At 70.5% G+C, this 228,824-nt stretch carries 202 protein-coding genes, 1 tRNA gene and 1 riboswitch (1 of these 204 cut by a window edge); of the genes, 109 read left to right on the forward strand and 94 right to left on the reverse strand.

Going from position 1 to position 228,824, the window contains the following annotated elements; translation table 11 throughout:
* On the reverse strand, positions 1 to 435 hold the 5' portion of the coding sequence (locus ACFWHU_RS10960) for a M50 family metallopeptidase (protein WP_385799836.1). 303 nt of this gene lie to the left of the window's left edge; the window shows 435 of its 738 coding nt (coding positions 1-435); it begins with the start codon at positions 433 to 435; its stop codon lies beyond the left edge, outside the window.
* A gap of 346 nt (positions 436 to 781) precedes the next feature.
* On the opposite strand from ACFWHU_RS10960, the gene ACFWHU_RS10965 reads away from it, so the two are divergent.
* The 10 genes from ACFWHU_RS10965 (at position 782) to ACFWHU_RS11010 (ending at position 10,780) form a co-directional block, all read left to right on the forward strand.
* On the forward strand, positions 782 to 1,297 hold the full coding sequence (locus ACFWHU_RS10965) for a lytic polysaccharide monooxygenase auxiliary activity family 9 protein (RefSeq protein WP_385799837.1): 516 nt from the start codon (positions 782 to 784) through the stop codon (positions 1,295 to 1,297).
* 197 nt (positions 1,298 to 1,494) lie between these two features.
* Positions 1,495 to 2,310 carry an SOS response-associated peptidase gene (locus ACFWHU_RS10970; protein ID WP_387224652.1) on the forward strand — a complete coding sequence of 272 codons (816 nt, stop codon included), beginning with the start codon at positions 1,495 to 1,497 and terminating at the stop codon, positions 2,308 to 2,310.
* A 126-nt stretch (positions 2,311 to 2,436) separates the two neighbouring features.
* Entirely contained in the window at positions 2,437 to 3,081 is a 645-nt protein-coding gene (locus tag ACFWHU_RS10975) for an alpha/beta family hydrolase (protein WP_385799841.1), read from the forward strand.
* Between the two features lie 277 nt (positions 3,082 to 3,358).
* Complete coding sequence (locus tag ACFWHU_RS10980) at positions 3,359 to 4,018, forward strand: sigma-70 family RNA polymerase sigma factor (protein WP_023538783.1); 660 nt, start codon at positions 3,359 to 3,361, stop codon at positions 4,016 to 4,018.
* A complete protein-coding gene (rsrA, locus tag ACFWHU_RS10985; protein ID WP_385799843.1) occupies positions 4,015 to 4,335 on the forward strand; it encodes a mycothiol system anti-sigma-R factor in 321 nt (106 codons plus the stop codon). Before ACFWHU_RS10980 ends, rsrA begins: the two co-directional genes overlap by 4 nt.
* A gap of 191 nt (positions 4,336 to 4,526) precedes the next feature.
* Positions 4,527 to 6,023: an HD-GYP domain-containing protein gene (locus ACFWHU_RS10990; RefSeq protein ID WP_387224653.1), complete on the forward strand. Its 1,497-nt coding sequence runs from the start codon at positions 4,527 to 4,529 to the stop codon at positions 6,021 to 6,023.
* Between the two features lie 451 nt (positions 6,024 to 6,474).
* Positions 6,475 to 7,761, forward strand: coding sequence for an HD-GYP domain-containing protein (locus ACFWHU_RS10995; RefSeq protein ID WP_387224654.1), 1,287 nt, complete (start codon positions 6,475 to 6,477; stop codon positions 7,759 to 7,761).
* A 104-nt stretch (positions 7,762 to 7,865) separates the two neighbouring features.
* Positions 7,866 to 8,870, forward strand: coding sequence for a tetratricopeptide repeat protein (locus ACFWHU_RS11000; RefSeq protein ID WP_385799887.1), 1,005 nt, complete (start codon positions 7,866 to 7,868; stop codon positions 8,868 to 8,870).
* Positions 8,871 to 9,068: 198 nt separating this feature from the next.
* Positions 9,069 to 9,764, forward strand: coding sequence for a peptide deformylase (def, locus tag ACFWHU_RS11005; protein ID WP_385799849.1), 696 nt, complete (start codon positions 9,069 to 9,071; stop codon positions 9,762 to 9,764).
* 278 nt (positions 9,765 to 10,042) lie between these two features.
* On the forward strand, positions 10,043 to 10,780 hold the full coding sequence (locus ACFWHU_RS11010) for a D-Ala-D-Ala carboxypeptidase family metallohydrolase (protein WP_385799851.1): 738 nt from the start codon (positions 10,043 to 10,045) through the stop codon (positions 10,778 to 10,780).
* 49 nt (positions 10,781 to 10,829) lie between these two features.
* On the opposite strand, the gene ACFWHU_RS11015 is transcribed toward ACFWHU_RS11010, so the two are convergent.
* The 10 genes from ACFWHU_RS11015 to ACFWHU_RS11060 form a co-directional block, all read right to left on the reverse strand.
* Positions 10,830 to 11,792, reverse strand: a complete 963-nt coding sequence (locus ACFWHU_RS11015) for a GlxA family transcriptional regulator (protein ID WP_385799852.1) — start codon at positions 11,790 to 11,792, stop codon at positions 10,830 to 10,832.
* Between the two features lie 157 nt (positions 11,793 to 11,949).
* Positions 11,950 to 12,402, reverse strand: coding sequence for a DUF2809 domain-containing protein (locus ACFWHU_RS11020; protein ID WP_387224657.1), 453 nt, complete (start codon positions 12,400 to 12,402; stop codon positions 11,950 to 11,952).
* A 33-nt stretch (positions 12,403 to 12,435) separates the two neighbouring features.
* Positions 12,436 to 14,262 (reverse strand): TerD family protein, encoded by a 1,827-nt coding sequence (locus tag ACFWHU_RS11025; protein ID WP_387224658.1) that lies wholly within the window; start codon positions 14,260 to 14,262, stop codon positions 12,436 to 12,438.
* A 195-nt stretch (positions 14,263 to 14,457) separates the two neighbouring features.
* Positions 14,458 to 14,997 (reverse strand): GNAT family N-acetyltransferase, encoded by a 540-nt coding sequence (locus ACFWHU_RS11030; protein ID WP_385799859.1) that lies wholly within the window; start codon positions 14,995 to 14,997, stop codon positions 14,458 to 14,460.
* Between the two features lie 64 nt (positions 14,998 to 15,061).
* Positions 15,062 to 16,081 (reverse strand): ribonucleotide-diphosphate reductase subunit beta, encoded by a 1,020-nt coding sequence (locus tag ACFWHU_RS11035; RefSeq protein ID WP_387224659.1) that lies wholly within the window; start codon positions 16,079 to 16,081, stop codon positions 15,062 to 15,064.
* Positions 16,081 to 18,477, reverse strand: coding sequence for a ribonucleoside-diphosphate reductase subunit alpha (locus tag ACFWHU_RS11040; RefSeq protein WP_387224661.1), 2,397 nt, complete (start codon positions 18,475 to 18,477; stop codon positions 16,081 to 16,083). Before ACFWHU_RS11040 ends, ACFWHU_RS11035 begins: the two co-directional genes overlap by 1 nt.
* Positions 18,478 to 18,625: 148 nt before the next feature.
* A riboswitch (cobalamin riboswitch) is annotated at positions 18,626 to 18,758 on the reverse strand.
* A 77-nt stretch (positions 18,759 to 18,835) separates the two neighbouring features.
* Complete coding sequence (locus ACFWHU_RS11045; protein ID WP_385799864.1) at positions 18,836 to 19,360, reverse strand: GNAT family N-acetyltransferase; 525 nt, start codon at positions 19,358 to 19,360, stop codon at positions 18,836 to 18,838.
* A 98-nt stretch (positions 19,361 to 19,458) separates the two neighbouring features.
* Positions 19,459 to 19,665 carry a YbdD/YjiX family protein gene (locus ACFWHU_RS11050; RefSeq protein ID WP_385799865.1) on the reverse strand — a complete coding sequence of 69 codons (207 nt, stop codon included), beginning with the start codon at positions 19,663 to 19,665 and terminating at the stop codon, positions 19,459 to 19,461.
* Entirely contained in the window at positions 19,662 to 21,866 is a 2,205-nt protein-coding gene (locus ACFWHU_RS11055) for a carbon starvation CstA family protein (RefSeq protein ID WP_387224662.1), read from the reverse strand. The genes ACFWHU_RS11050 and ACFWHU_RS11055 overlap by 4 nt, the downstream gene beginning before the upstream one ends.
* Before the next feature lie 187 nt (positions 21,867 to 22,053).
* On the reverse strand, positions 22,054 to 22,818 hold the full coding sequence (locus ACFWHU_RS11060; protein ID WP_078075156.1) for a GntR family transcriptional regulator: 765 nt from the start codon (positions 22,816 to 22,818) through the stop codon (positions 22,054 to 22,056).
* 280 nt (positions 22,819 to 23,098) lie between these two features.
* On the opposite strand from ACFWHU_RS11060, the gene ACFWHU_RS11065 reads away from it, so the two are divergent.
* From ACFWHU_RS11065 to ACFWHU_RS11080, 4 genes are all read left to right on the forward strand, one after another.
* On the forward strand, positions 23,099 to 24,400 hold the full coding sequence (locus tag ACFWHU_RS11065; protein ID WP_387224663.1) for a sugar ABC transporter substrate-binding protein: 1,302 nt from the start codon (positions 23,099 to 23,101) through the stop codon (positions 24,398 to 24,400).
* A 200-nt stretch (positions 24,401 to 24,600) separates the two neighbouring features.
* Entirely contained in the window at positions 24,601 to 25,620 is a 1,020-nt protein-coding gene (locus ACFWHU_RS11070; protein ID WP_385799868.1) for a carbohydrate ABC transporter permease, read from the forward strand.
* Positions 25,617 to 26,519, forward strand: coding sequence for a carbohydrate ABC transporter permease (locus tag ACFWHU_RS11075; protein WP_385799870.1), 903 nt, complete (start codon positions 25,617 to 25,619; stop codon positions 26,517 to 26,519). The genes ACFWHU_RS11070 and ACFWHU_RS11075 overlap by 4 nt, the downstream gene beginning before the upstream one ends.
* Positions 26,520 to 26,525: 6 nt before the next feature.
* The gene (locus tag ACFWHU_RS11080) at positions 26,526 to 28,049 is read left to right on the forward strand and encodes a glycoside hydrolase family 3 protein (RefSeq protein WP_387224664.1); all 1,524 of its coding nucleotides are present in this window, start codon (positions 26,526 to 26,528) and stop codon (positions 28,047 to 28,049) included.
* Positions 28,050 to 28,134: 85 nt separating this feature from the next.
* On the opposite strand, the gene nagB is transcribed toward ACFWHU_RS11080, so the two are convergent.
* Complete coding sequence (nagB, locus tag ACFWHU_RS11085; protein WP_387224665.1) at positions 28,135 to 28,917, reverse strand: glucosamine-6-phosphate deaminase; 783 nt, start codon at positions 28,915 to 28,917, stop codon at positions 28,135 to 28,137.
* Positions 28,918 to 29,097: 180 nt separating this feature from the next.
* On the opposite strand from nagB, the gene ACFWHU_RS11090 reads away from it, so the two are divergent.
* Complete coding sequence (locus tag ACFWHU_RS11090) at positions 29,098 to 30,186, forward strand: SIS domain-containing protein (protein WP_385799874.1); 1,089 nt, start codon at positions 29,098 to 29,100, stop codon at positions 30,184 to 30,186.
* Between the two features lie 342 nt (positions 30,187 to 30,528).
* Positions 30,529 to 32,022 carry a histidine kinase N-terminal domain-containing protein gene (locus ACFWHU_RS11095; RefSeq protein WP_385799889.1) on the forward strand — a complete coding sequence of 498 codons (1,494 nt, stop codon included), beginning with the start codon at positions 30,529 to 30,531 and terminating at the stop codon, positions 32,020 to 32,022.
* Positions 32,023 to 32,253: 231 nt separating this feature from the next.
* Here ACFWHU_RS11095 and ACFWHU_RS11100 read toward each other — a convergent pair whose 3' ends face one another.
* Entirely contained in the window at positions 32,254 to 32,511 is a 258-nt protein-coding gene (locus ACFWHU_RS11100; RefSeq protein ID WP_004937597.1) for a WhiB family transcriptional regulator, read from the reverse strand.
* 317 nt (positions 32,512 to 32,828) lie between these two features.
* Entirely contained in the window at positions 32,829 to 33,797 is a 969-nt protein-coding gene (locus ACFWHU_RS11105) for a diacylglycerol/lipid kinase family protein (RefSeq protein ID WP_385799876.1), read from the reverse strand.
* A gap of 103 nt (positions 33,798 to 33,900) precedes the next feature.
* Here ACFWHU_RS11105 and ACFWHU_RS11110 point away from each other — a divergent pair, with 103 nt between their 5' ends.
* Positions 33,901 to 34,329 (forward strand): hypothetical protein, encoded by a 429-nt coding sequence (locus ACFWHU_RS11110; RefSeq protein ID WP_385799878.1) that lies wholly within the window; start codon positions 33,901 to 33,903, stop codon positions 34,327 to 34,329.
* A gap of 105 nt (positions 34,330 to 34,434) precedes the next feature.
* Here the strand turns inward: ACFWHU_RS11110 and ACFWHU_RS11115 are convergent, their stop codons facing one another.
* The 3 genes from ACFWHU_RS11115 to ACFWHU_RS11125 form a co-directional block, all read right to left on the reverse strand.
* Positions 34,435 to 35,409 (reverse strand): RNA polymerase sigma factor SigF, encoded by a 975-nt coding sequence (locus tag ACFWHU_RS11115; protein ID WP_147873920.1) that lies wholly within the window; start codon positions 35,407 to 35,409, stop codon positions 34,435 to 34,437.
* Positions 35,406 to 35,819 carry an anti-sigma regulatory factor gene (locus ACFWHU_RS11120; protein WP_023538758.1) on the reverse strand — a complete coding sequence of 138 codons (414 nt, stop codon included), beginning with the start codon at positions 35,817 to 35,819 and terminating at the stop codon, positions 35,406 to 35,408. Before ACFWHU_RS11120 ends, ACFWHU_RS11115 begins: the two co-directional genes overlap by 4 nt.
* Positions 35,820 to 36,071: 252 nt before the next feature.
* Entirely contained in the window at positions 36,072 to 36,332 is a 261-nt protein-coding gene (locus ACFWHU_RS11125) for a UBP-type zinc finger domain-containing protein (RefSeq protein ID WP_385803688.1), read from the reverse strand.
* 35 nt (positions 36,333 to 36,367) lie between these two features.
* On the opposite strand from ACFWHU_RS11125, the gene ACFWHU_RS11130 reads away from it, so the two are divergent.
* Positions 36,368 to 37,966 (forward strand): Na+/H+ antiporter, encoded by a 1,599-nt coding sequence (locus ACFWHU_RS11130; protein WP_387224666.1) that lies wholly within the window; start codon positions 36,368 to 36,370, stop codon positions 37,964 to 37,966.
* Here ACFWHU_RS11130 and ACFWHU_RS11135 read toward each other — a convergent pair.
* The gene (locus ACFWHU_RS11135) at positions 37,945 to 38,955 is read right to left on the reverse strand and encodes a 1-aminocyclopropane-1-carboxylate deaminase/D-cysteine desulfhydrase (RefSeq protein WP_387224667.1); all 1,011 of its coding nucleotides are present in this window, start codon (positions 38,953 to 38,955) and stop codon (positions 37,945 to 37,947) included. The genes ACFWHU_RS11130 and ACFWHU_RS11135 overlap by 22 nt on opposite strands.
* Positions 38,956 to 38,999: 44 nt before the next feature.
* Positions 39,000 to 39,590: an N-acetylmuramoyl-L-alanine amidase gene (locus tag ACFWHU_RS11140; RefSeq protein ID WP_385803692.1), complete on the reverse strand. Its 591-nt coding sequence runs from the start codon at positions 39,588 to 39,590 to the stop codon at positions 39,000 to 39,002.
* Between the two features lie 267 nt (positions 39,591 to 39,857).
* On the opposite strand from ACFWHU_RS11140, the gene ACFWHU_RS11145 reads away from it, so the two are divergent.
* From ACFWHU_RS11145 to ACFWHU_RS11170, 6 genes are all read left to right on the forward strand, one after another.
* The gene (locus ACFWHU_RS11145; RefSeq protein ID WP_387224669.1) at positions 39,858 to 41,264 is read left to right on the forward strand and encodes a family 2B encapsulin nanocompartment shell protein; all 1,407 of its coding nucleotides are present in this window, start codon (positions 39,858 to 39,860) and stop codon (positions 41,262 to 41,264) included.
* Positions 41,265 to 41,384: 120 nt separating this feature from the next.
* Positions 41,385 to 42,425, forward strand: coding sequence for a family 2 encapsulin nanocompartment cargo protein polyprenyl transferase (locus ACFWHU_RS11150; protein WP_385803695.1), 1,041 nt, complete (start codon positions 41,385 to 41,387; stop codon positions 42,423 to 42,425).
* A 180-nt stretch (positions 42,426 to 42,605) separates the two neighbouring features.
* The gene (locus ACFWHU_RS11155; RefSeq protein ID WP_387224670.1) at positions 42,606 to 43,184 is read left to right on the forward strand and encodes a dihydrofolate reductase family protein; all 579 of its coding nucleotides are present in this window, start codon (positions 42,606 to 42,608) and stop codon (positions 43,182 to 43,184) included.
* Positions 43,185 to 43,278: 94 nt separating this feature from the next.
* On the forward strand, positions 43,279 to 43,719 hold the full coding sequence (locus tag ACFWHU_RS11160) for a DUF6304 family protein (RefSeq protein ID WP_387224671.1): 441 nt from the start codon (positions 43,279 to 43,281) through the stop codon (positions 43,717 to 43,719).
* Between the two features lie 106 nt (positions 43,720 to 43,825).
* Positions 43,826 to 44,791 (forward strand): DUF1648 domain-containing protein, encoded by a 966-nt coding sequence (locus tag ACFWHU_RS11165; RefSeq protein WP_387224672.1) that lies wholly within the window; start codon positions 43,826 to 43,828, stop codon positions 44,789 to 44,791.
* Positions 44,792 to 44,793: 2 nt separating this feature from the next.
* On the forward strand, positions 44,794 to 45,153 hold the full coding sequence (locus tag ACFWHU_RS11170) for a GntR family transcriptional regulator (protein ID WP_385803703.1): 360 nt from the start codon (positions 44,794 to 44,796) through the stop codon (positions 45,151 to 45,153).
* A gap of 216 nt (positions 45,154 to 45,369) precedes the next feature.
* Here the strand turns inward: ACFWHU_RS11170 and snpA are convergent, their stop codons facing one another.
* The gene (gene snpA / locus ACFWHU_RS11175; RefSeq protein ID WP_387224673.1) at positions 45,370 to 46,023 is read right to left on the reverse strand and encodes a snapalysin; all 654 of its coding nucleotides are present in this window, start codon (positions 46,021 to 46,023) and stop codon (positions 45,370 to 45,372) included.
* A gap of 201 nt (positions 46,024 to 46,224) precedes the next feature.
* Here snpA and ACFWHU_RS11180 point away from each other — a divergent pair, with 201 nt between their 5' ends.
* The 4 genes from ACFWHU_RS11180 to ACFWHU_RS11195 all read left to right on the forward strand — a co-directional run bounded on the left by ACFWHU_RS11180 (position 46,225) and on the right by ACFWHU_RS11195 (position 50,388).
* Positions 46,225 to 47,244: a LysR family transcriptional regulator gene (locus tag ACFWHU_RS11180; RefSeq protein WP_385803706.1), complete on the forward strand. Its 1,020-nt coding sequence runs from the start codon at positions 46,225 to 46,227 to the stop codon at positions 47,242 to 47,244.
* A gap of 162 nt (positions 47,245 to 47,406) precedes the next feature.
* Positions 47,407 to 47,787 (forward strand): ArsR/SmtB family transcription factor, encoded by a 381-nt coding sequence (locus ACFWHU_RS11185; protein ID WP_387224674.1) that lies wholly within the window; start codon positions 47,407 to 47,409, stop codon positions 47,785 to 47,787.
* On the forward strand, positions 47,787 to 48,059 hold the full coding sequence (locus tag ACFWHU_RS11190) for a hypothetical protein (protein ID WP_385803709.1): 273 nt from the start codon (positions 47,787 to 47,789) through the stop codon (positions 48,057 to 48,059). Before ACFWHU_RS11185 ends, ACFWHU_RS11190 begins: the two co-directional genes overlap by 1 nt.
* A gap of 130 nt (positions 48,060 to 48,189) precedes the next feature.
* Positions 48,190 to 50,388, forward strand: coding sequence for an MMPL family transporter (locus ACFWHU_RS11195; protein WP_387224675.1), 2,199 nt, complete (start codon positions 48,190 to 48,192; stop codon positions 50,386 to 50,388).
* On the opposite strand, the gene ACFWHU_RS11200 is transcribed toward ACFWHU_RS11195, so the two are convergent.
* Positions 50,383 to 50,961, reverse strand: a complete 579-nt coding sequence (locus tag ACFWHU_RS11200; protein ID WP_387224831.1) for a TetR/AcrR family transcriptional regulator — start codon at positions 50,959 to 50,961, stop codon at positions 50,383 to 50,385. The two genes, ACFWHU_RS11195 and ACFWHU_RS11200, sit on opposite strands and share 6 nt — an antisense overlap.
* Before the next feature lie 171 nt (positions 50,962 to 51,132).
* Between ACFWHU_RS11200 and ACFWHU_RS11205 the strand changes: the two genes are divergently transcribed.
* Both ACFWHU_RS11205 and ACFWHU_RS11210 read left to right on the forward strand, forming a co-directional pair.
* Complete coding sequence (locus ACFWHU_RS11205) at positions 51,133 to 52,065, forward strand: DMT family transporter (RefSeq protein WP_387224676.1); 933 nt, start codon at positions 51,133 to 51,135, stop codon at positions 52,063 to 52,065.
* Positions 52,066 to 52,133: 68 nt separating this feature from the next.
* Positions 52,134 to 52,562, forward strand: coding sequence for a RidA family protein (locus tag ACFWHU_RS11210; protein ID WP_385803714.1), 429 nt, complete (start codon positions 52,134 to 52,136; stop codon positions 52,560 to 52,562).
* Positions 52,563 to 52,814: 252 nt separating this feature from the next.
* On the opposite strand, the gene ACFWHU_RS11215 is transcribed toward ACFWHU_RS11210, so the two are convergent.
* Together ACFWHU_RS11215 and sodN are read right to left on the reverse strand one after the other, a co-directional pair.
* Positions 52,815 to 53,687 (reverse strand): RNA polymerase sigma factor SigF, encoded by an 873-nt coding sequence (locus ACFWHU_RS11215; RefSeq protein ID WP_385803715.1) that lies wholly within the window; start codon positions 53,685 to 53,687, stop codon positions 52,815 to 52,817.
* Positions 53,688 to 54,059: 372 nt separating this feature from the next.
* On the reverse strand, positions 54,060 to 54,455 hold the full coding sequence (gene sodN, locus ACFWHU_RS11220; protein WP_078075133.1) for a superoxide dismutase, Ni: 396 nt from the start codon (positions 54,453 to 54,455) through the stop codon (positions 54,060 to 54,062).
* A 150-nt stretch (positions 54,456 to 54,605) separates the two neighbouring features.
* Here sodN and sodX point away from each other — a divergent pair, with 150 nt between their 5' ends.
* Positions 54,606 to 55,025, forward strand: a complete 420-nt coding sequence (gene sodX / locus ACFWHU_RS11225; RefSeq protein ID WP_385803717.1) for a nickel-type superoxide dismutase maturation protease — start codon at positions 54,606 to 54,608, stop codon at positions 55,023 to 55,025.
* On the opposite strand, the gene ACFWHU_RS11230 is transcribed toward sodX, so the two are convergent.
* Positions 54,929 to 55,558 carry a CGNR zinc finger domain-containing protein gene (locus ACFWHU_RS11230; RefSeq protein ID WP_387224677.1) on the reverse strand — a complete coding sequence of 210 codons (630 nt, stop codon included), beginning with the start codon at positions 55,556 to 55,558 and terminating at the stop codon, positions 54,929 to 54,931. The genes sodX and ACFWHU_RS11230 overlap by 97 nt on opposite strands.
* 191 nt (positions 55,559 to 55,749) lie before the next feature.
* Between ACFWHU_RS11230 and ACFWHU_RS11235 the strand changes: the two genes are divergently transcribed.
* Positions 55,750 to 56,439, forward strand: a complete 690-nt coding sequence (locus ACFWHU_RS11235; RefSeq protein WP_387224832.1) for a class I SAM-dependent methyltransferase — start codon at positions 55,750 to 55,752, stop codon at positions 56,437 to 56,439.
* A 59-nt stretch (positions 56,440 to 56,498) separates the two neighbouring features.
* On the opposite strand, the gene ACFWHU_RS11240 is transcribed toward ACFWHU_RS11235, so the two are convergent.
* From ACFWHU_RS11240 to ACFWHU_RS11250, 3 genes are read right to left on the reverse strand one after another with little or no spacing between them, the layout of a single operon-like run.
* Positions 56,499 to 57,290 (reverse strand): amino acid ABC transporter ATP-binding protein, encoded by a 792-nt coding sequence (locus ACFWHU_RS11240; protein WP_385803721.1) that lies wholly within the window; start codon positions 57,288 to 57,290, stop codon positions 56,499 to 56,501.
* A complete protein-coding gene (locus tag ACFWHU_RS11245) occupies positions 57,287 to 58,234 on the reverse strand; it encodes an amino acid ABC transporter permease (RefSeq protein WP_387224678.1) in 948 nt (315 codons plus the stop codon). Before ACFWHU_RS11245 ends, ACFWHU_RS11240 begins: the two co-directional genes overlap by 4 nt.
* 26 nt (positions 58,235 to 58,260) lie before the next feature.
* Positions 58,261 to 59,223 (reverse strand): ABC transporter substrate-binding protein, encoded by a 963-nt coding sequence (locus tag ACFWHU_RS11250; protein ID WP_385803725.1) that lies wholly within the window; start codon positions 59,221 to 59,223, stop codon positions 58,261 to 58,263.
* Between the two features lie 525 nt (positions 59,224 to 59,748).
* On the opposite strand from ACFWHU_RS11250, the gene ACFWHU_RS11255 reads away from it, so the two are divergent.
* The 7 genes from ACFWHU_RS11255 (at position 59,749) to ACFWHU_RS11285 (ending at position 65,959) form a co-directional block, all read left to right on the forward strand.
* Complete coding sequence (locus ACFWHU_RS11255; RefSeq protein WP_385803726.1) at positions 59,749 to 60,960, forward strand: NADP-dependent malic enzyme; 1,212 nt, start codon at positions 59,749 to 59,751, stop codon at positions 60,958 to 60,960.
* Positions 60,961 to 61,633: 673 nt separating this feature from the next.
* Positions 61,634 to 62,212 (forward strand): phosphoesterase, encoded by a 579-nt coding sequence (locus ACFWHU_RS11260; protein ID WP_385803728.1) that lies wholly within the window; start codon positions 61,634 to 61,636, stop codon positions 62,210 to 62,212.
* Positions 62,209 to 63,765 (forward strand): alkaline phosphatase D family protein, encoded by a 1,557-nt coding sequence (locus tag ACFWHU_RS11265; protein ID WP_387224680.1) that lies wholly within the window; start codon positions 62,209 to 62,211, stop codon positions 63,763 to 63,765. The genes ACFWHU_RS11260 and ACFWHU_RS11265 overlap by 4 nt, the downstream gene beginning before the upstream one ends.
* A 76-nt stretch (positions 63,766 to 63,841) precedes the next feature.
* The gene (locus ACFWHU_RS11270; RefSeq protein WP_385803732.1) at positions 63,842 to 64,804 is read left to right on the forward strand and encodes a zinc-binding dehydrogenase; all 963 of its coding nucleotides are present in this window, start codon (positions 63,842 to 63,844) and stop codon (positions 64,802 to 64,804) included.
* Positions 64,805 to 64,814: 10 nt separating this feature from the next.
* The gene (locus tag ACFWHU_RS11275; protein WP_385803734.1) at positions 64,815 to 65,141 is read left to right on the forward strand and encodes a hypothetical protein; all 327 of its coding nucleotides are present in this window, start codon (positions 64,815 to 64,817) and stop codon (positions 65,139 to 65,141) included.
* 54 nt (positions 65,142 to 65,195) lie between these two features.
* Positions 65,196 to 65,405: a helix-turn-helix domain-containing protein gene (locus ACFWHU_RS11280; RefSeq protein ID WP_069630502.1), complete on the forward strand. Its 210-nt coding sequence runs from the start codon at positions 65,196 to 65,198 to the stop codon at positions 65,403 to 65,405.
* Entirely contained in the window at positions 65,405 to 65,959 is a 555-nt protein-coding gene (locus ACFWHU_RS11285; RefSeq protein ID WP_385803735.1) for a Clp protease N-terminal domain-containing protein, read from the forward strand. Before ACFWHU_RS11280 ends, ACFWHU_RS11285 begins: the two co-directional genes overlap by 1 nt.
* A gap of 167 nt (positions 65,960 to 66,126) precedes the next feature.
* Here the strand turns inward: ACFWHU_RS11285 and ACFWHU_RS11290 are convergent, their stop codons facing one another.
* From ACFWHU_RS11290 to ACFWHU_RS11305, 4 genes are all read right to left on the reverse strand, one after another.
* A complete protein-coding gene (locus tag ACFWHU_RS11290) occupies positions 66,127 to 66,432 on the reverse strand; it encodes a hypothetical protein (RefSeq protein WP_387224681.1) in 306 nt (101 codons plus the stop codon).
* Between the two features lie 338 nt (positions 66,433 to 66,770).
* Positions 66,771 to 67,736 carry a helix-turn-helix transcriptional regulator gene (locus tag ACFWHU_RS11295; RefSeq protein ID WP_385803739.1) on the reverse strand — a complete coding sequence of 322 codons (966 nt, stop codon included), beginning with the start codon at positions 67,734 to 67,736 and terminating at the stop codon, positions 66,771 to 66,773.
* Between the two features lies 1 nt (position 67,737).
* Entirely contained in the window at positions 67,738 to 68,688 is a 951-nt protein-coding gene (locus ACFWHU_RS11300; RefSeq protein ID WP_385803741.1) for a DUF4097 domain-containing protein, read from the reverse strand.
* 112 nt (positions 68,689 to 68,800) lie between these two features.
* A complete protein-coding gene (locus tag ACFWHU_RS11305; protein ID WP_153482227.1) occupies positions 68,801 to 68,980 on the reverse strand; it encodes a DUF6104 family protein in 180 nt (59 codons plus the stop codon).
* A gap of 101 nt (positions 68,981 to 69,081) precedes the next feature.
* On the opposite strand from ACFWHU_RS11305, the gene ACFWHU_RS11310 reads away from it, so the two are divergent.
* The 7 genes from ACFWHU_RS11310 (at position 69,082) to fxsT (ending at position 81,034) form a co-directional block, all read left to right on the forward strand.
* Complete coding sequence (locus tag ACFWHU_RS11310) at positions 69,082 to 69,516, forward strand: CU044_2847 family protein (RefSeq protein WP_387224683.1); 435 nt, start codon at positions 69,082 to 69,084, stop codon at positions 69,514 to 69,516.
* A gap of 124 nt (positions 69,517 to 69,640) precedes the next feature.
* Positions 69,641 to 71,668 (forward strand): trypsin-like peptidase domain-containing protein, encoded by a 2,028-nt coding sequence (locus ACFWHU_RS11315; protein ID WP_387224684.1) that lies wholly within the window; start codon positions 69,641 to 69,643, stop codon positions 71,666 to 71,668.
* A gap of 112 nt (positions 71,669 to 71,780) precedes the next feature.
* Positions 71,781 to 72,818, forward strand: a complete 1,038-nt coding sequence (locus ACFWHU_RS11320; protein ID WP_387224685.1) for an AAA family ATPase — start codon at positions 71,781 to 71,783, stop codon at positions 72,816 to 72,818.
* A gap of 4 nt (positions 72,819 to 72,822) precedes the next feature.
* Positions 72,823 to 75,885 carry an SAV_2336 N-terminal domain-related protein gene (locus ACFWHU_RS11325; protein WP_385803750.1) on the forward strand — a complete coding sequence of 1,021 codons (3,063 nt, stop codon included), beginning with the start codon at positions 72,823 to 72,825 and terminating at the stop codon, positions 75,883 to 75,885.
* 550 nt (positions 75,886 to 76,435) lie between these two features.
* Positions 76,436 to 76,627: a hypothetical protein gene (locus ACFWHU_RS11330; RefSeq protein ID WP_385803752.1), complete on the forward strand. Its 192-nt coding sequence runs from the start codon at positions 76,436 to 76,438 to the stop codon at positions 76,625 to 76,627.
* 52 nt (positions 76,628 to 76,679) lie between these two features.
* Entirely contained in the window at positions 76,680 to 77,954 is a 1,275-nt protein-coding gene (locus ACFWHU_RS11335) for an aKG-HExxH-type peptide beta-hydroxylase (protein WP_387224687.1), read from the forward strand.
* 56 nt (positions 77,955 to 78,010) lie between these two features.
* Positions 78,011 to 81,034 (forward strand): FxSxx-COOH system tetratricopeptide repeat protein, encoded by a 3,024-nt coding sequence (gene fxsT / locus ACFWHU_RS11340; protein ID WP_387224688.1) that lies wholly within the window; start codon positions 78,011 to 78,013, stop codon positions 81,032 to 81,034.
* A 93-nt stretch (positions 81,035 to 81,127) separates the two neighbouring features.
* Here fxsT and ACFWHU_RS11345 read toward each other — a convergent pair whose 3' ends face one another.
* From ACFWHU_RS11345 to ACFWHU_RS11365, 5 genes are all read right to left on the reverse strand, one after another.
* Complete coding sequence (locus tag ACFWHU_RS11345; protein ID WP_387224689.1) at positions 81,128 to 85,021, reverse strand: multifunctional oxoglutarate decarboxylase/oxoglutarate dehydrogenase thiamine pyrophosphate-binding subunit/dihydrolipoyllysine-residue succinyltransferase subunit; 3,894 nt, start codon at positions 85,019 to 85,021, stop codon at positions 81,128 to 81,130.
* A gap of 301 nt (positions 85,022 to 85,322) precedes the next feature.
* Complete coding sequence (locus ACFWHU_RS11350) at positions 85,323 to 86,345, reverse strand: ATP-binding protein (protein WP_078079478.1); 1,023 nt, start codon at positions 86,343 to 86,345, stop codon at positions 85,323 to 85,325.
* 281 nt (positions 86,346 to 86,626) lie between these two features.
* Positions 86,627 to 87,364, reverse strand: coding sequence for a response regulator transcription factor (locus ACFWHU_RS11355; protein ID WP_078075112.1), 738 nt, complete (start codon positions 87,362 to 87,364; stop codon positions 86,627 to 86,629).
* Positions 87,365 to 87,473: 109 nt separating this feature from the next.
* The gene (locus tag ACFWHU_RS11360) at positions 87,474 to 88,226 is read right to left on the reverse strand and encodes a spermidine synthase (RefSeq protein WP_385801784.1); all 753 of its coding nucleotides are present in this window, start codon (positions 88,224 to 88,226) and stop codon (positions 87,474 to 87,476) included.
* A gap of 109 nt (positions 88,227 to 88,335) precedes the next feature.
* Complete coding sequence (locus ACFWHU_RS11365; protein ID WP_385801782.1) at positions 88,336 to 88,983, reverse strand: GNAT family N-acetyltransferase; 648 nt, start codon at positions 88,981 to 88,983, stop codon at positions 88,336 to 88,338.
* 194 nt (positions 88,984 to 89,177) lie between these two features.
* On the opposite strand from ACFWHU_RS11365, the gene lon reads away from it, so the two are divergent.
* Positions 89,178 to 91,589 (forward strand): endopeptidase La, encoded by a 2,412-nt coding sequence (gene lon / locus ACFWHU_RS11370; RefSeq protein WP_385801780.1) that lies wholly within the window; start codon positions 89,178 to 89,180, stop codon positions 91,587 to 91,589.
* Positions 91,590 to 91,767: 178 nt separating this feature from the next.
* Positions 91,768 to 92,271: a MarR family winged helix-turn-helix transcriptional regulator gene (locus ACFWHU_RS11375; RefSeq protein ID WP_385801778.1), complete on the forward strand. Its 504-nt coding sequence runs from the start codon at positions 91,768 to 91,770 to the stop codon at positions 92,269 to 92,271.
* 31 nt (positions 92,272 to 92,302) lie between these two features.
* On the opposite strand, the gene ACFWHU_RS11380 is transcribed toward ACFWHU_RS11375, so the two are convergent.
* Complete coding sequence (locus tag ACFWHU_RS11380; protein WP_387224690.1) at positions 92,303 to 93,085, reverse strand: hypothetical protein; 783 nt, start codon at positions 93,083 to 93,085, stop codon at positions 92,303 to 92,305.
* Positions 93,086 to 93,553: 468 nt separating this feature from the next.
* Between ACFWHU_RS11380 and ACFWHU_RS11385 the strand changes: the two genes are divergently transcribed.
* The 5 genes from ACFWHU_RS11385 (at position 93,554) to ACFWHU_RS11405 (ending at position 99,502) form a co-directional block, all read left to right on the forward strand.
* A complete protein-coding gene (locus ACFWHU_RS11385; RefSeq protein ID WP_387224833.1) occupies positions 93,554 to 96,472 on the forward strand; it encodes a nitrate- and nitrite sensing domain-containing protein in 2,919 nt (972 codons plus the stop codon).
* Positions 96,469 to 96,951, forward strand: a complete 483-nt coding sequence (locus ACFWHU_RS11390; protein WP_385801775.1) for a roadblock/LC7 domain-containing protein — start codon at positions 96,469 to 96,471, stop codon at positions 96,949 to 96,951. The genes ACFWHU_RS11385 and ACFWHU_RS11390 overlap by 4 nt, the downstream gene beginning before the upstream one ends.
* Before the next feature lie 17 nt (positions 96,952 to 96,968).
* Positions 96,969 to 97,409 carry a DUF742 domain-containing protein gene (locus ACFWHU_RS11395; protein ID WP_385801796.1) on the forward strand — a complete coding sequence of 147 codons (441 nt, stop codon included), beginning with the start codon at positions 96,969 to 96,971 and terminating at the stop codon, positions 97,407 to 97,409.
* On the forward strand, positions 97,390 to 98,022 hold the full coding sequence (locus tag ACFWHU_RS11400; protein ID WP_387224691.1) for an ATP/GTP-binding protein: 633 nt from the start codon (positions 97,390 to 97,392) through the stop codon (positions 98,020 to 98,022). The genes ACFWHU_RS11395 and ACFWHU_RS11400 overlap by 20 nt, the downstream gene beginning before the upstream one ends.
* Before the next feature lie 235 nt (positions 98,023 to 98,257).
* Positions 98,258 to 99,502 carry a styrene monooxygenase/indole monooxygenase family protein gene (locus ACFWHU_RS11405; RefSeq protein WP_387224692.1) on the forward strand — a complete coding sequence of 415 codons (1,245 nt, stop codon included), beginning with the start codon at positions 98,258 to 98,260 and terminating at the stop codon, positions 99,500 to 99,502.
* Between the two features lie 9 nt (positions 99,503 to 99,511).
* Here the strand turns inward: ACFWHU_RS11405 and ACFWHU_RS11410 are convergent, their stop codons facing one another.
* From ACFWHU_RS11410 to ACFWHU_RS11420, 3 genes are all read right to left on the reverse strand, one after another.
* A complete protein-coding gene (locus tag ACFWHU_RS11410) occupies positions 99,512 to 100,813 on the reverse strand; it encodes an NlpC/P60 family protein (RefSeq protein WP_387224693.1) in 1,302 nt (433 codons plus the stop codon).
* 177 nt (positions 100,814 to 100,990) lie between these two features.
* The gene (locus ACFWHU_RS11415; protein ID WP_387224835.1) at positions 100,991 to 103,615 is read right to left on the reverse strand and encodes a PQQ-binding-like beta-propeller repeat protein; all 2,625 of its coding nucleotides are present in this window, start codon (positions 103,613 to 103,615) and stop codon (positions 100,991 to 100,993) included.
* Positions 103,616 to 103,762: 147 nt separating this feature from the next.
* Positions 103,763 to 104,035: a hypothetical protein gene (locus ACFWHU_RS11420; protein ID WP_385801792.1), complete on the reverse strand. Its 273-nt coding sequence runs from the start codon at positions 104,033 to 104,035 to the stop codon at positions 103,763 to 103,765.
* A gap of 258 nt (positions 104,036 to 104,293) precedes the next feature.
* Between ACFWHU_RS11420 and ACFWHU_RS11425 the strand changes: the two genes are divergently transcribed.
* Positions 104,294 to 104,800, forward strand: a complete 507-nt coding sequence (locus ACFWHU_RS11425; protein ID WP_387224694.1) for a hypothetical protein — start codon at positions 104,294 to 104,296, stop codon at positions 104,798 to 104,800.
* A 61-nt stretch (positions 104,801 to 104,861) separates the two neighbouring features.
* Here the strand turns inward: ACFWHU_RS11425 and ACFWHU_RS11430 are convergent, their stop codons facing one another.
* From ACFWHU_RS11430 to ligD, 8 genes are all read right to left on the reverse strand, one after another.
* Positions 104,862 to 105,884 (reverse strand): diiron oxygenase, encoded by a 1,023-nt coding sequence (locus ACFWHU_RS11430; RefSeq protein ID WP_385801766.1) that lies wholly within the window; start codon positions 105,882 to 105,884, stop codon positions 104,862 to 104,864.
* Between the two features lie 141 nt (positions 105,885 to 106,025).
* Complete coding sequence (locus ACFWHU_RS11435) at positions 106,026 to 106,505, reverse strand: DUF3291 domain-containing protein (protein ID WP_387224695.1); 480 nt, start codon at positions 106,503 to 106,505, stop codon at positions 106,026 to 106,028.
* The gene (locus ACFWHU_RS11440; RefSeq protein WP_387224696.1) at positions 106,502 to 107,611 is read right to left on the reverse strand and encodes an amidase family protein; all 1,110 of its coding nucleotides are present in this window, start codon (positions 107,609 to 107,611) and stop codon (positions 106,502 to 106,504) included. Before ACFWHU_RS11440 ends, ACFWHU_RS11435 begins: the two co-directional genes overlap by 4 nt.
* Before the next feature lie 171 nt (positions 107,612 to 107,782).
* Positions 107,783 to 109,240, reverse strand: coding sequence for a penicillin-binding transpeptidase domain-containing protein (locus ACFWHU_RS11445; RefSeq protein ID WP_387224697.1), 1,458 nt, complete (start codon positions 109,238 to 109,240; stop codon positions 107,783 to 107,785).
* On the reverse strand, positions 109,237 to 110,664 hold the full coding sequence (locus tag ACFWHU_RS11450) for an FtsW/RodA/SpoVE family cell cycle protein (protein WP_385801761.1): 1,428 nt from the start codon (positions 110,662 to 110,664) through the stop codon (positions 109,237 to 109,239). Before ACFWHU_RS11450 ends, ACFWHU_RS11445 begins: the two co-directional genes overlap by 4 nt.
* Before the next feature lie 130 nt (positions 110,665 to 110,794).
* A complete protein-coding gene (locus ACFWHU_RS11455) occupies positions 110,795 to 111,259 on the reverse strand; it encodes an SH3 domain-containing protein (protein ID WP_385801759.1) in 465 nt (154 codons plus the stop codon).
* 129 nt (positions 111,260 to 111,388) lie between these two features.
* Positions 111,389 to 111,781 carry a zinc-ribbon domain-containing protein gene (locus ACFWHU_RS11460; protein WP_387224698.1) on the reverse strand — a complete coding sequence of 131 codons (393 nt, stop codon included), beginning with the start codon at positions 111,779 to 111,781 and terminating at the stop codon, positions 111,389 to 111,391.
* Between the two features lie 82 nt (positions 111,782 to 111,863).
* Positions 111,864 to 112,748 (reverse strand): non-homologous end-joining DNA ligase, encoded by an 885-nt coding sequence (gene ligD / locus ACFWHU_RS11465; protein ID WP_385801756.1) that lies wholly within the window; start codon positions 112,746 to 112,748, stop codon positions 111,864 to 111,866.
* Positions 112,749 to 112,788: 40 nt separating this feature from the next.
* Between ligD and ACFWHU_RS11470 the strand changes: the two genes are divergently transcribed.
* Entirely contained in the window at positions 112,789 to 113,823 is a 1,035-nt protein-coding gene (locus ACFWHU_RS11470) for a Ku protein (RefSeq protein WP_385801755.1), read from the forward strand.
* A gap of 57 nt (positions 113,824 to 113,880) precedes the next feature.
* Here the strand turns inward: ACFWHU_RS11470 and ACFWHU_RS11475 are convergent, their stop codons facing one another.
* Complete coding sequence (locus ACFWHU_RS11475) at positions 113,881 to 114,399, reverse strand: hemerythrin domain-containing protein (protein ID WP_385801753.1); 519 nt, start codon at positions 114,397 to 114,399, stop codon at positions 113,881 to 113,883.
* 179 nt (positions 114,400 to 114,578) lie between these two features.
* Between ACFWHU_RS11475 and ACFWHU_RS11480 the strand changes: the two genes are divergently transcribed.
* Positions 114,579 to 117,260, forward strand: a complete 2,682-nt coding sequence (locus ACFWHU_RS11480) for a glycoside hydrolase family 97 catalytic domain-containing protein (protein ID WP_387224699.1) — start codon at positions 114,579 to 114,581, stop codon at positions 117,258 to 117,260.
* 89 nt (positions 117,261 to 117,349) lie between these two features.
* Here ACFWHU_RS11480 and ACFWHU_RS11485 read toward each other — a convergent pair whose 3' ends face one another.
* Entirely contained in the window at positions 117,350 to 118,129 is a 780-nt protein-coding gene (locus tag ACFWHU_RS11485; RefSeq protein WP_387224700.1) for an NPCBM/NEW2 domain-containing protein, read from the reverse strand.
* 313 nt (positions 118,130 to 118,442) lie between these two features.
* Here ACFWHU_RS11485 and ACFWHU_RS11490 point away from each other — a divergent pair, with 313 nt between their 5' ends.
* Positions 118,443 to 119,654: an FAD-dependent monooxygenase gene (locus ACFWHU_RS11490; protein WP_387224701.1), complete on the forward strand. Its 1,212-nt coding sequence runs from the start codon at positions 118,443 to 118,445 to the stop codon at positions 119,652 to 119,654.
* Positions 119,655 to 119,893: 239 nt separating this feature from the next.
* Here ACFWHU_RS11490 and ACFWHU_RS11495 read toward each other — a convergent pair whose 3' ends face one another.
* The 7 genes from ACFWHU_RS11495 to ACFWHU_RS11525 form a co-directional block, all read right to left on the reverse strand.
* Positions 119,894 to 120,628: an ABC transporter ATP-binding protein gene (locus ACFWHU_RS11495; RefSeq protein ID WP_387224702.1), complete on the reverse strand. Its 735-nt coding sequence runs from the start codon at positions 120,626 to 120,628 to the stop codon at positions 119,894 to 119,896.
* 10 nt (positions 120,629 to 120,638) lie between these two features.
* Entirely contained in the window at positions 120,639 to 121,430 is a 792-nt protein-coding gene (locus tag ACFWHU_RS11500) for an ABC transporter ATP-binding protein (RefSeq protein WP_387224703.1), read from the reverse strand.
* Positions 121,427 to 123,532 (reverse strand): branched-chain amino acid ABC transporter permease, encoded by a 2,106-nt coding sequence (locus ACFWHU_RS11505; RefSeq protein WP_385801741.1) that lies wholly within the window; start codon positions 123,530 to 123,532, stop codon positions 121,427 to 121,429. Before ACFWHU_RS11505 ends, ACFWHU_RS11500 begins: the two co-directional genes overlap by 4 nt.
* Before the next feature lies 1 nt (position 123,533).
* The gene (locus tag ACFWHU_RS11510) at positions 123,534 to 124,739 is read right to left on the reverse strand and encodes an ABC transporter substrate-binding protein (RefSeq protein WP_385801739.1); all 1,206 of its coding nucleotides are present in this window, start codon (positions 124,737 to 124,739) and stop codon (positions 123,534 to 123,536) included.
* 98 nt (positions 124,740 to 124,837) lie between these two features.
* Positions 124,838 to 125,245, reverse strand: coding sequence for a roadblock/LC7 domain-containing protein (locus tag ACFWHU_RS11515; protein ID WP_078075084.1), 408 nt, complete (start codon positions 125,243 to 125,245; stop codon positions 124,838 to 124,840).
* Positions 125,242 to 127,728 (reverse strand): nitrate- and nitrite sensing domain-containing protein, encoded by a 2,487-nt coding sequence (locus ACFWHU_RS11520; RefSeq protein WP_387224704.1) that lies wholly within the window; start codon positions 127,726 to 127,728, stop codon positions 125,242 to 125,244. Before ACFWHU_RS11520 ends, ACFWHU_RS11515 begins: the two co-directional genes overlap by 4 nt.
* 769 nt (positions 127,729 to 128,497) lie before the next feature.
* A tRNA-Arg gene (locus ACFWHU_RS11525) sits at positions 128,498 to 128,569 on the reverse strand.
* Positions 128,570 to 128,742: 173 nt separating this feature from the next.
* Between ACFWHU_RS11525 and ACFWHU_RS11530 the strand changes: the two genes are divergently transcribed.
* From ACFWHU_RS11530 to ACFWHU_RS11650, 25 genes are all read left to right on the forward strand, one after another.
* Positions 128,743 to 129,186 carry a response regulator gene (locus ACFWHU_RS11530; protein WP_385801735.1) on the forward strand — a complete coding sequence of 148 codons (444 nt, stop codon included), beginning with the start codon at positions 128,743 to 128,745 and terminating at the stop codon, positions 129,184 to 129,186.
* Between the two features lie 89 nt (positions 129,187 to 129,275).
* Entirely contained in the window at positions 129,276 to 130,274 is a 999-nt protein-coding gene (nrtL, locus tag ACFWHU_RS11535; protein WP_387224705.1) for an ArgS-related anticodon-binding protein NrtL, read from the forward strand.
* 52 nt (positions 130,275 to 130,326) lie between these two features.
* Positions 130,327 to 131,718, forward strand: coding sequence for a diaminopimelate decarboxylase (gene lysA / locus ACFWHU_RS11540; protein ID WP_385801732.1), 1,392 nt, complete (start codon positions 130,327 to 130,329; stop codon positions 131,716 to 131,718).
* A gap of 95 nt (positions 131,719 to 131,813) precedes the next feature.
* Positions 131,814 to 133,124: a homoserine dehydrogenase gene (locus tag ACFWHU_RS11545; RefSeq protein ID WP_385801730.1), complete on the forward strand. Its 1,311-nt coding sequence runs from the start codon at positions 131,814 to 131,816 to the stop codon at positions 133,122 to 133,124.
* Between the two features lie 7 nt (positions 133,125 to 133,131).
* A complete protein-coding gene (gene thrC / locus ACFWHU_RS11550) occupies positions 133,132 to 134,202 on the forward strand; it encodes a threonine synthase (RefSeq protein WP_387224706.1) in 1,071 nt (356 codons plus the stop codon).
* Positions 134,203 to 134,458: 256 nt separating this feature from the next.
* Positions 134,459 to 135,379 carry a homoserine kinase gene (thrB, locus tag ACFWHU_RS11555; protein ID WP_385801726.1) on the forward strand — a complete coding sequence of 307 codons (921 nt, stop codon included), beginning with the start codon at positions 134,459 to 134,461 and terminating at the stop codon, positions 135,377 to 135,379.
* A gap of 391 nt (positions 135,380 to 135,770) precedes the next feature.
* Positions 135,771 to 137,846 carry a transcription termination factor Rho gene (gene rho / locus ACFWHU_RS11560; protein ID WP_385801724.1) on the forward strand — a complete coding sequence of 692 codons (2,076 nt, stop codon included), beginning with the start codon at positions 135,771 to 135,773 and terminating at the stop codon, positions 137,844 to 137,846.
* Positions 137,847 to 138,049: 203 nt separating this feature from the next.
* A complete protein-coding gene (locus ACFWHU_RS11565; protein ID WP_387224707.1) occupies positions 138,050 to 139,741 on the forward strand; it encodes a trypsin-like serine protease in 1,692 nt (563 codons plus the stop codon).
* A gap of 229 nt (positions 139,742 to 139,970) precedes the next feature.
* Positions 139,971 to 141,080, forward strand: coding sequence for an LCP family protein (locus tag ACFWHU_RS11570; RefSeq protein WP_387224708.1), 1,110 nt, complete (start codon positions 139,971 to 139,973; stop codon positions 141,078 to 141,080).
* A 135-nt stretch (positions 141,081 to 141,215) separates the two neighbouring features.
* A complete protein-coding gene (gene rpmE, locus ACFWHU_RS11575) occupies positions 141,216 to 141,443 on the forward strand; it encodes a 50S ribosomal protein L31 (RefSeq protein WP_023538649.1) in 228 nt (75 codons plus the stop codon).
* 113 nt (positions 141,444 to 141,556) lie between these two features.
* Entirely contained in the window at positions 141,557 to 142,648 is a 1,092-nt protein-coding gene (gene prfA / locus ACFWHU_RS11580; protein WP_385801718.1) for a peptide chain release factor 1, read from the forward strand.
* Between the two features lie 156 nt (positions 142,649 to 142,804).
* Complete coding sequence (gene prmC, locus ACFWHU_RS11585; RefSeq protein WP_385801788.1) at positions 142,805 to 143,644, forward strand: peptide chain release factor N(5)-glutamine methyltransferase; 840 nt, start codon at positions 142,805 to 142,807, stop codon at positions 143,642 to 143,644.
* A 98-nt stretch (positions 143,645 to 143,742) separates the two neighbouring features.
* Entirely contained in the window at positions 143,743 to 144,390 is a 648-nt protein-coding gene (locus ACFWHU_RS11590) for an L-threonylcarbamoyladenylate synthase (RefSeq protein ID WP_023538646.1), read from the forward strand.
* On the forward strand, positions 144,387 to 145,028 hold the full coding sequence (locus tag ACFWHU_RS11595) for a low molecular weight phosphatase family protein (protein WP_023538645.1): 642 nt from the start codon (positions 144,387 to 144,389) through the stop codon (positions 145,026 to 145,028). Before ACFWHU_RS11590 ends, ACFWHU_RS11595 begins: the two co-directional genes overlap by 4 nt.
* 195 nt (positions 145,029 to 145,223) lie before the next feature.
* The gene (locus ACFWHU_RS11600) at positions 145,224 to 146,639 is read left to right on the forward strand and encodes an MraY family glycosyltransferase (RefSeq protein WP_387224709.1); all 1,416 of its coding nucleotides are present in this window, start codon (positions 145,224 to 145,226) and stop codon (positions 146,637 to 146,639) included.
* Positions 146,640 to 146,904: 265 nt separating this feature from the next.
* The gene (locus tag ACFWHU_RS11605) at positions 146,905 to 147,342 is read left to right on the forward strand and encodes a hypothetical protein (RefSeq protein WP_385801713.1); all 438 of its coding nucleotides are present in this window, start codon (positions 146,905 to 146,907) and stop codon (positions 147,340 to 147,342) included.
* 225 nt (positions 147,343 to 147,567) lie between these two features.
* Entirely contained in the window at positions 147,568 to 148,380 is an 813-nt protein-coding gene (atpB, locus tag ACFWHU_RS11610) for a F0F1 ATP synthase subunit A (protein WP_329035818.1), read from the forward strand.
* Between the two features lie 79 nt (positions 148,381 to 148,459).
* Positions 148,460 to 148,714, forward strand: coding sequence for an ATP synthase F0 subunit C (gene atpE / locus ACFWHU_RS11615; RefSeq protein ID WP_078075070.1), 255 nt, complete (start codon positions 148,460 to 148,462; stop codon positions 148,712 to 148,714).
* Between the two features lie 41 nt (positions 148,715 to 148,755).
* Entirely contained in the window at positions 148,756 to 149,310 is a 555-nt protein-coding gene (locus tag ACFWHU_RS11620; protein WP_387224710.1) for a F0F1 ATP synthase subunit B, read from the forward strand.
* Positions 149,307 to 150,122 carry a F0F1 ATP synthase subunit delta gene (locus ACFWHU_RS11625; RefSeq protein WP_385801709.1) on the forward strand — a complete coding sequence of 272 codons (816 nt, stop codon included), beginning with the start codon at positions 149,307 to 149,309 and terminating at the stop codon, positions 150,120 to 150,122. The genes ACFWHU_RS11620 and ACFWHU_RS11625 overlap by 4 nt, the downstream gene beginning before the upstream one ends.
* A 159-nt stretch (positions 150,123 to 150,281) precedes the next feature.
* The gene (gene atpA / locus ACFWHU_RS11630) at positions 150,282 to 151,880 is read left to right on the forward strand and encodes a F0F1 ATP synthase subunit alpha (protein ID WP_385801708.1); all 1,599 of its coding nucleotides are present in this window, start codon (positions 150,282 to 150,284) and stop codon (positions 151,878 to 151,880) included.
* A 20-nt stretch (positions 151,881 to 151,900) separates the two neighbouring features.
* On the forward strand, positions 151,901 to 152,824 hold the full coding sequence (locus tag ACFWHU_RS11635) for a F0F1 ATP synthase subunit gamma (RefSeq protein WP_385801706.1): 924 nt from the start codon (positions 151,901 to 151,903) through the stop codon (positions 152,822 to 152,824).
* Positions 152,824 to 154,278, forward strand: a complete 1,455-nt coding sequence (atpD, locus tag ACFWHU_RS11640) for a F0F1 ATP synthase subunit beta (RefSeq protein ID WP_385801704.1) — start codon at positions 152,824 to 152,826, stop codon at positions 154,276 to 154,278. Before ACFWHU_RS11635 ends, atpD begins: the two co-directional genes overlap by 1 nt.
* Positions 154,279 to 154,398: 120 nt before the next feature.
* On the forward strand, positions 154,399 to 154,773 hold the full coding sequence (locus ACFWHU_RS11645; protein ID WP_147873836.1) for a F0F1 ATP synthase subunit epsilon: 375 nt from the start codon (positions 154,399 to 154,401) through the stop codon (positions 154,771 to 154,773).
* 133 nt (positions 154,774 to 154,906) lie between these two features.
* On the forward strand, positions 154,907 to 155,353 hold the full coding sequence (locus ACFWHU_RS11650; protein ID WP_385801702.1) for a DUF2550 domain-containing protein: 447 nt from the start codon (positions 154,907 to 154,909) through the stop codon (positions 155,351 to 155,353).
* Positions 155,354 to 155,438: 85 nt separating this feature from the next.
* On the opposite strand, the gene ACFWHU_RS11655 is transcribed toward ACFWHU_RS11650, so the two are convergent.
* The 3 genes from ACFWHU_RS11655 to ACFWHU_RS11665 all read right to left on the reverse strand — a co-directional run bounded on the left by ACFWHU_RS11655 (position 155,439) and on the right by ACFWHU_RS11665 (position 159,370).
* Positions 155,439 to 157,301, reverse strand: a complete 1,863-nt coding sequence (locus ACFWHU_RS11655) for a glycosyl hydrolase family 18 protein (RefSeq protein ID WP_387224711.1) — start codon at positions 157,299 to 157,301, stop codon at positions 155,439 to 155,441.
* A 204-nt stretch (positions 157,302 to 157,505) separates the two neighbouring features.
* On the reverse strand, positions 157,506 to 158,156 hold the full coding sequence (locus ACFWHU_RS11660; RefSeq protein WP_385801699.1) for a response regulator: 651 nt from the start codon (positions 158,154 to 158,156) through the stop codon (positions 157,506 to 157,508).
* Positions 158,153 to 159,370: a sensor histidine kinase gene (locus ACFWHU_RS11665; RefSeq protein ID WP_387224712.1), complete on the reverse strand. Its 1,218-nt coding sequence runs from the start codon at positions 159,368 to 159,370 to the stop codon at positions 158,153 to 158,155. Before ACFWHU_RS11665 ends, ACFWHU_RS11660 begins: the two co-directional genes overlap by 4 nt.
* A 161-nt stretch (positions 159,371 to 159,531) precedes the next feature.
* Here ACFWHU_RS11665 and ACFWHU_RS11670 point away from each other — a divergent pair, with 161 nt between their 5' ends.
* Positions 159,532 to 160,110, forward strand: a complete 579-nt coding sequence (locus ACFWHU_RS11670) for a hypothetical protein (protein ID WP_385801695.1) — start codon at positions 159,532 to 159,534, stop codon at positions 160,108 to 160,110.
* A 178-nt stretch (positions 160,111 to 160,288) separates the two neighbouring features.
* Here ACFWHU_RS11670 and ACFWHU_RS11675 read toward each other — a convergent pair whose 3' ends face one another.
* Genes ACFWHU_RS11675 through ACFWHU_RS11685 form a run of 3 tightly spaced genes read right to left on the reverse strand, consistent with a single transcriptional unit; the run spans position 160,289 to position 162,455 of the window.
* Positions 160,289 to 160,861, reverse strand: coding sequence for a cob(I)yrinic acid a,c-diamide adenosyltransferase (locus ACFWHU_RS11675; protein ID WP_385801060.1), 573 nt, complete (start codon positions 160,859 to 160,861; stop codon positions 160,289 to 160,291).
* A 22-nt stretch (positions 160,862 to 160,883) separates the two neighbouring features.
* Positions 160,884 to 161,651, reverse strand: coding sequence for an ABC transporter permease (locus ACFWHU_RS11680; RefSeq protein WP_387224836.1), 768 nt, complete (start codon positions 161,649 to 161,651; stop codon positions 160,884 to 160,886).
* A 21-nt stretch (positions 161,652 to 161,672) separates the two neighbouring features.
* Complete coding sequence (locus ACFWHU_RS11685) at positions 161,673 to 162,455, reverse strand: ABC transporter ATP-binding protein (RefSeq protein ID WP_387224713.1); 783 nt, start codon at positions 162,453 to 162,455, stop codon at positions 161,673 to 161,675.
* Between the two features lie 92 nt (positions 162,456 to 162,547).
* Between ACFWHU_RS11685 and ACFWHU_RS11690 the strand changes: the two genes are divergently transcribed.
* The 4 genes from ACFWHU_RS11690 (at position 162,548) to ACFWHU_RS11705 (ending at position 167,579) form a co-directional block, all read left to right on the forward strand.
* On the forward strand, positions 162,548 to 163,186 hold the full coding sequence (locus ACFWHU_RS11690; protein WP_385801056.1) for a TetR/AcrR family transcriptional regulator: 639 nt from the start codon (positions 162,548 to 162,550) through the stop codon (positions 163,184 to 163,186).
* A gap of 167 nt (positions 163,187 to 163,353) precedes the next feature.
* A complete protein-coding gene (locus tag ACFWHU_RS11695; protein WP_385801053.1) occupies positions 163,354 to 164,202 on the forward strand; it encodes a 3-hydroxyacyl-CoA dehydrogenase family protein in 849 nt (282 codons plus the stop codon).
* A gap of 251 nt (positions 164,203 to 164,453) precedes the next feature.
* Positions 164,454 to 164,777: an STAS domain-containing protein gene (locus ACFWHU_RS11700; RefSeq protein ID WP_078075057.1), complete on the forward strand. Its 324-nt coding sequence runs from the start codon at positions 164,454 to 164,456 to the stop codon at positions 164,775 to 164,777.
* 249 nt (positions 164,778 to 165,026) lie between these two features.
* Positions 165,027 to 167,579, forward strand: a complete 2,553-nt coding sequence (locus ACFWHU_RS11705; protein ID WP_387224715.1) for an ATP-binding protein — start codon at positions 165,027 to 165,029, stop codon at positions 167,577 to 167,579.
* A gap of 27 nt (positions 167,580 to 167,606) precedes the next feature.
* Here ACFWHU_RS11705 and ACFWHU_RS11710 read toward each other — a convergent pair whose 3' ends face one another.
* Positions 167,607 to 168,587 (reverse strand): threonine/serine dehydratase, encoded by a 981-nt coding sequence (locus tag ACFWHU_RS11710; protein ID WP_385801048.1) that lies wholly within the window; start codon positions 168,585 to 168,587, stop codon positions 167,607 to 167,609.
* Positions 168,588 to 169,023: 436 nt separating this feature from the next.
* Between ACFWHU_RS11710 and ACFWHU_RS11715 the strand changes: the two genes are divergently transcribed.
* Together ACFWHU_RS11715 and ACFWHU_RS11720 are read left to right on the forward strand one after the other, a co-directional pair.
* On the forward strand, positions 169,024 to 170,448 hold the full coding sequence (locus ACFWHU_RS11715) for a hypothetical protein (RefSeq protein WP_387224716.1): 1,425 nt from the start codon (positions 169,024 to 169,026) through the stop codon (positions 170,446 to 170,448).
* 204 nt (positions 170,449 to 170,652) lie between these two features.
* Complete coding sequence (locus ACFWHU_RS11720) at positions 170,653 to 171,861, forward strand: esterase/lipase family protein (RefSeq protein WP_385801043.1); 1,209 nt, start codon at positions 170,653 to 170,655, stop codon at positions 171,859 to 171,861.
* Positions 171,862 to 171,956: 95 nt separating this feature from the next.
* Here ACFWHU_RS11720 and nucS read toward each other — a convergent pair whose 3' ends face one another.
* A complete protein-coding gene (nucS, locus tag ACFWHU_RS11725) occupies positions 171,957 to 172,628 on the reverse strand; it encodes an endonuclease NucS (RefSeq protein WP_164252790.1) in 672 nt (223 codons plus the stop codon).
* A 213-nt stretch (positions 172,629 to 172,841) separates the two neighbouring features.
* On the opposite strand from nucS, the gene ACFWHU_RS11730 reads away from it, so the two are divergent.
* Entirely contained in the window at positions 172,842 to 173,234 is a 393-nt protein-coding gene (locus tag ACFWHU_RS11730; RefSeq protein ID WP_023538618.1) for an SCO5389 family protein, read from the forward strand.
* A 104-nt stretch (positions 173,235 to 173,338) separates the two neighbouring features.
* On the opposite strand, the gene ACFWHU_RS11735 is transcribed toward ACFWHU_RS11730, so the two are convergent.
* Positions 173,339 to 174,367 (reverse strand): LLM class flavin-dependent oxidoreductase, encoded by a 1,029-nt coding sequence (locus tag ACFWHU_RS11735; RefSeq protein WP_385801040.1) that lies wholly within the window; start codon positions 174,365 to 174,367, stop codon positions 173,339 to 173,341.
* 211 nt (positions 174,368 to 174,578) lie between these two features.
* On the opposite strand from ACFWHU_RS11735, the gene ACFWHU_RS11740 reads away from it, so the two are divergent.
* The gene (locus tag ACFWHU_RS11740; protein ID WP_385801038.1) at positions 174,579 to 174,908 is read left to right on the forward strand and encodes an ATP/GTP-binding protein; all 330 of its coding nucleotides are present in this window, start codon (positions 174,579 to 174,581) and stop codon (positions 174,906 to 174,908) included.
* Between the two features lie 77 nt (positions 174,909 to 174,985).
* Here ACFWHU_RS11740 and ACFWHU_RS11745 read toward each other — a convergent pair whose 3' ends face one another.
* The 7 genes from ACFWHU_RS11745 to mce form a co-directional block, all read right to left on the reverse strand.
* Positions 174,986 to 175,831, reverse strand: a complete 846-nt coding sequence (locus ACFWHU_RS11745) for an ABC transporter permease subunit (RefSeq protein ID WP_385801036.1) — start codon at positions 175,829 to 175,831, stop codon at positions 174,986 to 174,988.
* A complete protein-coding gene (locus tag ACFWHU_RS11750) occupies positions 175,828 to 177,039 on the reverse strand; it encodes an ATP-binding cassette domain-containing protein (protein ID WP_385801034.1) in 1,212 nt (403 codons plus the stop codon). The genes ACFWHU_RS11745 and ACFWHU_RS11750 overlap by 4 nt, the downstream gene beginning before the upstream one ends.
* A gap of 164 nt (positions 177,040 to 177,203) precedes the next feature.
* Positions 177,204 to 177,983, reverse strand: coding sequence for an ABC transporter permease subunit (locus ACFWHU_RS11755; RefSeq protein WP_385801032.1), 780 nt, complete (start codon positions 177,981 to 177,983; stop codon positions 177,204 to 177,206).
* Between the two features lie 3 nt (positions 177,984 to 177,986).
* Positions 177,987 to 178,982, reverse strand: a complete 996-nt coding sequence (locus ACFWHU_RS11760; RefSeq protein ID WP_385801030.1) for an ATP-binding cassette domain-containing protein — start codon at positions 178,980 to 178,982, stop codon at positions 177,987 to 177,989.
* Positions 178,983 to 179,161: 179 nt separating this feature from the next.
* Entirely contained in the window at positions 179,162 to 180,100 is a 939-nt protein-coding gene (locus ACFWHU_RS11765; protein WP_385801029.1) for a cellulose-binding protein, read from the reverse strand.
* Between the two features lie 114 nt (positions 180,101 to 180,214).
* Positions 180,215 to 183,955, reverse strand: coding sequence for a polarized growth protein Scy (gene scy, locus ACFWHU_RS11770; protein ID WP_387224717.1), 3,741 nt, complete (start codon positions 183,953 to 183,955; stop codon positions 180,215 to 180,217).
* Between the two features lie 160 nt (positions 183,956 to 184,115).
* Positions 184,116 to 184,553: a methylmalonyl-CoA epimerase gene (gene mce / locus ACFWHU_RS11775; protein WP_385801025.1), complete on the reverse strand. Its 438-nt coding sequence runs from the start codon at positions 184,551 to 184,553 to the stop codon at positions 184,116 to 184,118.
* A gap of 141 nt (positions 184,554 to 184,694) precedes the next feature.
* Between mce and ACFWHU_RS11780 the strand changes: the two genes are divergently transcribed.
* Both ACFWHU_RS11780 and meaB read left to right on the forward strand, forming a co-directional pair.
* Positions 184,695 to 185,900: an acetyl-CoA C-acetyltransferase gene (locus ACFWHU_RS11780; protein ID WP_385801023.1), complete on the forward strand. Its 1,206-nt coding sequence runs from the start codon at positions 184,695 to 184,697 to the stop codon at positions 185,898 to 185,900.
* Positions 185,901 to 185,977: 77 nt separating this feature from the next.
* On the forward strand, positions 185,978 to 186,937 hold the full coding sequence (gene meaB / locus ACFWHU_RS11785; RefSeq protein ID WP_387224837.1) for a methylmalonyl Co-A mutase-associated GTPase MeaB: 960 nt from the start codon (positions 185,978 to 185,980) through the stop codon (positions 186,935 to 186,937).
* Between the two features lie 278 nt (positions 186,938 to 187,215).
* Here meaB and ACFWHU_RS11790 read toward each other — a convergent pair whose 3' ends face one another.
* Positions 187,216 to 188,058, reverse strand: coding sequence for a PepSY domain-containing protein (locus ACFWHU_RS11790; protein ID WP_387224719.1), 843 nt, complete (start codon positions 188,056 to 188,058; stop codon positions 187,216 to 187,218).
* Between the two features lie 115 nt (positions 188,059 to 188,173).
* Here ACFWHU_RS11790 and ACFWHU_RS11795 point away from each other — a divergent pair, with 115 nt between their 5' ends.
* Together ACFWHU_RS11795 and ACFWHU_RS11800 are read left to right on the forward strand one after the other, a co-directional pair.
* Positions 188,174 to 188,836 (forward strand): response regulator transcription factor, encoded by a 663-nt coding sequence (locus tag ACFWHU_RS11795; RefSeq protein WP_385801019.1) that lies wholly within the window; start codon positions 188,174 to 188,176, stop codon positions 188,834 to 188,836.
* Positions 188,833 to 190,431: a sensor histidine kinase gene (locus ACFWHU_RS11800; protein WP_387224721.1), complete on the forward strand. Its 1,599-nt coding sequence runs from the start codon at positions 188,833 to 188,835 to the stop codon at positions 190,429 to 190,431. The genes ACFWHU_RS11795 and ACFWHU_RS11800 overlap by 4 nt, the downstream gene beginning before the upstream one ends.
* On the opposite strand, the gene ACFWHU_RS11805 is transcribed toward ACFWHU_RS11800, so the two are convergent.
* The 4 genes from ACFWHU_RS11805 to ACFWHU_RS11820 all read right to left on the reverse strand — a co-directional run bounded on the left by ACFWHU_RS11805 (position 190,381) and on the right by ACFWHU_RS11820 (position 193,024).
* A complete protein-coding gene (locus tag ACFWHU_RS11805; RefSeq protein ID WP_385801014.1) occupies positions 190,381 to 190,857 on the reverse strand; it encodes a MarR family winged helix-turn-helix transcriptional regulator in 477 nt (158 codons plus the stop codon). The two genes, ACFWHU_RS11800 and ACFWHU_RS11805, sit on opposite strands and share 51 nt — an antisense overlap.
* 105 nt (positions 190,858 to 190,962) lie before the next feature.
* Positions 190,963 to 191,739, reverse strand: coding sequence for an AIM24 family protein (locus tag ACFWHU_RS11810; RefSeq protein ID WP_385801013.1), 777 nt, complete (start codon positions 191,737 to 191,739; stop codon positions 190,963 to 190,965).
* Positions 191,736 to 192,386, reverse strand: coding sequence for an AIM24 family protein (locus tag ACFWHU_RS11815; protein WP_385801010.1), 651 nt, complete (start codon positions 192,384 to 192,386; stop codon positions 191,736 to 191,738). The genes ACFWHU_RS11810 and ACFWHU_RS11815 overlap by 4 nt, the downstream gene beginning before the upstream one ends.
* Positions 192,386 to 193,024: an AIM24 family protein gene (locus tag ACFWHU_RS11820; protein ID WP_387224722.1), complete on the reverse strand. Its 639-nt coding sequence runs from the start codon at positions 193,022 to 193,024 to the stop codon at positions 192,386 to 192,388. Before ACFWHU_RS11820 ends, ACFWHU_RS11815 begins: the two co-directional genes overlap by 1 nt.
* A gap of 195 nt (positions 193,025 to 193,219) precedes the next feature.
* On the opposite strand from ACFWHU_RS11820, the gene ACFWHU_RS11825 reads away from it, so the two are divergent.
* The 4 genes from ACFWHU_RS11825 (at position 193,220) to ACFWHU_RS11840 (ending at position 197,778) form a co-directional block, all read left to right on the forward strand.
* Positions 193,220 to 193,564 carry a DUF3817 domain-containing protein gene (locus ACFWHU_RS11825; RefSeq protein ID WP_385801006.1) on the forward strand — a complete coding sequence of 115 codons (345 nt, stop codon included), beginning with the start codon at positions 193,220 to 193,222 and terminating at the stop codon, positions 193,562 to 193,564.
* Positions 193,561 to 193,854, forward strand: a complete 294-nt coding sequence (locus ACFWHU_RS11830; RefSeq protein ID WP_382567084.1) for an MTH1187 family thiamine-binding protein — start codon at positions 193,561 to 193,563, stop codon at positions 193,852 to 193,854. The genes ACFWHU_RS11825 and ACFWHU_RS11830 overlap by 4 nt, the downstream gene beginning before the upstream one ends.
* A 192-nt stretch (positions 193,855 to 194,046) precedes the next feature.
* On the forward strand, positions 194,047 to 195,810 hold the full coding sequence (locus ACFWHU_RS11835) for a glycosyltransferase family 2 protein (RefSeq protein WP_387224723.1): 1,764 nt from the start codon (positions 194,047 to 194,049) through the stop codon (positions 195,808 to 195,810).
* A gap of 3 nt (positions 195,811 to 195,813) precedes the next feature.
* Entirely contained in the window at positions 195,814 to 197,778 is a 1,965-nt protein-coding gene (locus ACFWHU_RS11840) for a galactose oxidase-like domain-containing protein (RefSeq protein ID WP_385801002.1), read from the forward strand.
* Between the two features lie 31 nt (positions 197,779 to 197,809).
* On the opposite strand, the gene ACFWHU_RS11845 is transcribed toward ACFWHU_RS11840, so the two are convergent.
* A complete protein-coding gene (locus ACFWHU_RS11845) occupies positions 197,810 to 198,847 on the reverse strand; it encodes a glycoside hydrolase family 6 protein (RefSeq protein ID WP_387224725.1) in 1,038 nt (345 codons plus the stop codon).
* A 70-nt stretch (positions 198,848 to 198,917) separates the two neighbouring features.
* The gene (locus tag ACFWHU_RS11850) at positions 198,918 to 199,898 is read right to left on the reverse strand and encodes a DUF5937 family protein (RefSeq protein WP_387224726.1); all 981 of its coding nucleotides are present in this window, start codon (positions 199,896 to 199,898) and stop codon (positions 198,918 to 198,920) included.
* A gap of 83 nt (positions 199,899 to 199,981) precedes the next feature.
* Here ACFWHU_RS11850 and ACFWHU_RS11855 point away from each other — a divergent pair, with 83 nt between their 5' ends.
* From ACFWHU_RS11855 to ACFWHU_RS11870, 4 genes are all read left to right on the forward strand, one after another.
* Positions 199,982 to 201,508: an MFS transporter gene (locus tag ACFWHU_RS11855; protein WP_387224727.1), complete on the forward strand. Its 1,527-nt coding sequence runs from the start codon at positions 199,982 to 199,984 to the stop codon at positions 201,506 to 201,508.
* A gap of 39 nt (positions 201,509 to 201,547) precedes the next feature.
* Entirely contained in the window at positions 201,548 to 202,057 is a 510-nt protein-coding gene (locus ACFWHU_RS11860; protein WP_385800994.1) for a MarR family winged helix-turn-helix transcriptional regulator, read from the forward strand.
* Between the two features lie 95 nt (positions 202,058 to 202,152).
* Entirely contained in the window at positions 202,153 to 202,479 is a 327-nt protein-coding gene (locus tag ACFWHU_RS11865) for a DUF3817 domain-containing protein (RefSeq protein WP_147873798.1), read from the forward strand.
* Positions 202,480 to 202,594: 115 nt separating this feature from the next.
* Entirely contained in the window at positions 202,595 to 204,313 is a 1,719-nt protein-coding gene (locus ACFWHU_RS11870) for a methylmalonyl-CoA mutase (RefSeq protein WP_385800991.1), read from the forward strand.
* Between the two features lie 293 nt (positions 204,314 to 204,606).
* Here the strand turns inward: ACFWHU_RS11870 and ACFWHU_RS11875 are convergent, their stop codons facing one another.
* A complete protein-coding gene (locus ACFWHU_RS11875) occupies positions 204,607 to 205,236 on the reverse strand; it encodes a TetR/AcrR family transcriptional regulator (RefSeq protein WP_385800990.1) in 630 nt (209 codons plus the stop codon).
* 375 nt (positions 205,237 to 205,611) lie between these two features.
* Here ACFWHU_RS11875 and ACFWHU_RS11880 point away from each other — a divergent pair, with 375 nt between their 5' ends.
* From ACFWHU_RS11880 to ACFWHU_RS11895, 4 genes are all read left to right on the forward strand, one after another.
* Entirely contained in the window at positions 205,612 to 206,589 is a 978-nt protein-coding gene (locus ACFWHU_RS11880; RefSeq protein WP_385800988.1) for a tetratricopeptide repeat protein, read from the forward strand.
* Positions 206,590 to 207,197: 608 nt separating this feature from the next.
* Entirely contained in the window at positions 207,198 to 207,827 is a 630-nt protein-coding gene (locus tag ACFWHU_RS11885) for a DUF6230 family protein (RefSeq protein ID WP_381794020.1), read from the forward strand.
* Positions 207,828 to 207,947: 120 nt separating this feature from the next.
* The gene (locus ACFWHU_RS11890) at positions 207,948 to 208,565 is read left to right on the forward strand and encodes a DUF6114 domain-containing protein (protein WP_385800986.1); all 618 of its coding nucleotides are present in this window, start codon (positions 207,948 to 207,950) and stop codon (positions 208,563 to 208,565) included.
* Positions 208,555 to 209,835, forward strand: a complete 1,281-nt coding sequence (locus ACFWHU_RS11895; RefSeq protein WP_385800985.1) for a hypothetical protein — start codon at positions 208,555 to 208,557, stop codon at positions 209,833 to 209,835. Before ACFWHU_RS11890 ends, ACFWHU_RS11895 begins: the two co-directional genes overlap by 11 nt.
* 62 nt (positions 209,836 to 209,897) lie before the next feature.
* On the opposite strand, the gene pyk is transcribed toward ACFWHU_RS11895, so the two are convergent.
* The 3 genes from pyk to pta all read right to left on the reverse strand — a co-directional run bounded on the left by pyk (position 209,898) and on the right by pta (position 214,749).
* Positions 209,898 to 211,334: a pyruvate kinase gene (gene pyk, locus ACFWHU_RS11900; RefSeq protein ID WP_385800983.1), complete on the reverse strand. Its 1,437-nt coding sequence runs from the start codon at positions 211,332 to 211,334 to the stop codon at positions 209,898 to 209,900.
* A 74-nt stretch (positions 211,335 to 211,408) separates the two neighbouring features.
* The gene (locus ACFWHU_RS11905) at positions 211,409 to 212,620 is read right to left on the reverse strand and encodes an acetate kinase (protein ID WP_385801065.1); all 1,212 of its coding nucleotides are present in this window, start codon (positions 212,618 to 212,620) and stop codon (positions 211,409 to 211,411) included.
* A 50-nt stretch (positions 212,621 to 212,670) separates the two neighbouring features.
* A complete protein-coding gene (gene pta, locus ACFWHU_RS11910) occupies positions 212,671 to 214,749 on the reverse strand; it encodes a phosphate acetyltransferase (RefSeq protein ID WP_385800981.1) in 2,079 nt (692 codons plus the stop codon).
* Positions 214,750 to 214,980: 231 nt separating this feature from the next.
* On the opposite strand from pta, the gene ACFWHU_RS11915 reads away from it, so the two are divergent.
* Entirely contained in the window at positions 214,981 to 216,006 is a 1,026-nt protein-coding gene (locus ACFWHU_RS11915) for an ATP-dependent 6-phosphofructokinase (RefSeq protein WP_387224728.1), read from the forward strand.
* A gap of 250 nt (positions 216,007 to 216,256) precedes the next feature.
* Here the strand turns inward: ACFWHU_RS11915 and ACFWHU_RS11920 are convergent, their stop codons facing one another.
* The 7 genes from ACFWHU_RS11920 to ACFWHU_RS11950 all read right to left on the reverse strand — a co-directional run bounded on the left by ACFWHU_RS11920 (position 216,257) and on the right by ACFWHU_RS11950 (position 224,340).
* Positions 216,257 to 217,513, reverse strand: a complete 1,257-nt coding sequence (locus tag ACFWHU_RS11920; protein ID WP_387224730.1) for a Clp protease N-terminal domain-containing protein — start codon at positions 217,511 to 217,513, stop codon at positions 216,257 to 216,259.
* Between the two features lie 99 nt (positions 217,514 to 217,612).
* Positions 217,613 to 218,437 carry a carbohydrate ABC transporter permease gene (locus ACFWHU_RS11925; RefSeq protein WP_385800975.1) on the reverse strand — a complete coding sequence of 275 codons (825 nt, stop codon included), beginning with the start codon at positions 218,435 to 218,437 and terminating at the stop codon, positions 217,613 to 217,615.
* Positions 218,437 to 219,279: a carbohydrate ABC transporter permease gene (locus ACFWHU_RS11930; protein WP_387224838.1), complete on the reverse strand. Its 843-nt coding sequence runs from the start codon at positions 219,277 to 219,279 to the stop codon at positions 218,437 to 218,439. Before ACFWHU_RS11930 ends, ACFWHU_RS11925 begins: the two co-directional genes overlap by 1 nt.
* A gap of 160 nt (positions 219,280 to 219,439) precedes the next feature.
* Entirely contained in the window at positions 219,440 to 220,792 is a 1,353-nt protein-coding gene (locus ACFWHU_RS11935; RefSeq protein WP_387224731.1) for an extracellular solute-binding protein, read from the reverse strand.
* A gap of 85 nt (positions 220,793 to 220,877) precedes the next feature.
* A complete protein-coding gene (locus tag ACFWHU_RS11940) occupies positions 220,878 to 221,756 on the reverse strand; it encodes an LLM class flavin-dependent oxidoreductase (protein ID WP_387224732.1) in 879 nt (292 codons plus the stop codon).
* 170 nt (positions 221,757 to 221,926) lie between these two features.
* Positions 221,927 to 222,631 carry a response regulator gene (locus tag ACFWHU_RS11945; RefSeq protein ID WP_385800968.1) on the reverse strand — a complete coding sequence of 235 codons (705 nt, stop codon included), beginning with the start codon at positions 222,629 to 222,631 and terminating at the stop codon, positions 221,927 to 221,929.
* Positions 222,628 to 224,340 (reverse strand): ATP-binding protein, encoded by a 1,713-nt coding sequence (locus ACFWHU_RS11950; protein WP_387224734.1) that lies wholly within the window; start codon positions 224,338 to 224,340, stop codon positions 222,628 to 222,630. The genes ACFWHU_RS11945 and ACFWHU_RS11950 overlap by 4 nt, the downstream gene beginning before the upstream one ends.
* A gap of 136 nt (positions 224,341 to 224,476) precedes the next feature.
* On the opposite strand from ACFWHU_RS11950, the gene ACFWHU_RS11955 reads away from it, so the two are divergent.
* On the forward strand, positions 224,477 to 225,865 hold the full coding sequence (locus ACFWHU_RS11955; protein WP_387224736.1) for a cation:dicarboxylate symporter family transporter: 1,389 nt from the start codon (positions 224,477 to 224,479) through the stop codon (positions 225,863 to 225,865).
* 138 nt (positions 225,866 to 226,003) lie between these two features.
* Here ACFWHU_RS11955 and ACFWHU_RS11960 read toward each other — a convergent pair whose 3' ends face one another.
* From ACFWHU_RS11960 to ACFWHU_RS11970, 3 genes are all read right to left on the reverse strand, one after another.
* Positions 226,004 to 226,594, reverse strand: a complete 591-nt coding sequence (locus ACFWHU_RS11960) for a hypothetical protein (protein WP_387224737.1) — start codon at positions 226,592 to 226,594, stop codon at positions 226,004 to 226,006.
* Positions 226,595 to 226,752: 158 nt separating this feature from the next.
* Positions 226,753 to 228,234 carry a glycoside hydrolase family 16 protein gene (locus ACFWHU_RS11965; protein WP_385800960.1) on the reverse strand — a complete coding sequence of 494 codons (1,482 nt, stop codon included), beginning with the start codon at positions 228,232 to 228,234 and terminating at the stop codon, positions 226,753 to 226,755.
* Positions 228,235 to 228,390: 156 nt separating this feature from the next.
* The gene (locus ACFWHU_RS11970) at positions 228,391 to 228,738 is read right to left on the reverse strand and encodes a hypothetical protein (protein ID WP_387224738.1); all 348 of its coding nucleotides are present in this window, start codon (positions 228,736 to 228,738) and stop codon (positions 228,391 to 228,393) included.
* Between the last annotated feature and the right edge of the window lie 86 nt (positions 228,739 to 228,824).

A 228,824-nucleotide genomic window follows, 5' to 3' on the forward strand; every position in this document is an offset into this window, starting at 1 on the left:
GATCATCACGAGCATCACCAGCAGCAGCGCCGTGGCCAGCCACAGCAGCAGCGTGATGTGGTGCGCGGCGAGCAGCCAGGCCCCGCCCAGGCCCAGCAGCGGCGGGGCCGTGTAGCCGGCCGCCGCGGTGAGGATCATGCCGATGCCGGTGGGCTTGCCGCGGCTGACGGTGAGGCCCGAGGTGTCGGAGTGCAGCCGGATGCCGTCGAGCTTGCGCCCGGTGAGGAGGGCCACGAGGCCGTGCCCGCCCTCGTGGGCGATGGTGACGGCGTTGCGCGACAGCCGCCACAGCGAGTGCGGCACGACAGCGGTGAGCGCGACGACGGCGGTGACGATCACCAGCCAGTCGTCGGGGACTGGCTGGGTGCCGGAGACGCGATCCCACAGATCGCCCATCGAGGCGGCCGCGAGGGCGCTGGAGTCGGTGCTGATCATCGCTCGGGCGGCTCCTTAGGAGGATGTGCGTCGTCGCAGTGTGGCACTTGGGTGAAGGGCGGGGGTCCCGCACGGTGGCTGGGGTCTTTCAAGCCACGTGCGGTCAAGGGCAGTTCAAGTCTTGACGCCACCCGAGCGCGGCTGTCATGGTCTAGACCTAGTAGAACATCGAAGAATGGAAAGCCCCGCGACAGCTCTGGCGCCGGACCGTCACCGGACCTCAACGGCTGTCGATGCAACTGTTCGTGCACCTTCGCGAGTTCCCCACACGCAGTGAGTCCGTCACGGGTCGGAGCCTGCGCGTCTTCGGCGCCGGTCCCTCGGACGTCACCACGAAGGAGTTGTCATGCACAAGAAAACTCGTCTCGGCCTCGTACTGAGTGCGGCGGTCGCGCCGATCATCGCCGTCACCCTCCCCGCCCCGACCGCCGGCGCACACGGCTGGATCAACTCGCCCGCCAGCCGCCAGGACCAGTGCAAGACCGGCGTCGTCTCCTGCGGCGACATCAAGTGGGAGCCGCAGAGTGTCGAAGGCCCGAAGGGCCAGAAGAACTGCCACGGCGGCGTCGGCCGCTTCGCCGAGCTGAACGACGACAGCAAGGGCTGGCAGCGTTCCAACATCAGCGCCAACCAGACGTTCAACTGGACGCTGACGGCGCGGCACCGCACCAGCACCTGGCAGTACTTCGTCGGCAACACCAAGGTCGCCGAGTTCAACGACGGCGGCGCCCAGCCCGGCGCGACCGTGAGCCACAACGTCAACTTCGGCAGCATCCGCGGCAACCAGAAGGTCCTGGCCGTCTGGAACGTCTTCGACACCGCGAACGCGTTCTACGCCTGCGTCGACGTCAACATCCGCTGACCGAAGCGAGGGCGGAGCCGAGGTCCGTCCCTGTTGGGGCCGGGGCTTTTCCCGGCCCCAACAGGGCGGCGGCGCTCCGATCACCGCCCGCCACCCGCTTCAGCACACCGGCGCCGGACAATCTGCGAGGGTTGGAGGGGTGTCGGTAGCGTGATCCGGCGCGAGTGCGTCGGGTCATGGGCAAGGGGTGGTCGAACATGTGCGGTCGGTACGCGGCGAGCCGGAGGCCGGAGGATCTGGTCGGGCTCTTCGACGTCGAGAAGTGGGAGCCGCAGGAGACCCTCGCGTCCGACTGGAACGTCGCACCTACCAAAGAGGTCTACGTCGTCCTGGAGCGCCCGGTGAAGGGCGCCGACGATCCCGCTCCCGTACGTCAGCTCCGCACGCTCAGGTGGGGGCTCGTGCCGTCCTGGTCCAAGACGCCCGAGGGCGGCGCCCGGATGATCAACGCGCGTGCGGAGACGGTGCACGAGAAGCCCTCCTTCCGGCGTCCCTTCGCCTCCCGGCGCTGCCTCGTACCGGCCGACGGCTACTACGAGTGGGTCACGGCCCCCGAGGAGCGGCAGCTGGAGGAGCAGGGCAAGAAGAAGCGGCCCCGCAAGCAGCCGTACTTCGTCACCCCGGCCGACGGGTCGGTCATGGCCATGGCCGGGCTGTACGAGTTCTGGCGCGACAAGACCCTGCCCGACGACCATCCGAACGCCTGGTGGGTGACCTGCTCGGTCATCACCACCGAGGCCGAGACCGGTCCGCTCGGGGTGGCGCCCGCCGAGGGACCGGGGTCGCTCGCCGACATCCACCCCCGGATGCCGCTGATGCTGACGCCCGACCGGTGGGACGCCTGGCTGGATCCGGCCCGTACGGACGTGGAGGAGCTGCGCGAGCTGCTGGCGCCGCCCCCGGAGGGGCTGATGCGGGCCTACCCCGTGGCGACGGCCGTCAGCAACGTACGGAACAACGGCCCGGAGCTGCTGGAGGAGCTGGCGGCGCCCGAGGAGAGCACGCTCTTCTAGCTTCCAGAGGCGGGTCGGAGGCCGGTCCTTCAGAGGTCGGCCGGAGGTCGGTCGTGCAGAGGCCGCGTGTCGTGCGCGGGCCGCGGATCCCCGGTGTTCCCGCGCGCCGATGTGATCCTGGTGCCCATGCAGAGCGAGATCGTCGACACTCCCGCGGGCGAGGCCCGTATCACCTGGCACCCTCCCAAGAAGGGGACGGCCGCGCGCCTCGTCCTCGCCGTCAGCCACGGCGCGGGCGGTGGCATCGAGGTCCGCGACCTCCAGGCGCTCGCCGCGGCCCTGCCCCCGCTCGGGGTGAGCGTGGCGCTGGTCGAGCAGCCGTGGCGGGTCGCCGGGAAGAAGCTGGCGCCGGCTCCCAAGACCCTCGACACCGGCTGGCGGGCCCTGTGGCCCGCGCTGGCGAAGCGCGGCCTTCCCGTCGTCGCGGGCGGGCGCAGCGCCGGGGCGCGGGTGGCCTGCCGTACCGCCCGCGAGCTGGGTGCCCACGCCGTACTGGCACTGAGCTTCCCGCTGCACCCGCCCGGCCGGCCGGAGAAGTCCCGCGCCGACGAACTGCTCGGGGCCGAAGTGCCGACGCTCGTCGTCCAGGGCGGGAACGACCCCTTCGGGAAGCCCGCCGAATTCCCCGAAGGGGATTACGAGCTGCTCGAGGTGCCGTACGGAGACCACTCCTTCACCGTCCCCAAGCGGGCCACGATCACCCAGGACGAGGCCCTGACCGTCCTCACCGACGGCGTCGGGAAGTGGATCCGGTCACAGTCGGAGCGCTGACGGAGCGTGGCCGCGCACCCGGGAATGCGTCGTAGGCGGCGGCTGTTGTGCGAGATGTCGGTACACAGATCCTGGAAAGGGAGTCCGTCGCATGGGTTCGACCATCTGCCCCGCCCGGTCGCACGCCACCGAAGTGGAGTGGACGGTGCTCTCCGCACCCAGGACCGCGCCTGTTCGGTCGTCGGTCGAGGCGGCACCGCGGCCCGCCTCGGCACAAGGTCGACTATTCTCCGATTCGAGTGGGTCCGCCTTTGGGCCCGCCGCAGCGTTGGAGGAGGTGGGTCCGGTCACTGGGACCGACACAGGGACCGACGACGGCCACAAGGAAGAGTCAGCCGCCGAGCGCAACGCCCGATTCGAGCGGGACGCACTCGGCTATCTCGACCAGATGTATTCGGCCGCGCTGCGCATGACGCGCAATCCGGCCGATGCCGAGGACCTCGTGCAGGAGACCTACGCCAAGGCGTACGGCTCCTTCCACCAATTCCGTGAGGGCACCAACCTCAAGGCGTGGATGTACCGCATCCTCACCAACACCTTCATCAACTCGTACCGCAAGAAGCAGCGTGAGCCCCAGCGCAGCGCCGCCGAGGAGATCGAGGACTGGCAGCTGGCGCGTGCCGAGTCGCACATGTCGACAGGGCTGCGCTCCGCCGAGTCCCAGGCGCTCGACCACCTTCCCGACTCCGACGTCAAGGAAGCGCTCCAGGCGATTCCCGAGGAGTTCCGCATCGCCGTGTATCTCGCCGACGTAGAGGGCTTTGCGTACAAGGAGATCGCGGACATCATGGGGACACCCATCGGTACGGTGATGTCGCGACTGCACCGTGGCCGGCGTCAACTGCGCGGCATGCTTGAGGACTACGCCCGCGAGCGCGGGCTTGCCCCGGCCGGCGCCGGAGAGTCGTCGGACGATCGGAAAGGCTCGGGCTCATGAGTTGCGGAGAGCCGCACGAGACGGATTGCACCGAAGTTCTCGACCATCTTTACGAGTACCTCGACCGGGAGATGCCGGACAAGGACTGCACCAAGTTCGAGGAGCACTTCGACGAGTGCTCGCCGTGTCTGGAGAAGTACGGACTCGAACAGGCCGTGAAGAAGCTGGTCAAGCGGTGCTGCGGGCATGACGACGTACCGACCGACCTGCGGGCCAAGGTCATGGGGCGGATCGACCTCATCCGGGCCGGCCACACCGTGCCCGAGCGGGACGTGACGGCCGTCGACACCGACCAGACGGCCACCGCCAACGAGTAGCCGGCGGCCGCAGTACCGACGCGCCTACGGGGCGCGCCGCGCACATCGCGGCGCGCCCCGCGTGCGTTTCCCCACGTATCACCCGATGGTGCTAATCGCCGCTGTAGACCGGTGGGCCGATGCCCAACTGGCTAGCCTGGCCCTTCCTTTCGGGCCGGTGGCACAGGGGGCGGGTGCGGGGTGAGAGCGGGGTGAACGCCATTCCGGGAGCGGCACGCGCGTACATCTGCTGCGCCGTGCTGGGCGCGCTCGCGTGCGTGCTTCCCGCGTTCGCGCTGCCCGGGTTACGCCACGGTCCCACGGCGGGCACGGAGAGCCTGTGGCCCGCCGTCCTGCTGCTCGGCGCGCTGTACGCGCTCTGCGAGACGCCCGCCCGCTGCCGCTTCCTGGGGAGATCGGTGCGCGGGTCGGTACCCGTCGCCGCCGGGTCCTTCTTCCCCGTGCTGCTCACCGCCGCGTTCCTGCTGCCGCCCGCCGCCGCCGCGCTCGTGGCCGTCCCCGGCGCGCTGGCCGGTCAGGTCGCGCGCCGGCCGGCCGGGGTCCGCCGTGTGTGGCGCGCGGCGCAGCTCGCCATCGCCATCTGGGCAGCCGCCCAGGCCCACCGGCTCCTCGGAGGACCGGCCGCGCTGGGCGGCGCCGCCACTGCTCCCGGCCACGGCGTCCCCGACTTCCCGTACGTCCTGCTGCCCGCCGGGGCCGGGGCGCTCGCCTTCTGTCTGGCCTTGACCGCGCTCGACGGCGGCATCCTCGTCACCGCCGAGCGGCGCCCCGTCCGCACGGCCTGGCGCGGCCTGCTGCCACGCTCGCTCGCGCCGTACGGTGCGCACGCCCTGGCCGGGCTGATGATGGCCGTGCTCTGGCGCAGCTCCTACGGGCCGCTCTCCGCGCTCTTCGTACTACTGCCGATGTACATCTCCTGCTGGGTCTTCGCGCAGTACCACCGCGAACGCGCCGCCCACCAGGCGACCATCAGGGCACTCGTGCAGGCCGTCGATCTCAAGGACCGGTACACACGCGGCCACAGCGAACGCGTGGGGCGCGCGTCGGTGATGATCGCCGGGGAGCTGGGGATCGACGACGAGCGCCTGGAAGTCATCCGGTTCGCCGGAATCCTGCACGACGTGGGCAAGCTCGGCGTCCCCACGCGCGTACTGCGCAAGGACGGGCCGCTGACCCCGGAGGAGCGGCGTGTCATCGAGCTGCACCCCGAGTACGGCCACGAGATCGTGCGCGGCATCGACTTCCTCGGCGAGGCCCGGTCGGCGATCCTGCACCACCACGAGAGGCTCGACGGCAGCGGCTACCCGTACGGACTGGCGGGCGCCGAGATCCCCGAGCTCGCACGGGTCGTCGCCGTCGCGGACGCCTTCGACGCGATGACCTCGACCCGGTCCTACCGCCGTGCGCGGCCCGTACCGGTGGCGGTGGCGGAGCTACGGCGCTGCGCGGGCTCCCAGTTCGACCCCAGGATGGTGCGGGCGCTCGTACGGGCGCTGGACCGCCACGGCTGGCAGACGGCGGTGACGTCGGACGAGCCGGGCCCGCGGGAGCTGCCCGCCGGGCCGCGGCTCCCGGCACCCGCGCACGCGGTCGCCGCCCCGCGCGAGAACGTCCCACCCGCGCACCACTCGACCGGCCCCCGCACGACCCCGACCCCGACCCCGGGCGCGCCCGGCGGCCGCCCGTGACCACCGGGCGGGCCTACGGCCGGGCGCACGGCCCTGGCGCCTGCGACGCGAGAACGAGGCCGGACCGGCGGCCCCTGTGCGGGCCAGGAACCGGCACACGCGTCCTTGACCGCAGGCCGGTTCGGCTTCCGGGCGGTGCCGGCGAACCCCCAAGAACGGCGTCGGCCTGCACGGCCGGGCCGGCCGTCCCCGTATCCCCGGCGGTCGCCCGTGAACGTCACGTGGACCGGCCGGCGTGCGGCCCCGGCGGCCCCTTCTCGTACCGGCGCATACGGCCGGGCGGGCGGCCCCGGCGCCTTCACGGGCGTCCGCGGCGGTCGCCCGTGAACGCCCGACGCGGGTCTTGCGCGTCCTCAAGCGCCACGTGGTCCGGCCGGCGGGCGGCCCCTACGGTCCCTTCCCGTGGCGACGCCTACGGCCCCCGCGCCTGCCGCGCCCCCGGTGGGCGCCCGTGAACGCCCCCCACGCGCCGCCTCCCCGTCTCTCCCTCACCGTCTTCGCCGTGCGCGGTGCCGCGCTCGGGCTTGCCGGGGCGGGGCTCGGGTGGACCCTGTGGCACGGGGTCGTCGAGCCCCGGAGCGCGCTCGCCTTCGGTGTGCTCATCACCCTCGGCGAGCTCGTCCGCCAGGGCGCGCCGCCCGACGAGCGCGAGCCCGCGCCCCTCGCGGCCGCCGGAGCCCTCGCGTACGCCCTGCTCGGGCAGAGCGCGGGGCGGCCGGCCGAGCACGGTGTGCTCCAGACCGTCGCCGTCGTCGTCGCGGCGGTCCTCCTCGGAGCCGTACCGCATGTCGCCCGCGGCCGCGGTCCCGCGCTCGACCACGTGGCCCGTCGCGTGCTCACCGTCGGGTTCGCCGCCGTCTGCTTCCAGCCGTTCGTCGCCTCCGGCGAGCTGGGCGAGCGTGTCGGCGAAGGCCCGTACTACGCTCTTCTGCTCCTCCTCCTACTGATCCTCACTGCTCTGTGTGACGCGGTCATCGCCGCGCTGACGCTGCGCGCCCGTACCCGCCATCCGTACGGCCCGCTCCTGCGCGACGAACTGCGCGCACTGATCGGCATCGGCTCGGCCGTCTGCGCGACCGGCGCGGTGATGGCGCTCGGCGTCGCCGTCGCCGGGCTGTGGGCACTGCCCGTCTTCTGTGTGCCGCTGCTGCTGACCCAGCTGTCGTTCCGGCGGTACGCGGCGGTCCGTACGACCTACCGGCAGACCATCGCCTCGCTCGCCCGCGCCACCGAGATCGCCGGATACACCCGTCACGGCCACGCCCGCAGGGTCGCCGAGCTGAGCCGCGCGGTCGGCCGTGAGCTGGGGCTCTCCGGGACCGAGCTGACCGTCCTCGAACACGCGGCGCTGATGCACGACATCGGCCAGCTCTCGCTCGTCGACCCCGTGCCCGACGGCGCGACCGCCCTGCTGCCGGTCACCGAGCAGCGGCGGATCGCGCTGCTCGGCGGGGCCGTCGTACGCCGGACCGGGGTCCCGTCGGCGGTCGCCGTCGTCGTGGAGCGGCAGGCCGATCCGTACCGCGAGCAGCCTCTGCCGGCCCGGATCGTCCGCACCGTCAACGCGTACGACGATCTCGCCACGGCGGGTGCGGGCGGCGGCGGAGGGGCGACAGGACCGCTCAGCGCACTCGAGCGACTACGCCTCGGCACCGGCCACGACTACCAGCCCGAGGTCGTGGAATCCCTCGCGCGCGTCCTGTCACGCGGTGGTCTGACCCCTGGTCGGGCTGGGTAACCCATGGGTAAGGAGCGAGCGTCCGACCGGGCATGGTTGGATGCGAAGAGGAGTCCAAGAGGGTGTACGGGGGCACAGACCCGAGCGACCGGCAGGCGGGAATCGTGAAGATCTTCGGGAAGGTACGGCATCGGCCCTCCGCCTCGTGGCGGCAGGCCACCGACCGCGCGTTCACGCTGATCGGCGACGGACGGTACGAGGACGCGGGTGCGCTGCTCACGCGCGCGGCGGATCTGGAGCCCTGGCTCTCCGAGTCCTGGTTCAACCTGGCTCTGCTGCACAAGTTCCGGCACGACTGGGAGCAGGCGCGGGCCGCCGGGCTGCGTGCCGTCGCGCTGCTCGACAAGGAGGCCGGGGCACCCGATTGGTGGAACGTCGGGATCGCGGCCACCGCGCTCCAGGACTGGCCGCTGGCCCGGCGGGCCTGGCAGGCGTACGGCCTGAAGGTGCCCGGCAATCAGTACACGGCCGCGGCGACCGGTGAGCCCGTGGGTATGGAGCTGGGCAGCGCGGCCGTCCGGCTCTCGCCCGAGGGCGAGGCCGAGGTCGTCTGGGGCCGCAGGCTCGACCCGGCCCGGATCGAGATCCTGTCCATTCCGCTGCCGTCGTCGGGCCGCCGCTGGGGCGAGGTCGTCCTGCACGACGGTGTGCCGAACGGCGAGCGCACGACCGCCGCGGGTTCGAGCGGCGCCGCGCGGGCCTTCCCGGTCTTCGACGAGATCGAGCTGTGGGCCCCGTCGCCCGTGCCGACCTGGGTGGTGCTGCTGGAAGCGGCGACCGAATCCGACCGGGACGCCCTGGAGCGGCTCGCGGCCGACGCGGGCTTCGCCGCCGAGGACTGGTCGTCCTCCGTACGGCTGCTCTGCCGGGCCTGCTCGGAGAGCCGGATGCCGAGCGCCGAGGGCGACGGCGAACATCTCGATCCGCACGACCACAGCGAGCCGGGACATCCGGGGCCGCTCGGGCATCGTACGGAGGGCGAGCTGTGGGTGCCCGAGCGCGAGTGCGGCATAGCCGCGCCGCCCGGACTGGTCCGGGGTCTGCTCGACGGCTGGGTGGCCGACAGCCCGGACACACGTGAGTGGCGGGACCTCGAAGAGGTCTGCTGACGCGCGGCCGCGGCGCGAGGGCGGTGGGTGCTGTGGGGGCAGTGGGTGGGCCGTGAGCGAGCCGCGGCGGGCCCCGGGCGGGCCGGATCTCGGGCAGGGCGGCGGACGGCGCCATGGCGGGCCGTAGGCTGTACGGGCACATCGCGCAGGCAGCGGTGTACAGGCAGCAGCGGGTACCGAGGAAGGCGTACTGCGGACATGGCGCAGCAGGAGACGGACCAGAAGACCGAGGGCGGGGCCTCCCAGGCGGAGCGGGGGGACGGGTTCGTCGCGGGCGGCGAGGGCATCGTGGACGACGAGGGGTTCGTCGTCGACACGCAGGACGCGGAGGCGCGTGAGCTGGCGTACCGCGAGCGCGGCACGTCCCGCCCGATCACCGTCGTCGGCAATCCGGTCCTGCACAAGGAGACCAGGGACGTCACCGAGTTCGACGACAAGCTCGCCGAACTCGTCGACGACATGTTCGCCAGCCAGCGGACGGCGGAGGGCGTGGGCCTGGCCGCCAACCAGATCGGCGTGGACCTGAAGGTCTTCGTCTACGACTGCCCGGACGACGACGGCGTGCGGCACGTCGGCGTCGTGTGCAACCCGGTGCTGGACGAACTCCCGCCCGAGGCGCGCAATCTGGAGGACGGCAACGAGGGCTGCCTGTCCGTCCCGACGGCGTACGCGGAGCTGGCGCGGCCCGACTACGCGGTGGTCCGGGGCCAGGACGTCAACGGCAAGCCGATCAAGGTGCGCGGCACGGGCTACTTCGCGCGCTGCCTCCAGCACGAGACGGACCATCTGTACGGATACCTGTACATCGACCGGCTCTCGAAGCGCGACCGCAAGGACGCGCTGCGGCAGATGGAAGAGGGCACGCCCCGCTACGAGACCGTGCCGAACGCCTGATCGCCCGGACGCGGCACTTGGGCCCGGCACGCGGTCGGTGCTGCCCGGGCGGTGGCCCGGCACCGCTGACCGATGCCGGCCGACCTCCTGCACCTGACGACTGAGCGGCCCCGTTCCGGACATCCGGAACGGGGCCCGCGTCGTCGCGCCGGACAGGAGGTGGAGCGGTGCCCCCGTCGCCATTGGTTCGACAAGTGGCCCTGTTCGGGGACGGGTTGACGCGCGTCGACCCTTGCGCCACTCTCTGCCGTACATCTCGCCTCGAATCTGGAGACCCGATGCTCCGACGTACCTCAAGACTTCTGCTCAGCCTTGTCATGACCCTGTCGTTTGCATGGGCGGGTGCGGTGGTCACCGCCGGCCCTGCTCAGGCCGACGGCTGCTACACCTGGTCCGGCACCCTCTCCCAGGGGTCCAGCGGCGCCGCCGTGACCCAGCTCCAGATCCGCGTGGCCGGCCACGCGGGCAACGGTGCCGTACTCGGCATCGACGGCGCGTACGGACCGGCCACGGCCGCCGCGGTCAAGCGCTTCCAGTCCGCGTACGGGCTCGCCGCCGACGGGGTCGCCGGCCCCGCCACCTTCAACAAGATCTACGAGCTCCAGGACAACGACTGCACGCCGATCCACTTCACCTACGCCGAGCTCAACAACTGCAACTCCGACTGGTCGGGCGGCGCGGTGAGCGCGGCGACGGCCAAGTCCAACGCCCTGCGCACCATGTGGAAGCTGGAGGCGATGCGGCACGCGATGGGCGACCAGCCGCTCCGTGTCACCAGCGGATTCCGCTCGCACGCGTGCAACAACGCGGTCGGCGGAGCCAGTGGCAGCCGCCATCTGTACGGTGACGCCGCCGACATCGGGTCCGGACCGCACACGCTGTGCGCCCTGGCCCAGAACGCGCGGAACCACGGCTTCAACGGCATTCTCGGCCCGGGCTACCCCGGCCACAACGACCACGCGCACGTCGACCACCGCTCGGGCCGCTTCTGGTCCGCGCCGAGCTGCGGGATCTGACGGCGGGATCTGACCCACTGATCCTCCGACGCCGTCTCGGACCGGGGCCTCACGCGACGCGCGTGGGGCCCCGGAACGTGCGCCGGTAGACGTTCGGGGTCGTCCCGAGCGTGCGCAGGAAGTGGTGCCGCAACCCCGCCGCGTTGCCGAAGCCCGACCGGCCGGCGATCGCGTCCACCGTCTCGTCCGTCCCCTCCAGCAACTCCTGTGCCAGCAGCACGCGTTGGCGCAGCAGCCAGCGGTACGGGGTGGTGCCCGTCTCCTGCTGGAAACGGCGCGCGAAGGTGCGGGGCGACATGTGGGCGCGCTCCGCGAGCTGTTCGACGGTCATCTCGCTGTCCAGATGCCGCTCCATCCAGGCGAGGACCCCGCCCACCGTGTCGCACGCGGTGGGCAGCGGGCGCTCGATGAACTGCGCCTGCCCGCCGTCGCGGTGCGGCGGGACCACCATGCGGCGGGCGATCGCGTTGGCGACCTCGGGGCCGTGCTCCTGGCGTACGACATGGAGGCAGGCGTCGATGCCCGCGGCCGTGCCGGCGGAGGTGACGACCGGCCCGTCGTCGACGTACAGCACGTCGGGCTGCACGTCGGCCAGCGGATACGCCTCCGCCAGTTCGGCGGAGTGCATCCAGTGGGTGGCGCAACGGCGCCCGTCGAGCAGCCCGGCGGCGCCGAGGGTGAACACGCCCGCGCAGACACTGAGCACACGCGCGCCCCGTTCCACGGCCCGGCGCAGCGCGTCCAGCAGCTCGGGCGGGTAGTCCCGGACAACGTACGTGTCCCCGGCCGGTACGCAGATCAGATCGGCCTCCTCCAGCCGGTCGAGGCCCTGGAGCGCGGAGATGGTGAATCCCGCGTGCGTACGCAGGACGGGGCCCTCGGCGGAGACGACGGCGAAGTCGTAGACGGGCAGTCCCTGCGCGCTGCGGTCGAGTCCGAACACCTCGCAGAGCACACCGAGCTCGAAGGGGTGCACACCGTCGAGCAGGACGACCGCGACGTTTTTCAGCATGGGAGCAGTGTGGCAGTAATTCGATGGTTCATGACAGTCCTGCCACTGCTCTTTCTTGCACGGAACGACGACAGTGGAGGCATGAACGCAATCGGTGGTTACCTCGTCGTACTTGCCCTTTTCGGCCTTCTCGCCCTTCCCGGTCTCATCGGGTACATCAGGGACCGCGCCATCGACCGCCAACTGCGGCGCGCGGAGCACCTGGACGGCGCTCCGGAGCCGCCCGCCGGCCGCTCACCCACGTATGCGCCGACGCGGCCACCGCTGCACCGATCGCGTACCACAGCAGGTCAGGCGCATTGAAGGTCGAGCCGAGCGCGAGCCGCACGACCGCACTCCGCTCGGCCGGCCCTTCGGTCACCCCGCTGAGCTGAAGGAACTCGACGGCGCAACTGAACGCGAACGCGCCGGCGCCCGCGACGACGGGCCGCACGCGGGGAGCGGCCAGGACGACAAGGACGTACACGAGGACGGTGTACAGCGCGACCCCGCCGTACTTGGCGACGTCTCCTTCGGCGACAACCCTGATCCCGAGCCCGGCCCCGACAACCCCAACGGCGACTCCCACGACGACCAGCCGCGTACGCGCACGAACCCGCATGTTGCTCATGGCGGGCAGCCTATGCGGCGTTGCCGAGGGCGATCAGTCGGCGATGTCGACCCCGTATCCGCGCGCCAGTGCGTCGAGGCCGTGGTCGTAGCCTTGCCCTACGGCGCGCAGGCGCCAGACCGGGCCTCTGCGGTAGATCTCTGCGAGGAGCACGGTGCGTTCGGTCGTGGCGGCGTCCAGGGTTGCCCTGGCGATGGGTGAGCCGCCACTGCCGGGCGCGGCACCGATCTGGATGGCGCCGACCGTCCCGAAGGTCGCGGCGCCGTCGATGGCCGCCGCGACGACGACCTTGCGAGTCGCGGGCGGCATGGACGCGAGGTCGAGGGCGATGGTCTGTTCCGCGGGGCCGCCCGTGAGGAGCCGCACGGTGCCGGCCGGGTTCTCCGGGGCGCCGTAGAAGATGAAGTCCCCGTCGAAGGTGACCTGTTCGTCCTCGTCGAGGGCGAAGGCGACGACGTCGATCTCGCAGTCTGTCTGCGGGGCCCAGCCTGCGGTGAGATGCCACTCGGCCGCAGGCGTGCCGTGCGGCATGGGTAGGTCGATGACACCCCCCATCGGCAGCACGTGCGGGTCCTGCGGCCGGACAGTCGTGCTGCCCTGCGCCGCGGCAGTCGGCGCGGTGAGCCAGTGCTCGTCGTGCACGGGGAGCTCAAGAGCCGTGATGCGGCTCATGCGGCGGTCTCTCTCACCGTCGGCGAGGAGGACGACGTCGGTCACGCTGGCCGACAGGTTGACCGCCGCTGAACCGCCCAGATCGACGACGCGGGTGCGAGCCGCGGCGGCGTCGGCATGGACGCCGCCAAGAACCAGAACCCGGCGCCCTGCCAGCGCTCCGTCCAAGGTGCCGGCCGGGCCTGCCGGTTGGCGAGGAGCGGGAACGGCTTGTGGTGTTGTGGGCTCCTTGAGCGGAGCGGATGTCACGGCGGCGGCCGTCGCCTCATGCGCTGTTCCGGTCTGTACGTCGGTCAGCATCCGCAGGAAAGTGGGCTCGTCGATGACCGGCACCCCTTCGGCCGCCGCGCGCCGTGCCTTGGCCGAATCGGACAGCGGCTCGTTGGTGACCAGCGCGCTGGTGTGCCGACTGACCGAGGTCACCATGTTCAGCCCGGCGGCGACGGCCCGCCCGGCCAACTCGGCCCGGGCGTGCCCGGTCTCACCGGTTATCGCGATCTTCATCCCTTGCCGGAGCGGACCGCCGGGGGTCAGCCGTCCCGGGTTCCGGTACGCGCAAGGTGTCTTGGGCGGTCGCGGGGTGAACTGGGACTCCGCCCGGGGCGGGCAGGCGACCAGCGGTAACGGCAGGTCCAGCCGCGCCGCCTCGCGCAGCGACGCCCGCAGGATTCCGGCCAGCACACGGGTGTCGTCCAGGGCGTCATGTGCCTGTGTCTGGGGGACCCCGTAGTGAGCGGCCAAGGTGCCCAGCTTCATATCGTCCGTCGGTGGATCCACCTGACGGTTGAGGGCCAGGGTGCAGAGCCGCTGGGAAACCGGCAGCCACATCCGCGCACGGGCGAACTCGTAGGCCAGGAAGTCGTAGTCGAACTGGGCGTTGTGGGCGACCAGTACCCGGTCTTGGAGCAAGGACCCGATCCGCCCGGCGACCTGAGCGAAGGTCGGCGCACCCGACAGCCGGTCGGCGGTCAGTCCGTGGACGTGCACCGGCCCCGGATCGCATCCCGGATTGAGCAGCGTCGAGAACTCATCGGTCTGCTCGCCGTCCGGTCCGATCGTCACCACCGCGATGGACAACACCCGGTCCCGCCTGGCCATGAGGCCCGACGTCTCCACGTCGATCAAGGCCCAGTCGTAGGCGTAGTCACCCGTGATGGGCATGTCGACGGCGGCGGAGGCGAGTTCCATGGGCCAAGGATGATGCGATATCTACCCTGCTTCAACCCAGATGACGTTATGTCCGGAGTTAGGGGCAGGTGAAGGAGAGGAATGTTGCCGGTTCCCATACGCCTCACACCCCAACGTACCGATGTGCGAATGTAGTTCACCATCCAACGCGGACCGTACGACCCCGGTCACGGTCCGCGGGCCGTACACCCGTCATCAGTACGGGGCGCCGCGTCGCTGTTCCCACGTCTGGAGTGTCACGCTTCGCGGCCCGCTCTCCCTCACCACCAGTGGTTCGTCCGTGAGTTGGAAGCCCGTCGCACGCGCCACCGCCGCGCTCGCCGCGTTGGCCGGTTCTATCCGGAGCACCGCGCGGCGGGCTCTCGCGTCGTGGAACGCGTGCGGGAGCATCAGGCGTACCGCTCGGGACGCCAGGCCCCGGCGGCGGTACGGGGCGCCGATTCCGTAGGCGAGTTCGACCTCGGAGCCGTCCCCCGCCGCAACGAACAGCAGCACCTCGCCCATGGGAGTGTGCCCGTCCGTCGTGATGGCGAGCTGGAGCGCCTGGCCCGTCGCCCGGCGTTCGTGGGCGCGGGTCACATACGCGCGCGCCGCCGCCTCGTCGAACGGCGCCCGCAGCGGCGTCCAGCGGTCCATCTCGGGATCGTCGAAGAGCGCCGACAGGGCGGGGACGTCCGCATCGGTCCATTCGCGGAGTTGAAGGCCCTCACCTGCGGGGAGGGGGGTATGAAACATGGGGTCATCGTGCCCGAGCCCCGTGGAGCGTTCCACGGGGCCCGGATATCACGAAGGGCGCTTTCTAGAAGTCGTCGTCGAAGCCGACCGTGCCCTCCACCGCCACCTGGTACGCCGACGGGCGGCGTTCGAAGAAGTTCGTCAGTTCCTGGACGCCTTGCAGCTCCATGAACGAGAACGGGTTCTCGGAGCCGTACACCGGCGCGAAGCCCAGGCGCTGGAGGCGCTGGTCCGCGACGCACTGGAGGTACTCGCGCATCGACTCCGTGTTCATGCCCGGCAGGCCCTCGCCGCACAGGTCGCGGCCGAACTGGAGCTCCGCCTCGACCGCCTCCTTCAGCATGTCGGTGACCTGCTGCTGGAGCGCGTCGTCGAAGAGTTCCGGCTCCTCCTTACGGACGGTGTCCACGACCTCGAAGGCGAAGTTCATGTGCATCGTCTCGTCGCGGAAGACCCAGTTGGTGCCGGTTGCCAGCCCGTGCAGCAGGCCGCGCGAGCGGAACCAGTAGACGTACGCGAACGCTCCGTAGAAGAACAGGCCCTCGATACAGGCCGCGAAGCAGATCAGGTTCAGTAGGAAGCGGCGCCGGTCCGCCGCCGACTCCAGGCGGTCGATCTTCTCGACCGAGTCCATCCACTTGAAGCAGAACTGCGCCTTCTCGCGGATCGACGGGATCTCCTCGACCGCGTCGAACGCCGCCGCGCGGTCCGCCGGGTCCGGGAGGTAGGTGTCGAGCAGCGTCAAGTAGAACTGGACGTGCACGGCCTCCTCGAAGAGCTGGCGCGAGAGATAGAGCCGAGCCTCGGGGGAGTTGATGTGTTTGTAGAGCGTCAGCACCAGATTGTTGGAGACGATCGAGTCGCCCGTCGCGAAGAACGCGACCAGCCGGCCGATCATGTGCTGCTCGCCCGGGGAGAGCTTGGCGAGGTCGGTGACGTCGGAGTGGAGGTCGACCTCCTCGACCGTCCAGGTGTTCTTGATCGCGTCCCGGTAGCGCTCGTAGAAGTCCGGGTAGCGCATGGGGCGCAGGGTCAGTTCGAAGCCCGGGTCGAGCAGGTTCTTCTCTACGGCAGGGTTGGTCATTACTGGCAGGCCTCGCAGGACTCGGGGTTTTCCAGGGAGCAGGCGACGGCGTCGGCGTCCGGCGCCATCTGTGCGGGTACGGGTACGGCGGCGGCCACCGGCTGCGACTTCGCCGCGCGGGCGATCCGCGTCGCCGGGCGCGACCGCAGGTAGTACGTGGTCTTGAGCCCCTTCTTCCAGGCGTACGCGTACATCGAGCTGAGCTTCCCGATGGTCGGCGTCTCCAGGAACAGGTTCAGCGACTGGCTCTGGTCGAGGAACGGGGTACGCGCCGCCGCCATGTCGATCAGGCCGCGCTGCGGGATCTCCCACGCCGTGCGGTACAGCTCGCGCACCTCGGCCGGGATCCAGCCGAAGCCCGCCACCGAGCCGTTGGACTCGCGCAGCGCCTCGCGGGACTGCGCGTCCCACACGCCGAGCTTCTTCAGCTCGGCCACCAGATAGGCGTTGACCTGAAGGAACTCGCCCGACAGCGTCTCGCGCTTGAAGAGGTTGGAGACCTGCGGCTCGATGCACTCGTACACCCCGGCGATCGAGGCGATGGTGGCCGTCGGCGCGATGGCGAGCAGCAGGGAGTTGCGCATACCGGTCTTCGCGACGCGCGCCCGCAGCGCATCCCACCGCTCGGGCCAGTTGAGCTCCACGTCGTAGTGGTCCGGGTGCAGCACCCCGCGCGCGGCGCGGGTCTTCGACCAGGCCGGCAGCGGGCCCTCGCGCTCGGCGAGGTCGCAGGACGCCTCGTACGCGGCCAGCATGATCCGCTCGGCGATACGGGTGGAGAGCGCCGCGGCCTCGGCGGAGTCGAACGGCAGCCGCTTCTTGAAGAAGACGTCCTGGAGGCCCATCACACCCAGGCCCACCGGGCGCCACTTGGCGTTGGAGCGGCCGGCCTGCTCGGTCGGGTAGAAGTTGATGTCCACGACCCGGTCGAGGAAGGTCACGGCGGTGCGGACGCTGTCGTCCAGCCGCTCCCAGTCCAGCTCGCCGCCCTCGGTGACGAACGCGCCGATGTTGACCGAGCCGAGGTTGCAGACGGCCGTCTCGCCGTCGTCCGTGACCTCCAGGATCTCGGTGCAGAGGTTCGAGGAGTGCACGACGGCGCCGGGCTCGGCGGTCTGGTTCGCCGTACGGTTCGACGCGTCCTTGAAGGTCATCCAGCCGTTGCCGGTCTGCGCGAGGGTACGCATCATGCGGCCGTACAGCTCACGCGCCGGGATGGTCCTGCGAGCCTTGCCCGCCGCCTCGGCCGCCCGGTACGCCGCGTCGAAGTCGTCGCCCCACAGGTCGACCAGCTCGGGCACGTCGGAGGGCGAGAACAGCGACCAGTCGCCGTCCGCGTCGACCCGGCGCATGAACTCGTCGGGGATCCAGTGCGCGAGGTTCAGATTGTGCGTACGGCGCGCCTCCTCGCCGGTGTTGTCGCGCAGCTCCAGGAACTCCTCGATGTCCGCGTGCCACGTCTCCAGGTAGACGCAGGCCGCGCCCTTGCGCCGGCCGCCCTGGTTGACGGCGGCGACGGAGGAGTCCAGCGTCCGCAGGAACGGGACGATGCCGTTGGAGTGCCCGTTCGTGCCGCGGATCAGTGAACCGCGGGCGCGGATACGGGAGTACGAGAGGCCGATGCCGCCCGCGTGCTTCGAGAGGCGCGCCACCTGGTGGTAGCGGTCGTAGATGGAGTCCAGCTCGTCCAGCGGGGAGTCCAGCAGATAGCAGGACGACATCTGGGGGTGGCGGGTGCCGGAGTTGAAGAGCGTGGGTGAGGAGGGAAGGTAGTCGAGCCGGCTCATCAGGCCGTACAGCGCGGCGACTTCGTCCATGGCGGCCGGGGAGTCGTCCTTGGCCAGCCCGGACGCGACGCGCAGCATGAAGTACTGCGGCGTCTCGATGACATCGCGGTTGATCGGGTGCCGGAGCAGATAGCGGCTGAAGAGGGTGCGCAGGCCGAAGTAGCCGAAGCGGTCGTCGGCGGCGGGGTCGAAGAGCGCGTCGAGGCGGGCGGCGTGGCGGGTGACGAACGCGGCCGTACGGTCGGCGATCAGACCCTGCGCGTGGCCCACGGCGACCGAGGAGGAGAAGGAGACGGCACCCTGGCCGGCGGCCTCGTCCGCGATGGTGCGGGTGAGGAGGCGGGCGGCGAGACGGGAGTACGCGGGGTCCTCGGAGATGAGCCCGGCGGCGGCCTCGGTGGCGAGTTCGCGCAACTCGGCCTCGTCCGAGGCGGCGTTGCGGCCACGGAGCGCGGCGGCGGCGACCCGGCCGGGGTCGGTGTCGGCGAGGTCGGCGGTGAGGTCGGTGAGGAGCCGCAGAAGGCTCGTACCGGGTCCGTCGGCCGGTACGGCCGTGTCCCGTCCCCGCTCTGAGATCGCTGAAGCCGGATCGGCTGGCGCGATGGTCACGTGGTGCTCTCCCTCGCTCGGCTCTGGGCCACGAGGAAGGGGGCACGGCGGCGCACGCCCGCGTACGCCGTCCCGGAAACGGGCAGCGCGCGGCGCGGCGTCCACCGGCCCAGCCTCGGGGCCCGGACGTCTCGGCACCCGGATCGGTCGAGCCGGATGCGCCGTCGGCAGGTGCTCGGACTCACGGGCGCGACAAAGCGCACCACAGCACACCGTTGCGGGACAGTTCCGGATTTCCACCGGATTCTCCTGCGGCGACAGCAGACTTGAGCATACATGTGGGGCTCGTTGGCGACGGCACCCCCCACATGTTGTGTCGTGGGTGTTCAGCCTTGCCCTGGATCGACCCCGAAACGCCTTAGATTTCCAGGCTGTAGGTGAGCAGGGACAGCCCCGGGACGGGAGACCAGTCGCGCTCCGGGGTCCGTACGAAGCCCAGGCGCTCGTAGATCCGGTGGGCGCCCAGCATTGCCTTCTGGGTGGACAGCCGCACCCGTACGCACCCCTCGGTGGCCCGTGCGCGGGCCACGCACTCCCGTACCAGCGCGTCGCCGACACCCCGCCCGCGCGCGGCGGACGCGACGGCCAGCATCCGGAACTCGGCCTCCCCGTCCCCGGCCAGATCGGCCCACGCGGACGGTCCGGAGACGTGGGCCACCCCACCGAGCACGCGCCCGTCCCCGCCGACGGCTACGAGCACCTCGGCCCCCTCGGCACGCGCCGCGACGTCCCGCAGGGTCGCCAGATAGGGGTCCCCATCCCCGAAGTCCAGCAGCCCGTCGTCCAGATAGGCGCGCGCGGTTATCTCGCCGAGCGCGTCGTACTCGGCGGGCTCGGCCGCTCTGATGGTGAAGTCGGTCGCCGGCCGTGTCGTCTGATCCATCCATGCAGTGTGCGACACGACGAGGACCGGCCGCACTGACCCCGCACGACGAAGGGCCGCCACTCCCCGCAGGGGAACGGCGGCCCTTCAGTCACCGCTCAGCAGCAGCGGAACCCTTCCCTCGGGTCCGCCTCGCGCGCGTCCATGCGGCTCCGTTCGAAGGCCCGGCGCGTCACAGGCTCCGCCGTCGGGTCACAGGCGCGGGTGTGGGCCACGTAGTGGTCGTACGCCGATTCGCCCGTCAACTCCCGTACGTACCAGCGGATCCGGCCCACCGCGTGGCGCACCTTCGCCGCGGAGGTCATGACGAGCCCGTCCCCGCACCCGCCCCGGCGGACGCCTTCGCCTCCGCCGCCGCCAGTTCCGCCTTCTCCTCCTTCGTCGGGAACATGCCCGCCGGTGCGACCAGTTCCGACTTCACGTACGGCGTCTCCGAGAGCTTCACGCTCTCCGGGTGCCGGATCGCCTTGTAGCAGACCCGTCCCGCGTCCACGATGACCACGATGATCAGGATCGCGAAGAGCGCGCAGAGCACGCCGTCCACCGTCGAGTTGGTGACGACCGTGTGCATGTCGTCCATCGTCTTCGCCGGCGGGAGCACCTCGCCGTTGTCGATGCCCGTCTGGTAGACCTCGCGCTGCTTGAAGAAGCCGACCTTCGGGTCCTCGGAGAAGATCTTCTGCCAGCTCGCGGTGAGCGTGACCGCCGCGTCCCAGGCCAGCGGAACCGCCGTCACCCAGGCCCATTTGAGCCGTCCGGACTTCACCAGCAGCGTCGTGCAGACGGCGAGCGCCACCGCCGCCAGGAGCTGGTTCGCGATGCCGAACAGCGGGAAGAGCTGGTTGATGCCGCCCAGCGGGTCGTGCACGCCGACCCAGAGGAAGTAGCCCCACGCGCCGACGACCACGGCGCTGGCGAACCAGACGCCCGGCTTCCAGCTGACCTGGCGCATCGGCTTGTACACGTTGCCGAGCATGTCCTGGAGCATGAAGCGGCCGACGCGCGTACCGGCGTCCACCGTCGTCAGGATGAACAGCGCCTCGAACATGATCGCGAAGTGGTACCAGAACGCCTTCATCCCCGCGCCGCCGATGACGGACGAGAAGATCTCCGCCATGCCGAGCGCGAAGGTCGGCGCGCCGCCGGTGCGGGACAGCAGGCTCGACTCCTCGACGTCCTTCGCCGCCTGGGCGAGTTGGTCCGGCGAGATCGTGAAGCCGAGGTTGGCGACCGCCTGGGAGGCGGATTCGACCGTGCCGCCGATGACTCCGGCGGGGGAGTTGATCGCGAAGTACAGACCCGGGTCGATGATGCACGCCGTGATCATCGCCATGATCGCGACGAACGACTCGGTGAGCATCGCGCCGTACCCGATCATCCGGATCTGGGTCTCCTTCTGCACCATCTTCGGCGTGGTGCCCGAGGAGATGAGTGAGTGGAAACCGGACAGCGCGCCGCACGCGATCGTGATGAAGACGAACGGGAACATCGATCCGGCGAAGACCGGACCGTCACCGCGGCTCGCGAACTCCGTGACCGCGTCCATCTTCATCGTCGGCATCGCGACGACCACACCGATGGCCAGCAGCGCGATCGTGCCGACCTTCATGAAGGTCGACAGATAGTCGCGCGGCGCCAGCAGCATCCAGACGGGCAGTACGGACGCGAGGAAGCCGTACACGATCATCCAGATGACCAGCGTGCCGGCCTCCAGCGTGAAGGTGTCGGCGAGCGACGACTCGGCGACCCAGCCGCCGGCCACGATCGCGAGCAGCAGCAGCGCCACGCCGATGAGCGAGACCTCGCTGACCTTGCCCGGCCGCATCACCCGCAGATACACGCCCATGAAGAGCGCGATCGGGATGGTCATCGCGATGGAGAAGACACCCCACGGCGAGTCGGCGAGCGCGTTGACGATGACCAGTGCCAGCACCGCCAGCAGGATGATCATGATGAGGAAGACCGCGATGAGCGCGGCGGCGCCGCCGAACGGGCCTATCTCGTCGCGGGCGATCTGGCCGAGCGAACGGCCGTCGCGGCGCGTGGAGAAGAACAGCGTGATCATGTCCTGGACCGCGCCCGCGAAGATGACACCCGCGACGATCCAGATCGTGCCCGGCAGATAACCCATCTGCGCGGCCAGCACCGGCCCGACGAGCGGTCCCGCGCCCGCGACGGCCGCGAAGTGGTGGCCGAAGAGCACGCGCCGGTCGGTGGGGTGGAAGTCGACACCGTTGTCGAGCCGTTCGGCGGGTGTGGCCCGTGTCTTGTCGACCTTCAGGACCCGCCGGGCGATGAATCTGGAGTAGAAGCGGTAGGCGATCGCGTACGAACCGAGTGCCGCGGCCAGCATCCAGGCCGCGGAGATCTCCTCACCGCGCGACAGCGCGAGGACACCCCAGGCGACCGCGCCCACCAGAGCGACGAGCGCCCATATGACGATCGACTTCGGCGTGAGACGCCCGGACGATTTCGGTGCGGAACTTGGCTGTGCCGGCTCTGGCATGGCGAGTCGTCCCCTCACTGGATCACCTGCTGAAACTCGCAGGAAATCTAGGGGACCTTTTCGGCACGCGTCACCCCCCGTCCGCATATCGGTACGGCAACAGTGTGCGTTCCGTACTCCTGCGTCGGTTCCCGAACATGCCCTTTGACGTGGGCTTCCGCCGATTTCGGCAGTCGGCCGGCCGGTGTCAGTCGGTCGGTCTGCGCAGCCGCGCCACGAACTTGTACCGGTCGCCCCGGTACACCGAGCGGACCCACTCCACGGGCTCCCCGGCGGTGTCGATCGAGTGCCGCGAGAGCATCAGCATCGGCAGGCCCACATCCGTCCCCAGCAGCCCCGCCTCGCGCGGTGTCGCCAGCGACGTCTCGATCGTCTCCTCGGCCTCCGCGAGGTGCACGCCGTACACCTCGGCCAGCGCCGTGTAGAGGGAGGTGTACTTGACGAGCGAACGGCGCAGCGCGGGGAAGCGTTTGGCCGAAAGGTGTGTGGTCTCGATCGCCATCGGCTCGCCGCTCGCCAGCCGCAGCCGTTCGATGCGCAGCACGCGCCCGCCGGCGGTGATGTCGAGGAGTCCGGCGAGCGTGTCGTCGGCGGTGACGTAGCCGATGTCCAGCAGTTGCGAGGTGGGCTCCAGGCCCTGCGCGCGCATGTCCTCGGTGTAGGAGGTGAGCTGGAGCGCCTGCGACACCTTGGGCTTGGCCACGAACGTGCCCTTGCCCTGGATCCGCTCCAGCCGGCCCTCGACGACCAACTCCTGGAGCGCCTGGCGCACGGTGGTGCGCGAGGTGTCGAATTCGGCCGCCAGGGTGCGCTCCGGCGGTACGGGCGTGCCCGGCGGCAGCGTCTCCGTCATGTCGAGCAAATGCCGCTTCAGCCGGTAGTACTTGGGCACGCGTGCGGTACGGGTCGCCGCCCCGTTCTCGGTCTCGGTGCCGCCCCCGTCCGTGGCCATGGTCTGCCTTCCCGACTCCTGCGCTGCTGCCGTCACCGGCTCCTCCGTCTGTTGCGGCTCACATGGTGGCACGGTCCGGTCGCGGGTCGTCTCCCCGATCCAGGTGTCGGTCCGATAACGGACACGACAGCCCTCTTATACACCCTTGACACCCCTAAAGGTCTAGGCCAAGCTCCCCGTACTGGTCTAAACCATTAAAGACCAGGTCCCAGCCCCGGTGGTACTCGTCGTAAGTCTTCGCGGTGGGGAGGGGGTTGCAGGAATCCCTGAGGAGGGTGGCGTGAAGCGCAAGCTCATCGCGGCGATCGGCGTCGCGGGCATGATGTTCTCGGTCGCGGCGTGTGGATCGGACGACAGCGGTTCGGCGAAGGACCCGAAAGACCGTAAGGACACAGTCACCGTCTGGCTGATGGTGGACGCGCAGAGCACCTGGCCGGAACTGGTCAAGGATGTCAACGCGCAGTTCAAGGAGAAGTACCCGAACGTCAAGGTCAATGTCCAGTACCAGCAGTGGGCGGACAAGGCCAAGAAGCTCGACACCGCCCTCGGTGGCGACAAGTTCCCGGACGTCGTCGAGCTCGGCAACACCGAGACGATGCAGTACATCCTCAACGGCGCGGTGGCCGAGGTCGATCCCAAGAAGTACGACAACTCGGACACCTGGATCCAGGGACTGAAGGACACCTGCACCTTCGAGGGCAAGCAGTACTGCGTGCCCTACTACGCCGGTGCGCGAGTGGCCATCTACAACACGGACATGCTCAAGAAGGGCGCCGGCCTCGACACGCTGCCGGAGACCGAGGACGAGATGCTCGCGGCGATGGACAAGATCGCCGCGGAGAACGGCAAGAAGGACAAGCGTTCCTCCAGCCTCTACCTGCCGGGCCGTTACTGGTACGCCGCCATGTCCTACGTCGCCGCGTACGACGGCGCGATCGCCACGTACGACGAGGGCGCCAAGGAGTGGAAGGCCTCGCTCTCCTCGCCCGAGGCGCAGAAGGGCATCCAGCACTTCATCGACCTGGTCAAGAAGTACAACAAGGCCGACCAGACGAAGGACGAGCAGGACCACGCCAACGTGATGGCCAACGAGAAGGCGGCCCTCATCTACGGCAACGGCTGGGAGTCGGGCTCCGTCATCGACGGCAAGAACAACGGCAACCCGAAGCTCGAGGGCAAGATCCTCACCGCCGGAATGCCCGGCCCGAACGGCAAGGCGCTGCCCTCCTTCATCGGCGGCTCCGACCTGGCGATCACCAGCAAGTCCAAGGTCCAGGACCTGGCCGAGGACTGGGTCTCGATATTCACCAGCGAGAAGTCCATGGAGGTTCTCGCCGGCAAGAACATCCTCCCGAACAACGAGAAGCAGCTGGAGCCGCTGAAGGCGAAGCCGGAGACCGCTCCGATCGCCAACGCCGTACCCGACGCGTGGTTCACCCCGATCGCGCCCGGCTGGACCTCCATCGAGAAGGAGGAGGTCCTGGAGAACATGCTCCTGTCGATCCTCAAGGGTGACTCCGTGGCCGACGCCACGAAGGAAGCCGACGCGAAGATCAACGAACTGATCAACGAAGAGTCCTGACCCAGGAGTCCCAGGGCCGGGGCCTGAGCCACACGAGTCCCCGGCCCAAGGGTCCTCAACGCCAGGGCCTCCGGCGCCCCCGCCCCCGGAGGCCCGTCGGCGGGTCTGCGGGGGCGGGGGTCCGGTCACCACCGGGCCCCCGCTCCCCGCCCTTATCGGGCGCGGATTCGTTGCGGAGAACGAAACGGAAGGTCAGTCACGTGACTGCTGCCGACACGCAGGAGGCCGCCGGACCACCGGCGCCCCCGGTACCGCGTGACCCGAAAGGGACAGACGGCCGGCCCACCCCCGGGAACGGGACGGTCAAGGCCACCGGGAAGAGACGCCGCAAGAAGGGCGAACTCCTCCCGTTCCTGCTGATCCTCCCGGCGATCCTCGCCATCGCGGCGGTCTACGCCTTCCCGCTCACCAAGACCGTGATCATGTCCTTCCAGGACATGGGCCGGCGCGAGCTGTGGACGGGGGAGTCGCCCCCCTGGGTGGGCTTCGAGCAGTTCACGAACATCCTCGGTGACAGCGAATTCTGGTCCGTCACCGGCCGTACCGTCCTCTTCATGGCCGTCTGTGTCGGCCTCACCATGGCCATCGGCCTGCTGGTCGCCATGATGATGACCCGGCTCTCCACCTGGGTGCGCCTGACCCTGACCGCGGCGCTGATCGCCGCCTGGTCGATGCCCCTGATGGTCGCCGCCTCGATCTTCCGCTGGCTGTCGGACTCCGACTACGGCCTGCTGAACACCCTGATAGCCAAGGTCGTCGGCGAGGACTTCCTCGGCCACAACTGGTTCCTCGACCCCTGGCAGGGCTTCGCGATCATCACCCTGCTGGTCGTCTGGGGCGCCGTCCCGTTCGTCGTGATCACGCTGTACGCGGCCCTCACCCAGGTCCCCCGGGAACTGGAGGAGGCGGCGGCCCTCGACGGCGCCAACGTCCGCGGCATCTTCCGCTACGTCACCTGGCCCGTCATCCGCCCGGTCTTCGTCATGGTCACCACGCTCTCGGTGATCTGGGACTTCAACGTGTTCGGCCAGATCTGGCTGCTGCGCGGCAACAAGCCCGAACCGGAGTACGAGACCCTCGGCCTCTACTCCTTCTCCAAGGCCTTCGAGTCCACCTCCTTCAGCCAGGGCACCGCGATCGCCCTGATCACCGTCCTGCTGCTCTCCGGCGTGGCCGTGTTCTACCTGCGTCAGCTGATGAAGACAGGAGAGGTCGAATGAGCACCTCAACCTCCACCGCGCCCGCGCCCGTTCCGGCCACGCCCCCGGCGGTCGTCAAGCAGAAGCTGCGCCCGGACCGCAAGAAGAGCCGCGGCGTCTACGACGTGCTCGGTCTCCTGTTCGCCGTCGTCATGGCGTTCCCGGTGTACTGGCTGGTCATCAGCTCGCTGCGGCCCAACCACGAGATCCGCTCCTACGACCAGACGCTGTGGCCGTCGTCGCTCACCTTCGACAACTTCGCCCGCGCGGTCGAACAGCCGAACTTCTCGACCGCCGTCCAGTCCAGCCTGATCGTCTCGGTCACCGCGGTCGTCGGCGGCATGGTCATCGCGACGCTGGCGGCGCTCGCCATCGGCCGGTTCAGATTCTTCGGCCGCCGCGCGCTGCTGATGGTGCTGATCCTCGTACAGATGCTGCCGCCCACGGCGATGCTCATCCCGATCTACGCGCAGCTCAACGCGATGGGCGGTCTGGACGAGTACTGGGGCCTGATCGTCGTCTACCTGGTGTCCACGCTGCCGTTCGCGATCATCATGATCCGCGGCTTCGTCGTGAACATCCCGGTGGAGCTCGAGGAGTCGGCGATGGTCGACGGCTGTACGCGGATGGGCGCCTTCCGGCGGGTGATCTTCCCCCTGCTGGCCCCCGGCCTCGCGGCGGCGTCGATCTTCGCGCTGGTCAACGCGTGGAACGAGTACCTCTTCGCGTACATCCTGATCAACGACAACTCCAAGTACACGCTCAACGTGTGGCTGATGACCTTCACCACCGAGCGGGGCACCGACTACGGGGCGCTGATGGCGTCCTCCACCCTGATCGCCCTGCCCGTGGTGGTGTTCTTCATGATCATTCAGAAGAAGATGGCGACCGGTCTGACATCCGGCGCAGTAAAGGGATAGCGCCGTATGACCACTCTCACCCACAGCTCCGACACCCTGACCCGCGACGCCCTCGCCGTTCTCCAGCCCGGCTTCCGGGGCACCACCGCGCCGGACTGGCTGCTGCGGCGCATCGGCGAAGGGCTGACCTCCGTCGGCCTCTTCGGCCGCAACATCACCTCGCCGGCCCAACTGACCGCGCTCACCGCGCAGCTGAGGGCCGAGCGGGACGACGTCCTCGTCGCCATCGACGAGGAGGGCGGGGACGTCACCCGTCTCGAAGTACGCGACGGCTCGTCCTTCCCCGGCAACTACGCACTCGGCTCCGTCGACGACGTGGACCTCACACGGGCCGTGGCGCGCGAGCTGGGCAGCCGGCTCGCGGCGTGCGGCGTCAACCTCAACTGGGCGCCGTCCGCCGACGTCAACTCCGACGTCAACAACCCCGTCATCGGCGTCCGGTCCTTCGGCGCCGACCCGGCGCTCGTGTCCCGGCACACGGCCGCCTATGTGGAAGGTCTCCAGTCCGCCGGGGTGGCCGCCTGCACCAAGCACTTCCCCGGACACGGCGACACGGCCGTCGACTCCCACCACGCGCTGCCCCGCATCGATGCGGACTTCGACACGCTCCACGCCCGTGAACTGGCGCCTTTCCGCTCGGCGATCGCCGCGGGTTCCAAATCGGTGATGAGCGCGCATATCCTGCTTTCCGCGCTCGACCCGAACCGCCCCGCGACTCTCAGCCCGCAGATCGTCACCGGTCTGCTCCGGGAGGAACTGGGCTTCGACGGGCTGATCGTCACCGACGGCATCGAGATGCAGGCCATCGCGTCGACGTACGGCATCGAGCGCGGCTCCGTCCTCGCGATCGCCGCGGGCGTCGACGCGATCTGCGTCGGCGGCGGGCTGGCCGACGAGGAGACCGTCCTGCGACTGCGCGACGCGTTGGTCGACGCGGTACGGGAAGGCGAACTGCCCGAGGAGCGACTGGCGGACGCGGCGGCGCGGGTACGCGCCCTCGCCGACTGGACGCTCCGGGTGAGGGGGGCTTCGGGGCCGGGCGCGGCCGTACAGGAGGGGACCGCGCCCGGCATCGGCAGCACCGGCACCGACATCGGGCTGGTCGCCGCGCGCCGCGCCCTGCGGGTGACCGGCACGGTCGAACCTCTTCAGGAGGCGCCGTACGTCGCCTCCTTCGCGCCCGTCGCGAACATCGCCGTCGGCGACGAGACCCCCTGGGGCGTCGCGGCCGAACTGACGGCGCTGCTGCCCGGCACGGAGACCGGCACCTACGGCGGCGAGAACACCGCTGCCGAGGTGCTGGCCGCGGCGGGGGAGCGCAGGATCGTCGCCGTCGTACGCGACATCCACCGGCACGCGTGGATGGCGGCCGTCCTCGACGGCATCCTCGCCGCCCGTCCGGGCACCGCCGTGGTGGAGATGGGTGTCAACCACGCCGAGCCCACGGGAAGCCCGCACATCGCCACGTACGGCGCCGCGCGCGTCTGCGGCCGGGCGGCGGCGGAGGTACTGACGGGCCGGGAGGCCTGAGCAAGGCGCGAGTACGCGAACGCCGGAGGGGCCGCGTGGTGCGGCCCCTCCGGCGTTCGCCCGCCCGGTGTTCCGGGAGAGCCCGTCAGATGCCCTGCCAGTCCGGCTTGGCGGCGTAGGTGGCGCGGAAGTACTCCGCCAGCTTCAGCTTGGACGCGGCGGCCTCGTCGACCACCACCGTGGCGTGCGGGTGCAGTTGCAGCGCGGAGGCGGGTACGACGGCGGCCACCGGCCCCTCCACGGTCTGTGCCACCGCCTCGGCCTTGCCCTCGCCCGTGGCCAGCAGCACCAGGTGCCGGGCCTCCAGGATCGTGCCGATGCCCTGCGTGATGACGTGGTGCGGGACCTCGTCCGGGCTGTCGAAGAACCTGGCGTTGTCCTCGCGGGTCTGCCGCGTGAGCGTCTTGATGCGGGTGCGCGAGGCCAGCGACGAGCACGGCTCGTTGAAGCCGATGTGCCCGTCGGTACCGATGCCGAGCAACTGGAGGTCCACGCCGCCGGATTCGGCGAGCGCCCGGTCGTACGCCTCGCACGCCGCCTGTACGTCCTCGGCGGCGCCGTCCGGCCCCATGAACGCGTCCTCGATGAGCCCGAGCGGTTCGACGACCTCGCGCAGGACCACCGAGCGGTACGACTCCGGGTGCCCGGCCGGCAGGCCGACGTACTCGTCCAGCTGCGCGATGCGGGCGCCCGAGGCGTCCACCTCGCCGGCGCGCACCTTGGCGGTCAGTGCTTGGTAGACGGGCAGCGGGGTCGATCCCGTGGCCACCCCGAGCAGGGCGTCGCGCTTACGGCGCAGCAGGCCCGCGATGCTCTCCGCTATGAGCTCGCCGCCCGCCTTGGCGTCCTGGACGATGACAACTTCCACGCTGGGCCTGCCGATCTGGTAAGAGTCCTCTGAGTCTCGTGGTATAGACCAATCTAGCAGAGCGCCGGGCGGCGGGGCGGCCTCTTCCGCTGGCGGGTGCGGGCGTTCCCGTGGTCGACTTGTCCGGGCCCCGTGGGCGCCGTCCCCCGGTCATCTCCAGCGATGTGGAGGCACCCCGGCATGTCCGCGACGAACCCTTCCGAAGAGGCCGTACAGCTCGCGCACACCGACCCGCCCGGCCGGCTGATGGCCGCCGAGATGGCCGAGCAGCCGGCGATGCTGCGCCGCATCCTCGAGGAGGGCGCGCCGCGCATCCGTGACGTGGCCGCCCGGATCGCGGCGCGCGGTCCGCGCTTCGTCCTGCTCACCGCACGCGGCACCTCCGACCACGCCGCGCTCTACGCCAAGTACCTGCTGGAGATCCGCCGGGGCATGCCCTGCGGGCTGGCCTCCATGTCCACGACGACGGCCTTCGGCGCCCGTCCCGACCTGCGCGACGTACTGGTGATCACGGTCAGCCAGTCGGGCGGCTCGCCCGACCTCCTCGCCTCCACCCGGGCCGCCCGCGCGGCGGGGGCGATCACGCTCGCCGTGACCAACAACCCGGACTCGTCCCTGGCCGCCGTGTCCGAGTTCCACATCGACGTCCTCGCGGGCCCGGAGAAGGCCCTGCCCGCCACGAAGACGTACACGGCCTCCCTGCTCTCGCTCTACCTCCTCGTCGAGGGCCTGGACGGCGGCGCCGGGGAGGCCGCGAACGTCCTGCCGGATCTGGCAGGGCGGATCCTGGCCCGAGCGGACGAGGTGCGCACGCTGGCCTCCCGCTACCGGTTCGCCGAGCGGATGGTCATCACCTCACGCGGCTACGGCTACCCGACGGCCAAGGAGGCGGCGCTCAAGCTCATGGAGACGAGCTACATCCCCGCGCTCGCCTACTCCGGCGCGGACCTGCTGCACGGCCCGCTCGCCATGGTCGACAACATCTCGCCGGTCATCGCCGTGGTCACCGACGGCCGGGGCGGCGCGGCGCTCCAGCCGGTCCTGGAACGGCTGCGCGGCCGGGGCGCGGACCTGTGCGTCGTCGGGCCGGAGCCGGAGGTGGCCGCCGCGTCGGCGGGATTCGCCCTTCCTACGGATGGCGTTGCCGAGGAGGTTCAGCCGGTCCTGGAGATCCTGCCGCTCCAGCGGCTGGCGTACGAGATCACCCTGGCCCGCGGCCAGGACCCGGACGCCCCGCGCGCGCTGGCCAAGGTCACCGAGACCCACTGAGTCCGCCGCCCCGCGCCTGCCCGGCCTGTCGCGCCGGCGGCCCCTGGGACACCCACGGGCCGCGGCGCCAGGACGGGACCCTCAGCCCGTCCGGCACCGCAGCCCGGAGTTGCTACGGCCGCGAGGGCCGTGAGGAGGTATCGACGCAGTCAGGGCAGAGAGCGCCGGTTACCTCGTTCCGTCCTCCTGTGCGGGGAGGGCGGAAGCTTTACCCAAGCATTGTGGACTAGACCATTCTCATCTGTCCATGGATCGGAGAGGGCATTTTCCGGCCCCACCCACCACCACGTCGCACGGCCCGTCCCGGTTCACCTCGCGGGTACGCTCCCCTGTGTGCCCTCCATGAACGACCTCGTACGCCAGCACACCGCCCTCACCGAGTCCGACCTCGAATGGCTCCATCTGCTGGTCTCGGAGTGGCAGCTGCTCTCCGACCTGTCCTTCGCGGACCTCGTCCTGTGGGTCCCCACCCGCGACGGCGCCCGCTACGTCTCCGTGGCCCAGATGCGGCCCAACACGGGCCCCACGTCCTACCAGGACGACATGGTCGGCCATCTCGTCCCCCGGGGCCGCAGACCGCTCCTGGACGCCGCGCTGGACGAGGGCCGGATCGTGCGGGAGGGGGACCCGGAGTGGCGTGAGGAGGTCCCGGTGCGGGTCGAGTCCATCCCCGTACGCCGAGAGGGCCGGGTGCTCGGCGTGATCGCGCGCAACACCAACCTGCTCACGGTCCGCACCCCCAGCCGGCTGGAGCTGACCTACCTCCAGTCCGCCTCCGACCTCGCACAGATGATCGCCGCCGGATCGTTTCCCTTCCCCGGCCAGCAGGTCGACATGGACGCCTCACCACGCGTCGGCGACGGTCTGATCCGGCTCGACGTCGACGGCGTCGTCCAGTACGCGAGCCCCAACGCCCTCTCCGCGTATCACCGGCTGGGACTCGCGTCCGACCTGGTGGGACACCATCTCGGGCAGACGACCGACGAACTGGCCCCGGCGCGCGGCCCGGTGGACGAGGCCATGGTCAAACTGGCCAGCGGATACGCCCCGCGCGAGACCGAGATCGAGAGCAGCGGCGGTGTCATCCAGCTGCGGGCCATCCCGCTCAAGCCCAAGGGCACCCGGATCGGCTCGCTGATCCTGCTCCGTGACGTCACCGAACTGCGGCGCCGTGAGCGCGAGTTGATAACGAAGGACGCCACGATCCGGGAGATCCACCACCGGGTGAAGAACAACCTCCAGACGGTCGCCGCGCTGCTCAGGCTCCAGGCGCGCCGGATGGACTCGGAGCAGGGCCGCGAAGCCCTCAACGAGGCGGTGCGCAGGGTCGGTTCCATCGCCATCGTCCATGAGACGCTTTCTCAGAATCTGGACGAACGCGTCGAGTTCGACGAGATCGCCGACCGGGTGCTCGCGATGGTGTCGGAGATCTCACCCGGCAAGACGGTCCGCCGGACGGGCCGGTTCGGGATTCTGGACGCGGAGGTGGCCACACCGCTGTCCATGGTCCTCACCGAGATCCTGCAGAACGCGCTGGAGCACGCCTTCGCTACGGGGGAGCGCGGCACGGTCGAGGTGCACGCCGTCCGTAGTGGCGGGACCGCCCCCAAACGCCCCTCCGACGAAGGCCGTTCGGACGCCCGGCTGCTGATCACCGTCCAGGACGACGGGCGTGGACTGCCTGAGGGCTTCGACCCGCGACGGGCCGGCAATCTGGGTCTCCAGATCGTACGAACGCTTGTGGAAGGGGAGTTGGGCGGCGGTTTCGACATGCTTCCCGGTCAGGAACGGGGCACTCGGGTGATCCTCGACATCCCGGTCGAGCCGCACAAGTAACCGGGACCCGCACGTCCTTCGGGCCGTACGTTCCGCACCGGCAGCCCGTTCTTCACAGCATTCTCACCGTGGCCGTCACAGCAACGAGCCCCGGACCGTGGTGACGGTCCGGGGCTCGGCCTCAAGCTCTATGACGTTTGCGCATCGGGGGGTACTGCGCGCTGCGGTTCGGGGGCGGGGTTATGCGTACACGCTGTACGCGCCGCCGTGCTCAAGATCTGTGGCGGGGGCTCAGGCGGTCGCGTTACGCGCCCGGTTGCGAGCGGCACGACGCTTCATCGCGCGGCGCTCGTCCTCGCTGAGGCCACCCCAGACACCCGAGTCCTGGCCGGACTCGAGCGCCCACTGCAGGCACTGCTCCATGACGGGGCAGCGACGGCAGACGGCCTTGGCTTCCTCGATCTGCAGCAGCGCAGGACCGGTGTTGCCGATGGGGAAGAAGAGCTCCGGGTCTTCCTCGCGGCAAACGGCGTTGTGACGCCAGTCCATGGCTGCTACCTCTCTTGGTGTTACGTGCGGATTGCTTGTGAATGTGAACGCTTTCACGAATCCCCCGACAAGGGAAGGGCCGACTCCCAGATGAACTGGTGTGGTCCTGGTTTGAGGAGGGGGTTCTGGAGCTCAGCGGAGGCCGGTGTTGCGGGCCGTCCCGAGCGCCATGTAGAGATTCGCAAACCTCGGCGGCGGATACAACCCCTTCAGGAAAGTTTTTTTTGATTCCTCGGTGTCGACTCAGTCACAGCCGTACTTCCATGGGGTGGATGCCAGCCTAAACGTTCGAGTGAAAGGACTTTCCCCACTTCCACTCACACAATCACACGCAGTGCACGGCGTACGCCTGTGAACGTCACGCTCGTTCGCAGTCCCAGGTGGTCGCCATCCATCTGGAAGGGCAGTGGGACCTTCGATTGCAAGGTGAAGTCGGTCAGGTCGTGCAGCGAAACCGCGTGCCTGCCGTGGGGGCCCCGATCGGGGGTCGAATTGAGCAACTGCGTCGCATAACGAGCCACCGCGGGAGTCGACAGCTTGCTCAGTCCGAGCACGTCCAGAGCGGTGTCGAACGAGGCGCCCGGCGACGCGTACAGCGGACGATTGCCCAGGTAGGAATAGGGAGCCGTGTTACAGACTATGGACAGCACGAGGTCCGTGACCGGCTTCTCGCCGGGGCGCACGAGGGTGATCATGCCGCGCCGGCGATGAGGCTCGTCGATGAACTGCCGTACCACCTGGCGCACATAGAGCGCGTGCGTCGATCGCTTACCGCGCTCCCGCTGTTGTTCGACTCGGCCGACCACTCCCGCGTCGAATCCCAGCCCCGCGCAGAAAGTGAACCAGCGTGCGGGAACCGATTCGTCGTCCGTACCCGGAGTACCGGCCGCCAGTCCCAGACCGACAGTGCGTTCGCTCCGGTTACTCAGCGCGTCCAGAATGGCGCCGGTCGCCTCCACGGCGTCATTCGGCAGCCCGAGCGCACGGGCGAAGACATTCGTCGAACCACCCGGCACGACGGCCAGCCTCGGCAGCCGGTCGGGGTCCGGACCGCCGTGCAGCAGGCCGTTGACGACCTCGTTGACCGTGCCGTCACCGCCGAGTGCGACGACCAGCTCGATGTCTTCTGAGTCCGCCGCGCGCCGCCCCAGATCCCGGGCATGCCCCCGGTACTCGGTCGTCACCGCCTCCAGCTTCATCTCGCTGGCGAGCGCGTGGATGAGTACGTCGCGTGTGCGGGCACTGGTGGTGGTTGCTGCCGGATTGACCACAAGGAGTGCGCGCATACGGAGGAGATTACCGGCCACGGACACCTGCCCCCTCCCCGGGCGGGCCGCGCCCCCTCCGGGGGCCCGCCGGTCACCGGCGGCCGGCCGCTACCCTGCTGGGGTGAGCAGCAGTGAGCAGAACACCCCCGACCCGAGCCCGCGCCCCGGCCGACTGACCGCCGCGGCGGCCTGCGCCGGCCTCGAAGCCCTCGCGCTCGTCGTCGGCGGCGGATACATGCTCGCGATGGGTCTCCTCGGGCGGCCCGACAGCCCGCAGCAGGCCGAGATGGGCGGTGTGACGCTCATCGCCCTCGCCGTCATCCCGCTGCTCGCCGCACGCGGACTGCTGCTGCGCCGCGGCTGGAGCCGCGGCCCCGCGCTCGTCACCCAGATCATGGCGCTGCCCGTCGCCTGGACGCTGCTGCGCTCCAGCGGCCCGCTGATCCCGGCCGGGATCGCGCTCGCGGTGGTCGCCGTGACGGCGCTGGTCATGCTGGTCAACCCGACGACCACCGAAGCGCTCGGTATCCGGGGCCGGGACCGCGCGTAGGCCGCGGCCGGGGAAGCTCTGACTGGATTGCGCGTCTCGTGGGCCGCGCTTGTCCTCGGTCGCCGGACGGGCTCAACATGAGCCCGTCCGGCGACCGAGGACCCGTCACTCCTCCACGAGCAGCTTCTCGCGCAGCTGCGCGAGCGTCCGCGCCAGCAGCCGCGAGACATGCATCTGGGAGATGCCGACCTCCTGCGCGATCTGCGACTGCGTCATGTTGCCGAAGAACCGCAGCAGCAGAATCCGCTTCTCCCTCGGCGGCAGATCCTCCAGCAGAGGCTTCAGCGACTCGCGGTACTCGACGCTCTCCAGTGCCTCGTCCTCCGAGCCGAGCGTGTCCGCCACCGCCGGGGACTCGTCGTCCGTGTCCGGGACGTCCAGCGACAGCGTGCTGTACGCGTTGGCCGACTCCAGCCCTTCGAGGACCTCTTCCTCGGAGATGCCGAGACGCTCCGCCAACTCGTGCACCGTCGGCGAACGGCCGTGCTGCTGAGACAGTTCGGCCGTCGCCGTCGTCAGCGACAGCCGCAACTCCTGGAGACGGCGCGGCACCCGCACCGCCCAGCCCTTGTCACGGAAGTGCCGCTTGATCTCGCCGACGACCGTGGGCGTGGCGTACGTCGAGAACTCGACACCCCGCTCCGGATCGAACCGGTCCACCGACTTGATCAGGCCGATCGTCGCGACCTGCGTCAGATCGTCCAGCGGCTCACCGCGATTGCGGAACCGGCGGGCCAGATGCTCCACGAGCGGCAGATGCATCCGCACCAGCTGATTGCGCAGCAGCGCCCGTTCGGGAGAGTCCTCCGGCAGCTTGCGCAGCTCGATGAACATCGCCCGCGCCCCGCTGCGGTCATGTGGGTCGTGTTGCCTGTGTTCGCTCATCGTGGCCGCCCGCTCTGCCTGCGCCTGCTCCGCCCCGGCCGTCCGGCCGTCAAGCCCGTCCACCGGATGGGGCCGGGCCTGTTGCTCCGGAATGCCCGACGGCATGAGCGCCGGATCCGCCGGAACCTCATGCCCTTCGCGCGGATCCTGTGGGACCCGCTCCTCGTCACGCACCGGACCGTCCCCGTTCCTCACGCCGGCCCGGGTCCCGCGCCGCGCTGTTTGTACAGGCTGATGGCGACCGTACGGTCGTCGGCGACCGTCGCGTCGACCTTGCCCGCGAGCGCCGAGAGCACGGTCCACGCGAACGTGTCACGCTCCGGCGCGCGCCCGTCGGTCGTCGGCGCCGAGACGGTCACTTCGAGGGAGTCGTCGATGAGCCGGAACACACAGCTGAGGACGGAACCCGGTACGGCCTGTTGGAGCAGGATCGCGCAGGCCTCGTCGACCGCGATGCGCAGGTCCTCGATCTCGTCGAGGGTGAAGTCCAAGCGTGCTGCCAGGCCGGCCGTAGCCGTACGCAGCACGGACAGGTAGGCACCCGCAGCGGGCAGCCGGACTTCCACGAAGTCCTGGGTCCCGGGCTCGCCTGCGATCTGGGACACCCTCACCTCCAAGGTGGCACAAGCTTCTCAAGGGCTCCGGGAAGGAAAACCCCGGAGCCTCGCGTTACGTGGTCGGCACGGAGCCGGTCTGGAGTGGCGACGCTATCGCGATCCATGGTCCCGTGTCGCAGGGACCCCCGGGCCGGCACCGACCGGTCAGTTACTCATAGTAGGCATATGAGTACGGACAGTGGCTAGAGGTGTGCGGGAACCAATTGCGAAGAACCGGCGGAGGGTTGACGTACCCAGGCCTCAGACGATCGAACCGTCGGCAAAGCACCAACGCCACGTCTCGCCGGGCTCGAAGCTACGCATCACGGGGTGTCCCGTATCCCTGAAATGCCGTGAGGCATGCCGGTGCGGTGACGAGTCGCAACACCCCACATGGCCGCAGACCAGGCAGAGCCGAAGCTGTACGTGGTGGCTGCCCAGAGCCTCGCACTCCAGGCAGGTCCCGCTCAGCGGCACGGGTTCGGGGCGTGGGAGGTCGGCTACATGCTGGCACTCACTCATGATGGCCAGATTACGACGCTAGCGGAGGACGTGGGATGGACCCGTTGCAGCTGATCGCCCTGGTGGCGGGAAGCGCGGTGATCGCGGCGGCGGCGCGCAGGACGCCCGTGCCCGCCCCGCTGCTCCTTGTCACGGCGGGACTCGGCGCCGCGTACGTGCCGGGCGTGCCCAGCTACGTACTCGACCCGCACATCGTCCTGCCCCTGCTGCTGCCGCCCCTGCTGCACATGGCCGCCGTGGAGAGCTCCTACCTGGACCTGCGGGCCAATGTGCGGGCCGTCGGCCTGCTCTCCGTGGGGTACGTCCTCTTCGCGACGCTCGTCGTCGGCTATCTCGCGTATCTGTTCATCCCCGAGATGCCGCTGACCGCCGCCCTGGTGCTCGGCGCCGTCATCGCGCCGCCGGACGCGGTGGCCGCCACCGCGATCGCCCGAAAACTGGGGCTGCCCAGCCGGATCACGACCATCCTCCAGGGTGAGTCGCTGGTGAACGACGCGACCGCGATCACCGCGTTCAAGGTGGCGCTCGCGGCGGCCGTCGGGGAAGGCGCGAGCTGGGCCGGCGGGATCGGCGAGTTCGCGCTGGCCTCCTTGGGAGGCATCGGAATCGGCCTCGTACTGATGGTGCCGATCCACTGGCTCCGTACGCATCTGCGCGAGGCGCTCCTCCAGAACACGCTCTCGCTGCTCATCCCTTTCGTCGCCTACGCGGCGGCGGAACAGGTGGGGGCGTCGGGGGTGCTGGCCGTCGTGGTGGTCGGGCTCTACCTCGGACACCGGTCCTGGCAGGTCGACTTCGCGACCCGGCTCCAGGAGCAGGCCGTGTGGAAGATGGTCTCCTTCGTCCTGGAGTCCGTCGTCTTCGCGCTGATCGGGCTCCAGCTCCCCTACGTACTGAAGGGGCTCGGCTCCTACGGGGGAATGGAGGTCGCCGGTTACGCCGTCGGGGTGTTCGTCACCGTCGTCGTGGTCCGCTATCTCTGGGTCTTCCCGGCCACCTTCGTGCCGCGCCTGCTGTCGAAGCGGATCAGGGAGCGAGAACCGGACACGAACTGGAAGGCGCCGCTGGTCGTCGGCTGGGCCGGCATGCGCGGCGTGGTGTCGCTGGCCATCGCCTTCTCCATCCCGCTGACCACGCACGACGGCGACGCCTTCCCGACCCGCAATCTCGTTCTCTTCCTGACGTTCACGACCGTCATCGCCACCCTGGTCGTCCAGGGCCTCACGCTGCCCACGCTGATCAGGCTGCTGAAGCTGCCGGGTCGCGACCGGTACGCGGAGACGCTGGCCGAGGCGCAGGCGCAGAGCCGGGCGTCGGTGGCGGCGGAACAACGGCTCGACGAACTGCTCGCCGACGAACGCAACGCCCTGGCCGAACCGTTGGCGGACCGGCTGCGGAACGTGCTGGAGCGGCGCCGGAACTCGGTGTGGGAGCGGCTCGGCACGGTCAACGAGATCACCGGCGAATCCGCCGACCGCACCTATCAGCGGCTGTCCAGGGAGATGATCGGCGCCGAGCGGGACGTCTTCGTGACGCTCCGCGACGAGCGGCGGATCGACGACGAGATGCTGCGGACGCTGCTGCGCAGGCTGGATCTGGAGGAGGCAGTGGCCTACCGCGAGGAAACCGACTGACCGCCGTCGTCGCTGTCGCCTTCGTTGCCTCCGCCGCCGGGCCCGGGGGCGACGACCGGGTCCGGAGGGCGGCCGGTGACGACGGCGGCGACCGTGCTGCCCGGCGGGAATGCGTCCTCCTCGGCGAGGGTGGTCAGCCCGTGGAGCATCTTGGCCACGTAGAGGCGCTCGACCGGGAGCCCGTGACGGTCCTCGAAGTCGGCGGCGAAGGCGTCGAGGGCGGGTGTCGTACGGGCGTAGCCGCCGCCGTGGAATCGCTCGTCCAGGCTCCAGTCGCCCCGGGGGCCGCCGAAGGCCGCCAGCTGAAGGGCGCGGACCTCCCCGGCCAGAAAGCCGCCCCTGAGCACGGGGAAGCCCACGGCGCGCTGTCCGGGGGCGAGACCGGCGGCCAGACCTGCGAGGGTGCCGCCGGTGCCGCAGGCGACCCCCACCACGTCGGCCGCGCCTCGCAGCTCCCGCCCGAGGGCCGTACAGCCCCGCGCGGCAAGGGAGTTGCTGCCGCCCTCCGGGACGACGTAGACGCGCTCGCGGGGGACCGCGAGCCCGTCGGCGGCGGCGGCCAGGATCTCCCTCAGTACGGAGGGCTCGGTCTTACGGCGATAGGTCGCCCGGTCGAGGAAACGCAGCCGCATGCCGTCGGCGACGCACGCGGCGAGTGACGGGTTCAGCGGGCGGGCGGCCAGTTCGTCGCCCCGTACGACGCCGACCGTCGCGAAGCCGAGCAGCCGGCCCGCGGCGGCGGTGGCGCGCAGATGGTTGGAGTACGCGCCGCCGAAGGTGAGCAGGACGCGGTGGCCGCCGTCGGCGGCGGCCCGCAGGTTGGGTTCGAGCTTCCGCCACTTGTTGCCCGGCAGGGCGGCATGGATCAGATCGTCCCGCTTGAGCCGCAGCCGTACCCCGCGGCGGGTGAAGCGCTCGTCCTCGACGGTCCGCAGGGGTGACGGCAGCCGTGGCCGCAGGGCGGCGAGGTCGAGCGCTTCCTGAGTCACACATCCATTGTCGCGCCGGTCACTGTGGCGCCGGCTCGGGCGGTCTACTTCAGCCGTTCGTCGATACGCCGCCGCAGGCCCCCCATGGAGACGCCGCGGGGGTCGACCTTGCCCGGCTGCCACTCCAGGTGGCCGATGACCGAGGGCCCGTTCCAGTCGTGGACGCGGCAGATCGCCGCCGCCGCGGCTTCCATGGCCTCGACCTGGACGGCCGGCCACGGGTCCTTGCCGTCGCCCAGGTTCTCGCACTCGAAACCGTAGAAGTGCCTGTTGCCGTCGGTGTTGGCCTCGTTGTCCGGCGGCAGGGCCTTCTCGGCGATCACGGCGCGCAGGACGTCGTCGTCGCCGCTGCCCGCGTGGTTGGCCCGGCCGTAACCGACGAGATGGACTCTGCCGTCCTTGGAGATGACGCCGTGACACAGCGGCCCCGGCAGCCCCGCGTAGCCGTCACGGCAGATGCGGACGGTGTTCGCGGTGCCCTTGGTGACCGTGTGGTGCATCATCACCCCGTGGACCGGCCCCCAGGGCCCGACATGGTTGCGGTTGTGCGTACGCCAGTCGCCGACCTCGACGACCGTCAGCCCCTCGTTCTTCAGCGCGCGGATGAAGCTGCTCGCAGACATGGGTGTGGCCATGGCCGCCTCCTGACCGGTGGATGTGGAGCGTCCTGCATCGGTTCGTTTCGCTGGCCTCTTACCCGAACACAGCGGAGTGGACCATCGATTCGCACGCTGTACGAGCCGATCCGGTCACATTCGGCCGTGCGTGGGCCGTGGATGACAGAAGGCGCAAACGTGCCCCGACCGCGGTGATCCAGTCCCACTCATTTGTGTGATGGCGCGACAACTACACGTGATGCAAAGCTTTTCACGCAGGTCAGCCCATGATCGAGAGGGAGATTCATGTCGGTTGGTGACGAGGTCCGTACGGTGGAGCCGCCTTCCCAGCAGAGTCTGGGAACGGCCGCGGCGCGGAACCTGGCGACCACCACGAAGTCGGCGCCACAGATGCAGGAGATCACCTCGCGGTGGCTGCTGCGGATGCTGCCCTGGGTCCAGGTGCAGGGCGGTACGTACCGGGTCAACCGTCGACTCAGCTATTCGGTCGGCGACGGACGCGTGACGTTCGTGCAGACGGGCGACCGGGTGGCGGTCATCCCGGCGGAGCTGGGTGAGCTGCCGGCGCTCCGTGGCTTCGAGGACGAGGAGGTACTGGCCGAGCTGGCGAACCGCTGCGAACAGCAGGAGTTCGCCCCGGGCCAGACAGTGGCCGCGGCCGGTGCCGCGGCGGACAGGGTGTACCTGCTGGCGCACGGCAAGGTGGAGAAGGTCGGCGAGGGGCCCTACGGGGACGAGACGGTGCTCGAAGTCCTCGCCGACGGGGCGTACTTCGGGGATCAGGCGCTGGTGGACGAGGAGGCCACCTGGCAGTACACGGCACGCGCGGCCACGGCGTGCACGGTGCTGGTGCTGACCCGGCAGGACGTGCTGAACCTCGCGGAGCGGGCGCAGTCGCTGCGCGGCCATCTGGACGCGCTCGCGTCCATCCCCGAGCAGCGGACCAACAAGTACGGCGAAGCGGCGATCGAGCTGTCCGCCGGCCATGTCGGCGAGGCGCTGGTGCCTCATACGTTCGTGGACTACGAGGGGGCGCCGCGGGAGTACGAGCTGAGCGTCGCGCAGACCGTACTGAAGGTCCACAGCAGGGTCGCCGACCTCTACAACCAGCCGATGAACCAGACCGAGCAGCAGTTGCGGCTCACGGTCGAGGCGCTGCGCGAGCGCCAGGAGCACGAGCTGGTGAACAACCGCGAGTTCGGCCTGCTGAACAACTGCGACTACGGCCAGCGGCTCCAGCCGCACGACGGCGCGCCCACGCCCGACGACATGGACGAGCTGCTGTCCCGCCGCCGCGGCTCGAAGATGTTCCTCGCGCACCCGCGGGCCATCGCCGCCTTCGGACGCGAGTGCAACAAGCGGGGGCTCAATCCGGCCACGGTGGAGGTCGGGGGCCACCATGTGCCGGCCTGGCGGGGTGTGCCGATCTTCCCCTGCAACAAGATCCCGGTCTCGGACGCCCGGACGACCTCGATCATCTGTATGCGTACGGGCGAGAACGAGCAGGGAGTCATCGGGCTCCAGCAGAGCGGTATCCCGGACGAGATCGAGCCCAGCATGTCGGTCCGGTTCATGGGCATCGACGAGCAGGCGATCATCTCGTACCTGGTCACGGCCTACTACTCGGCGGCGGTTCTCGTGCCGGACGCCCTCGGTGTCCTGGAGAACGTGGAAGTGAGCCGCTGGCGGTGACCTGACCCGAGCGATGTCTCCGGGTGGGGTCCGTCCGTCCGTACGGCGGCCGGGCCCCACCCGGCACGCGCTTGTCGCCCACCGGTTCCCCAGCCTGCCGCAGAGGAAGTGACCGTGACCATGACCAGCACGGATGCCGCCACCGATGGCCATGAGGCCGTGGCGCTCCTGGAGCGCAGCCGTAGCGTCGTCCAACCCGAACTGCGCGCGGCCGTCGAGTCGTTGCCCCCGGCCGTACGCCGTGTCGTGAGATATCACTTCGGCTGGGAGCGCGCCGACGGCTCACCCGTGGCGGGCGGCGCGGGGAAGGCGATCAGGCCCGCTCTGGTGCTCGCGGCCGCACGGGCCCTCGGCGGGGAGCCGCACCGAGCCGTCCCGGCGGCGGTCGCCGTGGAGCTGGCGCACAACTTCACCCTGCTGCACGACGACGTCATCGACGAGGATCCGACCCGAAGACACCGGCCCACGGCCTGGACGGTCTTCGGCACCACCGACGCGATCATCGCCGGCGACGCCCTCCAGGCGCTGGCGCTGCGGCTGCTGGCCGAGGACCGTCATCCGGCCTCGTCCCCGGCGGCCGTGCGGCTCACCGACTGTGTCATCGAGCTGTGCGCCGGACAGCAGACGGACTGCGCTCTGGAGCTGCGCGGGCCGAACGACGTCTCGCTGGACGAGTGTCTGACGATGGCGACGGCCAAGACCGGTGCCCTGCTGGGCACTTCGTGCGCGCTCGGCGCGCTCTACGCGGACGCGGGCGACGAGGAGGTGGCGGCGCTCGACGCCTTCGGGCGGGAGGCGGGGCTGGCCTTCCAGCTCATCGACGATCTCATCGGGATCTGGGGCGACCCGGACCGTACGGGCAAGCCGGCCGGTGCGGATCTGGTCGCCCACAAGAAGTCGCTGCCGGTCGTCGCCGCGCTGGTCTCGGGGCATCCGGCAGCCGAGGAGCTGGCGGATCTCTACCGGCGGCCGATGGACGGGGCGGCGGTCGCGCGGGCGGCCTCGGCGGTCGAGCGGGCCGGCGGACGGGATTGGGCGCAGGAGCAGGCGGCGGACCGGATGTCCCGAGCGGTCCAGCAACTGTCCAGGGCGGTCCCGGATCTGGCGGCGGCGGGGGATCTGCTGGCCCTGGCGGAGTACGTCACGCGCCGCACGCGGTAGTTCGGTGGCGGGGAGAATTGACGGGCTGCGAACGCAGCCCGACCGGCGGCAGGAGAAAGACCTTGCGTAACCACTACAGGTGAAGCACTATGGGTGGAGTGGTCAAGGCCGCGCACCCCGGATGTGCTCCGGGTGACGGCCGTTGGCATCTTCTGTCGCCCATCGCAAAAGAGGACAGGCTTGCGCAAGCTCAGCTATTTCATCGCCGCGTCGATCGACGGATTCATCGGCGACCCCAGTGGTGAGGCGGAATTCTTCACCCGCTTCGTGGACGAGGAGTTCCTCGACTTCCTCAAGGACGAGTATCCGGAGACGCTGCCGACGCACGGCCGCCGGCCGCTCGGGCTCGACCATCTGGAGAACAAGCGGTTCGACACGGTCATCCAGGGTCGGCGCAGCTACGACCAGGCCCTGAAGGACGGTGTCACCAGTCCGTACGCGCACATGCGCCAGCTCGTGGCGTCGCGGACCCTCGCGGGTCCCGACCCGGCGGTGGAGATCGTCTCCGGGGATGTCGCCGCCAGGATCGGGGAGTTGAAGCGGGAGGACGGTCTCGGGATCTATCTCTGCGGCGGCGCGAATCTCGCCGCCCAGCTGATCGATGAGGTGGACGAGCTGGTCATCAAGTCGTATCCGCTGATCCTCGGCTCCGGAATGCCCATGTTCGGCACGGAGTTCGCCTTCACCGAGTTCACGCTGGAATCCCACCGCGCCTTCGGCAACGGAGTGGTCGTCAGGACATACAGCCGCAAGCGGTGAAGACGCCGGGCGGATCACGGGGGCGGGAAGCGGTGAAGTGGTGAAGCGGTGACCCACGCGACGGCGGAGCGTCCCGTACCGCTACAGTCCGCGCATGACAGCGGAGTCGACGGAGTCATGGGCGGGCTGGTACCGGGACCGCCGTGGTGCGGAATCCATCGCGATCAGCGCGGACGGGCGGCAAGTCCGCACCCATATAAGGGGAGTTGCTTACGAGGGGGCCGATTTCTCCGTGCTCGAACCCACGGAGGCGGGCGGGGTGTTGTCGTCCTGCGTGCTGGAGTGGGACATACCCATGCCCGTCAGCGCGGGCGGCACGGTTCAACAGGCCACGCTCAGCTGCCTGCTGACGCTCGGTGAGCGTCCGTCGGGCACGCCTTCCGGGCGCGCCGAGCTGAGCCTCACGCTCCGCTGCGGCGGAGCGGCCTACGAGTCGGGCATCGTCGGGGGAGGCTTCCGTGACGCCCTCGACCGGATCAAGCGGCAGTTGCCCGACGACACGGAACTCGAGGGCAGGGTCCTGGTGAGCGCCTGACCTCTTCGCGAGGTGTGAACCGCCCCGGCAGGTGCATGACGCCTGCCGGGGCGGTTGCTTTATGCCTCGTTCATTGTTCTAGTAGTATGCGAACAAGGGAGGTTTTATGAACCAGGCTCGTATGCGTCTCGCGATCGTCACCGTCGCGCCGTTCGTGCTGGCGCTCGTCGTCCATCTGACCGTCTTCCTCGCTCTCGGGGGCCGGCTGCCCGACTCGCTCGCCGGCCACTTCGACCTGTCCGGCGACTCCAATCGCGCGCCCATGTCCCGCACCGCGTCCCTTGTCGGCGCCGTCGCGCTCTTCACCGGCATCGGCGCCCTGTGGGGCGTGGCGGCGCTCGGCGGCGGCCTCACGGCGCGCGGCGTGAAAGGGCTGACGGCGGGGGGCTGGGCGCTCTCCGGGCTGCTGGGATACGCGCTCACCGCGACGCTCCACGCCAACGTCGACGCGACCGACAGCTCCGCCGTCCGCTTCCCGCCGTGGCAGCTCGGCGTCGCCGTGGCCGTCGGTCTGGCGGCGGCCGGAGTGGGCCTGCTGCTCACCCGCTTCGTCCCCGACCCCGCGCTCGAACCCGACGGGGGCGACGGCACGGACAGGATCGACCTGGCGGACGGTGAACTGGCCGGCTGGTCGAGGCGTACGGGGTCGGGCGCACTGCTCGCGGTGGGCCTGGTGACGCTGGTCGCCGGGGTGTTCGTCGCGGCCCTCGTCAGCTGGCGGTACGGTCCTCTCGTGTTCGTCACCGGCCTGCTGGCCCTCGTCTTCGCCTCCGCGCACGTGTCGGTCGACCGGCACGGACTCACGGTCGCCATGGGCGCGCTGTCCTGGCCACGGGTACGGGTCCCGCTGGACGCCGTCGAGACGGCGAGCAGCCGCCGGATCAACGCGTTGGCCGACTACGGCGGGTGGGGCTACCGGATCCGCCACAGGCGCAGCGGCGTCGTACTGCGCTCGGGGGAGGCGATCGTGGTGCGCCGCACCAACGGCCGTGAGTTCGCCGTCACCGTGGCCGATTCCGCGACGGCCGCCGCGCTGCTCAACACACTCGTCGACCGGCGGAAGAGGGGCTGACCGTGCTCTTCCGGGTGGACCCGGCGTCCTCGGTGCCGCTCGGCGACCAGATCGCCGGGTCCGTGCGCGGCGCCATCGCCGACGGCACGGTGAACCCCGGCGACCGCCTCCCGGCGGCACGGGCGCTCGCCGACTCGCTGGGCGTCAACGTCCATACGGTGCTGCGCGGCTACCAGCGGCTGCGGGAGGAGGGCCTGATCGAACTCCGCAGGGGCCGGGGCGCCGTGGTCGTGCCGGGACCGGCCTCGCCCGGACGGGCCAAGCTTCTGGAGCGGGTACGCGAACTGGTCACCGAGGCACGTGAGTTGGGGATGTCGGAGGAGGAGCTGGTGTCGATGGTGCGGATGAGCCAGGCGACCTGACGGCCCGACGGCCCCAGCACATGCCCGCAGACCTGATGATCTGACGGCCCCAGCGCATGCCCGCAGACCTGACGGACGGCGAACGCGGCACGGGCGTGCCGGTACTCGACCAGCGAGTACCGGCACGCCCGATCTTGGCGCCTGATCCGGTGGGGGGTTCGCCATCCGACGACCGGTGGTGTGACCGGCGGCGGATCGCGACGGATCAGCGACGGATCAAGATGCCTTGGCCAGGGCGGCGGTGAAGCCGTTCGCCCAGAGGCTGTTGACCTGGCTGCGCTCGGCCGCGTCCGGCTGCGAGTTGGTGCAGGACGGGCCGGGGCCGCCGCCCGACATCAGCTTGCTGCACGGGGCCGTGTAGTTGTCCGGCAGGCCGAGCACGTGCCCGGTCTCGTGGGCGGTCACGCGCAGGGAGTCGTACTGCTGGTTCTGCGCGTAGTCCAGGAAGATGTAGCCACGGCCGTGCCCGTCGGTGCTCGCGTACGAGCCACGCGGGTCGTTGCCCTCTTCGTAGGTGAAGTCGGCGTTGCTGCCCTGCTGGAGCTGCACGTTGGAGACCGCGCTGTTCCAGATCTGGGTGCTGCTGGCTATCTGGCCGGCGAACGACGGGGCGCCGGAGGCGTCGTAGACGACGGTGACCGCGAGGGCGCCGGGGTTGGCGGCACGCTTCTCGGCGACCGACTTCATGACCGCCTGGTAGAAGGCCTCGGTCGCGGCCGAGTCCTCCGACGAGCCCTCGTAAGCGGCGTACGAGGTGGTGGCGGGCGCGGCGCTGGTGGGGTCAGCGGCGGCCGGGGTGGCGGTGAGGGCGGTCGCGAAGGCGAGCGAGATTCCGCAGATCGCGGAAAGGGCCGTCTTGGGGTATCTCATGTGGGGGGCTCCTACTCGTCCGATGAACGGGTTCGGTGTGGAGAGTGTCGTGCCCCACATGGCCGTGGCGGATGATGCCGAAGGGCGATAGCACGGGAGTATCGCCCCGACGCGGGCTCACCCAATTTCCCGTGAATGACGGCCAATTACGGCCCTTTGGGTCCCTGGCGTGACTCAAACGGCAGGCCTACTCTTCGGTACATGGAGCTGGAGGTCAGGCATCTACGCGCGCTGTGCGCCATAGCCGACGCGGGAAGTCTGCACAAAGCGGCCCGGCAGCTCGGCATGAGCCAGCCGTCCCTGACGACTCAGCTGCGGCGGATCGAGAACTCGCTGGGCGCCGAGCTGTTCTCCCGCGAACGCACCGGCTGCCGCCCCACCCTGCTCGGTCACTCCGTGCTCAGCCGGGCGCGCCCGCTGGTCGCCGGGATGGCCGTGCTCGTCAGCGAGGCGCGGGCCGCGGCCGACCGGTCCGCAGGCCCCCGGCTGCGAATCGGCTCGACGGCGAGCCGCGCGCTCGCGGGCTGGCTGCGCAGGCTGCGCGAGCGGCTGCCGGGCACGGACATCTCGCTCCAGATGGACGTCTCGGGGAACGCGCTGCTGCGGCAGGTCGCCGCCGGCGGGCTCGACGTGGCGTTCGTGCACGAGGTGGAGGGCTGCCCGCTGCGCGTGCCGCCCGGGCTCGACCGGCGCGTACTGGTCGAAAGGGAGCCGCAGTTCATCTCGCTGGCGCGGGACCATCCGGCGGCCGGCCGGCCGGTCGTCGAGCTGGCCGATCTGGCGAGCGACCGGTGGATGATCGACCCGACCGTGGACGGCGAGTGGGACGGTCTGCGCCGCGTGCTGAGCGAGGCCGGGCTCAACCCGCCCGTCCTGCACGGGGATTACCTCACCGCCTCGTCGCTGATCGCGGTGGGCGAGGCGATAGCGCCCTGCCAGCCCACCTCGGTCCCGCGCGACGACATGGTGGTGCGTCCGCTGCGGGACGACCCGCTGGGGGTGCGGCTGCTGCTGTTCTCGCGCCCGGGAGCGTACGAGGGCGCGGGCATCACGAGTTCGGGTGCGGGCCCGTGCGCGGACGGCGCCGGTGACGGCCCCGGGGGCGCCGAGGTGTACGCGGACCTGGAGGCGGCCTACCGCGAGGCCGCGTTGCAGGCCGGGGTGTACCGCCAGTGGCTGATGCGCAACAAGAGCCCGCTGCTGCACGCGCCCGCGGCCTGAGGCTCTCTGGGCGGGGCCATGGCCGATGGCGGGGACGCCGTCGGCGGGCTCCGGCATTCCCACGGCTCGACGAAACCACTCACCGGGCACTCCTGTCGAAACAGGGGTTAGTAATCCGCGTAGGCACCTGCTAACTTTTCTTTGCATGTGCAGGAGGTCGCGATGAGCCCACCCGTGCCCACGGGCGACGAATTGGTGCGCGTACTGGCGACGCTGTCCAACCCCCACCGGCTGCGCGTCGTCGCGGCACTCGCCGGGGGACGCAACTACGTCAGCCGGCTGGCCAGGGAGCTGGACATCAGCAGGGCGTTGCTCCAGGTCCATCTCAAGAAGCTCGAAGCAGCGGGTCTGGTGACCTCGCGGCTGGAGCTCTCGGAGGACGGGAAAGCCATGAAGTTCTACGAGGTGAACGCGTTCGCGGTCGTTCTGACGCCGCAGGACATCGTCACCGCCGTGCAGACGCTGAGCAGTCAGAGCAGTCAGAGCAGTCAGAGCAGTCAGAGCAGTCAGAAGGACGAGAGAGACGAGAAGGGGGCCACCTGATGGACGACGAGCAGGCGTGGCAGGAAGTCATCGGAGCGACAGGTCTGTTCGCGATCCTGCTGATCGTGGTGACGCTGACCCTGTGGCACTTCACCGCGGGCCGCCGGGCCCGGGAGGTCAGGGCCGACGAGAACGAGTACCGGCAGCTCGCCGCCCAGGCGGTGGAGGGCCAGCAGCGTACGGAGAAGCAGCTCGCCGACCTCGGCCGGCAGCTCACCGATCTCCAGAGCCGCACCGGATCGCTGGAACGGATCCTCAAGGACGTCGAGTAGCCCGGCAATCGAGCAGAACACAACCCCGGGCCGTCGAGCGGCAACTCGACGACCCGGGCACAGAAGGCGCTCCATCTCGCCTCACGGCGAGCTCCACGGATACGACCCTCCGGATGAAGGAGAGCAGCTCATGCTGCGCCGAATCAAGTCAGAACGCGCCGGACTCGTCGAGTCCGTCGCCGGCTGGTCCGCCAGAAACCGTACGGCGGCCATCGCCGCGTGGTTGCTTCTGGTCGTGGTCGCCGTCCTGTCCAGCTCCCTGTTCCCCGGTGAAGAGGCCAGGGCCACCGACCCCGGTGAGGCGGGCCGGGGCCAGCGGATGGTCTCCGCGCAGGGCGCCGGTGACTCGATACGCGAGAACGTGATGATCCGGGCCGGCGTCGGCGCCGAGCCCGCGACCCGCCGCGCCGCCACGAAGGACCTGGTCGCGGCCCTGCGCGCGGTTCCCGACGCCGTACGGGACGTAGGGTCTCCGCTCGGCGCGCACGGTGGGCGCTGGGTGTCCGAGGACGGCACGGCCGACCTGGTGACCTTTGAGATCGCCGGTCCCGACGCAGAGTTCGACGCCCACCGGGAAGCCGCGGGCGCCGCCGTCGAGAAGGTGGCACGGCAGCACCCCGAGGCGCGCGTCGACCAGGCCGGCGACTCCAGCCTCGCGTCGGCGGTCGACGACGGCATCAAGAGCGACATGAAGCGCGCCGAGACCACCTCGCTGCCGCTCACCGTCGTGATCCTGCTCGTCGTCTTCGGCTCGCTGATCGCCGCCGGGATACCGCTGCTGCTGTCGGCGACCGCCGTCGCCGCCGCGTTCGGACTGCTGGAGACGCTCGGCCGGTGGGTGCCGTTCAACAGCGCCGCGTCCGCGATCGTGCTGCTCATCGGCATGGCCGTGGGCATCGACTACTCACTGTTCTATCTGCGCCGCATCCGCGAGGAGCGCGCGGCCGGGCGCCCTGTCCAGGAGGCGCTGCGGATCGCGTCGCGCACCTCGGGCCATGCGGTCGTGGTGTCCGGTCTGACGGTCATGGTGTGCATGACCGGCCTGCTGTTCACGGGCGTCGACGTGTTCAAGGGGCTCACGCTCGGGACCGTCCTGGTGGTCGGTCTGGCGGTGCTCGGATCGGTGACGGCGCTGCCCGCGCTGGTGGCGGCGCTGGGCGACCGCGTCGACCTGGGCAGGATCCCGTGGCTGGGACGGCGGCGTACGCAGGCGGGCCGCTCCCGCCTCTGGACGGCCGTGGCGGGCCGCGTCGTACGCCGTCCGCTGCTCACCGGCGGCGTCGCGGCGGTCCTCCTCGCGGCCATGGCCCTGCCGGCGCTCGGGTTGCACCTCCAGGACGCCACCCAGATCCAGAGCCTGCCGCGCGGCGTCTCGGCGGCGGCCGACGCGGGCGCCCGGATGCAGCAGGTGTTCCCCGGTGTGACCACGCCCGCGCGCGTGGTGGTGTCGGCCGCCGGCCCGGAGGTACGGGCGGCGGCCGAGCGGCTGCACGAGCAGGCCGCGCGGAGCGACGGGGCGCTGCGCGAGCCGATCACGATGGTGCCGGTCGGTGAAGCGCTGGTGGTACGGGTGCCGTTGGCGGGGGCCGGTACGGATCCGGAGTCGATGCGGGCCCTGGAATTCCTGCGGGAGCGGGCGCTGCCCGCGACCGTGGGTGCCGTGGAGGGCGCGGAGCGGGTGGAGGTCGCGGTCGCGGGCCGGACCGCAATGCCGTACGACTTCACCCGGCAGGTGAACGCGCGGACGCCGCTGGTCTTCGCCTTCGTACTCGTCCTGGCCTTCGTCCTGCTGGTCGTCGCCTTCCGCTCGCTCGCCCTGCCGCTGGTGTCGATCGCACTGAACCTGCTGTCGATCGGGGCGGCGTACGGGGTGCTCGTCGCGGTCTTCCAGGGCGGCCTGCTGGAATCGGTGCTCGGCTTCAACGCCTATGGGGGAGTGGTGAGTTGGCTGCCGCTGTTCATGTTCATCATTCTCTTCGGGCTGAGCATGGACTACCACATCTTCATCCTCAGCCGGATCCGCGAGCGGTGGACCGGCTCACCGGGCGGCCGAGACGCCTCGCGCGAGGCGATCGTCGGCGGTATCGCCGCGAGCGCGGGTGTCGTGACCAGCGCCGCCGTCATCATGGTCGGCGTCTTCTCGGTCTTCACGACGCTGTCCTCGATCGAGTACAAGATGCTCGGCACGGGGATGGCGGTGGCGATCCTCATCGACGCGACGGTCGTACGGGGCGTGTTGCTGCCGGCGGCGCTCGCGCTGCTGGGGGACCGGGCCTGGACGATGCCGGGGCGGTGGGGGCGGACGCGGGAGTTCAGCCGGCCGTCATGAGTACGGCGCGAGTACGGCGCGGGCCTGTTCGCGGGCTAGCCCGACGGCGTCGGGGAAGATGCCGAGGCCGTGAGCGACGAGCGCGCCCTCGTGAAGGAGCATGAGCGTACGGGCGAGGCGGTCGGCCGCCTCGGACCCGGTGGCCTCGCGCGGCGCCGTGACCTCCCGGGCGAGTGCGGTGAACAGCCCCAGCATCCACGCCTTCTGGCCGGTGATGACCGCGTACGCGGGATGCTCGGGATCGTCGATCTCCGCATGGGCGTTGACCATGCTGCATCCGCGCGAGCCGTTCTCGGCCACCCAGTCCCGCGAGGCCGCGAAGACCGCGAGGACATGCTCGGCGGGTGAGGGGGGAGCGGTGGCCAGCCGCTCGTCCAGGAAGGCGCGCCAGCGCTCGTCACGGCCGGCCAGATACTCGACGACGATCTGCTCCTTCGAGCCGAACCGGTCGTAGAGCGTCTTCTTGGTGACCCCGGCCTCGGCGGCGATGAGGTCGACGCCGACGGCGTGGATGCCGCGTTCGTAGAAGAGGCGGGACGCCGCGTCCAGGGCGCGGCGCGCGCCGGGGGTCAGGACGATCCGGCGGGGCGGCGCGGACTCCTGCGCGCGCTTCGCCGGCTTCGGCTGCTCGGGGGTGCTGCTCGTGCTCCGGCTCATGGGGAAAAGTATACCGCTCTGTATAGTGGTCGAGGTGAGTAAACAGATCAGTATACCTGTCTCCTCGCCCAAGGGCGGTGTCCTGCCATGAACCTCCTCCTCGCCGTCGCGTTCGTCGTCTGCTGGAGCTCCGGCTTCATCGGCGCGAAGCTCGGCGCCGGCAGCGCCGACGCCGTCACGATCCTGATGTGGCGCTTCCTGCCCCTGGCGCTGGTCCTGGGGGTGGTCGCCGTCACCCGCGCCCGCGCCGCCTGGCGCGGGCTGAGTGCGCGCGACGTGCTGCGGCAGTGCGTGATCGGCGCGCTGTCCCAGAGCGGCTACCTCCTCACCGTCTACTACGCGATCCAACTGGGCGTCTCCAGCGGCACCACCGCCCTGATCGACGGGACACAGCCGCTCGTCGCGGGCGCGCTGGCCGGACCGCTGCTGCGGCAGCACGTCTCCGCGCGCCAGTGGCTGGGCCTGTGCCTCGGCGTGACAGGCGTTCTCGTCGTGACGTCGGCGGACGCGGCGGCCGCGGAGGGCGTCGAGCCGTGGGCCTACGCGGTGCCGTTCCTCGGCATGCTGTCGCTGGTGGCCGCCACATTCCTGGAGAGCCGCTCCCGCACGGCGGTCGCCCCCTCCGTGGCGATGACGATCCACTGCGGTACGAGCGCCGTCGTCTTCACCGTCCTCGCCGCCGCGGCGGGCGCCGCGGTGCCCCCCGCCGAGACGTCCTTCTGGGTGGCCGTCGGCTGGCTGGTGGTCCTGGCGACGTTCGGCGGATACGGCCTCTACTGGCTGGTCCTGCGCCGCTCCGGGGTGATGCGGGTGAACACCCTGATGTTCCTCATGGCGCCGGTCACGGCGGTCTGGGGCGCGCTCATGTTCGGCGAACCCTTCGGCCCGAGCACGGCCGTCGGCCTCGCCGTCGCGCTGCTCGCGGTGGTGGTCGTACGAGGCGGGACGACCCGCCCGGCGGCCGGCGGAAATTCCGGTGACGTGCCGGCCCCTCGCGCCGACAATGGCACGCGGGTGTGACCGCGCGCTTTCTCCGCGCCGGTGCCCCCACCGGCCCGCAGACCCGTCAACCGGCAAGGAGCGACCGCATGGTGCGGCGCACGACCGTCCCCAGCCTCTTCCCGCCGCCCGGCTACGCGCACGCGGCGGTCGTCGAGACAGACAGGCGCCTGGCCTTCATGGCGGGATCCGTACCGCTCGACAAGGACGGCACACTCGTCGGACCGGGCGACTTCGCCGCCCAGACCGAACAGGTCCTCGCGAACCTTCGGACCGCGCTGCGCGCCGTCGGCAGCGATCTCGGCCGGGTGGTGACCACCGACGTGTACGTGGTGTCGTCCGACCCGGCGGACCTCAGCCGGGTCTGGGACGTCGTCCACGCCTCGGGCCTCACCACGGGGCCGCACACCTCCACACTGCTCGGAGTCGCGTGCCTCGGCTACACCGGCCAACTGGTGGAGATCACGGCGGTGGCCGAGGTCGCCGAACCGGCCGGGACGACGGACCCGGCGGAGTAGGACCCACCGCACCCGTCGCGGCCGGACGGGTTCGGTCGAGCCCGTCCGGCGACCTCGTCCGTCTTCGCCGTGCACCGCCGGGAACCGTGAGGCCGCGCCGGCAGTGACAGGGACAAGGACGTCGACGCCGCCGGTTCCGGGGGCGCGGACGGCGGCGTCGACGTGTTGGCCGTCCCCGTGGCCGACACCCTGCTGTGCGGTGCCGACGGGGCGGACAGTCTGTGCGGTCCTGAGCGGCTCGGGGTGGCTCGCTCAGCCGTCGGTGAGCATGCCGTCCCGGAGCTTGGACAGGGTCCGGGACAGGATTCGGGAGATCTGCATCTGCGAGACCCCGAAGCGCTCGCCGATCTGGGACTGGGTCAGTTCCTGCCCGTAGCGCAGCTCAAGGATCTGACGTTCCCGCTCGTCCAGCGTGCTCAGCAGCGGCGCGAGGCTGTGGAAATCCTCGACCAGTTCCATGGCGGGGTCGCACGCGCCGACGAAGTCGGCGACGGACGCACCGCTCCTGCCGGAGCCACCCGTGCCGGAGTCGGCGGGCAGGTCGAGCGAGTCGGAGTTGTAGCCGTTGGCGGCGATCAGCCCTTCGACGATCTCCTCCTCGCTCAGCTCCAGATGCTCGGCCAACTCCCGTACCGTCGGCTCCCGGTCGAGCCTGACGGCGAGCTGGTCCTTGGCCCGCGCGAGCTGTATCCGCAACTCCTGGAGCCGACGCGGCACATGCACGGCCCAACTGGTGTCACGGAAGAACCGCTTGATCTCACCGACGATGTACGGCACGGCGAACGAGGTGAACTCCACCTCGCGCGACAGCTCGAACCGGTCGATGGCCTTGATCAGACCGATCGTCCCGACCTGGACGATGTCCTCCAGCTGGTCGTCCCGGTTACGGAACCGCTGGGCGGCGAACCTGACCAGCGACAGGTTCATCTCGATCAGTGTGTTGCGCGCGTACTGGTACTCGTGCGTGCCCTCTTCGAGGACCTGGAGCTGCTGGAAGAACACCTTCGACAACTCACGCGCGTCCCTCGGCGCGACCTGACCCGCGTCCTCGATCCACGGAAGCTCCCCGACCCGTGGCCCCGACAGGGGTTCGGCGGTTCTCGTGAACTGGGTGGACATGGACATGATGTTGATCCCCTCCCGGATCGGCGAACGGGGGGCTCGCCGACGCGACGTGTGCCCTGCCCTTCCCCGCCCATGCGCGCTCCGCGCACATTTTCTCCCCACCCGTCGTCGCCCCGGACGGTCGGACGAGGTGACCGGCCGCATCAGTTACTTCATGTACGACGTCATGGGTGGGTCCGTCGAGACATCTGACGTGGCGGAGACGGGCCGAATCCCGGACGGCCCGTCCGAGGCGGACGACGGGTACCCCACCCCGCACAAGAAGACCGCACCCGATCCGTCATCGACGCCACTCTCGGCGTCTGCGGACCGGGTGCGGACCTGTGAGCGTGATGACCGGCGAGATCGCAGGTCAGGCTGCCCAGCCATGGATCAGGCCTTCTTGGTCTCCCAGAAGATCTTGTCGATCTGGGCGATGTAGTCCAGGGCCTTCTGACCCGTCGCCGGGTCCGTCGAGCCCTTCGCGGCCGACAGCGCCTTCAGGGCGTCGTTGACCAGCTGGTGCAGCTCCGGGTACTTCTCGAAGTGCGGGGGCTTGAAGTAGTCGCTCCACAGCACCGAGACGTGGTGCTTGGCGAGTTCGGCGCGCTGCTCCTTGATGACCGTGGCACGGGCCTGGAAGTGCGCGTCGTCGTTGCCCGCCATCTTTTCCTGGACGGCCTTGACCGACTCGGCTTCGATGCGGGCCTGGGCGGGGTCGTACACGCCGCAGGGGAGGTCGCAGTGTGCGCTGACCTTCACCTTGGGTGCAAACAGGCGGGAAAGCATGGAGCTGTCCTTCCTCGTGATCGTCTTCTCAGGTGGGACATTACTCCGTGAGAAGCCGGATTTCGCGAGTGCCCCCTAGGGCTTAGGACAAAAGTCCGGGGTCGGATCGGGACCGGCGGCGGAACGTACCGTGGGACCGGGAGGTGCCGGATGACGGAGCACGGGCGCGAGCCGAGAGCGCTGTTGGGGATCGCGGAGGTGTCGGGACCGTCCATGTATCCCACCCTCAAACAGGGCGATCAACTGCTGGTGCACTACCACGCACCGGTGAAGGCCGGGGACATCGCCGTACTGAAACACCCGCTCCAGCAGGATCTGCTCATCGTGAAGCGGCTGGTCGAGCGACGCGACGGCGGATGGTGGGTGCTCGGGGACAATCCGGGCGCCGAGGGGGACAGCCGGGTGTTCGGGACCGTCCCCGGCGAACTGCTGCTCGGCCGGGTGCGGGCCCGCTACCGGCCGCGCGCCGAGGATCAGCGGTCCGTGGCCGGGGCGCTCGCGTGGGCCTTCTGCGCGCTGCGGCCCGTGCTGTCCGACCGCTCCGTCTCCAGGCGTTTGCGGGCCCGGTAGGCGGCGACGTTGGCGCGGGTCGCGCACCGGTCCGAGCAGTAGCGGCGCGAGCGGTTGGTCGAGGTGTCGAGGTAGGCGTTGCGGCAGGGCGCGGCCTGGCACAGACCGAGCCGGTCCACCCCGTACTCCGTCAGATGGAACGCCAGGCCCATCGCGGCGATGGCCGCGAACCCGGAGGTCGCGTTCGACGAGTGCTCGGCCAGATGCATGTGCCAGCGCGGACGTCCCTCGTCGTCGAGGAAGTCGTGGCCCGAGATCTGCGGGCTGACGGGGAACTCCAGCAGCAGCGAATTGAGCAGGTCGACGGCGTGCGTCGCCTCGTCCCCGTCGGCCGCCGCGAAGATCGCGCGCAGCCGTCCCCGTACCGAACGGAAGCGGGTGACGTCCGCATCGGTGGCACGGCGCGACGCCTGGGTGGACTCACCGAAGAGGGCGCGGACGGCTTCGACCGAGGTCAGGGTGTCCGTGCCGCGGGCCGGTTCCTCGGTGTTGACCAGGCGTACGGCGTAGTCCGAGTAAGAGGCCAGTTCCACTTGTAGTCCTTACGGCAGCGGTCTAGGGTCGGCGTAATAGCTGTTCTTGCCTACAGGGTATTACGGAGCGGAGGGTTTCGATGGTGGACACGGGGAGGGACGCGGTGACTGCCGTGAGCGGGGCACCCACGCCGGAGCGGGTCCGCTGGCGGGCCTGGCAGGACAGCTGGGACCGCCAGCAGGAGTGGTACATGCCCGACCGCGAGGAGCGCTTCCGGGTGATGCTCGACATGGTCGAGGCCCTGGTGGGACCCGAACCGAGGGTGCTCGACCTCGCGTGCGGCACGGGCAGCATCACCGACCGGCTGTTCCACCGGTTCCCGGCGGCCACCAGCACCGGCGTCGACCTCGACCCCGCGCTGCTCGCCATCGCCGGCGGCTACTTCGCCGACGACACGCGCCTGACCCTGGTGCGGGCGGACCTCAAGGACCCCGACTGGACGGCGAAGCTGCCGTACGAGTCGTACGACGCCGTCCTCACCGCCACCGCGCTGCACTGGCTGCACAGCGAACCGCTGGCCGTGCTGTACGGGCAGATCGCCGGGCTCGTCAGGCCGGGCGGCGTCTTCATGAACGCCGACCACATGACGGACGGCGGCACGCCCCGTATCAACGCCGCCGAACGCGCCCACCGGCACCGGGAGATGGACCGCGCCAAGGCGGAGGGCGCCGTCGACTGGGCCGACTGGTGGGACCTCGCCGCCAAGGACCCGGTGCTCGCGGGGCCGACCGCCGAGCGGTTCGCGATCTACGGCGAGCACGCGGACGGCGACACGCCCTCCGTCGCGTGGCACGCGAAGACGCTGACCGACGCGGGCTTCGGCGAGGCGCGCCCGGTCTGGTCCTCGCCGTCGGACTCGCTGATGCTCGCCCTGAAGTGAGCGGCACGGACGAGGGGTGTCACGGACCAGTTGGTCCGTGACACCCCTCGTCCTCGCGTCTACAGGACCTTCGACAGGAACGACTTCGTCCGCTCGTGCTGCGGATTCGTCAGGACCTCGCGCGGATGGCCCGACTCCACGACCACACCGTCGTCCATGAACACCAGCGCGTCGCCCACCTCGCGGGCGAAGCCCATCTCGTGCGTCACGACGACCATCGTCATGCCGTCCTCGGCGAGATCGCGCATCACGTCCAGCACATCGCCCACCAGCTCCGGGTCGAGCGCCGACGTCGGCTCGTCGAAGAGCATCAGCTTCGGCTCCATCGCCAGCGCGCGGGCGATCGCCACCCGCTGCTGCTGGCCGCCGGAGAGCTGGGACGGATAGCCGTCGGCCTTGTCCGCGAGCCCCACCCGGTCCAGCAGCTTCTTGGCCCGCTCCCTGGCGACGGCCTTCGGCACACGGCGCACCTGCATCGGTGCCTCCATGATGTTCTCGATGGCCGTCATGTGCGGGAAGAGGTTGAAGCGCTGGAAGACCATGCCGATGTCCCGGCGCTTCAGGGCCACTTCGGAGTCGCGCAGCTCGTACAGCTTGTCGCCCTTCTGGCGGTAGCCGACCAGCTCACCGTCGACGTACAGCCGCCCGGCGTTGACCTGCTCCAGATGGTTGATGCACCGCAGGAAGGTCGACTTGCCGGACCCGGAGGGCCCGATCAGACAGAAGACCTCGCGCGGCGCGACCTCCAGGTCGATGCCCTTGAGGACGTGCGCGGCGCCGAACGACTTGTGTACGGCCTCGGCCTTCACCATCGCGGTCGCGCCGTTCGTCGTCTTCGCGATGGCGGTCATGCGGTGCCTCCGTTCGGGCGGCCCAGGGAGAGCAGATTGGCCCTGATCTTCTGCAACGGGGTCTGCGGCAGGGTGCGCAGCGAGCCACGCGCGTAGTGCCGCTCCAGGTAGTACTGACCGATGCTCAGGACCGAGGTCATGAGCAGATACCAGGCGGCGGCGAGGAACAGCATCTCGACCGGGGCGCCGGACGTCTGCCCGATGTCCTGCGCGTATCTCAGCAACTCGTAGAACTGTACGGTCGCCACCAGCGACGTCGTCTTCAGCATGTTGATGACTTCGTTGCCGGTCGGCGGCACGATCACCCGCATCGCCTGCGGGATCACGATGCGGCGCAGCGTCCTGCTGTGGCTCATGCCCAGCGCGTGCGACGCCTCCGTCTGCCCCTCGTCGACCGAGAGCAGACCGGCGCGGCAGATCTCCGCCATGTACGCGGCCTCGTTGAGGCCGAGGCCGAGCAGCGCCGTCAGGAACGGCGTCATGAAGCTGGCCCAGTAGTCCTTGTAGATCGGCCCGAGGTTGATGTACTCGAAGACCAGACCCAGGTTGAACCAGACCATGAGCTGGACGAGGACCGGCGTACCGCGGAAGAACCAGATGTACGACCACGCGATGGACGACATCACCGGGTTCTTCGACAGCCGCATCACCGCGAGGACGATGCCGCCGATCACGCCGATGGCCATCGACAGGACGGTGAGGATCATCGTCTGGCCGACACCCTTGAGGATGCGGTCGTCGAAGAAGTAGTCCGGTACGGCGCCCCAGTTGATCTTTCCCTGGGAGAACGCGTAGATGATCGTCGCGAGCAGCGCGAGAGCGACGACCGCGCTCACGTACCGCCCGTAGTGCCGGACCGGGATGGCCTTGATGGCCTCCGGTCCGGCGTGTCCCGCCGGTGGCGCGTCGGACGGGCCGTCCGACTTGGAGATGTCAACAGACACGGTGCTGCCTTTCGGGGCCGGGCGGATCAGGTGCCGGCGTTGATCGTGGCTTCCTTGACCGCGCCGGCGTCGACGCCCCACTTCGCGATGATCTTGTCGTACTCGCCGTTCTTGATGATCGCGTCGAGCGCGGCCTGGAGCGCCTTGCTCAGCTCGTCGTTGCCCTTGGCGACCGCGATGCCGTACGGGGCGGCCTCGATCTGCTCACCGACGAGCTGGAAGTCGTTGCCGCCGCCCGAGGTCTTCACCGCGTACGCCGCGACCGGGAAGTCCGACGAACCGGCGTCGGCGCCACCGGCGCGCAGCCGGGTCTGGGCGAGCTGGTCGTTGTCGAACGCCTGGATCCCGATGGCCTTCTTGCCGCCGTCCGTACACTTCGTCGACTCGGCCTTGGCCAGGTCGTGCGAGACGGTGCCGCGCTGGACGACCATCTTCTTGCCGCACAGGTCCGACCAGCTCGCGATGCCCTTGTCGTCGCCCTTCTTGGTGTAGATCGAGACACCGGCGGTGAAGTAGTCGACGAAGTCGACACCCTCGCCGACCTTCTTGCCCGTCTCGGAGTCCACGCCGTCCTGGCGGGCCTTGGTGTCGGTCATCGCCGACATGGCTATGTCGTAGCGCTTGGAACGCAGACCCGTGAGCAGCGTGTCGAAGGTGCCGTTCTCGAACTCGAACTTCACACCGAGCTGCTTGCCGAGCGCGTCGGCGATGTCGGGGTCGATACCGATCGTCTTGCCGGCGTCGTCCTTGAACTCCACCGGCGGATACGCGATGTCGGAGCCCACCTTGATGACGCCCTTGTCCGCGATCGCCTTCGGCAGCTGGTCGGCGAGCGGGGCACTCTTGGAGGTCGCGGGGGAGTCCTTCTTCCCGCTGTCTGTCTGGTCGCCGCAAGCGGTCAGCAGGAGTGACCCGGCGACCGCGATCGCGCCGACCGCGGCGATCCGGGACTTCCCGGCGGTGGTACGACTGGTGAAGCTGGCGGTCATGATGAGGATCCTCCGGCGGACGAGGGACTTACCACGCGGTGGGCACGCGCCATCGAGTGTCGCGACCGTGTGTGATTGATTAGGGCATCTTGCCATTCGGACTGGTCCGATCAGGGGGCCCGTCATGTCAAAATCGGATAACGGGTGACCCCCGTGTCCCAGCGGACCGGCACATCAAGACCGGACCATCTGCGGGAATGCCTTCTTCCGGCCGGACGATCTCCGCCCCGTTCCGTCTCTTCGGACGGTTTCGTGTCGTGCGGCGTAAGTGTCCCGAAACTCCGCTATGAGTCATGTCACCGCTTGTAGAAGGAGACGTGGACGTCCGGCCCGTCCGGTATGAAGGACAGCTACACCCCTCATCCGGGGCTCAGGGCGCGTGTGCGGCGCGCCCGCGCGTACGCACATCCTCCTGTTCGGCGTTCCAACCGCCGATAACAGGTCTCGTACGCGGTGCCCGCCCACCCCTCCGTAACCCAGGAGTGGACACCCTCAACTGATGAAGAGACTTAAGGGGTCAAAAACATGGCAGCGGAGATCGTGAATCCTCGTAGTGAGAGCGACAGCGAAGGCGCGACCGACGAGCCCTTCGATCCGGCGTTCGCGCTCCACCGCGGCGGGAAGATGGCCATCCAGGCCACCGTGCCCATCCGGGACAAGGACGACCTGTCACTCGCCTACACGCCCGGTGTCGCCAAGGTGTGCACGGCGATCGCCGAGAACCCGGAGCTGGTCCACGACTACACCTGGAAGTCGCAGGTCGTCGCCGTCGTGACGGACGGGACCGCGGTCCTCGGCCTCGGGGACATCGGACCGGAGGCGTCGCTCCCCGTGATGGAGGGCAAGGCGATCCTGTTCAAGCAGTTCGGCGGCGTCGACGCGGTGCCGCTGGCGCTGGCCACCACCGACACCGACGAGATCATCGACACCGTCGTGCGGCTCGCACCGTCCTTCGGCGGGGTCAACCTGGAGGACATCTCGGCGCCCCGCTGCTTCGAGATCGAGCGCAGGCTCCAGGAGCGTCTCGACATCCCCGTCTTCCACGACGACCAGCACGGAACGGCCGTCGTCACGCTCGCAGCCCTGCGCAACGCGGCGAAGCTCACCGGGCGCACGCTCGGGGACCTGCGCGCCGTCATCTCCGGGGCGGGCGCGGCGGGCGTCGCCATCGCCAAGTTCCTGCTGGAGGCGGGGATCGGCGACGTGGCGGTCGCCGACCGCAAGGGCATCGTCAGCCCCGACCGCGACGACCTGACCGACGTCAAGCGCGAACTGGCAGGCCTCACGAACCGCGCGGGGCTCTCCGGCTCGCTGGAGGCCGCGCTCTCGGGCGCGGACGTCTTCATCGGCGTCTCGGGCGGTACGGTTCCGGAGCCGGCGATCGCGTCGATGGCGGCGGAGTCGTTCGTCTTCGCCATGGCCAACCCGAACCCGGAGGTCCACCCGGACATCGCGCACCAGTACGCGGCGGTGGTGGCGACGGGGCGCAGCGACTACCCGAACCAGATCAACAACGTGCTGGCGTTCCCGGGGATCTTCGCGGGCGCGCTCCAGGTGCGGGCGTCGCGGATCACGGAGGGCATGAAGATCGCGGCGGCCCTCGCGTTGGCCGACGTGGTCGGTGACGAGCTGTCGGCGGACTACGTGATCCCGTCGCCGTTCGACGAGCGGGTGGCCCCGGCGGTGACGTCGGCGGTCGCGGCGGCGGCGCGGGCGGAGGGGGTTGCGCGGCGCTAGGCCTTGTGTGCGGGGTCGCCTTCCCCGGCGGGGGGCGGCCCTGCGGGCCGGGGCTTCGTTGACCGGTTCGCCCGGTGGTCGGGTTTGGCCTCAATCGCCGGCCGGGCTTATTTGGTGCGGGTTTGTTTGACCGGTGCCGCCCGGTGGTCGGGTTTGGCCTCAATCGCCGGCCGGGCTTGGCTGGTGCGGGCCGGGGGCCGTGGGCCGCTCCGGGGTCATGGCCGGACGGCGTGATTTACGGCGCGTGCGAGGCTCGTTGGTCTCAGGGGAACCGGGTCGTCCACGCGCCACAAATCAGCCTGAGTGTCCGGCCACGACCCCTGCGCGTCCCCCTTCCAGCCCGCGGGAGGGGGACGTTTTGGTTTGGGCGGGTGTCGTGACGGTGTGAGGGGGGCGGGGGCGCAGGAGGGGTGTGTTCGGACACTTGGGCTGATTTGTGGTGCGTGAACAAGGTGGGTCGTCGGGTCCAACGAGCGTTGCACGCGCCGTAAATCACGCCGTCCGGACATACCCGTCCGGAGGCCCCGAACCCCGACCGGCACCCGACAACCGCAACCCGGACACCGAACCACCCCGCCGGAGGCGACCCGGCAAGCGCCACCCAACCGACCCCCGCCATTCACCCCCGCCTGGTGAGATCCTCGCGCCAACCATCCTCAGACAGGAGGCGCTTGTGAATCTGCTTGTCAACGGTGACGCCGAGAAGGGGTCAGGGGGAACCGCCGAGCCCGTCGGGCAGGTCGTCGGCTGGGTCGTGCGGCAGGGGGCGCCCGCGATCATCGGGTACGACCTCGGCGACGGCTACCCCACGCCCGCCGACCCCGGCCCCGGCGCGGCCGGCCGGCGGTTCTTCTCCGGCGGGAACAGCGGCGTGACCAGCCTGGTACAGGAAGTGCCCATACCCGCCACCGGTCCGGCAGGACACCGCGCCGTCGACGCCGGCCGCGTCCGGTACGTGCTGAGCGGCTGGCTCGGCGGATACGCCGCGCAGGAGGACGGCGTCAGGCTCTCCGTCGAGTTCCGGGACCGCGCCGGAACCCCGCTCGCCCTCTCCGTGCTCGGCCCCGTCACCGCCGAGGAACGCGGCCGCGCCACCGCCCTGTTGGAGCGCAGCGCCGAGGCCGCCGTGCCGCCGGGCGCCAGGACCGCCCGCGTACAGCTCTCCTTCACCCGTAGCGGCACCGGCACGTCGAACGACGGCTACGCCGACGAGATCTCACTGCGCCTCACGGCCTCGGGAAGGCACTCGTGACCCTCAACAGACGTGATCTGCTCAAGGCGGCCGGCGCCGCGGGCGCGCTCAACGTGGTCTGGCCCCTGAGCGTCGGGCTCTCGCCCGCGCAGGCCCGCGAGGCCGCGGAGGCGCTCGGATCGGCGTACGACGAGGCGCCGTTCACGCTCGGCGTCGGATCCGGCGACCCCCAGCCCACCAGCGTCGTGCTCTGGACGCGGCTCGCGCCCGAGCCCTTCGCCGAGCCGGGCGAGCAGCCGCTCGACGAGGTGGTCGACGTCCGCTGGGTCGTCGCCGAGGACCGCGCCCTGCGCCGCGTCGTCGCGCGCGGCACCGTCCCCGCGTCCGCGACCCTCGCGCACAGCGTGCACGTGCCGGTCGGCGGCCTGCGTCCGGGCCGTACGTACTGGTACGCCTTCACCGCGCTCGGCAGGACCAGCCGCCTCGGCCGGACCCGTACCGCACCCGCGGGCCATGTCCGCTCCGCCAGGTTCGCCACCGCCAACTGCCAGAACTACCCGCAGGGCCACTACGCCGCGCTGCGCGGGATAGCCCGCGAGGACCTGGACTTCGTCGTCCACCTCGGCGACTACATATACGAGCACGGCCCCGAGGGCAGCGACATCCGCGACCACAACGGTCCGGCGATCCACACACTGCACGACTACCGGATGCGCCACGCCCTCTACAAGGGCGACCCGTCGCTGCGGGCCGCGCACGCCGCGCACCCGTGGTTCCTGACGTGGGACGACCACGAGGTGGTGAACGACTACAGCGGTACGGGCGGCGGCGCCCCCTTCATGCGGCGCCGGGCCGCGGCGTACCAGGCGTGGTACGAGCACCTGCCGCACCGGGGTGCCGGGGACTCCGTCCTGCCGGACATCGACATCCACCGGGTGCGCCGCTGGGGCGACCTGCTGGAGCTGGCCGTACTCGACCTGCGGCAGTACCGCTCCGCGCAGAACCTCGCCGACGGCACCATCCTGGGCGCCGACCAGAAGGCCTGGCTGAAGAAGACCGTCGACCGCGCGCCCGACAGCTGGCACATCTGGGCCAACTCGATCATGCTCAGCCAGCTCCGGGGCCGCCCCGGCGGCGGCTTCATGTTCACCGACCAGTGGGACGGCTTCCTCGGCGAGCGCAAGGAGGTGCTGGAGCATGTGCGTACCAGCGGCCTCGAAGACCTCGTGGTGCTCACCGGCGACTGGCACTCCGCGTTCGTCGACGACGTCCGGCCGGACTACGACGACACCGAATCGCCCGTCGTGGGAACGGAGTTCACCGCGCACTCGGTGAGCTCCAGCGCGTACGACGCGCAGTGGAACGCCACGAACGGTCCGCTGATGGGCGCCGCCAACCCGCACCTCCAGTACTTCGAGGGGAACCGGTACGGCTACGACGTGTACGAGGTCACGCCGGAACGATTCAGCACCCATATGCGGGTCATCGACGACCGCCGCGACCCGGCATCCGCCGTCTCGACCCTGACCACGTTCCATGTGGACCGGGGCACGGCGGGCGCGTACGAGGACCCGGCGACGAAGTCGTCGCCCGCGCAGTACCGCAGGGACTGAGACCGAGCGGGGGCGGGACTCGCCTCACACGCCGGTGAGGTTCCGTGCGTCCCGCCTCCGCTCTAGGGTCAAGGTCATGTTCGCCGCCTACGCAGCCCGTATCGACAGTGACCAGCCCCTCAACGGCCTTGAGTTGGGCGAACGCCCGGCTCCCGGGCCGCGCCCCGGCTGGTCGACCGTGACCGTCAAGGCCGCCTCACTCAACCATCACGACCTCTGGACCCTGCGCGGGGTCGGCTTCAAGGAGGAACAGCTGCCGATGATCCTCGGCTGCGACGCCGCCGGGATCGACGAGAACGGCGACGAGGTCGTCATCCACTCCGTCATCGGCCAGAGCGGCCACGGGGTCGGGCCCCGCGAGCCCCGCTCGCTCCTCACCGAGAGGTACCAGGGCACCTTCGCCGAGCAGGTCTCCGTACCGACCTGGAACCTGCTGCCCAAGCCCGCCGGGCTGACCTTCGAGCAGGCCGCCTGTCTGCCGACCTCCTGGCTCACCGCGTACCGGATGCTGTTCACCAACGCCGGTGTACGGCCCGGGGATTCCGTCCTCGTCCAGGGCGCGGGCGGTGGCGTCGCCACCGCGGCGATCGTCCTCGGGAAGGCGGCCGGGCTGCGTGTGTACGCCACCAGCCGCGACGAGGCGAAGCGCAAGCGCGCGGTCGAACTGGGCGCCGCCGACGCCTTCGAGCCCGGCGCGCGGCTGCCGCACCGCGTGGACGCGGTCATCGAGACGGTCGGCGCCGCGACCTGGTCCCACTCGATCAAGTCCCTGCGGCCCGGCGGCACGCTGGTGATCTCCGGCGCGACCAGCGGCGACCGCCCCGCGCACGCCGAACTCACCCGGATCTTCTTCCTGGAGCTGAAGGTCGTCGGCTCGACGATGGGCACGAAGGACGAACTGGAGGACCTGCTGTCCTTCTGCACGACGACGGGCATCCGCCCGGTGATCGACGACGTCCTGCCGCTGGACCGGGCCCGCGAGGGGTTCGAACGGATGGCCGCGGGCGATCTGTTCGGCAAGATCGTGCTGACCGGCTGAGGGAGCCTTCGTGGACACGCTGCTGCCGCCGCTGGTGATCGTCGGCTGCCTCGCGGTGGTCATGGCCTTCTTCGGCCGGCTCGCGTCGCTCGTCAAGCGGCGGGGCAGCGCGGGGGCGGGCATCACCGCGGCCATGGCCTCGTACGACGAGGCGTTCCGGGCGACAGCGCACGAGGCGCACTACGAGATCCAGGCGCAGGCCGAGCGGCGGATACCGCTGCCCGCGCCGGACGATCCGCACGTGGCGGGCGGCTCGGGTCCGTACGGCAGGCGGCCCACCCCACCGCGTCGGCGCCGCTCCGTACTGCGGCGTTGGGCGCGGCGGCTGCGGGGCTGACGGGGCTTGTCAATTTTGGTTGACATGGGATGGGTGTCAACGTAGATTGACGGCATGACCGATGCAACGGATCTCGCCGAGCGGGCGGGCGACCGCGACCCACGGGTCGGGCTGAGGGCGGTCGCCGCGCTGCGGCGACTGCTCGAACAGCTCGAAGCCGTCCAGGTACGCAGCGCCCGGAACCAGGGCTGGTCGTGGCAGGAGATCGCGGCCCAGCTCGGTGTCAGCAGGCAGGCGGTACACAAGAAGTACGGGAGGCAGTGATGTTCGAACGCTTCACGAAGGGCGCGCGCGCCGTGGTGACGGGCGCCGTCGCCCAGGCCGAACGCACGGCGTCGCCCGAGGTCACCGACGAGCACATGCTGCTCGCGCTGCTCGACTCGCAGGGGACGCGATCGGCGTTCGCCTTCACCTCGCTCGGCATCCTGGACCGGCGCGACTCGGTGGAGGCCGGGCTGGCGGACGCGCGCCGGCGGGGCGGGATGTCGCACGCCGACACGGCGGCGCTCGCCGAGATCGGGATCGACGTCGAGCAGATCGTCTCGAAGGTCGAGGGGGCGCACGGCGAGGGCGCGATGGGGGCGGGCGGGAAGCCCCCGAAGCGGGGCTGGACGTCCCACAAGAAGTTCACGCCCGCCGCGAAGAAGACGCTGGAGCAGTCCCTGCGGGTCGCGTTGGGCCGCGGCGACAAGGAGATCACCGACGGCCACATCCTGCTGGCGCTGACGGCCAGGCCGGGCGTGGTGTCGGACGTACTCGCGGATCACGGGGGGACGTACGGGGCGGTGGAGCGGGCGCTGTTCGGAGACCCGCGGTAGCGGTTGTCGGTCGGGGTTCGGGGTCTCCGGACGGGTATGTCCGGACGGCGTGATTTACGGCGCGTGCAGGGTTCGTTGGACCCGATGACCCGGCATTCTCACGCGCCACAAATCAGCCTGAGTGTCCGAACACACCCCTCCTGCGACCCCGCCCCCCTCACGCCGCCTCAGCGCCAGTCGCCCGTCACCCAGGCCACCAGGCGGGGGCGGGGCGTGGCGTCGCACGGCACGATCGAGGTGGTGTCGAAGACCTCGACGGTGGCGACCTGCTTGGCCGACCTGGCCGTCGCCCGGAGGTCGCCGAGCACGTCGCCGGGCTCGTTGATCGTCTCGTCGCTCTCGATCGCGGTCAGCGGTTCGGGCGAGTAGCAGCCGACGTTGACCAGCGGCTGTCCGAGGTACCAGCCGCCGACGAAGACGGCGTACAGGACGGCGGTGGCGCCCAGACGGCGCGAGGTTATCCAGGTGGGCACGCGCGAAGTCTTCCACGACCCGCGCGGGGAAGGGGGACGCGCAGGGGTCGTGGCCGGACACCCAGGCTGATTTGTGGCGCGTGGACAGCCCGGTTCCCCTGAGACCAACGAGCCTCGCACGCGCCGTAAATCACGCCGTCCGGGCATGACCCCGGAGCGGCCCACGGCCACCACCGCGACCACCAAGCCCGTCCGGCGATTGAGGACAACCCAACCACCGGGCGGACCCGGTCAACCGATCCCCGCACCGCGCAACAACTAAGCCCGTCCGGCGATTGAGGACGGAACCGGTCACCACCGGGACCCGGGTGATACCGGCCAGGGCAGGCCCGTACCCGTTACGCCGGAGGCTTCCGCAGCAGCTCCCCGATGCGCGCCGCCGCCGTCGACAAGTGGTCGCGCGCCTCCGACAGTTGGGTCTCCGTCACACCGTGGTCCCGCGCCGCGTCGCGGACGTCGTCGCGGAAGCGGTCCAGCAGGCGGTCCAGGTCGCGCGCCGGGTCGCCCGTCGGCGGGGTGTCCTGCGCCCACGCGGGGTCAGGGTCCGGCGCGTCCGGTTTGGCGTACGGGGGCCACGCCGTGCCCTTCGCCAGGCCGCCGAGCTGCGTCGAGAGTTCGGACAGGCCCTCCCGTACCCCCGTCGGCCAGTCGCCGCGCGAGAAGTGGCCCTGTACCTGGTCCTGGACCTGCTTGGCGATGCGCAGCATCTCCTCACGCGCCGTCTCCTGCGCCTCCTTGGCCTGGCGCCGCGCCTGCTGCGCGTCCTCACGCGCCCGGCGTGACTCGTCCTTCGCCCGGCGCGCCTGCTCCTTCCACTCCTGCTTCGCGCGGCGCAGCTCCTCCTTCGCCGCGCGCCAGGACTCGCCGTCCCCGGGCGTGTGCTCCCAGTCGCCGGTCCCGCCGGCCGCGGTGCCGGCCGACGCGGACGCCGCCGCCGCGCGCATCTCGTTGCGGAGCTGGCCCGCCGCGCCCCGTACGTCGTCGCGGATCTCCGCGGCGAGTTCGGAGACGGACTCGCGGATCTCCAGCTCCAGATCGGCCAGTTCACCGCTGCGGCCCGCCAACTCCTCGCGGCCCGCCTCGGTGATCGAGTAGACCTTGCGGCCCCCCTCGGTGGCGTGCGTGACCAGGCCCTCCGCCTCCAGCTTGGACAGCCGCGGGTAGACGGTGCCGGCCGAGGGCGCGTACAGGCCCTGGAAGCGCTCCTCCAGCAGCCGGATCACCTCGTAGCCGTGGCGCGGCGCCTCGTCGAGCAGCTTGAGCAGGTAGAGGCGGAGGCGACCGTGGGCGAAGACCGGGGCCATGTCAGAGCTCCTTCTTGTCGGCCGGCGTCGCGTCGTCGGCGACGACGTCCAGGGGGGCGGCGCCCACGGGCGCGGTACCGGCGGACGCGGTCGCCGGGTGGCCCGCGCCGTACGGATCCTCCGCCGGTGGCCGCCGCAGCAGGGCGATCGAGCCGGACACCGTCATCGCCTTGAGCCGCCCCGTACCCGCCCCGAGCGTGCCGGTGATCTTCTTCGCGCCCCACTGCCCGCCCACCCGCAGATCGTCGAAGGCGTTGGAGACCGAACCGCTCGCCGTGTTCGCCTCGACCTTCGCGTCCGCCGGGTGCGGCAGTCGGATGGCCACCTCGCCGGAAATCGTGTTGATCTTGATGTCGGTGGGTTTGCCCGCGGGTTCCAGGTCGATGACCATGGCGCCGCTGACGGTGTCCGCCCGTACCGAGGACCCGCCGCAGTCCACGACGGTCAGATCGCCCGATACGGAGTTGAAGCGCAGGTCGCCGGTGACGGCCTGGGCCTCCACGTTGCCGGCGACGGTCTCCGCGCTGACCCGGCCGGCCAGGCCGACGAGCGTGGTGTCACCGTTCACGCCGCGTACCTCCGTACGCCCCTTGATCCCGGAGATCACGGCGCCGGCCCCGACGACGCCGACCTCGACGCTCGCTCCCGCCGGGACCGCGAGGGAGACGACGGCGCTGCGCCGGTGGCCCTTGCGGTCGAGCCACTTGAGGAAGTTCTGCCAGGGCAGGTCCTCGTAGGCGATGGTGAGCGTGGTGCCCGTGCGGGTCACGATCAGGGGCGGGCCCTGGATCTCGGAGATCTCCAGGCGTGCGCCGCCCTGTTCGGCCAGGACCCTCTCGTCGGTGCCGACGACGTTCACCGTGCCGTTCACGACGCGTACGCTGACCGCCGTCACCGGGTCGTCGAAGGTGAGCTTCTTCGGCTCGCTGACTTCCCACGTCGACTCTGCCATGGTGCTGACTCCCTGTGGCCGGCCACGACGCAACATATCGCGTCCCTTGGGGAACACGATATATCGTGGATTGGGGAAGTCAAGACCTATCGCGATGCTCGGCCGGTGCTCGTCATTCGTCGTCCTCGTCGTCGAGGCGTGCCAGCCACGTGGCCAGGCGCTCCACCGGAACCTCGAAGTCCGGGTTGAGATCGACGAACGCGCGCAGCTGCTCGGCCAGCCACTCGAAGGTGACCTCCTCCTCGCCGCGCCGCTTCTCCAGCTCCTCGATCCCGCGATCCGTGAAGTACATACGAACAGCGTAACTACCTGGTGGGGAGGGGAGGTATCGCGGAGCGGGCCGCGGATCGCGGCCCCGCGCGCGGTGAGTGACCGAGTGGGGGAGGGGTGGCGTTGGACCACGACGTACAGGAGGTGGTCCTGCCCGGTGGGCAGGTCATTCTCGCGAGGGTCAGTGTGCTGCGGCCGGACGAGTCGGCGTTCGTCGACGTCGGGGCCGCCGACCGGATCCGTTCGGGCGTCACCCGTGTCAACGAGGTGATCGCCGCGGTCGGCGCCACCGTGATGGACGCCGCTCGGGCGGCGGGCCCGAGCGAGGTCAGCGCGACGTTCGGCATCGAGCTGGCGATGAAGCCCGGCAAGGGGGTGGCCGCCGTCCTGGCCGACGGGGAGGCCAAGGCGTCCATCTCCGTCACCCTCACCTGGCAGCCCGGCCGCGAGCGGGTGGAGCCCCCGGAAGACCCGCCCGCCACGCCCGCCCCACCGGCCTCGCCGCCCCCCGCCTCGCCGGGACCCGAACCACTCCCCACTTCGGGATCATCCGGTTAGCCTCGTCCCACATGCCTCAACTTCGGGGGAACGGGGTGCGGATGTACGACGCTCAGGTCTGCGGATCACTCGGCGGAGGGACGCGCGCCGTTCCAACGCCCTCGTACACCCCGCGTGTTGACGCATGAGCTCCCTCGAAGACCCCGTGAGCCGGGGAGTCGTCCGCATCGGCCCCCCCGCCGCCGGGTATGACGGGGGCAGTGCCGGATTCTGGGGCAGTGGTTTCTTCGTCGCCCCCGAATGGGTCGTGACCTGCGCGCATGTCGTGGACAAGAGGGTGGGTGCGATGGAACGGGAGCCAGGAGGCGGTGTCACCGTCACCACCTGCGACGACGAGCGGCTTGAGGGCGAGATCGCCCATGTCGTCACCGGTCACGACCTCGCTCTCGTCAAGGTGCCCGGCGCGGACTTCGCCGACTGCCTCTGGCTCAGCGACCGTTCGGCGCCCACACCCGCCGAGGTCGAGCTGTACGGCTGGGCGCAGACCTCGGGGGCGTACGGACCCGAGGAGTTCCTCTCCACGAAGGCGATGGCCACCGGAGGGCGCCGAGGAAACGCGATGTGGCTCCAGAACGGCCTGGTCCTGCGCGGCTGTTCGGGCGGGCCCGTCGTCGACACCCGGTACGGATCGGTCATCGGCGTCATCAAGAGCCAGGGCCAGGGCGACGCCACCGTAGGCCGCGCCGAGTCCGTCACCGGGCTGCGCGCCCTGTGCGACCAGGGCGCCGAAGCCCTGTGGGCGGAGGTCGTCGCCGCCCACGACCGGCACCATCTGCGGCGTTTCGAGGGATCCGGCGACTGCTGGCCGCGCCTGCACACCCGGCTCGCGGTGCAGCAGGGCCGGCCGCACAGCTTCAACCCGCGCTCACGCACCCAGCTGTACGGGCTGTTCGCCGACGTCGAACCGCCGTCGGGCCCCGGCCAGGTGCTGCACCTGGTCAACGGCACCAGCCGCCGCCTGCTGCGCAGCCCCCAGCGCATCGAGTCCAACGACCCGCGCAACTGGCGCGAGGGCTCCGGCCTCCTCTACGACCCACGCGAGCGCACCGAAGCGGCCCTGGCCGACCGGGATCTCGAACAGGAAGCCGTCGTCCTGTACGCGGCGATGGTCTACGGCGCCCAGCGCGCGCCCCGCGACACCCCGGGGGCCAAGAAGCTCCGCGAATGGGTCGAGACGGCCGCCAACGCCCTGGAGACCGACGTGATCCGCGAGGAGAGCCTGGCGCTCCTGGCGGGCGGCGACCGCGACGACGGCACGGGCGACGGCGCGGGATCGGGCCCCGGAGACGCGGCCCACGACGACGTACTCGTCGTCATCGAGCCCGAGGTCTACGGCACCCACCCCTGGCGCGTGCAGCTGCTGGACTCCGACGGCGGCACCACCACCGTCCGGCACGACGAGGAGGGCGTCCCGCGCACCGGTCTGGAGGCCGCCGTACGCCAGGGACTGAGCGAGGCCCTGGCCCGCGCCGACGCCGGGCAGTACCTCGCCGCCGTCGACTTCCTGCTGCCCCGCGCCCTCTTCGACGAGCCCGTCGACGAATGGCGCCCCCGGCTGCCGCGCGGCGACGAACCGCCCAGCGTGCACACCCTCCCGATCGGACGGCGCCGGGTCGTCGCCCTGCGCGACCAGTCACGCCGGCGCGACGGAGTGACCCCGGAGTGGAACCGCGCCAGACGCGCCACAGACCACGGCCCCCTGGAAGCCGTACCGCTCTGTCTGGACGTGCCGGACTGGGGACACGCCGCCGCCGCGCCCGAGGGCGAGGAAGCGGCGTACGCGCGGCTGTCGGTGAGCACGCCGGGCGTCGCGGGCGTCCCTCTGCCCGTGTACTGCGCGAGTACGGCCACGGGGCGCGGCTCACGCGTCCTCACCCGCGCCTTCCACGCCGGCCACGTCGCCGTGCTGTGCCGCCGCACCGGCGAGGAAGGGCACGACGACTGCGCCGAATTCCACCGCAGGGCAGCCCAGTTGGTGCGCGAGGCCCCCACCGGGAACGAGCTGCGCGAGCGCGTACGGCTGCTGCGCAACGTCAGCGCCGACCCCGACCGCGACGATCGGGACACAGCCTGGGCACGGCACATCGTCCTCATCTACGATCCACCCCACAGGCCGGCTCCCGACGAACCTCTGCACTTCCCGCCCCTATGACAGACACATGCCCCCAAGCCACCTGCTGCGGACGGGGTACGGACGTCCAGGCGGGGTACGGACGTCCAGGATGCCGGGCGCACGCCGGGCTGACAGCGATGAGGAGCCCACAGTGAGCGACTGGCGCATCTACCGGGGAGCGGGACTGCCGCACGACGGTGCGCGGCAATTACCCGACCCGCCTCCCTGGCGCGAATTCACCGCGCGAAGCCCCGACGGTGCCGACGCCGAGCAGGACGGGCCCGCGGACAGCGAAGAGGTGGACAACGCCCGCCGGCTGGGCGTCAAACGCCGCCTCGTGGAGTCGTTCCACCCGCGCCCCGAAGAGGTCGAGGCCGTCAACGCCGCGCTCCAGCTGCGCCGTCCGCTGCTCGTCACCGGCACCCCCGGCACCGGCAAGTCGACACTCGCGCACGCCGTCGCCCACGAACTGCGGCTCGGCCGGGTGCTGCGCTGGCCCATCGTCAGCCGTACCACCCTCCAGGACGGCCTCTACCACTACGACGCCATCGGCAGGCTCCAGGACGTACAGCTCGACCGGGCGGTGTCCGGCGACGCCGTGCGCCAGCCGCCGATCGGCTCGTACATCAGGCTCGGTCCGCTCGGTACGGCGCTGCTGCCGTCGCCCGACGGGCTCCCCAGGGTGCTGCTCATCGACGAGTTCGACAAGAGCGACATCGACCTGCCGAACGACCTCCTGAACGTCCTGGAGGAGGGCGAGTTCACCATCCGTGAGCTGGAGCGGCGCGCCGAACGGGAGCCCGCGACCGACGTCCTCACCGACGACGGCACACCGGTGACCGTGGTGGGCGGCCGGGTGCGGTGCACCGCGTTCCCGTTCATCATTCTCACCTCCAACGGAGAACGGGACTTTCCCGCCGCCCTGTTGCGCCGCTGCATCCAGCTCGACCTCAAACCGCCCGGCGAGAAACAACTCGCCGCGATGGTCGCCGCGCACCTGGGCGAGGAGGCCCTGGAGGAGGGCGCCGAGCTGATCGAGCGGTTCCTCCAGCGCGAACCCGGCGAGGTCGTCGCCACCGACCAGCTGCTGAACGCGCTGTACGTGACCCAGCGCGCCGCCGCCGCCGAACAGATCACCCGCAACAGGCTCGCCGAGATGCTGCTCCGCCCTCTCGACCGTCCGAGGTGACGTGGTGACCACCCCCGACCCGCCCCCCGGCGCCACTCCCCGCCCGCCCCCCGGTCAGCGGGGCCAACCGGACCAGCCGACGCGGGACCCGTCGGCGGGGCAGCCGGACGACCCGTCCGGCCGGCCGCCGCCCGGTCGGCCCGACGGGCTGACGGAGCTGGTCGGCCGGCTGCGCGCGGCGGGCCGCGAGGTGTCCGCCAGTGAGCTGGCCGACGCCGTGTGGCTGGCGCGTCTGACGGCTCCCCGGCCGCGGACCGGGGATCGTCCGGAGCACCATGAACCTCCCACCGCCGGGCCGACCGCGCCCGACGCGGCCGTACAGCCGCCCCCCGAGGAGCCGGGTCCCCGGCCCGACCCCTCGTCCCGCAGCGCCGAGCAGACCGCGCCCGTCTCGCTCTACGCCCCGTCGACCGCGGAGGCCGTTCCCACCCGTTCGTTCCCGATACGGGCACCGGCCACCGGAGCCCTGTCCGGGCTGCTGGGCCTCCAGCGCGCGCTGCGACCCCTGCGCGGCTACCGTCCGCCCGTCGCCCCGGTCCTCGGCGCGGAACTGGACGAGGAGGCGACCGCCGAACGCAGCGCCGCCGAGGGCTTCCTGCGTCCCGTACGCCGCCCGGCCGCGCACCGGGAGGCCGAGATCCAGCTCCTGATGGACGCCTCACCGACCGCCTCCGTGTGGCAACTGACCCTCGAACGGCTCCGCCAAGCCTGCGAACGGCTCGGCGCGTTCCGCGACGTCCAGGTGCACTACCTGCACCCGGGGCCCGACGGTTCGGCGATGGCCGGCACCGGACCCGACCCGAACCAGACCCGGCTGCGCCCCGCCGACCAGCACCGCGACGTCACCGGCCGCCGGCTCACGCTCGTCATCAGCGACTGCGTGGGGCCGCTGTGGCAGTCGGGCGGCGCCCAGCGTCTGCTCTACCGCTGGGCCGAGAGCTCCCAGATCGCCGTCGTCCAGCCCCTGCCGCCCCGACTGTGGGACCGCACCGCGCTGCCCGCCGACCCCGGGCTGCTCGTCCACGAGCCCGGCGTGGGACGCGGCATGCGGTTCGTCGCCGACGAGACCCACGGGCGCGCGGCGCCGCCCGCCGGGGCCCGCCCGGTGCCCGTCCTGCTGCCGACCGACCGGGTCCTCGGCGGCTGGGCACAGCTGCTCGGCGGCACCGGCACCCGTACGATGCGCGGCGCGGCGGGCTGGGTGCTGCCGCGGCATCCGGCACAGCCCGAGTCGGGGCCGTACGCGGGGGCGCGCACCCCGCAGGCACGGCTGCGCGACTTCCGCTCCGGCGCGTCGCCGGGCGCGCTCGAACTGGCCGTCCATCTGGCTGCCGTACCGCTCTACCTGCCCGTCATGCAGCTCGTGCAGGAAGCGCTGCTGCCCGACACCGGCCCCATGCAACTGGCCGAGGTGCTCCTCGGCGGACTGCTGGAGCGGCTGCCCGACACCGCCGACGTACCGGGACCGCGCTACGACTTCGCGCCCGGCGTACGCGAACTGCTCCTCGAGATGCTCGACCAGGGCGCCGCCGAACTGGTCCTCAAATACCTGTCGGAGTACGTCACCCGGCGGTTCGGCAAGGGCATGCGCAACTTCCCGGCGCTGGCCGTCGCCCGCCTCCAGGGGCTGGAGACCGACGAGCCGGTGGTGCCGGAGGACCCCGACGGGGGCCCGCAGGCCGACGAGGAGCTGTTCGCGCAGGTCCCCGCCCGCGTGGTGCGCTGGTACCGGCCCGTACGGCCGGTGCCCGGCAGGCTGGACGAGGTGGAGCGGCTGCTCGGCCTGTGGCGCGACCGCCGCGACCGGCAGATGCTCGTCGACGCGCAGGCGCTCGCCGAGGCCGCGCTGGCCGCCGACGGCGACGGACGCTCCCGGCATCTGCTGGGGCGGGTGCTGTTCGCCCGCGCCAACACCACGGAGGCGCGGCGCGATCCCGAGGAGGCGCACGGGCTGCTGACCCGCGCCGAGCGGCTGCTCACCGGACGCGAGCCGGCGACGGCCGTCGCCCGCGCGGATGTCCGGCACGAGCTGTGGCGCCAGGACCGCGACCCCCGATGGCTGCACGCGGCGGTCGCCGGGCTGGCCGAGATGCCCGACGGGGCCGACCTCGCCACGGAGACGGCGCGTCGGCTGCGGATGGGCCGGGTCCTGCTCGACCTGGCCGGAACCGTCCCCGAACCGCAGGAGCCGGCCACCGCGTCCGTACGTGAACTGCGCACCGCGCTCGATCTGTTGGACGAGTTGGAGGCGCCCGCGCACCGCCGCGCGGGCGCCCTCCTCGACCTCGTGTCGGCCCTGCGGCTGACACAGGAGCGCGACACGGCCGAACTCCTCGCCCTGACCGAAGCGGCCGAGACGGCGGCCGAGGACAGCGCGTCGCTGCTGCTGCGCACCCTGCGCGAGCGGGCGCGGATCCACCGCGAGGCACGGGACTGGGAAGCGGCGGCGACCGCGTACGGACAGGCCGAGCGCAGCGCGCCGCGCGACAGCCCCGAACGGTGCGAACTCCTCGCCGAATGGGGCGAGATGCTGCTCACCGAGACCCGTCTCATCGACCGCGCGGAGGGCATCCTGCGCGAAGCCCTCACCAACGTCACCTCCAGGACCCCGCTGCGCTGGCGCCTCCACCTGCTGCTCGGTACGGCCCTGCTGGACCGCTACCGCGGCGACCCCGCGGGCGGCGGTTTCCTGCCCGACGTCTACGAGGGCTGCCATCTGCTGGAGCTCTCGGCCCGCCGCGCCGCCGACCCGGAAACCCGGGCCCGCTCCTGGCTGCTCCTGGCGGGCGCGCGCCTGGAACTGCCGCAGCCGCAGACGCACTTCGCCTCGGCGGAGTCCGCTTACGGCAGAGCGCTGCGCGAGATCCCCGAACCGCCCTCGATCACGGCGGCCCGCGCGCTGCACGGCCGCGCCGAACTGTACGAGCGGATGGCCCGCCCGTCGGCGGCCCTGACCGACTACCGGGCGGCGGCCGACCACTGGCGCGACCTGGCGGAGCAGGGCATCGCGGTCCCGCAGGACGAGGCACGGGCGACCCGCGAGCGGGTCGGGGCGCTGAGCGGCTGAGACCCGTCCGGCGCCCGCCCACGAGCGCCGGACGGGCCGCGCGTGTGTCCTCGAACGCCGGACGGGCTCAACAGCCCACCCCTCTCGGGGCAGATGCGTGCGCGACCGGTGCGTGCATCGACGCGCCCGGTATGCGCTCCCTAGGTCGTGTCTTCAAAGTAGCGCCGTCCGCCCGCAGGGCGGGGCCGGCGGCGGCAGGTGGGGTGCATCGCAAGGCGGAGGATCGGTCTTGTGGATGGACCAGCCGTACTTGGCCGAGTCCGACAACGCGGCGAGGTGCCGTGCCAGGCGTCGTGGGCCAGGCGGGACTTTGAAGACACGGCCCAGGGGGCCGCGCGGGTGCGGCCGAACACCGACTCCCTGTGTGGCGAACGGGTTTCCGAATCGTGGGCCTCGGGAAGGAGAAACCTCACGGCATCGCCTCCCAAGGCGTGCCGTGAACCCGGCGCCGTCCGCCCCGCAGAGCGGTGCTCATGGCGTCTGGTGTGTGCGCGAACGCAAGGCGGGACTTTCACCACACGCCCTCGGGGGCATCGGGGAGGAGCAGAGCGTGCTGGAGCAACGTGTGCCCGGATCCGCGGAGCGGATCAGTGGGATTCCAGGCAGTCCGGTGCTCCCCGATCTGACCGGCGTCGACCTGTGGACCCTCCAGGGCCTGGACGACGCCGCACTGACGGCGGCAGTCGAGGATGTGCTCCGCTGCCCGGGCTCGTTCACCGATTCGTGGAACGACGGGAAGTGAACGGGCTGACGCGGCGGCGGGAATCGGCCGGTCTCGTCGCGGAGCGGAGGTAATGGCCGCGGCGCCGGGGGCCTTCGTCGTCCCGCCCGGCACCCTCGTGCGGCTCGCCGCCACCCGCCAACTGCCCCGCGACACCGACCTGTTGCATGCCGCCCTGCACAGCCGCCGCCTGGTGCTGTTCAAAGCCCTTCTCGCCCGCGTCGGGCGGGAGGACTTACCGCCGGGCGCCCGCGCCGCGTTCGACCGGGACTGGCGGCTCCTGACCCGGTCCGAGTCGCCCGCGCCGGCCGCCGCCCGGCGGCTCCTCGACTACCCCGCCGTCGGCGGCTGGGTCGTGGACGCCCTCAACGCACAGGGACCGGAGGGCCTCGCCGCCGCCCTCCGCCCCCTCGGCGGGATCGCTGTCGCCACGGGGCTGAGCACCGGTGCCCCTCTCGACCTCCTGCTGCCCACGGCGGACGGGCGTCTCGTCCTGCCCGGCATCGGAGTTCAGGACGCCCGCGCACCCCGCGTACGGATCCGCTCGGGTCCGCGCGGCACGTTGCTCACCCCCGTGGGCCGCCCGGCCCGGTCCGTACTCCTGCGGCCCGACGGCCGAGGGGTGGGGGCGGGCTGGGACTCCCTGGCCGTGCTGCCGGGCAGTGCCGGCCGGCTCGACGACCTCGGGACCGGTCACACCTTCGACGCCGGGTCTCGGCCCCGTACGGACCGCGCCGCCTGGCTCGCCCGCTGGCGGGCCGCCGTCGCCCTCCTGGAGTCCGCGGACCCGTGGCGCGCGGCCGAAGTCACCCGGCTCGTACGGTCCGTGGTGCCGATGGCACCGGCCGGCGAGGGCGCCTCCAGCGGCACCCTCAGGGCGGCGCCCTGGGCCGTGCAGACCGCGCTGCCCGACACCGCGCGCCGGTTCGCCGAGGTGCTCGTCCACGAACTCGCCCACAGCAAGCTCGCCGTTCTCGCCGACCTCGTCGCGCTGCACCGCGCCGACGGAGCCGCCGTCCACCGCGTCGCGTGGCGCGAGGACCCGCGCCCCTTCGACGGCGTGCTCCAGGGGACCTACGCGCATCTCGCCCTCGCCGACCTCTGGTCGCGCGTCGCCGAGCGTCCCGGCGCCGCGCCCGCCGCCCGCCGGGCGGCCCGCGCCCGCTGCGAGAAGTACCGCGCACAGGTCGCCGACGCGCTCCCCGTCCTGCTGGACAGCCATCAACTCACCGAGCGCGGCACGCGGTTCACCGTCTCGATGAAGCAGCATCTGACGTCACTGGGCAGGGGTCCGAATAGCCCGTACGCACTGTCCGATTCCCTGTCCGGTGACGGTGACGTTCGGTAACATTTCAGACGCGCCGTCAGGGAATGGCGCAGCTCGATGAATGAGGAGACGCGCGCATGGTCGCTCAGCGGCACCTGACGGGGGACGGCGGCCCCGATCAGGAGTCCCAGCATTTCGTGGTCGCCTTCCCGGGCCATCACCGGCCGTGGGCCACCTGGATCGCACGCCGGCTCGAAGCGCACGGCCATCGCGTCACGACCCACCGCTGGGACCCCGACCGGGACCAGTCCCTGGAGGTCGCGCTCGGTGACCTCCTGCTGGCCAGAGGCCGGGTCCTGCTGGTGCTCAGCGAGTGGTTCTTCCAGCTCGGACCGCGCCGCGAGGGCGACTGGAACGATGTGCTGCGCGGCTTCGTCGCCGCCAACGCGGACCGGTTCGCCGCCGTCAACCTCACCAACCGCTCGCTGCTGCCCGCCACCGCCGTCCTCGAACCGGTCGACCTGTGGGGCATCGGCGAACAGGAAGCCGAACGGCGCCTGCTGGCGCGGCTCTCCCTCGAACCGGGCTCGCTGCGCACCGACACGGTGTCCACCCCCTCCCGCTACCCCAGCGACGCGCCCGCCGTCTGGGGCGAGGTGCCGCGCCGCAACTCGCGCTTCACCGGCCGGGACGAACTGCTCAACCGCGTCCAGGAATCGCTCACCGAAGTCGAACCGGGCGCGGCGGTCTGCGCGCTCGTCGGCATGGCCGGCATCGGCAAGACCCAGCTCGCCGCCGAGTACGCGCACCGCTTCAGCCCCGACTACGACGTCGTGTGGTGGGTCAACTCCGACCAGCGCGGCACCCAGCGCGACCGGTTCGGGGAGCTGGCACCGGCCCTCGGCCTGCGCGGCGGCTCCGAGCCCGGCGAGCGGATCCGCGCGGTGCGCGACGCGCTGCGCCGCGGCGACCCGCACGGCCGCTGGCTGGTCATCTTCGACGGCTGGGAGGACGTGGAGGAGGCCGCCTCGATGCTGCCCCGGGGCGGCACCGGTCACATCCTGATCACCTCTCGGAACCACGGGTGGCGCACCGTCGGCGACGTGGTGGAGGTGCCGGTCTTCCGGCGCGCCGAGTCGACCGGCTATCTGATGCGCAGGGCCCCGCACATCACGGCGGCCGAGGCCGACGAGGTGGCCGTCGAGTTCCAGGACCTGCCGCTCCAGATGGCCCACGCGGCGGCGCTGCTCGGCGAGTTGCGGATGCCCGTACCGGAATACCTGGGGAAGGTCCACAGCGGGGAGATCAACCCCTTGGAGGAGGTGTCCGAGCTCGGCGACTACCCCAGCTCCTCGCTCACCTCCTGGTCGATGCTCTTCAACCGGGTCCGTGAGTCCGAGCCCCGCGCGCTCGAACTCCTCAAGCTCTGCGCCTGCTTCGCACCCGGCCGGATCCCCATCGGCCTGGTCCGCGGTGTGTCACCCGAAGGGCTTCCGGAGCAGCTCCGCTGGATCGCCGACAACTCACCCGACTGGCCGCGGGCCCTGGACACCCTCGCCAACTACTCGGTCATCACCAAGGATTCACGCAGCTCGTCCGTCTCCGAGGGACGCGAGGCCGGGCCCCGCCAGGAGTCCGTCCACATGCACCGCGTCGTGCACGGCATCGTCAGCCGGCTCACCGCGGGCGCCGACCGCGACACCCACCGCGCCGTGGTCCGCCAGGTCCTCGTCGGCAGCGACCCCGGCGAGCCCTCCGACAGCAGGCAGTGGCCCCGGTACGCCGAGATCCTGCCCCAGCTCGAATACTCGGGCGCCTTGGCGAGCACCCATCCGCGCACCGTCCAACTCGTCCTGAACTGCCTCCAGTACTGCTACAACAGCGGCGAGTACACCGTCGGCATGGACCTGTCCCGACGGGTCCGGGAGCAGTGGGTCGAGCTGTTCGAGCCGGACTCCGAGGTCATGCTGGAACTGAGCGCCCAGACCTCGGTCATCCTGCGCGCGAGCGGCCGGTTCCACGAGGCGTTCGACCGGGACAGCGCGACTCTGGATCTGCTGCTGGCCCAGCCGGAGCCGGACCCGATCAGGCTGATGACGGCCAACAGCGGGCTCAGCTCCGACCTGCGGTTCCTCGGCCGCTACCCGGAGTCGTACCGGCTCCAGCGGGACGTGGTCGATGTCGGCCGCGACCTGCTGGGGGCCGATCAGTGGACCACCCTCCAGGCCCAGCACAACCTGGGCGTGACCCTGCGCCTCCTCGGCCAGTTCGAGAAGGCGTACGAGACCGACCTCGACACGCTGCGCAAGCGCGAGGCGGTCCTGCGAGCCCGGCACTCCAACACCCTGCACTCGGTCAACGCGTGCGCCCGCGACCTGCGCCTCCTCGGCCGGTACCACGACGCGCTGGCCCGGCAGGAGCTGGGCGTACGGACCCAGATCCAGGTCCTCGGCGAACACCACCCGCAGACGCTGTGGGCGCAGCACAACCTCGTCCTGTGCAGGCGCAGGGCGGGCACGAAGGGCGAGGACGTCGGTCCGATCATGGCGGACCTGCTCTCCCGCCACGAGCGCGTGTACGGCAAGGGCCACCACAACAACCTGATGCTCGTCACCGACTACGGCAACTACCTGCGCGTGCACGGCGATCTGGGCCAGGCCAGGGACCTGCTCGCCGAGGCGGAGGACACCTACCGCGCACTGGTCGGCCAGGCCCACCCCGTACCGACCGGGATGCAGTCCAACATCGGCCTCCTCATGCAGGCCGAGGGGAACAGGGACGGTGCGCTCGTGCTCTTCGAGCAGGCGCTCACCGGTCTGCGCACCCTGCTCGGCGACGACCACCCGTGGACGCTGGGCTGCGCGCTGAACGCGGCCGGCGGGCGCAACCTCACCGGGCGTCTGGAGGAGGCCGCCGAGCTGAGCAGGGAGACGCTGCGGCGCTCCCGCGCGGCGCTGGGTGACGACCATCCGCTGACGCTCTCCAGCCAGACGGCGCTCGCCGCCGATCTGCGGGGGCTCCAGCAGCGCGAGGAGGCGGACAAGGTCGAGGAGGACGCCCTCCAGAAGCTGACGCGCACGATGGGCGCGCAGCATCACCACACACTGTCGGCGCGCCAACGGATCCGCCCCTACTGGGACTTCGAGCCGTATCTGGGCTGAGCACCCGGCCCGGCAGACACCCGGCCCGTACACGGACGAGGGCCCGGCACCGCGAGAAGCGGTGCCGGGCCCTCGTCCGTCACATCAGAGCCGTCAGGCGTCGAAGACCTCCGCGCAGAGCTGCGCCTGCTCCGCCTGGTGCCGCTTGGCGGAGCCGACCGCGGGCGACGACGAAGCGGTCCGCGAGATACGGCGCAGCCGCTCACCGTGCGGGATGTCGGCGCCGACCGCCAGGTCCAGGTGGTCGATCAGGTTGAGCGCGATGAACGGCCACGCGCCCTGGTTCGCCGGCTCCTCCTGCGCCCACAGGTACTTCTCGGCGTTCGGGTACTTCGCGATCTCCGCCTGGAGCTCCGCGCCCGGCAGCGGGTACAGCCGCTCGAGACGCACGATCACCGTGTCCTTCGCACCGCGCTTCTGGCGCTCGGCGTCCAGGTCGTAGTAGACCTTGCCCGCGCAGAAGACGACCTTGCGGACGTCCGCCGGCTCGATCGTGCCCGCCTCGGCCATCGCGTCGCCGATCACCGGGCGGAAGCCGCCCGAGGTGAACTCCTCGATCTTCGACGTCGCCGCCTTCAGCCGCAGCAGCAGCTTCGGGGTGAAGACGACCAGCGGCTTGTGGTGCGGGTTGTGGACCTGCCAGCGCAGCAGGTGGAAGTAGTTCGACGGCAGGGTCGGCATCGCGACCGTCATGTTGTTCTGCGCGCACATCTGGAGGAAGCGCTCGGGGCGCGCGGACGAGTGGTCCGGGCCCTGGCCCTCGTAGCCGTGCGGCAGCAGCAGCGTGACGCCCGAGGTCTGGCCCCACTTCTGCTCCGCCGACGAGATGAACTCGTCGACGACGGTCTGCGCCCCGTTGACGAAGTCGCCGAACTGGGCCTCCCACATGACCAGCGACTCCGGGCGGGCCAGCGAGTAGCCGTACTCGAAGCCCATCGCCGCGTACTCGCTCAGCAGCGAGTCGTAGACGTTGTAGCGGGCCTGCTCCTCGGACAGGTAGAGCAGCGGGGTGTAGTCCTCGCCGGTCTCCTGGTCCACCAGCACCGCGTGGCGCTGGCCGAACGTGCCGCGGCGGGTGTCCTGGCCCGACAGCCGGACCGGGGTGCCCTCCATCAGCAGCGAGCCGATGGCGAGGGTCTCGCCGGTGCCCCAGTCGATCGTGCCGTCCTCGACCGACGCCGCACGGCGCTGCATCTGCGGCATCAGCCGCGGGTGCACCGTGATGTGGTCGGGGATGTTGACCTGGGACTCGGCGATCCGCTTGACGACCTCCTGCGAGATGGCCGTCGTGACCGCGACCGGGAACTGGGCCTGGGCGTCCGGGACATGGGTCGGAGCCGGGTGCGACGTGGCCTCGCGGACCTCGGCGAACACCTTCTCCAGCTGGCCCTGGAAGTCCTGGAGCGCCTGCTCCGCCTCTTCCAGCGTGATGTCGCCGCGACCGATCAGCGACTCGGTGTAGAGCTTGCGCACCGAACGCTTCTTGTCGATCAGGGTGACCATCTGCGGGTTGGTGAACTGCGGGTTGTCGCCCTCGTTGTGCCCGCGACGGCGGTAGCAGATGAGGTCGATGACGACGTCCTTGTTGAACGTCTGGCGGAACTCGAACGCGAGCCGCGCCACCCGGACGCATGCCTCCGGGTCGTCACCGTTCACATGGATGATCGGCGCCTCGATCATGCGCGCGACGTCCGTCGCGTACATCGAGGAGCGCGAGGCCTCCGGGGCGGCGGTGAAGCCGACCTGGTTGTTGATCACCACGTGCACCGTGCCGCCGGTGCGGTAGCCGCGCAGCTGCGACATGTTGAGCGTCTCGGCGACGACACCCTGGCCCGCGAAGGCCGCGTCGCCGTGCAGCGCGACGGGCAGCACGGTGAAGTCCGTGCCCGCCTTGTTGATGATGTCCTGCTTGGCGCGCGCGATGCCTTCGAGGACCGGGTCGACCGCCTCCAGGTGCGAGGGGTTCGCCGCCAGCGAGACCTTGATCTGCTCGCCGTCGAGACCGGTGAAGGTGCCCTCGGCGCCCAGGTGGTACTTCACGTCGCCGGAGCCGTGCATCGACTTCGGGTCGAGGTTGCCCTCGAACTCGCGGAAGATCTGCGCGTACGACTTGCCGACGATGTTCGCCAGCACGTTGAGCCGGCCGCGGTGGGCCATACCGATGACGACCTCGTCGAGCCGCGACTCGGCAGCCGAGTCGATGACCGCGTCGAGCAGCGGGATGACGGACTCGCCGCCCTCCAGGGAGAACCGCTTCTGGCCGACGTACTTGGTCTGGAGGAACGTCTCGAACGCTTCGGCCGCGTTGAGCCTGCGCAGGATCCGCAGCTGCTCCTCGCGCTCCGGCTTGGAGTTGGAGCGCTCGATACGGTCCTGGAGCCACTTGCGCTGCTTCGGGTCCTGGATGTGCATGAACTCGACGCCCGTGGTGCGGCAGTACGAGTTGCGCAGCACGCCCAGGATGTCGCGCAGCTTCATCATCGACTGGCCGGCGAAGCCGCCGACCGCGAACTCCCGCTCCAGGTCCCACAGGGTGAGGCCGTGCTCGGTGATGTCCAGGTCGGGGTGCTTGCGCTGGCGGTACTCCAACGGGTCGGTGTCGGCCATGACATGGCCGCGCACCCGGTAGGAGTGGATCAGCTCGAAGACCCGCGCGGGCTTCGTGACGTCCTCGTCGTGCGAGGCGTCGATGTCCTTGAGCCAGCGCACCGGCTCGTAGGGGATCCGCAGCGCCTGGAAGATCTCGTCGTAGAACTCGTTCTCGCCGAGCAGCAGCTGACTGACGATCCGCAGGAACTCGCCGGAGGCGGCGCCCTGGATGACACGGTGGTCGTACGTCGAGGTCAGCGTCATGACCTTGGAGATGCCCAGCTTGTTCAGGGTGTCCTGCGACGTGCCCTGGAACTCCGCCGGGTAGTCCATCGAACCGACGCCCATGATGACCGACTGACCGGGCATCAGACGCGGCACGGAGTGCACCGTGCCGAGGCCGCCCGGGTTGGTCAGCGAGACGGTGACGCCGGTGAAGTCGTCCATCGTGAGCTTGTTGCCGCGGGCGCGCCGGACGATGTCCTCGTACGCCTGCCAGAACTCGAAGAAGTTGAGCGTCTCGGCCTTCTTGATGCCGGCGACGACGAGCTGGCGGTCGCCGTTCGGCTTCACCAGGTCGATGGCCAGACCGAAGTTGATGTGCTCCGGCTTGACCAGGGTCGGCTTGCCGTCCTTCTGGGTGAAGGAGTAGTTCATCGACGGCATGGCCTTGATGGCCTGCACCATCGCGTACCCGATGAGGTGCGTGAAGGAGATCTTGCCGCCGCGCGCCCGCTTCAGGTGGTTGTTGATGACGATGCGGTTGTCGAAGAGCAGCTTCACCGGGACGGCGCGCACGGACGTGGCCGTGGGCAGCTCCAGCGACATGCTCATGTTCTTCGCGACAGCGGCCGACGGGCCGCGCAGCGTCACGAACTCGGGCCCGGTGGGCTCCTCGTCGGACAGCTCGTCCTTCGGCGCCGCCTTGGCGGCGGCCGGCTTCGCGGCGGGCGGCGCGGCCTTCGCCGGCGCGGGAGCCGCAGCGGCGGGCTTCGCCGGAGCGGCCGGTGCCGCCGCCGGTGCCTGCGACTCGGCCTTGGGGGCCTGAGCCTGCGCGGGCGCCGCTGCCACGGGCTTCGCCGGAGCGGCGGGAGCTGTCGTGGAGGTCGTGGCAGTCGCCGTCACGGGTGCGGCCGGTGCGGCACTCGCCGCAGCCCCCGCGGCTGCGGTGGACGCCGTCGTGGACTCCGGGCTCTTGTCCGCCGTACCGGTCGTGCCCGGCTTGTAGTCGGCGAAGAAGTCCCACCAGGCACGGTCGACCGAATTCGGGTCCTGGAGGTACTGCTGGTAGATCTCGTCGACGAGCCATTCATTGGGCCCGAAGGCGGCGGCAGGATTCTTGTCCTGCCCCGTTTGGTCGGTCGAGACGCTTGAGTTACTGGGGGACTGAGACGACACGGCGGCAACCGCCCTCTTCCGCTTCACAAGGTGATGGACAGCGGGAATCAAGGCTACGCCTACCGGACCGAGAGGAGCAGACCGGGCGGGGGCAACGTCATGCAAGTCACACCGGAAGGCGGGTTTCGGCGTAGGAATTGGCGGGAAACGAGCCAGGTTTCCTTGGAGCTGTCCTCGGAGCTGTGGACGCACCGTGACGCCACACGGTCTTTTCACCGACTGAACGGAGTCCGGACCGGCAGCACCCGACCGAATTTCCGTCAGAACGCGCTCGTTCGGTGCCTCCGGTTCGAACCCTACGTCAACCGCGCGCCCGAGGGATTCCCGGAAGTGTCACCTGGATGAGGCAGCCACGTACGGATTCGGCCACCCCGATACGCCCGCCGTGCAGATCCACCGCCCAGCTCGCGATCGCCAGCCCCAGCCCCGTACCGCCGTCACTGCCGGGACCGTGCGGCGACGGCGCGCTGCCGCGGTTGAAACGCTCGAAGACCCGGTGCCGCTCCGGCTCCGGGATACCCGGTCCCTCGTCCTGGATCTCCAGATCCAGCGACTCCGGACCGTGCCCGCGCCGTGCCCGCACCGTCACCCGGCCGTGCGGCGGGCTGTGCTTGACCGCGTTGTCGATGAGATTCGCCACCACCTGGTGCAGCCGCTCCGCGTCCGCGTGCGCCGTCAGCTCCGGCGGCGACACATCCAGATGCAGATGCACGTCCGTACGGGTGTGGTTGCCGGAACCCGAGCTGAGACCGCGCTGCGAGGCCGCGAGATTGGCCTCCTTCAGCACCCCGGACAGATAGGGCCACACCTCGAAGCGCCGCGCCTTGAGCGGCAGCACACCGTTGTCGAGCCGCGACAGATCCAGCAGCGTCTCCACCAGCCGGCCCAGCCGCTCGGTCTGCTTCAGCGCCGTACGCATCGTCTCCGGATCGGCGGCGGACACCCCGTCCACCACGTTCTCCAGTACGGCGCGCAGCGCGGCGATCGGCGTGCGCAGCTCGTGCGAGACATTGGCGACCAGCTCCTTGCGGTGCCGGTCCACCGCCTCCAGGTCGTCCGCCATGCGGTTGATGGTGGAGGCCAGGTCGCCCAGCTCGTCACGGCGGTCGGCGCCGCTGACGCGCCGCGTGTAGTCACCGTGCGAGATGCCCTTCGCGACGGTGTTCATCTCGTCCAGCGGGGCGGTCAGACCGTGCGCCACGAACTGCGTTATCAACAGCGTCGCGATCATGGAGAAGACCGTGATGAAGCGCAGCTCGGTCTCGGTGCGCAGCGCCACCATCAGCAGCCCCGTGGTGATGAGCACGGAGACCACGACGAGCATGCCGAGCTTGGTCTTGATGGAGAACGGCCGCAGACCGCCGCCGTCCACCCCGCCGAGAGACCCGTGCCCCGCCCTTATCCGGGCCGGACCCTTGCGCGCCGGACCGCCGTGGCCGGACGGGTCGTGCCGCTGCGAGCCGCCTCTGGCCGGCCGGGGAACGCCGGTACGGGCCGACGACGGGCGCGCGGCGCGCGGGGGGCGCGGACCCCGTGGCGTACGGCCCGCGCGTCCCGTACGTCCGGGACCCTCGGCCTGCTCGCCCCCGCCGCCCGGCGTCCGGCTCATGGCGCCGGTGTCTCCAGGGCGTACCCCACGCCGTGCACCGTCCGGATGCGCTCGGCGCCGATCTTCCGGCGCAGGGCCTTGATGTGGCTGTCGACCGTGCGGGTGCCCGAGGCGTCCGCCCAGTCCCACACCTCGGCCAGCAGCTGCTCCCGCGAGAGCACCGCGCGCGGCGTGTTCGCCAGGCAGACCAGCAGGTCGAACTCGGTGGGCGTCAGATGCACGTCCTCCGCCCGCACCCGCACCCGGCGCTGCGCGTGGTCGATCTCCAGCTCTCCGAGGCGCAGGATGCCGCTGCGCGGTGTCACGGCGGCCAGCGCCGCGCGCTCCACCCGGCGCAGCAGGACATGCACCCGCGCCGCCAGCTCCCGCATGGAGAACGGCTTGGTCATGTAGTCGTCGGCCCCGACACCGAGCCCCACGAGCATGTCGGTCTCGTCGTCGCGTGCCGTCAGCATCAGCACCGGCACCGGACGCTGCGCCTGGACACGGCGGCAGACCTCCAGACCGTCGAAGCCGGGCAGCATCACGTCGAGGACCATCAGGTCGGGCTGCCACGCCTCGGCGGCGTCCACGGCCGCAGGGCCGTCGACCGCGGTCTGGACCACGAAGCCCTCGGCGCGCAGCCGGGCCGCGATTGCGTCCACGATCGTCGCGTCGTCCTCGACCACGAGCACCCGGCGCTGCGCGCCGGGAGTGGCCGCGACCCCGTTCTGGCTGGTGTGTGTCTGCTCCATCGCCCCGCCCCTGGTACGTTCCGCGATCCGTGTTCCTCGATCCACAATCCCCGTGAGGATGTCGATCCCGTGTGTGGGGAGCAGCGTAGAGGCACCGGAGGGCTCCCGGCTACGCAGGGCGAACGGCGAGATGGACCACGTCAGGCACTCCTCGGGCAACTTGGATCTCTTCGGTCCTAACCCCGGTGAAACCGGCATTCCGCAGCGCCTCCTCGAATGCGGGGGACGGCTGCGCGGACCAAACGGCCAGGACTCCGCCGGGGTTGAGCCGTGCGAGGCAGTCGGCCAGCCCGCCGGGTGTGTACAGGCTCGCGTTCTCGTCGGTGACGGTCCAGCCCGGCCCGTTGTCGATGTCGAGGCAGAGGGCGTCGTAGTGGTCGGTGGGCTCGTCGGTGACTTCCGCCGCCGTACGCAGGTACTCGACGAGGTCGGTGTGGAGGATCACAGTGCGCGGGTCGCCGAGCGCGGCGCCGGAGATCCGGGCGAGCGGTCCCTCGTGGTGCCAGTCGATGACGGCCTGCTCGCGTTCGACCACCACGATCCGGCCCCAGCGGTCGTCGGCGGCGGCGTGCGCGAGCGAGAAACCGACACCGAGCCCGCCGATGAGGAGGGACGGCAGGCCGTCACGGCGGTCTGGTGCGAGGGCGGCCTGCGCGGCGTCGATCAGCAGCCGCTCGGAGCGGCCGTCGGAGGTGTCCATCAGGAACGTGCCGTTGGCGATGATCTCGTGGATGTCGCCCTCGTCGCCCTCACCGCCGGGCCGCCGCCGCAGGACGACCTCGCCGTACGGTCCGTCGCGCCGGTCGAGGGTGACGGGGCGGGCTTCGGGGGCGTCGGGAGCGTCGGGGGTGGGGTCGGGCACGGGGATGTCTCCTCAGATCTGCGGCTGAACCGGGTCCGCCGCCATCCTCGCGGGGCGCACGGGACGACGACAATTCGGTTCTCGGGGCGTGTGCCCGGGGGAGGCGCCGTCAGTCGTCCGTCCCGCGTACGACGCCCGTGAGCGGGCCCTGGAGCCGCCAGCCGAGCGACGTGTACAGACCCAGGCCGTCGCTGGTGGCGGAGAGGACGCCGGTGGTGGCGCCCGCGTCGGCGGCGGCCGTTTCGAGCGTACGCATCACCAGCCGGCCGAGGCCGCGCCTGCGGTGGTTCTCCGAGGTCTCGACCTGGTCGACGACCGCCGTCCGGCCGTCGCCCGTCCCCGCGATCCGGCCGCGCGCGGCGGGGGAGCCGTCGGGGGCCGTCACCCGCAGGCGCAGGACACCGTCGCGGGTCTCCGTCTCCACCGTGTAGCCGGCGGGCGGGGCCGGTGGGACGGAGCGGCGCAGCGCGTGGAACATCATGTGGCCGGGGTCGTCCGGCACCGTCCAGCCCGGCGTGATCCACTCGGCCACCCGCTCCGGCGGTGCGAGTACTTTCAGCCAGGCTCCGGGCTCGGTGACGCTCTCGCAGAGCTTCCTTACGGAGGGCTCGTCGGGCTCGGGAAGGACGTGCCGGAACACATGGCCGGGCAGTCCGACATCGATGCGGTAGCCCCACGGCTCCACGACCGGCGCCGGTGTCGAGCGGTTGACGGCCCATCCCGCGACCCACACGGAAGTAATGGTTGAACTGTCCATGGGCTTATTACATCCCATGCCCCGTCGGTGCGCGACTGCTTTCCGCCGGGCGGGATTCGGGGCGGTGCCGGGGCAAGGCGGTCAGGGGCCCGATCGCTCAGAGCGAACACCCTCCCCAGGTATCCGGGGAACAACGGCAGGCTCACAAGCATTGAGTCGACATAGCTCAAGTTTTGACTGCCGAAGGGGAGACCATGGCTGCCACGTCCACACCGCTCACCCTGCCCGTGCTGCCGCTCGACGACGAGGTCGTGCTGCCGGGGATGGTGGTGCCGCTGGACCTGTCCGACACCGAAGTACGTGCCGCCGTGGAGGCCGCCCAGGCGGCCGCGGGCGACGGCTCCGACGGGGGAAAGCCGAAGGTGCTGCTCGTGCCGCGCCTCGACGGGGCGTACGCGGGGACCGGCGTCCTCGGGACCGTCGAGCAGGTCGGCAGGCTCTCCGACGGCGACCCCGGCGCCCTGATCCGCGGCAGGGGCCGCGTCAGGATCGGCGCCGGTACGACCGGGCCCGGCCGGGCCCTGTGGGTCGAGGGGCTGCGTGTCGAGGAGACCGTGCCCGACCCGCTGCCCGGTTCCGTCACCGAACTGATCAAGGAATACAAGGCTCTCGCCACCGACTGGCTGAAGAAGCGCGGCGCCTGGCAGGTCGTGGACCGCGTCCAGCAGATCGACGACGTCTCGCAGCTCGCCGACAACGCCGGATACTCGCCGTTCCTCAGCACGGCCCAGAAGGTCGAGCTGCTGGAGACGGCCGACCCGGTCGCCCGCCTGAAGACGGCGACCGACCAGCTCCGTGAGCACTTCGCCGAGCAGGACGTCGCCGAGTCCATCGCCAAGGACGTCCAGGAGGGCGTCGACAAACAGCAGCGCGAGTTCCTGCTGCGACGCCAGCTCGACGCCGTACGCAGGGAGCTGTCCGAGCTCAACGGCGACCCCGAGGACGAGTCCGACGACTACCGGTCCCGCGTGGAGGCCGCCGACCTGCCCGAGCACGTCCGCGAGGCCGCGCTCAAGGAGGTCGACAAGCTGGAGCGGTCGTCCGACCAGAGCCCGGAGGGCTCGTGGATCCGCACCTGGCTGGACACCGTCCTCGAACTGCCGTGGAACGAGCGGTCGAAGGACGCGTACGACATCCGGGGCGCCCAGCGCGTCCTCGACGCCGAGCACGCGGGCCTGGAGGACGTGAAGGAGCGGATCACGGAGTACCTGGCCGTCCGCAAGCGCCGCGACGACCGCGGGCTCGGTGTGGTCGGAGGCCGCCGCGGCGGCGCCGTCCTCGCCCTCGTCGGTCCGCCCGGCGTCGGCAAGACCTCGCTCGGCGAGTCCGTCGCGCACGCCATGGGGCGTTCCTTCGTCCGTGTCGCGCTCGGCGGTGTCCGTGACGAGGCGGAGATCCGCGGCCACCGGCGTACGTACGTGGGCGCGCTTCCGGGCCGTATCGTCCGGGCGATCAAGGAGGCCGGTTCGATGAACCCGGTCGTCCTGCTCGACGAGATCGACAAGGTCGGCTCCGACTACCGGGGCGACCCGGCCGCCGCCCTCCTCGAAGTCCTCGACCCGGCGCAGAACCACACCTTCCGCGACCACTACCTGGAGGTCGAACTCGACCTCTCCGACGTGGTCTTCCTCGCCACCGCGAACGTCCTGGAGTCCATCCCCGAGGCTCTGCTCGACCGGATGGAGCTGGTGCGTCTCGACGGCTACACCGAGGACGAGAAGGTCGTCATCGCCCGCGACCACCTGCTGCCGAGGCAGCTGGAGCGGGCCGGTCTGGAGACCGGCGAGGTGACGCTGGAGGACGAGGCGCTGCGCAAGCTGGCGGGCGAGTACACCCGCGAAGCGGGCGTACGTAACCTCGAACGCTCCATCGCCAGACTGCTCCGCAAGGTCGCCGCACAGCACGAGCTGGGCGAGCGCGAACTGCCGCTCTCCGTAGGAGACGGCGATCTGCGCGGGCTGATCGGCCGGCCGCACCACGTGCCCGAGTCCGCCCAGGACCCGGCCGAGCGCCGTACAGCCGTGCCCGGTGTGGCCACGGGCCTCGCCGTCACCGGCGCCGGCGGAGACGTCCTCTTCGTGGAGGCGTCGCTGGCCGACCCGGAGACGGGCGGTTCGGGTCTCACCCTGACCGGACAGCTCGGCGACGTCATGAAGGAGTCGGCGCAGATCGCGCTGTCCTTCCTGCGCTCGCACGGCGCCGAACTGGAACTGCCGGTGGCCGACCTGAAGGACCGGGGCGTGCACATCCACTTCCCGGCGGGCGCGGTGCCCAAGGACGGCCCGAGCGCGGGCATCACGATGACGACGGCGCTCGCCTCGCTGCTGAGCGGACGCCAGGCCCGTACGGATGTCGCCATGACCGGTGAGGTCTCGCTGACCGGGCGTGTGCTGCCCATCGGCGGCCTGAAGCAGAAGCTGCTGGCCGCCCACCGGGCGGGCATCACGACGGTCGTCATCCCGAAGCGGAACGAGGCGGACCTGGACGACGTCCCCGCCGAGATCCTGGACAAGCTGGAGGTCCACCCGGTGACGGATGTACGCCAGGTCCTGGAGATCGCGCTCTCGTCGGCGACGGCGCCGGCGGAGATCCCGATCGCCGCCTAAGGCGCGAGACGCTCCACGCGACAGCGGCAGGTGGGCCCCCGGCACTCGGTGCCGGGGGCCCACCTCGCGCGCGTGCGGGCCGGGGCCGCTGTCGCCGGTACATAACCTGCGAAATAATGACGGAGCCGCGGCAATGGGCCTCGGAGACGGAAAACCTTCAGGAGCGGGAAAACGCGCGATGGGTGTGCTGGGTACTGACGTGCACGGAGACGGTACGGCCAATGAACCGGAACCGGCCGGGAAAAGTGATGTGGACCACGAATTCCTGGCGCTGGAGCGTGAGTTGGCGGTCTTTCTGCGGCGCGCCAGAGCCAATTCCGGTGAGATGGCCCGCGAGGTCCACCCCGAACTGGAGCCGGCCGCCTACGGACTTCTCGTACGGCTGGAGGAGACCGGTCATCAGCGGGCCACCGATCTCGCCGCCTATTTCGGGGTCGGCAAGGCGACGATGAGCCGTCAACTGCACGCGTTGGAAGGGCTCGGACTCGTCACACGCGAGCCCGATCCGGCCGACGGGCGCGCCTCGCTGGTCCGGCTCACCGGCGAGGGGGTCGCGCGCTTCCGCCGGGTGCGGGACGCGCGGCGCGAGCGGTACGTACGCAAGCTCGCCGACTGGGACCGGGCGGAGGTCGCCGAACTGGCGCGGCTGCTGCACCAGTTGAACGCGCGCGCCGAGAGCTGAGCCGGCCCTCGGGGGCGCATCCGAAGGGGGCCTACGGCTCCACGTACACGACCGTCGCGTCGTCGTACGGCTTGCCCCGCCGGAAGGCCACCCCGTCCGGGTCCGCGGACTCCGCCGCCCGCACCCGGTCGATCAGCTCCTGCGGTCCGCTCTTCCTGACGAGCGCCAGGCAGTCCGCCCAGTCGCCCTCCCGGAACACCTCGACCCAGCGCGCGGCGCCGTCGGTGAGCGCCACGGCGGTACGTACCTGTGCGGCCGGTGTCCGCCCCGTCACGGCCTTCGCCGCCACGTCCGGGTCGACGGCCGCGGTGAAGAAGCCGCCCTCGGCGTTCCGCAGCGCGTCCGTCGCGGCGGCCTGCCGGCGGACCGAGCGCGGGACACGGTCCAGCCGGTCGTCCACGACGGCCCGCACAGCACCGTCCGGCGACTCCAGAAGGAGGGTGGAGTCCGAGAGGACGAGGTGCTCGACCGTGTCCGTGTCCCAGCGCACCATGACGACGGTTGCCTGGGGCGTTCGGGGGTGAGAAAGGTCACACGTGTCACGGTGGGCGTCGGCCGTACGCCGGATCGACTCCGCGAGGGCGTCGGCGAGGGACATCTCCCGCCGGGAGGCTGACAGTTCGGTCAGCGCCCCGCCCAGCCGGGCGGTGAACCACGGGACGCCGTGCACACAGCCGTCACCGTTCGGCGGAGGCGTCACGCCGTCCAGCGCGATCAGCGTCCCGCCGCTGCCCGCCGAGGGCGCGGCCACGGCTGTCCAGTCCTCGTTCGGGCGGGGATGGCTGCCGGGGGCGGTGGCGATGTCGATGCGCATGGACCCCAGTCTGCCGGACGGGCCGCCCGCCCCCGCCGGACGCCTCGGCCGTGTCCGCGGGGTGTCCGGCCGTGCCCGCGCGGGCACGTGCGCCTCGGTACGGAGGCGGCGGCCGGCGTACCGCGACACGCGTCGGCCCGGTGTGCGGGGCGCTCCTCCGCGCGGCGTCGGAGTCACCGTCCCCACGATCGGAATGATCAGTTCCGTGTCGATGCGACCGGGCATCTTGCCAAAGCTCACGCGTAACTTCCAACCGCCCCACCGTGCGCACCGTGGACGCGCGCTCGCGCGAGTTGTTCGCCAACTCCTCCTTGATGTTCACTCGTTCAGGTGGCGGAGCAGCCGAAACGCGCCCCCTCCGAGAAACGCTGGAATGGTCGGAAGCCGTGCCAGGGGTGGAGGGGTTGTCCGGTGTGACCGGACGTCACCTCTGCTTCATGGGCGGACGAGTCAAGAATGCGAGCACCGGTGCAGAAGAAGCGGCCTCGGGGCAAGGGCGGCACGCGCGGCGGGTCCCAGGGCTCGGCAGAGCCCCGTAAGACGGGGACGGCCGGTTCCGCCGACGCCCCCGAGGTTCCGGCCGGCCGGCCCGTACGGGTACGCAGCCGGCTCGTCGCCGCGGTCGCCGTCGTCGGTGTCACCGTCGTGGCGGCGGGTCTGCCCGCCGTCCTGGCCGCATCGGCCGAACTGACCGACACCCAGCGCCTGGTCACCCTCGCCGAGCTGAACCGGCAGACGGCCGTCCTCGCCCACTCCCTCGCCGACGAGCGCGACGAAGTCGTCGTACACATCGCCGGGGGCCGCGAGGAGGCCGAGAGCGACAAGGCCGACGGCGAAAAGGACGGGGCGGACGACGACGGGGCCGACGGCGCCCCGGGCGGCGACCCGGCCACCCGCGTCGACCGGCAGATCGACGAGATCGACGAGTCCGCCTCCCCCGGACTGCGCAGGGACCTGTCCACCGTCCCGTCCATCCGCCGCACCGCCCTCACCGGCAAGGGCGCCGCCCTGGAGGCGTACCAGGCCTACACGGACGTCATCGCCAAACTGCACGCCATCAGCGACGAGGTCGCCGAGCAGACGCCCCCCGAGGCCGCCGACGGCACCCGTGCCCCCGCCGCGCTCGGCCGCGCCGTCGAGCAGGCGTCGGCCACCCGCGGTCTGCTGCTGGCCGCGCTCGCCGTCCCGGCGCCGGAGAGCGCCGAGCCGCGGTTCGACCCCGTCACCGGCCTCCCCGTCCAGCCGGCCGACGACGGGGACGCCGCCGAGAGCGACCGCACGCGCGACGCGCTCAGCGCCGCCGCCCAGCAGGCCCGCGTCCATGAACTCGCCTCCCTCGCCGACTTCGACCAGTCGGCGGGCGCCAGGGCGCGCGACTCCCTCGCGACGACCGTCACCGGTCCCGAGGTGACGGCGGCGGAGAAGTATCTGACCCGCCTCACCGACAGCCCCGAGCTGTCCGACAGCGACCGCGACGCCAATCAGGAGAAGGTCGAGTCGTCGCTGTCCAGCCGCATCGAGCAGATGCGCGGAGTCGAGTCGGGCATCGGTTCCAGCCAGCTCAAGCGGCTGGAGCAGCTCCGCGACGACGGAGTCACCTCGCTGGAGCTCGGCATCGCCCTCCTCGGCGGCCTGCTGATCGTCTCGGTCGGGGTGTCCACCGCCATCGCCCGTACGCTCACCAGACCGCTCGCCGTCGTCCGTATCGGAGCGGCCCGTCTGGCCGCCGAGCCCGCGACCGGGGAACCGGTCCGCTTCACCGGCCGCAACGACGAGTTCGGCCAGGTCGTCCGGTCGCTCAACAGCCTGCACGCCAAGTTCCTCGACGTGTCCGCCCGCGCCGAGAAGCTCAACAGCGACCGCACCGGACTGATCGGCGCCCGGCAGTCGATGGCCGACCAGCGCACCGAACTCCAGCAGCGGGCGGCCGACATCACCGCGCAACTCGAAGCGCTGCGGCACACCGTCCACCACACGTTCGTCAATCTCTCGCTGCGCACGCTCGGTCTCGTGGAGCGTCAACTCGGTGTCATCGAGACCTTGGAGGAGCGCGAACAGGACCCGGACCGGCTCGGTGTCCTCTTCCAGATCGACCACATGGCCACGGTGATGCGCCGGCACAGCGAGAACATGCTGATGTTCGCCGGGCACGAGTACGGCGGGAGTTACGCGGGCCCCGTGCCGCTCGTCGACGTCCTGCGCGCGGCTGTCAGCGAGATCGACAAGTACGAGCGCATCACCATCCGGTCGCTGCCGCCGCACGCCCAGCTGGCCGGCTTCGCCGCGGACGACATCAGCCATCTCGTCGCCGAACTCCTGGAGAACGCCACGTCGTTCTCGCCGCCCGACACCCGGGTCGAACTCTCGGGCTGGCTGCTGGAGAGCGGTGACGCGATGCTCTCCGTGCAGGACCGGGGCATCGGCATGTCGGCGGCGCGGATCGCCGAACTCAACGAGCGGCTCGCCGACCCGGACGCGCACGAGCCGTCGAAGTCGAAGGCCAAGCCGAAGTCGAAGCAGGCGGAGACGGCCAAGGCCGTGAAGCAGACCGCCACCGCCACCGCCACCGCCACCGCCGATGGCGAAGGGGACGGGCTCGGTCTGCGCGTCGCCGCCCTGCTCGCCACGCGCCACGGCGTGGAGATCACGCTGCGCGAGCACCAGCAGGGCGGGATCGCGGCGGTCGTCGTACTGCCGCAGGCCCTGCTGCCGTCGGCCGGGCCGATCGCGGCACCGCACCGGGTGACGTCGGCGGGCGCGGCGCCGGTGCTGACGCTGCCGGGATCGGTGGCGGAGGCCAACTCCAATGTGCTGCCCGGCCGTTCGGACCGTGACCCGTTGGTGACGGCGCCCGAGGACCCGGCCGACGACCCGTACGCCATCGGCCCCGACACGCACGAGCGGGTCGCCGATGCCGCGGACGACGTCACTGACGACAACGCGGACGACAGCGCGGACGACGTCACCGACGTGGCCGACGCCCCGGCTGTCTCAGCCCCTGAGACGGAAGAGACGGATCGGACGGACGAGACGGGCGGGACGGACGAGGCGGAGCCGTCCGCCGAGACGTCAACGGAGCCGGTCACCGACGCCGGCCCGCCCGCCGTCACCGACAAGGGACTGCCCAAGCGCACCCCGAAAGCGGTCAAGTCCGCCTCCACGACGGACGATCGGACGGGTAGCGTCGACGCGGACGCGCTGCGCCGCAGGCTCGGTGGCTTTCACCGGGGAGCCAAGGCCGGCAAGCGCGACGCCGACGCCGAGCTCTTGGAGCAGACCGAAGTGCAGAAGCAGAACAGTTCAGTACCGCGGCAGACGGAAGCGGCGGAGGGGACCGACGCGCGTACGCATGAGACGGGGGAAACTGTCGAGGAGGCACGCAGTTGACGGCGACCGGCACATTCGGACTGAGTAGCGAAGCCCGCAATCTCCACTGGCTGTTGACGAATCTCGTCGAGGAGGTGCGGGGAGCACGCTCCGTGGCGGTCGTCTCGTCCGACGGACTCCTGCTGCTGTCCTCGGACCCCGCGCGGCACGACGCGCCGGACAGCGAGGCCGGGAGCGAGAGCCCGCGCGGCTCCAGCGCCGACCTCGCCACCATCATCTCCGGCATCAGCAGTCTCACCCTCGGCGCCGCCGAGCTGATGGACACCGGCGGCGTCAAGCACACGATGGTCGCCATGGCGGAGGGCACCGTCTTCGTCATGTCGATCAGCGACGGTTCGCTGCTCGGCCTGCACGCCGGCGCCGACTGCGACATGCACGTCGTCGCCTACCACATGGCGATGTTCGTCGGCCGCGCCGGACACGTACTCACCCCCGAACTCCGCAGCGAGCTGCGCAAGTCGATGGAGAGCGCCCAATGACATCGGTGTCGGCGTCGATGTCGGGGCCGGCGTCTTCGTCCGGGCCCGTTCGTGGGCCCGGTGCCCTCGGGCTTCCGTCGCGCGGCACGGACCGCCGCATCGCGCGCGTTCGCCCGTACTCCCTGACGGGTGGCAGAACGCGCTTCGGGCATGTGCTGCTGGTCGAGACGTTCGTCGCCGCGCTCGAAGCTCCCGAGGAGCGCAAGGAGTTGACGAACGGCGACGGGCCCGCGTCGCGCGTCATGCCGGAGATGCGCGCCATCGTCGAACTGTGCAGACGGATGCGGACGGTCGCCGAGATCTCGGCGCTGCTCAAGATACCGCTGGGAGTCGTCCGGGTCCTGCTCAGCGATCTGGCCGACCAGGGAAGGGTCCGGGTGTACGGGACCGGTCACGGCAGCGACCACCCCGACCGGGCGTTGCTGGAAAGGGTGCTGGGTGGACTCCGCCGCCTCTGACTCGTCGGACGTGCGGGACGCCGGGGAAGAAGCGCCGCGCGACTGGCAGTTGGACCGCACGAGGGCACCCATAGCGACCAAGATCGTGGTCGCGGGCGGCTTCGGTGTCGGCAAGACGACCTTCGTCGGATCGGTCTCCGAGGTCAGGCCGCTGCGCACCGAGGCCGTGATGACCAGCGCCAGTGAGGGGACCGACGATCTCGCGGCCACCCCCGAGAAGACCACCACGACCGTCGCGATGGACTTCGGCCGCCTCACGCTCGACGACGACCTCGTGCTGTACGTCTTCGGCACCCCCGGTCAGCAGCGTTTCTGGTTCATGTGGGACGACCTGGTGCGCGGCGCGATCGGCGCCGTCGTCCTGGCCGACACCCGCAGGCTCGCCGACTGCTTCCCGGCGCTCGACTACTTCGAGAGCCGCGGCCTGCCGTACGTGGTGGCCGTCAACCACTTCGAGGGCACCGAGTCGTTCGAGGTCCGGGACGTACGGGAGGCGCTGTCGGTACCGGTGGGCGTACCCGTGATGATCATGGACGCGCGTAAACGGATCACGGTCGTCGAATCGCTGCTGACCCTGGTGGGTCACGCCCTCGAAGCGCCGGACAGGACCTAGGCCGTGTCTTCGAAGTCCCGCCTGGCCCGCGACGCCTGGCACGGCGCCTCGCCGCGTTGTCGGAGTCGGCCGAGTACGGCTGGTCCATCCACAAGACCGATCCTCCGCCTCGCGATGCACCGCACCAGCCGCCGCGGGCACCGCCCTGCGGGCGGACGGCGCCACTTTGCAGACACGACCTAGCCCGCAGCGGGCAGTGACAACCAGTAGGAAGCAGACAAACGGAGAACCCGCCATGCGGAAGATACTCGTCGTCGGAGCCGGCCAGTCCGGCCTCCAGCTCGCCCTCGGACTTCAGTCGCTCGGCTACGAGATCACTCTGATGTCCAACCGCACGGCGGACGAGATCCGGTGCGGCCGGGTCATGTCGACCCAGTGCATGTTCCACACCGCCCTCCAGCACGAGCGTGACCTCCAGCTCGGCTTCTGGGAGTCCCAGGCCCCGCGTGTCGAGGGCCTCGGCGTCTCGGTCGCCGCGCCCGACTCCTCCCGCCCGGTCGACTGGGTGGGCATGCTGGACGGGATCGCCCAGTCCGTCGACCAACGGGTGAAGATGGCCGGCTGGATGGAGACGTTCGCCCAGCGCGGCGGCCAACTCGTCATCCACGGCGCGGCCGTGTCCGATCTCGACTACTTCTCGCGCGCCTACGACCTCGTCCTCGTCTCGGCCGGCAAGGGCGAACTGGTCGCGATGTTCGCCAGGGACGCCTCCCGCTCCCCGTACGCCACGCCGCAGCGGGCGCTCTCCGTCGCGTACGTCCACGGTCTGGGCCCGCGCCCCGAACACCCGGAGTTCGACGCCGTCCGCTGCAATCTCGTGCCCGGCGTCGGCGAGCTGTTCGTGATGCCGACGCTGACCTTCACCGGCCGGGCCGACATCCTGTTCTGGGAGGGCGTACCGGGCGGACCGCTCGACGTCTTCGAGGGCATCAGGGACCCGGCGGACCATCTCTCGCTGACGCTGGAGCTGATGGAGCGGTACACGCCCTGGGAGTACGCCCGCGCCACCAAGGTCGAACTGACCGACGCGAACGCCACGTTGGCCGGCCGCTACACGCCCACCGTCCGGCATCCGATCGGACGGCTGCCGGGCGGCGGGCTGGTCCTCGGGGTCGCCGACGTCGTCGTCGCGAACGATCCCGTCACCGGCCAGGGCTCCAACTCGGCCTCGAAGTGCGCCGCCTCGTATCTGGAGTCGATCGTGTCGCACGGCGACCGGGAGTTCGACGAGGCGTGGATGCAGGCGACGTTCGACCGCCACTGGGAGAGCGCGCGGCACGCCACGAAGTGGACGAACACGATGCTCGCCCCGCCGCCCGAGCATGTGCTGAACATGTTCGGGGCGGCGTCCCGGCTCCAGCCGGTCGCGGACCGGTTCGCGAACGGCTTCGACGATCCGTCGGACTTCGAGAACTTCTTCTACGACGCGCGGAAGACCGAGGCGTATCTGGCGGCGGTCGACGAGGCCGCGACCGACTGACGGGCCCCGCTAGAAAGTCCGGCCCGCGGGCGTGGACGTGGGCGCGGATTCCGAGTCGTTGCCGGTGTCGTCGCCCTCGGTGGCGCCCGGCGGCAGCTCCGGCGGTACGTACGACGCCGTGTCGAGCGACCCGGCGTCCGGGTCCGGCCGTACGGCGCCGAGCAGCGGGTTCGACGCGATGGGGGAGACCTTCACCCGGGCCCCCGGACGCGGGGCGTGAATCACCTTCCCGTCGCCGAGGTACATCGCCACATGGGTGGCCTTCGGGAAGTACACCACCAGATCGCCCGGACGCAGCTCGCTCAGCTGCACCCTCTCCAGCTCGGCCCACTGCTCCTGGCTCGTACGGGGCACGGCGACCCCGGCGCGCGTCCAGGCCCGCGAGGTCAGTCCCGAGCAGTCGTACGCCTCCGGACCGTCCGCGCCCCACTGGTAGGGCTTGCCGATCTGTTCGACGGCGTACGTCAGCGCCTCGTCGCCCTCGGCCGACGGCGCCCGCGGGCTCGTGCCGATGCTCGTGTCCCCGCCGGCCGCCTGGCCGAGCGCGCCGGAGGTGATCAGCTTCTCCTGCGCCTTGTCGGTGTCGGCGTCCTCGCGTTCGGCGATCGCGGCGATCTGCTCGGTGGTGAGCGACGCGAGCATCTTCTCGACGTCCGTCAGCTTCGCCTTGACCGTGTCGCGCTGCTTCTTCTGCTTCGCGGCCAGTGCCTTCTGCTCGTCCAGTGCCTTCCGGGACCGTGCCGCGAGGGTGTCGGCGCGCCTCTCGCCGTTCGTCAGCCGCGCGACGGTCGACAGCCGGTCGCGCTGCGCACGGTCCATCAGATGCTTCTGGTCGAGGGCGCGTTGAGGGTCGTCGGTGAGCAGGAGCTGGACGTAGGAGGAGAGTTCCGAGGTGCCCTGGTACTGCCGGCGGGCCAGCAGCCCCGCCTGGGCGCGGCTGCGGACCAGCGCCTTGCGGGCGTCGGTGAGGCCCGCGCCGACCTTCTTCGCCTCGGCCCGCTGGGCGGTGAGCTTCACCTCGGTGGCGTTGTAGGCCTCGGTGGCCTCCTCGGCCTGCTGGTACAGCCTGCGCATCTCGGTGAGCAGTTCGGAGACGTCGCGTGGTGCGCCGTCGCCGCTTGGGCCGCTCTCCGGGGCGTTCTCGGCGGTGCTCCCGGCGGTGCTCCCGTGAACGTCGACGGGGACGTCTTCGGGTGTGCCTTCGGGCACGGCGACGGGAGTGGGTTCGGCGCCGGCCGGCGCCGCGCACGGGACCGCCGCGAGGACGGCGAGAGCCGCCGTACAGATCGACCGCAGAAGCCTGCCTGACACACCATCACCTCCGTTTGCGGGACGGCCTGTCCGATCCCCAAGGCGATGATGCGGCGTCATTTGTGCTGCCCTCGTGTGCTTAGCGCACAATTGGGCGATACGGCGGCACGTCGTCACCCCCGGCGGGCCGATGTGACGGCCCCCGGCGCGGCGGCTTGTGCGGACCGGGCTCCCGCGTCAGTCGACCGGCAGCGCGTAGAAGGTGCCTCCGCGCCGGATCACCGCGGTCTTCCCGGCCATCAGCGGCTGATAGGCGGGCGCCACCACGGCCGCGCCGTCGGCGTCGGGGGAGGGGGCGGGCCCGCCGGCGTTCTGGAACTTCCAGAGCCGCCTGCCGTCCTTCGCCCCGAACGCGGTCACCTGGAGCCCGTCGGCCGACAGCACCGTCCGGCCGCTCTCGCTCAGCGTGATCCGGGGGACACCGTTCCAGGCCGGACCCTCGGTCGTGCCCTTCCAGCGCTCCACACCGGACTCGGGGTCGATCGCGTACACCTCCTGGTACCGGTTGGCGATGTAGAGCGTGGAGCCGAGGAGGGTTCCGGTGCCGAAGGCGAAGGAGTTCTGCCCCGGCACCCTCGGCGCGCCCGACCTGCGCCACAACTGCTTGGCGTCGGCGGTGTCGTACGCGTACAACTGGTCGGCCGCCGCCGCGAACAGCCGGCCCGTCGCGTCGCCCGCCGAACCACCCGTGGGCGGCACCGCGCCGAACGACTTCGACCAGGCCAGCTTGCCGTCGACGCGGCTGAAGCAGTGGTAGACCGACTTGCCCTTGCCCGCCTTGACCTGGGCCGGCAACAGCGACTTGGCGTCCTGGCGCACCACGATGTCCGCCTCGCGCACGGCGATCAGCTGGTACACGGGGGTCAACGGGGCGCGGCCGTTGGAGATCGCGGAGCGCCACAGCTCCTTACGGGTCGTCAGATCGAAGGCGAAGAGATGGGTGCGGACCGTGGCCGTCTTCCCCGTACCGGCCCGGTGCGATCCGGTGAACCAGACCTGGCCGTCACTGCTCCCGGCGATGCCCGCGACGCCGAGACCCGGCGCGTCGGCGATGCCGTCCGCGTAGTCGACCTGGTGCTTCACCTCGCCGGAGGCGGCCGAGATCCAGAGCAGACCGGTCGCCCCGGCGACGAAGACGAGTCCGCCGGAGGCGGGCAGCGCCTGGTGGAGGGCCGCGGCATCGGCGTTCCGCCAGAGCCGCTTGCCGGTGCGCACGTCCACGCCGGTCGCGCCCGACTTCGTCGTCAGGACGAGGGTCCGGCCACCGATGACGGCGGCGTTCAGGACCTCGTCGGCCGCCACCTTCTGCTCGTACGCCCACAGCGCCTCGGGCGGCAGCCCCGTGAGGCCCTTGCGGGTGTCCTTGCCGGGCTTGCTGTCGGTGTCGCCGGACGGCTCGTCCTCGGCCAGCGCGAGTACGCCCCCGCTGCCGATCACCAGCCCGGCGGCGCCCGCGACCAGGCCCGTGATGAGCGCGCGGCGCCCGAGGGGCTGCCCGAGCGGTCCCCGGCGCAGCGCGGCCAGCCGGCCCGAGGCGGAACCTGTCGCGGCGGCCGGGACCGGAGCCGGCCCCGGTGGCAGGGCGGGCGGCCCCGGCTGTCCCGGCTGTCCTGGTGGTCCCGGCGGGAGCGGCTGGGACTGCTGCGGCACCGGGGCGGCGGCCGGGGGCAGCGGCAGCGCGGTCGGCTCGGGCCGGGCACGGGGCACCGACAGGGCGGCTGTCGGCCGGTCGACGACACCGCTCTCGCTGCCGGACGCGGTCCGGGGACGGCCGATGCGGGTGGTGCGGGTGTCGGGCTCGGGCGCGGAGCCGGCAGGCGCCCCGGCGACGGCGTCCGTCGGCCCCTCCGGAGCGCGGTCCTCCGTCACCCTGTCCGCCGGACTCTCCAAAGGCGCGTGCAGGGCGTCGACCCGGGCGGCCTGTTCGGCGATCGACGCCGACAGCGCGTCGGGCAGCCAGCCGCCCGGCACGGCGGACGCCGCCGCTGCCGCCCCCTCCAGCGCCAGTTCCGCCGCGACGGTCCCGGCCGTCGGCCGCTCGCCCGGCTCCTTCGCCAGACAGCGCGCGACGATCGGCCGCAACTCCTCGGCCACACCGTCGAGTTCGGCCGTCCCGTGCGCGATGCGTTCGGCCGCCGCGTCGGGCGGCCCTTCGGCGAGGGGCGTCGTACCGGTGGCCGCGTACGCGAGCAGCAGACCCAGCACGAAGATGTCGGACGGTGGCCCCGGCACCTCGCCGTCCAGCTGCTCCGGGGTCAGATACCCCAGCCGTACGGACAGCCGCCCGCCCTCGGCCGCCTCCGCCGACGCGGCGGCGCCCAGCGCCCCGAAGGCGGTCAGGCGCGGCCCGTCGGCGGCGAGGGTCACGGTGTCGGGCGCGAGTCCGTGCAGCACGGCTCCGGTCGCGTGGACCCGCGACAGCGTCTCGGCGAGCGCGGCGCCCAGTATCCGTACGGCACGCTCGGGCAGCGGACCGGCGACGGCGACTGCCTCGCCGAGCGTGAGCGCGGGGACGTAGTCGCTCGCGGTCCAGAGCAGGTCCGTCCCGGCCGCGTCCGTCCGGGAGTCGAGCAGTGGCTGCACCCACCCGCCGGCCAGCCGCTCGGCGGTGCGCGCCTCGGCCTGGAAGCGCCGTTGGAAGGCGGGCAGGGCGGCGAGGGCCGGCCGGGCGACGGAGACGACGGCGGTGGCGCCGTTCGCGCCGTACGCCAGATAGCGCACGGCGCTCGCCGACTCCCGGTACCGCGCCAGCACGGTGTAAGGGCCGACAAGGCGTGGGTCGTCGTGCCGCAGCGGTTCCATCACGCGAAAAGCCCCCTGGTCGCTCTGCCGGGAGGTCGTCTCCGGCCTGGTCGATCCTAGATGGTGCCCGACAAATCGCGCCTGCCGCACCATATGTGACCGTGTGTGGCCATCGAGTTCGCGATCCTGCCCCGAACCGCCGAACGCTCAGCCGTGGCCGGGCTTGGACCAGGGCCACTTGAGAGTGCGCCGCTCGCGCCCCTCGGGGACGTACTCGTACTTCCAGCCGCGCTGGATCCCGAGCCGCTTGGTGTACCCGGCGGGGGCGCGCCGGTACGCCAGTACGGTGGGCGGCCCGCCGGCGGCGTCCGGCACGGGCACCTCGTACCACTTCGGCGGCTGCCCGGTCGGCCCGGTCAGCACGGGCAGTACGCGACCGTCGAGCGGCCCACCGACAAAGACGGTCTCTTCGCTTCTCACCTCGCCAGTGTCGCGCAGCGCCCGGCCGGGGCGGACGCCGGTCACCCCCGCGGCGTACGGCCGTCTCCCCGCCGCCCGTACCCGTCCCACCTCCGCGACCAGCGGCTTAGCGGTCCGCGCTGAGCTGTTCGACGGAACGGGGCGCCCGGCCTCGGCGCGCCGCTTGACGGTGTGTCTGCCTTTTATGAAGGCCACGGCCCGGTTCCCCGAGCGGGTGGCAGATGCCCGCACCGTGCCAAGGAAGCGGAGATCCCCACCATGCGCCCTGTTCGCATCCTCACCACCGCTGCCCTGTCCTCCCTGGCCCTGGGCATGGGTGCGGCGACGGTCCATGCCGACACCCGGCCCACCCTCACGGTCACCCCGAACCCGGCGACCGCCGGCTCCTCGGTCTCGCTCGCGCTCAACGGCGGCTGCGACGCCAGCACGGTGACGGCCTCCTCCGGCGCCTTCACGGGCTCGGTCGTGCTGTCCGCGGGCTCGAACGGTACCTACCGGGGCACGGGCACCGTCCGCCGTGACGCCCGCGCGGGCAGCCACACGATCACCATCGCCTGCCCGAACGGCGGGCCCTCCTCGTTCACCTTCACGGTCCGCGCGACGTCGAGCCCCAGCCCGAGCCCGAACCCGTCCATGGGTGCCCGCGGTGGCCTGGGCGGCAGCGTCACGGACATGGACAGCACGAAGATCTGGGCGGGCGCGGCGCTGGTGACGGTGGCCGCGGCGGGCACCACGCTGGTCCTGCGCCGCCGGGCGAAGCACTGACCGAGGCGGGCCGGCTGTCGTGCCGGGCGGGGCCGGGGGAGTCCCCCCGGCCCCACCGTCTTCACGCCAGCAGCCCCGACGCCTTCCAGAGCCGTCGGCCCGTGCCCCGCATGACCCCGATGTCGTCGAGGAAGTCCGTCAGGCGTTTCGCGCCCGACTGCATCACCTCGCGGCGGTGGGGGCTCGTACGGACCTGGGCCACGGCCTCGCGACGGTCCAGGCCGACGTTGTCGTAGACCTGGGGGTTCACGAAGCAGACCGAGAAGACGCGGGCCGCCTGGCCGGCCGTGAGGCGGGTCAGTTCCTGTTCCCAGCGGGGGGACGTGACCATCTGGCGGCGCAGTTCCTCGCGGGCGTAGCGGACGTGGCGGGCCTCCTCCACCACGTGGATGCGGGTCACGCCGCGTACCAGCGTCTGGACGCGCTCGTCCGGGAACGTCAGGCGCTGCATCCAGTCCAGGATCTCCTCGCCCAGGAGTGTCGCGGCGAACGAACCCGGGGTCGTGGAGACGGTCTTCAGCACGCGCGCGACGTTGTGGTAGACGCGGGGGACCGGGTACGCCGGGGCGCCGCCCTTCTGGATCATCTTGGCGAACATCATCGAGTGCCGGCACTCGTCCGCTATCTCGGTGAGCGCGTAGCGCACGTGGTTGCTGGTCACCGACTTGTCGTAGATGTGCCTGACCAGCAGCTGCATCAGGATGATCTCGAACCAGATGCCGAGGGAGGCGAGTGACGCGGCCTCGTGGCGGGCGAGGTCCATCCGCTGGTCCTCGGACATCTTCCGCCACATCGGGGTGTCGTAGAGGGAGACCAGCTCCGGCGGCCAGAACCACTTGCCGTCCTCCGCCGGGGCCTCCCAGTCGAGGTCCTTGTCCGGGTCGAAGGAGTGCTTGGCCGAGGCTTCGAGGAGGCGCAGCGCGACCTGTTCGCGGTCCCTGAGCGGGCCCAGCGCGTCGCGCAGGAGCTGGATGTCACGCGCTCCGTCGTCGTCGCGGCGCTCGGCGTGGAGCACGCCGCCCCCGCCTCCGCCCTCGTCCCGCGCGGGCGTGGCCGTCACATCGCGTTCGTGCGCTGCTGTCATGGCTGAGAGCACCTCATGACTGGGGTTACCGGGGGTACGGTCTCGACCCTCTTATGAGACTTCCTGTCAGTAGCTCTCGTCAATCCCCTCCGCACCACTTGTCGACTCGCTGTCCAACAACGCGTGTTGGCCGCTCCCGCGCTACTCGCCCGGCCCGAAGGTCTTCCGGAGCGTGAACGCGTGCGCCGTCGGGCCGTGTTCGCGCAGACTCATAAGCCGCAGCTCCGCGTCCCGCGCGGTCGGGCGGACACCCGCCGCCACCCACCACAGCGTCGTCATCGCCTCCTCGACGCGCTCGAACCACTCGAAGCGCCTGGCGAGCAACTCGCGGTGCCGCCCCTGGTACATGAAGGCCTTCAGCGCGTCGATGTCGCGCCACACCGTCAGATTCATGATCAGCCACTCGTCGCCGAAGACCGGGACGTCGGTGGCGTTGCCCGTGTCGCTCTGGAGTCTCCACACGAAGCCGTCGGACGCGTCGGCGACCGCGTTCACGGGGTCGAGAGCGTCCACGAATCCCTTCAACTCGACGGAGTCCAGGGGGTGTTTGAGGCGCGCGATATTCACCTGGGCGAGTTCGTAAGCGGGTTGGCCGACCGGGGCGGCCGAGGATGTCGTCATGGGCGCACGATAGGCAGGGCCTCCTCGGCGACACGCGCGATTTCGAGGAGCGGGACGTCCGCCCCCCGCGCCGCCACCAGTTGGAGTCCCACCGGGCAGCCGTCCGGCGTGAATCCGGCGGGCAGGCTCGCCGCCGGATGGCCGCTCAGATTGAACGCCCAGGTCAGTGCCGTCGAGTAGACGTCGGGGCCCGGCCCCTCGTGGCCGTGCGGACGGTTCGGTGTCACCGGGCTGAGCAGCAGCGGCGTACGCGCGAAGTACGCGTCGAGCCGCCGGTCGTTCTCCTCCCGCACATCCGCGCCGCAGCCCCCACCCGCGCCCGCCGTCCGGGGCGGCTCGCCGCCGCGTACCGCAAGCCACGTCTCGCGCGGGTCGAGCAGCGACAGGGAAGAATCGGGGGCACCGTCGAGCCGTACGGCCCCGGCCGCCACCAGCCGGGCCACCGCCGCCCGCACCACCGCGTCCACCGCTGGATCCGTCCGCGCGAAGCCGAGACCCGGCGAGTACGTGGCACGCACCGGTGTCCGCACGTGGGGCGCATCCTCGTACCCGTCCAGCACGCACCGCAGATACAGCCGCGCGTCCCCCACCCGCCGCGTCAGCACCCCCGCCGTCGCCAGCCCCGTGCGGTCAGGAGACGGCAGCAGCCCCCTCGTCGTCTTCAGACCGAACACCCCGCACCACGCCGCCGGAATCCGCACCGACCCCGCCCCGTCGCTCCCCGTCGCCAGCGGCACCATGCCCGCGGCGACCGCCACCGCCGAACCCGCCGACGAACCACCGGGCGTGCGGTCGGCGCGGTAGGGATTGACCGTACGGCCGTGGGCGCCCAGGCCCCAGGTCTGCCAGTACGTCCCCGCCCCCGGCACCGCCGTCGAGCCGACCGGCACCGCCCCGGCCGTGATCAGCCGCCGCGCCGCGTACGAGCGGATTCCCGTCGGGCCCTTCACCGCGAACGGCAGCCCCGCCAGCGGCAGTTGGCGATCCACCGCGCGTTCCCGGGCCCGCGCCCCCGCGTGCCACACCTCGATGAACGCGCACAGCTCCGGGTCGAGCCGGTCGATCCGCTCCAGCGCCTCACCCACCGACCACCACCCATCGCTCACCACGGTCCTAGGCCCTCTCCGGCGGATCTTCGGGGGCCCGGGACGCCTGGCACGGCACCTCCCTGCGTTGTCGCATCATCCAAGTACGTCCAGTACGAGCATGATCCTCCGCCTTGCGATGCACCGCACCAGACGCCCCGGGCTTATCCCCGAAAATCCGCCGGACAGGTCCTAGTCTCGCAGCGCCGCCCGCATCACCGCCCGTGCGATCGGCGCGGCGTCACCGCCCCCGCTGATCTCACCGCGCACCGCCTCCGCGTCCTCCACCACCACGGCCACCGCCACCGCCGGCCGTCCCGTGTCCGCGGCCTGCGCCCAGGCGATGAACCAGGCATACGGCGTACCGGAGTTGCCCACGCCGTGCTGCGCCGTACCCGTCTTCCCGCCGACCGTCACGCCGTCGATCCCGGCGCTCCCGCCCGTACCGGTTTCCACGGCCTCCACCATCAACTGCCGCAGCCGGTAGGCCGTCGACGGGCTCATCGCCTGCTGGTAGGAGTGCTCACCGGTACGGGAGACGACGTCGCCGTCGGCCGCGAGCGTCCGGTCCACCAGATACGGCTGCTTGAGATCCCCGCCGTTCGCGACGGCCGCCGCCACCATCGCCATCTGGAGCGGTGTCGCCGTGGTGTCGAACTGTCCGATCGAGGAGAGCGCGAGCTGGTCGTCGCTCATCTCCCGGTCGAAGTTGGACACGGCGACACCCGACGGGATCCTCAACCGCCGGTCGTTGAAGCCGAATCTGCCCGCCGCCTCCACCATCTTGTCGAGCCCGACCGCCACCCCCAGCCCGGCCATCACCGAATTGCAGGACCACTTGATGGCGTACGCGAGCGACTCCTTGTCGCAGCCGCGCGAGACGTTCGGGAGCGTGGTGCGCGTGCCCGGCAGGACGTACGGCTCCGGGACGCCCGTCGGCTCGTCGACGTCCTCGACCACCCCGGCGTCCAGCGCCGCGGCGGCCGTCACGATCTTGAAGGCCGAACCGGGCGGGTACGTCTGACGGATGGCCCGGTTGAGCATCGGCTGGTCGTCCGCGCCGTTGAACCGCCGCCACGCGTCGGCCACCGCCCGGCCCGTGCCCGACAGCTTCCCGGGGTCGTACGAGGGGCTGCTGACCAGCGCGAGGATCCTGCCCGACGTCGGCTCGATCGCGGCGACCGCGCCGCGTCTGCCGTCGAGACCCGAGTAGGCGGCCTGTTGCAGGGCCGGCTCGATGGTCGTGACGACCTTGCCGCCGGGCGGATGGGCGCGGGTGATGTCGTTCCAGAACGGCAGCGGGGCGAGCATCGGGTCGGTCCCGGAAAGGATGCCGTCCTGGGCGCCCTCCAGCAGGGTGGTGCCGTACGTCTGCGAGGAGAAGCCGGTCACCGGCGCGTACAACGGGCCCTGGGTGTAGGTCCGTTCGTAACGCAGTTGCTGGCCGGTGTCCTTGGAGCCGGTGACGGGCCGGCCGCCGACGACGATCTCGCCGCGCGGCTGTTCGTAACGGTCCATGGTCTTACGGCGGTTGCCCGGGTTGTTGTCGAGCGAATCGGCCTGGATGACCTGGATCCGGGCCGAGTTGACGAGCAGTGCGACCAGGAGCAGCAGACAGAACGCGGCGGCGAGGCGGATATGGCTGATCATCGCTCGCCCTCCGCCGCCGGTTCGGCCGGTCCCACACGCCCCGGCGGCCCTGTCGCGATGACCGTCGGCGCGATCACGCCCGTCTCCACCGTCTCCGGATACGGTCTGCGCGCCGAGTCGCTGAGCCGGATGAGCAGGGCCACGATGACCCAGTTGGTGACGACCGACGAACCTCCCTGCGCCAGGAACGGCATCGCCATGCCCGTGAGCGGGATCAGCCCCGTCACCCCGCCCGCGATCACGAACACCTGGAGCGCCACGATCGACGCCAGACCGACCGCCAGCAGCCGCCCGAACGGGTCGCGCAGTGCGAGCCCGGTGCGGTAGCCGCGGGCGACGAGCAGCGCGTACAGCAGGAAGATCGCGGTCAGCCCGATCAGCCCCAGCTCCTCGCCGGCCGTCGCGAGGATGAAGTCGGACTTGGCGGCGAAGCCGATGAGGACGGACCGGCCGAGCCCCAGCCCCGTACCGAACATGCCGCCCGCCGCGAACGCGAAGAGGGACTGCGCCAGTTGGTCGGGCCCCTGGCCGGCGTCGATGGAGGCGAACGGGTTGAGCCAATCCTCCACCCGGCTGTGGACGTGCGGTTCCAGCCAGCCGACGGCGAACGCGCCGACCCCGGCCAGCAGCAGCCCCACCGCGATCCAGCCGGTGCGGCCCGTCGCCACGTACAGCAGGATCACGAAGAGTCCGAAGAAGAGCAGCGAGGTACCGAGGTCGCGTTCCAGGATCAGTACGAGGACGCTGAGCAGCCAGATCGCGACGATGGGGCCGAGCACCCGGCCGGTGGGCAGCTGGAGTCTCCAGACCCGGCGGCCGGTGTACGCGAGGGCGCCGTGGTTGGCCGCGAGATAGGCGGCGAAGAAGACGGCGAGCAGGATCTTCGCGAACTCGCCCGGCTGGAAGGAGAGTTCGTCGATCCGGATCCAGATCCTGGCGCCGTTCACGGCGGGGAAGAAGATCGGCACGGTCATCAGCAGCAGCGCGGCGACCACCGACAGATACGCGTACCGCTGGAGCACCCGGTGGTCGCGCAGGAGCGCGACGACGGCGATGAACAGCGCGACACCGAGGGTCGACCAGATGAGCTGCGCGGGCGCGTCCCGCTCGCCGGGGGTGGCGAGGTCCAGCCGGTGGAGCAGCACGAGCCCGACGCCGTTGAGCAGGACCGCGATCGGGAGCAGCAGCGGATCCGCGTACGGGGCGCGGAACCGGACCGCGAGATGCGCGAGGAGCGCGAGCAGGCCGAGCCCCGCGCTGTGACGCAGTGCGTCGGGCGGGGCGGCGTCGTCGCGGGCGAGGCCGACCGCGACGTAACCGAAGAGGGAGATGAGGACGGCGCACACGAGGAGCGAGAGCTCGACCCCGCGCCGCTTGCGGAGGCGTAGTTCGGGCGGGGGAGAGTCCGCCGTCGTTGCGGTCATGGAGCGCAACGTAGCAACCCGACATGCCTTATGTCCGCTTATGTAAAGACATAAGGCATGTCGGGTTCGCCGGGGCGGCAGCGGTGGGTCGGTGGCGGTCGGTCAGTGGCGGTCGGTCAGTGGCGGCGGGTCAGCACCAGCGCGGCGCCTTGCCGATGTTCTCGATGTACGCGGCCGAGCCCCAGGCCCAGTTGCCGTCCGTGAGGAGGTACCAGCGGTCGTTCCCGTTCACTTCGTCGCCCCGCGTCTTGCAGAGGATGTGCACGATCGAGCCGTACGCGGCGCTGCCGATGACCCGGCCGCTGCGAGTGGGCCTGTCGCGCAGCAGGAGCCCGGTCCTGGCGGTGACGCGGCCCTTGTACTGGCCCGAGGCCATCGCGGAGACCCCGGCCTCGGCGGCCTCGGGGCCGACGTTGCCCGGGCGGGCGGCGTCGAAGTCGGCGCGGCCGTTGGAGCTGACCGGCGGCGGAGTCGGCACCGTCGCCAGCGCGGGCGTGGCGGTCAGTGCCGCGGCGGCGACGGCGAGGGCCGCGACGTACGGGCCGAAGGAACCCCGGAGGCGCGGGGCAGAGGAACGCAGGGAACGCTGGGACATGCGTGACTCCTGATGTTCGGGAAGGGGGCGAGGAGGCGATGGATGACTGCTTGACTTCGCCCGATTTACCCTAGTTTCGTCACATTGTGTCCGCAACCGTAACTCTGCGTGCCCCGCGCCAGGGCGCCCTCAACGCTGGTACGGGTTACCGCCCTGGCCCGGCTGCTGTCCCTGGCCACCCTGGCTGAACGGGTTCCCGCCACCGGGCTGACCGCCCTGGCCACCCTGCCCGCCCTGTGCGAACGGGTTGGCGCCGTGCTGCTGGCCGACGCCCTGCTGTGCCTGCGACGCGCTCTGCGCGAGGAGCTGCTCGGCCTGCTCGTTCGGCACCTGGTGCTCCACGCCGCAGAACGTGCACTGCGTGTAGTGCTTCGTCGAGTACGGGAACAGCGGTACGAAGAACAGCGTGAACTTGGAGACGCGCTTGCGCAGCGTGTGCGCGGACGGATTGCCGCACTGGCCGCACACGAGCGTCAGTATCGCCAGTTGGTAGATGTAGCCCTTGGTCCCGAAGATGATCATGCGTGGTTCCTTCTCTTCTCATGACGCTTGGTGGCGCTCATGACCGGCGCACCTCCATGGTGCACGCCCGCCACGGCGGCGGTCACGGCAGGCGGCCCGCCCGGTTGAGATTGATGAGCGGGCCGAGGAGATCCCCGTACCGTGCCAGTCGCCCCGCGATGTCGCCGATCCGGAAGACCAGGTCCTCCGGCGCCGCGCAATCGCCGACCTCTTCCCAGGACACCGGGGCGGAGACGGTCGGTTCCGTCCTGGCGCGCAGCGTGTACGGCGCCGCCGTCGTCTTCGCCGCCGAATTCTGGCTGTGGTCGACGAATACCTTGCCGGGGCGCAGCGCGCGGGCCATCCGGTGGACCACCAGATGCGGAAGCGCGGCCTCGGCCTCGACGGCGAGCGACTTGGCGTACGCGGAAACCTCGCGCGACGGGGTCGGCTCCAGCGGTACGAGCAGATGCAGGCCCTTCGAGCCCGAGGTCTTGGCGTACGCGTTCAGCCCGTCCGCCGTCAGCCGCTCCCGCAGCCAGAGCGCCGCCGCGCAGCACTCCACCACGGTGGCGGGCTCGCCGGGGTCCAGGTCGAAGACGATGCGGTCGGCGCGGGCCGGACTGTCGACCTGCCACTGCGGGGTGTGGAACTCCACGACCAGGTTCGCCGCCCACATCAGCGTCGCGAGGTCCTCCACCAGCACCTGCTCGGCGCTCTGCTCCGCCGAACGGGGCACCGTCGCCCTGCGCACCCAGGACGGGGTGCCCGGCGGCGGATTCTTGGTGAAGAAGCGCTGGCCGTCGGGGCCGTCCGGGTAGCGGAGGAAGGAGACGGGGCGATTGGCCAGATGGGTGAGCAGGGCGCCGGCCGAGGTCGCGCAGTAGTGCAGGACCTCGCCCTTGGTGGTGCCGGTGGCCGGGTAGAGGACCTTCTCCAGATTGCTGAGGGCGATCCGCCGCCCCTCCACCTCGGCGATGGGCGTCATACGATGAGAATCCCACGAATTCGGATGTAAGGGATTTACCGTGCGATCCATTTGGAACGGCGCAATCTCCTTCGGTCTGGTGAGCATCCCGATCAAGCTGGTGAACGCCACCGAGAGCCGCTCGATCTCCTTCCGGCAGATCCATTTGGCGGACGGCGGCCGGATTCGTTACCGGAAGGTCTGCGAGCTGGACGAGGAGGAGGTCACCTCGGCCGAGATCGGCAAGGCGTACGAGGACGCGGACGGGTCGATGATCCCGATCTCGGACGACGACCTGGCCCAGCTCCCGCTGCCGACGGCCAAGACGATCGAGATCGTCGGGTTCGTGCCCGAGACGTCGATCGATCCCCTCCAGGTGGGCTCGGCGTACTACATCGCGGCCAACGGCGTGCCGGCCGCCAAGCCGTACACGCTGCTGCGCGAGGCCCTGAAGCGCAGCGAGAAGGTCGCGATCGCGAAATTCGCGCTGCGCGGGCGCGAGCGGCTGGGCATGGTGCGGGTCCTCGGCGACGTCATCGCGCTCCACGGGCTGCTGTGGCCGGACGAGATCCGGCAGCCGGAGGGGGTGGCGCCGGAGACGGAGGTCAGCATCCGGGACGCCGAACTCGACCTGGCCGACGCCCTGATGGACACGCTCGGCGAGGTCGAACTCGAATCCCTCCACGACGACTACCGGGAGGCCGTCGAGGAGCTGATCGCGGCCAAGGCGGGCGGCGGCGAACTGGCGGTTCCGGAGGGGGCGGGCGAGCGGCGCGGGGGCAAGGTGCTGGACCTGATGGCGGCGCTGGAGAGCAGTGTGCGGGCGGCGAAGGAGTCGCGGGGCGAGGGGGGCGGGGGCGGCGACGGGGACCACGCGGAGGTGACGCATCTGCCGACGGGCAAGAAGGCGGCGGGCGCGAAGAAGAGCGCGTCGAAGAGCGCGTCGAAGACGGCGTCCAAGACCACGGCGGACAAGAAGACGCCGGCCAAGAAGGCGGCGGCGAAGAAGACGGCGACGGGCAAGACGGCCGCTAAGAAGACGCCGGCCAAGAAGACCACGGCGAAGAAGGCCCCGGCGAGGAAGCGCTCCGCCTGAACGCGGGCCGGCGGGCCGCGCATACGGCCCGGCCGGCCATCGAGGACTGACCGCCCCCTACCCGCTGCGCACGTCCCGCAGGGCGAAGTCGCCGGGCAGCGGCGTGTCGAGCGCGTTGAGCGCGGCGACGAGCTTCTTCTCCTCGTACGTGAAGTGGGACTCCACCAGGGCGACGAGACCGTCCAGTTCACCCCGCACCCGGCGTGCCTCGTCGGCGTCCGGGGCCGGGCCGATGCCGTCGAGCAGGTCCTGGAGCCGGCCGAGGATGGCGGTCACCATGTGGTGGTCGTGCGCGAGTTGTTCCAGTACGGGCGCCAACTCGGGTACATGCCGCGCCAGTTCGGGGAAGACGCTGTCGTCCTCCGCCGTGTGGTGCCGGGTCAGGGCGGAGCAGAACGCGAGACAGTGCGCCTGTAGTTCGCGCGGGCGCTCACCGTCGCCCGCGAGGAAGTCGTCGACGTCGTCCTGAAGCCGGGCAAGCTCCTCGCGGAGCCAGATGTGCACATCGATCAGCTGATTGCCGAACGCCGCGAGGCGGTCGCCCGGCGCGTTGTCCGGTACGGCGGAGGTCCCCATGCCCGCATCGTATGCGCGTTATTGATTCTGTTGGATTTTGTGCGACAGCCCCTGGCGGTTCCGGGGAATTCCGGTGGACAATCCGGGGCGCGGGCGCCCCTTCAGGCTCAGCCCTGTCATCACCAACTCGCGCCCCGTGTTTGCCCGTTGAGCCCGGCTCCGAGTGAGAGGGACAAGCGATGACGAACAGCAGACCAGGATCAGCGAAGCGATGGCGTGCCACCTGTGCGACCGCGCTCGCGGGGGTGCTCTGCCTGGGGACCCCCGCGGCGGCCCAGGGCGACGCGGCCGACCCCCGGCCCGCCGGCTCCGCCTGGACCGTCTCCCGCGGCGGGCCCACCGCCGACGTACGGCTCGACCCCGCCGACGGCACCGTCACCCTCGCCGTACGGGACGGGAGCCGCACCCTCGTCGAGCCCTCGCCCGTCGGCATCGTCACCGAGGACGCCGATCTGACGCGCGGGCTGCGCCTGGTGGACCGTAAGGACCGCCGTATCGCCGAGCGGTACACCACCGTCGTCGGCAAGGAGCGCCGCCGCACCGTCGACATGGCCGAGTCGCGCTTCACCCTCCAGGGCGCGGGCGGCGCGCGGGTCGACCTGCTCGTGCGCGCGGCCGACGACGGAGTCGCGTACCGCTACGTGCTCCCCGCCGGCGACGGCGCCGTGCTGCGCGAGGCGTCCGGCTTCGTACTCCCGGCGGACGCGCCGGCCCGGCTGAGCGACTACTCGGTCAACTACGAGCAGCCGTACGACGGCACGACCGCCGCCGGAGCGTCGAGCGGCCAGTACGCGTACCCCGCGCTCTTCCAGGTGGGCGACGACCACGTCCTGCTCACCGAGGCGGACGTCGACGGCCGCTATCCCGCGAGCCGGCTCACGCACACGACCGGCGGCGGACGCTACGACGTGGCGCTGGCCGACCCCTCCGTGCCCCTGCCCGCCGACGGGCCGCTCGCGACGCCCTGGCGGACCGTGATCGCGGGCGACCCGGCGACCGTGACCGAGTCCACGCTCGTGGACGATCTGGCCCCGCCCTCCCGTGTCGCGGACACCTCCTGGATCCGCCCCGGCACCGTCGCCTGGTCCTGGCTCGCCGGATTCGGCGCCGCGCAGCGCAGCCTTGAGACCCAGCAGCGGTTCGTGGACTACGCGGCGGCGCACGGCTGGGAGTACTCCCTGGTGGACGACGGCTGGAACACCACCGACTGGATGCCGCAGCTGATGGAGTACGCCGAACGGCGGGGCGTGGGCGTCCTGTTGTGGATGCACTGGACCGATCTCGACACACCCGCCGAGCGCACGCGGCAGCTCGACAAGGTCAAGGAGTGGGGCGCCGCCGGGCTGAAGATCGACTTCATGGACTCCGACTCGCGTGAACGCATGGAGTGGTACGACGAGATCCTCCGCGAGACCGCCGGCCGTGAGCTGATGGTCAACTTCCATGGTTCGACGCTGCCGCACGGCATCCAGCGCACCTGGCCGCACATCATGTCGATGGAGGGCGTGCACGGGGCCGAGCAGGGCAATGTCCAGGCCGACGACATGGCGACGCTGCCCTACACCCGTAACGTGGTCGGTTCCATGGACTTCACGCCCATGGGCTTCCAGTTCGGGCAGCGCAACAACACCGAGGCCGCCGAGCTGGCGCTCTCCGTCGTGTACGAGTCCGGGTTCCAGAACTACGCGGGCAGCGTCGAGGCGTACCGCGCCCGGCCCGAGATCGCCCGGTTCCTCGACCAGGTCCCGACCGTCTGGGACGAGAGCCGGCTCGTCGCCGGTACGCCCGGCGAGGGGGCTGCGTTCGCGCGCAGGGACGGCGACCGGTGGTTCCTCGGCTCCATCACGGCGGGCGAAGGGGGCACCGGGCGCGTCCCGCTGACCTTCCTGGGATCCGGGGCATGGCGGGTCGACGTCGTACGTGACGGCGCCGACGGCGTCGTACGCCAGAGCCAGGTGATGGACCGTCAGGACGTACTCACGGTGCCGGTGTTGGCGGACGGCGGCTTCGCCGCCCAGCTCTGCCGCGCCGTGCCGGGCCGCGACAGCTGCGACCGGCCGGTGGACACGGTGCCCGTCGGCACGTTGTCCGTCACCCCCGCGAAGGCCGACGCCCTGCCGGGCGAGACGGTCGACATCGCCGCGAGCTTCGTCCTGGACGAGGCGGGCCCGGCCGAGGACGTGACCCTCGGCGCCCGTACCCCCGAGGGCTGGACGGTCGACGGCGCCGGCGCGACGGCGGACGAACTGGCCGACGGCGCCCGACTGACCGCGTCCTGGCGGGTCACGGTCCCCGCCGACCCGGTGTACGGGGCGACGGAGATCCCGGTGACGGTGACCTACCGGGACCCGGAAGCCCGTCGCGCCGCGCCGCCGCTGACCGTCGAGCGCACGGTGCGCGTCTTCGTGGCACGCGAAGGCACCGTGTACGTCAGCTCCTTGCCGTTCGTCTCCGAGGACAACGGCTGGGGCCCGGTCGAGCGCGACCTCTCCAACGGCGAGAACGGGGCGGGCGACGGCGGCCCGCTGCGGCTCGGCGACACGACGTACGACAAGGGACTGGGAGTGCACGCGTTCTCCGAGGTGACCGTCGACCTGAACGGCGCGTACGACCGGTTCACGGCGTGGGCCGGCATCGACGAGGAGAAACCGGACAAGGGCTCGGTCGACTTCGAGGTGATCGGCGACGGTGAGGTCCTGGCCCGCAGCGGCGTCCTTGGGCCGACGGACGCGGCGCACGCGTTCGACATCGACGTCACCGGGGTGCGCCAATTGACACTGCGCGTCACGGACGGCGGCGACGGCATCGACTCGGACCACGGTGACTGGGCGGACGCCCAACTGGTCCGTACGCAGCGGTAGTCGACGAGGCCCGGTGGGATCCAGGTCCCCCGGGCCACGTCGCGATCACCGCCCGCCGACTCTGGGGGGCCTGGTCCCGCGTCTTCCTGTCAGCTGAGGCGGGCGTCGCCCCATACGGCGCGACAGATGCCGTTCGTCTTTCCGCTGGGGCTCTCGACACCGTTCACGGTGATCATCAGCCGGCCGGCGTCACCGATCTTCTCGATCACCTCGCGCGTCCGACCGACCGGGAGGGTGAATCCCTTGTCCACGGGATTTCCGTCCAGGGACACCTGGAAGAACACCCTGCACCCGCTCTCGGTCTTCTCGTCGAGCCCCACCGTGGCATGGAATTCCTTCACACCGGCGGGGATGTTGTACGTCACGGTCTTGGCGCCCGGGTTGAACGAGTTGAGCGAGAAGACGACGCTGTTTCCGTACGTCGTCCGTTGCACCGTCGCGGGGCCCGTGTGCTTGTAGTTCCCCAGTCCTCCGACGGGGTCGAGATCCGAGAGGTACGAGGTGACGGGCCCGGGCGGCTCCGTTCCCCCCGAACCTCCCGCGCCACCGCTGCCGCCCGTCCCCGAGCCCCCGTTCTCACCCGGCGGGGACGACTCGCCGGCGCCGCCACTCGTGCCGTCCGGGGGAGACGGGGACGGGGTCTCCTCGGACGGGGACGGGGCGGGTGTGGTTTCGTCCGCGGACGGGAGAGGCGCGACGGAGGACGGGGGACTTGCCGCCTTGTCGCTGTCGCCGTTTCCCTCCGGCCCGTACTTGAGGAACACGGCTACGAGCGCGCCGATGATGGCCGCGGCGATGGCGCCGACCAGAGCTCCGTCCCTGAGATATGAGTGCTGCCCACCTGAACCGCCGGGACCGTTTGCAGTCACCGTGCCCCCTGTCCGAGATAAAGTTTTGACACAGTGTCAGCTCGAATGAGCAGATAGTACAGATGGTGGTGGGATTGTTCTCTCGAATCAGCATTAATGGATTCATCACCGTGATGCAGGGGTGGGAGCGCGTTCGCCCGCTACGTCCTCCGGGCTCCGAACGGGTGTGACGGAGCCCGACGGGTGTACCGGCCAAGCGTGTACGTGAGGAGAGGACTCCGCGCTCGTTTCGTGCGCGAATGACGTCGATAAGATCCGTCGTGGCCCCATGTGTTGGGGGAATCGGAACATCGACCGAGTGGGAGTGCCAGGTATGCGTGGAGGCAGCGTCGCCGTCGTCGGCGGCAGCATAGCGGGGTGTGCCACGGCTCTGGCCGTGTCCCGCGGCGGAGCCGGGAAGGTCACCGTCTTCGAGCGGGCCGACGCCCAACTCCGCGACAGGGGAGTCGGGATCGCCCTCCACAACGACCGGTACAACGAACTCCAGAGCGCCGGATACGTGGCCGCCGAGATGCCCTGGGCGCCGCTGACCCGGCGCGTGTGGAGCGTGCGGGACGGTGAGGCGGAGCACGGACGGGCCGTCGGCGAGCAGCCGTTCCCGTTCCGCGCCTACAACTGGGGCTCGCTGTGGAGCGAGTTGCGGCGCCGGGTGCCCGAAGACGTCGACTACCGGTCCGGTGCGCAGGTCAGCGCCGTGGAGCCCGACTCCGACGGCGTGACGCTCCAACTCGCCGACGGACAGCGGGAACGCTTCGACGCCGTGATCGGGGCGGACGGCTACCGATCCGTCGTCCGCGACGCCATGTTCCCCGGACTCAGCGCGACGTACGCCGGTTACATCGGCTGGCGCGGCACCTCCGCGGACGTCGCGGACCTCCCCTCCGACGGCAACGACGCGCACAACGTCGTCTTCCCCGGCGGCCACTGCATGATCTACCGCATCCCGGACGGCGTCGGCGGACACCGGCTCAACTGGGTGCTCTACACCGCCCCGCCGGAGTCCGAGGACCTCCACCCGGACCTGAAGACACCGACCTCACTGCCGCCCGGCCGGCTCAACTCGGCGCTCACCGCGCACCTCCGGGCCCTCGTCGCGGACAACTTCCCGCCGTACTGGGCGGCCAGGGTGCTCCGTACGCCCGCCGAGACGACGTTCATCCAGCCCATCTACGACCTGGAGGTACCGCAGTACACCTCCGGGCGGATGCTGCTCGTCGGCGACGCCGCCAGCGTCGCCCGGCCGCACATCGGCGGCGGCAGCGTGAAGGCGCTCCAGGACGCGACGGCGCTGGAGGCCGCGGCGGTGGCCGGGGGGAGCTGGAAGGAGATCGCGGAGGCGTACGACACCAACCGCGGCGCCGTCGGCGCCTCGCTGGTCGCGCTGGCCCGCAGGATGGGCAGCGCGCAGGTCGAGAACACGCCGGACTGGGATGCGATGGGGCAGCCGGAGTTCGACGCGTGGTGGCAGGCGCAGAACAGTGGGTCGGACCGTAACAGCGGGTTCGGTGGGCACCGGCTGAAGTGACGTGAGCGGCTCACCGGGGTCCGGCCCGGTGAGCCGGTTCGTCCTCAATCGCCGGACGGGCTGCGTGCTTTGTCCTCAAGCGCCGGACGGGCTGCGTGCCTTGTCCTCAAGCGCCGGACGGGCTTGGTTTGCCCGCGGGCGGGCTGGGTTGGTTCCGGCCGGTGGTGGGGTGTCCTCAATCGCCGGACGGGCTTGAAAGGCCCGCCAGGCGGGCTGGAGTGGTCGCCAGGTGGGCTTGGTCAGGGCGCGGAGCGGAGCGGGGTCAGTTCCAGGGCCTCGTGGAGTGGTGACGGGTCCGTGCGGGCGTCCTCGCCCGACATCCGCAGGGTCGGGCGGCCCGAGGTGAGGACCGTGATCGTACGAGCGCACTGAGCCGCCTGCGTGGGGCTGGGTGAGACCAGCAGTACCGCGATCCCCTCCTCCGCCAGGGTGCCGACCAGTTCGTAGACCTGCTTGACCAGGCCGGGCGCCAGCCCTTCCGTCGGCTCGTCCATCAGCAGCACGCTCGGCGAGCCGAGCAGCGCACGCGCCAGGGCGAGCATCTGCTGCTCGCCGCCCGACAGGTCCGTGCCCCGGTTGCCCCGGCGCTCACCCAGCCGTGGCAGCAGCTCCAGCACCCGTGCCGGGGTCCACGCGCTGGGCCGGGTCGCGTCGCCGCTGCGCGGCGGGCGGTAGGAGAGCCGCAGGTGCTCCGCGACGGTGAGCCCGGCGAAGACCCGGCGCCCCTGCGGTACGAGGCCGATCCCGGCGCGCGCCACACGGTGCGCGGGCTGCCCGGTCATCTCCTGGCCGTTCAGCCGTACCGACCCGGCGGACGGGCGGATGAACCCCGCCACGGTGTGGACGAGGGTGGTCTTGCCGGCCCCGTTGTGGCCCACGATCGCGTGGACGGAGCCGGCGGGGACGGTCAGATCGAGGTCGTGCAGGACGGTGCCGCCGTGGTAGCCCGCCGTCAGGCCGGTGAGTTCCAGCATCGGTGGTCGGTCACCCTCTCGCTTCTGCTGTGTCGCGGACGCCCGTCGCGTGGTACGCGTCGCGGACCTCCGGATGGGCGAGCGCCTCGGCGGTGGGGCCGGTGATCAGGACCCGTCCGGCGGCCAACACGGTGACCGTGTCGGCGAGTTCGGCGACGACCTCGACGTGGTGCTCCACGAGGATGACGGCCACGCTGTCCGGGAGACCGTGCAGGATCGTGAGCAGTCGGCCGATGTCGCCGTCGGTCAGTCCGGCGGCGGGCTCGTCGAGCAGCATCAGCCGCGGGTCGCCCGCGAGGGCCGCCGCGAGGTCGAGCATGCGGCGCTGGCCGTGGGACAGGTCGGCGGCCGGCCTGCGCGCGGAATCGGCGAGGCCGACGGCCTCCAGGTGCCGCTCGGCGGACTCGGCGTGCTGCCGGTAGCGGGACGGCCTTCGCCATGCGCCCCGGCGCAGCGGGTGATGCCGCCAGCCGGCCAGCACGATGTTGTCGAGGACCGTCAACTCGCCTATGACGGAAGGCTGTTGAAAGCTGCGGGCGATACCGAGACGGCTGCGCTTGGCGGTGGCCGTACGGGTGATGTCGGCGCCGCCGAGGGCGATGGTGCCGTGGTCGGGACGGTCGGTACCGGCGATGAGGTTGAGCAGGGTGGTCTTGCCCGCGCCGTTGGGCCCGATGACGGCGTGCCGTGCTCCGGCGGGGAGCTGGAGGCTCACGTCGTCGACGGCCGTGAGACTCCCGTACCGCCGGACGAGGTTCTTCAGGTCCAGTACCGGCGCCGTGGGTGGCGTGCTGGCTGTCATGGGGCGACCTTCCCGGCCGGGGCGCTGTCGTGGTCGGACGGGGGCCGATCGGCCTTGGCGGCTGCCCGCCCGCCGGAACCGGGCCCGCCGCGCAGCCCGGCCAGACCGCGCGGGAGCAGATAGACGGCGGCGACGAACAGCACGCCGAGCAGCAGATGGCCGTGGCCGGGCCATGAACTGGCCACCCAGTCACGGGTGATGACGATGAGTCCGGCGCCGATCAGGGCGCCGACCACGGATGTGTTGCCGCCGATGACGGCCGCCAGCAGCGCGAACGCCGCGATCTCGAATCCGACGTCGGCGGGGGAGAGGTACTGCTGCACGGTGACCATGACCGAGCCGCCGACCCCGGCGAGCGCGCCGGCGCCGATGTGCGCCATCAGCAGATAGCGCCCGACGGGGTGGCCGGAGGCGCGCATGCGTGCCTCGGCGTTACGGGTGCCGGTCAGCAGTTTTCCGGCGGGGGAGCGCAGCACGAGCAGGGTGACGGCGACGGCGACGACCGCGACGGCGAGCGCGTAGTTGTAGACCTCGCTCTCGTCGACCATCCCCTCACCGCCCCAGAGTGCCTGCGTGGGCGGGAAGCCGACGAGGCCGTCGGCGCCGCCGGTGACGGACTTGAGCTGGTTGATGGCGGCGCTCGCCAGCTCGCCGATGGCGAGAGTGATCATCAGGACCGTGGTCCCACGGGCCCGGATCACCGCGGGCCCCGTCACCAGGGAGAACAGCGCGGCGGCGATCGCCGCGACGACGATCTGGACCGGGCCGACCGTCCAGCCGGCGTCGGCGAGATTCGCGGTGGCGTACGCGCCGACGGCGAACGGCGCCGTCTGGCCCAGCGTCGGCAGCCCGGCATAGCCGGTCAGGATGGTGACGCTGACCGCGAGCAGCCCGAGAGCGAGCGCGGAGCCGGCCAGCGAGATGGTGTACGCGTCGAGCAGCGTCGGCAGGGCGATGAGTACGCCGAGCAGGACGAGGAGCGGAGCGGCCTGGCGTACCCGCGAGGCGAGGTCGCCGTCGGCGCCGCCGCCCCGAAGCAGCCACGGCAGCCGCCCGCGGCTCCCGGACCCGCTCTCTGCCGCCTTGCCGGCGACAGCGATGCCATCGGCGCCCGGACCGGACCGGACCGGGGCCGTTTCGCCGGCACCCGCTCCACGCCCCTTGAACGACGCGGAGAGCCGTCGCCGCAGCCACTCGACCGGGTCCGCGCCACCGTCCCCGCCGCCGTGCGCCCCCGATGTCGCCGGTTCGGTGAACTGGGAGCGCAGGATCAGTACGGCGGCCATGGCCGCGAACAGCAGGTACGGGGCCCAGTCCGGCGCCACCGAGACACCGAGCGTCTGTACCTCGCCGACGGCGATCGCCGCGAACAGCGTCGTCCACAGCGACCGCAGCCCGCCCAGCACGACCACCACGAGCGAGAGCATCAGCACGGTGTCGGCCGTGCCGGCGCCCGGCCCGATGATGGGCGCGCCGAGCACTCCGGCGGCCCCCGCCAGCGCCCCGGCGGCGGCCAGCACGCCGGTGTGCACCGCGCGGGGGCTGTGCCCGGTGGTGGCCAGCATCTGCGGGTCGTCCGCGGAGGCCCGTACCGCCGCGCCCACGCGGGTGCGGGTGAGCACCCACGTACCGAACGCCGCGAGCAGGACCGCCATGAGGATGAAGCAGAGCCGGTACGCGGGGTACCGGTGGCCCAGCAGCGTCACCGAGGAGTCGAGCGCCTCGGGGACGCGTACCGGTAGCTCGTCGGCCCCGAAGAACTCGATGAGCAGATTGCCGCCGATCAGGGCGAGCCCGAACGTCAGCAGTGCTTGCGCGAGATGCCCACGACGGGCCAGGGGGATCGTCGCGGCGGACAGACCGGCCCCGGCGGCGGCAGCCGCCGCGGTCCCGGCCGCCAGTCCGACGGCGAGTCCGCCCCAGGTCCCGTCGCTCAACTCGGCACCGGTATAGGCGCCGATCGCGTACAGCGTGCCGTGTGACAGGTTCAGCACGCCCGCGGTGCCGAAGGCGAGACTCAGGCCGGCGGCGACGACGAACAGCAGCAGCCCGTAGGCCACGCCGTCCACCGCCGGCACGAAGTGGGCATCAAGGATATTCATCTCAGCTGCCGAGGGTCGCCAGGTCCTGGACCATGACGTTGGCCAGCTGGTCACCGTCCTTGCGCACCTGGCGCAGGTACCACTGCTGCACCGGCGAGTGCGCCTTGTCGCCGAACTCCCAGGCGCCGCGCGGGCTGTCGATCTGGCCGAGACCGCCGATGGCGTTGTTGATGGTCTCCCGCGTCACGTCGCCCTTCTTGGCGGCGTCGCCGATCGCCTGGTCCAGCACGGCGGCCGCGTCGTACGAGGCCATCGCGTAGGTCGTCGGCTGGGTGTCGTGCTTGGCGGTCCAGTCGGCGGCGAACTTACGGTTGGCCTCGTTGTCGAGGTCGGCCGCGTAGTTCAGGACCGAGTAGACGTCCTTCGCCGCGTCACCCTGGGCCTGGAGCACACTGCCCTCGGTGACGAAGGCCGTGTACAGCGGCAGATCGGCGACATCGGACTGCGCGTACTGCTTGGCGAAGTCGATGGCCGCCTTACCGGCGTAGAAGCAGTACACCGCCTTCGCGTCCGTCTTGGCGATGTCGGCGAAGTACGGCATGAAGTTCGTGGTCTTCGGGAACGGCGTCCACTTCGTCTCGCCGTCCGGGTTGGCGAGCTTGCCGCCGACCTTCTTGAACTCGTCCGTAAAGCCGCGCAGTTCGTCGTAGCCACCCTGGTAGTCGGGGCCGATCGCGTAGACCGGGCCGTCGACCTTCTCCTTGACGTACGGGGCGATGGCCGCGCCCGGCTCGTCGGAGAGGAAGCTCGTCGTCCAGAGGTACTTCATGTCCTTGACGGGCGGACGGCCGTTGGACCCGAGCAGCGGGACCTTGGCCTGGTTGATCAGCGGCATCACCGCGTTGACCGAACCACCGCTGACGAGACCGGTCAGCGCGTCGACCTTGTCCTTCTTGACCAGCTTGGTGGCCGCGGGAACGGCGGTCGGCGGACCGTCGCCCTCGTCCGCCACGATCAGCTCGACCTCACGGCCGCCCAGCTTGTTGTCATGCGTCGCCAGGTACAGCTCGAAGCCCTTGCGCAGCTCCGTGCCGACCGGCTCATAGGTGCCTGACAGTGACGCCACCAGGCCGACCTTCACAGTGTCGTCGCCGGCGCCGCTGTCGCCGCTGCACCCGGTGACGGCTGCCAGGCCGAGTGCGAGGGCGGCTGCGCCGACCGGCCGGACTCTGCGGCGGCCACGCGGTATGGATATGTCGAAGAACATGAGGGCTCTCATCGGGATGGAGGAAAAAACGGACTGAATGAGCGGAAGAGCACGTACGGCAAACGAACCGAACGGTGGGGCCTGCAACGACCCGGACGTCAGCGGGAGGGCTGGGCGTCCGCGTCGCGGATCTGGGGGGTCAGGGAGTCGCCGACCTGGTTGATCAGCTCGGACATCATGTAGCTGACCTCGCCGATGTCCGCGTCCCTGGTGGTCGTCACCAGCAGCGACGCGCCGCTGGAAACGGCCATCGAGAACATGTAACCGCCCTCCATGGCGGTCAGGCTGTGCTCGACGGGGTCGGTGTTCGTCAACTGGGCAGCGGCGGAGAGCAGGTTGACGACACCCGATGCGATGGCCGCCAGCCGGTCGGCGTCGTCACGCTCCACCCCGGTGTAGGCCAGGGCGAGTCCGTCGACGGACACGGCTATCGCCTGCGTGACCTCCGGGATACGCCCGGCGAAACCGCTGAGGATCCAGCTGAGGTCGTTGGGTGAGGTCGTCATTTTTTGCTCCGTTGGGTGTCGTCGTCGGTGGCGGAGCGCCCGCGGTGGCCCGTGCTCCTGTTGATCCCCTGGGCGTAGGCCGCCAGGACGTCAGAGACCTGCCGGGAGTCCCGACGGCGGGGCGACGGCTTGGGGGCGGCGCCGGATCGCTGCTCGCCGTCGCGTTTGCCCAGGGTGGGCCACTGCTTGGGCGTGTTGCGCTGCCGCAGTGGCAGTCCCGAGGAGCTGACTCCGGCGATACGGGAGACCGGCTCCGCGTGGACGGGGTGCTGGGAAGGCGCGTTGGAGCGCTCGCGTTCGTCGGCCGGGGAACCCTTGGTCCCGTCGGAACCCCTTGAGCCGTCGGAACCCCTCGATCCGTCGCGGGAGGACCCGGCGGAGCCGCTGTCCCCTCCCGGGTTGTAGTCGCCCGCCGCGGCGGCGTCGCCGTTCCTGCCGATGCCGTTTTGGCCGCCCGGAGCACCCGGAGCACCCGGAGCGCCCGCCCCGGCCGGCTGCCGGCGGAGCGGACCCGGCCCGGTGATCGGACGCGGAGCCTCGTAGCGCACGCCCGGACGCTCACCGGGCGAGCCCTGCGCGGGCGGCGTGGTCTCCTGCGGAGCCGCCGCCAGCACGTTCGCGGGCAGGGTGACCTCGGCGATCGTGCCCGGTCCCGAGGAGTCGCGCAGTTCGACGACGATGCCGTGCCGGGCGGCGAGCCGCGCCACCACGTGCAGACCCATGGACCGCACGTCGCCGATGCCGGACTTCGGCTCCAGCAGACCCTTGTTGAGGTTGGCGCGCCGTTCGGCGGTGATGCCCACACCCTCGTCGACGATCTGTACGACCGCCCGGTCCCACAGCCGCCAGACCGCGACACCGACCTGCTTGTCCGGGGGCGAGAAGCGCGTCGCGTTGTCCAGGAGTTCGGCCAGGATGTGCGCCACGTCGTGGACCACACGAGCGGCGATGCCGATGCCCGACTCGATGACACCGAGGGAGACCCGGTCGAAGCGCTCGATCTGCTGCGCGGCGGCCACGATCACCGTCGAGCAGGAGATGTCGGCGGACCGCACCCGGCCGTGCCCGTAACCACCCAGCACCAGAAGGTTGTTGGTGTTGCGCTCCATTCGGATGGCGAGGTGGTCGAGCGCGAACAGGGTCTTCATGCGCTCGGGGTCGGCCTCGTCGCGCTGCACCGTGTCCAGTTCGGACACCATGACGGTGGTCAACTGCGCGCCCCTGCGGGCGACACCGACCAGCGTCTCGGCGAACTGTTCGTGGATGTGGGCCTGTTGGGCCGCCAGACGGACGGCTTCGTGGTGAACGGCGTTGAACGCCTCACCGACCTCGCCGATCTCGTCAAGACCCGTGGTCTTCACCGGGTTGCCGGACCGCTCGGCGACCTGCTCGGGAGTGGCACCGCTGAGCGCACCGGGCTGGGACAGCTCCGTCATGACGCGCGGCAGACCCGTGTGCGCCACCTCGTGAGCGGCGTTGCGCAGGTCCCGCAGCCGGCGGATCATCACGCGGCCGAGCCGGATGGCGACGACGACCGCGCTGATGAGCGTGAGCAGCACCAGCGCCACCTCGGCGCCGGCCAGCCAGGCGAGCGAGGTGCGCGTCTCGGTGACCGTCTTGAGCACGGACTCGTCGATACGGCTCTCGACCGACCGCAGGATCGCCTGCCGGTCGGCCGTCGCCTGCTGCCACTTCTTGGGAGTGACGGTGAGTTCCTTGTCCGGCGCGGTGCGGGCGACCTGGTCCTCGAGCCGGCGTGCCTCAAGGGCCTTCGGACCGGAGAGCGTGCGCTCGAGCCAGGTCCGCCACTGCGCCGGGCCCAGGTCGAACAGGGCGCCGGTCGCTTCGGTGTAGCCGATCCTGGTGGCCTCGAAGGTCCGCTTGGACGCCTCGGTGAAACCACCCGTGGCCTGCGCCTTCATGACCGCGACCTGCTGCTGGCCCATGTGCTCGGAGGCCCGCGACAGTGCCGCGGCGGCGCGGATCCGGTCGGCGACGTCGGCGTCGACACCGTCGGCCTGGGCGATGCCGTCGCGGTAGTCGATCAGGTCCGCGATCACGATCCGGTAGCCGAACGTCAGAGCCGTGACAGTGCTCCCTCCGGAGCGCACCTGGGCGCGCAGGGAAGGCATTTCATCGATGAAGCGATCGATCCGATCCAGAGCGGCCTGCGCGGTGCCCGGAACGGACGACAAGCTGCCGATCTGTGAACGGAATTGGGCGACACTCTTGTCCGTCGCGTTGGAGGTTTCGCGGAACGAGTCCGTATCTCCCTGGGTGGATACCAGCGCGGTGGCCGCTGCCCGCTCGCGCTGCAAGTGATGGGTCAACTCGCTTACGGACGAAGCGACATCGACCATGGTCGTGAGGCGATTGGCCTGGAGTGCCTGGTTGGTTGCGGGAGCGAGGGCCAGCACCGCGAAGGTGACGGCCACTACGAGAGGCACGGTGACCAGCAGGACGAGGCGACGATTGATTTTCACTGCGCGGCTCCATCGCCGGAACCGGTGCTGAGTATCGGTGACACGCAGATACCTATTAACGGGTTGGGGGGTGTCGGTGGGGATCGCGAGTAGATCGTGTGCAACGTTACGGAAGGGACTGGCGAGGCCCCCGTGGCGCGGCTTGATCCTATGCCGTAGCACCTCGTTACGGATGCGTACATCCTCGAAAAATGCAGGTGCCTAACAGGCCACGAACGATCCAACTCGGCCACAATCAACGCCCGATGGACCCATCGGAACCGTAAACGGAATCACCGAATCGTTTCAACTTCCCCGTACTTGCCCAGCCCACAGGCACTTCGCGCCCCTCTTGTCGCCAACCACCGGAATGTTCATGGGTACTTCGGCGTGGCGACTTGACTGGAGGCGCGGACATCGGAATGTCGTTGCCGAAGGGTTAGATCATCAGACCTGAACAGGCGTGCCAAGGGCGGCATTTCGGTCACAACCGCACACCCGGCGGGCTTCTCCACAGCACGTTCACTCATGTGACGGCTCGTCAACACGTCATCCGCACACGGAGGGTGGTGGGTGAGCGATCCGGACCGGCGCCCCCGAAGTCGCCCGCCGGATTCGTGCGCCGACACACCGACACACAGACACCCACGACCGGGCCCGTCCACGTACACCGGAAAGGACCACGGGTCCGTTCCGGTGTCCGGCATCGGCCAGTGGCCGCACATGACAACAGGCCCCCCGATCAGACGCGCGGTCTGAAGGGAAGGCCTGTTCGGCACCTGGAATACGGTGCCCCCGGCAGGATTCGAACCTGCGCACCCGGCTCCGGAGGCCGATGCTCTATCCCCTGAGCTACGGGGGCGTGTCGCCGTGGACCTTGGCGACGGGTGAAACCTTACCAGCCCCCGTGGGGTCGTCGTGAACAGGTATTTGGCGTGAGGCGTCGCGCCGGGCGGGTCGCGGCCGGTCCCCCACGCGGGGGGAGAAGTGGGGAAAACCCGGACGTGGCCCCGGAGGCCGACCTACTCTCGAGTTGTGTCAGGCGCGTCAGGCCGTGTGCTCGTTGTCGACGACAACAGGGTCATCCGGCAGTTGATCAGGGTCAACCTGGAGCTGGAGGGCTTCGAGGTCGTGACCGCGGCCGATGGTGCCGAGTGTCTGGACGTCGTCCACCAGGTCAGGCCCGATGTGATCACCCTCGACGTCGTCATGCCGCGCCTCGACGGGATCCGCACCGCCGCCCGACTGCGGGCCGATCCACTGACCTCGCACCTGCCCCTCGCGATCATCAGCGCCTGTACGCGGTACGAGGTGGAGACCGGCATCGTCGCGGGCGTGGACGCCTTCCTCGCCAAGCCGTTCGAGCCCGCCGACCTCATCAGGGTCGTACGACAGCTGATGCGCCGGGAGGGCCCGTCCCTGGACGACAGGTACGAGGCGTGGCGCGCCGGCAGTACACCCGGAAGCGCGCGCGGCTGACGGCGCCGCGGGCCGGCCTGACCCGTGGCGGTGCCCGTATCGCGAAACCGGTTCGCGAAGACGCCCCCCTCCTCCCATACGCTGGTCCCGTGACCCCCGCCGACCTCTCCCGGACCGTGCTGCGCGCCCTGCGCCGCGCGGTCGACGAGGGTGTCCTGGCCGGGCCCGTACCGGACAGCGTCCAGGTCGGGCGCCCCGGCCCCGGCGGCAGCGGCGACTACGCGACCTCCGTCGCGCTGCGGCTCGCGGGCCCCGCCCGGCGCAGCCCCCGCGACATCGCGGAGATCCTCCGCGCCGAGATCCTGCGTTCCACCCCGGACCTCTCCCGCGTCGACGTCACGGGACCCGGCTTCCTGAACTTCACGCTCGCCCCCGGCAGCCGCGCCGAAGTCGTCCGCGCCGTCCTCGACGCCGGGATCGAGTACGGGCACGGGGACGCCCTCGCCGGCACCACCGTGATCCTCGCCCCCGCCGGCGAACTCCGCGCGGCCGTGCGGACAGAGACCGTCCTGCGGCTGCTGCGCGCGCAGGGCGCCGACGCCCGCACCGGCGCCGACGCGACCGAGCGGCTGACGGTGCGGCCGGTGTCCGCCACCCTCGCGGGCGACCTGTTCGCCCGCCTCGGCACCGACGCCGCCCGCTGGGGTCTGCTGCGGCCCGCGGCCCACGACGCGGCCGCGACCGGCGACGACCTTCTCCTCCAGCACGAGAGCAACCCCCTCTTCACGGTGCGCTACGCCCACGCCCGTACCCGCGCCCTCCTGCGTAACGCCGCCGGTCTCGGCATCCCGAGAGGCGACGGCGACACCTACGAACCTGGGGCCCGCGCCCTTCTCGACAGCATCGGCGACCACCCCGGCGCACTCGCCGCCGCCGCCCGCCACCGCGCCCCCGACCGGGTCGCCCGGCATCTCGAACGCACCGCGGAGGCGTTCCTGCACTTCCAGGAGACCTGCCGCCCGCTGCCCGTCGGCGACGAGAAACCCTCGGCCGCCCACCGGTCCCGGCTCGCACTCGCCGAAGCCGCCGGGACGGTGCTGGCCGGTGGCCTCACCCTCCTCGGTATCGACGCGCCCGAACACCTCTGATGCGGACCGCCCAGTCGGACGCATCCGACGTAACCAAGAGAGCAAGAAGACGATGAGCCGTTCCGCCCACCCCGCCGGGCCCCGCTACGCCGACGTGCACACCGAGGGCCACTACACCCCGCCGCCCGCCGACCTCAACACGCTGGACGACAAGATCTGGTCGCGTACGGTCAGCCGCGACGAGGACGGTGTCGCCACCGTCGCGGGTCTGCCGGTGACCCGGCTCGCCGAGGAGTTCGGCACCCCCGCGTACTTCCTCGACGAGGCCGACTTCCGCGCCCGCTGCCGCGCCTGGGCCGACGCCTTCGGCAAGGACGCCGACGTCTTCTACGCGGGCAAGGCGTTCCTGTCCCGCGCCGTCGTCCACTGGCTCAAGGAGGAGGGGCTCAACCTCGACGTCTGCTCCGGCGGCGAGCTGGCCACCGCGCTGGACGCGGGCATGCCCCCCGAGCGCATCGCGCTGCACGGCAACAACAAGTCGGTGCACGAGATCGAGCGCGCCGTCTCCGCGGGCGTCGGGCGCATCGTCCTCGACTCCTTCCAGGAGATGGTGCGCGTCGCGCACATCGCGCAGAGCCTCGGCCGGGTCCAGCCCGTGCAGATCCGGGTCACCGTCGGCGTCGAGGCGCACACCCACGAGTTCATCGCGACCGCCCACGAGGACCAGAAGTTCGGTATCGCGCTGGCCGACGGACAGGCCGCGGAGGCCGTCCGCCGGGCGCTGCGGCTCGACGGCATCGAACTCATCGGCATCCACTCGCACATCGGCTCGCAGATCTTCGACATGGCGGGCTTCGAGGTCTCAGCGCGCCGCGTCGTCGAACTGCTGGCCGCGGTCCGCGACGAGCACGGCGTCGAACTCCCCGAGATCGACCTCGGCGGCGGTCTCGGCATCGCGTACACCCCAGAGGACGACCCGCGCGAGCCGCACGAGATCGCCAAGTCGCTGACCGCGATCGTCACCCGTGAGTGCGAGTCCGCTGGCCTGCGCACCCCCCGGATCTCCGTCGAGCCCGGCCGCGCCATCGTCGGCCCGACCGCCTTCACGCTCTACGAGGTCGGCACCATCAAGCCCCTGGAGGGGCTGCGGACGTATGTGAGCGTCGACGGCGGCATGTCGGACAACATCCGCACAGCGTTGTACGACGCCGAGTACAGCGTCGCGCTCGTCTCCCGCCGCTCCGACGCCGAGCCGATGCTGTCGCGCGTCGTCGGCAAGCACTGCGAGAGCGGTGACATCGTCGTACGCGACGCGTTCCTGCCAGCCGACCTGGCGCCCGGGGACCTGATCGCGGTCCCCGCCACCGGCGCGTACTGCCGCTCCATGGCGAGCAACTACAACCACGCGCTGCGCCCGCCCGTCGTCGCCGTCAAGGACGGCGGGGCGCGGGTGATCGTCCGGCGTGAGACGGAGGAAGATCTCCTGCGTCTGGACGTCGGGTAATTGAGATTGACGTCTCGCATGACGGACGGAGGGTAGAAACTTCCGTCCGGTGCGTGAGACTGGTCCACATCGCTGAGAGAGGGAATCGAGGTCGCATGATGCGTACGCGTCCGCTGAAGGTGGCGCTGCTGGGCTGTGGGGTCGTCGGCTCAGAGGTGGCGCGCATCATGGCGACGCACGCCGACGATCTGGCCGCGCGGATCGGCGCGCCCCTGGAACTCGCCGGGGTCGCCGTCCGCCGTCCCTCCAAGGTGCGCGAGGGCATCGACCCCGCCCTGATCACCACGGACGCGACGGCGCTGGTCAAACGGGGCGACATCGACGTCGTCGTCGAGGTCATCGGCGGCATCGAGCCCGCCCGCACGCTGATCACCACGGCCTTCGAGCACGGCGCGTCCGTCGTCTCGGCCAACAAGGCGCTGCTCGCCGAGGACGGCGCGACGCTCTTCGCGGCGGCCGAGAAGCACGGCAAGGACCTCTACTACGAGGCCGCCGTCGCGGGCGCCATCCCGCTGCTGAGGCCGCTGCGGGAATCCCTCGCGGGGGACAAGGTCAACCGCGTCCTCGGCATCGTCAACGGCACCACGAACTTCATCCTCGACCGGATGGACTCCTCGGGCGCCGGCTACTCGGAGGCGCTGGACGAGGCGACGGCGCTCGGTTACGCGGAGGCCGACCCGACCGCCGACGTCGAGGGCTTCGACGCCGCCGCCAAGGCCGCGATCCTCGCCGGGATCGCCTTCCACACCCGCGTACGCCTCGACGACGTCCACCGCGAGGGGCTGACCGAGGTCACCGCCGCCGACATCGCCTCCGCACGGCGCATGGGCTGCACCGTCAAGCTCCTCGCCATCTGCGAGCGCGCCGCCGACGGGAAGTCGGTCACCGCGCGCGTCCATCCGGCGATGATCCCGCTCAGCCACCCGCTCGCCTCCGTGCGCGAGGCGTACAACGCGGTCTTCGTGGAGGCCGAGGCGGCCGGACAGCTGATGTTCTACGGCCCCGGGGCCGGCGGCCCGCCCACCGCGTCCGCCGTGCTCGGCGACCTGGTCGCGGTGTGCCGCAACCGGATCGGCGAGGCGACGGGGCCCGGCGAGTCCGCCTACACGCGGCTGCCGGTCAGCTCCATGGCCGAGGTCGTGACGCGGTACCACATCAGCCTCGACGTGGCCGACAAGCCGGGTGTACTCGCCCAGGTCGCCACGGTCTTCGCCGAGCACGACGTGTCGATCGACACCGTGCGCCAGCAGGGCCGGCTCGACAGTGAAGGACTCGGCGGCGAGGCATCCCTCGTCGTCGTCACCCACCGCGCGCCCGACGCCGCCCTCTCGGGGACCGTCGAAGCGCTGCGCAAGCTCGACACCGTGCGCGGTGTCGCCAGCATCATGCGTGTTGAAGGGGAGTAAGGGACCCATGACGAGCATCGGCACCCACCAGTGGCGCGGCATCATCGAGGAGTACCGGGACCGGCTGCCGGTCGCGGAGACGACGGCGGTGGTCACACTCCGGGAGGGCGGTACGCCGCTCGTCCCCGCGCAGGTCCTCTCCGAGGTCACGGGCTGCGAGGTGCACCTCAAGGTCGAGGGCGCCAACCCGACCGGGTCCTTCAAGGACCGCGGCATGACGATGGCGATCACACACGCCAAGGAGGCGGGCGCGCAGGCGGTCATCTGCGCCTCCACCGGCAACACCTCGGCGTCGGCCGCCGCGTACGCGGTACGGGCCGGCATGGTCTGCGCCGTCCTCGTACCGCAGGGCAAGATCGCGCTGGGCAAGATGGGCCAGGCGCTGGTGCACGGCGCGAAGATCCTCCAGGTCGAGGGAAACTTCGACGACTGTCTGACGCTGGCGCGCGGACTCTCCGACAACTACCCGGTGGCGCTGGTCAATTCGGTGAACCCGTCCCGTATCGAGGGCCAGAAGACCGCGGCCTTCGAGATCGTGGACGCGCTCGGCGACGCCCCCGACATCCACGTACTGCCCGTCGGCAACGCCGGCAACATCACGGCGTACTGGAAGGGCTACACGGAGTACACCACGGACGGTCCCGCGACCCGCACCCCGCGCATGTGGGGCTTCCAGGCGTCCGGTTCGGCGCCGATCGTGCGCGGCGAGGTCGTCAAGGACCCGCACACCGTGGCCACCGCGATCCGTATCGGCAACCCGGCCTCCTGGCAGCAGGCGCTCGCCGCCAGGGACGAGTCGGGCGGCTTCATCGACGAGGTGACGGACCGACAGATCCTGCGCGCCTACCGGCTGTTGGCCGCTCAGGAGGGTGTCTTCGTCGAGCCGGCGTCGGCCGCGTCCGTCGCCGGCCTGCTCAAGGCGGCCGAGGAGGGCAAGGTCGATCCCGGCCAGCGCATCGTCTGCACCGTCACCGGGAACGGCCTCAAGGACCCGGACTGGGCGGTCGCGGGAGCGCCCCAGCCGGTCACGGTCCCGGTCGACGCCGTGACTGCGGCCGAGCGCCTCGGACTCGTCTGAGGGGTGTCCGCGGCGGGCCGGTCACCGGTTCGCCGCGGACACAAAGCACACCAAGACCCTGCATAGGCGCACAGGAAGGCACGCGACACGCATCGTGCGCCTCCTGTGCGCCCTATGTCGCCACTGAACCTTCCTTCGATAAGCTGTACCCAACCCGCCCCGCCGCATATGCCGCGGTGTTGTTGCCTTCGTGGCCGTCGGGTGTTTCCGTATCTCGTCGAGACTTCGCAGCCACACAAGGAGAGTCGTCCAAGCGATGGCCGGTCCCGCTTTCCGCGCCGCCGCCGTAAGGGTGCGCGTCCCAGCCACCAGCGCCAACCTCGGGCCGGGATTCGACGCCCTCGGCCTGTCGCTCGGGCTCTACGACGACGTGGTGGTGCGCGTGGCCGATTCCGGCCTGCACGTCGACATCGCGGGCGAGGGTGCGCGGACGCTGCCCCGCGACGAGAACCACCTGCTCGTACGCTCCCTGCGCACCGCGTTCGACCTGCTCGGGGGCCAGCCGCGTGGCCTTGAGGTCGTCTGCGCCAACCGCATTCCGCACGGCCGCGGCCTCGGCTCGTCGTCCGCCGCGATCTGCGCCGGGATCGTCGCCGCGCGCGCCGTGACGATAGGCGGCGACGCCAGGCTCGACGACTCCGCGCTGCTGGAGCTGGCCACCGAGATCGAGGGCCACCCGGACAATGTGGCGGCCTGTCTGCTCGGCGGTTTCACGCTCGCCTGGACCGACGGGGGAGCGGCGCGCGCCATCCGGATGGAGGTCGCCGAATCGGTGGTCCCCGTGGTGTTCGTGCCCGAGATGCCGGTCCTCACCGAGACCGCGCGCGGGCTGCTCCCGCGCTCCGTCCCCCATGTGGACGCGAGTTTCAACGCGGGCCGGTCGGCGCTGCTCGTAGAGGCTCTGACCAGGCGTCCCGAGCTGCTTCTCGCGGCCACCGAGGACCGGCTGCACCAGGAATACCGCGCTCCGGCGATGCCGCAGAGCGTGGAGCTCGTGGGCCGACTGCGGGCCGACGGCGTCCCCGCGGTCATCTCCGGCGCGGGCCCCACGGTCCTGGCGCTGACCGACGACAGTGCGGCCGACAAGGTCGTACAGCTGGCCGGCGAGGGCTGGGCGGCGCACAGGCTCGGCCTCGACGGCACGGGCGCGAGCGTTCTGCCGCTCGGTTCTCAGTGACGGTGGATTGCCGGTGAGTGAGAGGGGGAATGTTTGTTGGAGCCGGTAGTGTTAACCTCAAGTCTGCACCCGAAGTCTTTTTGGCTCGGTGCTTCGCGTCCCCATTCGGGACCACCATTCTTCCGGGAGCCTCCCCGACTGCCTGAGCAGCCTGCCTGAGCAGTTTTGAGCACGCCCCGGAACCGGCACGACACCCCTCGCTATGTCCAGGAGTGGGCCGAGCAGGGGGACCTCGGGCCGGACCCATTGCACGTACGCAAGTTTTCCGCCGTACCCGGCGGGACCATCGCCCCGACCTCGGCCGTGATCGACACGATCACAGCCCGCGGTCGGACAGCACAACCGGTCGCCGAGCCAGAAGGCCGACGTCCGCTCCAGGGAAGGACCCTTCGTGAGCGACACCACCGATCTGATGGGCGTGAGCGCCGACAACAGCGTCGACACCACCGCGCCCGCCGAAGGTGCTGCCACTGGCACCACCTCACGGCGCCGCCGCTCCGGCACCGGCCTCGACGGCATGGTCCTGGCCGAGCTTCAGCAGGTCGCGTCCGGCCTCGGCATCAGGGGCACCGCGCGGATGCGCAAGAGCCAGTTGATCGAGGTCATCAAGGAGGCGCAGGGCGGCGGTTCGCCCGCGCCGAAGAGCGACGGGGCGGCCGGCGGCGACGCCGAGGCGAAGCCCAAGCGGCGCGCCACCTCCAAGGCCCGTACGGGCGACACGGCGCCCGCCGCCGAAGCCCCCGCCGCCGACAAGGCCGCGGACCGTGCCCCGGCCAAGGCCGAGAAGGCCGACAAGGCCGACGGGCAGATCGACATCCCGGGCCAGCCGGCGAGTGACGACCAGCCCTCGGGCGAGCGTCGTCGGCGCAGGGCCACCGCGCAGGCGGGCAGCCCGGACAGCAAGACCGAGACCCGCGGCGAGTCGGGCACCGACACCGTCGTGGACGAGCGTCCCGACGCCAAGGCCGAGGCCGCCGTCTCCGCGTCCGCCCAGGGGGACGCCGACGGACGCCGCGGCGACCGCCAGGAGCGCGGCCAGCGTGGCGAGCGCGGCGACCGCGACCGCGGTGACCGCCAGAGCCGCCAGCGTGACCGCCGGGGCAAGGGCGACGACCAGCAGGGCGGCGGCGGCCAGCAGGGCGGCGGCCAGCGCCAGCAGCGCCAGGGCCAGGGCGGCGGCCAGAACCAGGGCAACGGCCCGCAGGACGACTTCGACGACGAGGCGGGCGGCCGTCGCGGCCGTCGCGGCCGGTACCGCGACCGTCGTGGCCGTCGTGGCCGCGAGGAGTTCGGTGGCGGCGGCGAGCCGCAGGTCGCCGACGACGACGTGCTGATCCCCGTCGCGGGCATCCTCGACATCCTCGACAACTACGCGTTCATCCGGACCTCCGGCTATCTGCCGGGCCCGAACGACGTGTACGTGTCGCTCGCCCAGGTCCGCAAGAACGGCCTGCGCAAGGGTGACCACGTCACCGGCGCGGTGCGCCAGCCCAAGGACGGCGAGCGCCGCGAGAAGTTCAACGCGCTCGTGCGCCTGGACTCGGCGAACGGCATGGCGGCCGAATCGGGCCGCGGACGGCCGGAGTTCCAGAAGCTGACCCCGCTCTACCCGCAGGACCGGCTCCGTCTGGAGACCGACCCGGGTGTGCTGACGACGCGGATCATCGACCTCGTCGCACCGATCGGCAAGGGCCAGCGTGGTCTGATCGTGGCCCCGCCGAAGACCGGCAAGACCATGATCCTCCAGGCGATCGCCAACGCGATCACGGTCAACAGCCCCGAGTGCCACCTGATGGTCGTCCTCGTCGACGAGCGTCCCGAAGAGGTCACCGACATGCAGCGGTCGGTGAAGGGCGAGGTCATCTCCTCGACCTTCGACCGCCCCGCCGAGGACCACACCACCGTCGCCGAGCTGGCCATCGAGCGCGCCAAGCGCCTCGTCGAGCTGGGTCACGACGTGGTTGTCCTGCTGGACTCCATCACCCGCCTGGGCCGCGCCTACAACCTCGCCGCCCCGGCCTCCGGACGCATCCTGTCCGGTGGTGTCGACTCGACCGCGCTCTACCCGCCGAAGCGCTTCTTCGGTGCGGCGCGCAACATCGAGGACGGCGGTTCGCTGACCATCCTGGCCACCGCGCTCGTCGAGACCGGCTCGCGCATGGACGAGGTGATCTTCGAGGAGTTCAAGGGCACCGGCAACATGGAGCTCAAGCTCGACCGGAAGCTCTCGGACAAGCGCATCTTCCCGGCGGTGGACGTGGACGCGTCCTCCACCCGTAAGGAAGAGATCCTGCTCGGCAGCGACGAACTCGCCGTCGTCTGGAAGCTGCGCCGGGTGCTGCACGCGCTCGACCAGCAGCAGGCGATCGAGCTGCTGCTGGACAAGATGAAGAAGACGAAGTCGAACGCGGAGTTCCTGCTCCAGATTCAGAAGACGACTCCGTCGCCCGGAAACGGCAACGACTGACACACCGTCGGACGTTGTTCCGGGATTCTGTCCCGATTGCTCAACTTGCTTATGGATCCGCCCCGTTACTCCGGTGACGGGGCGGATTTCTGCATGTAATATCCGATGAGCCGTTCCATCCCCCCACACGGCGCCAAACCAATTCCCTTGATTAGTGGGAGATTTGCGTGCGTGTGTCGCGTCATGACCGACCGGTCCGGAGAGTGCGAAGACTGATAGCCGCTGGTACAGCGGCCCTTGCGGTCCTCGCCGGCGGACTCGTCGCCACAGCACAGGCCGCCGAAGGCGACGGCGGTGAGAAGTTCCTGCCGCCCAAGGATGCCCAGGTCGTCAGCTCCAAAGAGATCTCGCCGCGAATCATCGGCGGAACGAACACTTCCATCAGCAGCGCCCCCTGGATGGTGCAACTGCTTTTCGAGTTCGACAACGACGGATACTTCTACTTCACCTGCGGCGGAACGCTCGTCGCGCCCAACAAGGTTCTTACGGCGGCGCACTGCGTCACCGACGAGAACGGCAATGCGCTCGACATGGTCGGCCGCGGCATGATTCTGGCCAACACGGCCAAGCTCGCCGGTGGTCCGAACGACGAGGGCACCGTGGCCAGCATCAGCCGGTCGTACGTCGCCGGCTCGTACAACGCGGACGCGATCGACAACGACATCGCGCTGCTGACGCTCGCCAAGCCCCTGACGGGCACTCCGGCGCAGCCCGCCCCGTACCGGGAGACCACCCGCTACGCGCCGGGCACCACCGCCACCACCTACGGCTGGGGCATGACCGGCTCGAACCCGGACGTGGACCAGCTGGCCGACACCCTCCAGCGGGTGACACAGCCGCTGAACTCGGACGCCGACTGCACCGAGAACCTCGACACCGTGCTCAACAGTCCGGGCGCCTTCAAGCCCGGCCACATGATCTGCGCGGGCGTCGGCGGCACGGGCGACAACAGCACGGGCAAGGCGACCTGCCCCGGTGACTCGGGCAGCCCGATGATGGTGAACGGCCGGATCATCGGCGTCACCTCCTGGGGCGTCTCCACCCAGTCCGAACTGTGCAACTACCAGGGCACGTTCGACGTGTACACCAAGGTCTCGACGTACATGCCGGCCCTCCAGCCGCGCATCGACGACACCAACTTCAGCCGCGACACCAAGGCTGACCTGTGGGCCCGCACCAGCGCGGACGGCAAGGCGTACACCTTCACCTCCACCGGCGACAAGTTCGCCTCCCGCAAGGCGTTCACCGGCACCTTCAGCGCCTACAACCTGGTCGTCCAGACGGACCTGAACAGGGACGGCTACGAGGACCTCGTCGCGCGCGGCAACTCCGGCGACGTGTACTGGCTGCACCGCTCCGCGAGCAGCTCCACGTACGCGAAGACCAAGATCTTCAGCGCCTGGAACACGGTCCGCGCGATCGTCACTCCCGGCGACGTCACCGGCGACGGCAACCCCGACCTGCTCTCCGTCACCTCCACCGGTGAGCTGCGGCTCTACCCCGGTACGGGCAAGGGCACGTTCGGCACCTCCACCGCGGTCGCCACCGGCTACCAGCTCTACAACCAGGTCCGCGGTCACGGTGACTTCACCAACGACGGCAAGGCCGACCTGCTGGTCCGCCGGGGCAGCACCGGTGACCTCCTGCTGGCCAAGGGCACCGGCGACGCCGCCGCCCCGTTCGAGACGCCCGTCGTGGTCCGCACCAACTGGTCCGCGTACACCACCATCGCCACCCCGGGTGACGTGAACGGCGACGCCAAGCCCGACGTCGTCGTCCGTAACGCGGCCGGCTCCCTGTACCTCCTCAAGGGCACCGGCAAGGGCACGTCCGAGATCTTCACCACAGGCCTGAACATCGGATCCGGCTGGACCGGCTACCACACCATCGCCTGAGAATCGCAGGTCAGTGACCGGGTGACCGGTCCCCGACCAGGCTCATCGCACCACTTTCTGTGGCCCCCGCCCCGGCGGGGGCCACAGCTTGTTGTGCAACCCTGCGTGCTGCCCCGCACGTCCGACCCCATGGACGACGAACCGTGGCTGAACGCCGTGGCAAGGGGTAACCGCACACGCTACGAGAGCCGACGACAACCGGCGGGAGCCGGCGAGAGCCGAGGAGCACATGACGGATCAGAGCAAGGGCGGCCGAATACGCGCGACCGGTACGCGCCGCAAGAAGCCGAGCACGCGCGCTCGCGCCACCACCGTGGCCGCGTGGTCGGCCGCAGCCCTGGTCCTCGTCGGCGGTTCCGGTCTCGGATACGTGTACTTCAAGCTCAACGGCAACATCCAGGGCGTCGACATCAACGCCAGGCTCGGCACCGACCGCCCCGTGAACGTCGACAACGGCTCGATGGACATCCTCGTCCTCGGCTCCGACTCACGCTCCGGCGACAACGCCGAATACGGCGCAGACCAGGGCGGAGCCCGTTCGGACACCGCGATGATCATGCACGTCGACGAAGGCCACAAGAAGGCCGGTGTCGTCTCCGTACCGCGCGACACCATCGTCGAACGCCCCGACTGCGAGGACGGCGACGGCGACACCGCCGCCGGCGAGCGACGGGCCATGTTCAACACCGCGTACGAGGTCGGCGGCCCGGCCTGCGCGGTGAAGACCGTCGAGAAGATGTCCGGCATCCGCATGGACCACTACATCGAGGTCGACTTCACCGGGTTCAAGCAGCTCATCGACGACCTCGGCGGCGTGAAGATCACCACCACCGAGGCCATCGACGACTCCAAGAGCCATCTGAATCTCGAACCCGGCACCCACACCCTGGACGGCGAGCAGGCGCTCGGCCTCGTCAGGACGCGCAAGAGCGTCGGCGACGGCAGCGACCTGGGCCGCATCCAGCTCCAGCAGGCCTTCATCAAGGCGCTGATCACCCAGGTCAAGGACATCGGCCTGCTCAACAGCCCCAAGAAGCTGTACGACATCGGCGACACCGCGACGCGGGCGATCACCCCCGACTCCGAGCTGGACACGGTCAAGGAACTCGCCGGCTTCGCCGGCGGCCTGAAGAACCTCGGGGCCGAGGACGTCAACATGATCACCCTGCCCGTCCGGTACGACCCGGCGGACCCCAACCGCGTCGTACCCCTGGAGAAGGCGTCCGAGCAGGTCTGGACGGCGCTCAGGGCGGACAAGCCGATCCCGGCGTCCGCGACGAAGGAGTCCGCGGGCGACAAGGGCGACGCGTCCGACGTGGTCACGGGCGGCGCGGAATAGATCCGGGACCACCCCGGTTTTGGAGATACGGCCGGTCCTGGCAGACTGGATCGTCGGCCCCGGTTCACGTACGAGCATCCGCGCGTGCGACCCGGCGCCTTCCTCGCCTGGCGAGGATGTTCCCTAGGAGACACCTTGAAGCGCGACATCCACCCCACGTACGTCGAGACCCAGGTCAGCTGTACCTGCGGTGCGTCGTTCACCACTCGCAGCACGATCGAATCGGGCTCCGTCCGTGCCGAAATCTGCTCCGAGTGCCACCCGTTCTACACGGGCAAGCAGAAGATCCTCGACACCGGTGGCCGCGTGGCCCGCTTCGAGGCCCGCTTCGGCAAGGCTGCCGCCGGCTCCGCCAACAAGTAGCGAGCCGATTGCGCCGGTTCTCGGTGCCCCTGCCCTGGGGTGCCGGGACCGGCGCTTTGCCGTCCATAAGCAACTTCGCGCAGCACTTCCGTACGCAACCCAGGAGCCCCCGAATGTTCGAGGCGGTCGAGGAACTGGTCGGCGAGCACGCCGACCTGGAGAAGAAGCTCGCCGACCCGTCGGTCCACGCGGACCAGGCGCACGCCCGCAAGCTCAACAAGCGGTACGCCGAACTGACCCCGATCATCGGGACGTACCGCTCCTGGAAGCAGACCGGGGACGACATCGAGACGGCCCGTGAGTTCGCCGCCGACCCCACCGACACCTCGGCCGGCGAGTTCGCCGCCGAGGTCAAGGTGCTGGAGAAGCAGCGCGACGAACTCACCGAGAAGCTGCGGCTGCTGCTCGTCCCGCGCGACCCCAGCGACGACAAGGACGTCATCCTGGAGATCAAGGCGGGCGCGGGCGGCGACGAGTCGGCGCTGTTCGCCGGTGACCTCCTGCGGATGTATCTGCGCTACGCCGAGCGCGTGGGCTGGAAGACCGAGATCATCGACGCCACCGAGTCCGAGCTGGGCGGCTACAAGGACGTCCAGGTCGCCGTGAAGACCAAGGGCGGCAACGGGGCCACCGAGCCGGGACAGGGCGTCTGGGCGCGGCTCAAGTACGAGGGCGGGGTGCACCGCGTGCAGCGGGTGCCCTCCACGGAGTCGCAGGGCCGGATCCACACGTCGGCGGCCGGCGTGCTCGTGACGCCCGAGGCGGAGGAGGTCGAGGTCGAGATCCTCGCCAACGACCTGCGCATCGACGTCTACCGCTCGTCGGGCCCCGGCGGCCAGTCCGTCAACACGACCGACTCCGCCGTCCGGATCACGCATCTGCCCACCGGAGTCGTCGCTTCCTGCCAGAACGAGAAGAGCCAGCTCCAGAACAAGGAGCAGGCCATGCGTATCCTGCGCTCGCGGCTCCTGGCCGCGGCACAGGAGGAGGCGGAGAAGAACGCGGCGGACGTCAGGCGCAGCCAGGTGCGTACCGTCGACCGGTCCGAGAAGATCCGTACGTACAACTTCCCGGAAAACCGGATCTCGGACCACCGGGTCGGCTTCAAGGCGTACAACTTGGACCAAGTGCTCGACGGTGAGCTGGCGGCAGTGATCCAGGCTTGTGTCGACGCCGACTCGGCGGCGAAGCTCGCGGCCGCCTGAGCCTGCTCCGCAACCCCGCGCACCCGCGCACCCCGCGTCACTCCCTTCCGATCACGACCCGTCCCCTTCTACGTCTCAGGAGGAACCAGCGTGCAGACACCTTCTGGGGGGCCAACCGACCCTCAGCGGCTCCGCCGTGGGCCCGCCCCCCGCAGTCTGCTGCTCGCCGAGGTGGCCCAGGCCACCCAGCGGCTGGCCGACGCGGGCGTGCCGTCGCCGCGGTTCGACGCGGAGGAGCTCGCCGCGTTCGTGCACGGTGTGAAGCGCGGAGAGCTGCACAGCGTCGTGGACGAGGAGTTCGACGCCCGCTACTGGGAGACCGTCGCGCGCCGCGAGGCCCGCGAACCGCTCCAGCACATCACCGGGCGGGTGTTCTTCCGGTATCTGGAACTCCAGGTCGGGCCAGGGGTGTTCGTGCCCCGGCCGGAGACCGAGTCCGTCGTCGGCTGGGCCATAGACGCGGTCCGCGCGATGGACGTCGTCGAGCCGCTGATCGTCGATCTCTGCTCGGGATCCGGCGCGATCGCGCTCGCGATGGCGCAGGAGGTGCCGCGCTCGCGTGTGCACGCCGTGGAGCTGTCCGAGGACGCCCTCACCTGGACGCGGAAGAACGCCGAGGGGTCCAGGGTCACCGTGCACCGCGGAGACGCTCTGACGGCCCTCCCCGACTTCGACGGCCAGGTCGACCTGGTCATCTCCAACCCGCCGTACATCCCGCTCACCGAGTGGGAGTACGTGGCGCCCGAGGCCCGCGACCACGACCCGCAGATGGCGCTCTTCTCCGGCGAGGACGGCCTCGACACGATCCGCGGCATCGAACGCACCGCGCACCGGCTGCTGCGGCCCGGCGGCCTCGTCGTCGTCGAGCACGCGGACACCCAGGGCGGGCAGGTCCCGTGGATCTTCAGCGAGGAGGCCGGCTGGGCGGACGCGGCCGACCACCCGGACCTGAACAAGCGCCCGCGCTTCGCGACGGCGCGCAAGGCCATGCCGTGAGGACCGGAACAGGGACGACGAGGGTCACCTCCGCTTCCGTGACCTCAGCCGCGACGAACCGAGCACATCAGAAGACACAGAAGAGAGAGGGCCGTTAGATGGCACGGCGATACGACTGCAACGACGCGACCGACCGTACGACCGGTCTGCGTGAAGCCGCGTCCGCCGTCCGCCGCGGCGAGCTCGTCGTCCTGCCCACCGACACCGTCTACGGGCTCGGCGCCGACGCCTTCAGCTCGGAGGCCGTCGCCGATCTCCTCGACGCCAAGGGCCGGGGCCGCAATATGCCCACTCCCGTGCTCATCGGCTCCCCGAACACCCTGCACGGCCTCGTCACGGACTTCTCGGAGCAGGCCTGGGAGCTGGTCGACGCCTTCTGGCCGGGCGCGCTCACGCTCGTCGCCAAGCACCAGCCCTCGCTCCAGTGGGACCTTGGCGACACCCGTGGCACCGTCGCGATCCGGATGCCCCTGCACCCCGTCGCGATCGAGCTGCTGACCGAGGTCGGCCCGATGGCCGTCTCCAGCGCGAACCTGACAGGACACCCGGCGCCGGAGGACTGCGACGCGGCGCAGGAGATGCTGGCGGACGCTGTGTCGGTCTATCTCGACGGCGGGAAGACCCCCGGCATCGTGCCGTCCTCGATCGTGGACGTGACGGGCAAGGTCCCGCTCCTGCTGCGCGCGGGCGCCGTCGACGCCGACGAGCTGCGCAAGGTCGTACCCGACCTCGAGGTGGCCAATTGACCGCCCCTGAGGGGCGTGGCATAGCGGGACTCCCCGACACCTTCCGCATCCTCCACGTCAGTACCGGCAACGTGTGCCGCTCGCCCATCACCGAGCGGCTGAACCGCCATGCCCTGAGCGACCGCCTCGGCGAGCGGCTCACGGGCGGGCTCATCGTGGAGAGCGCGGGCACCTGGGGACACGAGGGGGCCTCGATGGAGGCCAACGCGGAGGCCGTCCTGGCGGATTTCGGCGCGGACCCGTCCGGCTTCGTCGGACGGGAGCTGCTGGACGAGCACGTGATCCGCGCGGACCTGGTGCTCACGGCGACGCGTGACCACCGGGCGCAGGTCATCTCCATGGGGCACTCGGCGGGGCTGCGGACCTTCACGCTGAAGGAGTTCACGCGTCTCGTACGGGCCATAGACCCGGCGACGCTGCCCGACCCCCTCGACGAGGGCGTGGTCGAGCGCGCCCGTGCGCTGGTGCGTGCCGCCGCGGCGCTGCGCGGATGGCTCCTGGCCCCCAACGCGGAGGCGGACGAGGTCTACGACCCGTACGGCGCTCCCATCACCTTCTTCCGCTCCATCGGCGACGAGATCCACCAGGCGCTGGACCCGGTGGTGACGGCGCTCACGGGTGTGCCGACCCGGCACTGATCCCTCGGCCGGTCCGCCGCTCGCACACCGTTGAACAGCGGCGACGCACCGTGAGAAATCCGGCGGGGCGTAGGGTGAGACGAATTTGTGCAACCATCGCGCCGCCGTGTATGTCCTTGACCATGTGGCTACGCGCATTCCAACAGTCGTCCTGTCGCGAGCTAGTGTGTGTGGCTCAGATGGCCGGCGATTCCTGTGGGGCAGCCTGTGCGTGATTACCTGCTGACGCTCTGCGTGACGGCCGCGGTGACTTATCTACTTACCGGTCCGGTGCGGAAGTTCGCCATCGCGATCGGCGCGATGCCCGCGATCCGCGCCCGAGACGTCCACCGCGAACCGACACCGCGTCTCGGCGGTATCGCGATGTTCTTCGGCCTGTGCGCCGGACTGCTCGTGGCCAGCAACCTGCAGAATCTCGGCGGGGTCTTCGAGCGGTCGAACGAGCCGCGCGCGCTGCTGTCCGGGGCCGCGCTGATCTGGCTGATCGGTGTCCTGGACGACAAGTTCGAGATCGACGCCCTGATCAAGCTCGGCGGCCAGATGATCGCCGCCGGTGTGATGGTGATGCAGGGTCTGACGATCCTGTGGATCCCGGTCCCCGGTGTCGGCACGGTCGCGCTGACCTCCTGGCAGGGCACGCTCCTGACCGTCGCGCTCGTCGTGATCACCATCAACGCGGTCAACTTCGTCGACGGACTCGACGGTCTGGCCTCCGGCATGGTGTGCATCGCCGCGGCGGCGTTCTTCCTGTACGCGTACCGGATCTGGTACGGGTACGGCATCGAGGCCGCCGCCCCCGCGACCCTCTTCGCCGCGATCCTGATGGGCATGGGGGTCGGCTTCCTGCCGCACAACATGCATCCGGCCCGGATCTTCATGGGCGACTCGGGATCGATGCTGATCGGTCTGGTGCTCGCGACGGCCGCGATCTCCATCACGGGCCAGGTGGACCCGGACGCCCTGAAGATCTACGCCGACGGTTCGACCCGTGAGGCGACCCACGCGGCGCTGCCGGTCTTCATCCCGCTGCTGCTGCCGTTGACGATCATCGCGATCCCGGTCGCCGACCTCGTCCTCGCGATCGTGCGCCGTACCTGGAACGGCCAGTCGCCGTTCGCCGCCGACCGCGGGCATCTCCACCACCGGCTGCTGGAGATCGGGCACTCGCACAGCAGGGCCGTCCTGATCATGTACTTCTGGTCCGCGCTGATCGCCTTCGGTGTGGTGCTGTACTCGGTCCACTCCTCGTCCACGATGTCCACGATGTGGATCGTGCTCGCGGTCGTCGCGCTGAGCGCGCTGGGGCTGCTGCTCCTGCTGCTGCCCCGTTTCACACCGCGCGCCCCGCGCTGGGCCGAGGCCGTCGTGCCGCCCCGCTACCGGCGCCGCCGGCGGGGTACTCAGGGGGAGTTGGCGGAGGCCGCCCACGAGGCCCCGGAGCCGGGGGAGAGCCGGCCGGGCGCCGGGTCACAGGTGCCCCAGGAGTCCCTTCAGACCGACGGCGTACCGGCCGACGGGCGGACACCGGTCCCGGCGGGCGTCAACGGGGCTACCGCCGTCGGGCCGCGATCTCGTCTCTCCGATCGACGCAAGGCCGATTCGGCATACTGAGAATTGCCTCAACGTCGCCCATTACCAGACAAGAAAGATCCATGTCCGGCTCACACGCGCACATTCGTCCTCATGTGTGACGGTCAGCACACGTTCATGGTAAAGACCTCATCAAATAGTTTGTGATACCGTTCACGAGACCCGGCGCCAGAGCCGAAGGACCGTAGTGCGACGGTCCGTTGGCCCGAGAATCCAACTCTCGGACCGGGCCTACGCTCGTCCATGACGACACCATCTGCCCCACCCAGCTAGCGGAGCTGCCGCCATGCCGACCAACGACGTCCGGATCCTCCTCAACACCGCCGTACCCACCGTGGCCGCCGGCGTCATCGCCGTGGCCGTCAGTGGTGCGGTCAGCGGTGGCAAGGGTGCTCTGGGAGCCGCTGTCGGTGTGCTCGTGGTCATCCTCTTCATGGGTGTCGGTCTCACCGTCCTCCAGCGCACCGCGAAGTCACTGCCGCACCTCTTCCAGGCGATGGGGCTGATGCTCTACACCGCCCAGTTGCTGTTGCTCCTGGTCTTCCTGGCGGTCTTCAAGGACACCACGCTGTTCAACCCGAAGGCCTTCGGGTTCACGCTGCTCGCGGCGACCCTCGTCTGGATCGCCGCGCAGGCCCGCGCGTACATGAAGGCCAAGATCCTTTACGTCGAACCCGAGTCCTCGACGGCCGGAAAGCCGGAGAAGACGGGGTCGTCGGCGTGAAGGGTAGGGCCGGGATAAGTGCCCGTTCGGGTTCCTGCTATCGTCCGGTTCCAACTGCGGCATTGCGGGCGCGGGCATCCGAGCTGACGCCTGTTCCATCGCGAGGCTCCATGCCTGAGAGCCGCCCCCACATCTGTCACACCAGTCCAGTGCCGAACCGCGGCTTCATGCCGCGCCGACACAACGAGGTTGCCGTACCTATGCGCCACGCTGAAGGAGCCCGCGGTGAGTGCTGATCCCCAGACCCTCGCCTTCGATGCGAGCTGCCATATCTTTTCGGGCTGCGGGTTCCCGGCTCCGGGCCTCCATACATTCATGTACAAGCCCATTTTCGAGGTGGCCGGCTTCGAATTCAACAAGCCGATGCTGCTTGCCCTGTTGAGCACGCTCATCGTTGTCGGATTCTTCTGGGCGGCGTTCAGCAAGCCGAAACTGGTGCCGGGCAAGGTCCAGATGGTCGGCGAGGCCGGTTACGACTTCGTCCGCCGCGGGATCGTCTACGAGATCATCGGCAAGAAGGACGGTGAGAAGTACGTCCCGTTGATGGTGTCCATCTTCTTCTTCGTCTGGCTGATGAACCTCTGGTCGATCATTCCGATCGCCCAGTTCCCGGTCACCTCGCTGATCGCGTACCCCGCGGCCCTGGCGATCATCGTCTACGTCCTGTGGGTCGGTCTGACCTTCAAGACGCACGGGTGGGGCGGCGGTTGGAAGAACATCACGGGCTACGACAAGTCGCTCGGCTGGGTCCTGCCGCTCGTCGTCGTGATCGAGTTCTTCTCGAACCTGCTGATCCGGCCCTTCACCCACGCGGTCCGACTGTTCGCGAACATGTTCGCCGGTCACCTGCTCATCGTCATGTTCACGCTGGCGACGTACTACCTGCTGAACGGACTGGGCTTCGTCTACGCCGGTGCCTCGTTCGCGATGGTGCTCATCATGACCGTCTTCGAACTTTTCATCCAGGCCGTCCAGGCGTACGTCTTCGTGCTCCTGGCCTGCAGCTACATCCAGGGCGCGCTCGCCAAGAGTCACTGAGCCCGGCCTCGTAACCAGAACCAACAGACGTCCGGTGGCCAACCCCCACCCGGTCCGTGAAAGAGAAGGAAGTAACGGCATGTCCGCTGCTCTCGAATTGGTCAACCTCGCCTCCGCCAAGACGACCGTCGTCGGCAACGTCGCGTCCATCGGCTACGGTCTCGCCGCGATCGGCCCCGGCGTCGGCGTCGGCATCATCTTCGGTAACGGCACCCAGGCCCTCGCCCGTCAGCCCGAGGCGGCCGGCCTGATCCGCACCAACCAGATCATGGGATTCGCCTTCTGTGAGGCGCTCGCCCTCATCGGCATCGTCATGGGCTTCGTCTACCAGTAAGCCGGACCGACAGCCCTACCCCTTTCACGGAAGGCATTGATGTGAACGCTCTCTATGTTGCGGCAGCGGCGGAGCCTCAGAATCCGCTCATCCCGCACCTTGACGAGCTCGTCATCGGCCTGATCGCCTTCGCCATCGTCTTCGGCTTCCTCGCCAAGAAGCTCCTCCCGAACATCAACAAGGTTCTGGACGAGCGCCGTGAGGCCATCGAGGGCGGCATCGAGAAGGCGGAAGAGGCCAAGACCGAGGCGCAGAGCGTCCTGGAGCAGTACAAGGCCCAGCTCGCCGAAGCGCGTCACGAGGCGGCTCGTCTCCGCCAGGAGGCGACCGAGCAGGGCGCCACCATCATCCAGGAGATGAAGGCGGAGGGGCAGCGGCAGCGGGAAGAGATCGTCGCCGCCGGCCACGCCCAGATCGAGGCGGACCGCAAGGCCGCGGCCTCGGCACTGCGCCAGGACGTGGGCAAGCTCGCCACCGACCTCGCCGGCAAGCTCGTCGGGGAGTCCCTCGAGGACAGCGCCCGCCAGAGCCGCACCATCGACCGCTTCCTCGACGAACTCGAGGACGGCGCGTTGAAGGCCGAGGTCGCGCGATGAACGGAGCGAGCCGCGCGGCGCTGGCAGCCGCACGTGAGCGTCTCGACGCGCTGACCGACAGCACGTCGGTCGACGCCGCGAAGCTCGCCGAGGAACTGACCGCCGTCACAGCGCTGCTCCACCGCGAGGTCTCGCTGCGCCGGGTCCTGACCGACCCGGCGCGGTCCGGCGAGTCCAAGGCCGAGCTGGCCGGCGGACTGCTCGGCGGACAGGTGGGCGGCGAGACCGCCGACCTGATCACCGGCATGGTCCGGTCCCGCTGGTCGCAGCCGCGTGACCTGGTCGACGCGGTGGAGGAGCTGGCGGCCCTCGCCGAGCTCACCGCCGCGCAGCGGGCGGGCGGCCTCGACGACGTCGAGGACGAGCTGTTCCGGTTCGGCCGGATCGTCGAGTCCAGCACCGAGCTGCGTGCCGCGCTGACCGACCGGTCCGCGACCGCCTCGGCGAAGACCGCGCTGCTGAGCGGCCTGCTCGGCGGCCGGGCCAACCCGAGCACCGAGCGACTTGTCGTGCGCCTGGTGTCCCAGCCCCGAGGACGTAGCCTGGAAGCGGGTCTCCAGACCCTCTCCCGGCTCGCCGCGGCCCGCCGGGAGCGGATGGTGGCGGTCGTCACGTCGGCGGTGCCTCTCACCGAAGGCCAGAAGCAGCGCCTCGGCGCGGCCCTGGCCAGGCTGTACGGCCACCCGATGCATCTGAACCTCGACGTGGACCCCGCGGTCCTCGGCGGGATCTCGGTCCGCGTCGGCGACGAGGTCGTCAACGGCACGGTCGCGGAACGTCTCGACGAGGCGGCACGGCGGCTCGCCGGCTGAAGGCCGACGGTCGGTACGTGATTTCCGGATTACAGACACACATACAGAGATCAAGAACAGCGGCCCGGTTGGGCCGTGCAGAAATTGCAGAAGATTCCTGGGGGTCGCCCCCAGACCCCCAAAGAACTTCGGGCCCAACAAGGAGAGCAGGGAATCCAGATGGCGGAGCTCACGATCCGGCCGGAGGAGATCCGGGATGCGCTGGAGAATTTTGTCCAGTCGTACAAGCCGGACGCGGCCTCGCGCGAGGAGGTCGGGACGGTCAGCGTTGCCGGTGACGGCATCGCGAAGGTCGAGGGTCTGCCCTCGGCCATGGCGAACGAACTGCTGAAGTTCGAGGACGGGACCCTTGGTCTCGCCCTGAACCTGGAGGAGCGCGAGATCGGCGCTGTCATCCTCGGTGAGTTCAGCGGTATCGAGGAGGGACAGTCGGTCACCCGTACCGGCGAGGTGCTCTCCGTCGGCGTCGGCGAGGGCTACCTCGGCCGTGTCGTCGACCCGCTCGGCGCCCCGATCGACGGCCTCGGCGAGATCGCGACCGACGGCCGCCGCGCCCTGGAGCTCCAGGCTCCTGGCGTCATGGTCCGTAAGTCGGTGCACGAGCCGATGCAGACCGGTTACAAGGCCGTCGACTCGATGGTGCCGATCGGCCGTGGCCAGCGTCAGCTGATCATCGGCGACCGCCAGACCGGCAAGACCGCCCTGGCCGTCGACACCATCATCAACCAGCGCGACAACTGGCGCTCGGGCGACGTGAACAAGCAGGTTCGCTGCATCTACGTCGCCATCGGCCAGAAGGGCTCCACCATCGCGTCCGTACGCGGTGCGCTGGAAGAGGCCGGCGCTCTTGAGTACACGACGATCGTCGCCGCCCCGGCGTCCGACCCGGCGGGCTTCAAGTACCTGGCCCCCTACACCGGTTCGGCCATCGGCCAGCACTGGATGTACCAGGGCAAGCACGTCCTGATCATCTTCGACGACCTGTCGAAGCAGGCCGACGCCTACCGCGCCGTCTCGCTGCTGCTGCGCCGTCCGCCGGGCCGCGAGGCCTACCCGGGCGACGTCTTCTACCTGCACTCGCGTCTGCTGGAGCGCTGCGCCAAGCTCTCCGACGACATGGGCGCCGGTTCGATGACGGGCCTGCCCATCGTCGAGACCAAGGCGAACGACGTGTCGGCGTTCATCCCGACCAACGTCATCTCCATCACCGACGGCCAGTGCTTCCTGGAGTCCGACCTCTTCAACGCCGGCCAGCGGCCCGCGCTGAACGTCGGTATCTCGGTCTCCCGAGTCGGCGGCTCCGCCCAGCACCGGGCCATGCGCCAGGTGTCGGGACGTCTGCGCGTGGACCTCGCCCAGTACCGCGAGCTGGAGGCGTTCGCCGCCTTCGGTTCCGACCTGGACGCCGCGTCGAAGGCATCGCTCCAGCGTGGTCAGCGCATGGTCGAGCTGCTCAAGCAGCCGCAGTACGCGCCCTACCCCGTCGAGGAGCAGGTCGTCTCCATCTTCGCCGGCACCACCGGAAGGATGGACGACGTCCCGGTCGAGGACATCCGCCGCTTCGAGACCGAGCTGCTGGAGCACCTGCGCCGCGAGCGCAAGGAGCTGCTGACCAGCATCGCCGAGGGCGGCAAGATGTCCGACGACACGGTCGAGTCCATCGGTGACGCCATCGCCGCCTTCAAGAAGCAGTTCGAGACCTCGGACGGCAAGCTTCTGGGCGACGACGCCCCGGCCGGCGTCAACGTCTCCAAGTGACGACGGAAGGGACCTGACTCATGGGAGCCCAGCTCCGGGTCTACAAGCGTCGCATCAAATCCGTCACCGCGACCAAGAAGATCACCAAGGCGATGGAGATGATCGCCGCCTCGCGCATCGTCAAGGCGCAGCGCCAGGTGACGGCATCCACGCCGTACGCGACCGAGCTCACCCGCGCGGTCACTGCGGTGGCGACCGGATCCAACACCAAGCACCCCCTGACCACGGAGGTCGAGGCGCCGGTCCGGGCCGCGGTTCTGCTCATCACGAGCGACCGCGGACTGGCCGGCGGCTACTCCTCCAACGCCATCAAGGCGGCGGAGCGGCTCACCGAGCGGCTCACGAGTGAGGGCAAAGAGGTCGACACGTACATCGTCGGCCGCAAGGGTGTCGCCTACTACGGCTTCCGTGAGCGCAAGGTCACGGAGGAGTGGAGCGGCTTCACCGACAGTCCGACCTACGCGGACGCCAAGAAGGTCGCCGGACCGCTGATCGAGGCGGTCCAGCGGGACACGGCGGACGGCGGCGTGGACGAACTCCACATCGTCTTCACCGAGTTCGTCTCGATGCTGACCCAGACGCCGGTGCAGAACCGGCTGCTGCCCCTCTCCCTCGCCGACACGGCGGCGGACGAGGACGCGGCGGAGAAGCACGAGATCCTTCCGCTGTTCGACTTCGAGCCGTCGGCCGAGGACGTCCTCGACGCCCTGCTGCCGCGGTACGTCGAGAGCCGTATCTACAACGCGCTGCTCCAGGCCGCCGCTTCCAAGCACGCGGCCACCCGTCGCGCGATGAAGTCGGCGACCGACAACGCCGGGGATCTCATCAAGAGCCTCTCCCGGCTTGCCAACGCGGCCCGCCAGGCCGAAATCACCCAGGAAATCAGCGAGATCGTCGGTGGCGCCAGCGCCCTGGCCGACGCGACCGCGGGGAGTGAAAAGTAATGACGACCACTGTTGAGGCGGCCACCCCGGGAAGCACGGCCACGGGCCGCGTGTCCCGGGTCATCGGCCCGGTCGTCGACGTGGAGTTCCCCGTCGACGCGATGCCGGAGATCTACAACGCACTGCACGTCGAGGTGGCCGACCCGGCCGAGGACGGCAAGCAGAAGACGCTGACGCTCGAAGTCGCCCAGCACCTGGGTGAGGGAGTCGTCCGCGCCGTCTCGATGCAGCCGACCGACGGTCTGGTCCGCCAGGCCGTGGTGACGGACACCGGCTCCGGTATCTCGGTGCCCGTCGGTGACGTGACCAAGGGCAAGGTGTTCAACACCCTCGGCGAGATCCTGAACGACCCGGAGGGCAAGGCTCAGATCACCGAGCGCTGGCCGATCCACCGCAAGGCCCCGGCCTTCGACCAGCTCGAGTCCAAGACCGAGATGTTCGAGACCGGCCTGAAGGTCGTCGACCTGCTGACCCCGTACGTCAAGGGCGGCAAGATCGGTCTCTTCGGTGGAGCGGGCGTCGGCAAGACGGTCCTCATCCAGGAAATGATCATGCGTGTGGCGAAGCTGCACGACGGTGTTTCCGTGTTCGCCGGTGTCGGTGAGCGCACCCGTGAGGGCAACGACCTCATCGACGAGATGACCGAGTCGGGCGTCCTGGACAAGACCGCGCTGGTCTTCGGCCAGATGGACGAGCCGCCGGGCACCCGTCTGCGGGTCGCCCTGTCCGCCCTGACCATGGCGGAGTACTTCCGCGATGTGCAGAAGCAGGACGTGCTCCTCTTCATCGACAACATCTTCCGCTTCACCCAGGCCGGTTCCGAGGTCTCCACGCTGCTCGGCCGTATGCCGTCCGCGGTGGGTTACCAGCCGACCCTGGCGGACGAGATGGGTGTGCTCCAGGAGCGCATCACCTCGACCCGTGGCCACTCGATCACCTCGATGCAGGCGATCTACGTGCCGGCGGACGACCTGACCGACCCGGCCCCGGCCACGACCTTCGCGCACCTCGACGCGACGACCGTGCTGTCGCGTCCGATCTCGGAGAAGGGCATCTACCCGGCGGTCGACCCGCTGGACTCGACGTCCCGAATCCTGGACCCGCGCTACATCTCGCAGGCGCACTACGACGCGGCCAGCCGCGTCAAGGGAATCCTGCAGAAGTACAAGGACCTCCAGGACATCATCGCGATCCTCGGTATCGACGAGCTGGGCGAGGAGGACAAGCTCGTTGTCCACCGTGCCCGTCGCGTCGAGCGCTTCCTGTCGCAGAACACCCACGCCGCCAAGCAGTTCACCGGCCTGGACGGCTCCGACGTGCCGCTCGACGAGTCGATCGCCGCGTTCAACTCGATCTGTGACGGGGAGTACGACCACTTCCCCGAGCAGGCGTTCTTCATGTGCGGTGGTATCGAGGACCTGAAGGCGAACGCCAAGGAGCTCGGCATCTCCTGAGTCTTCGACTCAACGGTGGGGGGCGGTCTCGTGCCGCCCCCCACCGAACCGCCGATCGTGACCCCATAGAATTAGACCGACACCCGGCGACACAGCCGGGTGGTGACCCGAGGAGCACCCTTGGCTGCTGAGCTGCACGTCGAGCTGGTCGCCGCGGACCGCAGTGTCTGGTCCGGCGAGGCCACCCTGGTCGTCGCGCGCACCACGTCCGGCGACATCGGCGTCATGCCCGGTCACCAGCCGCTGCTCGGTGTGCTGGAGTCGGGCCCCGTGACCATCCGTACGACCGACGGCGGCACGGTCGTCGCCGCCGTGCACGGCGGTTTCCTCTCGTTCGCCGACAACAAGCTCTCTCTGCTCGCGGAGATCGCCGAGCTGGCGGACGAGATCGACGCCCAGCGTGCCGAGCGCGCGCTGGAGCGCGCGAAGTCGGGTGAGGACGACGCCGCCGAGCGCCGTGCCGACGTCCGACTGCGCGCTGTGGCGGTGCGTTGACGCACCGCTCCTGGAATTACCCTCAGCCGCGGCCCGTTCTGGAGTCATCCAGACCGTGTCGCGGCTGAGGCGATGCGGCACCTGTTTCTGTTCGTTCGTGCGGGTTACTCGATAGGCGAGGAGGTCGGTACAGATGGTCCTCGCTCTGCTTGTCTGCGGACTGGTCGTCCTGCTGGTTGCGGTGGGGCTCTTCGTCTTCGGGCTGCGCCGACGGCTGATCCAGCGGTCCGGAGGGACCTTCGACTGTTCGCTGCGCTGGAACGTGGCCGAGGAGCCCGACACGTCCGGCAAGGGCTGGGTGTACGGCGTCGCCCGCTACAGCGGTGACCGGATCAACTGGTTCCGGGTCTTCTCGTACGCCCCGAGGCCCCGCCGCAGTCTTGAACGCTCCGCCATCGAGGTGCTCGCCCGGCGTGCCCCCGAGGGCGAGGAGGAGCTGGCGCTGCTCTCCGACTCCGTCGTGCTCGGCTGTGTCCACGAGGGCACCCGCCTGGAGCTGGCGATGAGCGAGGACGCGCTGACCGGCTTCCTCGCCTGGCTGGAGGCGGCGCCGCCCGGCCAGCGGGTGAACGTCGCCTGAGCCCTCGGGGCCCGGGCCTACCGAACGAACGACGAGGGGGACAGCGCCCGGACGGGCACTGTCCCCCTCGCCGTATGTGCGGGTACTACTTCAGACCGTTGCTGATCGCCGTCACGAGTTCGCCGTTCGCGGTGTCACCGGTGAAGTCCCAGAAGAACGCTCCGCCGAGACCCTGGCTCTTCGCCCAGGCCATCTTCGTGGCGATCGTCGCCGGGGTGTCGTAGCTCCACCAGTTGCTGCCGCACTTGGCGTACGCGGTGCCGCCGACGGTGCCGGTGACGGGGCAGGTGTTCTTCAGGACCTTGTAGTCCTCGATACCCGCCTCGTACGTGCCGGGGGCCGCGCCCGTGGCCGTACCGCCCGGCGCCGCCTGCGTGACGCCGGTCCAGCCGCGCCCGTAGAAGCCGATGCCGAGCAGCAGCTTCTTCGCCGGGACACCCTGCGCCTTGTACTTGGCGATCGCGTCGGCCGAGTTGAAGCCGGCCTGCGGGATGCCCGGGTACGAGGTGAGCGGGGAGTGCGGGGCCGTGGGGCCCTGCGCGGCGAAGGCGCCGAAGAAGTCGTACGTCATCACGTTGAGCCAGTTCATGTACTGCGAGGCGCCCGCGTAGTCGGCGGCGTCGATCTTGCCGCCGCTGGACGCGTCGGCGGTGACGGCCGCGGTGACCAGGTAGTTGGCACCGAACTTGGCGCGCATGGCCTGCATCATGTTCTTCATCGCCGCCGGGCCGCTGGTGTCACAGCTCAGACCGCAGGCGTTCGGGTACTCCCAGTCCAGGTCGATGCCGTCGAAGACATCGGCCCAGCGCGGGTCCTCGACCAGGTCGTAGCAGGACTGCGCGAACGCGGCCGGGTTCTTCACCGCGTCACCGAAGCCGCCGGACCAGGTCCAGCCGCCGAAGGACCAGAGGACCTTGATGTTGGGGTTCGCGGCCTTGAGCTTGCGCAGCTGGTTGAAGTTGCCGCGCAGCGGCTGGTCCCAGGTGTCGGCGACGCCGTCGACGGCCTGGTCGGCGGTGTACGCCTTGTCCGTCGCGGCGTAGGCGTCACCGATGGTGCACTTGCCGCCCTGGACGTTGCCGAACGAGTAGTTGATGTGGGTGATCTTGGACGCGCTGCCGGACGTCACCAGGTTCTTGACGTGGTAGTTGCGGTCGTAGACGCCCCACTCGGTGAAGTAGCCGAGCTTGACCTGGTCGCCGGGCGGGGTGCCCGGGTCCGTACCGCCGCCGGTCGTTCTGACCGCGACCGAGCCGCTGACCGGTCCGGTCTGGTCGGCCGTGTCACGGGCCTGGACGCTGTAGGAGTAGCTGGTGCCCGCGGTCAGGCCGGTGTTCGTGTACGTCGTACCGGTGACCGTGGCGATCTTCGCGCCGTCCCGCAGGACGTCGTAGTTCTTGATGCCCTTGTCGTCGGTGGCGGCGCTCCAGCTGAGCTTGGCCGACGTGTTCGTGATCTCGCTCGCGGTGGGGGCGCCCGGGGCGGTGGGGGCCGTGTCGCCGGGAACGCTGCCGCCGTCGCAGGACGCGCCGTTGAGCTTGCAGCCGGTCGGGGAGCCGGAGCCCGAGCCGGTGCCGTTGAAGCCGAAGGTGACGGAGGCGCCCGGGGTGAGGGTGCCGTTCCAGCCGACGTTCTTGGCGGTCCAGTGGTTGGTGCCGCTCTTGGTGACCGTGGCGTCCCAGGCGGAGCCGACGCCGGTGCCGGCGGGGAAGTCCCACTCGACGGTCCAGGAGGAGAGGGTCGTGGTGCCGGTGTTCTTCACCGTCCACGAGCCTTCGAAGCCGGTGCCCCAGTCGGACTTCTTGGTGTACGTGGCGGTCGCCGAGGTGGCCGCCGCGGCGGGGGAGGCGAGGCCGACCATGGCGGCGAGGGGGAGGAGCAGTGCGGTCAGCGCCGCGACGGATCTGGATCTGAATCTGGTTCTGCGGACGGACGTCTTCGTGCTCAAGGGGTACTCCTCGAGTGAGTCAAGACAGATCGGGGATGGTCCGGGATGGTCCGTGACACCCGACTCTTGCGACAGCTCGCGCACTAGTCAGTGGCGTGAGAGTAAGGAGGTCTGGACCAATCGTCAATAGGTCCAGACCAAAGGCGTAGCGGGTCGTCGGCCGGCTGTTCCGCCGCACGGTGCGCCGGTCGTCAGCCCGTCGGTTCAGATCCCCAACTCCTGCGCCAGAACCGCCGCTTGCACCCGGCTGCGCAGCTCCAGCTTGCCGAGCAGCCTGCTCACATGGGTCTTGACCGTCGCCTCGGCCATGTCCAGCCGTACCGCGATCTCCGCGTTCGACAGTCCGTCGCCCAGACTGGCCAGTACCTCGCGCTCGCGCCGGGTGAGGGAGTCGAGCACCGTGAGATCCGGCGCGTCCGGCGACCGTACGGCCTTCGGCGAGGCGAACTCCGCGATCAGCCGGCGCGTCACGGAGGGCGCGATCAGGCCCTCGCCGCGTGCCACCGTCCGTACCGCCTCGATGAGATCCCGCGCGTCGGTGTTCTTCAGCAGGAACCCGGCGGCGCCCGCGCGCAGCGCGCCGAAGACGTACTCGTCCAGGTCGAACGTCGTCAGTACGAGCACGTCGGCCAGCTTCTCGGCCACCACCTGCCGGGTCGCCGACACCCCGTCCAGCCGGGGCATCTGAACATCCATCAGCACCAGGTCGGGGCGCAGTTCACGGGCCAGCCGCACGGCCTCCTCGCCGTCCCCGGCCTCGCCGACGACCTCGATCTCCGGTGAGCTGCGCAGGATGAGCACCAGCCCCGCACGTACCGCCGACTGGTCCTCCGCCACCAGAACCCGGATGGTCATGCCGTGCCGCCCCCCTCGTCGACGGGCAGCTCCGCCCGTACCCGCCAGATCTTCATGCCGTTCGCGGCGCCCGCACCGTCCGTGCCGTCCGCCGCGACCGGTCCCGCCTCGAACTCGCCGTCCAGCAGGGCGACACGCTCCCGCATCCCCACCAGACCGGCTCCGGAGCCCGGTGCGCGCGGGCCGGGCCCGTCGCCGTACGGGCTGACGACATCGACGTGCAGCGCACGCCGTGTGCGCTCCAGGAGCACCGTGACGGGGCCGCGCGGCGCGTGTTTGAGCGCGTTGGTCAGCGACTCCTGGACGATGCGGTACGCCGCCATCTCGACGGGCGCCGGCAGCGCCGGCCCCTCGCCCCGCCGGTCCTCCAGCGTGAACGTGAGCCCGCTGGACGCGCCGTTCGTACGCGCCTGCTCCACGAGCGAGTCGAGCGCACCCAGCGTCGGCGCGGGGGCCGGCGCCCGCTCGTCGCCCGTGTCCCGCAGCAGTCCGATGAGCCGGCGCATCTCGGCCAGTCCGGCGACGCTGTTCTCACGGATCACCGCCAGCGCGTCCTTGGAGGTCCGCGCGTCGTCGAGGGAGAGCGCGGCGGTGGAGTGGATCGCGATGGCCGACAGATGGTTGGCGACCATGTCGTGCAGCTCACGGGCCATCCGCGCGCGCTCAGCCATGACGGCCTGCGTCCGGTCCATCTCGGCGAGCAGCGTGGTCTGTTCGGCCCGCAGCCTGGCGGCCTCGGCGGCGTCGCGGTGATTGCGCACCAGCACACCGGTGGTCGCCGGGGCGATGGTGATCGCGGCGACCACGACACCCAGCAGCAGCCCTTCGGGAGAGCGGAGCCAGCTGAGGGCCGCGACGGTGACGACGACCGTGGTCAGCGCCGTACCCCAGGGGATACGGCGGGCGGCGGACGGGCTGCCGTACAGCACCGCCGCGTAGACGATGTCCGTGAACATGGCGATCGTCGCCACGCTGCCCACGGTGAACTGGTCGGCGACGAGCGCGAGGGTGGCGACCAGCAGGGCCGTACGGGGCGCGCTCCTGCGCACCAGCTCCGTCAGGGAGACGGCGGCCAGCGGCAGCAGGACCCACGGGCCGGGCAGCAGCCTGCCGCCCTGGGTGTGCAGCCCGAGCGCCCAGAGCAGCACGCCGCCGAGCAGGCCGGCCGCGGCGATCAGGACGTCCTCTCGGTGCGGACGCGGGAAAACGGTCACGTCACCATCAAACACGGCGGCGTGGGCGGGCACCTCCACGTGCCGGCCGAGACCGGCGGGGGGCGCGCTACATCGAAGGATGCAGTCTCGGTTCGTCACTGGTGACGACGACCGGAGCCGGGACCGGCGGAAGACTGGGAGTGAGCCGGAAGGAGACTGCCGTGATCGTCACGCTGATCATCATCTGCGAGGTCGGATTCTGGGTGCTGCTGGGCATCGGACTGGCCCTGCGCTACTTCGCCAAAATGCCGCGTGTGTCGACCGCGGTGCTCCTGTGCGAACCGCTGCTGGAGGTCCTGCTGCTGGTCGTGACGGCGATCGACCTCAAGAACGGCGCCGAACCGGACTGGAAGCACGGTCTCGCCGCGGTGTACATCGGCTTCTCGGTCGCCCTCGGCCCACAGCTGATCAAGTGGGCCGACGCGCGCTTCGCCCACCGTTTCGCGGACGGACCGCCGCCGGTCCGGCCGCCGAAGTACGGCAAGGCCCGCACGGTCCACGAGTGGAGGACCGCGGCCCGCTGGGTGGCCGCCTCGGCCATCGCGATCGGTCTGCTCCAGTCCGCGATCTGGTACGTCGGCTCCGACGGGGACATCGGGTCGCTCCAGATGTGGCAGCAGAAGATGGTCTTCCTGATCGGCATCAACGTGGTGATCGCGCTGAACTACACGCTCTTCCCGAAGAAGGCCCCGGGCGGGTCCGCGCCGGCCGAGCGGCCGAAGTCCCACAGCGACCGCTAGGGTCTGTCGTTCGGATCTTGCCGGGCTCGCGGTCCCTGGCACGCACGCCCGCCGCGTTGTCTCCCTCCTCCGCCTTGCGATCGCACGCACCAGACCCCACTCCCTGATCCGGCCTGATCCAAACGACAGGCCCCAGGCCCTGTCCGGCGGACCTGGACCGTACGGCCCTCGGAACGGCCTAGCGGTCGCCGCCCGGCACCCACAGCACGTCTCCGACCTCCTTGTTGGCCACCCTGGCCAGGATGAACAGGAGGTCGGAGAGCCGGTTGAGATACGTCGCCGTCAGTGGGTTCATGATCTCCCCGTGCACCTCGAACGCCGCCCATGTCGAGCGCTCCGCGCGCCGTACGACGGTGCACGCCTGGTGCAGCAGCGCCGCCCCGGCCGTACCGCCGGGGAGGATGAAGCTGCGCAGCTTCTCGACCTCCTCCAGGAAGAGGTCGCAGTCCGCCTCCAGCTTGTCGATGTACGACTGCTCGACGCGCAGCGGCGGGTACTCGGGTGCCTCGACCACCGGTGTGGAGAGGTCGGCGCCGACGTCGAAGAGGTCGTTCTGGACCCGGACGAGGACCTTGACGACATCGTCCCTCAGTTGCCCCAGTGCGATCGCCCCGCCGATGACGGCGTTCGCCTCGTTGGCGTCGGCGTAGGCGGCGATCCGCAGGTCGGTCTTGGCCGTACGGCTCATGTCGCCGAGCGCCGTGGTGCCCTGGTCGCCGGTACGGGTGTAGATACGCGTCAGATTGACCATGCGGCCAGCCTAGACGCCGCGGTCAGGCGTCGGCCTTGCGGAAGACACGGGTGCCGATGGTGATCGACACCAGCGCGAGGGCCACCGCCATCAGCACGCCGTGGAGCATCGCGGCGCTCGCGTAGTCGCCCACGTACCCCGCCCGCACCGCGTCCACCAGGAAGCGCAGCGGTACGGCGTGCGACAGCAGGTCCAGCCAGCCCGGCGCCAGCGTCATCGGCAGCACCAGACCCGACAGCAGCATCGCCGGCATCGTCAGCGCGTTGATGACGGGGCCGAACTCCTGCGGCGTCGAGACCTTCATCGCCAGGGCGTACGACAGCGAGGCCAGCGCGGCGGCCAGGACGCCCACGAAGACGAACCCGATGAGGATTCCGCCCAGCGGCGCCCGCAGCCCCATCGCGAGCGCGGCGAGTACCAGCAGCACCGACTGGAAGACGAAGAGCGCGGCGTCGCGCAGCACCCTCCCCAGCAGCAGGGCGAGCCGGCTGACCGGGGTCACCCGCATCCGGTCGACGACCCCCGTCTGCTTCTCGATGAGGATCGAGAAGCCCGCGAACGACGCGCCGAGCAGGGCGAGTTGGAGTACGAGTCCGGGCACCAGGATCTGCCAGGAATCCGCCTTCGTACCGAGCGGCAGATCGGTCAGCAGCGGTCCGAAGAAGAACAGGAACAGCAGCGGCATCAGGACGCCGAAGAGGATCTGGAACTTGGAGCGCAGGGTCTGGCGGGCGTACCGCCCGAAGACCAGCACGGTGTCCGGGACCAGGGAAGAGGGGAGTGGGGACAGCGATGACACGGCGGGAGCCTCCTAGACGGCTGCGGGAACGGCGTCGTCCGGCGCCGGTGCGCGTCCGGTGATCGCGAGGAAGGTGTCCTGGAGCGAGGCGCCGGGGGAGCCGCCGTACTCGCGCTTCAGCGCGTCGGGCGCGCCCTCGGCCACCACCACGCCGTGGTCGACGACGACGAGCCGGTCGGAGAGTTCGTCGGCCTCGTCGAGGTAGTGCGTCGTGAGGACGACGGTCGTGCCGTGCTCCTGGCGGATACGGCGGATCAGGTCCCACAGCCCCGCCCTGCTGCCCGGATCGAGACCGGTCGTCGGCTCGTCCAGGAACAGCACCTCGGGGCGGTGCGTCAGCCCCATGGCGATGTCCAGGCGCCGGCGCTGCCCGCCGGAGAGCGCCGCGCACTTGCGGTCGAGCAGGTCGGACAGGTCGAGGTCGTGCGCCAACTCCTTGGCGCGGACGGTGGCTTCGGCCTTCGTCAGCCGGTAGAGCCTGGCCTGGGTGATCAGCTCCTCGCGTACGGAGATCTGCGGGTCGACGCCGCCCGCCTGCGCCACGTAACCGATCCTGCTCCGCACCCGCGCGGCCTCGCGGGCCAAGTCGAAGCCCGCGACCGTCGCGACGCCTCCGGTGGGCGCCAGCAGTGTCGTGAGCATCCGCAGGGTGGTGGTCTTGCCCGCCCCGTTGGGGCCGAGGAAGCCGAGGATCTCCCCGGCCCCAACGGTCAGATCGATGCCGCGCACCGCCTGGACGGTGCCCTGTTTGGTGGAGAAGGACCGGGCGAGCCCGGCCGTACTGATGATTGGCATGGCTCCAGAAAAACAGAGTCACTTAAATTTTGCAACGACTTCAAAATTTCAGCGGGGCGGCGGTGCGAGCTCGCGTCCGTAAGCTGAGAGGCATGTCCGAAGGGCTCCGCGAGCGCAAGAAGCGCCAGACCAGGCAGTACATCTCCGACGTCGCCACGCATCTGTTCGTCGAGCGCGGCTTCGACGCGGTGACCATCGCCGAGGTCGCCGAGGCCTCGGACGTCTCCGTCAACACGGTCTACAACTACTTCTCGACCAAGGAAGACCTCTTCCTCGACCGCAGCCGGGGCATCGTCGAGCGGCTCTCGCGGTTCGTACGCGCCCGTGACGCGGGCGAGTCGGCGGCGGAAGCCGTCCTGCGCGAACTGCGCGAGCTGACCGAGACCGTCTCGCCGACCGTCGGACTGCACAGCGGCTACGACCGCTTCATGAAGGTCGTCGACGACTCGCACTCACTCAGGTCCCGCCTCTGGTACATCCAGCAGGAGCTCCTCGTCCATCTGGAGGTGACGCTCCGCGAGGAGACCGGCGCCGACGATTCGGACACGCTGCCCACCCTGGTCGCCGGTCAACTCGCCTGGGCGCACGGCACGCTCATGGCGTTCGTCGGCCGCCGGATGCTGGCCGGCCGGACCCCGGAGGACACCTCGCGCGAAGCGCTCGTGCTGCTGGACGACATCGAGGAGGTGCTGGGCGAAAAGGTGCTCAAGTACGCTGTACGGCAAGGCTGATGGGCCGACTCGCGTCGTGTGCGGATGTGATGTCCGTCATGTGAGACGTGACGCGCATCTCTTCACCACCACAGGGCACCTCACGACCGATAACCTCCGCCAGAGAGCAAATGTAAAGCGTGTGTTAAGGCACGCACCGGTCCGGAGCGGAAATCAAGGGGTACGTCGTGGCCAGGAAGCTCGCCGTCATCGGTGCCGGACTCATGGGGTCCGGAATCGCGCAGGTCTCGGCCCAGGCGGGCTGGGACGTGGTTCTGCGAGATGTGACCGACGACGCCCTGGCCCGTGGCAAGGACGCGATCCGCGCCTCGTACGCCAAATTCGTCGCCAAGGGCAGGCTCGAAGAGGCGGACGCGGACGCCGCGCTCGCGCGGATCACCACGACCACCGACCTGGACGCCGCGGCCGACGCCGACATCGTCGTCGAGGCCGTCTTCGAGAAGCTCGACATCAAGCACGAGATCTTCCGTGCGCTCGACAAGCTCGTCCGCGACGACACCGTCCTCGCCTCCAACACCTCGGCGATCCCGATCACCAAGATCGCGGCGGCGACGGAGCGTCCCGAGCGGGTCGTGGGCGCGCACTTCTTCTCGCCCGTACCGATGATGAACCTCTGCGAACTGGTACGCGGCTACAAGACCAGCGACGAAACTCTCGCCACCACACGGGAGTTCGCCGAATCGGTCGGCAAGACCTGCATCGTCGTCAACCGTGACGTCGCGGGCTTCGTCACCACCAGGCTCATCACCGCCCTGGTCGTCGAGGCGGCCAAGCTCCAGGAGTCCGGCGTCGCCAGCGCCGAGGACATCGACATCGCGTGCAAGCTCGGCTTCGGCCACGCCATGGGGCCGCTCGCCACCGCCGACCTCACGGGCGTCGACATCCTGCTGCACGCCGCCGACAACATCTACACCGAGTCGCAGGACGAGAAGTTCGCGGCGCCCGAGCTGATGCGCCGGATGGTGGACGCGGGTGACATCGGGCGCAAGAGCGGGCAGGGCTTCTACAAGCACTGAGCCTCTCGCGTGCGGGCGGACGGGCGGGCGCCGAGCGACATCGACCGATTTCCTCACCCCACCGGGTGAATTCGGTATCAGTTCGCTCACGGACGGCAACTTCCGTGGCCGCGCGGCTGTCAGTTGTTGCACAGAGACATTGCACAAAGACATTGCACGAACGCATCGCACGAACGCGTTGCACGAACGCAGCGCATCGCACGAAGACCGAGAACACGGACGCGGAGCACAGAGGCATTCGGGGAGCGCATATGCACATCAGGGGCGACCACGCCGAGCTCGTCGTCGAGGGCCGCCTCGACGTCCGCAGCGCGGCGGACGCCCGTACGGTCCTGCACACGGCCGTCGACGACGGAGCCGGCGACCTGGTGCTTGATCTGACCGGACTGGATTCCTGGGACGCCACGGGCCTCGGCGTCATCATGGGCGCGCACCGCAGGGCCGGACGCTGCGGACGCAGACTCGTCCTGCGCGGCGTACCGACCCAGATGCAGCGCCTGCTGGTGGCCACGCGGCTGCACCGCATCCTCGCCATCGAGGGCGGTATCGCAGCAGAATCGCTTCCGCGCGTCTGACTCCGAACGCCCGAACCGCAGGCGACGCCCGCCCGGCGTCCGCGGTCCGGGAGCCACGCACAATCCTCACGAGACCGTGACGTCTCGGACGGGGTGGCACCCCGGCTGTTCCTGGATACTGTGCGGAGGTTTAGGGTTTCGGCCGTCGGCCGACCAACAACCCATGCGGCGGGCACCGGACCAGAAGTGACAGCGGGGCGTGCGAGGCCGGGAGGGCAACCGCACGCCACGATCTGGGGGGCTTTGACGATGAACCCGACCGACCCGACCCACCCGACGGACCCGCGTCCCGAGGGTGCCGGGCGCGCCGACGACAGACCCGCGGACGGTGCCGACAGGCCGAACCCGTGGCTGTCGCACCCGACGCCCGCGCGCACCGTCGAGCTGATCTCGGGCGACTTCCTGATCACCGTCAACCCCGTCGACGGCAGCGAGATCGAGCCCTGCCCGCCGGGATCGCAGCCGCCCACCCCCGTCAGGCTCGACGCCGACGAGCGCGCCGAGCAGCGCAGGGCCGGCCGGCCGCCCATACCGCCGGGTCCCGGCGCGCCCCCGTTCCCGCTGCTGGAGCGTCAGGAGGAGCGCGAGCGGCTCGTCGGACTGCTGGGGCGCGGACACTCCGTACGTCTCACGGGTTCGGCGGGCTCCGGCCGTACCGCTCTCCTCGAAGCCGTCGCCACCGACTGCGAGGAGCTCGCCCCGGACGGGGTCGTACGGCTCTCCGGCCACCACCGCACCGTCACCGAGCTGCTGTACGAGCTGTACGCGGCCGTGTACCGGTCCGTGCTGCACCGTCCCGACCGCGCCGGACTGCTCGAACTGGTCCGCGGCATCGGCGCCGTTGTCGTCCTCGACGACCTCGAATTCGGCGGCGACCCGCTGGACGAACTCCTCGAAGCCGCGCCCGAATGCGCCTTCCTCCTCGCGGTCACCCCCGACGTGGACGCCCCCATCAGCCGTTCGCGACTCGAAGAGGTCCTGCTCGGCGGCCTCGGCCGCGGCGCCTCGCTCGATCTGCTGGAGCGCGCCACGGGACGCCCCCTCACCGACGAGGAGGCGAACTGGGCCGGCGACCTCTGGTTCGAGTCCGAGGGCTTGCCGCAGCGCTTCGTCCAGGCGGGCGCGCTGCTGCGCGGACGCGACGGTCTGCGCGCCAACTCCGGTGCGTACGAGGCCGACGGGGTCTTCGTCCACGAGCTGGACGACGTGCCGTACGGCCAGGGCCAGGGGTCGCCGGAGAGCGACGGGCTCACCGATGACGGGCAGCACGACGTACCGCTGCCGACCCTCGGCGAGGGCGCCGCGCCCGCCGTGCTGCTCGCCTCCCGGCTCGGCGAGGCCGCGCGTGAGACATTGCGCTTCGCCGTCGCGCTCGGCGGCGAGGTGCCCCATCAGGCCCATCTGCCGGCCCTGGTGGGCGACACCCACGCCGACGCGGCCGTCGGCGAACTCATGAACGCCGGGCTCCTCTCGCCCGTGGGCCCGCGCTACCGGCTCGCCGCCGGGGCGCTGACCCAACTGGAGGCGCGGGGATACGGAGTCGAGGCCACGTCCCGCGCGCACACCGCCGTCCAGCACTTCACCTGGTGGGCCGGCCATCCGTCGGTCACGCCCCGGCGGGCCGCGTCCGAGGCGGACGCGCTGCTCGCCGCGATGACGCCCCTGGTGTCCAGCGGTGAGGCGGGCCACGCGAGCGCCGCCGTCCTGCTCGCCAGGGGCGCGGCGCCCGCCTTCATGGCGGGGCTGCACTGGGGTGCCTGGGAGCGTGCGTTGCGGATCGGCCAGGAGGCGGCCAGGATCGCCGGAGAGGTCGCCGAAGAAGCCTATTTCCACCACGAGTTGGGGATTCTCGCGCTCTGCGTCGGACGCCTGGACCGGGCCCGCGCCGAGCTGGAGACCTCCATCGGTATGCGCGGGGCGGTGGCGGACAAGCGGGGCACGGTCTCCGGGCGCAGAGCGCTGGCCCTGGTCTCCGACCGGGAGAACGGGAACACACCGGCCGCGTTCCGCAAGGCCGACGCCGAACCGCCGGTGTCGCCGCCGCGCGGCATGTCCATGGTCGTACCCGTCCTGAAGCCGCCGTCGCCGGACGACCGGCTGACGCTGGTCACCCGTCGCGACGACACCCCGGCGGCGGGAGCCCCCACCGGCCCGTCGTCCGCACGCCGGCGCCGCCCGGTACTGGGCGGGGCCCGCCGCAACCTGGTCGCCGCGGGCGCGGGCGCGGTGCTCGCCGCTGTACTGGGCACCGTCGTCACGCTCGGGGCGTCGGGGAACGACACACCGACGGACCGGGTCCAGACCGACCACTCGGCGGACGACGACGACGGCACCGGATACGACACCGAGACGCCCGCGGACGCGAGCACGAAGAAGCCCGCCGAGCCGGGCGGCGTTCCTGGCACCACGAGTTCGGGCGCGCCGACGCCCAGCACGAGCGGTGGATCCGAGTCCGAGGACCCGGGCGACAGCCAGTCCGACGACCCGTCGGAGCCGGACGACGAGCCGGATCCCTCCGATCCGGACCCGGACCCCACGGACTCCGATCCGGACCCCGATCCGACGGACTCCAGTCCCTCCCCGACGACCCCCACGTCGCCTCCGCCGACGACCCCGACATCACCTCCGCCGACGTCGACGACCCCGGTACCGCCACCGGAGTCGGCGACGGTGGGCATCCCGGTGGAACCGACGTCCGCGGCCCCGTCGGACTCCGCGACGACGGAGAGCGCGGACGGTACGGACGGCACTGGCAGCACTGGCAGCACTGGCGGCGCGGACACGACGTCGCCGGTGATCTGACCGCTGCGCACAGCGCCCGGGGCTGTGTCAGGCCCCGGGCACGGGAGCCGCACCGACCCAGCGGTGATAGGCGTCCACGTCGACGTTGCTGCCGCAGACGACGGTGACCACGTGCCGGCCGGCGAAGCGGTCACGGTCCTCGAGGATCGCCGCGATGCCGAGCGCGGCCGACGGCTCGACGACGAGGCCGGCGTGGTCGAAAAGCATCCGCATACCGGCGATGATCGACGCCTCCCGGACGAGGACGGCGTCGTCGGCGACGAGCAGGAGATCGTCCAGGACGGCCGGGATGGGACGCCGGCCTGCGACCCCGTCGGCGATGGTGTCGGTCGATTCGGTGGTGACGACGCGCCGTTGGCGCCATGAGTGCGTCATCGCCGGTGCGCCCAGCGGCTGGACGCAGATCACCTCGACACCGGGCGCGAGGGCCTTCACCACATGCCCCACACCGGTCGCCAGCGCACCGCCGCCGAGAGCGATCAGGACGGTGTCGAACGACGGCGCGGTGTCGAGAAGTTCCAGACCGATGGTCGCCGCGCCCTCGCAGGTCTCGATGTCCAGGCTGTCCTCGACCAGCCGGATCCCCTCGTACCGCGCGATGTCCGCCGCCCGCTCACGGGCCATCTCGTGGTCGCCGTCCACCAGTTCCAGCCCGGCGCCCAGCGCGCGTATGCGATCGAGTTTGGCCGTGGTCGCGAACCGGGAGGCCACGACGGCCACATCGAGCCCCCGGCCGCGCCCGGACCACGCGAGGGCCTGACCGAGGTTGCCCGCACTGGCGCACACCACGGCTCCCGAGCCGTTCTCGGCCAGCTGACTCGCGACCACTTCCGTGCCACGGCCCTTGAAGCTCCGCACCGGATTCGCCGTCTCCAGCTTGACGCTCACCACACACCCGAGCCCGGCCTCCAGCGCCTCGCAGCGGTACAGGGGAGTGTCCAGAAAGACGGGGTCGATCACCCGCCGAGCCGCCCGGATCCGATCGATGTCGAGACGAGTCTGCTCCATGGCACGGCAGCGTAGCGCGACGGCGCCGACCGGGTGGCCGAGATGAAAGTCGCGGAAGTCCGGAAATTCCGGCCGCCCCATCTCCTGGTTTTGTTACTTATCCGGATAACGTCCGGATTGGCTTGAACTACGCATTGATCAACGAATGCTTGACACCTCTCGAATCACAACCGTAACTTTATTGCACGTGGAACCTTGGTCATTGGACGTCGTCGGACCCGGACAAACAGGAAGGCGTATTCCGCCAACCGGTGCACCACGAGAAATCGACACTTACACCTGCCGACCTGCGGCCTCATACGCATGCCCGCATTTCGGCAATTCCGCATGCTCGCATGTACGCGCATAAAAAGTCTCGGTATTGAGATTCAGTCCATCACCCTCAGAAGAGAGGTTTTCGATGAAACTGGCGCTGATATCAGGAGATGGCCTGCCCGTGAGCGGCCTGCTCACCATCTTCCGGAACGTGATCGAGTCCGAGCTCGGAAACGGGAGTTTCGAGCTGCCGGTGGTGGCCGATCTCGGCTTCTCCTGGCGGCCCGACAAACAGCACTTCTTCCCGCGAGGCGCCGAGCACAGCGTGTATCCCGACTGGATGTCCACCAGTGACGCCGTGCCCCTCGCCGGCACCGGTCGCGCGGAGCTGATGCGTGAACTGACCGCGATCCGCGGCGCGGTGGCACGGGCCGACACACTGGACGACGAGGCGCGCGCGGAGCTGCGCCGTGTCGTGGAGTCGCTCGCCGGGCCGTACGAGGAGTACTTCACGCGCTGGTTCGAGGAACACGACGTCGACTGGGTCTGCGCGGTCAACATGACCCTCTCCGACGCCGTGCCGGTGACCCTCGGTCTGCACCGGGCGGCTGCCCGCCGCTGGCCCCCCGGTGTGCCGGGCGGGGTGCTGTTCTGGGATCACGACCTCTTCGGCACCTGTGCGATCTTCGAGGACGGGGCTCGGGTGTACCCCCCGACGCCGAACGAGTTCACTCCCGTGCCCGGTACGCATCCGTGTCACCGCTGGGCCGTCATCTCCCCCGCTCTGGCCGAGGAGGTGAAGGGATATCCGACGGAGCTCGAAGCGACGACGCTGCCGAACGTACTCCCGACGCTGGGACCGCGGGAGCCGGGTGACCGGCACGCCTCCTTCCTGGCGCAGCACGGACTGGCCGCGGACCGGCCGCTGTTGCTGGTGCCCGTGAGGGTGTTCCAGGTGAAGGGGGTGGAGATAGCGGTCTCGATGTTCGCGGAGATGAAACGGATCTGTGCGGAGCGGGGGACGCCGGCGCCCTGCCTGCTGGTGTTCGGCAGTCTGGCCGAGGACCCGCCGTACGCCCGGGAAGTGCTCTCCGTCGTCCGGGAGTTGAACGTCCACGACGAGGTGGTCTTCCTGGACGGGGTGCCGCTGTCGAGCCATCAGGATGCCGAGGGCCGCTGGCGGCTCGACGAGATCGACCTGCTGGGACTGTGCCGGGACAGTGGGGGCGCGGTGCTCTTCACCCCCAACACCTCGGACGTGGAGAGCGTCGGGCTCGGGCCGGCGTTGGCGGCCATCGCGGAAGTGCCGTGCGCCGTAACCGAGTACGACTGCTTCGAGGACATCTACGGGACGCGGAGCAGTTGCGTCAGGGTGGCGGACAGTGCGGGGATTGCGGCGGCGGCCGACCGGCTGCTCGATCTGATGGCGAGGAACCATCACGGTGATCCCGCGGTACGGGAAGCCCTGAAGCGGGACAAGGAACAGGTTCTGCGGTCGTTCGATCCGAATCCGTGGCGCAAGCTCCTCCAGGAGATGGCGCACGAGGTCAGCGGTTCCGAGAGCGGCGGGAAGACCAACGGGACCAATATCGGCACGGGTCACTGATCGCGGGGCATCTCCGGGACCGGGCGATTTCGGCGTGGCGACAACCAGACGAAAACAGGCCAACGGCACATGCCGGGCGCGTCAAACACTTCCTGTGCGGGCTCCATCAGATGTGGTGAACTCCGCAGCTCAGACGGGTGATGGGCCCGTATCGCCCACCATGATGACGTCGTCTCGCCCACCCACATCGCAAGGAGCACGACCATGTCCGAGACGACCGAGCCCAACGTCGGTTCGTTCACCCTGGGCGGTTCGCTGACCGCCGAACCCGCCGGGCCGATCGAGGTACCGGAGCACGACGAGTGGACCCTGCCGAACGGCTTCGCCTGGGTCTTCCCCGGTGAGGGCAACCGAGGCGGCCTCGTCCGGCCCGTGATCATGGCCGACGGCTTCAACCTCGGCCGGAGCAGGCTCGACTCGCTCTACCAAGGCCTGGAGAACGGCGACTTCCCGTTCATCAGCGAGCTGCGCCGCCGTGGCAGGGACGTGATCCTGCTCGGCTTCGACGAGCGCAGCGCGTCGATCCTGGACAACGCGGAGGCGGCCATGGCCGCCGTCATGCGGGCCAGTGCCGAGCAGATGGGCGACAGCCGGCTGGTCGTCGGCGGCTTCAGCATGGGCGGCATCGTCACCCGCTACGCGCTCGCCAAGATGGAGACGCAGCGGATGGACCACCGGACCGCGCTGTACTTCTCCTACGACAGCCCGCACCGCGGGGCTTCCATCCCGGTCGGCGTACAGGCGTTCTCGCACTTCATCCCCTTCCCGAACGACTTCGCGAAGCAGATGGACAGCCAGGCCGCGCGCCAGATGCTGTGGCAGCACTACGACAAGGAGACCGGCAAGATCGGCGTCGCTCCCGAGCGCGCGGAGTTCCTGACCGCGCTGGACCGGGTCGGCCAGTGGCCGCAGATCCCGCTGAAGATCGCCGTGGCGAACGGTCGCGCCGACGGGGTCGGCCTGCCGGACGTGGCTCCCGGCAAGGTCGCGCTGCGCATTGACCGGATCTACCCGGGCACCACCTTCTACACCCAGGCCCAGGGCGACGACGTGACGGCCGCCTACCTCAACCGCAGGTTCCCCAAGGCCGAGAAGACCATCACGACCAACGGCTTCCCGGAAGTGGACGGCGCGCCGGGCGGAACCCTGCACACCTACAAGATCCTCGCCGACACGATGAAGAAGCTCGGTGCCAAGACGGACCTGCGGCACGAGGAAGTCTGCTTCGTCCCCTCGGTCAGCGCGGTCGCGATCCGCGACATCGAGAAGCAGGACGACCTGTACGCGAACATCGACGAACTCGCCCCGGAGGAGAGCGAGCTGGACGACTTCCGCTGTTCGTCCACGACCACCGCGCACACGGCCGTCACCGAAGAGCTCTGTACCTGGCTGATGGACCGGCTCCCCGACTGATCCCCGCCGTCCCGGTGCCGGGGCCGCGACGTGACGTGCGGTAGAGCGGGGGGCGGCGGGCCGAGTGACGCCCGCCGCCCCCCGCTCAACAACCCCTAGAACAGCCGCAGTTTGTCGTCCTCGATGCCCCGCAGCGCGTTGTAGTCCAGCACCACGCACCCGATGCCCCGGTCCGTGGCGAGTACGCGGGCCTGGGGCTTGATCTCCTGGGCCGCGAACAGACCGCGGACCGGGGAGAGATGGGGGTCGCGGTTCAACAGGTCGAGGTAGCGCGTCAGTTGTTCCACGCCGTCGATGTCGCCGCGGCGTTTGATCTCGATGGCGACCGTCGCGCCGTCCGAGTCGCGGCAGAGGATGTCCACCGGGCCGATGGCGGTCGGGTACTCGCGGCGGATCAGGCTGTAGCCGTCGCCGAGTGTCTCGATGCGGTCGGCGAGGAGCTCCTGGAGGTGTGCTTCCACGCCATCCTTGATCAGGCCCGGATCGACACCGAGTTCATGTGACGAGTCATGGAGGATTTCCTCCATCGTGATGATCAGTTTCTCGCCCGCTTTGTTCACGACCGTCCATACGCCGACATCGTCACCTGTGCCCTCTTTGAGGGTGCACGGCGGAGACATCCAGTTGAGAGGTTTGTACGCCCTGTCGTCCGCGTGGATCGACACGCTCCCGTCAGCTTTGACCAGGATCAGACGGGGGGCGGCGGGCAGGTGGGCGGTGAGCCGGCCCGCGTAGTCGACGGAGCAGCGGGCGATGACGAGGCGCATGGTCCGCAACGCTACTCGACTGTCGGCGTACGCCGTGATTCGCCCCTCAAGCCCCGTTCGTTTGTGGCCGGTTGTGTTCCCATTCGCCTGGTGCGGTCCGGACAGCGCGCATAACGTGGATGCAGGAGGTCGCCGGTCGTGCACGCTGCGTCGTCGTCTCCCCCTTCCCTGCCCGTAAGGCCCCGATATTTCGGGGTCGCGAGAGGAGAACCCATGTCGCTCGACGTCTCACCGGCACTCTTGGAGCAGGCCGAGCGAGGCGAGGTCGACGAAGCCGAATTCGTCGACTGCGTCCGGACCTCCCTGCCCTTCGCGTGGGAGATGATCAGCTCCTTGGTGGCCCAGCTGAAGGTGGACGGCGGAGAGTTCGCCGACAACCAGACGCCGCCGCCGGACGAGCAGGCACGTGGTCAGCTGCTGCGCGCGCTCGCCAGTGACGCGATCCGCGGTGCGCTCCAGCGCCACTTCGGAGTGCGTCTGGCATTCCAGAACTGTCACCGGGTCGCGGTGTTCCCGCTGGACCCCTCGGTCGACGAGAGGCTCGCCCGCTTCACTTCCATCAGGGGGCAGTTGCTCAACCAGTCCCCGGAGCTCCGGGACTGCTGACGCCTTCGGTCCGCACGGCTTCGGTCCGCCGGCGGATTCCTGGGCCGACACAGGGATCCGCCCGACGACCGTCGTGCGCCCCGGGGGACGGGCCCGCCGCCGCCTCAGCACAGCTGTGGCAGTACCTCGGCCCCGATCCTCCGTACGTTCTCCTCCGTGGCCGCCAGGTCCCCGGAGCCCTCGACGAGCAGCGCGAAGCGTGTGATTCCGGTGCGTTCCGCCGTGGCCGCGAGGCGGTCGGCGGCGAGCCGGGGGGAGCCCACCGGATGCAGCCCGCACAGCAACTCCGTGTACGCGACGGGATCACGCATGGACCTGTGCCGGCCGTCGACCGTCACATGTGCTTCGAGCCCCTCACGCAGCCAGCCGGGCATGGCCTTCACCAGCGTCTCGGTCGCCTCTGCGGGGCCGTCGGCGATCTGCGCCACGCCCGCGGACACGTGCCCGGCGCCGTCGGCCTCCTCGGGTGTGCGGCCGGCCGCGATGGCGTGGGTACGCCACAGGGACACCATCTCGGCCTTCTCCTCGTCCCCGCAGTGCATCCCCAGCAGCATCGGCAGTCCGTGCTCGGCCGCGAGCCGCACGCTCTTCGCGGACGTGCACGCGACCACCACCTCGGGACCGCCGGCGCCCTCGATCAGTTCGTCCGGCCTTGGTACGACGGGGACTTCACGGAAGCGGTAGCGCTCACCGTCCGCCGACACCCGTGACTCGCGCAGCCACCGCAGCAGCAGGTCGAGCGATTCGGGGAAGTCCCGTTCGTACGCCCGCAGACCGGACCCGAAGACCTCCAGATCGACCCACGGGCCACCCCGGCCCACGCCGAGCGAGAAGCGCCCGCCGGAGAGCAGATGCAGCAGCGCCGCCTGCTCGCCGAGTGCCACCGGATGTGTGTTCGGCAACACGCTGACCGCCGTACCCACCCGTAGACGCTGTGTGCGCCCCAGGAGCAGGCCGGCCAGTGTCACCGCCGACGGGCACGTGCCGTACGGCACGAAGTGGTGCTCGGCCAGCCAGACCGAGTCCAGTCCGGCCTCCTCGGCGACCTCCGCCGTCCGCACAGCTCTGTGCAGTGCTTCCCCCTGGCCCTGGCCCGGGAATTGGGCGGCCAGTACAAAAGCTCCAACTCGCATCGCCTTCTGCCTCCTTGCGGCTGACGCGTCTCCCCCCTGTAGGCATTAACGTCTGACACGTGCCATGGGCACGGTCGCCACGGAAGTTGTTGCGATTGTCCGCTAACTGCACCGAGCGGGTGCCCACGGTCTCACGCCGTGCGGGCCTGGCACCGGGGGAGCGGCCCGTACGCTGGAGGGGAACCGTGCTGTCTGCCCCGTGAGGTGTCATGTGTCCCCGCGTCGCAACCGCCCCCGAGGCGGCGAGACCCCGACCGACCACGCCGGTGAGATGTCGGACCGGTACGGCGGGTTCCAGCGGACCGAGTCCTGGCAGGGCGAGGAGTGGGCGGTCCGTCAGGTGGCGGGCGCGAGTGCCGGGGGCAAGCGGTACCGCTGCCCCGGCTGCGACCAGGAGATCCCCTCGGGTGTGCCGCACGTGGTGGCGTGGCCGGAGTACGGCGGGGTGGACGACCGGCGGCACTGGCACAAGGCGTGCTGGAACGCGAAGGACCGCCGCACCTCGAGGGTGCAGCGGTCCCGTAACGCGCCGAAGTTCTGAGCCCCGCTTCCGAGCCCCGGTTCCGATTCCTGGCGAGGGCCGCTGCGAGGTCGCGGCGGCCCACACGTCGCGCCTGCCTACACGTCGCGGCGGTCGAGCGAGAAGAAGGCGAGAGCCATCACCACGGTCGTGACGACCGTCCCGATGAACAGCGGGTCCCAGCCCTTCGGCCCCGAGCCGGTCATCGAGGTGTCGTAGAGCACCGCGATCTGGCTCGGGATCGAGTACTCGAAGAGGGCCTGCTGCACGTCGACCAGCGACGACGAGAACATGAACATCGCCAGCACCAGCGGCAGCAGCACCACCCCGATCATGATGGTGATCGCGCCCGCCGAGTGCCTGATGAGCGAGCCGACGCCCAGTGACATCAGGCCCAGCAGCGCCAGGTAGAGACCGACACCGAGCGTGGCCTGGAGCCACTCCTGGCCGGTGGGAGCGCGGCCGTCCAGCACCGCGACCTGGATGCCGCCCACCAGGGCCGCCGTGACCGTCGTGATCGTGAGGACGAGCAGGAAGAAGACGAGCGACTTCGCCGCCAGCACCCGGCCCCGGCTGGGGCAGGCGGTCAGGGTGGTGCGGATCATGCCCGTGCCGTACTCGGACGCGATGGTCAGCACGCCGAGGGTGATCACACAGATCGAGCCGAGCAGCGCCCCGAAGAAGCCCAGCGGCAGCGCCGACTCCGTGCCGAGAGTGGTCTCCGAGAGGGAGACGGCCCAGGCCGCGAGCCCGCCGACGCCCACCATCAGGACGATCATGACGCCGAGTGTCCACATGGTCGAGCGGACGGAGCGGATCTTGGTCCACTCCGAGGCGACCGCGTCGCCGAGGGTGGCCGGGCGGACCGGGATCGGCGAGGTGTACGACCCGAGGGGCTGCCCGCCCTGCCAGATCGGCGCCTGCTGCTCGTACGGGGCTGTCATCGGTCGTCCTTGTCGCTCGTGTCGGTCTTCCCGTCGCCCGCGCCGCTCCCGCGCTTGCCGAGATCGGGTGCGGCCGCGGCCACGGGCGCGTCCACCGGCGCCGGCGCGGGCGCCGCGGCGGCATCGACGGGCACAGGACCGGCCTGGCCACCCTGCGCCGCGTACGGGTTCTCTCCCGGCGGCGGCGGCGCGTACCAGCCCTGCGTCGGCACCTCGGGCACGACCGGCGGCTGGTACAGCTGCCCGCCGTAGCCCGGCTGCTGCGGCGGCGCGAACCCGGTGAGCTGGTCGGCCGTCGACCGGTAGTCCACGGCGCCCTGCGTCAGCCGCATGTACGCCTCCTCCAGCGACGCCTGGTGCGGGGACAGCTCCCAGAGCCGTACGTCCGACTCGTGCGCCAGATCGCTGATACGGGGGAGCGGCAGCCCGGTGACCCGCAGAGCGCCGTCCGGCTCGGACAGCACCTGGCCGCCCGCCTCGCCGAGCGCGGCGACCAGCTTCTCGCGCGCCTCCGGATCGCTCTGCGCGGGGCGGACCCGCGCGAAGTCCGCCGAGTTGTGCGAGATGAAGTCCCTGACGCTCATGTCGGAGAGCAGCTGCCCGCGCCCGATCACGATCAGATGCTCGGCGGTGAGGGCCATCTCACTCATCAGGTGCGAGGAGACGAAGACCGTACGGCCCTCGGACGCGAGCTGCTTCATCAGATTGCGGACCCAGAGGATGCCCTCGGGGTCGAGGCCGTTCACCGGCTCGTCGAAGAGCAGCACCTGCGGGTCGCCGAGCAGCGCGGCGGCGATGCCGAGCCGCTGCCCCATACCGAGGGAGTAGCCGCTGGAACGGCGGCGTGCCACGTCCTGGAGGCCGACCACGCCCAGCACCTCGTCGACCCGCGCCGCCGGGATGCCGGAGAGCTGCGCGAGCGAGAGCAGATGGTTGCGCGCGCTGCGCCCGCCGTGCACCGCCTTGGCGTCCAGGAGCGCGCCGACCTGGCGGGGCGCGTTGGGAAGCCGGCGGAAGGGATGCCCGCCCACGGTCACATGACCGGCGGTCGGCCGGTCGAGGCCGAGGATCATCCGCATCGTCGTGGACTTGCCGGAACCGTTGGGGCCCAGGAACCCGGTGACGGTACCGGGCCTCACCTGGAAGGAAAGGTTGTACACGGCCGTCTTGGCGCCGTAGCGCTTCGTCAGGCCGACTGCCTCGATCATTCTCCAGCCCCATCGACAGCTCAGTCAGGTGGTCGGGGCGGTGGCCACTTCGGACCGAAAGCCCCCGTAGGAGTTAGGAGGATATCCGGGCCTTGACGGTTCCGGCCAAGTCGTTACGACGGAGCGGCGGCCGGTCTGTCCGCCGCCGCTCCCGGGACCGAGCCCTACGCGTCGCGCTTCTTCAGTACGAGATAGCCGCCGATCAGCGCGGCGACGACCCACAGCACCATGATCCCCATGCCCTCCCACGGGGTGTACGGGCCGTCGTCGGAGTTCATCGCGCCGGGAACCACCTGCATGATCTTGGAGCCCGCCTGGTCGGGGAAGTACCGGGCGACCTCCTTCGCCTTCGGTACGGAGGCGAGGATCTGCGAGACCAGGAAGAAGAACGGCATCAGGATGCCGAGGGAGAGCATCGAGCTGCGCAGCATCGTCGCGACGCCCATCGAGAACAGCGCGATCAGCCCCATGTAGAGACCACTGCCGATGACCGCGCGCAGCACGTGCGGCTCACCGATGGAGGTCCCGTGCTCGCCGAGCACCGCCTGGCCGAGGAAGAACGAGACGAAGCCGGTGAGGAGCCCGACCACCAGGGCCAGCGCCCCGGCGACCGCCAGCTTGCTGAAGAGGAACGCGCCCCGCTGCGGTACGGCGGCGAGCGAGGTGCGGATCATGCCCGAGCTGTACTCCGAGCCGACGACCAGGACACCGAAGACCACCATCGCCAGCTGACCCAGGATCATCCCGGAGAAGCTGATGAAGGTCGGGTCGAAGGTGACGCGCTCGGCCTGCGACAGATCGTCGAACGTGGAGCTGAGCAGCGCCGACAGGGCGACGCCCATGGCCACGGTGACGATGAACGCGACGGCGAGGGTCCAGATCGTGGAGGAGACCGTACGGATCTTGGTCCACTCCGACTGGAGGACCGCTGGTACCGATGCCATGGGTCAGGCTCCCTTGCCCTGGTTGTCGTGCTGTCCCCACCCGGGGCCCGGTGCCGCTGCCGGAGGCGCGGGGGCCGCCGGGCCCGTGCCGGGGGCGGAGTGGGCGTGGTACTCGACCGACTCGGCGGTCATCTGCATGAACGCCTCTTCCAGCGAGGCGCGTTGGGAGCTCAGCTCGTGCAGCACGAGACCGTGCCGGGCGGCCAGCTCACCGATCTCCTCGGAGGTGGAGCCGTCGATCTCCAGCGCACCGTCGCCCGCCTCGGCGACGGTGAAACCGCCCTCGTGGAGCGCGTCGCGGATCTGCTCCCGCTGCGGGGAGCGGAGCCGTACGAAACTGCGCGAGTTCGTCTGGATGAAATCCGCCATCGAGGTGTTGGCGAGCAGTTTGCCCTGACCGATCACGATCAAGTGGTCTGCCGTCAGCGCCATTTCACTCATCAGATGGCTGGAGACGAAGATCGTCCGGCCCTGGGAAGCCAGGGCTTTCATCAGGTTGCGAATCCAGTGGATGCCCTCGGGGTCCAGACCATTCACCGGTTCGTCGAACATCAGGATCTCGGGATCTCCGAGCAGCGCCGCGGCGATTCCCAGCCGCTGCCCCATCCCCAGCGAGAAGCCTTTCGACTTCTGCTTCGCCACGGCCGTCAGACCGACGGTGTCGAGAACCTCGTTGACGCGGCTCACCGGGATGCGATTGCTCTGCGCCAGACACAGGAGGTTGTTGTACGCGCTGCGCCCGCCGTGCATCGCCTTCGCGTCGAGCAGGGCGCCGATGTACTTCACCGGTTCCTGTAGCTCGCGGTAGTGCTTCCCGTCGATGCGGACCGATCCGCCGGTCGGGATGTCCAGGTCCAGCATCATCCGCATGGTCGTCGACTTACCGGCTCCGTTGGGCCCCAGAAAACCCGTCACCACCCCTGGCCGGACCTCGAAGGAGAGATGGTCGACCGCGATTTTCTTCCCGAAACGTTTGGTGAGCCCTTCGACCTCGATCATGCGGACAACCTATGGGTGCGCAAAGCCCCCCGCCACTCCGGTGGCGGGGGGCTTGCACGATCGTTACTTGCGGAACGGGAGCCTCGCCCGTCGGCCTTGAACGGACCGGTCGAGGACGGACCCGATCAAGGACGAACCGGCCCACCGGGCGAACCCGGTCGACCCGTCCGCCCACCGCACTAGCGCGACTGCTGGGCCGGGACCCCGCGGGAGATCGGCTCGTCCTCCGCCGGCGTACCCGCCGCGGCGACGGCCGCACCGGTCAGCGTGGCCAGCATCTCGCGGACGTTGGTCAGCTGGGCGTTGATCGAGTCGCGGCGGTTGGTGAGCGCCGCCAGCTCGCGCTCCGATTCGCTGCGGATCCGGTCGGCCTTGGCGTTCGCGTCGGCCACGATGTCCTCGGCCTGGCGCTGCGCGGTCTCCACCGTCTGACGGGCACGGCGCTCCGCGTCCGTACGGAGCTTCTCCGCCTCCAGACGCAGCTGCTCGGCGCGGTGCTCGATCTCCGCCAGGCGCTTCTCGGCCTTCGCCTGACGCGAGGCCAGGTCACGCTCGGACTGCTCACGCCGCTTGGCGAGGTTCGTCTCGAAGTCCGCGGCGGCCTGGGCGGCCTTGGCGCGGGTCTCCTCGAAGAGAGCGTCCGCCTCCTCGCGCTTCTGCTGCGCGTCCTTCTGCGCGTCCGTGCGCAGGGTCGAGGCCTCGCCCTTCGCCTTCTCGACGATGCGGACGCCCTCGTCCTCGGCCTTCGCCTTGCGGTCGGCGGAGAACGCCTCGGCGTCGTTGCGCACCTGCTGGGCCGCCGACTCGGCGAGCTCACGGTGCTGTTCGGCGGCGCGACGGGCCTCCTCGCGCAGGTCCTTCGCCTCCTCCTCGGCGAGGCGGAGGATCTTCTCAACGCGCGCTCCCAGGCCGGCGTACGACGGCTCCGCGTCGGTGACCTGGGCCTGAGCGTTCTGCGTTTCGAGGTGGAGCTCCTCGATGCGCTTTTCCAGTGCGGTGATCCGTGCGAGAGCGCTGTCACGGTCGGCGACGAGCTTGGTAATGCGGTCATCCACCTGACCGCGGTCGTAACCACGCCGCACGAGCTCGAAGCCGAATGGGGAGGAAGTGTCGCTCATGGGGTTCCTGTCGAATGAGACCGGTGAGGTGATAGGGGGAATCCTAGGGGCCGAAGCGGCGTGTCATCGAGCGGATGCCGGTTTGATCTGGAGAATGTCCAGCCTTTTGAGTGGCTAACTGTCGGACTGCTTGCCACCCGAACGGGTAACACCCGCCGCCGCACCAGCCTTGACGCTACCCCCGCCGGAGCCCCCGCCTGTACCTGTCTTGCCACTCGCGGCCGGAGTCTCGAAGGATTCCAACGCTTCCAACACGTCCTGCACACGAGAGATCTCGGCCTGGATGTCCTCGCGCCTGCGAACCAGGACGTCGAGTTCACGCCGGCCCTCCTCGACGGTCCGGGCCGCCTCCGTCTCGGCGTCGGCGAGCAACTTCTCACCCGCACGGGTCAGTTCGGCCTTCTTCAGCTCCGCTTCCTTCAGCAGCGCCTCGGCCTTCTTCACCGCCGCGATCCGGACCTTGCTCGCTTCCGAACCGGCCTCCGCCACCAGGGACTTGGCCTTCTCCGCGGCCTCGGCCTGCTGTTCGGTGGCCGCCCTGACCAGCTTGTCGACGCGTTCGCCCGCGTTCTTCATCTGCTCGGCCGTCTCGCGCCGCGCCCGCTCGTGCAGTTGGTCGATCTCGCCCTCGACCCGTACCCGCAGCTCCTCGGTGCGTTCGCGGATGGCCGTCGAGTCGTTGCGCGCCCCGACCAGCAGCTCGTCGGCGTCCGTACGGGCCTTCTCCACCAGGGAGTTGCCCTCGACCGTCGCGTCCGCGTGGATCCGCGCCGCCTCGGAGCGCGCGGCGCCCACCATCGCGTCGGCCTGCGCCTCCGCCTCGGTGGCGGCGCGCAGCGCCTCCTCCTGGGCCTTGTTGATGAGCTGGTCTGCCTGCTCGGCCGCGTCGCCGCGGCGCTTGGACGCGCTCGCACGCGCGTCGTCGAGCAGCCGGTCCGACTCCGTGATCGCGTCGCTGATGGTCTGTTCGGCCGAGGCGTCGGCGTCCGACTTGACCCGCTCCGCCTCCGCGCGCAGCCGTTCGGCCGCCCGCTGGGCCGAGTTGACGGTATCGGCGGCCTCGGCGCGCATACGCTCCGACTCGCTCGTCGCCTCGCCGATGAGCCGGTCCGCCTGCTCCGCCGCGTCGCCCCGGATGCGGTTGGCGTCGTCGCGCGCCTCCTGGCGGGCGCGTGCGGCGTCCTGCTCCGCGGTGGCCAGGGCGTCCGACGCCTCGGTCCGCACACGCTGCGAGTACTCGGAACTCTCCGCGCGCAGCCGCTCAGCCTCCGCGACCGCCTCGCCGACGGTGCGCTCGGCGTGCGTCCGGGCCGCCTCGGTCTCCTCCTGGGCACGGGCCCGCAGCCGCGTCACGTCCTCCGCGGCGCGCTCGCGCTCCGCGTACGCGTCGGAGCGGACCCGGTCCGCCTCCTCCTGCGCCTGCGACCTCGTCCGGTCGGCGGCGTGCTCCGCGGCGGAGCGCAGTCCGGTGATCTCCTGCTCGGCCTGGTCGTGCAGCCCGGCGACCGCGTCGCGTACCTGCTGCGCGGTCTGCTCGGCCGCCGACACCATCTCCGTGGCGCGGAAATCGGCCTCCTCGACCAGCCGCCCCGCCTCGGTCTGTGCCTCGTCGACCCGCTTACGGGCCGAGGCCAGCAGGTCCTCGCTCTGCTCGCGGGCGCGCTCGCGCTCCTGGTCCGCCTCCGTACGGGCGGCCGTCAGCAGTTCCTCGGCCTCGCGGCGGCGGCGGCTCGCCTCCTCCTGCGCGGCGTCCAGCGCCTCGGCCGCCTCGGTCCCCACCCGCTCGGCCGCGGCCGCGGCCTCCGCGCGCAGCCCGTCGGCGCTCGCCCTGGCCTCGGACTTGACCCGCTCGGCCTCCTCGGCGGCCTCGTCCCGCAGCCGTACCGCGGTCGACTCGCCCTCCGCACGGGACTGGGCGGCGTCCGCGGACGCCTCGTCACGCAGCCGCTCGGCCTCCCGCTCGGCCTGGGACTGGAGCGTACGCAGCCGCTCGGCGGCCTCCGCGCGCAGCCGCTCCGTCTCCTCGGCCGCCTCACGGCGGATCCGCTCGCTCTCGGCGCGCGCGTCGGTCAGCGCCGACTCCGCGCCGCTCAGGCGCTGTTCGGCCTCGGTGTGCAGCCGCGTCAGCTCGTCGGCGGCCTCCGCCTTGCGGGCCTCGACCCCGCGCTCGGTCTCCTCGCGCAGCTCGACCGCGGCCCGTTCGGCGGCGGTCTTCGTCTCCTCGGCCTGCTCCTCGCCCTCGGCGCGCAGCCGGTCCGCCTCGGCGCGGGTGCGCTCCAGGGTCTCCTCGGCCTGCTTGCGCAGCGTCGTGGCGCGCTCGATGGCCTCCGTACGGACGCGCTCGCTGTCCGTCGACGCGGTGGCGCGCAGCTCGTCGGCGTCGGCGCGGGCCTTGGTCAGCAGCTCCTCGGCGGTGCTGGCCGCCTCCTCGATCTGCTGGACGGCCTCCCGGCGCGCCTCGCCGCGGATGCGCTCGCCCTCGGCGACGGCCTCGGACCGCAGCGTCTCGGCCTCGCCGCGCAGCCGACGGGCCTCCTCCTGGAGCTCGACCGTCTTGGCGCGGTACTCCTTGGTGTCGTCCTTGGCCGCGCCCTTCAGCTGGTCGGCCTGCTCGGCCGCCTCGCCGCGCAGCCGGTCCGCCTCGGCCTCGGCCTCGCCGCGGATGCGCTCGGCCTCCTCGCTCGCGGCGCGGGTGGTGGCCCTGGCGTCGTCGGACGCCTTGGTGAGGACTTCCTCGGCGGTACGGGCGGCCTTGGCGAGCTGGGCGGCGGTGTCCTCGGAGGCGGCCGTACGGGCCTTCTCCGCCGCCTCGGCGACCATCTTCTCGGACTCGGCGCGGGCGTCGGCGAGCGCCTGCTCGGCCTCCGCCTTCAGCGCCTCCGACTCCTTCGTGGCCTCGCCGACGAGCCGGGCGATCTCGGATTTGGCGGTACGGGTGCGCTGCTCGTACTGGGTCTCGGCGCCGGCCAGTCGTTTGACCGCGGCTTCCTTGGCCTCGGTGACCAGCTTCTCGGACTCGGCGCGGGCCTCGCGCAGCCGCTCGTCCGCCTCCTGTATGCGCTGTTCGGCCGACCGGCTCAGCTCGCCCGCCTGCTGGCGCGCCTGGTCGGACTCGGCCGTCGTCGTCGTACGGAGCTGCTCGGCGTGGCTGGTGGCCTCCTGCGCCTGTGTGGACGCGGCGTTGAGGAGCCGCTCGGCGTCCTTGCGGGCGCGCTGGAGAATCGCCTCGGCCTCGGCGCGGGCGGTCTCCGACTCGGCCCCCAGCCGGCGGCGTGCCTCCTCGGCGACCCTCGTGGCCTCCGCGCGGGCGGCGCCCAGGGACTTCTCGGCCTCGGCGCGTGACTCGTCCAGCAGCCGGCGGGCCTGCGTCTCGGTGCGGCCGCGCAACTGCTCGGCCCAGGCGACGTTCTCGTTGACGTGGGACTCGACGGTCTGGCGGCGCTCGGCCAGCTCCTGGTCGAGCCGCTGGCGGCGCTGAACGGCCTCGGCGTGCAGCTCGGCCTGGAGCCTGGCCTGGTGCTCGGCGTGCTCCTGGAGGATGCGCTGCGTCTGGGCGCGGGCGTCGCGCAGCTCGCGCTCGGCGTCGGTGCGCAGCTGGTCGGCCTGGATCTGCGCGTTGCGGAGCATCTGCTCGGCCTGGTAGCCGATGTCGGCGTTGTCGTAGGAGGGCCGGGACGCGAGGTTGCGGCGCGCCTCGTGCAGTTTCGCGCGCAGTACTTCGACCTGGTAACCGAGGTCCTCGGCGTGCTGGACGGCCTTCTCCCGCGCGGTCTTCAGCCGATCCATCTCGGCTTCGAACCGCGAAAGGTGGTCGTCGTCAGCTCGGTGGCTCTCCTGGCGTTCGTAGCCCCGCACTGCGCGGTCCCATCCGTCCCCTGGTCGCAACTCTGCAATAGGTACCGCCCGACGGGCGAACGGCCCCCCGGGGAATGGTGACAGATCATCGGCCGAGGCGCCGCCCCGACCCGGCCCCGGCCCGGAGCGGCCCACTCTACCGGGCCGGGAATCGTTCGGGTCAGTGCTCTTGGGGCTTCGCCGCCGAGGTGACGAGTTCCGTCAGGACTCCGTGACAGTCCTTGGGGTGGAGAAACGTGATGCGGGAGCCCATCGAGCCGGTGCGCGGCTCGTCGTACAGGACCCGCACCCCCTTGTCCCGGATCGCCTCCGAGTCCCCGTCGACATCGGCGGTGCCGAAGGCGATGTGGTGGACCCCCTCGCCGTTCTTGGCCAGCCACTTGCCCACGGCCGAGTCCTCGCGGACCGGTTCGAGCAGCTGGAGGTACGAGGCCCCGCCGTCCGAGGTCTCGTTGATCTTGAGCATGGCCTCCCGTACGCCCTGCTCCTCGTTGACCTCGGTGTGGAACACCTCGAAGCCGTAGGTGGCCCGGTAGAACTCGACGGTGGCGTCGAGGTCGTGACAGGCGATTCCGATGTGGTCGATTCGCGTCAGCATGCGCACAGTGCAGCGCCAACCGACCGGTTACGCAACGTGCGCGCCGTCACACTCGTTGCCAGGTGACCCGGGACCTGAGTGGTCAGTACATTTGGTGAACCCTCGTTAACCCCCAATCGTCAGGCAAAGGGGTCCCATCTCATGCCGGATTCGAACACCAACACCACCTCCGTCATCGTCGCCGGTGCGCGTACGCCCATGGGCAGGCTGCTCGGATCGCTGAAGCCCTTCTCCGGCGCCGATCTCGGCGGCTTCGCCATCAAGGCCGCGCTGGAGCGGGCCGGCGTCACCGGTGCGCAGGTGCAGTACGTGATCATGGGTCAGGTGCTCCAGGCCGGGGCGGGGCAGATCCCGGCGCGACAGGCCGCCGTCAAGGCCGGCATCCCGATGGACGTTCCCGCGCTCACGATCAACAAGGTCTGTCTCTCCGGCCTCGACGCGATCGCGCTGGCCGACCAGCTGATCCGCGCGGGCGAGTTCGACATCGTGGTCGCGGGCGGCCAGGAGTCCATGACCAACGCGCCGCATCTGCTGCCGAAGTCCCGTGAGGGCTACAAGTACGGCGCGATCGAGATGCTGGACGCGATGGCGCACGACGGTCTGACCGACCCGTTCGAGTCCATCGCCATGGGCGCCTCCACGGAGAAGCACAACACCCGTCTCGCGATCGCCAGGCCCGAGCAGGACGAGGTCGCGGCGCAGTCCCACCAGCGGGCCGCCGCCGCGCAGAAGAACGGTGTCTTCCAGGCCGAGATCACGCCCGTCGAGATCCCGCAGCGCAAGGGCGACCCGGTGGTCTTCGACCAGGACGAGGGCATCCGCCCCGAGACGACCGTCGAGTCCCTGGGCCGGCTGCGGCCCGCCTTCGCCAAGGACGGCACGATCACGGCGGGCTCCTCGTCGCAGATCTCCGACGGCGCGGCGGCCGTCGTGGTCATGAGCAAGGCCAAGGCGCTGGAGCTGGGCCTGGAGTGGATCGCGGAGATCGGCGCGCACGGCAATGTGGCGGGGCCGGACAACTCGCTCCAGTCGCAGCCCGCGAACGCGATCAGGCACGCGCTGAAGAAGGAGGGCATCGCCGTCGACGACCTGGATCTGATCGAGATGAACGAGGCGTTCGCCGCGGTCGCCGTCCAGTCGACGAAGGAGCTGGGCGTATCCCCTGAAAAGGTGAACGTGAACGGCGGCGCGATCGCCCTCGGTCACCCGATCGGCATGTCCGGCGCCCGGCTGGTGCTGCACCTGGCGCTCGAACTGAAGCGGCGCGGCGGCGGCGTGGGCGCGGCGGCGCTGTGCGGCGGCGGCGGTCAGGGCGACGCGTTGATCGTGCGGGTGCCCAAGGCATGACGCGGGTGCCGAAGGCGTAGCCGGACAACACGATGGCCAGGGTCGCTGACAACGGATCGGAACGGAGCGCGGTACGGATGACGGTGGACGTCCCCCAACTGGTGGCCCAGGCACGGGAAGGCCGGCCCCGGGCGGTGGCACGGCTTATCTCGCTGGTCGAAGGGGCGTCGCCGCAACTGCGCGAGGTGATGGCGGCGCTGGCGCCACTGGCGGGCGGCGCGTACGTCATCGGGCTCACCGGTTCACCCGGTGTCGGTAAATCGACAACGACATCGACGCTGGTGTCCGCCTACCGCAAGGCGGGCAAGCGCGTCGGCGTCCTGGCCGTCGACCCCTCGTCACCCTTCTCCGGCGGCGCGCTGCTGGGGGACCGGGTCCGGATGTCCGACCACGCGTCGGACCCCGGCGTCTACATCCGCTCCATGGCGACGCGCGGCCATCTCGGCGGGCTCGCCTGGTCGGCGCCGCAGGCGATCCGGGTGCTGGACGCGGCCGGCTGCGACGTGATCCTGGTGGAGACCGTCGGGGTCGGTCAGTCGGAGGTGGAGATCGCCTCCCAGGCCGACACCTCGGTGGTGCTGCTCGCGCCCGGCATGGGGGACGGCATCCAGGCGGCCAAGGCCGGGATCCTGGAGATCGGTGACGTCTACGTCGTCAACAAGGCGGACCGCGACGGCGCCGACGCGACCGCGCGGGAGCTGAACCACATGCTCGCTCTCGGCGAGGCCCGCGGCCCCGTCGACTGGCGCCCGCCCATCGTCAAGACGGTCGCGGCGCGCAACCAGGGCATCGACGAGTTCGTCGAGGCCCTGGAGAAGCACCGCGCGTGGCTGGAGAAGCACGACGTGCTCGACCAGCGGCGGGCCCGGCGCGCGGCCCGTGAGGTGGAGACCATCGCCGTCACCGCCCTCCGCGAACGCATCGACGACCTGCGCGGCGACCGGCGCCTGGGTGCGCTGGCGCGGCGGATCGTCGCGGGCCAACTGGACCCGTACGCGGCGGCGGACGAACTGGTGGCGGGACTGACGGGCGGCTAGGGCCTGTCGTTCGGGTCTTGCCGGGCTCGCGGTCCCTGGTGCGCACGCCCGCCGCGTTGTCGTCGGTCGCCGACGCTCCGCGTTGTCTCCCTCCTCCGCCTTGCGCTCGCACGCACCAACGCGGACATCAGCCGCTGGCGCGGCGGGCACTCCCTGATCCGGCCTGATCCAAACGACAGGCCCCAGGCCCTGTCCGGCGGATCTTCGAGGGCGCGGGACGGGACGCAGATGCGTCCTGTCCCGCGCCCGAGGACAATCGCGGCCCGTGGCCGCGGAGCTCAGTCGTCGTCGCCGTCGTCGTCACCACGGTCGTCGTCGCGGTCGTCGCGGTCATCGCCGTCATCGCCGTCGTCGTCACGGTCGTCGCTGTCGTCACGGTCCGCGGCCACCTTGCCGGAGGACATGTCGACCGTCACCTCGTGCGTACGGCCGTCGTCGCCCCGCACCGTCACCTCCCAGTGGTCGGCCTTGCGGTCGTCGTCGTCCGAGTCGATCGACGTCACGGCGCCGGGGTGCTTCTTGAGCGCGGCGGCGGCCGCTCCCCCGGCGTCCACCTGGGCGCCGCGCACCGCGTCGCGCTCCTGGCGGTCGTCGTCGTCATCGTCGTCGTCGTTGTCCGCGCGGACCGCACCGGTCGAGGCGTCGACCCGCAGGTCGTACCACTTGCCGTCCTGGCCGATGATGTCGACCTCCCAGTGCCGGCCGCCGGACGAGCGGTCGTCGTCGTCATCGTCGTCGTCCAGATCGACGGACTCCACCTTGCCCGGGTGCTGCTTGAGCGCCGCCGCGGCGGCCTGGGCCGCGGTGAGCTTCGAGCCCGCCGCCGAGGTGTCGTCCTTGCCGCTGCCGCTGCCGCTGCCGCTGCCGCTCCCGCCGCCGTTGCCGTTGGCGCTGGTGTCGTCGTCGCGGCCGTTGTCGTCCCGGTCGTCGTTCGGCTCGTTCGGCTCGTTCCGGTCGTCGCGGTCGTCGCGGTCGTCGTCGTTCACGAGCGACGCCGATGAGACCGTCTTCGGCGCGGCGTCAGCGCCGGTGTCGGTCGCACCCATCGCGACCGCCGTGTACGTACCGCCGCTGATCAGAGCCGCCGCGGTGATACTGGCGATGACAAGATTGCGCTTCATGAGGGTTCCTCCCCGTCGGGCCGTTTTCGCTTGACCTCAATCTCGCTGACGGAAGCTGAAGGCAGCCTGAAGCCACCTGAAGCCGTCTTCAGGTTCGTTTTGGGAGGCTGTCCGCATGCGCCTGTTGATTGTTGAGGACGAGAAGCGGCTCGCGGTGTCGCTCGCCAAGGGCCTGCGGGCCGAGGGCTTCGCCGTGGACGTCGTGCACGACGGCCTCGAAGGGCTCCATCTGGCCGGTGAGGGCACGTACGACCTGATCGTGCTCGACATCATGCTGCCCGGCATGAACGGCTACCGCGTCTGCGCCGCCCTGCGCGCCGCCGGCAACGACGTACCGATCCTGATGCTGACGGCCAAGGACGGCGAGTACGACGAGGCCGAGGGCCTGGACACCGGCGCCGACGACTATCTGACCAAGCCGTTCTCGTACGTCGTGCTCGTCGCCCGGGTCAAGGCGCTGCTGCGCCGCCGCGGTTCCGCCGGGGCCTCGCCCGTCCTGCGCGTCGGCACCCTCAGCGTCGACACCGCGACCCGCCGCGTCCACCGCGGGGACACCGAGATCACCCTCACCGCCAAGGAGTTCGCGGTGCTGGAACAGCTCGCGGTCCGGGCCGGACAGATCGTCGGCAAGCCCGAGATCCTGGAGCACGTCTGGGACTTCGCGTACGACGGCGACCCCAACATCATCGAGGTCTACATCAGCGCGCTGCGCCGCAAGCTCGGCGCCACGACGATCCAGACGGTGCGCGGCGCCGGGTACCGGCTGGTCGCCGTATGAGACGCCCCTTCTCCTCCGTACGGTCCCGGGCCGCGCTCGCCGCGACCCTCGTCGTGGCCGTGGCCCTGGTGGCCGCCGCGTTCGCCCTGCTGTTCGCGCTGCGCTCGAACCTGACCGACCAGGCCGAGGGCCAGGCCGACCAGTGGTCGAACGAGGTCGCCCAGCAGATCGCGAATCACACGCTCATCGGCGAGCTGGAGCTGCCGGACAGCGAGGACCACCCGACCCAGGTGACCGACGCGGCGGGTCGGCTGCTGACCGCGAGCGAGGACATGGAGAGCATCACCGGTACCGGGGTGGCCGCCGTGCGGCCCGCGTCGCCCCCGCCCACGACGGCGCCGACCCCCACTCCCACCCCGTCGCCCACGCCGACCGGTGACGACGATGACGACAACGACGACGACAGCGGTGGTGACGACGACGGCGGGGACGACAGCGACGACGACAGCCGGCCCCCGGGCGCCCCGGCGGACGGAAAGGTCTCCCGGCCCGTCGGGCACAGCGACGGAAGCGTGACCGTCGACGGCACGACCGTGGACTACCGCTTCTCGGAGCGCCGGGTCACCGGGATGGCCGGCGGCCCCTATCTGGTCCATGTCGGCGCCTCGCTCGGCCCGCAGCAGAGCGCCGTGGCCGCCGCGCAGATCGCGATGGTCATCGGGCTGCCCGCCCTGCTCGTCGTCGTCGGCGGTGTGACCTGGCTGGTGACACGGCGCGCGCTGAAGCCCGTGGAGGGCATCAGGCGCGAGATGGCCGCCATCACCGCCTCCGAGGACCTGAGCAGGCGGGTGCCCGAGCCGGGCACCCACGACGAGGTCGCGAAGCTGGCCCGTACGACCAACGAGACGCTCACCGCGCTCGAAGCCTCCGTCGAGCGCCAGCGCCGTTTCGTCGCCGACGCCTCCCACGAGCTGCGCAGTCCGATCGCCTCGCTCCGCACCCAGCTCGAAGTGGGCGCGGCCCACCCGGAGTTGCTGGACGTGCCGGGCGCGGTGGCCGACACCGTACGGCTCCAGCAGCTCGCCGCCGACCTGCTGCTGCTGGCCCGTCTCGACGCGGGGGAGCAGGCCGGGCGTACGCGGCTGGATCTGGCCGCGCTGGTGCGCGAGGAGGTCTCGCAGCGGTCGGCCGACCGGATCCCGGTGGTCCCGGAGGTCCGGGACAGCGCCGAAGTGACCGGCTCACGCGGCCAGTTGGCGCGGGTGCTGGGCAATCTGCTGGACAACGCGCAGCGCCACGCGGCGGGCGAGATCCGGGCGACGGTGCGCCGGGAGGGTGGTTCGGTGGTGCTCGCGGTCTCCGACGACGGGGCGGGGGTGCCGGAGGCGGAGCGGGAGCGGATCTTCGAGCGGTTCGTACGCCTCGACGACGCCCGCAGCAGGGACGACGGCGGCGCCGGGCTGGGCCTCGCGATCGCCCGCGACGTGGCACACCGTCACGGCGGCACGCTGGAGGTCGGCCGAGCCGAGGCGGGCGGCGCCCTGTTCGAGCTGCGCCTGCCCGCCGCGGGCCGGGATCCGGAGCAACCGGTCCCGGCCGGTGCCTCAGCTCTTGGCGCGGCGCCCGCGCAGATGCTCGGCGACCGGCGTGAGTGACTTGCTCAGCGCGGCGAGAGCCTCGGGCGGCAGGAGGTCGATGAAGTGCTTCCGTACGGAGGCGACGTGGTGCGGAGCGACCTTCTGCATCGTCTCCATGCCCTGATCGGTGAGGACGGCGAAGAGGCCGCGGCGGTCCGACTCGCAGTTCTCCCGGCGGACCAGGCCCGCGGTCTCCAGCCGGGTGATCTGGTGCGAGAGACGGCTCTTGGACTGAAGCGTGGCGGCGGCGAGGTCGCTCATCCGCAGACGCCTCTCGTCGGCCTCGGAGAGGTTGACCAGGATCTCGTAGTCGTTGTTCGTCAGCCCGAACGGCTGGAGGTCCTTCTCCAACTGGTGCATCAGCAGTCTGCTGACGTCCAGATGGGTGCGCCAGGTGCACTGCTCCGCGTCACTCAGCCAGCGGGTGGCCGTCTCGGTCTCCATATATGAATTCTACCTAAGATGTTGAAATTTGGACGAAGTCCGCGAGTGTGACGCCGGGCACAGGAAAGGCGCACACGTTCGAGGTTACGTTCCGCAGACTACCGTTCACAGCCCGAAGCGTCGCTGGAGGTCGCCCAGCTGTCCGGGCATCCGGGGCGTGCCGCCCGGCTGTCCGGCCGGCGGGGCCCCGCCGCCCGGTACGCCCGGTTCGTTCGGCACCACACCGCGAGCCGTCTCGGCCAACAGTGCCTCGCTCGACTGGAGAAGCACCGTCCCCGCCCCCACGAACTCGAACTGGTGCTCCTCGCCCGACGATCCGCCGAGCCCGCTCATCGCCCGCAGCCCGCCCATCACCCCGGTCATATAGGCGTGGTCGTAGTGGTGGCACGGCGACGGGCAGTCCGCCCAGCCCACCAGGGCCTGCGGATCCACCCGCAGCGGCGGCTCCATGAAGACCACCGGACCGTTCGACGCGGCCACGAACTTCCCCGTGCCGATCAGGGTCAGGAAGCCCGGCACGATCGACTGCTTGAGCGCCAGCGACGGCTCGTACGCCAGCAGATTCCCGGAGCGGACCGTCAGATTGCCGTTCTCCAGGTCGAAGGAGTTGACGTCGAACGCGCGGTCGGCGAGCAGCATCTTGCCGCTGCCCTCCGCCACCACCCAGTCGCTCGCGTGCAGCGGCGAGTGGAAGCTGGTGCGCACCAGCCGGTCGAGCCGGCCGTGGCCGATGCCGTTGAAGTCGATCCGCCCGTAGTAGGCGATCATCTTGCCCTTCTGGAGGAACCACTGGCTCCCCTTGAGCTCCACGCAGAAGGTGTATGCGTTGACGTTGTCGTCGCTCGGCAGCGTCGTCGGGTCGTGGATCACGGGCGCGCTCACAGCTTCTCCTCCGACGCCTGGACGTACACCGCACCGTTGCCGCTCAGCTCCAGCTGGAACGCCTCGCCCGAGCCCCGGCCCACCATGTCGCGCCAGCCGACCGCGGTGGAGAGTTTGTTGCGGACGTCGCCGTGGTGGGCGACGTACGCCTGCGGGTCGACATGGACCGTACGGCCCTGGCCGATCGGCAGCTCGATGATCCCGCCGTGCGCCATGACGGCGACCGAGCCATGACCCTTGAGCGTCGTGGTGAACAGGCCCTGGCCCGTCACCTGGCCGCGCACCATCCCCATCACGCCGCCCTGCGCGCCCATGAACATCGTCCCCTGCTCCAGCGACCCGTCGAACGCGAGCAGCCGGTCCGCCTCCACGTACAGGGTGTCGCCGGAAAGGCCGATCACCTGGATGTGGTGCCCGCCGTGACCGAACATCACGGTGCCGCTGCCCTCGACCGTCATCAGCGGGGTCGCCTCACCCGCCACGCGCCGGCCGATCATCGACATCAGACCGCCCTGGCCGCCCGCCGTGTTCGGCGTGAACGTGACGTCGCCCCGGTAGGCGAGCATCGCGCCGCGCTGGCTGAACATCTTCTGGCCGGGTGCCACCGTCGCCTCGACCATCTTCGAGTTGATCTCCCGGAACGGCATCAGACATCGCCCCCGACGGTGTTGCGCTCGCTCGGCTGCACGTACACCAGACCGTCGCCCTCGAACCGCATCTGGAAGGCCTCGCCACCGCCCTCGCCCATGATCGTCCGGAAGTTCACACCGGACTGGAGGTTCTGCTGGAGGTTGCCCTGGTGGGCGACGTACGCGCCGGGGTCGACGGAGAGCGGGTACTGGGGTGTCACCCGGAGCACCACGGCCACGCCGTCGGACATGATCGCCGCCTGGCCCGTGCCCTCGACGGTCGTCGTGAACAGACCGTTGCCGCTCGCGCCGCCGCGCAGACCGGTGAAGCTGGTGCCGGTGCGCAGACAGCCGTCCGTGCACAGCAGGTTGCTCGATTCCACGTACAGCTTGTCGCCGTGCAGCGAGACGAGACTGATCTCGCTCGCGCGGTCAGCGAAGAAGCAGGTGCCCTCGCCCTTCACCTCCATCATGACCATCTGTTCGCCGGTCAGACGCCGGGTCACCATCCCCCGTATGCCCTCACCGCCGCCGGACAACTTCTTGAACGCCATCCGGCCGTCGTAGGCGACCATCGAGCCGTTCTTCGCCCGTACCGAGTCGCCCGCCATGTCGACGGCGAGCACCTTGCTGCCTTGGAGTCGCAACTGAGCCACAGGTCGAAGGTATCCGGACCCGGATAAAAAGCGGGCAAAGCCTGGTGCCACAATGAGACGTCGCTTGTGCACGCGTTCACAAGATGATCACGCGCGTGCGGCACTCGCGCGCGGCCACGTGCGCGGCGGCAGCGACGAGCCGACGATCACGACGATCACGACGCTTCTCCCCCCGACGACGAAGGTGCCTGCCTCGTGGACATCAAGACCGCCTCATCCCTCCACCGTCTCCGCCTGGTATCGGCGCCGGAGGCCGTGTCCTTCCTGCTGCTGCTCGTCTGCTCCGTGCTCAAGCGCACGACGGACTTCAACGCCGTCCCGGTGATGGGTGCGATCCACGGGCTGCTCTTCGTCCTGTACGTGATCTTCTGGCTGGACGCCTGGAAGCGCACCAAGTGGTCGCTCGGCACCGCCGCCCTCTACTTCGTGCTGTCGGTCCTGCCGGCCGGCGGCTTCTTCGCCGAGCGCAAGCTCAAGCGTGAGGCCGAGGACGAGGTCATCGCCTCGCGCGCCCGCCGCGAGGGCACGGTCAGCGCATGATCGTCGCTTTCTCCATCACGCCGCTCGGTGTGGGCGAGGACGTGGGGGAGTACGTCGCCGACGCCGTCCGGGTCGTACGCGAGTCCGGGCTGCCGAACCACACCGACGCCATGTTCACCTCCGTCGAGGGCGAGTGGGACGAGGTGATGGACGTGGTCAAGCGGGCGGTCGCCGCCGTCGAGGCGCGCGCCCCGCGCGTCTCGCTCGTCCTGAAGGCCGATGTACGGCCGGGCGTCACCGACGGCCTCCATTCCAAGGTCGAGACGCTGGAGCGGCACCTCGCCGGCTGACGGCGGCGCGACATCTACCCGATCGCCGGACGGGCCGCACGCGGCCTGTCCGGCGATCGGGCTCTGTACAGGGCCTTAACCGCCCGCGATCCGGCGCCCCTTACCGCCACTCGCACGGACGACCCCAGTCGACACGCCGAGGTATATCCACTTTTCTGAGGATATCGACCTCGCTCAATCGCTGGAGGTACCGTGCGGCCGGAGGGCTACGACTACGAAACCCACAGCCGTCTCGCGGGCCCCCTGACGGAGCCGGACCGGACCACCGCCTACCAGGTGCGATACAGGAGTCTGCTGGCCCAGGAGCCCCACCGGGTGCGAGCCGTCGCGCTCATGGTCATGGCCCCCCTCCTCTCCGGCGTGCTGATGGTCTATCTGATCTGGCCGACCCACTGGACCGAACGCGAGGGCGCCGCCCGCTGGCTGGTCGTCCTCGACACCGTGATGCTCGTGTCGATCGGGCTCATCGCCTTCTTCATGCTCGTCAACGTCGCCTCCATCGCACACGCGACGCTGGTCGCCCGCGACCCCGTCCCGGTCGTCGCGGAGCTCGGTACCCGCGTCGCCTTCGTCACCACGTACGTCCCCGGCAAGGAACCGCTCTCCATGCTGCGGGCCACCCTCGAAGGAGCCGTACGGCTGCGCCACTGCGGCCCCCTCGACATCTGGCTGCTGGACGAGGGCGACGACCCGCCCGCCCGGCGGCTCTGCCGGGAGCTGGGGGTGCGGCACTTCAGCCGCCTCGGCGTGCCCGAGTGGAACCGTAAGAAGGGCGTCCACAAGGCCAGGACCAAGCACGGCAACTACAACGCCTGGCTCGCGATGCACGGCGACGACTACGACTTCTTCGCCTCTGTCGACACCGACCACGTGCCGCTGCCCAACTTCCTGGAGAGGATGCTGGGCTTCTTCCGCGACGCGGACGTCGCCTTCGTCGTCGGACCGCAGGTGTACGGCAACTACGACTCGGCGGTCACCAAGGCGGCCGAGTCGCAGCAGTTCCTCTTCCACGCGCTGATCCAGCGGGCCGGCAACCACTACCACGCGCCCATGTTCGTCGGCACCAACAACGCCGTACGGATCAGCGCCCTCAAGCAGGTCGGCGGCCTCTACGACTCCATCACCGAGGACATGGCCACCGGCTTCGAACTGCACCGCGGGAGGAACCCGCAGACCGGGCGGTACTGGCGGTCCGTCTACACCCCGGACGTCCTCGCCGTCGGCGAGGGCCCCGAGTCCTGGACCGACTTCTTCACCCAGCAGCTCCGCTGGTCGCGGGGCACGTACGAGACCATCCTCAGGCAGTACGGCAAGGCGGTGTTCCGGGTGCCGCCCGGCCGGCTCCTCAGCTACACGCTGATGCTCGTCTACTACCCGATGACCGCGATCAACTGGCTCCTGGGCATCCTCAGCTGCGTGCTGTTTCTCTGGCTCGGCGCCTCCGGCACCCAGGTGTCGTCCTCGCTCTGGCTGATGCTCTACAGCGACGCCGCCGCCTGCCAGATCGGCCTGTACCTCTGGAACCGGCGCCACAACGTCTCGCCCCACGAGCCCGAGGGGTCCGGCGGACTCGCCGGCATGGTCATGTCGGCGCTCTGCGCGCCGATCTACCTCAAGTCGCTTGGCTCGGCGGTGCTGCGCACCAGTGGCCGGTTCGTGGTCACCCCCAAGGGCGGCCAGACCAGCGCCGACCGTCTCATGACCTTCCGGCTGCATCTGTTCTGGGCACTCGTGCTGGCGTCTTCGCTCGCGGCGTCCGTGTACTTCGGCCACACGCACGCCGCGATGCGCACCTGGGCCGTACTGGCGCTGGTCATCTCGCTCGCCCCGGTCGCCGTCTGGGCCGTGACCACCCTGCGCGGTCGCCGCGACGCCGCGCGGATCCCGCTCCGACCCGTCGAGGACGGACCGGAGCAGACCGAGCCGGCGCTCGCCACGACGACAGGAGGGAACTGAGTCATGGCCTACCGGCCCTCGCGCAAGTTCAAGAAGACGCTGCTCGGCGGTGGCGCCGTGCTGGTGCTGATGTCGCTGAACGCGCCGGCCGCCATCTCCTTCGCGGAGGAGAAATACCACGCGTACAAGATCGCGCAGCCCGGCTACAAGGCGCGGTACGGCTCCTGGGAGGTGCTGGACGTGCCCGAGGAGTACCGCACCAACGCGATCCACGCCGCGCTGCTGCACACCGGCAAGGTGCTGCTCATCGCCGGATCCGGCAACAGCCAGGAGAAGTTCGACGCGGGCACCTTCGACACCGTCCTGTGGGACCCGGCGGACAACTCGTACCGGAAGATCCCCACCCCCGAGGACTTCTTCTGCTCGGGCCACTCCCAACTGCCCGACGGGCGGCTGCTGGTGGCCGGCGGCACCGCGCGCTACGAGGTCCTCGACGGGGAGGTCAACCGCGCGGGCGGCGGGATGCGCGTCAAGAACGAGAACCCGGACAAGGCGCGGACCTTCAAGAAGGGCACCCGCTTCCGCTCGCCGTCCGGTGTCGAGTACGTGAGCAAGTTCGACGTCACGGTGCCCAAGGCGAAGCGGGACTTCAAGATCTCGTACGCCGAGAGCGGCCGGATGCTGCCGTGGAAGACCAAGGTCACGGCGGGCGAGGCGCGCGTCTTCGTGGAGGCCGTGGAGAAGGGTCCGCGGGCGCTGACGACCGAGGCCGCGCAGTACGAGATCGTCGGCCTCAAGGGCAAGGACGCGAAGAACCACTACGGCCTGGCGCAGAAGCTGACCACGGAGAAGCAGGACTTCCAGGGGATCAAGGCGGCGTACGAGTTCGATCCCGTCACGGAGAGGTACATCCGGGTCGACCCGATGAAGGACGCCCGCTGGTACCCGACGCTGGTCACCCTGGAGGACGGCCGGGTGCTCGCCGTCTCGGGCCTGGACGACGTCGGCGCCGTACTCACCGGGGACAACGAGATCTACGACCCCAAGTCCAAGAAGTGGTCCAAGGGCCCGACGCGCTACTTCCCGACGTATCCCGCGCTCTTCCTCACCAAGGGCGGCAAGGTGTTCTACTCGGGCTCGAACGCGGGTTACGGGCCCGCCACGGCCGGCCGCCAGCCGGGCCTGTGGGACCTGGACAAGAACATCTTCACGAAGGTCGACGGGCTCAGCCGGCTCGACCTGACGGAGACCTCGGCCTCGCTGGTGCTGCCTCCCGCGCAGGACCAGAGGGTGATGGTCATGGGCGGCGGCGGGGTCGGTGAGTCGTCCAGGTCCACGCCCCGTACGGCGATCGTGGACCTGAAGGAGGACAGCCCGGCGTTCCGGGCCGGGCCGGACCTGCCGCAGGGCACGCGCTATCTCAGCAGCGTGATCATGCCGGACGACACGGTCTTCACGAGCGGCGGTTCCTCCGACTACCGGGGGCGCAACGCCAGCGACATCCTCAAGGCGCAGTTCTACGACCCGAGGACGAACACCTTCAAGAAGGCGGCCGACCCGACGGTCGGCCGCAACTACCACTCCGAGGCGCTGCTGCTGCCCGACGGGCGGGTGGCGACCTTCGGCTCCGACCCGCTCTTCGACGACGCCGACAACACGAAACTCGGCACGTTCGAGCAGCGCGTGGAGATCTACACGCCGCCCTCCTTGGAAGGCGAACGCGAGAAGCGGCGGCCGGTGCTGGGGGAGGGGCCGACGGAACTCGACCAGAACGGGCGCGCGACCTTCCGTACGGACGACTCGCAGCGGATCGAGACGGCGCGGCTGATGCGGCCGAGCGCGGTCACGCACAGCACGGACGTGGAGCAGCGCTCGATCGACCTCGCCCTGACCAAGCGCGGCGGCTCGGTGACGGTGGACGTCCCGTCGGACCCGACGCTGGTGCCGCCCGGCTGGTACATGCTGTTCGTCACGGACACGGCGGGGGTGTCGTCGGAGGCGAAGTGGATCCAGGTGAAGGGCGGGTAGCCCGGGGGCCGGGTTCGCCTCCGTACGGACGCTACGTGCCGGCGCGGCGGGCGAGTCCGAGCGCGTAGTCCGGCCACCAGGTACCGGCGGCCGGTCCGCCCCGGCAGGGGCCGTCCGAGTCGCCGGGCCGTTTGATCCACAGGTAGGCGTCGACCAGCGCGTCGCCGGTCTCGGCGGTCGGCGGCGTACCGAGCGACCTGCCCGGCGGATTGCACCAGGCCTCGTCGCCCGCGTCCTTGAGGGGGCCTTCGCCGTTGCGGCTGGTGTCGACGGTGAAGTGGGCGCCGTCGAGGAGCCCGGAGAGCTGAGTGCCGAAGGTCTTGACGGCGTCGTCCGTCTCGAAGTTGGAGACGTTGAGCGAGAAGCCGTCCGCCTTGGCGACACCGGCCGTGCGCAGCGGCTCCGCGAGCTTCTCCGGGTCCTTGATCCAGTTCGGGTTGCCCGCGTCCAGATAGACCTTGGTGCCCGGCTGCTCCTTCAGGCGCTCGATCGCCTCCGAGAGGAGCTGGTTGCGCTCGGCGTGGTGCTCGGCGGGCGTGCAGCCGTCAACCAGATGGGAGACGGCGTCCGGCTCCAGGATCACCAGGGCGCGCGCGTCGCCGATCGCTTCGGCGAAGGAGTCGATCCAGTCGAGGTAGGCGCGGCCGTCGCGGGCACCGCCGGCCGAGTAGAGGCCGCAGTCGCGGTGCGGGATGTTGTACGCGACGAGCACCACCGTGCGCTTTCCCGCCGCGCCCTTGACGGCCCTGCGGATCCCCGGGGCGGGGTCGTCGCCGGAGGGCCAGTCGGCGACGGGGCGCTCCGAGATCCGCTTGAGGAGCTTCGCGTCCTCGGTACGGCCCTCGGCCTGCCACTCCTCGACCTGGCGGGCGGCGTCGCTCTGCGGGTCGACCCAGAAGGGCGAGCCTCCACTGGGGGCGGCCTCGCCGCGTACGGCCGCAGTGCCGGTCCTGCCGGGCGCGGGGGCGTCGGAGCCGGACGAGCAGGCGGCGAGGGCCGGTGCGAGTGCGAGCACCGCGGCGGAGGCCGAGGCGGCGGCGGAGAGGCGGCACGGTGTGCGGCTGGACATCCAGCCCCCTTGAACGACCGGAGAAGCACAGGACTGGGCAATCGTGACATAACGGTCACAATCCGTGCTGTTACGACACCGCCAGTGCGATCCCGAGCGGTGTCCGCTCGTACAGCACCTGGTGCGAATGGCGCCGCGACGTCAGCAGGCCCGCGTCGCGCAGCACCGACAGATGCGCGGACACGGAGGAGGGTGCGAGGCCCAGCCGGTGCGCCAGCGCGGTGGTCCCGGCGGGTTCGTCGAGCGCGCACAGGACGTCGGCCCGGACCCGGCCGAGCAGCCGGGCGAGGGCGTCCGGCGTACGGTCGGCGGCCTCCGTCCACAGCCCGCCGATGCCGCGCGCCGGATAGATCACGGCGGGCTGCCACGGTGGCTCGTGCCCGCCGATGATCTCGGGCCAGGTGAAGACGCTCGGTACGAGGACGAGCCCGCGTCCGCCGAGCACCCGGTCGTGGTCGCCGCGCGTGCCGAGGACGGTGAGGGTGGAGTCGGCCCAGACGAGCCGGGGGCTCAACTCGCCCAGCAGCCGCCCGAATCCGACCTCGGCGAGCCGCCGCGAGTGATAGGCGATGTCGGCTTCGAGCAGGGCGCGCAGACGGGGCCAGTCGGGCTCGATCAACCGCTGCCAGACCTGCTCCAGCAGATCGGCGAGCTCCCGCACCGCCCGCGCGGGATCGTCCAGCATCTCGCGCCCGAGACCGCTCTCGGCGGCGCCGGGCGTCTCGGCGAGCGCGAGGGTCAGGTCCCGGCGGGCGGAGTCGAGGGGCGTCGACCGCACCAGCGCGATCTCCTCGGCGAAGCTGACGACGGGGCTCTCGGGCGGCGGGCAGAAGAAGTCGGGGTTGTGCCCGATCTGCGGCATCAGCAGCCACAGCCGCCGCAGATCGATACCCGCCGCGGCGCCCCTGATCCGCCGCAGCCACGGCAGGTGATACCCGTGCCGCTCGGGCCGCGAGAGGGTGCGTACGGCCTCCTGCGTCTCCCAGAGCGGCGACAGGGCGAACCGGCAGCGCAGCAGATCGCGCTCCCCGAAGTGCAACTGGAACGCCATGATGGGTCCTCGCTCGGTACGGAAAGATTCGGCTGGACCCGAAAGTCTAGAACCCGGGCCCGACCCGGACGAGGCTGCGTCCCATGCCGACCGAACCAGCCCACCCGCCGCCCCCCACGCCCGACGGTCCGGAGCCCCCGCGCGCCCCGGACGTGGCGGGCGCGGTGTCCTCAATCGCCGGACGGGCTGAACTACCGCGCCCAGCCGCGAGGCCGACGGTTGTCACCGGGGCCGGCGCTCCCACGCCCGACGGTCCGGAGGCCCCGGCCGCGCCGGACGTGGCGGGTGGCGTGTCCTCGATCGCCGGGTGGGCTGAATCGGCCCGCCCGGCCGGCGAGGTGGCGGACGGCGGGCGCGCTGAAACCGCCCGCTCGGACGCGCGTGGCTATCGCGATGTGTTCCGGGTGCGTGAGTTCCGCTTTGTGTTCGCGGCGCATCTGTTGTCCCTCCTAGGGGTCGTCGTCACCGAGATCTCCCTCACCGTCCTCGTCTACGACCTCACCGGATCACCCCTCCTCAGTGCCCTCACCTTCGCGCTCGGGTTGCTGCCCTACGTCTTCGGCGGGACGCTCCTCGCCGGCGTCGCCGACCGGTTTCCGGCGCGGCGGGTGCTCGTCGTGTGCGATCTCGTCTGCGCGGGGTGCGTCGCCGTGATGGTGGTGCCCGGAACGCCCGTCGCGGGCCTCCTCGCGCTGCGGTGCGCAGTCGCCGCCGTCGCGCCCGTGTTCACCGGCACCCGCATGGCGGCCCTCACCGACATCCTGGGGGAGGGAGACCTCTACGTCCTCGGGCGCTCCCTCCTGCGGATCGTGTCGCAGAGCGCGCTCCTCGTCGGGTTCGCCGTCGGCGGCCTCCTCCTGGCCGTCGTACCCCCGCGCGGGGCGATCGCGATCACCGTCGTCACCTTCCTCTGCTCGGCCACGCTGCTGCGCTTCGGCACGAAGGACAGGCCGGCCCGCCTTCTCAAGAAGGACGGCGGCGCGAGTCTCCTGCGGGACTCCCTCGACGGCGCCCGGCTGGTCTTCGCCGACCGGCGGATCCGCGCGCTGACGCTGCTCTTCTGGGTGCCCGCGATGTTCGTCGTGGCGTCGGAGGCGCTGATGGCGCCGTACGCCGACCAGATCGGCGTCGGCCCCGCCGCACTCGGACTGATGATGTGCGCGATGCCCGTCGGGCACATCACGGCCGAACTCGTCGCGGGCTCCGCGCTCAGCCCCCGCTCACGCTCGCGGATCGTGCTCCCGTCCGCCGCCGTGGGGCTGCTGCCCCTGCTCCTCTACGCCGTCACGCCCGGTATCGCCCTTGCCGTGATCGCCCTCGCCCTGTCCGGCGTCGGCGCCGTCTACGTCATCGGCCTCGACCAGTGGTTCGTGGACGCGGTCCCGGACGAACTCCGGGGCCGGGCCATGACGTTGATGACCGCCGGGCTGATGACGGTGCAGGGCGTCGGCATGGCGCTGGCCGGTCTCGCCGCCGAGTTCCTGCCCGTGCACCAGGTCGTCGCCGGGGCCGGCGTGATCGGAACCGTCTGTTCCGTCCTTCTCGTGTACGAGGTCCGCCGGACCGACCCCCGGAACGGCGCCGGACCGATCCCCGTAATCCGGGAGTAGGGGCAGACCGCGATATGACCACTCGGTAAGGTCGCTGACGTGTCCAAGCCGCTCAGCCTTGCCTTCGATCCCATCGCCCGAGCCGACGAGCTCTGGCAGCAGCGCTGGGGCCCCGTGCCGTCGATGGGCGCCATCACGTCGATCATGCGGGCCCACCAGATCCTGCTCGCCGAGGTCGACGCGGTGGTCAGACCGTACGGACTGACCTTCGCGCGGTACGAGGCGCTGGTGCTGCTCACCTTCTCCAAGGCCGGTGAGCTGACCATGTCCAAGATCGGCGAGCGGCTGATGGTCCACCCGACGTCCGTCACGAACACGGTGGACCGGCTGGTCAAATCCGGTCTGGTCGACAAGCGACCCAACCCCAACGACGGCCGCGGCACGCTCGCCTCGATCACCGACAGGGGCCGCGAGGTGGTGGAGGCCGCGACCCGCGACCTGATGGAGATGGAGTTCGGCCTCGGGGCGTACGACGCGGAGGAGTGCGCCGAGATCTTCGCGATACTGCGCCCGCTGCGTGTCTCGGCCAAGGACTTCGAGGAGCACTGAGCCCCACGCCGGTGCGGCCCCGGAGGATACCCGCGGGCCGCCCCCGCGGAGCCCCGGCGTCCGGGGGGATTTTTCGGGGCGTTACGCTCGTGGCCATGAAACAGAGCATCCTGACCCGCTACCGGGTCATGGCGTACATCACCGCCGTCTGGCTGCTGGTCTTCACCGTCGCCATCGTGCTGAAGTACGGCTTCGACACCGGCGACACCATGGTGATCTCCCAGATCCACGGTCTGCTCTTCATCGTCTACGTCGTCTTCGCCTTCGACCTGGGCTCCAAGGCGAAGTGGTCCTTCGGCAAGCTCCTGTGGGTGCTGGCCGCCGGCTGCATCCCGGTCGCCTCGTTCTTCGTCGAACCGAAGATCACCCGAGAGGTCCAGCCGCTGATCGTCCGGGACGAGACCGCCCCCGTCGAGGCCTGAGCCCGGCTCCGAGCCCGTCGGGGAGCCGCCCGGCCCCGGTCCCGCCCACCGCCGTGAGGAAACTCGCGGCGGTTTACGTTCGACTTTTACTAGGACGTCCTAGTAAATTCGAGGTATGGACGCTCACGCGCAGGCCGAGACCGCAGCGATCGAGGAAGGCCGCCAGCGCTGGCAGGCCCGTTACGACAAGGCCCGCAAGCGGGACGCGGACTTCTCCACGCTCTCGGGCGACCCCGTCGAGCCGGTCTACGGGCCGCGCCCCGGTGACACGTACGAGGGATTCGAGCGGATCGGCTGGCCGGGTGAGTACCCCTTCACCCGTGGACTGCACGCGACCGGATACCGGGGCCGTACGTGGACGATCCGCCAGTTCGCCGGCTTCGGCAACGCGCGCCAGACCAACGAGCGCTACAAGACCATCCTCGCCAACGGCGGCGGCGGTCTCTCCGTCGCCTTCGACATGCCGACCCTGATGGGACGCGACTCGGACGACCCGCGCTCCCTCGGCGAGGTCGGCCACTGCGGCGTCGCGATCGACTCCGCCGCCGACATGGAGATCCTCTTCGGCGATCTCCCGCTCGGGGACGTCACGACGTCCATGACCATCAGCGGCCCCGCCGTCCCGGTCTTCTGCATGTATCTGGTCGCCGCCGAGCGCCAGGGCATCGACCCCGCCGTACTGAACGGCACGCTCCAGACCGACATCTTCAAGGAGTACATCGCGCAGAAGGAGTGGCTCTTCCAGCCCGAGCCCCATCTGCGCCTGATCGGCGACCTGATGGAGCACTGCGCGGCGTCCATCCCCGCGTACAAGCCCCTCTCCGTCTCCGGCTACCACATCCGTGAGGCCGGGGCCACGGCCGCGCAGGAGCTGGCGTACACCCTCGCCGACGGCTTCGGCTACGTGGAGCTGGGCCTCTCGCGCGGCATGGACGTCGACGTCTTCGCCCCCGGTCTGTCCTTCTTCTTCGACGCGCACCTCGACTTCTTCGAGGAGATCGCCAAGTTCCGTGCCGCGCGCCGGATCTGGGCGCGCTGGATGAAGGAGATGTACGGCGCGAAGACGGACAAGGCGCAGTGGCTGCGCTTCCACACCCAGACGGCGGGCGTCTCGCTCACCGCGCAGCAGCCGTACAACAACGTCGTACGGACCGCGGTCGAGGCCCTGTCGGCGGTCCTCGGCGGCACGAACTCGCTGCACACCAACGCCCTCGACGAGACCCTGGCGCTCCCCAGCGAGCAGGCCGCCGAGATCGCGCTCCGCACCCAGCAGGTGCTCATGGAGGAGACCGGCGTCGCCAACGTCGCCGACCCGCTGGGCGGTTCCTGGTACGTGGAGCAGCTCACCGACCGCATCGAGGCCGACGCGGAGAAGATCTTCGAGCAGATCAAGGAGCGCGGCCTGCGCGCGCACCCCGACGGGCAGCACCCCATCGGCCCGATCACGTCCGGCATTCTGCGCGGCATCGAGGACGGCTGGTTCACCGGCGAGATCGCCGAGTCCGCCTTCCAGTACCAGCGCGCGCTGGAGAAGGGCGACAAGCGGGTCGTCGGCGTCAACGTCCACCACGGCTCGGTCACCGGCGACCTGGAGATCCTGCGGGTCAGCCACGAGGTCGAACGCGACCAGGTGGCGGAGCTCGCTGAGCGCAAGTCGGCCCGTGACGACGCCGCCGTCCGTACGGCGCTGGACGCGATGCTGGCCTCCGCGCGCGACGGGTCGAACATGATCGGACCGATGCTGGAGGCCGTCCGCGCGGAGGCGACGCTGGGCGAGATCTGCGGCGTGCTGCGGGACGAGTGGGGCACGTACACGGAGCCGCCCGGCTTCTGACGGCCGGGCAGGGACCGCTCCGGGGACGGGGGACCCGCTCAGCGGTCGGCGCGCGCGCTCTTGCGTGGCAGGGCGCGATGCCGTCGCGCCCCCGCTCGTTCGCCTTGCCCAGCCGCTCCCTGGCGTCCGGCCGGCCGGCCTCTCCCGCCTCCGTGAGGAGATACGTGCCCGAATCCTCGGCCGGCCTGCCGCGGGCGATCAGATCGCCGTACACGGCCTCGAAGTCGCTGTCCCGGTCGGTCAGCCGGCACCGGGACCACGGACGGCGTTCACGCTCCCGTTCAAGCCCGCTCTCAGGGCCCCTGGATCGCGCCCAGTCCCGCCACCAGCAGCAGCGTGAAACCGCGGGCCCACTCCTCGTCCACCCGCTCCGCGCTCACCAGCGTCCGGTGCACCACGGCGCCCGCGATCACGTCGAAGATCAGGTCGGCGTTGCGGGCCGCCGCCTCGGGGTCGCTCTCGTACGGCAACTCGCCCCGCGCCTGCGCCCGTTCGCGGCCCTTGAGCACCAGGCCCTTCTGCCGGTCGACGATCGCCGTACGGATCCGGTCGCGCAGCGCGTCGTCCCGCGTCGACTCGGCGACCACCGCCATCAGCGCCGTCTTGGTCTCCGGCCGGTCCAGCAGGGCGGCGAACTGGAGTACGACGCCCTCGATGTCGGCGCTGAGGCTGCCCCGGTCGTGGATCTCGATCTCGTCGAAGAGGACGGCGACCGCGTCGACCACCAACTCGTTCTTGCTCGCCCAGCGCCGGTAGAGCGTCGTCTTGGCGACCCCCGCGCGTGCGGCGACGTCGCCCATCGACAGCTTGGACCAGCCCAGTTCCACCAGCGCGGCCCGGGTCGCCAGCAGGATCGCCGCGTCGGCCGCGGCGCTGCGGGGACGTCCGGAACGGTTGGGACTGCGGTGGCTGCGGCTCAGCATGCCCGCGACCATACCCGTCGGTAAGGAATCCGTTGTGAGTCAGTTCACCGGATGAATCTCACACGGACGAGGGAGCTTGTCGGTTACGCTACGACCCGTAGCGAAAGACCGTTTCTACTTGAGCGGTTCTTGAGCGGCGACCACTGGCACGGGGTGGGGACCCCGTGCCGAAACCCGGTCCCCCACGGGGGATTTGCCCCGAACGTGTTCAGGCTCGCGCGGGGCGCGAAGGCCGTGTCCGACCGTGCGCTCCGCATCCCGCGGGGCCCCGCGACGGGCGCGGTCGTGTGTGGGCGGTTCGTTCTCGCCGGGGCGGACGGCGCGAGATGTCCGATTGCTTTTCACATGCGCGCGCGGAGAGGGGAGGATGTACTCATGCAGCCTAGGAACATGTCCATGAGCGGCGTCGTCGATCTCGCCGCGGTGAAGGCGGCCGGTGAGGCCAAGGCCAAGGCCGAGCAGGCCCGCGCCGAGGCGGCCCGTCGGGGCGACACCGGTGCCGTACCCCCCTCCAGTCTTGTGATCGACGTCGACGAGGCGGGCTTCGAGCGCGACGTCCTCCAGCGCTCCGCCGAGGTCCCGGTCGTCATCGACTTCTGGGCCGAGTGGTGCGAGCCGTGCAAGCAGCTCAGTCCCGTACTGGAGCGGCTGGCCCGTGAGTACAACGGCCGGTTCGTTCTCGCCAAGGTCGACGTCGACGCCAACCAGATGCTGATGCAGCAGTTTCAGATCCAGGGCATCCCCGCGGTCTTCGCCGTGGTGGCGGGCCAGGCGCTGCCCCTCTTCCAGGGCGCGGCCCCCGAGGCCCAGATCCGCGAGACGCTGGACCAGTTGATCCAGGTCGGCGAGCAGCGCTTCGGCCTCACCGGCATCACTGTCGACGCCGAGGCAGGCGCGGAGCCCGACGCGGAGGCCGAACCGGAGGAGCGGGTGGGGCCGTACGACGCGCTGCTCGAAGCCGCCGTCCGCGCGCTGGACGCCGACGACTTCGGCGGCGCCGCGCAGGCGTACCGCAACGTGCTCGCCGACGACCCCGGCAACACCGAGGCGAAGCTCGGTCTCGCCCAGGCCGAACTGCTCTCCCGTGTGAAGGGGATGGACCCGCAGCAGGTGCGCAAGGAGGCGGCGGAGCGGGCGGACGACGTCCCCGCGCAGATCGCCGCCGCGGACCTCGATCTGGTCGGCGGTCATGTGGAGGACGCCTTCGGCCGGTTGGTCGAGGCGGTTCGGCGCACCGCGGGTGAGGACAGGGACGCGGCGCGGCTGCGACTGCTCGAACTCTTCGAGGTGATCGGCTCGGACGACCCGCGGGTGACCGCGGCCCGACAGGCACTTGCCAGGGTCCTTTTCTGAGGTTGGCCCGCCTCCGTCACGCGCTGCGAGGCGGCGCATAACGATTTGCCGACTCGACGACACCGACGACCCCGCTTTACCAAAACTTGGTAAAGCGGGGTCGCTGTTACTCCGAGTAAATCAACCGCCTTGGTCTGTCCGGTTATTGGTGGTATTCGCGAGTTTCGTCGAGGCGATTTGAGGCACCCTGTGTGCCCGCTCGGCGTCGCCCCGTGGCTCCCGCGTGAATCACTCATTACTTGCCAGTAACGAACCCCCTTGTGTCCCGAGCGTGAATACACCACGATCGTCCACGCTCGGTCCGACAGCGCACCGGTACGGCGACCCAGTCGTGCCCGGCGCAATAGGGTCCCCACCGGGCGGGCCGGCGGAGCGGTGGCGCCGACCCGGGGACAGGGGGGTTCCCGCCGACCGGCGGGGCCTGTCCGGCGGCCACGCGACGCGCGTGGCCCAGTGGTTGTCGCTCGGGGGTGATCGTCGATGATTCTGACGCGGCTCGTTCCGCTGATACTTAACGGCGCTCTCCTTCCCGAGGACGTAGCACTTCTCCCATCCCAGGACGGGCCGACGCCCGATCCGGAGATGTACGTCCGAGAAGGAGGAAAGTGATGGAGTCCCAAGCACGTGGCGGGACCAGATGGAAGCGGTTCGCCGTCGTCATGGTGCCGAGCGTGGCCGCGACGGCCGCGATAGGTGTCGCTCTCGCACAGGGCGCGCTCGCCGCGTCGTTCAGTGTGTCGGGGCAGAGTTTCAAGGTCTCGGCCGACCAGTTGGTGGGCCAGGACTTCGTTCAGTACGGAAGCCTCGCCGACGGCACCGATCTCAAGGGCAACAAGACCGTCCACCCGGTCGCCGTTTCCGGTTTCAGCTCGGCCACGATCAGCAACATGTGCCAGTCGGTGGTCACTCCGGACGTTCCGGTCTTCGGCAGCATCAGCCTTGAGCTGCGGGCCGGCCAGGACAGCGCGAAGCCGGTCAAGGCGACCAACCTGTATCTGGACGTCGCCAAGCTCGAAGCCGACGCCAAGTTCAAGAACATCGACATCGGTGTGGCGGCCGGCGACACGAGGATCCAGCCGGGGACCGAGAAGAAGGTCAACCCCTTCGGCTTCGCACAGCGCGCCGAAGAGGCGACGCTGACCGATGTGAAGCAGACGGCGTGGGCGACCACGGCCGGCACCTTCGAGCTCAGCGGTCTGAGCCTGAAGCTGCACAAGGGCACCAAGGAGTGCTACTAGACCCCCATCGGGTCCTGAGCACTTCGCCCCCTGGGGCGGGCGCGCCCCGCACGACGCGGTCGCGTCCGCCCGACTCCCCCAATCTCTCACAGCAACACTGGTTCCAGGGAGCTGTTTTCCATGAGCGCCGAGCCTTCGGATCCCCGCGGCCGATTCACGTACTGGCGGCTGCGCTTCCGCGCCTGGCGGGGTACTCGGCCGTTCTGGGCGGGGTTGTTGGCGATCCTCAGCGGGGTGCCGATCGTCTACTTCCCCTACGCCGAGCTCAAGTTGGGCCATCTCACGCTGACGATGGCCACCACGGCGGGCGCGGGCTCGCTGATCATCGGTGTCCTGCTGGCCACCCTGGGACTGACGATGTGGTTCCAGAGCATCGTGCGGGTGTTCGCCGGCGTCGCCACCATTCTGCTGGGGCTCGTCTCCATACCCGTGGCCAACATCGGCGGATTCGGCATCGGGTTCCTGCTCGCCCTCATAGGCGGAGCCCTGTCCATCTCCTGGGCGCCGGGCCGGCCCGCGGGGTCCGACGATGAGCACGACGACCACCGGGCCGACGACCGGTCCGGCAAGCACACCGCCGTACGACAGCAGACGTTCGGGCCCGACGGCGGAGCCGTCGACCAGGGCACCCCGGACGGGGGCGGGGACGGCCCTTTTCTCCCCGGCCCGTCTGACGGGGACCCGAATCTGACGGAGACGACTGTCCATGCCAACGGCGGGAGGAACAGTGCGGGGTGACGACACGCGGCCGGAGACGGCCGGAGGCGGGCAGGCCCGCGAGAGAAGCGGCCCGCGCCACGCCGCCCCCAGGAAGTCGCTGCTGACCAAGCTCCAGATCCCGGCCGGCAAGGCGTTCGCGCTGGCCGCGATGCCGACCGCGGTGTTCGTCGGGATGGGGCTCACGCCCCGGCTCGCGCTCGCCGAGGACGCCAAGGACATTCCGTTCGCGCCGGGGCCGTGCGTCACGCGCTCCGACGAGCCGCCGGAGGAGTCGGCTTCGCCGTCACCGTCCGAGAAGCCGTCGGACGACGCGTCCGGGGATCCGTCAGGGGATGCCACGGACGAGCCGAAGCCGCCCACCGGCGGTGACGGGGACGACGGTGACGCTCCCGGGCCCACGCCCGGCGAGACACCGCCCGCCTCCGACGCGCAGAAGCCGGCCGCGCCCAAGGAGCCCGCGCCGGAGCCGAGCGCGTCGAAGTCCAAGGACCCGCTGGACCCGCTGGGGTTGGGCGACGCGCTGGGCGACCTCCTCGGCGTACCGGACAAGGACGAGGACGAGCCGGCACCGGACAAACCGGCCGACCCGGAGCCCGAGAAGCCCGAGGCGGACGAGCCGGCGGACCCGAAGCCGGACACGGAGCCCGGGGCGGAGAAGCCCGGTGGCGCCGACAGTACCGAGGACGCCATCAGGGACGCCGCGGACAAGGCCGGCGCGGAGGTCGAGGAACTCGACGACGCCGCGAAGGGACTTGAGGCGCGCAAGGACGACGACATCCCCGTGGGCGCCGACGGCAAGCCGCGCTTCCCCTGCCCCGAGGCGGACCCGGAGGCGCTCGCCGCCGCCGAACTGGAGCCGGGCATCCCGCTGTTGCCGGACGACCCGTGGCGACTGGAGAGCACCAAGCTCACGCTGCGGGGTCTGGACTACCACGGCATCGTCGAGGTGAAGACGGGCAGCGGCAAGATCAAGAAGGCGCTGAAGTTCACCGCCTCGGAGGTGGACATCAAGGACCTGCACCAGAAGGTCGTCTACCCCGAGGGCCGTACGGCGCACGTGGCGAGCAGGCCGGACTCGACGTCGACCATTCGCGACGGTCAAGTCACCATGTACACGGAGGAGTTGAAGGGCAACCTGTTCGGGCTGATCCCGATCACGTTCAGCCCGGAGACCCCGCCGCCGCTCAACGTCCCGTTCGCCTTCTTCACGGACGTGGAGGTGCTCCAGGCGGGCCAGTTCGGCGGCACGCTGACGGTCCCCGGCCTGGACAACTACATCACCGACTAGCGCGCGGTTTCGTCCTCGATCGCCGGACGGGCTCACTTCGAGCCCGTCCGGCGATTGCGCGTTCAGTTCTGGGTGGGGGCCGTGCCGCCCAGGTGGTGGACGCGGACCATGTTCGTCGTGCCGGGGACGCCCGGAGGGGAGCCGGCCGTGATGATCATCGTGTCCGACTCGCTGTAGCGCTGGAGCTTCAGCAGCTCCGCGTCCACGAGGTCGACCATCGCGTCCGTGGTGTTCACGTGCGGTACGACGAAGGACTCGACGCCCCAGCTCAGCGAGAGCTGGTTGCGCGTCGCCTCGTCCGTCGTGAAGGCGAGGATCGGCTGACAGGTGCGGTAGCGCGACAGCCGGCGGGCCGTGTCGCCGGACTGGGTGAAGGCGATCAGCGCCTTGCCGCCCAGGAAGTCCGCGATCTCGCAGGCCGCGCGGGCGACCGAACCACCCTGCGTACGGGGCTTCTTGCCCGGCACGAGCGGCTGGAGACCCTTCGACAGCAGCTCGGTCTCGGCCGCGACGACGATCTTCGACATCGTCTTGACCGTCTCGACCGGATACGCGCCGACGGAGGACTCCGCCGACAGCATCACCGCGTCCGCCCCGTCCAGGATCGCGTTCGCCACGTCCGACGCCTCGGCGCGCGTGGGACGGGAGTTGGTGATCATCGACTCCATCATCTGCGTCGCCACGATCACCGGCTTGGCGTTGCGGCGGCACAGCTCGATGAGGCGCTTCTGCACCATCGGGACCTTTTCGAGCGGGTACTCGACCGCCAGGTCGCCACGGGCCACCATGATGCTGTCGAACGCCGCGACGACGGCCTCCATGTTGGCGACGGCCTGCGGCTTCTCGACCTTCGCGATGACGGGGACCCGGCGGCCCTCCTCGTCCATGATCTTGTGAACGTCGTTGATGTCGTCCGCGTCGCGCACGAAGGACAGCGCGATCATGTCGCAGCCCATCCGCAGGGCGAAGCGCAGGTCCTCGACGTCCTTCTCGGAGAGCGCCGGGACATTGACCGCCGTACCCGGCAGGTTGATGCCCTTGTGGTCGGAGATGACCCCGCCCTCGATGACCAGCGTCCTGACCCGCGGGCCCTCGACCTCGGTCACGCGCAGCTCGACGTTGCCGTCGTTGATCAGGACCTGGTCGCCCTTCGCGACGTCGCCGGGCAGGCCCTTGTAGGTGGTGCCGCAGATGCCCTTGTCCCCGGCGACATCCTCGGTGGTGATGACGAACTCGTCACCCCGCACCAGCTCGACGGGGCCCTCGGCGAAGGTCTCCAGCCGGATCTTCGGGCCCTGGAGGTCGACGAGCACGCCCACGGCCCGGCCGGTGGCCTCGGCCGCCTTCCGGACGCGGTGGTACCGCTCCTCGTGCTCGGGGTGGGACCCGTGGCTCATATTCAGTCGGGCCACGTTCATACCGGCCTCGATGAGCGATTTCAACTGCTCGTACGAGTCGACGGCGGGGCCTAGTGTGCAGACGATTTTGGAACGGCGCATAAGGCGGATCCTATCGGTTTGTTTCGGCTCGGAATATTCCGTCTGGCGGAAAGTACAAATGGGCGGGGTGGCGCTCAGGCGTCGACCAACGCGAAGGTCTGGCGGGCGATCTCCATTTCCTCATCGGTCGGCACCACGGCGACGGCGACGCGCGCGTGTTCCGGCGACACGAGGCGCGGCTCGCCGGACCGTACGGCGTTGAGTTCCGCGTCGACTACCAGCCCCAACTCCCCGAGCCCGGCGATCGCGGCCTCCCGCACCGGCGCCGCGTTCTCGCCGACGCCCGCAGTGAACACCACCGCGTCCACCCGGCCGAGCACCGCGTAATAGGCGCCGATGTACTTCTTCAGACGGTGGATGTAAATGTCGAAGGCCAGCGTCGCCGCGGCGTCACCCGCGTCGACCCGGCGGCGGATCTCCCGCATGTCGTTGTCACCGCAGAGCCCCGTCAACCCGCTCTTCTTGTTGAGCAGTTCGTCGATCTCGTCGGTGTCCATTCCGGCGACGCGCTCCAGATGGAAGACCACCGCCGGATCGATGTCCCCGGAGCGCGTACCCATCACCAGGCCCTCCAAGGGGGTCAGCCCCATCGAGGTGTCCACACAGCGCCCGCCCGCGACGGCCGACGCCGACGCCCCGTTGCCCAGGTGCAGCACGATCAGGTTCAGCTCCTCGGGCGCGCGGCCCAGAAGCTCGGCGGCCCGCCGGGAGACATACGCGTGCGACGTGCCGTGGAAGCCGTAGCGCCGGATCCGGTGCGCGTCGGCCGTGGCGACGTCGATCGCGTACCGCGCTGCGTGCTCCGGCATCGTCGTGTGGAACGCGGTGTCGAAGACGGCGACCTGCGGCAGATCGGGGCGCAGCGCCCGCGCGGTCCTGATGCCGGTGATGTTCGCCGGGTTGTGCAGCGGCGCCACCGGCACCAGCCGCTCGATCTCCGCGAGCACGGCGTCGTCGATCACCGTCGGCGCGCTGAACTCCAGCCCGCCGTGCACCACACGGTGGCCGATCGCCGCCAGCTCGGGGGAGTCGATACCCATGCCGTCCAGGGCCAGTTCCTCGGCGACGGCTTGCAACGCCCGCTCGTGGTCGGCGATCCGCCCCGTGCGCTCGCGCCGGCCCGCGCCGTCGCCCGACGGCGTGTGCACCAGCCGCGACGCGCTCTCGCCGATGCGCTCGACGAGGCCGACGGCGAGACGGGTGCCGTCGCGCATGTCCAGCAGCTGGTACTTCACCGAGGAGGAACCGGAGTTGAGCACGAGGACTCGGGTGGCCTGCGAGGTCACGGGCGGGATGCCTTTCGTGGAGGGGACGTTGTCGCCGGGACCGGACGGTGTCACGCGCCGTCGCCCTGCGCCTGGACAGCGGTGATGGCGACGGTGTTCACGATGTCCTGGACCAGGGCGCCGCGCGAGAGGTCGTTCACCGGCTTGCGCAGCCCCTGCATCACGGGACCCACCGCCACCGCGCCCGCCGAACGCTGCACGGCCTTGTACGTGTTGTTGCCGGTGTTCAGGTCGGGGAAGATCAGCACCGTCGCGCGCCCCGCCACCTCCGATTCCGGCAGCTTCGTCGCGGCGACGGACGGCTCCACCGCCGCGTCGTACTGGATCGGCCCCTCGATCCTCAGCTCGGGCCGCGCCGCGCGCACCAGCTTCGTCGCCTCGCGCACCTTGTCGACGTCCGCGCCCGAACCCGAGGTCCCCGTCGAGTACGAGAGCATCGCGATCCGCGGCTCGACGCCGAACCGGGCGGCGGTCGCGGCGGCCTGCACCGCGATGTCCGCGAGCTGCCCGGCGTCCGGGTCCGGGATCACCGCGCAGTCGCCGTACACCAGCACCTTGTCGGCCAGGCACATGAAGAAGACCGAGGAGACGCTCGAAGTGGGCGTGACCGTCTTGATGATCTCGAACGCCGGGCGGATCGTGGCCGCCGTGGAGTGCACGGAGCCCGAGACCATGCCGTCCGCCAGCCCCGCGTCGACCATCAGCGTCCCGAAGTAGTTCACGTCGGCCACCACGTCGTACGCCAGCTCCACCGTCACGCCCCGGTGCGCCCGCAGCTCCGCGTAGCGCTCGGCGAACCGCTGCCGGAGCTCGTCCGTCGCCGGGTCGACGAGCTGCGTGCCCGCAAGGTCGATACCGAGATCGGCGGCCTTCTTGACGATGGTGTCGACGTCCCCGAGGAGCGTCAGATCGCAGACGTCGCGGCGCAGCAGCACATCGGCCGCGCGCAGCACCCGCTCCTCCGTGCCCTCCGGCAGGACGACCCGGCGGCGTACGGCGCGGGCCTGCTCCAGCAGATCGTGCTCGAACATCATCGGCGTCACCCGGCCGCTGCGCGCCACCGACATCCGCGCCAGCAGATCGCCGGTGTCCGCGTACCGCTCGAAGAGGCCCAGCGCCGTCTCCGCCTTGCGCGGTGTGTCGGCGCTCAACTTCCCCTCCAGCGCGAACAGTTCGCCCGCCGTGGGGAAGGATCCCGCGACCACCGAGACGACCGGTGTGCCGGGCGCGAGCTTGGAGGCGAGGGTGAGGACCGAATCGGCCGGCCGCTCGTCCAGCGTCAGCAGCACGCCCGCGATGGGCGGTGTGCCCGCCGAGTGCGCGGCGAGCGCGCCCACCACCAGATCGGCCCGGTCGCCCGGTGTGACCAGCAGACAGCCCGGAGTCAGGGCGCCCAGCAGATTCGGCAGCATCGCCCCGCCGAAGACGAAGTCGAGCGCGTCGCGCGCCAGACCGGCCTCGTCGCCGAGCAGCACCGTGCCGCCGAGGGCCCGGGTGATCTGCGAGACGGTCGGAGCGGCCAGCGCCGCCTCGTCGGGCAGCGTGTAACAGGGCACCGGCAACTGCTGCCGCAGCTGCGCGTCGATCGCGTCGCGGTCCTCGGGGGCGACCCGGTTCACGACCATCGCGAGGATGTCGCAGCCCAGCACGGCGTACGCCCGGTGGGCGTTGCGCGCCTCGGCCTGCACGGAGTCGGCGTGCTGGCCCTTGGCGCCGACCACCGGTATGACCGAGGCGCCGAACTCGTTCGCCAGCCGCGCGTTGAGCGACAGCTCGTCGGGGAGCTGGGTGTCGGCGAAGTCGGTGCCGAGAACGAGCACGACCTCGTACTCGCGCGAGACCTCGTGGAAGCGCCGTACGAGCTGCGAGACCAGCTCGTCCGTACCGCCGTCGGCCTGGATCCCGGCCGCCTCCGCGTAGCCGAGGCCGTAGCCGGACGCCGGGTCCTGCGAGAGCCGGTAACGGGCGCGCAGCAGATCGAACAGCCGGTCGGGGCCGTTGGCGTGGACCAGCGGACGGAACACGCCCACGCGGTCCACCTGGCGGGTCAGAAGCTCCATGACTCCCAGCTCGACGACCTGCCGGCCGTCTCCGCGTTCGATCCCGGTCACGTACACGCTGCGTGTCACGCGTGCTCTCCTGTTCGACGAAGATGGGGGGCAAGAGGGGGAGGTGGTGCGGCCCCGTCGGTGGTGGGGCGGGAAGCGAAATTCCTGTTTCTGCCGTTAGGCCCGTTAGGGTGGCAAAGCCCTCTTGACAATACCTGTGGGGGTGGGTACGGCGCCTCCGAGACGGGTAGGCGGTACGGCCCGTGGGCCCGCAGCCAGACCACACCCCGAGCGAGCAGGAGACACAGCGCGATGCGTATCGGAGTTCTCACCGCAGGTGGCGACTGTCCCGGCCTGAACGCCGTGATCCGCTCGGTCGTCCACCGCGCCGTGACCGGACACGGCGACGAGGTCATCGGCTTCGAGGACGGCTTCAAGGGCCTGCTCGACGGCCACTACCGCCCCCTCGACCTCGACTCGGTCAGCGGCATCCTGGCACGCGGCGGCACGATTCTCGGTTCCGCCCGGCTGGAGCGCGGCCGGCTGCGGGAGGCGGCCGAGAGCGCCGACGAGTTGGGCCGTAAGTACGGCATCGACGCGCTCATCCCGATCGGCGGCGAGGGCACCCTCACGGCGGCCCGGATGCTCTCCGACGCGGGCATGCCCGTGGTGGGCGTTCCGAAGACCATCGACAACGACATCTCCTCCACCGACCGCACCTTCGGCTTCGACACCGCAGTGATGGTCGCCACCGAGGCCATCGACCGGCTCAAGACCACGGCCGAGTCGCACCAACGCGTCATGGTCGTCGAGGTCATGGGCCGGCACGCCGGATGGATCGCGCTGGAGTCGGGCATGGCGGGCGGCGCGCACGGCATCTGTCTGCCGGAGCGGCCCTTCGAGGTCGACAGCATCGTGAAGATGGTCGAGGAGCGTTTCGCGCGCGGCAAGAAGTTCGCGGTCATCTGCGTCGCCGAGGGTGCGCACCCGGCCGAGGGTTCGATGCACTACGTGCGGGGCGAGATCGACCAGTTCGGCCACGAACGCTTCGAGGGCATCGGCAACCACCTCGCGGGTGAGCTGGAGCGGCGCATGGGCAAGGAGGCCAGGCCGGTCATCCTCGGCCATGTGCAGCGCGGGGGCACGCCGACCGCGTACGACCGGGTGCTGGCGACCCGCTTCGGCTGGCACGCGGTGGAGGCGGTCCACAACGGCGACTTCGGCAGGATGACGGCGCTGAATGGCACATCGGTGTCGATGGTGCCGCTCGCGGAGGCGGTCACGCGCCTCAAGACGGTGCCGGAGAACCGGATGTTCGAGGCGGAGTCGGTCTTCTAGGGCGTGTCTTCGAAGTGGCGCCGTCCGCCCGCAGGGCGGGGCCGGCGGCGGCTGGTGGGGTGCATCGCGAGGCGGAGGATCGGCCTTGCGATGCACCCAGCCGTACTTGGCCGACTCCGACAACGCGGCGAAGTGCCGTGCCAGGCGTCGCGGGCCGGGCGGGACTTCGAAGACACGGCCTGGGTCCTGTCCGGCGGATCTTCGGGGCGCCGGGCGGGCTCGCGGCTCGCCCGGCACCCGAAGGACGGTGTCACGCCGCGGGCGTGGCTCCGAGCGACGCGTCGAGGCGGGTACGGAGCGCGGCCGGGTCCGCGCCGCACTCGCGGAGCAGTTGGGCGGCCGGGCCCTCGGGGGCGTCGAGCAGGGCGATCAGCACGTGCGCGGTGCCGGCCGTCTCGTCCCTCCGCTCCGCCGCCAGCAGCCGGGCCGAGGCCACCACCTTGTCCGTCTCCGCGGACCGGTCCACATCGCCCGGAACGGCGTACCGCGCCGGCGGCTCCGCCGCCGCTGTCGCCGCGCGGACCAGGTCCGCCTGCCGTATCCCGGCCGAACGCAGCGTGTCCGCCGCGGAGTTGACCACGAGCAGTTCCTCCGGCAGCGACACCCCGGCGACCGTGAGCGCCCGGTCCACCGCCATGACGGCGAGCAGCAGATCCACCGGCTCCGTCTCCGTCCGGCCATGCCGTACGGCCTGACGCTGGGCCTGGTTGCTGATCACCAGCACGAGCGGCGAACCGTCACCCGCCGTGCGCGCCATCCACGACATCATGCCGCGCGTCCACCACACCCCGCGCTCGCCGAGCAGCCCGGCCCCCCGCAGCAGCTTGACACTGCCGAGTACGGCCTCGGCCTCGGCGGGCCAGGGCTCGGCGCCCGCGCGTACCGCCTCGGCCTGCGCGTCCAGTGCGGAGGCCGCCGCGGCCACATCCACCCGGCGCAGCGACAGGGCCTCCAGCGCCCTGCTCCCGGGTGTCTCCAGCAGGGCCCGCGCCAGATGCCGCTCGTGCACGTCGTGCGCGCCCTCCTCGCGGGCCAGCCGCAGGGCGCCGAGCAGGGTCAGCCGCAGCGCCCCGGACGGCTCGGGGGCGCGCGCGTCCTCCTCGCGCAGGCTCCGGTCGGACTGGCTCACGATCCACACCGCTTCCCGCCAGACGGCGTCCACCTCGTGGGCGTCGTCGAGGGCGTGAGGGCCGTCCGCGCTGTCGGTGTCGGTGTCGTCCGTGCCTTCGGCCGGTGCGGTGCGACCGCTGTCGTCACGTGCCCAGTGCCGCTCGTCGCGGGCCCGGATGTGCCCGCAGATCGTGCTGGACTCCCGGCCGCCGGGGACCAGGGCGGACCCGGGCTCCTCGGTGTCGCTGAGGAGCGAGTGGAGGAGGTGCTCGGTGCCCACGGCGGCGCTCTCGCGGCCGACCGCCCGACGCACCGCCCGGGACAGCGACTTGACGGCGTCCGAGCCGAACTCGGTGGTCGTGACGGTGGCCGGCTCGGTCGTCTGCCGTTGCTCCATGGTGGGTCTCCCGGTGTCGGCTACAGCGAACTACGCTGATGAGGACGCCCTTCGAGGGGCCACCGGTTCAGTCCCGGCCGAATCCGGTCCGGCCGGAACTCAGCCCTTCACCGCGCCGCCCAGCGCGAAGCCCCCGCCCAGCCGGCGCGAGATCAGGATGTACAGCAGCAGCACGGGCGTCGAGTAGAGGATCGAGAACGCCGCCAACTGGCCGTAGATCACCGAGCCGTAGTTGCCGAAGAAGGTGAAGATCGACACGGACGCGGGCAGTTGGTCGGGGGACAGGAGCAGCATGAAGGGGACGAAGAAGTTTCCCCAGAGCTGGATGAACGTGTAGATCATCACGACCGTCATACCCGGCCCCATCAGCGGCAGCACGATCCGGGTCAGCGTCTGGAGCATCGAGGCCCCGTCCGTCCACGCCGCCTCCTCCAGGACGGTCGGCACCCCGTCCATGAAGTTCTTCATCAGCCAGATGGAGAAAGGCAGTTGGGACGTCGCGAGGAACAGCGCCGTACCGTACATCGTGTCGATCAGGTTGACCTGGACGAACAGTCCGTACACCGGGACCATGATCGCCGTGATCGGCAGACACGTCGTGAACAGGATCGTCAGCAGATAGGGGCGGCTGAACCGCGAGCGGTAGCGGGACAGCGGATACGCCGCCAGCGCCGCGCATGTCACCGTCAGCAGCGTCGCGCTTCCGCACAGCAGCAGGCTGTTGAGCATCGGCGTGAACGTGATCTCGTCGGTGAGGACCGCGCTGAAGTTCTCCGTGGTCGGCGACGACGGCAGCCGTACCCGCAGATCCGCCTCGGCGTCGAGGGAGGACAGCACCAGCCACAGCAGCGGCAGCAGGAAGGCCCCGGCCACCACGAACAGCGCGGCGTCCGAGGCGAGCCGGACGCGAGTGGCGCGCTTCATCACACCTCCACCTTGAGCAGACGCACATAGACGATCGAGAACAGCGCGCCCACGAGAAGCAGCAGCAGCGCGACCGCCGTGCCGTAACCGATCAGGCTCTTGAGGAACGCCTGGTCGTACATGAACACCGGCAGCGTCTGGCTGCGGTTGCCCGGCCCGCCACGCGTCATCGCCCAGATCAGTCCGAAGACGGAGAGGGTGGAGAGCGTGTTGAGCATCAGATTGGTGCCGATGGAACGCCGGATCATCGGCAGCGTGATGTGCCACAGCCGCCGTACGCCGTTCGCGCCGTCGACCTCCGCCGCCTCCGTGATGTCCTTCGGGATCTCGGACAGCGCGGCGGAGTAGATCAGCATCGAGAACGCCGTCCCGCGCCATACGTTGGCGAACGACACCGCCAGGATCGGCAGGGTGAACAGCCAGTTCTGGGACGGCAGATGGAGCCAGTCCAGGATGGCGTTCAGCGTCCCCTCGCGGCGGAAGAACGCGTACAGCAGGAACGCCGCGACGATCTCCGGCAGCACCCACGCCGCGATCACGACGGCGCCCGTGACGGTCCGCACCGGCCGGGACGCGGCCCGCATCAGCCCGGCCAGCGCCAGCCCGATCGTGTTCTGGCCGACGATCGACGACACGAAGGTGAAGACGAGCGTCAGCCACACCGCGTTACGGAAGTTGTCGTCCGCGAACGCCCGCCGGAAGTTGTCCAGACCGACGAAGTCGGAGGTGGACGAACCCGTCAACTGCGTGTTGGTGAAGGCGATCCAGACGCAGTAACCGATCGGCCCGGCGAGGAACAGGAGCAGCAGCACGGTCGCCGGGGCCAGCGGCAGCCAGCGCAGCGGGCGCGACTTGCGACCGCCACGGCCACCGCCCTCGTCGCGCTCGCTGCCACCCGTCGGCACCGCGGGCCCGCCCTTGCTCACCGGGCCGCCCGCGGTGCTCACCGCGCTCACGGTGCCGCCGCCGTCACCGCCGCCGACGCCGTGTCCGAGGTGGTGCTCACTTCTCGACCACCGCGCCCTCGGCGATCGTCTTCAACTGCTCGTCGTACGCCTTCGCGGCGTCCGCCGCCGACGAGTCACCCGTCGTCACCGACTCCATCGCCTCACCGATCGCGGACGAGACCTGGGGGTAAACAGGCAGCGCGGGGCGGTAGTTGGTCACCTCGACGAGCTTCGTGAAGAAGTCGATACCGGGCATCGACTTCAGATACCTCGGATCCGCCGCCACATCCTCACGGACGGCGATCTGCGCGCCGACGACATCCCACTCGACGGCGTTCTCCTTCGTCTGCTGCGTCTTGATGAACTCGAAGGCCAGGTCAGGGTTCTGGGCCTTCTGCGGGATCGACCACGCCCACCCGCCGGACATCGACACGCTGCCGGGCGCCTGCCCGTTCTGCGTCGGCATCGGTGCCTGGGCCAGCTCGGTGGACCACTCGGGCCACTCCTTGGGCCCCTTGTTGATCCAGTTCTGCCCCATCCAGGACCCGTCGAGGGAGATCGCCAGCTTGCCCTCGGGGAAGAACTCGGTCGCGACGCGCGTACCGATGTTGGGGTCGAGCGCGTCGGAGACGTCGGGCCCCAACTTCTCGGAGTACACGGTGCGTACGAACTCGAGCGCGTCCTCGAAGCCCTTGTTGCCCGCCACCCACTTCTTCGCCGACGGGTCGTAGAGCGGGTCCTCGCCCGTGCCGTACAGCAGCATCTCGAAGCCCTGCATCACCGCCGCCTCGCCGGGGCCCTTGCCGGTGTAGACGTTCAGCGGGATTGCGTCCGGGACCTTCTCCTTGACGGTGCGCGCCGCGTCCAGGACCTCGGCCCAGTTCTTGGGCTGCCAGTCGGCGGGCAGCCCCGCGTCGGCGAAGATCTTCTTGTTGAACCAGAGGCCGCGGGTGTCGGTGCCGTCCGGGACGCCGTACGTCTTGCCGTCCTCCGCCTTGGCGGCCGACTTCGCCGTGTCGACGAACTGGTCCCAGTCGGCCCACTTGTCCAGATACTCGTCCAGCGGGCGCAGATAGCCGGCCTTGATGTCGGAGTTGATGCGGAAGGTGTCCTCGTAGACCAGATCGGGCGCGGTCTTCGGGGAGCGCATCATCTGCTGCGCCTTGGTGGCGTAGTCGTTGTCCGGGGCCTGGATCGGTATGAGCTCGACCTTCTTGCCCGGATTGTTCTTCTCGAAGTCCTTCTTCACGGACTCCAGATAGTTGTCCTTGAAGCGGATCTTGTTGTCCGTCGATCTGTTGTAGGCGACCTTGATGGTGTCCGGATCACTGCCGGACCCGCCGCCGCACGCCGTGAGCGCACCGGCGGCCAGGACCGTGACGAGGAACAGTGGGGCGGTGGGGCGCACGGGCACGACCTCCTCATTTAGCCACGAAGGGCTGCCCGGCGACCGTAGGACCGCGTCAATCTCAAGGTCAATCCCCGTGCAGCCCTCACTCCGTCCGGGGCACGAGCGGGCTGACCTCGGCGGCCGTGAAACGGATGAAGCCCTCCGGGTCCGGTTCGTCGGGCGTCGGCTGGAGGACCACGGTGTCGGCTCCGGCCTCCACAAGCGCCTGCACGGCCTCGGCGACGGCGGCGGCCGGGCCCGCCACTCCGTGCGGCAGACCGGTGGCGTCGAGCTCCGCCCGAAGCCGTTCGGCGCCGCTCGTACCGGTCGCCGTGTGGAGATAGACGACCACCGGATGATGACCGGTGCGGCCCGCCGACTCCCGTCCCTCCGCGATGAGTTGGCGTGAGCGGCGTACCTCGTCGGGCGTCGTGCCACCGGTCAGGATGGTGCCGTCGGCGGCCTCGCCCGTCAGTCGCATCGTGCGCGGTCCGGTGGCCCCGGCGAACACGGCGGGCGGCGCGGGGTCGGTGGACGGCGGCCAGTCGAGGGCGACGGCGTCCAGCTTCACGTACCGCCCGTCCGCGGTCACCCGCTCGCCCGCCAGCAGCGCGCGCAGCGCCAGCAGATGCTCGCGGAGCAGCGTCACGGGGGACTCGACGCGCGAACCGGTCTGCGCCATCCAGTCCTGGACGCCGTGGCCGACCCCGAGGATCGCCCGCCCCGGGAACAGCCGGTGCAGGGTGGCGGCCTCCATCGCCGTCAGCGCGACGTTGCGCAGGGGTACGGGGAGCAGACCGACCCCGACGCGCAGCCGCTCCGTCCAGGCCAGGGCGGCGGAGGCGCTGGCGATACCGCTCTCCAGGAAGCAGTCCTCCCAGAGCCACAGCTCGTCCAGGCCCGCGTCGTCCGCGGTGCGGGCGATGTCGCGGAGTCGTTCGGGGGGCAGTTGGGGGCGGAAGACGGCGCCGAGAACAGTCATGGAGGCATTGTTCACGGCGGGACGGGGCCGTCACCAGTGGGTTGACCGGTCGCGGCAAGTGGCGCCGCGCGGTCGCGGCTCCGCACCCGCGGGCAGTCGCGGCGCCGGAAGGTGCCGACGTAACGTGCCGCCGGAACCGCGCCGCCGGAACGCGCCGCCGAAACCGCGTGTTACCGGGTGGAGACGATCCACCGGTACTGGAGCTCCGGGCGTCCGATCTGGCCGTACTGCGGGCTGCGGTCCGCCTGCCCGGCGCCCACCAGATGCTCCAGATAGCGGCGCGCGGTGATCCGCGAGATACCGAGCCGCGCCGCCGCCTCCGTGGCCGTCAGCCCCGCCCGCTCGTCCCGGAGCGCACGCGTCACCGACTCCAGCGTCGGCCCGCTGAGCCCCTTCGGCAGCGACGCGGGCTGGGGCGCCCGCAGTGCCCCGAGGGCCCGGTCCACCTCGTCCTGTCCGCTCGCCTCACCGGCGGCGGCCCGGAACTCGGCGTAACGGCTGAGCCTGTCGCGGAGCGTGGCGAAGGCGAAGGGCTTGAGCACGTACTGCACGACGCCCAGCGACACCCCTTCGCGTACGACGGTGAGATCGCGCGCCGACGTGACGGCGATGACGTCCGCGTGGTGACCGGCGGCCCGCAGGCTGCGCAGCAGCTGGAGCCCGTGCCCGTCCGGCAGATACAGGTCGAGGAGGATCAGATCGATGTCCGTACGTTCCAGCAGCCGGCCCGCCTCGACGCGGGAGTGCGCGACGCCGGCCACCGTGAAGCCGGGGACACGGCCCACGTACAGCTGATGGGCGTCGGCGGCGACGGGGTCGTCCTCGACGACGAGTACGCGAATGGGGCGGGAGTCGTCGTCTCTCTTACCGGTCATGATCCGCCGCCCTCCCCACCGTCGGTCGTGGCACCGGCCATCGACTCTGCCGCATCCGCGCCCGTGCCGGCACCCGTGCTCGCGCCCGCACCCGTGCCGGTATCCGCAGCCTCGTCCGCGCGCGCGTCGGCGCCCGTGCCCAGCGGCAGCCGTACGGTGAACTCCGCCCCGCCGTCCCGCCCCGGTGTCAGCTCCACCGTGCCGTGCGCCCGGTGCACCGCCTGCCGTACGAGGGCCAGCCCGAGCCCGCGTTCCGCGCCCCTCGTCGACCAGCCGCGCCGGAACACCTCCTCCATGTCCCCGGGGGCGACGCCCGGCCCGGTGTCCCGCACCCGCAGCAGCAGCTCGCCGTCCTCGACCAGCGCCGTGACGGTGACCCGCGCGCCGTCCGTGCCCTGGGCGGCGTCCATCGCGTTGTCGATCAGATTGCCCAGCATTGTCACCAGATCGCGGGCGGCGAGTGACGGCGGCAGCACCCCGTCGTCGATACGGCTGTCCTCCGCGAGCACCAGCTCCACCCCGCGTTCGTTCGCCTGCGCCGCCTTCCCCAGCAGCAGCGCCGCCAGCACCGGCTCGGCCACCGCGCCGACGACCCGGTCGGTGAGCACCTGCGCCAGTTCCAGCTCCGCCGTCGCGAACTCCACCGCCTCGTCCACCCGTCCCATCTCGATCAGCGACACGACCGTGTGCAGCCGGTTCGCCGCCTCGTGCGCCTGGGAGCGAAGGGCGTGGGTGAAGCCGCGTTCCGAGTCCAACTCGCCCGACAGTGCTTGGAGTTCGGTGTGGTCCCGGAGCGTCGCGACCGTACCGCGCCGCTCGCCGCCGATCACCGGACGGGTGCTGACGACCACGATCCGGTCGGCGGTCATATGGACCTCGTCCACGCGCGGCTCCGACGCGAGAAGCGCGCCGACGAGCGGGGCGGGCAGCCCGAGCTCGTCGATGTTCCGGCCCACCGCGCTGTCGTCGAGACCGAGGAGCTCCTGGCCGCCGTCGTTGATCAGCGCGATCCTGCGCCGTCCGTCCAGCATGAGCAGCCCTTCGCGCACCGCGTGCAGCGCCGCCTCGTGGTAGTCGTGCATCCGGCTCAGCTCGCCGGCGTTCATCCCGTGCGTGTGCCGGCGCAGCCGCGCGTTGATGACGTAGGTGCCCACCCCGCCCAGCGCGAGGGCGCCGCCGGCCGCCAGTGCCAGGATCCGCACCTGCTCCTCCAGCTGGCTGGAGATCCGGTCCACGGTGATACCGACACTGATCAGCCCGGTGATCCGCTCGCCGTCCCTGATGGGAGTCACCACCCGCGTGGAGGGACCGAGCGTGCCCGTGTAGGTCTCGGTGAACGTCTTGCCGAGCAGCGCGGGCTCCGTCGTGCCGATGAACGGCAGCCCGATCAGCTCGGGATTCGGGTGCGTCCAGCGCGTCCCGTCCGGCTTCATGATCGTGACGAAGTCCACGCCCGTGTCGACCTGGACGCGCTGGGCGTAGGGCTGGAGCCTGGCGGACGGATCGGCGGACCTGATGGCCTCCCGTACGGATGGGGAGTCGGCCATCGCGCGCGCCGTGGCCGTCACCTGGCGCTCAGCGGTCTCCTCGGCCTGGGCCCGGCCCGTGAAGTACGCGAACAGCGCGCATCCCGCCACGACGGCAGCGACCAGCACGACCTGCATCGCGAAGAGCTGGCCTGCGAGGCTGCGGGGGCGGGGTAGCTGCATGACACAAGTCTGCCTGGCCGAAATCGTATGAACGAAATGCACGTAAGGGTGACCGGTGTCACAGGCTGATGGATAGTCGCCGGGACCCCCTCGGGACGGGAGGGTCACGTAGGGACAAACGAGTCAAGGAGGACCCGTGGCCGCTACTCGGGACCGTACCCATTATCTGTATCTGGCCGTGATCGCCGCAGTGATTCTCGGAATCACGGTCGGATTCGCTGCCCCGGGGGTGGCCGTCGAGCTGAAGCCCATCGGGACCGGCTTCGTCAACCTCATCAAGATGATGATTTCCCCGATCATCTTCTGCACCATCGTTCTCGGTGTCGGATCCGTCCGCAAGGCCGCCAAGGTCGGCGCGGTCGGCGGTCTGGCCCTCGGCTACTTCATGGTCATGTCGACCGTCGCCCTGGCCATCGGCCTCGTCGTCGGCAACATCCTGGAGCCCGGCGCCGGCCTCCAGATCACGGACGCGACGGCCGACGTCGGCGCGGCACAGGTGTCCGGCGACGCCGAGACCACCGCCGAATTCCTGGTCGGCATCATCCCCACGACGCTGGTCTCCGCCTTCACCGAGGGTGAGGTGCTCCAGACGCTGCTCGTGGCGCTGCTGGCGGGCTTCGCCCTCCAGGCGATGGGCCGCACCGGCGAGCCGATCCTGCGCGGCATCGGGCACATCCAGCGCCTCGTCTTCCGCATCCTCGCGATGATCATGTGGGCGGCGCCCGTCGGTGCCTTCGGCGCGATCGCGGCCGTGGTCGGCGAGACCGGCATGGACGCGCTGAAGTCGCTGGCCGTCATCATGATCGGCTTCTATGTGACCTGCGCCCTGTTCGTCTTCGTCGTCCTCGGCGTGCTGCTCAAGGTCATCACCGGCATCAACATCTTCGCGCTGCTGAAGTACCTGGCGCGCGAGTTCCTGCTGATCGTCTCCACCTCGTCGTCCGAGTCGGCGCTGCCGCGCCTGATCGCGAAGATGGAGCACCTGGGTGTCAGCAAGCCCGTCGTCGGCATCACCGTGCCGACCGGCTACTCCTTCAACCTCGACGGCACGGCCATCTACCTCACGATGGCGTCGCTGTTCATCGCCGAGGCGATGGGCGACCCGCTCGCCATCGGTGAGCAGATCGGGCTTCTCCTCTTCATGATCATCGCGTCGAAGGGTGCGGCGGGCGTCACCGGCGCCGGCCTGGCGACGCTGGCGGGCGGCCTTCAGTCGCACCGGCCCGAACTGGTCGACGGTGTCGGCCTGATCGTCGGCATCGACCGCTTCATGAGCGAGGCGCGCGCCCTGACGAACTTCGCGGGCAACGCGGTCGCCACGGTCCTCGTCGGTACGTGGACGAAGGAGATCGACCGGGCCAGGGTGGACGAGGTGCTGGCGGGCCGGCTGCCGTTCGACGAGCAGACGCTGGTCGACGACCACGCGCCGGCCGGCGACGACGGTCCGAACCTCACGAAGGACTCCGACGGTCCCTCGGACCTCCCGGAGCAGCGCGACGCGGACGGCACGCCGGCGAAGGTCTGACCGAGCCGCTCGACCCGGGCCGGGGCGTTGATCCCCCTTCTCTCCGGCCCTTCGAATGGCCGGCCCGTACGGAGACGTCCGTACGGGCCGGCCATTTCTTCTGTCCTCTGTCCCCTGCCGGTCCTCGGTCCTCGTGGCTCAACGGCGGTGCCCGGCGGGGGTTCGGGTGTCCGCGCCCGCTCCCGCGTCCGTCTTCTCCAGCTTCTCCAGCCGCCGTGTCAGGCGCGCGAACCGGGCGAAGAGCCTGCGGCGGTTCCACAGCGCCACCGGAACGAACAGCGCGCCGACAGCCACGGCGACGATCGCCGGAACCACCGCGCCGAGGGCGAGAAAGAGTCCGGCGATCAGTACGACGCAGACCCCCACCATGGTGAAGGCCCACCGGCCGGCCGAGCGCAGTTGCTCGTCGCGGCGACGTACCAGGACCGCCATGGAACGGCGCTCCTGCGGATCCTCGGGCACGTCCTCCTTACGGATGCGCCGGTCGAGGTCCGGCACCCGGTCCGGGTCCGTGCCGACCGCGCGGCCGTCCTTGCGCTGGCGCCAGACGACGACGGCTGAGACCACCACCGTGTAGATCGCCGCGTGGACGGCCGCGTCGAGCAGCCCACCGTCGCGGTCGATCAGCAGCCGCAGCCCCGTCATCAGGACGAACGCCAGTGGACCGGCCACCCACCAGCGGTTCATCCACCGACGCCACCCGCGCTGTCCCTCGGCTGATTCCGGCATCGCGAATCCACCTGCCTCCGCCTTCGGAGCACCCTCCGGTGTGCGTGCTCACGGATATCGCGTGTACCCCCGTTCGACCGGCTCGCACGACTGCGGGCCCCACACGGCTTCTGCGGGGCCCGAGTCGGCGGGCGGGACGGGAGCCCGCGTCACCCGGCTCAGCCGTACGGGATCCGGACGACCGACTGGTTGCCGATGCCGAGCGTGCTGGCGCCGTTGCCGATGGCGTTCCAGACCTCGATCCGGACCTTGCCGTTGACGAGGTCGCCGTGCGAACCGGTCGACGCCTTCAGCCCCTTGGCCTGTGTGTAGTGCTCGAAGCCGGGTGCCGGGTCCGTGGCGAAGTAGTTGTACGTCTCCGTACGGTCCCAGGTGCCGTCGCCCGTACGGTCGTAACTCACCCTCACCTGCTGCCCGTTGGCCACCGTCGTACCCGCGTCGACGAAGAGGTCGAACTGTGTCGACCCGCCGTTGTGGGCGCGGGTGATCCCGCCGGAGGTGAAGACCTGCGGGTTGTACGGCGTCCCGTCGCGGTTGCCGCCGCCCGCCGACACCAGTGTGGCGTTCGCGCCCGAGGTGGTGGCGTCACCGAGCCCGCCGCCGGTGCGGGCGTACAACTGCGAGGAGCCGGACGGCGGCGGATCGGTCGGCGGGTCGGTCGGGCCGGATCCGCCACGGGTCCAGACGCCGACGTAGTCGACGAGCATCGGGCGCCCCGGCACGGTGGCCGGTGTCGGCGTGGGCCCGCCGAGCGCGTCCGGGAACGCGCCGCCGATCGCGACGTTGAGCAGGATGAAGTACCCCGCGTGCTCGGTCATGTTGGCCCACGTCGTGGCGTCCAACTGGTTCTGGGTGACGGTGTGGTAGAGCTGGTCGTCCACGTACCAGCGCAGCGCGTTGGGCGAGCTGGAGCGGTCCCACTCGAAGCGGTACGTGTGGAACGCCGACTGGCAACTCGCGCCGGGGCACGGGCGGTTGGCCCCGATTCCGGTGGTCTCGTTGCAGGGGCCGCCGGGGTTCACGCCGCAGTGCAGCACCGCCCAGACGGAGTTGATCCCGTTGACGTTCTCCATGATGTCGAACTCGCCGATGGCGGGCCAGTTCCAGTAGTTGCCCCGGTAGGGCGCGCCGAGCGCCCAGAAGGCGGGCCAGTAGCCGGCCGCGGCGGCGCCGGTCACGTTCGGCATCTGAATCCGGCCCTCGATACGCAGGGTGCCGCCGGCCGGTGCCTTGAAGTCGGCGCGTTTCGTCTCGACGCGCGCCGACGTCCAGTTGCCCCCGCCGTCCCGGAGCGGGGTGATCTTCAGGTTTCCGTTGCCGTCGAGACTCAGATTCTCGGCGTTCGCGGTGTAGTTCTGGATCTCGCCGGTGCCCCAGTTGCCCGGACCGCCGGGGTAGCCGTGCCCCGTGTCGACCTGCCAGTTGGTGGCGGACGGCGGGGCGCCGTTCCCGCCGTTGAAGTCGTCGCTCCACTGGAGGTTCCAGCCGGGCGTGGGCGGTACGTCGCCACGGGCGGTGCCGGCGCCGGTCAGACCGACGAATCCGGCGACGGCGACGGACATGGCGAGGAAGGCGGCGAGGAGGGGTGTGCGGGCGGTGCGGGCTCCGGGGAGTCTGTTTCCGGTGCGGCTCGTTCTCAAGGAACACCTCCGGTGTGGATGGTGCCGAGATGGGTCGTACGGGGAGCTGAGAGCGCTCTCAACTCTGTTGTTTAGATGAACCCCGAGTACCCGTCAATGACCTGGGCGCGTTGACTTCCCGAAGCCTCGACCCGCCACCGGCCCGCTGCTCGCCGTCTACCGCTCGCCGTCGAGCCCACGAGCGTAGAGCGCGGCGACGGACCGCGTGACGGCGGCGAGCGCCCGCATGTACTCGTACGCGTGCAGGGGCGGAGTGTCGGCGTCCGGCCGCCCGTGCCTGTCGAGCAGCCGGTACGCGATCCGGTGCAGTTCCCGTACGGGCGCGATGTCCGTGTCGCCGAGGTCCTCCAGCAGCAACAGACTGAGCTGCCCCTGGAGTTGCCGCGTCGTCGCGTCCGTCCAGGTCCGCTCGGGCAGGGCGATCCTGCGGGCGAGCGCCTGCTCGACGGTAAGGGAGATGGTCAAAAGGTCGACGGGCGGCGCGACGTCTCCGGTCTCACTCATCGCGCCTCCCGCCTACAGGGAGTTGTACGGCTCCGAGACCGGTCTCACTCAACCCCCAGCGCAATTCTTCCAGGCGAGCGCGCCGC

This window comes from Streptomyces sp. NPDC060366, assembly GCF_042725135.1.
Taxonomy (GTDB): Bacteria; Actinomycetota; Actinomycetes; order Streptomycetales; family Streptomycetaceae; genus Streptomyces.

Coding starts and splice junctions, on each gene's coding strand:
- ACFWHU_RS11720 (WP_385801043.1), top strand. CDS start 170,653: ATGTCCGAGACGACCGAGCCCAACGTCGGTTCGTTCACCCTGGGCGGT.
- sodN (WP_078075133.1), bottom strand. CDS start 54,455: ATGCTTTCCCGCCTGTTTGCACCCAAGGTGAAGGTCAGCGCACACTGC.
- ACFWHU_RS11500 (WP_387224703.1), bottom strand. CDS start 121,430: ATGACAGCCAGCACGCCACCCACGGCGCCGGTACTGGACCTGAAGAAC.
- ACFWHU_RS11710 (WP_385801048.1), bottom strand. CDS start 168,587: ATGGAGCAGACTCGTCTCGACATCGATCGGATCCGGGCGGCTCGGCGG.
- ACFWHU_RS11035 (WP_387224659.1), bottom strand. CDS start 16,081: ATGACCAACCCTGCCGTAGAGAAGAACCTGCTCGACCCGGGCTTCGAA.
- ACFWHU_RS11215 (WP_385803715.1), bottom strand. CDS start 53,687: ATGTCCATGTCCACCCAGTTCACGAGAACCGCCGAACCCCTGTCGGGG.
- ACFWHU_RS11605 (WP_385801713.1), top strand. CDS start 146,905: ATGCCGACCAACGACGTCCGGATCCTCCTCAACACCGCCGTACCCACC.
- nucS (WP_164252790.1), bottom strand. CDS start 172,628: ATGCGCCTCGTCATCGCCCGCTGCTCCGTCGACTACGCGGGCCGGCTC.
- ACFWHU_RS11750 (WP_385801034.1), bottom strand. CDS start 177,039: ATGATCGAGGCAGTCGGCCTGACGAAGCGCTACGGCGCCAAGACGGCC.
- ACFWHU_RS11210 (WP_385803714.1), top strand. CDS start 52,134: ATGGTGCGGCGCACGACCGTCCCCAGCCTCTTCCCGCCGCCCGGCTAC.
- ACFWHU_RS11475 (WP_385801753.1), bottom strand. CDS start 114,399: ATGGGGACCTCCGCCGTACCGGACAACGCGCCGGGCGACCGCCTCGCG.
- ACFWHU_RS11435 (WP_387224695.1), bottom strand. CDS start 106,505: ATGACGACATCCTCGGCCGCCCCGGTCGGCCAACCCGCTTACGAACTC.
- ACFWHU_RS11090 (WP_385799874.1), top strand. CDS start 29,098: ATGTCCGCGACGAACCCTTCCGAAGAGGCCGTACAGCTCGCGCACACC.
- ACFWHU_RS11105 (WP_385799876.1), bottom strand. CDS start 33,797: ATGCGCGCACTCCTTGTGGTCAATCCGGCAGCAACCACCACCAGTGCC.
- ACFWHU_RS11045 (WP_385799864.1), bottom strand. CDS start 19,360: ATGGATCAGACGACACGGCCGGCGACCGACTTCACCATCAGAGCGGCC.
- ACFWHU_RS11570 (WP_387224708.1), top strand. CDS start 139,971: ATGACGGATCAGAGCAAGGGCGGCCGAATACGCGCGACCGGTACGCGC.
- ACFWHU_RS11870 (WP_385800991.1), top strand. CDS start 202,595: ATGGACGCTCACGCGCAGGCCGAGACCGCAGCGATCGAGGAAGGCCGC.
- ACFWHU_RS11460 (WP_387224698.1), bottom strand. CDS start 111,781: ATGATCATCTTCGGGACCAAGGGCTACATCTACCAACTGGCGATACTG.
- ACFWHU_RS11355 (WP_078075112.1), bottom strand. CDS start 87,364: ATGGAGCAGACACACACCAGCCAGAACGGGGTCGCGGCCACTCCCGGC.
- ACFWHU_RS11315 (WP_387224684.1), top strand. CDS start 69,641: ATGAGCTCCCTCGAAGACCCCGTGAGCCGGGGAGTCGTCCGCATCGGC.
- ACFWHU_RS11405 (WP_387224692.1), top strand. CDS start 98,258: ATGCGGAAGATACTCGTCGTCGGAGCCGGCCAGTCCGGCCTCCAGCTC.
- ACFWHU_RS11635 (WP_385801706.1), top strand. CDS start 151,901: ATGGGAGCCCAGCTCCGGGTCTACAAGCGTCGCATCAAATCCGTCACC.
- def (WP_385799849.1), top strand. CDS start 9,069: ATGGCGCAGCAGGAGACGGACCAGAAGACCGAGGGCGGGGCCTCCCAG.
- ACFWHU_RS11590 (WP_023538646.1), top strand. CDS start 143,743: ATGGCACGGCGATACGACTGCAACGACGCGACCGACCGTACGACCGGT.
- atpE (WP_078075070.1), top strand. CDS start 148,460: ATGTCCGCTGCTCTCGAATTGGTCAACCTCGCCTCCGCCAAGACGACC.
- ACFWHU_RS11945 (WP_385800968.1), bottom strand. CDS start 222,631: ATGACCGGTAAGAGAGACGACGACTCCCGCCCCATTCGCGTACTCGTC.
- ACFWHU_RS11745 (WP_385801036.1), bottom strand. CDS start 175,831: ATGACAGCCCCGTACGAGCAGCAGGCGCCGATCTGGCAGGGCGGGCAG.
- ACFWHU_RS11515 (WP_078075084.1), bottom strand. CDS start 125,245: ATGACGACCTCACCCAACGACCTCAGCTGGATCCTCAGCGGTTTCGCC.
- ACFWHU_RS11380 (WP_387224690.1), bottom strand. CDS start 93,085: ATGCGCATCGACATCGCCACCGCCCCCGGCAGCCATCCCCGCCCGAAC.
- ACFWHU_RS11510 (WP_385801739.1), bottom strand. CDS start 124,739: ATGTTCTTCGACATATCCATACCGCGTGGCCGCCGCAGAGTCCGGCCG.
- ACFWHU_RS11890 (WP_385800986.1), top strand. CDS start 207,948: ATGAGCGCCGAGCCTTCGGATCCCCGCGGCCGATTCACGTACTGGCGG.
- ACFWHU_RS11940 (WP_387224732.1), bottom strand. CDS start 221,756: ATGACTGTTCTCGGCGCCGTCTTCCGCCCCCAACTGCCCCCCGAACGA.
- ACFWHU_RS11685 (WP_387224713.1), bottom strand. CDS start 162,455: ATGCCAATCATCAGTACGGCCGGGCTCGCCCGGTCCTTCTCCACCAAA.
- ACFWHU_RS11690 (WP_385801056.1), top strand. CDS start 162,548: ATGTCCGAAGGGCTCCGCGAGCGCAAGAAGCGCCAGACCAGGCAGTAC.
- atpA (WP_385801708.1), top strand. CDS start 150,282: ATGGCGGAGCTCACGATCCGGCCGGAGGAGATCCGGGATGCGCTGGAG.
- meaB (WP_387224837.1), top strand. CDS start 185,978: ATGACGGTGGACGTCCCCCAACTGGTGGCCCAGGCACGGGAAGGCCGG.
- ACFWHU_RS11145 (WP_387224669.1), top strand. CDS start 39,858: ATGTCGGTTGGTGACGAGGTCCGTACGGTGGAGCCGCCTTCCCAGCAG.
- ACFWHU_RS11280 (WP_069630502.1), top strand. CDS start 65,196: ATGACCGATGCAACGGATCTCGCCGAGCGGGCGGGCGACCGCGACCCA.
- ACFWHU_RS11760 (WP_385801030.1), bottom strand. CDS start 178,982: ATGATCGAGGTCGAAGGGCTCACCAAACGTTTCGGGAAGAAAATCGCG.
- ACFWHU_RS11855 (WP_387224727.1), top strand. CDS start 199,982: ATGCCGACCGAACCAGCCCACCCGCCGCCCCCCACGCCCGACGGTCCG.
- lysA (WP_385801732.1), top strand. CDS start 130,327: ATGAGCCGTTCCGCCCACCCCGCCGGGCCCCGCTACGCCGACGTGCAC.
- ACFWHU_RS11130 (WP_387224666.1), top strand. CDS start 36,368: ATGGACCCGTTGCAGCTGATCGCCCTGGTGGCGGGAAGCGCGGTGATC.
- ACFWHU_RS11705 (WP_387224715.1), top strand. CDS start 165,027: ATGAACCCGACCGACCCGACCCACCCGACGGACCCGCGTCCCGAGGGT.
- ACFWHU_RS11805 (WP_385801014.1), bottom strand. CDS start 190,857: ATGGAGACCGAGACGGCCACCCGCTGGCTGAGTGACGCGGAGCAGTGC.
- ACFWHU_RS11865 (WP_147873798.1), top strand. CDS start 202,153: ATGAAACAGAGCATCCTGACCCGCTACCGGGTCATGGCGTACATCACC.
- ACFWHU_RS11450 (WP_385801761.1), bottom strand. CDS start 110,664: ATGACCGCAACGACGGCGGACTCTCCCCCGCCCGAACTACGCCTCCGC.
- ACFWHU_RS11125 (WP_385803688.1), bottom strand. CDS start 36,332: ATGAGTGAGTGCCAGCATGTAGCCGACCTCCCACGCCCCGAACCCGTG.
- ACFWHU_RS11375 (WP_385801778.1), top strand. CDS start 91,768: ATGGGTGTGCTGGGTACTGACGTGCACGGAGACGGTACGGCCAATGAA.
- ACFWHU_RS11285 (WP_385803735.1), top strand. CDS start 65,405: ATGTTCGAACGCTTCACGAAGGGCGCGCGCGCCGTGGTGACGGGCGCC.
- lon (WP_385801780.1), top strand. CDS start 89,178: ATGGCTGCCACGTCCACACCGCTCACCCTGCCCGTGCTGCCGCTCGAC.
- ACFWHU_RS11140 (WP_385803692.1), bottom strand. CDS start 39,590: ATGGCCACACCCATGTCTGCGAGCAGCTTCATCCGCGCGCTGAAGAAC.
- ACFWHU_RS10965 (WP_385799837.1), top strand. CDS start 782: ATGCACAAGAAAACTCGTCTCGGCCTCGTACTGAGTGCGGCGGTCGCG.
- ACFWHU_RS11495 (WP_387224702.1), bottom strand. CDS start 120,628: ATGCTGGAACTCACCGGCCTGACGGCGGGCTACCACGGCGGCACCGTC.
- ACFWHU_RS11960 (WP_387224737.1), bottom strand. CDS start 226,594: ATGCCGGAATCAGCCGAGGGACAGCGCGGGTGGCGTCGGTGGATGAAC.
- ACFWHU_RS11455 (WP_385801759.1), bottom strand. CDS start 111,259: ATGTCCCAGCGTTCCCTGCGTTCCTCTGCCCCGCGCCTCCGGGGTTCC.
- ACFWHU_RS11490 (WP_387224701.1), top strand. CDS start 118,443: ATGCGTGGAGGCAGCGTCGCCGTCGTCGGCGGCAGCATAGCGGGGTGT.
- sodX (WP_385803717.1), top strand. CDS start 54,606: ATGACGGAGCACGGGCGCGAGCCGAGAGCGCTGTTGGGGATCGCGGAG.
- ACFWHU_RS11765 (WP_385801029.1), bottom strand. CDS start 180,100: ATGAGCGACACTTCCTCCCCATTCGGCTTCGAGCTCGTGCGGCGTGGT.
- pyk (WP_385800983.1), bottom strand. CDS start 211,334: ATGCGCCGTTCCAAAATCGTCTGCACACTAGGCCCCGCCGTCGACTCG.
- ACFWHU_RS11850 (WP_387224726.1), bottom strand. CDS start 199,898: ATGGCGTTCCAGTTGCACTTCGGGGAGCGCGATCTGCTGCGCTGCCGG.
- ACFWHU_RS11255 (WP_385803726.1), top strand. CDS start 59,749: ATGGCAGCGGAGATCGTGAATCCTCGTAGTGAGAGCGACAGCGAAGGC.
- ACFWHU_RS11480 (WP_387224699.1), top strand. CDS start 114,579: ATGACGAACAGCAGACCAGGATCAGCGAAGCGATGGCGTGCCACCTGT.
- ACFWHU_RS11795 (WP_385801019.1), top strand. CDS start 188,174: ATGCGCCTGTTGATTGTTGAGGACGAGAAGCGGCTCGCGGTGTCGCTC.
- ACFWHU_RS11925 (WP_385800975.1), bottom strand. CDS start 218,437: ATGAAGCGCGCCACTCGCGTCCGGCTCGCCTCGGACGCCGCGCTGTTC.
- ACFWHU_RS11845 (WP_387224725.1), bottom strand. CDS start 198,847: ATGTCCAGCCGCACACCGTGCCGCCTCTCCGCCGCCGCCTCGGCCTCC.
- ACFWHU_RS11425 (WP_387224694.1), top strand. CDS start 104,294: ATGCGCCCTGTTCGCATCCTCACCACCGCTGCCCTGTCCTCCCTGGCC.
- ACFWHU_RS11010 (WP_385799851.1), top strand. CDS start 10,043: ATGCTCCGACGTACCTCAAGACTTCTGCTCAGCCTTGTCATGACCCTG.
- ACFWHU_RS11950 (WP_387224734.1), bottom strand. CDS start 224,340: ATGCAGCTACCCCGCCCCCGCAGCCTCGCAGGCCAGCTCTTCGCGATG.
- ACFWHU_RS11395 (WP_385801796.1), top strand. CDS start 96,969: ATGTCGGGGCCGGCGTCTTCGTCCGGGCCCGTTCGTGGGCCCGGTGCC.
- rsrA (WP_385799843.1), top strand. CDS start 4,015: ATGAGTTGCGGAGAGCCGCACGAGACGGATTGCACCGAAGTTCTCGAC.
- ACFWHU_RS11625 (WP_385801709.1), top strand. CDS start 149,307: ATGAACGGAGCGAGCCGCGCGGCGCTGGCAGCCGCACGTGAGCGTCTC.
- ACFWHU_RS11815 (WP_385801010.1), bottom strand. CDS start 192,386: ATGCCGTTCCGGGAGATCAACTCGAAGATGGTCGAGGCGACGGTGGCA.
- ACFWHU_RS11020 (WP_387224657.1), bottom strand. CDS start 12,402: ATGAGCAACATGCGGGTTCGTGCGCGTACGCGGCTGGTCGTCGTGGGA.
- mce (WP_385801025.1), bottom strand. CDS start 184,553: ATGCTGACGCGAATCGACCACATCGGAATCGCCTGTCACGACCTCGAC.
- ACFWHU_RS11660 (WP_385801699.1), bottom strand. CDS start 158,156: ATGACCATCCGGGTTCTGGTGGCGGAGGACCAGTCGGCGGTACGTGCG.
- ACFWHU_RS11700 (WP_078075057.1), top strand. CDS start 164,454: ATGCACATCAGGGGCGACCACGCCGAGCTCGTCGTCGAGGGCCGCCTC.
- fxsT (WP_387224688.1), top strand. CDS start 78,011: ATGGTCGCTCAGCGGCACCTGACGGGGGACGGCGGCCCCGATCAGGAG.
- ACFWHU_RS11830 (WP_382567084.1), top strand. CDS start 193,561: ATGATCGTCGCTTTCTCCATCACGCCGCTCGGTGTGGGCGAGGACGTG.
- ACFWHU_RS11185 (WP_387224674.1), top strand. CDS start 47,407: ATGAGCCCACCCGTGCCCACGGGCGACGAATTGGTGCGCGTACTGGCG.
- ACFWHU_RS11920 (WP_387224730.1), bottom strand. CDS start 217,513: ATGGAGCAACGGCAGACGACCGAGCCGGCCACCGTCACGACCACCGAG.
- atpD (WP_385801704.1), top strand. CDS start 152,824: ATGACGACCACTGTTGAGGCGGCCACCCCGGGAAGCACGGCCACGGGC.
- ACFWHU_RS11415 (WP_387224835.1), bottom strand. CDS start 103,615: ATGGAACCGCTGCGGCACGACGACCCACGCCTTGTCGGCCCTTACACC.
- ACFWHU_RS11015 (WP_385799852.1), bottom strand. CDS start 11,792: ATGCTGAAAAACGTCGCGGTCGTCCTGCTCGACGGTGTGCACCCCTTC.
- ACFWHU_RS11190 (WP_385803709.1), top strand. CDS start 47,787: ATGGACGACGAGCAGGCGTGGCAGGAAGTCATCGGAGCGACAGGTCTG.
- ACFWHU_RS11445 (WP_387224697.1), bottom strand. CDS start 109,240: ATGATCAGCCATATCCGCCTCGCCGCCGCGTTCTGTCTGCTGCTCCTG.
- ACFWHU_RS11915 (WP_387224728.1), top strand. CDS start 214,981: ATGCGTATCGGAGTTCTCACCGCAGGTGGCGACTGTCCCGGCCTGAAC.
- ACFWHU_RS11075 (WP_385799870.1), top strand. CDS start 25,617: ATGAGCACCTCAACCTCCACCGCGCCCGCGCCCGTTCCGGCCACGCCC.
- ACFWHU_RS11790 (WP_387224719.1), bottom strand. CDS start 188,058: ATGAAGCGCAATCTTGTCATCGCCAGTATCACCGCGGCGGCTCTGATC.
- ACFWHU_RS11030 (WP_385799859.1), bottom strand. CDS start 14,997: ATGTTTCATACCCCCCTCCCCGCAGGTGAGGGCCTTCAACTCCGCGAA.
- thrB (WP_385801726.1), top strand. CDS start 134,459: ATGGCCGGTCCCGCTTTCCGCGCCGCCGCCGTAAGGGTGCGCGTCCCA.
- ACFWHU_RS11165 (WP_387224672.1), top strand. CDS start 43,826: ATGAACCAGGCTCGTATGCGTCTCGCGATCGTCACCGTCGCGCCGTTC.
- ACFWHU_RS11180 (WP_385803706.1), top strand. CDS start 46,225: ATGGAGCTGGAGGTCAGGCATCTACGCGCGCTGTGCGCCATAGCCGAC.
- ACFWHU_RS11195 (WP_387224675.1), top strand. CDS start 48,190: ATGCTGCGCCGAATCAAGTCAGAACGCGCCGGACTCGTCGAGTCCGTC.
- ACFWHU_RS11205 (WP_387224676.1), top strand. CDS start 51,133: ATGAACCTCCTCCTCGCCGTCGCGTTCGTCGTCTGCTGGAGCTCCGGC.
- snpA (WP_387224673.1), bottom strand. CDS start 46,023: ATGAGATACCCCAAGACGGCCCTTTCCGCGATCTGCGGAATCTCGCTC.
- ACFWHU_RS11755 (WP_385801032.1), bottom strand. CDS start 177,983: ATGGCATCGGTACCAGCGGTCCTCCAGTCGGAGTGGACCAAGATCCGT.
- ACFWHU_RS11650 (WP_385801702.1), top strand. CDS start 154,907: ATGGTCCTCGCTCTGCTTGTCTGCGGACTGGTCGTCCTGCTGGTTGCG.
- ACFWHU_RS11305 (WP_153482227.1), bottom strand. CDS start 68,980: ATGTACTTCACGGATCGCGGGATCGAGGAGCTGGAGAAGCGGCGCGGC.
- ACFWHU_RS11780 (WP_385801023.1), top strand. CDS start 184,695: ATGCCGGATTCGAACACCAACACCACCTCCGTCATCGTCGCCGGTGCG.
- ACFWHU_RS11875 (WP_385800990.1), bottom strand. CDS start 205,236: ATGCTGAGCCGCAGCCACCGCAGTCCCAACCGTTCCGGACGTCCCCGC.
- ACFWHU_RS11150 (WP_385803695.1), top strand. CDS start 41,385: ATGACCAGCACGGATGCCGCCACCGATGGCCATGAGGCCGTGGCGCTC.
- ACFWHU_RS11100 (WP_004937597.1), bottom strand. CDS start 32,511: ATGGACTGGCGTCACAACGCCGTTTGCCGCGAGGAAGACCCGGAGCTC.
- ACFWHU_RS11970 (WP_387224738.1), bottom strand. CDS start 228,738: ATGAGTGAGACCGGAGACGTCGCGCCGCCCGTCGACCTTTTGACCATC.
- ACFWHU_RS11545 (WP_385801730.1), top strand. CDS start 131,814: ATGATGCGTACGCGTCCGCTGAAGGTGGCGCTGCTGGGCTGTGGGGTC.
- ACFWHU_RS11060 (WP_078075156.1), bottom strand. CDS start 22,818: ATGGCCACGGACGGGGGCGGCACCGAGACCGAGAACGGGGCGGCGACC.
- ACFWHU_RS11295 (WP_385803739.1), bottom strand. CDS start 67,736: ATGGCCCCGGTCTTCGCCCACGGTCGCCTCCGCCTCTACCTGCTCAAG.
- ACFWHU_RS11840 (WP_385801002.1), top strand. CDS start 195,814: ATGGCCTACCGGCCCTCGCGCAAGTTCAAGAAGACGCTGCTCGGCGGT.
- ACFWHU_RS11050 (WP_385799865.1), bottom strand. CDS start 19,665: ATGACCTCCGCGGCGAAGGTGCGCCACGCGGTGGGCCGGATCCGCTGG.
- ACFWHU_RS11880 (WP_385800988.1), top strand. CDS start 205,612: ATGCAGCCTAGGAACATGTCCATGAGCGGCGTCGTCGATCTCGCCGCG.
- ACFWHU_RS11730 (WP_023538618.1), top strand. CDS start 172,842: ATGTCGCTCGACGTCTCACCGGCACTCTTGGAGCAGGCCGAGCGAGGC.
- ACFWHU_RS11095 (WP_385799889.1), top strand. CDS start 30,529: ATGAACGACCTCGTACGCCAGCACACCGCCCTCACCGAGTCCGACCTC.
- ACFWHU_RS10970 (WP_387224652.1), top strand. CDS start 1,495: ATGTGCGGTCGGTACGCGGCGAGCCGGAGGCCGGAGGATCTGGTCGGG.
- ACFWHU_RS11160 (WP_387224671.1), top strand. CDS start 43,279: ATGACAGCGGAGTCGACGGAGTCATGGGCGGGCTGGTACCGGGACCGC.
- ACFWHU_RS11335 (WP_387224687.1), top strand. CDS start 76,680: ATGGCCGCGGCGCCGGGGGCCTTCGTCGTCCCGCCCGGCACCCTCGTG.
- ACFWHU_RS11675 (WP_385801060.1), bottom strand. CDS start 160,861: ATGGTCAATCTGACGCGTATCTACACCCGTACCGGCGACCAGGGCACC.
- ACFWHU_RS11300 (WP_385803741.1), bottom strand. CDS start 68,688: ATGGCAGAGTCGACGTGGGAAGTCAGCGAGCCGAAGAAGCTCACCTTC.
- ACFWHU_RS10975 (WP_385799841.1), top strand. CDS start 2,437: ATGCAGAGCGAGATCGTCGACACTCCCGCGGGCGAGGCCCGTATCACC.
- ACFWHU_RS11270 (WP_385803732.1), top strand. CDS start 63,842: ATGTTCGCCGCCTACGCAGCCCGTATCGACAGTGACCAGCCCCTCAAC.
- ACFWHU_RS11350 (WP_078079478.1), bottom strand. CDS start 86,345: ATGCTCGTCGTGGTCTCCGTGCTCATCACCACGGGGCTGCTGATGGTG.
- prfA (WP_385801718.1), top strand. CDS start 141,557: ATGTTCGAGGCGGTCGAGGAACTGGTCGGCGAGCACGCCGACCTGGAG.
- ACFWHU_RS11885 (WP_381794020.1), top strand. CDS start 207,198: ATGGAGTCCCAAGCACGTGGCGGGACCAGATGGAAGCGGTTCGCCGTC.
- ACFWHU_RS11735 (WP_385801040.1), bottom strand. CDS start 174,367: ATGCGAGTTGGAGCTTTTGTACTGGCCGCCCAATTCCCGGGCCAGGGC.
- ACFWHU_RS11080 (WP_387224664.1), top strand. CDS start 26,526: ATGACCACTCTCACCCACAGCTCCGACACCCTGACCCGCGACGCCCTC.
- ACFWHU_RS11025 (WP_387224658.1), bottom strand. CDS start 14,262: ATGGAACTCGCCTCCGCCGCCGTCGACATGCCCATCACGGGTGACTAC.
- ACFWHU_RS11235 (WP_387224832.1), top strand. CDS start 55,750: ATGCCCGACCGCGAGGAGCGCTTCCGGGTGATGCTCGACATGGTCGAG.
- thrC (WP_387224706.1), top strand. CDS start 133,132: ATGACGAGCATCGGCACCCACCAGTGGCGCGGCATCATCGAGGAGTAC.
- ligD (WP_385801756.1), bottom strand. CDS start 112,748: ATGACGCCCATCGCCGAGGTGGAGGGGCGGCGGATCGCCCTCAGCAAT.
- ACFWHU_RS11800 (WP_387224721.1), top strand. CDS start 188,833: ATGAGACGCCCCTTCTCCTCCGTACGGTCCCGGGCCGCGCTCGCCGCG.
- ACFWHU_RS11055 (WP_387224662.1), bottom strand. CDS start 21,866: ATGCCAGAGCCGGCACAGCCAAGTTCCGCACCGAAATCGTCCGGGCGT.
- ACFWHU_RS11505 (WP_385801741.1), bottom strand. CDS start 123,532: ATGAATATCCTTGATGCCCACTTCGTGCCGGCGGTGGACGGCGTGGCC.
- ACFWHU_RS11250 (WP_385803725.1), bottom strand. CDS start 59,223: ATGACCGCCAGCTTCACCAGTCGTACCACCGCCGGGAAGTCCCGGATC.
- ACFWHU_RS11240 (WP_385803721.1), bottom strand. CDS start 57,290: ATGACCGCCATCGCGAAGACGACGAACGGCGCGACCGCGATGGTGAAG.
- ACFWHU_RS11365 (WP_385801782.1), bottom strand. CDS start 88,983: ATGGACAGTTCAACCATTACTTCCGTGTGGGTCGCGGGATGGGCCGTC.
- ACFWHU_RS11430 (WP_385801766.1), bottom strand. CDS start 105,884: ATGACAGCAGCGCACGAACGCGATGTGACGGCCACGCCCGCGCGGGAC.